Source organism: Marinomonas sp. MED121 (assembly GCF_000153025.1).
Taxonomy (GTDB): Bacteria; Pseudomonadota; Gammaproteobacteria; order Pseudomonadales; family Marinomonadaceae; genus Marinomonas.
In genome coordinates this window covers 92256-322941 of record NZ_CH672431.1, presented here as the reverse complement: position 1 = coordinate 322941, position 230686 = coordinate 92256, and the positions used below count along the sequence as shown (strand labels likewise).

At 40.5% G+C, this 230686-nt stretch carries 202 protein-coding genes, 1 tRNA gene, 1 other RNA gene and 2 pseudogenes (1 of these 206 running past the window's edge); 104 read left to right on the top strand and 102 right to left on the bottom strand.

The window, feature by feature from the left end; genetic code table 11:
* From MED121_RS13030 to MED121_RS12995, 8 genes are all read left to right on the top strand, one after another.
* Positions 1–569: the end of a peptidoglycan DD-metalloendopeptidase family protein gene (locus MED121_RS13030; protein WP_009834176.1), read on the top strand. 571 nt of this gene lie to the left of the window's left edge; the window shows 569 of its 1140 coding nt (coding positions 572–1140); the start codon falls outside the window, past its left edge; it ends in the stop codon at positions 567–569.
* 80 nt (positions 570–649) lie between these two features.
* Positions 650–1909, top strand: a complete 1260-nt coding sequence (locus tag MED121_RS13025) for a S41 family peptidase (protein ID WP_009834175.1) — start codon at positions 650–652, stop codon at positions 1907–1909.
* A gap of 23 nt (positions 1910–1932) precedes the next feature.
* Positions 1933–3234, top strand: a complete 1302-nt coding sequence (locus MED121_RS24630) for a divergent polysaccharide deacetylase family protein (RefSeq protein WP_009834174.1) — start codon at positions 1933–1935, stop codon at positions 3232–3234.
* 389 nt (positions 3235–3623) lie between these two features.
* Positions 3624–4745, top strand: a complete 1122-nt coding sequence (locus tag MED121_RS13015; protein ID WP_009834173.1) for a branched-chain amino acid ABC transporter substrate-binding protein — start codon at positions 3624–3626, stop codon at positions 4743–4745.
* A 101-nt stretch (positions 4746–4846) separates the two neighbouring features.
* Complete coding sequence (locus MED121_RS13010; RefSeq protein WP_009834172.1) at positions 4847–5758, top strand: branched-chain amino acid ABC transporter permease; 912 nt, start codon at positions 4847–4849, stop codon at positions 5756–5758.
* The gene (livM, locus tag MED121_RS13005; protein ID WP_009834171.1) at positions 5759–7030 is read left to right on the top strand and encodes a high-affinity branched-chain amino acid ABC transporter permease LivM; all 1272 of its coding nucleotides are present in this window, start codon (positions 5759–5761) and stop codon (positions 7028–7030) included. It abuts the gene before it with no gap.
* Entirely contained in the window at positions 7027–7911 is an 885-nt protein-coding gene (locus MED121_RS13000; RefSeq protein WP_009834170.1) for an ATP-binding cassette domain-containing protein, read from the top strand. The genes livM and MED121_RS13000 overlap by 4 nt, the downstream gene beginning before the upstream one ends.
* Positions 7908–8621 (top strand): ABC transporter ATP-binding protein, encoded by a 714-nt coding sequence (locus MED121_RS12995; RefSeq protein ID WP_009834169.1) that lies wholly within the window; start codon positions 7908–7910, stop codon positions 8619–8621. The genes MED121_RS13000 and MED121_RS12995 overlap by 4 nt, the downstream gene beginning before the upstream one ends.
* Positions 8622–8722: 101 nt before the next feature.
* Here MED121_RS12995 and MED121_RS12990 read toward each other — a convergent pair whose 3' ends face one another.
* The 5 genes from MED121_RS12990 to glnA all read right to left on the bottom strand — a co-directional run bounded on the left by MED121_RS12990 (position 8723) and on the right by glnA (position 14166).
* Positions 8723–9280 carry a Sua5/YciO/YrdC/YwlC family protein gene (locus tag MED121_RS12990; RefSeq protein ID WP_009834168.1) on the bottom strand — a complete coding sequence of 186 codons (558 nt, stop codon included), beginning with the start codon at positions 9278–9280 and terminating at the stop codon, positions 8723–8725.
* 121 nt (positions 9281–9401) lie between these two features.
* Positions 9402–9782, bottom strand: coding sequence for a DUF3461 family protein (locus MED121_RS12985; protein WP_009834167.1), 381 nt, complete (start codon positions 9780–9782; stop codon positions 9402–9404).
* A 261-nt stretch (positions 9783–10043) separates the two neighbouring features.
* A complete protein-coding gene (gene glnG / locus MED121_RS12980; protein ID WP_009834166.1) occupies positions 10044–11471 on the bottom strand; it encodes a nitrogen regulation protein NR(I) in 1428 nt (475 codons plus the stop codon).
* Positions 11472–11488: 17 nt separating this feature from the next.
* Positions 11489–12553: a nitrogen regulation protein NR(II) gene (glnL, locus tag MED121_RS12975; RefSeq protein ID WP_009834165.1), complete on the bottom strand. Its 1065-nt coding sequence runs from the start codon at positions 12551–12553 to the stop codon at positions 11489–11491.
* A 206-nt stretch (positions 12554–12759) separates the two neighbouring features.
* Positions 12760–14166 carry a glutamate--ammonia ligase gene (gene glnA / locus MED121_RS12970; RefSeq protein WP_009834164.1) on the bottom strand — a complete coding sequence of 469 codons (1407 nt, stop codon included), beginning with the start codon at positions 14164–14166 and terminating at the stop codon, positions 12760–12762.
* Between the two features lie 342 nt (positions 14167–14508).
* On the opposite strand from glnA, the gene thiI reads away from it, so the two are divergent.
* From thiI to dtd, 5 genes are all read left to right on the top strand, one after another.
* Positions 14509–15960 carry a tRNA uracil 4-sulfurtransferase ThiI gene (gene thiI / locus MED121_RS12965; protein WP_009834163.1) on the top strand — a complete coding sequence of 484 codons (1452 nt, stop codon included), beginning with the start codon at positions 14509–14511 and terminating at the stop codon, positions 15958–15960.
* 255 nt (positions 15961–16215) lie between these two features.
* Complete coding sequence (locus MED121_RS12960; protein WP_050764583.1) at positions 16216–17778, top strand: PAS domain-containing methyl-accepting chemotaxis protein; 1563 nt, start codon at positions 16216–16218, stop codon at positions 17776–17778.
* A 134-nt stretch (positions 17779–17912) separates the two neighbouring features.
* Positions 17913–19724: a translational GTPase TypA gene (gene typA, locus MED121_RS12955; protein WP_009834161.1), complete on the top strand. Its 1812-nt coding sequence runs from the start codon at positions 17913–17915 to the stop codon at positions 19722–19724.
* A gap of 102 nt (positions 19725–19826) precedes the next feature.
* Complete coding sequence (locus tag MED121_RS12950) at positions 19827–20624, top strand: abortive infection family protein (protein ID WP_009834160.1); 798 nt, start codon at positions 19827–19829, stop codon at positions 20622–20624.
* A 2-nt stretch (positions 20625–20626) separates the two neighbouring features.
* Entirely contained in the window at positions 20627–21061 is a 435-nt protein-coding gene (gene dtd, locus MED121_RS12945) for a D-aminoacyl-tRNA deacylase (RefSeq protein WP_009834159.1), read from the top strand.
* Between the two features lie 75 nt (positions 21062–21136).
* Here the strand turns inward: dtd and MED121_RS12940 are convergent, their stop codons facing one another.
* Entirely contained in the window at positions 21137–22033 is an 897-nt protein-coding gene (locus MED121_RS12940) for a LysR family transcriptional regulator (protein WP_009834158.1), read from the bottom strand.
* Positions 22034–22195: 162 nt separating this feature from the next.
* On the opposite strand from MED121_RS12940, the gene MED121_RS12935 reads away from it, so the two are divergent.
* From MED121_RS12935 to MED121_RS12925, 3 genes are read left to right on the top strand one after another with little or no spacing between them, the layout of a single operon-like run.
* The gene (locus tag MED121_RS12935) at positions 22196–22894 is read left to right on the top strand and encodes a CoA transferase subunit A (protein WP_009834157.1); all 699 of its coding nucleotides are present in this window, start codon (positions 22196–22198) and stop codon (positions 22892–22894) included.
* A gap of 33 nt (positions 22895–22927) precedes the next feature.
* Positions 22928–23584, top strand: coding sequence for a 3-oxoacid CoA-transferase subunit B (locus tag MED121_RS12930; RefSeq protein ID WP_009834156.1), 657 nt, complete (start codon positions 22928–22930; stop codon positions 23582–23584).
* A 22-nt stretch (positions 23585–23606) separates the two neighbouring features.
* Positions 23607–24782: an acetyl-CoA C-acetyltransferase gene (locus MED121_RS12925; RefSeq protein WP_009834155.1), complete on the top strand. Its 1176-nt coding sequence runs from the start codon at positions 23607–23609 to the stop codon at positions 24780–24782.
* Positions 24783–24898: 116 nt separating this feature from the next.
* Here MED121_RS12925 and MED121_RS12920 read toward each other — a convergent pair whose 3' ends face one another.
* Positions 24899–25411 (bottom strand): thioesterase family protein, encoded by a 513-nt coding sequence (locus MED121_RS12920; protein ID WP_009834154.1) that lies wholly within the window; start codon positions 25409–25411, stop codon positions 24899–24901.
* 127 nt (positions 25412–25538) lie between these two features.
* Here MED121_RS12920 and MED121_RS12915 point away from each other — a divergent pair, with 127 nt between their 5' ends.
* From MED121_RS12915 to MED121_RS12895, 5 genes are all read left to right on the top strand, one after another.
* A complete protein-coding gene (locus MED121_RS12915; protein ID WP_036180457.1) occupies positions 25539–26495 on the top strand; it encodes a GlxA family transcriptional regulator in 957 nt (318 codons plus the stop codon).
* Positions 26496–26708: 213 nt separating this feature from the next.
* Positions 26709–27599: a 3-keto-5-aminohexanoate cleavage protein gene (locus tag MED121_RS12910; protein ID WP_036180702.1), complete on the top strand. Its 891-nt coding sequence runs from the start codon at positions 26709–26711 to the stop codon at positions 27597–27599.
* A gap of 10 nt (positions 27600–27609) precedes the next feature.
* A complete protein-coding gene (locus MED121_RS12905; RefSeq protein ID WP_116371630.1) occupies positions 27610–28578 on the top strand; it encodes a 3-hydroxyacyl-CoA dehydrogenase NAD-binding domain-containing protein in 969 nt (322 codons plus the stop codon).
* 122 nt (positions 28579–28700) lie between these two features.
* Entirely contained in the window at positions 28701–30371 is a 1671-nt protein-coding gene (locus tag MED121_RS12900; RefSeq protein ID WP_036180699.1) for a BCCT family transporter, read from the top strand.
* 80 nt (positions 30372–30451) lie between these two features.
* Positions 30452–31447 carry a GlxA family transcriptional regulator gene (locus tag MED121_RS12895; RefSeq protein ID WP_009834149.1) on the top strand — a complete coding sequence of 332 codons (996 nt, stop codon included), beginning with the start codon at positions 30452–30454 and terminating at the stop codon, positions 31445–31447.
* 72 nt (positions 31448–31519) lie between these two features.
* On the opposite strand, the gene MED121_RS12890 is transcribed toward MED121_RS12895, so the two are convergent.
* The 10 genes from MED121_RS12890 to MED121_RS12845 all read right to left on the bottom strand — a co-directional run bounded on the left by MED121_RS12890 (position 31520) and on the right by MED121_RS12845 (position 40240).
* Positions 31520–32704, bottom strand: coding sequence for a TauD/TfdA family dioxygenase (locus tag MED121_RS12890; RefSeq protein WP_009834148.1), 1185 nt, complete (start codon positions 32702–32704; stop codon positions 31520–31522).
* A 182-nt stretch (positions 32705–32886) separates the two neighbouring features.
* Positions 32887–33675, bottom strand: a complete 789-nt coding sequence (gene tatC, locus MED121_RS12885; RefSeq protein WP_009834147.1) for a twin-arginine translocase subunit TatC — start codon at positions 33673–33675, stop codon at positions 32887–32889.
* 22 nt (positions 33676–33697) lie between these two features.
* Complete coding sequence (gene tatB, locus MED121_RS12880) at positions 33698–34084, bottom strand: Sec-independent protein translocase protein TatB (RefSeq protein WP_009834146.1); 387 nt, start codon at positions 34082–34084, stop codon at positions 33698–33700.
* Positions 34085–34087: 3 nt separating this feature from the next.
* Entirely contained in the window at positions 34088–34294 is a 207-nt protein-coding gene (tatA, locus tag MED121_RS12875) for a Sec-independent protein translocase subunit TatA (protein ID WP_009834145.1), read from the bottom strand.
* 30 nt (positions 34295–34324) lie between these two features.
* Positions 34325–34657: a phosphoribosyl-ATP diphosphatase gene (locus MED121_RS12870; RefSeq protein WP_009834144.1), complete on the bottom strand. Its 333-nt coding sequence runs from the start codon at positions 34655–34657 to the stop codon at positions 34325–34327.
* A 16-nt stretch (positions 34658–34673) separates the two neighbouring features.
* Positions 34674–36317 carry a ubiquinone biosynthesis regulatory protein kinase UbiB gene (gene ubiB / locus MED121_RS12865; protein ID WP_009834143.1) on the bottom strand — a complete coding sequence of 548 codons (1644 nt, stop codon included), beginning with the start codon at positions 36315–36317 and terminating at the stop codon, positions 34674–34676.
* A gap of 2 nt (positions 36318–36319) precedes the next feature.
* Positions 36320–37075 (bottom strand): bifunctional demethylmenaquinone methyltransferase/2-methoxy-6-polyprenyl-1,4-benzoquinol methylase UbiE, encoded by a 756-nt coding sequence (ubiE, locus tag MED121_RS12860; RefSeq protein ID WP_009834142.1) that lies wholly within the window; start codon positions 37073–37075, stop codon positions 36320–36322.
* A 180-nt stretch (positions 37076–37255) separates the two neighbouring features.
* A complete protein-coding gene (locus MED121_RS12855) occupies positions 37256–38773 on the bottom strand; it encodes a GGDEF domain-containing protein (protein ID WP_009834141.1) in 1518 nt (505 codons plus the stop codon).
* 18 nt (positions 38774–38791) lie between these two features.
* Positions 38792–39418, bottom strand: a complete 627-nt coding sequence (locus MED121_RS12850; protein ID WP_009834140.1) for a thiol:disulfide interchange protein DsbA/DsbL — start codon at positions 39416–39418, stop codon at positions 38792–38794.
* Positions 39419–39637: 219 nt separating this feature from the next.
* The gene (locus MED121_RS12845) at positions 39638–40240 is read right to left on the bottom strand and encodes a c-type cytochrome (RefSeq protein ID WP_009834139.1); all 603 of its coding nucleotides are present in this window, start codon (positions 40238–40240) and stop codon (positions 39638–39640) included.
* 203 nt (positions 40241–40443) lie between these two features.
* On the opposite strand from MED121_RS12845, the gene yihA reads away from it, so the two are divergent.
* Entirely contained in the window at positions 40444–41079 is a 636-nt protein-coding gene (gene yihA / locus MED121_RS12840) for a ribosome biogenesis GTP-binding protein YihA/YsxC (protein ID WP_009834138.1), read from the top strand.
* Between the two features lie 91 nt (positions 41080–41170).
* Here yihA and MED121_RS12835 read toward each other — a convergent pair whose 3' ends face one another.
* Together MED121_RS12835 and mutY are read right to left on the bottom strand one after the other, a co-directional pair.
* On the bottom strand, positions 41171–41455 hold the full coding sequence (locus MED121_RS12835; protein ID WP_009834137.1) for an oxidative damage protection protein: 285 nt from the start codon (positions 41453–41455) through the stop codon (positions 41171–41173).
* A gap of 90 nt (positions 41456–41545) precedes the next feature.
* Positions 41546–42604: an A/G-specific adenine glycosylase gene (gene mutY, locus MED121_RS12830; protein WP_009834136.1), complete on the bottom strand. Its 1059-nt coding sequence runs from the start codon at positions 42602–42604 to the stop codon at positions 41546–41548.
* A 303-nt stretch (positions 42605–42907) separates the two neighbouring features.
* Here mutY and hisB point away from each other — a divergent pair, with 303 nt between their 5' ends.
* The 3 genes from hisB to hisF are packed head-to-tail and all read left to right on the top strand — an operon-like array spanning position 42908 to position 45015.
* Complete coding sequence (gene hisB / locus MED121_RS12825; RefSeq protein WP_009834134.1) at positions 42908–43501, top strand: imidazoleglycerol-phosphate dehydratase HisB; 594 nt, start codon at positions 42908–42910, stop codon at positions 43499–43501.
* A gap of 25 nt (positions 43502–43526) precedes the next feature.
* Positions 43527–44189: an imidazole glycerol phosphate synthase subunit HisH gene (hisH, locus tag MED121_RS12820; protein ID WP_009834133.1), complete on the top strand. Its 663-nt coding sequence runs from the start codon at positions 43527–43529 to the stop codon at positions 44187–44189.
* A 52-nt stretch (positions 44190–44241) separates the two neighbouring features.
* Positions 44242–45015: an imidazole glycerol phosphate synthase subunit HisF gene (gene hisF, locus MED121_RS12815; protein WP_009834132.1), complete on the top strand. Its 774-nt coding sequence runs from the start codon at positions 44242–44244 to the stop codon at positions 45013–45015.
* 52 nt (positions 45016–45067) lie between these two features.
* Here the strand turns inward: hisF and MED121_RS12810 are convergent, their stop codons facing one another.
* The gene (locus MED121_RS12810) at positions 45068–47224 is read right to left on the bottom strand and encodes a Tex family protein (RefSeq protein WP_009834131.1); all 2157 of its coding nucleotides are present in this window, start codon (positions 47222–47224) and stop codon (positions 45068–45070) included.
* 268 nt (positions 47225–47492) lie between these two features.
* Between MED121_RS12810 and MED121_RS12805 the strand changes: the two genes are divergently transcribed.
* Positions 47493–47888: an H-NS histone family protein gene (locus tag MED121_RS12805; protein ID WP_009834130.1), complete on the top strand. Its 396-nt coding sequence runs from the start codon at positions 47493–47495 to the stop codon at positions 47886–47888.
* A gap of 55 nt (positions 47889–47943) precedes the next feature.
* Here the strand turns inward: MED121_RS12805 and trmB are convergent, their stop codons facing one another.
* The 5 genes from trmB to MED121_RS12780 form a co-directional block, all read right to left on the bottom strand.
* On the bottom strand, positions 47944–48669 hold the full coding sequence (gene trmB / locus MED121_RS12800) for a tRNA (guanosine(46)-N7)-methyltransferase TrmB (RefSeq protein ID WP_009834129.1): 726 nt from the start codon (positions 48667–48669) through the stop codon (positions 47944–47946).
* A 63-nt stretch (positions 48670–48732) separates the two neighbouring features.
* On the bottom strand, positions 48733–49137 hold the full coding sequence (locus MED121_RS12795) for a DUF423 domain-containing protein (RefSeq protein ID WP_009834128.1): 405 nt from the start codon (positions 49135–49137) through the stop codon (positions 48733–48735).
* An 8-nt stretch (positions 49138–49145) separates the two neighbouring features.
* Positions 49146–50114: a hypothetical protein gene (locus MED121_RS12790; RefSeq protein WP_009834127.1), complete on the bottom strand. Its 969-nt coding sequence runs from the start codon at positions 50112–50114 to the stop codon at positions 49146–49148.
* A gap of 4 nt (positions 50115–50118) precedes the next feature.
* On the bottom strand, positions 50119–50589 hold the full coding sequence (locus MED121_RS12785) for an Rsd/AlgQ family anti-sigma factor (RefSeq protein WP_009834126.1): 471 nt from the start codon (positions 50587–50589) through the stop codon (positions 50119–50121).
* Positions 50590–50760: 171 nt separating this feature from the next.
* Positions 50761–51306: a disulfide bond formation protein B gene (locus MED121_RS12780; RefSeq protein ID WP_009834125.1), complete on the bottom strand. Its 546-nt coding sequence runs from the start codon at positions 51304–51306 to the stop codon at positions 50761–50763.
* A gap of 95 nt (positions 51307–51401) precedes the next feature.
* On the opposite strand from MED121_RS12780, the gene MED121_RS12775 reads away from it, so the two are divergent.
* On the top strand, positions 51402–51806 hold the full coding sequence (locus MED121_RS12775; RefSeq protein ID WP_009834124.1) for a flagellar basal body-associated FliL family protein: 405 nt from the start codon (positions 51402–51404) through the stop codon (positions 51804–51806).
* Positions 51807–51861: 55 nt separating this feature from the next.
* Here the strand turns inward: MED121_RS12775 and gshA are convergent, their stop codons facing one another.
* Positions 51862–53445 carry a glutamate--cysteine ligase gene (gene gshA, locus MED121_RS12770; protein WP_009834123.1) on the bottom strand — a complete coding sequence of 528 codons (1584 nt, stop codon included), beginning with the start codon at positions 53443–53445 and terminating at the stop codon, positions 51862–51864.
* Positions 53446–53713: 268 nt separating this feature from the next.
* Here gshA and MED121_RS12765 point away from each other — a divergent pair, with 268 nt between their 5' ends.
* The 26 genes from MED121_RS12765 (at position 53714) to MED121_RS12640 (ending at position 82383) form a co-directional block, all read left to right on the top strand.
* Positions 53714–54190 carry a hypothetical protein gene (locus MED121_RS12765; protein ID WP_009834122.1) on the top strand — a complete coding sequence of 159 codons (477 nt, stop codon included), beginning with the start codon at positions 53714–53716 and terminating at the stop codon, positions 54188–54190.
* Between the two features lie 63 nt (positions 54191–54253).
* Positions 54254–54853 carry an SCO family protein gene (locus MED121_RS12760; protein ID WP_009834121.1) on the top strand — a complete coding sequence of 200 codons (600 nt, stop codon included), beginning with the start codon at positions 54254–54256 and terminating at the stop codon, positions 54851–54853.
* A 38-nt stretch (positions 54854–54891) separates the two neighbouring features.
* Positions 54892–55728 (top strand): LysR family transcriptional regulator, encoded by an 837-nt coding sequence (locus MED121_RS12755; protein ID WP_009834120.1) that lies wholly within the window; start codon positions 54892–54894, stop codon positions 55726–55728.
* A 118-nt stretch (positions 55729–55846) separates the two neighbouring features.
* Positions 55847–57214, top strand: coding sequence for a bifunctional UDP-N-acetylglucosamine diphosphorylase/glucosamine-1-phosphate N-acetyltransferase GlmU (gene glmU / locus MED121_RS12750; protein ID WP_009834119.1), 1368 nt, complete (start codon positions 55847–55849; stop codon positions 57212–57214).
* A 111-nt stretch (positions 57215–57325) separates the two neighbouring features.
* Positions 57326–59158, top strand: coding sequence for a glutamine--fructose-6-phosphate transaminase (isomerizing) (gene glmS, locus MED121_RS12745; protein ID WP_009834118.1), 1833 nt, complete (start codon positions 57326–57328; stop codon positions 59156–59158).
* Between the two features lie 728 nt (positions 59159–59886).
* Positions 59887–61149 (top strand): Vi polysaccharide biosynthesis UDP-N-acetylglucosamine C-6 dehydrogenase TviB, encoded by a 1263-nt coding sequence (tviB, locus tag MED121_RS12740; protein ID WP_009834117.1) that lies wholly within the window; start codon positions 59887–59889, stop codon positions 61147–61149.
* 12 nt (positions 61150–61161) lie between these two features.
* Positions 61162–62109 (top strand): Gfo/Idh/MocA family oxidoreductase, encoded by a 948-nt coding sequence (locus MED121_RS12735; protein WP_009834116.1) that lies wholly within the window; start codon positions 61162–61164, stop codon positions 62107–62109.
* Complete coding sequence (locus MED121_RS12730) at positions 62109–62693, top strand: acyltransferase (RefSeq protein ID WP_009834115.1); 585 nt, start codon at positions 62109–62111, stop codon at positions 62691–62693. Before MED121_RS12735 ends, MED121_RS12730 begins: the two co-directional genes overlap by 1 nt.
* A 15-nt stretch (positions 62694–62708) precedes the next feature.
* Positions 62709–63821: a DegT/DnrJ/EryC1/StrS family aminotransferase gene (locus tag MED121_RS12725; protein ID WP_009834114.1), complete on the top strand. Its 1113-nt coding sequence runs from the start codon at positions 62709–62711 to the stop codon at positions 63819–63821.
* Between the two features lie 128 nt (positions 63822–63949).
* Positions 63950–65374: a glycosyl transferase family 1 gene (locus MED121_RS12720; RefSeq protein WP_207382816.1), complete on the top strand. Its 1425-nt coding sequence runs from the start codon at positions 63950–63952 to the stop codon at positions 65372–65374.
* On the top strand, positions 65361–66476 hold the full coding sequence (locus MED121_RS12715; RefSeq protein WP_009834112.1) for a glycosyltransferase: 1116 nt from the start codon (positions 65361–65363) through the stop codon (positions 66474–66476). Before MED121_RS12720 ends, MED121_RS12715 begins: the two co-directional genes overlap by 14 nt.
* Positions 66460–67608, top strand: coding sequence for a glycosyltransferase (locus tag MED121_RS12710; protein ID WP_009834111.1), 1149 nt, complete (start codon positions 66460–66462; stop codon positions 67606–67608). Before MED121_RS12715 ends, MED121_RS12710 begins: the two co-directional genes overlap by 17 nt.
* Complete coding sequence (locus MED121_RS23745; RefSeq protein ID WP_009834110.1) at positions 67609–68439, top strand: UDP-3-O-(3-hydroxymyristoyl)glucosamine N-acyltransferase; 831 nt, start codon at positions 67609–67611, stop codon at positions 68437–68439. It begins immediately after the preceding gene.
* Between the two features lie 2 nt (positions 68440–68441).
* On the top strand, positions 68442–69086 hold the full coding sequence (locus MED121_RS12700) for a PIG-L family deacetylase (protein ID WP_009834109.1): 645 nt from the start codon (positions 68442–68444) through the stop codon (positions 69084–69086).
* Positions 69079–70155 (top strand): UDP-N-acetylglucosamine 2-epimerase, encoded by a 1077-nt coding sequence (locus tag MED121_RS12695; RefSeq protein ID WP_009834108.1) that lies wholly within the window; start codon positions 69079–69081, stop codon positions 70153–70155. The genes MED121_RS12700 and MED121_RS12695 overlap by 8 nt, the downstream gene beginning before the upstream one ends.
* A gap of 10 nt (positions 70156–70165) precedes the next feature.
* Complete coding sequence (locus MED121_RS12690) at positions 70166–70843, top strand: hypothetical protein (RefSeq protein ID WP_009834107.1); 678 nt, start codon at positions 70166–70168, stop codon at positions 70841–70843.
* Positions 70836–72020, top strand: coding sequence for a hypothetical protein (locus tag MED121_RS12685; RefSeq protein ID WP_009834106.1), 1185 nt, complete (start codon positions 70836–70838; stop codon positions 72018–72020). Before MED121_RS12690 ends, MED121_RS12685 begins: the two co-directional genes overlap by 8 nt.
* A complete protein-coding gene (locus MED121_RS12680; protein ID WP_009834105.1) occupies positions 72011–73138 on the top strand; it encodes a glycosyltransferase family 4 protein in 1128 nt (375 codons plus the stop codon). Before MED121_RS12685 ends, MED121_RS12680 begins: the two co-directional genes overlap by 10 nt.
* The gene (locus MED121_RS12675; RefSeq protein ID WP_009834104.1) at positions 73135–74241 is read left to right on the top strand and encodes a glycosyltransferase; all 1107 of its coding nucleotides are present in this window, start codon (positions 73135–73137) and stop codon (positions 74239–74241) included. The genes MED121_RS12680 and MED121_RS12675 overlap by 4 nt, the downstream gene beginning before the upstream one ends.
* On the top strand, positions 74225–75460 hold the full coding sequence (locus tag MED121_RS12670; protein WP_009834103.1) for a glycosyltransferase family 4 protein: 1236 nt from the start codon (positions 74225–74227) through the stop codon (positions 75458–75460). The genes MED121_RS12675 and MED121_RS12670 overlap by 17 nt, the downstream gene beginning before the upstream one ends.
* Positions 75461–75480: 20 nt before the next feature.
* Positions 75481–76077 carry a sugar transferase gene (locus MED121_RS12665; protein ID WP_009834102.1) on the top strand — a complete coding sequence of 199 codons (597 nt, stop codon included), beginning with the start codon at positions 75481–75483 and terminating at the stop codon, positions 76075–76077.
* Positions 76070–76693 (top strand): acetyltransferase, encoded by a 624-nt coding sequence (locus MED121_RS12660; protein ID WP_009834101.1) that lies wholly within the window; start codon positions 76070–76072, stop codon positions 76691–76693. Before MED121_RS12665 ends, MED121_RS12660 begins: the two co-directional genes overlap by 8 nt.
* 6 nt (positions 76694–76699) lie before the next feature.
* On the top strand, positions 76700–77875 hold the full coding sequence (locus MED121_RS12655) for a DegT/DnrJ/EryC1/StrS aminotransferase family protein (protein ID WP_009834100.1): 1176 nt from the start codon (positions 76700–76702) through the stop codon (positions 77873–77875).
* A gap of 34 nt (positions 77876–77909) precedes the next feature.
* Positions 77910–79850: a nucleoside-diphosphate sugar epimerase/dehydratase gene (locus MED121_RS12650; protein WP_009834099.1), complete on the top strand. Its 1941-nt coding sequence runs from the start codon at positions 77910–77912 to the stop codon at positions 79848–79850.
* Positions 79851–79912: 62 nt separating this feature from the next.
* Complete coding sequence (locus MED121_RS12645) at positions 79913–81229, top strand: O-antigen ligase family protein (protein WP_009834098.1); 1317 nt, start codon at positions 79913–79915, stop codon at positions 81227–81229.
* Positions 81220–82383, top strand: coding sequence for a glycosyltransferase (locus tag MED121_RS12640; RefSeq protein WP_009834097.1), 1164 nt, complete (start codon positions 81220–81222; stop codon positions 82381–82383). Before MED121_RS12645 ends, MED121_RS12640 begins: the two co-directional genes overlap by 10 nt.
* 70 nt (positions 82384–82453) lie before the next feature.
* Here the strand turns inward: MED121_RS12640 and MED121_RS12635 are convergent, their stop codons facing one another.
* The 8 genes from MED121_RS12635 to mqo all read right to left on the bottom strand — a co-directional run bounded on the left by MED121_RS12635 (position 82454) and on the right by mqo (position 91285).
* A complete protein-coding gene (locus tag MED121_RS12635) occupies positions 82454–83161 on the bottom strand; it encodes an FKBP-type peptidyl-prolyl cis-trans isomerase (protein ID WP_009834096.1) in 708 nt (235 codons plus the stop codon).
* 220 nt (positions 83162–83381) lie between these two features.
* Positions 83382–83639 carry a YfcL family protein gene (locus MED121_RS12630; protein ID WP_009834095.1) on the bottom strand — a complete coding sequence of 86 codons (258 nt, stop codon included), beginning with the start codon at positions 83637–83639 and terminating at the stop codon, positions 83382–83384.
* Between the two features lie 24 nt (positions 83640–83663).
* Positions 83664–85196 (bottom strand): MBOAT family O-acyltransferase, encoded by a 1533-nt coding sequence (locus tag MED121_RS12625; RefSeq protein ID WP_165474623.1) that lies wholly within the window; start codon positions 85194–85196, stop codon positions 83664–83666.
* A gap of 121 nt (positions 85197–85317) precedes the next feature.
* Positions 85318–86397, bottom strand: a complete 1080-nt coding sequence (locus tag MED121_RS12620; protein WP_009834093.1) for a hypothetical protein — start codon at positions 86395–86397, stop codon at positions 85318–85320.
* A gap of 102 nt (positions 86398–86499) precedes the next feature.
* Positions 86500–87861, bottom strand: a complete 1362-nt coding sequence (locus MED121_RS12615; protein WP_009834092.1) for a class I adenylate-forming enzyme family protein — start codon at positions 87859–87861, stop codon at positions 86500–86502.
* A 2-nt stretch (positions 87862–87863) separates the two neighbouring features.
* A complete protein-coding gene (locus MED121_RS12610) occupies positions 87864–88100 on the bottom strand; it encodes a phosphopantetheine-binding protein (protein WP_009834091.1) in 237 nt (78 codons plus the stop codon).
* 2 nt (positions 88101–88102) lie between these two features.
* Positions 88103–89620 (bottom strand): NAD(P)H-dependent oxidoreductase, encoded by a 1518-nt coding sequence (locus tag MED121_RS23740; protein WP_009834090.1) that lies wholly within the window; start codon positions 89618–89620, stop codon positions 88103–88105.
* A gap of 171 nt (positions 89621–89791) precedes the next feature.
* The gene (gene mqo / locus MED121_RS12600; protein ID WP_009834089.1) at positions 89792–91285 is read right to left on the bottom strand and encodes a malate dehydrogenase (quinone); all 1494 of its coding nucleotides are present in this window, start codon (positions 91283–91285) and stop codon (positions 89792–89794) included.
* Positions 91286–91698: 413 nt separating this feature from the next.
* On the opposite strand from mqo, the gene MED121_RS12595 reads away from it, so the two are divergent.
* A complete protein-coding gene (locus MED121_RS12595; RefSeq protein ID WP_116371628.1) occupies positions 91699–92112 on the top strand; it encodes a CBS domain-containing protein in 414 nt (137 codons plus the stop codon).
* Positions 92113–92164: 52 nt separating this feature from the next.
* Here the strand turns inward: MED121_RS12595 and hslO are convergent, their stop codons facing one another.
* Both hslO and MED121_RS12585 read right to left on the bottom strand, forming a co-directional pair.
* Positions 92165–93052 carry an Hsp33 family molecular chaperone HslO gene (gene hslO / locus MED121_RS12590; protein WP_009834087.1) on the bottom strand — a complete coding sequence of 296 codons (888 nt, stop codon included), beginning with the start codon at positions 93050–93052 and terminating at the stop codon, positions 92165–92167.
* Between the two features lie 48 nt (positions 93053–93100).
* On the bottom strand, positions 93101–93697 hold the full coding sequence (locus MED121_RS12585) for a TIGR02444 family protein (protein WP_009834086.1): 597 nt from the start codon (positions 93695–93697) through the stop codon (positions 93101–93103).
* Between the two features lie 104 nt (positions 93698–93801).
* Here MED121_RS12585 and MED121_RS12580 point away from each other — a divergent pair, with 104 nt between their 5' ends.
* From MED121_RS12580 to ppk1, 3 genes are all read left to right on the top strand, one after another.
* Positions 93802–95724: an ATP-binding cassette domain-containing protein gene (locus tag MED121_RS12580; protein WP_009834085.1), complete on the top strand. Its 1923-nt coding sequence runs from the start codon at positions 93802–93804 to the stop codon at positions 95722–95724.
* Positions 95725–95760: 36 nt separating this feature from the next.
* Positions 95761–96750 (top strand): porphobilinogen synthase, encoded by a 990-nt coding sequence (gene hemB, locus MED121_RS12575; RefSeq protein WP_036180449.1) that lies wholly within the window; start codon positions 95761–95763, stop codon positions 96748–96750.
* A 207-nt stretch (positions 96751–96957) separates the two neighbouring features.
* Complete coding sequence (ppk1, locus tag MED121_RS12570) at positions 96958–99285, top strand: polyphosphate kinase 1 (RefSeq protein WP_009834083.1); 2328 nt, start codon at positions 96958–96960, stop codon at positions 99283–99285.
* 337 nt (positions 99286–99622) lie between these two features.
* Here the strand turns inward: ppk1 and MED121_RS12565 are convergent, their stop codons facing one another.
* Positions 99623–101140: a Ppx/GppA phosphatase family protein gene (locus MED121_RS12565; protein WP_009834082.1), complete on the bottom strand. Its 1518-nt coding sequence runs from the start codon at positions 101138–101140 to the stop codon at positions 99623–99625.
* A 503-nt stretch (positions 101141–101643) separates the two neighbouring features.
* On the opposite strand from MED121_RS12565, the gene rho reads away from it, so the two are divergent.
* From rho to MED121_RS12545, 3 genes are all read left to right on the top strand, one after another.
* The gene (gene rho, locus MED121_RS12555; protein WP_009834080.1) at positions 101644–102909 is read left to right on the top strand and encodes a transcription termination factor Rho; all 1266 of its coding nucleotides are present in this window, start codon (positions 101644–101646) and stop codon (positions 102907–102909) included.
* 104 nt (positions 102910–103013) lie between these two features.
* Positions 103014–104507 (top strand): 4-hydroxy-3-polyprenylbenzoate decarboxylase, encoded by a 1494-nt coding sequence (gene ubiD / locus MED121_RS12550; RefSeq protein ID WP_036180446.1) that lies wholly within the window; start codon positions 103014–103016, stop codon positions 104505–104507.
* 81 nt (positions 104508–104588) lie between these two features.
* Positions 104589–105302: an NAD(P)H-flavin reductase gene (locus MED121_RS12545; protein ID WP_009834078.1), complete on the top strand. Its 714-nt coding sequence runs from the start codon at positions 104589–104591 to the stop codon at positions 105300–105302.
* 96 nt (positions 105303–105398) lie between these two features.
* Here MED121_RS12545 and MED121_RS12540 read toward each other — a convergent pair whose 3' ends face one another.
* Positions 105399–106319 (bottom strand): LysO family transporter, encoded by a 921-nt coding sequence (locus tag MED121_RS12540; protein WP_009834077.1) that lies wholly within the window; start codon positions 106317–106319, stop codon positions 105399–105401.
* 242 nt (positions 106320–106561) lie between these two features.
* On the opposite strand from MED121_RS12540, the gene MED121_RS12535 reads away from it, so the two are divergent.
* Positions 106562–107938: an MATE family efflux transporter gene (locus tag MED121_RS12535; protein ID WP_009834076.1), complete on the top strand. Its 1377-nt coding sequence runs from the start codon at positions 106562–106564 to the stop codon at positions 107936–107938.
* Positions 107939–108001: 63 nt separating this feature from the next.
* Here the strand turns inward: MED121_RS12535 and MED121_RS12530 are convergent, their stop codons facing one another.
* A complete protein-coding gene (locus tag MED121_RS12530) occupies positions 108002–109483 on the bottom strand; it encodes a cobyric acid synthase (RefSeq protein ID WP_036180665.1) in 1482 nt (493 codons plus the stop codon).
* 132 nt (positions 109484–109615) lie between these two features.
* Here MED121_RS12530 and cbiB point away from each other — a divergent pair, with 132 nt between their 5' ends.
* The 6 genes from cbiB (at position 109616) to MED121_RS12500 (ending at position 113927) form a co-directional block, all read left to right on the top strand.
* On the top strand, positions 109616–110551 hold the full coding sequence (cbiB, locus tag MED121_RS12525) for an adenosylcobinamide-phosphate synthase CbiB (protein ID WP_242603206.1): 936 nt from the start codon (positions 109616–109618) through the stop codon (positions 110549–110551).
* A 51-nt stretch (positions 110552–110602) separates the two neighbouring features.
* Positions 110603–111709: an aminotransferase class I/II-fold pyridoxal phosphate-dependent enzyme gene (locus tag MED121_RS12520; protein WP_009834073.1), complete on the top strand. Its 1107-nt coding sequence runs from the start codon at positions 110603–110605 to the stop codon at positions 111707–111709.
* The gene (gene cobU / locus MED121_RS12515) at positions 111706–112227 is read left to right on the top strand and encodes a bifunctional adenosylcobinamide kinase/adenosylcobinamide-phosphate guanylyltransferase (RefSeq protein WP_009834072.1); all 522 of its coding nucleotides are present in this window, start codon (positions 111706–111708) and stop codon (positions 112225–112227) included. Before MED121_RS12520 ends, cobU begins: the two co-directional genes overlap by 4 nt.
* Positions 112228–112343: 116 nt before the next feature.
* Positions 112344–112832 (top strand): xanthine phosphoribosyltransferase, encoded by a 489-nt coding sequence (gene gpt / locus MED121_RS12510; RefSeq protein ID WP_009834071.1) that lies wholly within the window; start codon positions 112344–112346, stop codon positions 112830–112832.
* Between the two features lie 304 nt (positions 112833–113136).
* Positions 113137–113538 (top strand): DUF2914 domain-containing protein, encoded by a 402-nt coding sequence (locus tag MED121_RS12505; protein WP_009834070.1) that lies wholly within the window; start codon positions 113137–113139, stop codon positions 113536–113538.
* A 53-nt stretch (positions 113539–113591) separates the two neighbouring features.
* On the top strand, positions 113592–113927 hold the full coding sequence (locus MED121_RS12500) for a DUF1904 family protein (protein ID WP_036180443.1): 336 nt from the start codon (positions 113592–113594) through the stop codon (positions 113925–113927).
* A gap of 40 nt (positions 113928–113967) precedes the next feature.
* Here MED121_RS12500 and astB read toward each other — a convergent pair whose 3' ends face one another.
* The 4 genes from astB to astA (MED121_RS12480) all read right to left on the bottom strand — a co-directional run bounded on the left by astB (position 113968) and on the right by astA (MED121_RS12480) (position 119048).
* The gene (astB, locus tag MED121_RS12495; protein ID WP_009834068.1) at positions 113968–115314 is read right to left on the bottom strand and encodes an N-succinylarginine dihydrolase; all 1347 of its coding nucleotides are present in this window, start codon (positions 115312–115314) and stop codon (positions 113968–113970) included.
* Between the two features lie 80 nt (positions 115315–115394).
* Positions 115395–116897, bottom strand: a complete 1503-nt coding sequence (gene astD / locus MED121_RS12490) for a succinylglutamate-semialdehyde dehydrogenase (protein ID WP_009834067.1) — start codon at positions 116895–116897, stop codon at positions 115395–115397.
* Between the two features lie 18 nt (positions 116898–116915).
* Positions 116916–117956: an arginine N-succinyltransferase gene (gene astA / locus MED121_RS12485; RefSeq protein WP_009834066.1), complete on the bottom strand. Its 1041-nt coding sequence runs from the start codon at positions 117954–117956 to the stop codon at positions 116916–116918.
* Between the two features lie 66 nt (positions 117957–118022).
* Entirely contained in the window at positions 118023–119048 is a 1026-nt protein-coding gene (gene astA / locus MED121_RS12480; protein WP_009834065.1) for an arginine N-succinyltransferase, read from the bottom strand.
* A gap of 194 nt (positions 119049–119242) precedes the next feature.
* Between astA (MED121_RS12480) and MED121_RS12475 the strand changes: the two genes are divergently transcribed.
* Positions 119243–119470, top strand: a complete 228-nt coding sequence (locus MED121_RS12475) for a DUF1653 domain-containing protein (protein WP_009834064.1) — start codon at positions 119243–119245, stop codon at positions 119468–119470.
* On the opposite strand, the gene MED121_RS12470 is transcribed toward MED121_RS12475, so the two are convergent.
* The 6 genes from MED121_RS12470 to MED121_RS12445 form a co-directional block, all read right to left on the bottom strand.
* Positions 119467–119964: a DMT family transporter gene (locus tag MED121_RS12470; RefSeq protein ID WP_207382815.1), complete on the bottom strand. Its 498-nt coding sequence runs from the start codon at positions 119962–119964 to the stop codon at positions 119467–119469. The two genes, MED121_RS12475 and MED121_RS12470, sit on opposite strands and share 4 nt — an antisense overlap.
* A gap of 8 nt (positions 119965–119972) precedes the next feature.
* The gene (locus MED121_RS12465) at positions 119973–120437 is read right to left on the bottom strand and encodes a DMT family transporter (protein WP_009834062.1); all 465 of its coding nucleotides are present in this window, start codon (positions 120435–120437) and stop codon (positions 119973–119975) included.
* A gap of 122 nt (positions 120438–120559) precedes the next feature.
* Entirely contained in the window at positions 120560–121549 is a 990-nt protein-coding gene (locus tag MED121_RS12460) for a LysR family transcriptional regulator (RefSeq protein ID WP_009834061.1), read from the bottom strand.
* A 120-nt stretch (positions 121550–121669) separates the two neighbouring features.
* Positions 121670–124738 carry an efflux RND transporter permease subunit gene (locus MED121_RS12455; protein WP_009834060.1) on the bottom strand — a complete coding sequence of 1023 codons (3069 nt, stop codon included), beginning with the start codon at positions 124736–124738 and terminating at the stop codon, positions 121670–121672.
* Complete coding sequence (locus MED121_RS12450; RefSeq protein WP_009834059.1) at positions 124739–125848, bottom strand: efflux RND transporter periplasmic adaptor subunit; 1110 nt, start codon at positions 125846–125848, stop codon at positions 124739–124741. It abuts the gene before it with no gap.
* 237 nt (positions 125849–126085) lie between these two features.
* The gene (locus MED121_RS12445; RefSeq protein ID WP_009834058.1) at positions 126086–127003 is read right to left on the bottom strand and encodes a LysR family transcriptional regulator; all 918 of its coding nucleotides are present in this window, start codon (positions 127001–127003) and stop codon (positions 126086–126088) included.
* A 230-nt stretch (positions 127004–127233) separates the two neighbouring features.
* Between MED121_RS12445 and MED121_RS12440 the strand changes: the two genes are divergently transcribed.
* The 3 genes from MED121_RS12440 to MED121_RS12430 all read left to right on the top strand — a co-directional run bounded on the left by MED121_RS12440 (position 127234) and on the right by MED121_RS12430 (position 130047).
* Entirely contained in the window at positions 127234–128724 is a 1491-nt protein-coding gene (locus MED121_RS12440) for a CoA-acylating methylmalonate-semialdehyde dehydrogenase (protein ID WP_009834057.1), read from the top strand.
* Between the two features lie 363 nt (positions 128725–129087).
* Positions 129088–129708: an alpha/beta hydrolase gene (locus tag MED121_RS12435; protein ID WP_009834056.1), complete on the top strand. Its 621-nt coding sequence runs from the start codon at positions 129088–129090 to the stop codon at positions 129706–129708.
* A gap of 51 nt (positions 129709–129759) precedes the next feature.
* Complete coding sequence (locus MED121_RS12430; protein WP_009834055.1) at positions 129760–130047, top strand: DUF1289 domain-containing protein; 288 nt, start codon at positions 129760–129762, stop codon at positions 130045–130047.
* 8 nt (positions 130048–130055) lie between these two features.
* On the opposite strand, the gene radA is transcribed toward MED121_RS12430, so the two are convergent.
* The 9 genes from radA to glnK all read right to left on the bottom strand — a co-directional run bounded on the left by radA (position 130056) and on the right by glnK (position 140475).
* Positions 130056–131444 carry a DNA repair protein RadA gene (radA, locus tag MED121_RS12425; RefSeq protein ID WP_009834054.1) on the bottom strand — a complete coding sequence of 463 codons (1389 nt, stop codon included), beginning with the start codon at positions 131442–131444 and terminating at the stop codon, positions 130056–130058.
* A gap of 119 nt (positions 131445–131563) precedes the next feature.
* A complete protein-coding gene (locus MED121_RS12420) occupies positions 131564–132481 on the bottom strand; it encodes a hypothetical protein (RefSeq protein WP_009834053.1) in 918 nt (305 codons plus the stop codon).
* Positions 132482–132675: 194 nt separating this feature from the next.
* Positions 132676–133392, bottom strand: coding sequence for an urea ABC transporter ATP-binding subunit UrtE (urtE, locus tag MED121_RS12415; RefSeq protein WP_009834052.1), 717 nt, complete (start codon positions 133390–133392; stop codon positions 132676–132678).
* Positions 133389–134249, bottom strand: a complete 861-nt coding sequence (gene urtD, locus MED121_RS12410) for an urea ABC transporter ATP-binding protein UrtD (RefSeq protein ID WP_242603213.1) — start codon at positions 134247–134249, stop codon at positions 133389–133391. The genes urtE and urtD overlap by 4 nt, the downstream gene beginning before the upstream one ends.
* 113 nt (positions 134250–134362) lie before the next feature.
* Positions 134363–135550 carry an urea ABC transporter permease subunit UrtC gene (urtC, locus tag MED121_RS12405; protein WP_009834050.1) on the bottom strand — a complete coding sequence of 396 codons (1188 nt, stop codon included), beginning with the start codon at positions 135548–135550 and terminating at the stop codon, positions 134363–134365.
* Complete coding sequence (gene urtB / locus MED121_RS12400) at positions 135547–137118, bottom strand: urea ABC transporter permease subunit UrtB (protein WP_116371639.1); 1572 nt, start codon at positions 137116–137118, stop codon at positions 135547–135549. Before urtB ends, urtC begins: the two co-directional genes overlap by 4 nt.
* Before the next feature lie 249 nt (positions 137119–137367).
* Positions 137368–138651: an urea ABC transporter substrate-binding protein gene (urtA, locus tag MED121_RS12395; protein WP_009834048.1), complete on the bottom strand. Its 1284-nt coding sequence runs from the start codon at positions 138649–138651 to the stop codon at positions 137368–137370.
* A gap of 168 nt (positions 138652–138819) precedes the next feature.
* Positions 138820–140085 carry an ammonium transporter gene (locus MED121_RS12390; RefSeq protein ID WP_009834047.1) on the bottom strand — a complete coding sequence of 422 codons (1266 nt, stop codon included), beginning with the start codon at positions 140083–140085 and terminating at the stop codon, positions 138820–138822.
* 51 nt (positions 140086–140136) lie between these two features.
* Complete coding sequence (glnK, locus tag MED121_RS12385) at positions 140137–140475, bottom strand: P-II family nitrogen regulator (RefSeq protein ID WP_009834046.1); 339 nt, start codon at positions 140473–140475, stop codon at positions 140137–140139.
* A 436-nt stretch (positions 140476–140911) separates the two neighbouring features.
* Here glnK and MED121_RS12380 point away from each other — a divergent pair, with 436 nt between their 5' ends.
* Positions 140912–141160 (top strand): accessory factor UbiK family protein, encoded by a 249-nt coding sequence (locus MED121_RS12380; RefSeq protein ID WP_009834045.1) that lies wholly within the window; start codon positions 140912–140914, stop codon positions 141158–141160.
* 58 nt (positions 141161–141218) lie between these two features.
* On the opposite strand, the gene MED121_RS12375 is transcribed toward MED121_RS12380, so the two are convergent.
* Together MED121_RS12375 and MED121_RS12370 are read right to left on the bottom strand one after the other, a co-directional pair.
* Entirely contained in the window at positions 141219–141533 is a 315-nt protein-coding gene (locus tag MED121_RS12375; RefSeq protein ID WP_009834044.1) for a hypothetical protein, read from the bottom strand.
* A gap of 184 nt (positions 141534–141717) precedes the next feature.
* The gene (locus MED121_RS12370; RefSeq protein WP_009834043.1) at positions 141718–142269 is read right to left on the bottom strand and encodes a TlpA disulfide reductase family protein; all 552 of its coding nucleotides are present in this window, start codon (positions 142267–142269) and stop codon (positions 141718–141720) included.
* Positions 142270–142556: 287 nt separating this feature from the next.
* Here MED121_RS12370 and MED121_RS12365 point away from each other — a divergent pair, with 287 nt between their 5' ends.
* The 3 genes from MED121_RS12365 to MED121_RS12355 all read left to right on the top strand — a co-directional run bounded on the left by MED121_RS12365 (position 142557) and on the right by MED121_RS12355 (position 147083).
* The gene (locus MED121_RS12365) at positions 142557–144449 is read left to right on the top strand and encodes a methyl-accepting chemotaxis protein (RefSeq protein WP_009834042.1); all 1893 of its coding nucleotides are present in this window, start codon (positions 142557–142559) and stop codon (positions 144447–144449) included.
* A 251-nt stretch (positions 144450–144700) separates the two neighbouring features.
* The gene (locus MED121_RS12360; protein ID WP_009834041.1) at positions 144701–145222 is read left to right on the top strand and encodes a GNAT family N-acetyltransferase; all 522 of its coding nucleotides are present in this window, start codon (positions 144701–144703) and stop codon (positions 145220–145222) included.
* Positions 145223–145514: 292 nt separating this feature from the next.
* Positions 145515–147083 carry a PAS domain-containing methyl-accepting chemotaxis protein gene (locus MED121_RS12355; RefSeq protein ID WP_009834040.1) on the top strand — a complete coding sequence of 523 codons (1569 nt, stop codon included), beginning with the start codon at positions 145515–145517 and terminating at the stop codon, positions 147081–147083.
* Between the two features lie 81 nt (positions 147084–147164).
* Here the strand turns inward: MED121_RS12355 and MED121_RS12350 are convergent, their stop codons facing one another.
* Together MED121_RS12350 and MED121_RS12345 are read right to left on the bottom strand one after the other, a co-directional pair.
* Positions 147165–148163: a DUF1722 domain-containing protein gene (locus MED121_RS12350; protein WP_009834039.1), complete on the bottom strand. Its 999-nt coding sequence runs from the start codon at positions 148161–148163 to the stop codon at positions 147165–147167.
* Between the two features lie 152 nt (positions 148164–148315).
* Positions 148316–149203, bottom strand: a complete 888-nt coding sequence (locus MED121_RS12345) for a DUF547 domain-containing protein (protein WP_009834038.1) — start codon at positions 149201–149203, stop codon at positions 148316–148318.
* A gap of 229 nt (positions 149204–149432) precedes the next feature.
* Here MED121_RS12345 and MED121_RS12340 point away from each other — a divergent pair, with 229 nt between their 5' ends.
* Together MED121_RS12340 and MED121_RS12335 are read left to right on the top strand one after the other, a co-directional pair.
* Positions 149433–150314, top strand: a complete 882-nt coding sequence (locus MED121_RS12340; RefSeq protein ID WP_009834037.1) for a MerR family transcriptional regulator — start codon at positions 149433–149435, stop codon at positions 150312–150314.
* A gap of 103 nt (positions 150315–150417) precedes the next feature.
* On the top strand, positions 150418–151326 hold the full coding sequence (locus tag MED121_RS12335) for a TIGR01777 family oxidoreductase (protein ID WP_009834036.1): 909 nt from the start codon (positions 150418–150420) through the stop codon (positions 151324–151326).
* Positions 151327–151352: 26 nt separating this feature from the next.
* On the opposite strand, the gene MED121_RS12330 is transcribed toward MED121_RS12335, so the two are convergent.
* From MED121_RS12330 to smpB, 11 genes are all read right to left on the bottom strand, one after another.
* The gene (locus MED121_RS12330) at positions 151353–153083 is read right to left on the bottom strand and encodes a bifunctional protein-serine/threonine kinase/phosphatase (protein ID WP_036180433.1); all 1731 of its coding nucleotides are present in this window, start codon (positions 153081–153083) and stop codon (positions 151353–151355) included.
* 145 nt (positions 153084–153228) lie between these two features.
* Positions 153229–154068 carry a formate/nitrite transporter family protein gene (locus tag MED121_RS12325; RefSeq protein ID WP_009834034.1) on the bottom strand — a complete coding sequence of 280 codons (840 nt, stop codon included), beginning with the start codon at positions 154066–154068 and terminating at the stop codon, positions 153229–153231.
* A gap of 342 nt (positions 154069–154410) precedes the next feature.
* On the bottom strand, positions 154411–154866 hold the full coding sequence (locus tag MED121_RS24080; RefSeq protein ID WP_009834033.1) for a DUF3127 domain-containing protein: 456 nt from the start codon (positions 154864–154866) through the stop codon (positions 154411–154413).
* Positions 154867–154994: 128 nt separating this feature from the next.
* The gene (locus tag MED121_RS12315) at positions 154995–155678 is read right to left on the bottom strand and encodes a DUF1826 domain-containing protein (protein WP_009834032.1); all 684 of its coding nucleotides are present in this window, start codon (positions 155676–155678) and stop codon (positions 154995–154997) included.
* A complete protein-coding gene (gene zigA, locus MED121_RS12310; protein WP_009834031.1) occupies positions 155675–156883 on the bottom strand; it encodes a zinc metallochaperone GTPase ZigA in 1209 nt (402 codons plus the stop codon). Before zigA ends, MED121_RS12315 begins: the two co-directional genes overlap by 4 nt.
* Before the next feature lie 339 nt (positions 156884–157222).
* On the bottom strand, positions 157223–157879 hold the full coding sequence (locus MED121_RS12305) for a DUF2971 domain-containing protein (protein WP_009834030.1): 657 nt from the start codon (positions 157877–157879) through the stop codon (positions 157223–157225).
* Positions 157880–158221: 342 nt separating this feature from the next.
* Positions 158222–158881: a hypothetical protein gene (locus MED121_RS12300; protein WP_009834029.1), complete on the bottom strand. Its 660-nt coding sequence runs from the start codon at positions 158879–158881 to the stop codon at positions 158222–158224.
* Between the two features lie 13 nt (positions 158882–158894).
* Entirely contained in the window at positions 158895–159203 is a 309-nt protein-coding gene (locus MED121_RS12295; RefSeq protein WP_009834028.1) for a S24 family peptidase, read from the bottom strand.
* A gap of 528 nt (positions 159204–159731) precedes the next feature.
* A complete protein-coding gene (locus MED121_RS12290) occupies positions 159732–160211 on the bottom strand; it encodes a hypothetical protein (RefSeq protein WP_009834027.1) in 480 nt (159 codons plus the stop codon).
* Between the two features lie 656 nt (positions 160212–160867).
* Positions 160868–161229, bottom strand: a transfer-messenger RNA (tmRNA) gene (gene ssrA, locus MED121_RS24075).
* Positions 161230–161538: 309 nt separating this feature from the next.
* Positions 161539–162021, bottom strand: coding sequence for an SsrA-binding protein SmpB (gene smpB / locus MED121_RS12285; protein WP_009834026.1), 483 nt, complete (start codon positions 162019–162021; stop codon positions 161539–161541).
* A gap of 201 nt (positions 162022–162222) precedes the next feature.
* On the opposite strand from smpB, the gene MED121_RS12280 reads away from it, so the two are divergent.
* The 3 genes from MED121_RS12280 to MED121_RS12270 are packed head-to-tail and all read left to right on the top strand — an operon-like array spanning position 162223 to position 164307.
* Positions 162223–163581, top strand: coding sequence for a sodium-dependent transporter (locus tag MED121_RS12280; protein ID WP_009834025.1), 1359 nt, complete (start codon positions 162223–162225; stop codon positions 163579–163581).
* Between the two features lie 2 nt (positions 163582–163583).
* Positions 163584–164015: a type II toxin-antitoxin system RatA family toxin gene (locus tag MED121_RS12275; RefSeq protein WP_009834024.1), complete on the top strand. Its 432-nt coding sequence runs from the start codon at positions 163584–163586 to the stop codon at positions 164013–164015.
* A complete protein-coding gene (locus MED121_RS12270; protein WP_009834023.1) occupies positions 164008–164307 on the top strand; it encodes an RnfH family protein in 300 nt (99 codons plus the stop codon). The genes MED121_RS12275 and MED121_RS12270 overlap by 8 nt, the downstream gene beginning before the upstream one ends.
* A 188-nt stretch (positions 164308–164495) precedes the next feature.
* Here MED121_RS12270 and bamE read toward each other — a convergent pair whose 3' ends face one another.
* Positions 164496–164813 (bottom strand): outer membrane protein assembly factor BamE, encoded by a 318-nt coding sequence (gene bamE / locus MED121_RS12265; protein WP_009834022.1) that lies wholly within the window; start codon positions 164811–164813, stop codon positions 164496–164498.
* Positions 164814–164883: 70 nt separating this feature from the next.
* Between bamE and fur the strand changes: the two genes are divergently transcribed.
* A complete protein-coding gene (fur, locus tag MED121_RS12260; RefSeq protein WP_009834021.1) occupies positions 164884–165291 on the top strand; it encodes a ferric iron uptake transcriptional regulator in 408 nt (135 codons plus the stop codon).
* 815 nt (positions 165292–166106) lie between these two features.
* Here the strand turns inward: fur and recN are convergent.
* Entirely contained in the window at positions 166107–167792 is a 1686-nt protein-coding gene (gene recN, locus MED121_RS12255; RefSeq protein ID WP_009834020.1) for a DNA repair protein RecN, read from the bottom strand.
* A 290-nt stretch (positions 167793–168082) separates the two neighbouring features.
* Here recN and grpE point away from each other — a divergent pair, with 290 nt between their 5' ends.
* From grpE to dnaJ, 3 genes and pseudogenes are all read left to right on the top strand, one after another.
* Entirely contained in the window at positions 168083–168640 is a 558-nt protein-coding gene (gene grpE / locus MED121_RS12250) for a nucleotide exchange factor GrpE (RefSeq protein ID WP_009834019.1), read from the top strand.
* Between the two features lie 111 nt (positions 168641–168751).
* Complete coding sequence (dnaK, locus tag MED121_RS12245) at positions 168752–170683, top strand: molecular chaperone DnaK (protein ID WP_009834018.1); 1932 nt, start codon at positions 168752–168754, stop codon at positions 170681–170683.
* Positions 170684–170809: 126 nt separating this feature from the next.
* Positions 170810–171930, top strand: a pseudogene (gene dnaJ, locus MED121_RS12240) (molecular chaperone DnaJ).
* Positions 171931–172143: 213 nt separating this feature from the next.
* On the opposite strand, the gene MED121_RS12235 reads toward dnaJ, so the two are convergent.
* Positions 172144–172590, bottom strand: a complete 447-nt coding sequence (locus MED121_RS12235; RefSeq protein WP_242603205.1) for a cytochrome c5 family protein — start codon at positions 172588–172590, stop codon at positions 172144–172146.
* A gap of 314 nt (positions 172591–172904) precedes the next feature.
* Here MED121_RS12235 and MED121_RS23735 point away from each other — a divergent pair, with 314 nt between their 5' ends.
* The 5 genes from MED121_RS23735 (at position 172905) to MED121_RS24070 (ending at position 179833) form a co-directional block, all read left to right on the top strand.
* The gene (locus tag MED121_RS23735; RefSeq protein WP_009834014.1) at positions 172905–175649 is read left to right on the top strand and encodes an EAL domain-containing protein; all 2745 of its coding nucleotides are present in this window, start codon (positions 172905–172907) and stop codon (positions 175647–175649) included.
* Between the two features lie 183 nt (positions 175650–175832).
* Positions 175833–178682 (top strand): EAL domain-containing protein, encoded by a 2850-nt coding sequence (locus tag MED121_RS12225; protein WP_009834013.1) that lies wholly within the window; start codon positions 175833–175835, stop codon positions 178680–178682.
* A gap of 89 nt (positions 178683–178771) precedes the next feature.
* Positions 178772–179209 carry a thioredoxin TrxC gene (gene trxC, locus MED121_RS12220; RefSeq protein WP_009834012.1) on the top strand — a complete coding sequence of 146 codons (438 nt, stop codon included), beginning with the start codon at positions 178772–178774 and terminating at the stop codon, positions 179207–179209.
* A gap of 199 nt (positions 179210–179408) precedes the next feature.
* Positions 179409–179485 (top strand) — tRNA-Arg (locus MED121_RS12215).
* Between the two features lie 150 nt (positions 179486–179635).
* Positions 179636–179833, top strand: coding sequence for a hypothetical protein (locus tag MED121_RS24070; RefSeq protein WP_278043829.1), 198 nt, complete (start codon positions 179636–179638; stop codon positions 179831–179833).
* A 238-nt stretch (positions 179834–180071) separates the two neighbouring features.
* On the opposite strand, the gene MED121_RS12210 is transcribed toward MED121_RS24070, so the two are convergent.
* The 5 genes from MED121_RS12210 to MED121_RS12190 form a co-directional block, all read right to left on the bottom strand.
* Positions 180072–180338 carry a hypothetical protein gene (locus MED121_RS12210; RefSeq protein WP_009834010.1) on the bottom strand — a complete coding sequence of 89 codons (267 nt, stop codon included), beginning with the start codon at positions 180336–180338 and terminating at the stop codon, positions 180072–180074.
* 84 nt (positions 180339–180422) lie between these two features.
* Positions 180423–180944: a hypothetical protein gene (locus MED121_RS12205; RefSeq protein WP_009834009.1), complete on the bottom strand. Its 522-nt coding sequence runs from the start codon at positions 180942–180944 to the stop codon at positions 180423–180425.
* 36 nt (positions 180945–180980) lie between these two features.
* Positions 180981–181550: a PIN domain-containing protein gene (locus tag MED121_RS12200; protein WP_009834008.1), complete on the bottom strand. Its 570-nt coding sequence runs from the start codon at positions 181548–181550 to the stop codon at positions 180981–180983.
* The gene (locus MED121_RS12195) at positions 181550–182002 is read right to left on the bottom strand and encodes a helix-turn-helix domain-containing protein (RefSeq protein WP_036180426.1); all 453 of its coding nucleotides are present in this window, start codon (positions 182000–182002) and stop codon (positions 181550–181552) included. The genes MED121_RS12200 and MED121_RS12195 overlap by 1 nt, the downstream gene beginning before the upstream one ends.
* Before the next feature lie 301 nt (positions 182003–182303).
* The gene (locus tag MED121_RS12190; RefSeq protein ID WP_009834006.1) at positions 182304–182912 is read right to left on the bottom strand and encodes a TetR/AcrR family transcriptional regulator; all 609 of its coding nucleotides are present in this window, start codon (positions 182910–182912) and stop codon (positions 182304–182306) included.
* Between the two features lie 69 nt (positions 182913–182981).
* Between MED121_RS12190 and MED121_RS12185 the strand changes: the two genes are divergently transcribed.
* Together MED121_RS12185 and MED121_RS12180 are read left to right on the top strand one after the other, a co-directional pair.
* On the top strand, positions 182982–183431 hold the full coding sequence (locus MED121_RS12185) for a nuclear transport factor 2 family protein (RefSeq protein WP_009834005.1): 450 nt from the start codon (positions 182982–182984) through the stop codon (positions 183429–183431).
* Position 183432: 1 nt separating this feature from the next.
* Positions 183433–184269: an ergot alkaloid biosynthesis protein gene (locus MED121_RS12180; RefSeq protein WP_036180422.1), complete on the top strand. Its 837-nt coding sequence runs from the start codon at positions 183433–183435 to the stop codon at positions 184267–184269.
* Between the two features lie 179 nt (positions 184270–184448).
* Here the strand turns inward: MED121_RS12180 and MED121_RS12175 are convergent, their stop codons facing one another.
* The 3 genes from MED121_RS12175 to MED121_RS12165 form a co-directional block, all read right to left on the bottom strand.
* Positions 184449–185804 carry a sigma-54 dependent transcriptional regulator gene (locus tag MED121_RS12175; RefSeq protein ID WP_009834003.1) on the bottom strand — a complete coding sequence of 452 codons (1356 nt, stop codon included), beginning with the start codon at positions 185802–185804 and terminating at the stop codon, positions 184449–184451.
* Positions 185782–188577, bottom strand: coding sequence for a PAS domain S-box protein (locus MED121_RS12170; protein WP_165474622.1), 2796 nt, complete (start codon positions 188575–188577; stop codon positions 185782–185784). Before MED121_RS12170 ends, MED121_RS12175 begins: the two co-directional genes overlap by 23 nt.
* A 156-nt stretch (positions 188578–188733) precedes the next feature.
* Entirely contained in the window at positions 188734–191052 is a 2319-nt protein-coding gene (locus MED121_RS12165; protein ID WP_009834001.1) for a HEAT repeat domain-containing protein, read from the bottom strand.
* A 378-nt stretch (positions 191053–191430) separates the two neighbouring features.
* Here MED121_RS12165 and MED121_RS12160 point away from each other — a divergent pair, with 378 nt between their 5' ends.
* Genes MED121_RS12160 through MED121_RS12145 form a run of 4 tightly spaced genes read left to right on the top strand, consistent with a single transcriptional unit; the run spans position 191431 to position 197168 of the window.
* The gene (locus MED121_RS12160) at positions 191431–192528 is read left to right on the top strand and encodes a cytochrome c peroxidase (protein ID WP_036180418.1); all 1098 of its coding nucleotides are present in this window, start codon (positions 191431–191433) and stop codon (positions 192526–192528) included.
* 10 nt (positions 192529–192538) lie between these two features.
* Positions 192539–193813, top strand: coding sequence for a cytochrome c peroxidase (locus tag MED121_RS12155; protein ID WP_009833999.1), 1275 nt, complete (start codon positions 192539–192541; stop codon positions 193811–193813).
* Positions 193810–194469, top strand: a complete 660-nt coding sequence (locus MED121_RS12150; protein ID WP_009833998.1) for an arsenate reductase (azurin) small subunit — start codon at positions 193810–193812, stop codon at positions 194467–194469. Before MED121_RS12155 ends, MED121_RS12150 begins: the two co-directional genes overlap by 4 nt.
* Before the next feature lie 2 nt (positions 194470–194471).
* The gene (locus tag MED121_RS12145) at positions 194472–197168 is read left to right on the top strand and encodes a molybdopterin-dependent oxidoreductase (RefSeq protein WP_009833997.1); all 2697 of its coding nucleotides are present in this window, start codon (positions 194472–194474) and stop codon (positions 197166–197168) included.
* A 145-nt stretch (positions 197169–197313) separates the two neighbouring features.
* On the opposite strand, the gene MED121_RS12140 is transcribed toward MED121_RS12145, so the two are convergent.
* Positions 197314–197718: a hypothetical protein gene (locus MED121_RS12140; RefSeq protein WP_009833996.1), complete on the bottom strand. Its 405-nt coding sequence runs from the start codon at positions 197716–197718 to the stop codon at positions 197314–197316.
* A gap of 572 nt (positions 197719–198290) precedes the next feature.
* On the opposite strand from MED121_RS12140, the gene MED121_RS12135 reads away from it, so the two are divergent.
* Positions 198291–198992, top strand: a complete 702-nt coding sequence (locus tag MED121_RS12135; protein WP_009833995.1) for a M12 family metallopeptidase — start codon at positions 198291–198293, stop codon at positions 198990–198992.
* Between the two features lie 363 nt (positions 198993–199355).
* Here MED121_RS12135 and MED121_RS24065 read toward each other — a convergent pair whose 3' ends face one another.
* A complete protein-coding gene (locus MED121_RS24065; protein ID WP_009833994.1) occupies positions 199356–200975 on the bottom strand; it encodes a DUF4157 domain-containing protein in 1620 nt (539 codons plus the stop codon).
* A gap of 504 nt (positions 200976–201479) precedes the next feature.
* Between MED121_RS24065 and MED121_RS12125 the strand changes: the two genes are divergently transcribed.
* The gene (locus MED121_RS12125; protein WP_036180415.1) at positions 201480–201842 is read left to right on the top strand and encodes a hypothetical protein; all 363 of its coding nucleotides are present in this window, start codon (positions 201480–201482) and stop codon (positions 201840–201842) included.
* A gap of 2 nt (positions 201843–201844) precedes the next feature.
* Positions 201845–204565 carry an OTU domain-containing protein gene (locus MED121_RS12120; RefSeq protein WP_009833992.1) on the top strand — a complete coding sequence of 907 codons (2721 nt, stop codon included), beginning with the start codon at positions 201845–201847 and terminating at the stop codon, positions 204563–204565.
* A gap of 169 nt (positions 204566–204734) precedes the next feature.
* Here the strand turns inward: MED121_RS12120 and speB are convergent, their stop codons facing one another.
* The 5 genes from speB to MED121_RS12095 form a co-directional block, all read right to left on the bottom strand.
* Positions 204735–205715, bottom strand: a complete 981-nt coding sequence (gene speB, locus MED121_RS12115; protein WP_009833991.1) for an agmatinase — start codon at positions 205713–205715, stop codon at positions 204735–204737.
* 142 nt (positions 205716–205857) lie between these two features.
* Positions 205858–206748: a LysR family transcriptional regulator gene (locus tag MED121_RS12110; RefSeq protein WP_242603204.1), complete on the bottom strand. Its 891-nt coding sequence runs from the start codon at positions 206746–206748 to the stop codon at positions 205858–205860.
* 286 nt (positions 206749–207034) lie between these two features.
* Complete coding sequence (locus MED121_RS12105; RefSeq protein WP_009833989.1) at positions 207035–208012, bottom strand: GlxA family transcriptional regulator; 978 nt, start codon at positions 208010–208012, stop codon at positions 207035–207037.
* Between the two features lie 186 nt (positions 208013–208198).
* On the bottom strand, positions 208199–209677 hold the full coding sequence (nhaC, locus tag MED121_RS12100) for a Na+/H+ antiporter NhaC (RefSeq protein WP_009833988.1): 1479 nt from the start codon (positions 209675–209677) through the stop codon (positions 208199–208201).
* Positions 209678–210018: 341 nt separating this feature from the next.
* Positions 210019–210531 carry an HPP family protein gene (locus MED121_RS12095; protein WP_009833987.1) on the bottom strand — a complete coding sequence of 171 codons (513 nt, stop codon included), beginning with the start codon at positions 210529–210531 and terminating at the stop codon, positions 210019–210021.
* Between the two features lie 165 nt (positions 210532–210696).
* Here MED121_RS12095 and MED121_RS12090 point away from each other — a divergent pair, with 165 nt between their 5' ends.
* Positions 210697–211287, top strand: a complete 591-nt coding sequence (locus MED121_RS12090; protein WP_009833986.1) for a TetR/AcrR family transcriptional regulator — start codon at positions 210697–210699, stop codon at positions 211285–211287.
* Here MED121_RS12090 and MED121_RS12085 read toward each other — a convergent pair.
* Together MED121_RS12085 and MED121_RS12080 are read right to left on the bottom strand one after the other, a co-directional pair.
* The gene (locus tag MED121_RS12085; RefSeq protein WP_036180412.1) at positions 211284–212192 is read right to left on the bottom strand and encodes an amidohydrolase family protein; all 909 of its coding nucleotides are present in this window, start codon (positions 212190–212192) and stop codon (positions 211284–211286) included. The two genes, MED121_RS12090 and MED121_RS12085, sit on opposite strands and share 4 nt — an antisense overlap.
* Before the next feature lie 144 nt (positions 212193–212336).
* Positions 212337–213227 (bottom strand): alpha/beta hydrolase, encoded by an 891-nt coding sequence (locus MED121_RS12080; RefSeq protein ID WP_009833984.1) that lies wholly within the window; start codon positions 213225–213227, stop codon positions 212337–212339.
* A gap of 221 nt (positions 213228–213448) precedes the next feature.
* Here MED121_RS12080 and MED121_RS12075 point away from each other — a divergent pair, with 221 nt between their 5' ends.
* Together MED121_RS12075 and MED121_RS12070 are read left to right on the top strand one after the other, a co-directional pair.
* Positions 213449–214426, top strand: coding sequence for a GlxA family transcriptional regulator (locus MED121_RS12075; RefSeq protein WP_036180624.1), 978 nt, complete (start codon positions 213449–213451; stop codon positions 214424–214426).
* Between the two features lie 102 nt (positions 214427–214528).
* Positions 214529–215365 (top strand): twin-arginine translocation pathway signal, encoded by an 837-nt coding sequence (locus tag MED121_RS12070; protein ID WP_009833982.1) that lies wholly within the window; start codon positions 214529–214531, stop codon positions 215363–215365.
* Here the strand turns inward: MED121_RS12070 and MED121_RS12065 are convergent.
* From MED121_RS12065 to MED121_RS12035, 7 genes and pseudogenes are all read right to left on the bottom strand, one after another.
* Positions 215362–218504, bottom strand: a pseudogene (locus MED121_RS12065) (FAD-binding and (Fe-S)-binding domain-containing protein). The gene MED121_RS12070 and the pseudogene MED121_RS12065 overlap by 4 nt on opposite strands.
* 87 nt (positions 218505–218591) lie before the next feature.
* Positions 218592–219959: an MmgE/PrpD family protein gene (locus MED121_RS12060; RefSeq protein ID WP_009833979.1), complete on the bottom strand. Its 1368-nt coding sequence runs from the start codon at positions 219957–219959 to the stop codon at positions 218592–218594.
* An 86-nt stretch (positions 219960–220045) separates the two neighbouring features.
* Positions 220046–220843, bottom strand: coding sequence for a type 1 glutamine amidotransferase (locus tag MED121_RS12055; protein ID WP_009833978.1), 798 nt, complete (start codon positions 220841–220843; stop codon positions 220046–220048).
* Positions 220844–221013: 170 nt separating this feature from the next.
* Positions 221014–221901, bottom strand: coding sequence for a glycine betaine ABC transporter substrate-binding protein (locus MED121_RS12050; RefSeq protein ID WP_009833977.1), 888 nt, complete (start codon positions 221899–221901; stop codon positions 221014–221016).
* A 152-nt stretch (positions 221902–222053) separates the two neighbouring features.
* Positions 222054–222800, bottom strand: a complete 747-nt coding sequence (locus MED121_RS12045) for an ABC transporter permease (RefSeq protein WP_009833976.1) — start codon at positions 222798–222800, stop codon at positions 222054–222056.
* A 12-nt stretch (positions 222801–222812) separates the two neighbouring features.
* Entirely contained in the window at positions 222813–223994 is a 1182-nt protein-coding gene (locus MED121_RS12040) for an ABC transporter ATP-binding protein (RefSeq protein ID WP_009833975.1), read from the bottom strand.
* 34 nt (positions 223995–224028) lie between these two features.
* A complete protein-coding gene (locus tag MED121_RS12035; protein ID WP_009833974.1) occupies positions 224029–224682 on the bottom strand; it encodes an ABC transporter permease in 654 nt (217 codons plus the stop codon).
* A 454-nt stretch (positions 224683–225136) separates the two neighbouring features.
* Between MED121_RS12035 and MED121_RS12030 the strand changes: the two genes are divergently transcribed.
* From MED121_RS12030 to MED121_RS12020, 3 genes are all read left to right on the top strand, one after another.
* Positions 225137–225484, top strand: a complete 348-nt coding sequence (locus tag MED121_RS12030) for a hypothetical protein (protein ID WP_009833973.1) — start codon at positions 225137–225139, stop codon at positions 225482–225484.
* A 222-nt stretch (positions 225485–225706) separates the two neighbouring features.
* Positions 225707–226795 (top strand): DUF4297 domain-containing protein, encoded by a 1089-nt coding sequence (locus MED121_RS12025; RefSeq protein WP_009833972.1) that lies wholly within the window; start codon positions 225707–225709, stop codon positions 226793–226795.
* A complete protein-coding gene (locus MED121_RS12020) occupies positions 226792–228441 on the top strand; it encodes an ATP-binding protein (protein ID WP_009833971.1) in 1650 nt (549 codons plus the stop codon). Before MED121_RS12025 ends, MED121_RS12020 begins: the two co-directional genes overlap by 4 nt.
* A 109-nt stretch (positions 228442–228550) precedes the next feature.
* On the opposite strand, the gene MED121_RS12015 is transcribed toward MED121_RS12020, so the two are convergent.
* Both MED121_RS12015 and ugpC read right to left on the bottom strand, forming a co-directional pair.
* Positions 228551–229306, bottom strand: a complete 756-nt coding sequence (locus MED121_RS12015) for a GntR family transcriptional regulator (RefSeq protein ID WP_009833970.1) — start codon at positions 229304–229306, stop codon at positions 228551–228553.
* An 81-nt stretch (positions 229307–229387) separates the two neighbouring features.
* Complete coding sequence (gene ugpC, locus MED121_RS12010) at positions 229388–230491, bottom strand: sn-glycerol-3-phosphate ABC transporter ATP-binding protein UgpC (protein WP_009833969.1); 1104 nt, start codon at positions 230489–230491, stop codon at positions 229388–229390.
* Between the last annotated feature and the right edge of the window lie 195 nt (positions 230492–230686).

Here is a 230686-nt window from a genome sequence, read left to right as displayed (position 1 = left end):
AAGAGCGCACTGTATTAGCTAAGCAGCAAAAAGAGCGCCAGCAGATTCTGGTGAAACTTCAAAAAGATATTCAATCAGGGGGGAGCAAGGCAAAGACATTAAAACGCAACCAGCAACAGCTTGAAGCCCTATTGCTGAAATTAGAAGAAGCCTTGGCTGAAATGCCTGTGATTGATGAAAATGTTGCGTTTAGTTCGTTAAAGGGCAAGTTAAATAAACCTTTAGGTAGATTAAATGTTCTCAGGGAGTCGGGACAAGTGAACTTAGGTGGTGTCACCTTGTCTGCAAAAGAAGGCACTAAAGTTAATGCGGTTTATCATGGAAGAGTGATTTTTTCAGATTGGCTCAGAGGATTTGGGCTAGTGCTTATTTTGGATCACGGTGAAGGTTATATGTCTTTATATGGCTATAACCAAAGCTTGCTCAAAGAAGTCGGTGAATGGGTAAATACGAATGACCCAATCGCGACGGTTGGGAGTTCAGGTGGTCGTACTGTACCGGGGCTATTTTTCTCTATTCGTCATAACGGTACCCCCGTTAGCCCGCTTAAGTGGGTCAATCAAGGCTAGGCGTGCTGGTCAGCATAATGAAGGCGTTCAGCAGAAATAGCAGCCCAGTGCTCTAAGCACGCATAGTCAGAGGTTCAAATATGAAATGGTTTAAAGAATTTAGTTTAGGGCTTTTATTGGTAATGTTTTTTAGCCCGGCTTTACAAGCCGAAGAGCAGCAGGTACCGCTGGCCGAAATTCAATCCTTTGTTGAATCGTTTGAAACTATTAGTCAAGGTTATGTAGATGAACTGACAGATCAGCAAATTTTAAGCAAAGCTTTAAAAGGCATGGTTGCCGCTCTAGACCCTCACTCTGAATACTTAACACGTGAAGAAATTTCTAAATTTCGGGAAATGACTTCAGGTAAATATGCCGGTGTTGGTATTGAAGTTGAAATGATAGATGGTCAATTAGTGATTGTTTCTCCTATCGATGGTTCTCCAGCGGCGAGCGCCGGTCTCATGCCAGGAGATACTGTCTTACGTATTGATGATACCTTGATTAATGATATGGGCTTGCAAGAAGTGATTGTGCTTATGCGAGGCGAAGTCGGGACCAATATACATCTGACTATTGAAAGAGAAGGTGATCTGAAAGATTTTGATATTTTACGTGGCCTAGTACAGAGTGCGAGTGTCACTAATAAATGGTTAGAAAATGATGTGGGCTATGTGCGTATTAGTCAGTTTCAAGGCAGCACAGGAGCTGAGTTTCAAAAAGCACTGGAAACTATGAAAGCTGAGCATCCACTTGAGGGCTTGGTGTTAGACCTTAGAAATAACCCTGGCGGAGTGTTGCAAGGTGCGGTATCCGTTGTTGATGCATTTTTAAGTGACGGCATTATTGTCTATACAGATGGACGTCATAAAATGTCAAAAGCACAATTTAATGCAACTAAAACTAAATATTTAGATGCGGTTCCAACGGTTGTGTTGGTGAATTCAGGCTCGGCTTCAGCTTCTGAAATTGTTGCTGGGGCCCTACAAGATCATAAACGCGCCGTTATTATGGGAACGGAAACCTTTGGTAAAGGAACAGTGCAAACCGTAGTGCCATTAACGGATGGTTCCGCCATTAAGTTGACCACCGCCTTATATTACACTCCAAAAGGGCGCTCTATTCAGGCACAAGGTATCGTACCTGATTTGGAAGTACCACAAGCGAATCTGGTTTTACAAGACCCTGGCTTTATCGTCAAAGAAGCTGATTTAAGTGGGCATATTGCAAATGGCCTCGGCAATAAGGATATAAATGGCCTAGATATGGAAAATAACTTCGATGATATCGCAAAAAATGACTTTCAACTGTTTCAGGCCTTGTCTGTACTGAAAGCCTTCCCTAAACTTGTGCCTCAATAAAAACCTGTTCTAGTTGAGACATTATGTTTGATCCATTTCTGCGAGCTGTTAAAGGCTCGCAGCTCCTATTTATATGTGCTGCTTTTTCTTTATCCACTCCAATTTTCGCCGCTGAATCTAGCCCAGAGCTTGAGGTAGATTCGCTTATACAAGATAAGAGCGAACTTGACTCTGCTGCGGCGAAGAGTCTTGATTCTCTTGATATGACAACTGAGCCGCAACTCGAACAACAAGTTGATGAAGAAGTTCAAGCAGACGAAAAACAAGTCGCAGAGCAGGCTGAAGAGGAAAACGCTGGTCCAGAATTGGTCGTGGACTCTGAAGTTAATCTGCCGTTAGATGAAGCCGATGTAGAGACATCTGATTTGATAAAGGTTCAAACAGCGGAAGGGGCTAAAACGTCAGAGGTTAATGATGAGCTAAAGTTAGGGCCTTTATTAACAGCTCCTCAAGTAAAGACGTCTAATGATAGCTCGCTATCAGGCTTTCCTGCTTTAAATATGCCTTCAGAGCAAGAGGCAATGTCATTAGACTTGCTTTGGCAAAAAACCTTCCCAACGAATGAGAAGTCAACTCAAGACGTATTGATCGATACACCAAAAACGCCAATAGTCGTTGATGAAGCGGTTAATGAAATAGCAGCACAGGAACTCGTTGAAAATGATGATAGACCCAGTATTACTATCATTATTGATGATCTAGGCTACAACCGTCGTGGTATGGAAGAATCTTTAGACTTACCGGTTGAAGTTGCTTTAGCTATTTTGCCCCATACTCCTTTCTCTAAAAAGACGGCACGCGCCGCGACGGAGCAAGCACGCACAATTTTGCTGCATGTACCCATGGAAAATGAAAGGGAACTTAAATTAGGTCCAGGTGGACTTTATAAAAAAATGGATGAGGCAGAACTTAAGAAAACCTTGCAAGAAGGCATTGAGAGCGTGCCAGGTATCACAGGTATTAATAACCATATGGGAAGCCTGTTAACACAAGATGTTGAGAGCATGCAGTGGGTAATGGAAGTCATTCAGCCGTTGGAACTTTTTTTCGTCGATAGCCTGACTAGCCCCAATAGTGTGGCGTTATCTAAGGCTTTGAGCTTTGATTTGACCACAACACGTCGTGATGTGTTCTTAGATAATATTCAGGAAGAGAAAGCCATAGATAAACAATTCAAACGCTTACTAGCCATAGCGAGAAAGCGTGGAAAAGCGTTAGCAATTGGCCATCCTTATCCAGCGACTATGAATTATTTAGCAAAACATTTGAGCCAATTAGAGGATGAAGGTGTTCAGCTGATTTCACTTGCTGACTATATCGAATGATAAATGACTTGGTGAAAAAGTGTTCAAGGTCACAGACTTAATTTTTTTAAAATATTTTTGTGTTTTTTAGAAAAGCACTATTTCCCTATATGACACTGTATATCGTATAAAATCTGCTAAAAGTAATGGAAAAGCCTGTGTTTTTGCTATTTCACAGGTTATTTCTTTTGAATTTTTCTCTTCTGATAAAATATTATTTGGTTATTTATAACTCAATTGTATTGACCTTCCCGCCGAAGAACGATTAATGTTTAGTGCATATTAAGTTGCTAAACAGAGCTAGTCTGGCACTTTATATGTTCCATTTGTTCACACTTTTGAGCTAATGAATGGAACGCTTCTTGCTTTAATATAATAATCATAAACTGGAATGAGTAGGAGCTTGACTAATGTCAAATGCTATTGTGAAAAAATCTTTACTTTCTATCGCAATCGCTGGTGCCATGGGTGCATCAGTTCTAGCACAAGCGGATGTTGTAATTGGTGTAGCAGGTCCTCATACAGGTGCCTATGCTGCATTTGGTGAACAATTATGGCGCGGTGCTGAACAAGCCGCTAAAGACATTAATGCCGCTGGTGGTATTAATGGTGAAATGATCAAACTGGTAAAAGCTGATGATGCTTGTGAACCAAAACAAGCCGTTTCTGTTGCTAACCGTTTAGTTGACTCTGATGATGCTGTTGGCGTCGTTGGTCACTTCTGTTCTTCCTCCACTATGCCTGCTTCAGAGATCTATGAAGAAGCCGGTGTTCTTATGGTTACGCCTGCCTCCACAAATCCACGTGTAACTGACCGTGGTTTGTCTAATGTTTTCCGTGTTTGTGGTCGTGATGATCAACAGGGTGACGTTGCTGGTGCTTACATTATTAGTGAATTGAACGCAAAACGTGTTGCTATCATTCACGACAAAGATACCTATGGTAAAGGTCTGGCTGACGCAACTAAATCTGCGTTGAACAACTATGGTGTGACCGAAGTACTTTACGAAGGTTTAACACGTGGTGAGAAAGACTTTAATGCCTTGGTTACTAAGATTCGCTCTGTTGATGCCGAAGTGGTTTACTTTGGTGGACTTCACTCAGAAGCTGGCCCGCTAGTACGACAGCTACGTGAGCAGGGCTCTAAAGCTATCTTCATTTCGGGTGATGGTATTGTTTCTAACGAGTTTGCCTCAGTAGCAGGTTCTCCTGAATACATTGATGGTGTCTTGATGACCTTTGGTGCTGATCCACAATCTTACCCAGCCGGTAAAAAAGTGGTGCAAGTCTTTAAAGACAGTGGGTATGAGCCAGAAGGGTATACTCTTTACTCCTATGCTGCCATGCAAGTGGTTGTTGAAGCCCTTAAGAATAATGACCTTGATCCAATCAAGGGCGCTGATTGGCTGAAATCTAACAGTGTCTCGACTGTCATGGGCGTCAAAGACTTCGATTCTAAAGGCGACCTAAAAGTGTCCGATTACGTTATGTATGAATGGGACAATACGGGTAACTATGCTCAAGTAAACTAACTTCCTGTTAGTTTGAATTGGCATGATGCATGAAAATCACAGCTGGCTAATGCTGGCTGTGATTCCTCTCTACGTTTTTAAAATCCCCACGAGGTCTTACGATGGATATCGTTCTCCAGCAGTTGGTTAACGGTCTTACCCTTGGGTCTGTATATGGACTCATAGCTATCGGGTATACCATGGTATACGGCATTATCGGTATGATTAACTTCGCCCATGGCGATGTATACATGGTGTCCGCATACATTACTGCGATTGTTGTCGCATTATTATCTTTCTTCGGAATTGAATCCTTTCCGATTATCATTATCGGTACTTTATTTATCACCATTGCCGTTACTGGCGCTTATGGTTGGGCTATAGAGCAAATTGCCTACCGTCCTCTTCGTAATTCTGGTCGTTTATCTGCTTTGATTTCTGCGATCGGTATGTCCCTCATATTGCAAAATTATGTACAAATTAGCCAAGGCGCACGTCAACAGGGTATTCCTACCATGTTAACTGGTGCCGTAAGATTTGATGTTGGCGATGGTTTTGTACAAATCACCTATATGAAACTAGTGATCTTGTTAGTGGCCTTCTTGGGTATGGGGACACTGACTTATATTATTCAAAGAACCAAGTTAGGTCGTATGTGTCGAGCGACACAGCAAGATAGAAAAATGGCGTCTATTTTAGGGATCAATACGGATAGAGTTATCTCTATCGTCTTCGTGATTGGTGCCTCTATGGCAGCGCTTGCTGGTGTTTTGATTACGCTAGACTATGGTGCGTTCGATTTCTATGTTGGTTTCATTATAGGTATTAAAGCTTTCACGGCAGCTGTATTAGGTGGGATCGGCTCTCTGCCTGGTGCCATGTTAGGAGGAATTATTCTGGGTGTTTCTGAGTCCTTATTTGCAGGTCTCATTAGCTCTGATTATAAAGACGTATTCTCCTTCTCCTTGCTTGTGATTATTTTGATTTTCCGTCCAAGTGGTCTTTTAGGTAAACCTGAGGTGGAGAAAGTTTAGATGAACGCAACAATTGATTATAAAAAGAGCACCATAGATGCGGTCATCGCAGGTTTAATGGCATTAGTGCTATTTGGCCCTGTGGTCGGTGTTGTTCTGCAAGGCTATGGCTTTACTACTGAGTTTGATCGGGTTGCTTGGATGGTTGCTGTGGTGGCGATTGGTCGCTTTGCCATATCGAGCTTTCTGCAATCCAACAAGGGTAAAGAGATCCTCTTTAAACATAGCTCTGGTGATGATACTGGCGTTGTGGTGAAGTCGCCCGATTATAAATCTAATATGGTTTGGATCATTCCTGTTGTTATTTTAATTGGTTTGATGGTGCCATTCATCGCCTCTAAATATGTGCTAACCGTTATCATTTTAGGTCTTATTTATGTGCTGCTTGGTTTAGGGCTAAATATCGTTGTTGGCCTTGCAGGCTTGCTGGATTTAGGTTTTGTTGGCTTCTATGCCATAGGTGCTTATGGACTGGCTTTAGGCTATGAGTATTTAGGTTTAGGCTTTTGGTCTATGTTGCCTATTGCTGCTATCTTAGCCGCGATTGCCGGTGCGATCTTAGGCTTCCCCGTATTGCGGATGCATGGGGACTATCTCGCTATCGTAACCTTAGGCTTTGGTGAAATTATTCGCCTGATTCTCAATAACTGGTCTGCCGTGACTCATGGGCCAAATGGTGTCTCTGCGCCATTACCACAGCTGTTTGGATTGGAGTTTAAGCGGCGATCCAGGGACGGTACCCCATTTCATGAGTTCTTTAATTTAGATTACAACTCAGGTTTCAAGTACATGTTTGTGTATCTGATTCTCTTTATTGTTGTGCTACTGGTACTTCATGTTAAGCAACGCCTAGTGAAAATGCCGATTGGCCGTGCTTGGGAAGCTTTACGTGAAGATGAAATTGCCTGCCGTTCTTTGGGGTTAAATCACGTACTGGTGAAATTATCAGCCTTTATGATGGGGGCTTCTGTTGCTGGTATCGCTGGTGTTTTCTTTGCCACTTATCAAGGTTTTGTTAACCCGTCTTCCTTTACCTTTATGGAGTCCGCGTTAATTCTAGCGATTGTCGTCTTAGGGGGAATGGGGTCGACCTTAGGGGTTGTGATAGCCGCCTTCTTCTTAACTGTGGCGCCAGAGTTGTTACGAGAGTTTGCTGAATATCGAGTGCTTATGTTTGGTATCTTGATGGTAGTCATGATGATTTGGAAGCCAAGAGGGTTAGTACGAGTGACACGAACCGGCTTTGCAACACGTAAGGGGGTATTGAAATGAAACAAGAAAATATCCTTGAAGTAGAAAATTTGGTAATGCATTTTGGTGGTATTAAGGCATTAAATGATATTACCTTTGATATTAAACGTGGCTCAGTGTCTGCGCTTATTGGCCCAAATGGTGCCGGTAAAACGACGGTATTTAACTGCTTAACGGGCTTTTATAAAGCCACGGGTGGTCAGATTACCTTAGGTGCTAAGGGTAAAGAAACCAGTGTTATCAAAGTGTTAGGTGAGCCTTTCCAGTTGAGCGATTATTTTTCTCCTCTGGCATTTGCTAATCGTCTTAAATATAAGATGTTTGGTGGCTCTCATTTGGTGAACCGTGCCGGTCTTGCTCGTACTTTCCAAAATATTCGTTTGTTTAAAGAAATGTCTGTGGTGGAAAACCTGCTGGTTGCCCAGCATATGACGGTGAAGCGCAGCATAATGTCAGGCATTGCTAATACTGAGTCCTTTAAACAGGCAGAAGAAGTAGCTTTGCAAAAGGCTTTCTATTGGTTAGGTGTGGTAGATCTTGTTGCTCATGCAAACCGTTTGGCGGGTGAGCTCTCTTATGGGCAGCAGCGTCGTCTAGAAATTGCACGCTCCATGTGTACTAACCCTGAAATCATTTGTTTGGATGAGCCTGCTGCGGGTCTTAATCCCTCTGAAACGGATGCATTAACCAAGATGATTCGTATTTTGCGAGATGAGCACAATGTGACAGTGTTATTGATCGAGCATGATATGGGGATGGTAATGGATATCTCAGACTATATTGTGGTGTTAGATCATGGTCAGGTTATTGCTAAAGGTGGGCCAGATGATATTAAGAATAATCACAAGGTAATAGCGGCCTATTTAGGTGCTGAAGACGACGATGAAGAGGTAGGACTATGAGTGCATTAATGCAATTTAAAGATGTTGATGTCTATTATGGTCCAATACAAGCCTTAAAAAAGGTCTCTTTGGATGTAAATACGGGTGAAATTGTGACCTTAATTGGTTCCAATGGCGCTGGTAAATCTACCTTGCTCATGTCTATTTTTGGACAGCCTAGAGTGTCATCGGGCGAAATCATTTATCGTGGTGAGGATATTTCTCAGAAGTCGGCTCACTATGTGGCATCTAATGGCTTGGCTCAATCTCCAGAAGGTCGCCGTGTTTTCCCTGGCATGACAGTGGAAGAGAACCTGCTTATGGGCACGATTCCAATTGGAATGGAGCATGCCCAAGAAGACATGCAAAAGATGTTTGATATTTTTCCTCGTTTAAAGGAAAGGCGTAATCAAAGGGCGTCGACTATGTCGGGTGGTGAGCAGCAAATGCTAGCCATAGCGCGTGCTTTGATGAGTCGCCCTAAACTTCTATTACTGGATGAGCCGAGTTTGGGTCTTGCTCCAATTGTGGTAAAGCAAATCTTCCAAGTGTTAAAAGAAGTCGCGACTTCTGGTATGACTATCTTCTTGGTTGAACAAAATGCTAACCATGCCTTGAAGCTTGCCGACCGTGGCTATGTGATGGTTAATGGTGAAATTCGTATGACAGGAACAGGTGACGAGCTGCTGGTGAACCCAGATGTTCGTGATGCTTACCTTGGCGGACATTAAACCTAGCTAAAATAAAAAAGCCTCGTCTTGGATTCAAGGCGAGGCTTTTTTTATGAGCTGGACAAAGCATTTATCTGATCAAACAGCGATTTGATATGAAACTATTGCCTGATAACTTGATCATCCAATAAGCTTTTGATTTGAGATGGCTGCTTTGATTGCCCTAATGGCACATCAAAAATTGCATCTATATTATCTCTAAAGTAAGTCATTATCTGCTCTAAACTGAGGGCAGGATCTAACCCTGCAGGGTTTGCTGATGTAGAGACAATACAAGCGTCAAAAGCATGGCAAATGGCTTGTACGCCAGCATGTGTGCTTAATCTTAACGCAATACTTTGATGATCTCCTCTTACCCAAGCGGGTGCTATCCCTTGGTCCGGCACGATCCAGCTGGTCGGGCTATCATAAGTTGCAGTTAATTTAGCGCCTAATTCTGGGCTAAGCTGCTCTAGCCAAGGGCTAAGATGAGTCTTATCTCCTGCTGCTAAAATCATACCTTTATTCATAGGGCGCGATTTAATCTCTAATAACTTGATAACGGCCGTTTGATTTTGAGGGTCGCAACCTAAGCCCCATACCGCTTCGGTTGGGTAGGCGATAATGCCGCCACGTTTTAGTAGGTCTGCAATAATTAAAGGGTCTGAAGTGATGATCATGGTGCGATTTTATAAGTTGGTAAGCGATATAAGATGAGTAAATAGAAAGACGTAAGCCTCAGATATTTTCTGAGGCTATTATCTTTATCTTGCTGAAGATACTTTGGCTTAAGTGTGTAACTTAAGACATGGTTTCGATTTTTTCTTTGATCTCAGCAATTTTGCTTGTCATTACTTTTTCTAAATGTACAAGTTCTTCAACAAGTTCAGCTTTCGTGATCTTATCTTCTTTTTGCTTACCAACGATTTTTCCTAGTTCTTCCACTGCACGAAGAACCACAAGAGAAGGCTCTTGTACTTGGCGGTAAGTTTGTTGTCCACCATCAGCTAAGACAGTTTTTGTTGAACGACCGAATTTAAACTTTTTACTTTTTGGAAGTAACGAGCCTTTTTCACGACGATAATAAACCTTTAAAACGTCATAGCCGTTTTCATAACGAAGAGTGAACTTCTCGATGTCGTCAAAACTAGTTACGCCCATTGATTCCAAAGTTTGATACATATTGATTGTCCTATCAGCTTATTTGCTTTTATAAAATTAATACTCACTACCTATTTAATAGTAAGTTATGCGGCGTAAAAGCGGGTGTCTCGGATAGAGGCTTATTAGAACAGCTTTCGTAACCACATTAGTTCATTACTAAATTATTGTGGGTACGAAAGCAAGTTTTTAAAGGATAAAGGGCCGGAATTCGTCAAAACTCCATGAGAATTAAAAATTAAGCTGATTTAAGTCGATTTTTCCTGAAAAGGAGAAAACGATTTAATCATCTTGCTCTGCGCTATCTATCCCAAGCTCTTTGATTTTTCGGGTTAAAGTATTGCGTCCCCAACCTAAAAGAAGCGAAGCATCTCGACGTCGACCCGCCGTGTGAGTCAGTGCTGTTTCTATCATAATGCGTTCGAACTTAGGCACAGCTTCATCCAAAATGGCTTTTTGTCCTTTAGCTAATGCATCATCAACCCAAGTTTTCAAACCGTCTTCCCAGCTCGCATAATTATTTTCTGTTGGCGTACTGTCCAATAGCTCAGGTGGAAGGTCCTGTACTAAAACTTCACGACCCGATGCCATTACAATAAGCCAGCGACAAGTGTTTTCTAATTGGCGTACATTGCCAGGCCAGTCCATGCGGGCAAGGTAGTCTTCAGTCTCTTTTGTGAGTACTTTAGGTTCTACTGAGAGTTCTTCCGCTGCTCGCTTTAAAAAGTGGCGAGCAAGCTGTGGAATGTCTTCACGTCTTTCAGACAGCTTAGGTAAATGCACGCGAATCACATTGAGGCGATGAAATAAATCTTCACGGAATGAACCTTCGGTTACCAAGGACTCAAGGTTTTGGTGTGTCGCTGCGATAATACGAACATCGACTTTGACTGGGATATGACCACCTACACGATAAAATTCGCCATCCGCCAGTACGCGTAATAAACGGGTTTGTGTTTCTGCTGGCATATCGCCGATTTCATCTAAAAACAGGGTGCCGCCATTGGCTTGTTCAAAGCGGCCACGTCTTAAGGTATTGGCGCCGGTAAAAGCCCCTTTTTCATGACCAAACAACTCTGATTCAATTAGGTCATGGGGGATGGCTGCCATATTTAGCGCAATGAAAGGGCTGGCAGATCTTGGGCTGTGTTTATGTAATGCGTGAGCAACCAGTTCTTTACCTGTCCCCGACTCACCATTGATCAGTACTGTGATGTTTGAGTTGGCTAAGCGTCCAATCGCACGAAACACTTCCTGCATGGCAGGCGCTTCACCTATGATCTCTTTTTCTACCACATCAAGTTCGGGCACTTCTTCCTCTATGCTGGGCATAGATTTATGATGATGCAAGATCGCACGTTTGACGAGACTGACCGCTTCTTCCACATCAAAAGGTTTAGGTAAATACTCAAAAGCACCGCCTTGATAAGACGCCACAGCACTGTCTAGGTCAGAATGGGCTGTCATGATAATGACGGGAAGATAAGGGTTCTCTTCTTGTATCTTGGTTAGTAGGGTAAGGCCGTCCATACCCGGCATACGAATGTCACTAATAATAACACTGGGTTTTTCATGCTCTAGTAAGCTCATTAATGCTTCGGCATTGTCGAACAATTTAGCTTGAATACCTTCTTGCTCAAGTGTCTTTTCAAGTACCCAGCGAATCGATCTATCGTCGTCGACTATCCATACCGTATCTTGTTGTGACATTAAATTCTCTCCTTGCCTCAGTGTTCGCATTCAATGGGCAGCAATATATTAAATAGGGTCTGATGGGGCTCACTTTTACATTCAATGAGTCCGTTGTGTTGATTTATTATTGACTGTGCAATTGATAGGCCAAGTCCTGTGCCATCGGGTCTGCCGCTAACCATAGGATAAAATAGGGTTTTTAAAATGGGTTCAGGTATCCCAGGCCCATTATCAATCACACTGACTTTGCAAACTAACTTGTGTCGTTTTGAGCCGATTGTGAATTGGCGTAATGCCCGAGTCATGATGCGGATTTGTTTGTTATCTTGAGAGTCATCCTGCAATAGGGCTTGCATGGCGTTTCTCACCACATTGAGTAAGGCTTGGATAAGCTGGGAGCTATCACCCATGATGTCAGGAATGCTGGGGTCATAATCACGAATAAAGCGTACTTGCTCATCCGCTTCGACTGTGACTAGCTGATTTACCCTTTCGATTACCTTATGTACATTGAGTGATTCTTTTTTAGGCAGTTGCCTTGGTCCTAGTAGGCGGTCTACTAAATCCCTTAGACGATCTGATTCTTCAATAATGACCTGGGTGTAATCTTTTAAGGCTTCGTCTTTAAAACTACGACTAATGAGCTGGGCCGCGCCACGTATACCACCTAAAGGGTTTTTTATTTCGTGAGCGAGGCCGCGTATTAGTTCTTTGCTGGTTTGATGGGTAACCAGTAATTCGTCTTCTTGGGAAATGCGCTTCATTCTATCCCTAGGATAAAGCTCAATCAGTAAGCTCTCTGTTGTGCCTAAAGTGCCCATAACGGGTGTGACTGTGTAATCTAAAAACAGCTTGTTACCGTTAGGTATCTCTAGCTTGGCTTCTCGTTTAGTGAAGGGGTAGCCTGTGTCGGCGGCATTATGTAATGCAGAGATACTATCTTCATCTTCAAAGAAAACATTTTCTATGCTTTGGCCATAAACACGACGGCGGCTAACGGCGAGCAGCATCTCAGCTGCGGGGTTTAAATACTCAATCAATAATGCATTGTCGAGTTTTACGACGGCGGTTGATAAATGGTCAATCAATAAACTATGCACATTATTATCCTCTTACTTCCTTTGAGTGTTGCAAGATACGAACCAATATTAGAAAAAGGTTAACAGGGGGCGCATCGTTAAAACGTGTTTTCCATAAGCATAATTTAGTGCACCAATATTGTGCAATCAAGTGTCTCGCTCTTTTTTAGGGCATAAAAAAACCCAGCCTAAGCTGGGTTTTCATCAGTCAAAGCAAGGCTTTAAACTTATAGGCTGTAGTACAAGTCAAACTCAACTGGGTGAGTTGTCATTGATACTTGAAGCGCATCTTCAGTTTTCAGTGCGATGTAAGCATCGATCATGTCATCAGAGAATACGCCGCCTTGAGTCAAGAACTCACGGTCATTATCCAGTGCTTCAAGCGCTTGTTCTAGGCTGTTAGCAACCGTAGGGATTGCCAAAGCTTCTTCTGCTGGAAGGTCATATAGATCTTTATCAGCAGCATCGCCAGGGTGGATCTTGTTCTTAATACCGTCAATACCTGCCATCAACATTGCAGAGAAAGCTAGGTAAGGGTTCGCGGTTGGATCAGGGAAACGTGCTTCAATACGCTTACCTTTAGGGCTAGCTACATATGGAATACGAATAGAAGCAGAACGGTTACGTGCTGAGTAAGCTAGCATAACAGGGGCTTCGAAACCTGGAACAAGACGCTTGTAAGAGTTTGTTGAAGCGTTTGTGAAAGCGTTTAGTGCACGAGCGTGTTTGATGATGCCGCCAATGTAGTAAAGCGCCATTTCAGACAAGCCAGCATACTGATCACCTGCGAATTGGTTTTCACCGCCTTTCCAGAAAGATTGGTGTACGTGCATACCAGAACCGTTATCGCCAACGATAGGTTTAGGCATGAATGTCGCTGTTTTGCCGTAAGCATGAGCAACATTGTGTACGCAGTACTTCATAACTTGTACTTCGTCTGCTTTCTTAACCAGTGTGTTGAACTTAACACCGATTTCGTTCTGACCTGCTGTTGCTACTTCATGGTGATGAACTTCGATTTCAAGTCCCATAGATTCCATTGCACCACACATAGCGCCACGAAGATCGTGATGAGAATCAACTGGTGGTACTGGGAAGTAACCGCCTTTAACGCGAGGACGGTGACCCATGTTACCGCCTTCGATAGTTTTGTTAGATGCCCAAGCAGCTTCTTCAGAATTGATTTCAACCATGGTGCCTGACATGTCAGTCTTCCACTTAACATCGTCAAAGATGAAGAATTCTGGCTCAGGACCAAAGAATGCGGTGTCGCCAAGACCTGTAGACTTCAAGAACTCTTCTGCACGAAGTGCAACAGAGCGTGGGTCACGGTCATAACCTTGCATTGTAGAAGGTTCGATAATAGTACAACGAACAATGATAGTGGCTTCTTCAGTGAAAGGGTCAACTAGGCAAGAATCATCTTCAGGCATCATGATCATGTCTGATTCGTTAATGCCTTTCCAGCCAGCAATAGATGAACCGTCAAACATTTGTCCATTTTCAAAGAACTCTTCATCAACAGTAGATGCAGGGATAGTAACGTGCTGCTCTTTACCTTTAAAATCTGTAAAACGAAGGTCTACCCATTTAGCATCGTGTTCGGCAATTAACGCCAGAGTTTTGTTTGACATACTAGCTCTCCAGTAATTTGGTTTATTCCTAAGTGCGTGAGGAATTTTCACATAACTTTTTATTAGTGCTTCACAATGAAGCGTTTCTTATCGGAAATAAAGCATTTTCTGTGCCACCTAATTTCAAAAAATATTTAATCTTTATTTAACAATAAGTTACAGTGTTTTAAACTTTTCAAACTCGTAATGCGAAAAATAAGTATAGTGCATAACTTCTCGATTGCTCTTTTTTGGTGCGTTAAAATAAGGCGGTGTCATTTTATGGTGCGAATAAAGTGTTTTCTGCTTTTCTGACTTTTCTTTATAATGCGTTTCAAATCATTTAATCAGTCGTAAACACCTATGAAATTCATTGTTAAGTTCTTCTCAGAAATCACCATTAAAAGCCGCCCTGTCCGTAAAACCTTTGTTAAGCAACTTAGACAAAATATCCGTCAAGTATTAACAGAACATGACGAAAATGTTGTGGTAACAGGAAACTGGGATTTTATTGAGGTGTTATCCGACAAGAATGAGCTAAGAGATGAGTTTACTCAGCGTCTGGCGAATATTGCTGGTATTGCGCATTTTCAGTATGTGCGTGAATTTGAATTTACGACCTTAGAAGCCATTGTTGACGAAGCCATCGTCTCTTATGGTGATGTGCTCGAAAATGCTGTGTTTGCTGTTCGCGTTAAGCGTGTTGGTCAACATGATTTCACCTCAGTGGATGCCGAGCGTCAAATAGGCGGTACTCTAAAAGCCCGTTGTAATGCCCTTGCAGTAAGATTAAAGAACCCTGAAGTCCTAGTTCCTATTGATATTCGTGATAATCGCGTTTGGATTATAGAGCAACGTGTCGATGGTCTTGGTGGTTATCCTATTGGTTCACATGATCCTGTCTTGTCTCTCATTTCAGGTGGTTACGACTCGACGGTATCGACTTATATGACCATGAGTCGCGGCCTTAAAACCCATTTCTGCTTTTTTAATTTAGGTGGTGATGCGCACGAGATTGGTGTGAAGCAAGTTTCCTGGTACCTGTGGGAAAAGTACGGTTCAAATATTGGCGTTAAATTCGTCACTATTCCGTTTGAAGATGTGGTGGGGGAAATACTCACTAAAGTCGATAACTCGCAAATGGGCGTTATTTTAAAACGCATGATGCTAAGAGCGGCTGGCAAGGTAATGGAAGATCTTGGTGCAAAAGCTTTGGTAACCGGTGAATGTGTTGCGCAAGTATCAAGTCAAACCTTGGTAAACTTAAAAGTGATTGATGATGTAACGGATGAACTGGTCATTCGTCCTTTGATTACCACCAATAAACAAGAAATCATCGACCAAGCGGCTAAAATAGGCACCGCTGCCTTTGCCGCCAGCATTCCTGAATATTGTGGTGTGATTTCAGTAAAACCGACTACACGTGCCAAGCTCCCCAAAATAGAGCATGAAGAAAGTAAGTTTGATTTTGCGGTGTTAGATGCCGCGATCGAAAATGCCAAAGCGGTTTCCATTCGTACTGTGATGGAAGATGTGGATAAGCAGTATCAAGGGGAAGTTCCAATCGTACGTGTCCCTGTATCGGATGAAGTGATTATTGATATTCGACACCCAGATGAGATAGAAAGAAAGCCACTTAAAGTCAGCGGTCGACCTGTTATTGAAATTCCATTTTTTGCCCTAGAAAGTAAGTGGTCTGAACTAGATAAAGAGACCACGCATTTGCTTTATTGTGGTAAAGGCGTGATGAGTAAAATACATGCGGCTTCTTTGCTCGGCAAAGGGCATGAAAAGGTCGGGGTTTATTTGCCTTAAGAGGTTGAACCTAATTTGACTAAATAGTCGAAATGTCTCGATAAGCTAGATAAATGCTCACTAAAAAGCCAAAACTTGATCTAATCATCTTGTTTTGGCTTTTTTATTATGCCGTCACTTAAATGCTGTTACGCAATATTACACAAGGGACAAAAAGTAACCAATTGCCATTGTTTTGATTTGACCCTTATCAACGAATGGTACTTTTTTATGACTTAATATTTTCTTTCTGATCTATCTCATAAGGAAGGCATGATGAGTTCGCAAAAGGAACATTTGGTTGCAACGGATGCAAATATTCTTTCAACCACAGATTTAAAAAGTCATATCCAATATGTTAACCCAGATTTTGAGCAAATCAGCGGCTATAACATGGACGAACTGGTCGGCGAGAAACATAACATTATTCGTCACCCTGATATGCCTTCTGCCGCCTTTAGCGATATGTGGGAACACTTACTCGCGCAAAAATCTTGGATGGGTGTCGTAAAAAACCGTTGTAAAAATGGTGATCATTATTGGGTTGATGCTTATGCTAGCCCAGTGACTAAAGATGGCGAAGTGCTTGAGTATCAATCTGTTAGACGCCGGCCAAGGGATGAGGTGAAGCAAAGGGCTGAATCTGTCTATGCGTTATTAAATCAGGGTAAAAAGCCTGCCTTTATGAGGCCGATAAAACTCTCTCTCTTATCTAAAGTCTTGTTATCGAATGCGCTTATATCCTGTGCCTTCTTTTTGTTAGTGCAAACTCAGCCTTCTTTTATGATGAGTCTGTTGACAGTTTGCGGCTTATTTCTATTCTCTTCTTTAATCTTAGGGGCCTTATTTAGACCACTTCAGTCTTCTCTTAAAAAGGCCGCATCGATATCAGACTCGGATTTAGCTAAATACATTTATACGGGGCGCGTAGATGAAGCTGGGCAGGTTGAGTTAGCGCTAACCCGATTAAAAGGTGAAACCGCCGCTGTTGTTGGCCGTATAAGTAACTTTTCTAAAATAGTGCGACGTAAGCAGCAAGATCTACAAGATTGTATTGCTGACAACCAAATGGGCTTGATGAGTCTTTCTAGTGACTTTGATCATATTGAAAGTGCCATGAGTGATATGTCAGGCGCTATTCATGATGTGGCGAGAAGTTCTACCGAGGCGGCAACAATAGCAGGCCAAGCCGCCATGGATATGCAGGCTAGTTTGGCCGCGGTGAATGAAAGTGAGCAAGTGGTGGGTGGCATGATAGCGAAAGTGAAAGATGCCACCCAAATAATGGATGACTTAGAATCACAAAGCTCAGCGATCAGTTCCGTGGTGGAAGTGATTCGAGATGTGGCGGAGCAAACCAACTTGTTGGCACTCAATGCGGCGATTGAAGCAGCTCGTGCGGGTGAGCGTGGTCGAGGCTTTGCGGTGGTGGCTGATGAAGTGCGAGCTTTAGCGACCCGAACCCATGATTCAACCAATGAAATAGTAAAGGCAATTGATAGCTTACAACTCAGTGCCGAGGCGGCTTCAAGACAAATGCGCGATACCTTAGACAGTGCTCATCATTGTGATACCCAAACACAAAATGCAGTGAGTTCAATTGGTGCAGTGCAACAAGGGATAGAAGGCATTCATAGTCATGCGGATCAAATCGCACAAGTGATGGAAGAACAGAATGCCGCGGCAAAAACCATTAACGGTTATATGTCTCAAGTGAGTCAAACCACCAATGAAATCGCTTCTCGCAGTAAGCAAGATTTAGAAACTTGCAATGAAATGCAAACGCTAGCGCAAAAAATGGATGCTTTAGCCGGACAATTTTGGGTGAATCTGACCTAGATCATCTTGTTTTGTACGATGTTTTTCAAAAACAGAAGAATAAAGTGAGTTTTTTGAGTGTTTTTTTAACAAATTGCTAGCAAGATCGCCTATAATGCGCGCAACTTTTTATCAGCTAGCCGAGAAACACTACTGTGATCGAGAATTTAAGAAACATCGCCATTATAGCCCACGTTGACCATGGTAAAACTACCTTGGTTGATAAACTTTTGAGCCAATCAGGTACCCTCGATCGCAAGGACGAAGGCGCTGAGCGTATCATGGACTCAAACGACCAAGAAAAAGAACGTGGTATTACCATCTTGGCTAAAAACACAGCCATCAAATGGAATGACTACCGCATCAACATCGTAGACACACCTGGACACGCCGACTTCGGTGGTGAAGTAGAGCGTGTACTATCTATGGTTGACTGCGTATGTCTACTGGTTGATGCCGTTGATGGTCCTATGCCACAAACTCGCTTCGTAACCTCTAAAGCATTCGAACAGGGCCTACGTCCAATCGTTGTAATCAACAAGATTGACCGTCCTGGTGCGCGTCCTGATTATGTAATGGATCAAGTTTTTGATCTTTTTGATAGTCTAGGCGCAACAGAAGAGCAATTAGACTTCCCTGTTATCTACGCATCTGCAATCAATGGTATTGCAGGTGAAGATCCAGAAGAAATGGCTGAAGACATGACGCCACTTTATCAAATGATCGTAGATAGCGTACCAGCACCTAAGGTTGATCCTGAAGGTGACTTCCAAATGCAGATTTCTGCACTGGATTATGACAGCTATGTCGGTGTAATCGGTGTAGGCCGTATCACACGTGGTAAGCTTTCTCCTAACCAACAAGTGGTTATTAAATCGGCTGATGGTTCTGAGCGTAAAGGTAAAGTACTAAACGTGAAAGGCTACATGGGTCTTGACCGTATCGATACTGAACTAGCGACTGCGGGTGACATCGTATGTATCAATGGTATCGACAAGCTAAGTATCTCTGATACCTTGTGTGAGCCAACAAATGTTGAAGCGCTACCTGCGCTAAGCGTAGATGAGCCAACCGTTAGCATGAACTTCATCGTTAACGATTCTCCATTCGCTGGTAAAGAAGGTAAGTTCGTTACGACTCGTAACATCAAAGACCGTCTAGACCAAGAGCTTATCCACAACGTTGCATTGCGCGTAGAACAAGGTGATACACCGGATAAATTCATCGTTTCTGGTCGTGGTGAGCTTCACTTATCTGTATTGATCGAAACAATGCGTCGTGAAGGCTTCGAAATGGGTGTATCTCGTCCAGAAGTTGTCACCAAAGAAATCGACGGCGTAATGTCTGAACCATTTGAACAAGTGGTTATCGATGTTGAAGACCAGCATCAAGGTGCCATCATGGAAGAGCTAGGTTTGCGTAAAGCAGAACTAACTAACATGGAACCAGATGGTAAAGGCCGTACACGTCTTGAATTCATGATGCCTTCTCGTGGCTTGATTGGTTTCCGTGGTTTGTTCCTAACCCTTACTTCTGGTTCAGGTATCATGACCAGCGTATTTGACCACTATGGTCCAGTTAAAGTAGGTGAAGTACAAAGTCGTAAGAATGGTGTACTAGTTAGTATGCTTGCAGGTAAAACAGCTGCTTACTCACTATTCAACCTACAAAGCCGTGGTCGTATGTTCCTAGGCCATGCGGTTGAAGTATACGAAGGTCAAATTATCGGTATTCACTCTCGTGACAACGATCTAGCGGTTAACCCTGTTAAAGGTAAGCAGCTAACTAACGTACGTGCATCTGGTACTGATGAAGCTCTAACACTGACTCCACCAATTCGTCACACACTTGAACAGGCACTTGAGTTCATCGAAGATGACGAGCTAGTCGAAGTAACACCGGACAGCATCCGTGTACGTAAGAAACTATTGACTGAAAACGAACGTAAACGTGCGGGTCGTAAGTAAGTTAAACACCTAAAGCCTCACGGCTTTTAGTGTTTCAAAAAGCGCCTTCGGGCGCTTTTTTTGTTTATTGATAGATGAAGTTGATTTTTGAAAGGACACACAATGCAAATTGAAATAGAAAAAGGATTTGGGTTAGATCACATATCTACTGTTGAAGAAGTCTGTGAGCAAATTATTACGATTCTTAATTTAACCGCTGAAAGTTACTTAAGTAACATTTCAGATGACGATCTACATTATCAAATATTAAGAAATAAACTGATTGAGCAAGAAGCACTAAAGTCTTATCTTCCAAAATTGCTGATTCAAAATAACTCCCTGAACTCCATAAAAACTTTTTTTCAGAATAAGTATAAAGACTATCATACTCCTCAAAAACAAGAGTTTATTAAAAATGATTTTGAAAGGATAAAAAACTACTTAATTAATAAAGCTCCAATGAATGAAGGTTTGTTAGATAAGTTATCAGATTTTGATAAAAAATTTGACTCAAAAGATGTACATCAATATTGGAAAGATGCATTAGATAGTATTGAAAGGAATAATCTAGGAAATGCTTTTACACTTTCTAGAACCATGATTGAAGGTGTTTGTAAGAGGGTTTTAAATGCGAAGGGGAAAAATACTGATAGTGCTAAAAGCTTGACCTCTTTGTCTGCAGAAGTAATTTCTACTTTAGAAACTGGTCAATTTAATCAAGTTAATCCTATTAGAAAAAAAACGCTAAAACTTTTATCTAATTCAGTAGATGCAATTGAAACGTTTCGTACGCAATATGGCGATGCACACGATTTAAATAATAAGAATATAGAATTAGAGCAGCACTTTGCTAGAGTAACTATTAATATTGCAGGCTCAGCAAGTTTGTTTTTAGTTGAAGAATATCTAAATCAGGAATAAAAATGAAACTACTGATACAAAGAGCAAAACAAGCCAGTGTGACTGTGGCGGGTGAGGTGATTGGCGCCATAGATCATGGGCAGATGGTGCTGGTGGGTATTGAAAAAGCCGATACGGAAGCAGACCTTCAGCGTTTAGCGGATAAGCTATTAAAGTACCGCATGTTTGGCGATGAAGAAGGCAAGATGAACCTTAACGTCAAGCAAGTTGAAGGTGGTGTGCTGCTTGTTTCGCAGTTCACCTTGGCGGCTGAAACCAAAAAAGGCTTGCGACCTGGGTTTTCAACGGCTGCTGTGCCCGCTGAAGCAGAGCGTTTGTTTAATGTATTTGTGGATATGGTGCGCAAGCAACACGACAAGGTAGCGACAGGTGAGTTTGGGGCAGACATGCAAGTGGCCTTAATTAATGATGGACCTGTCACTTTTATGTTGGACTAAGCGCTTTTTACTCTCTCATAGAAAGCGCTTTTAATTTTCTCATAAAAAGTGCTGAAGGCTTTTTATTTAGTCTTGTCATTTAGTCTTGTCATTGGCAAAGGTTTCAATCAAGGTTTCCACCATGGCCTCAGCCGCAATAGAAAGCGGTGTTTTAGCTTTGGTGATGATACCCACATTTCTGGCAATGATAGGCGCTTTAATGGGTAAACAAATAGCGCCTTGCTCCTTCATTTGACGCTCGCATAAAGCTGGCACCACAGCGACGCCTAAGCCTTCCGCCACCATACGGCCGATCGTGGCAAGTTGGTGGGCATCAAAAGTAACCTGTAACTCAATCGACTCTTTAAATAATGCTTCTTCTATCATGCTACGCACACTGGATGGTCGTTGTAAGGTGATAAAGTCATATTCCAATAACTGAGCCCAAGTGAGCTCATCAACATCTCTTAAGGGACTATTATTGGGCACTACCGCAATAAACCTATCATTAAACAGGGTTTGAAAATTCAGATCTTGGGTGTTTTCTGGGGCAAAGGAAATACCGATTTCCATTTGTCCTGAACGCACTAACTCCACCACGGTATCAGCGAGTACGTCATGTACTTCCACCTTTATATTGGCATGCTTCTGTCTATATTTGAGCAAACTTTGCGGTAATAAGGATGCTGCAAAGGAGGGCATGGCGGCGAGGGCTATTTTTCCCATATTTAAGGTAAATCTTTGATGTAGTTCATGTTCCGCATCGGCCCAAGAGGCTAATAATGACTTGGCAATGGGCATAAGGGCTTCACCTTCTGGGGTGAGGTGAGTGGTTCTCGTGGTGCGAGTAAAGAGTCTGCCACCTAGGGAGTCTTCTAAATTTTTAATGGATAAGCTGACAGCAGGTTGTGACATATGAACTAAAGCCGCAGCTTCGGCAAAACTTTTGGTTCTTGCTACAGCAAGGAAGACTTTGAGTTGTTTCGGGTTCATGTCAGGTATCCATTGTTAATATTGCGCATGCTAAAGCTATTTAATATGTTAAAAGATTAATAAGTAAAAAGTATTAATAGATAAAAATTATAAACTTAATTAATGAGTGAAGATGATACAAACTAATATCAAATAAAGCATGTATTAATTTGAGGTGAACACATGGCTGGTTTTAATAAGGTAGTAGACACCTACGAGGAAGCCCTTGCAGGTCTAGAAGACGGAATGACGGTTTTAGCAGGCGGTTTTGGTCTGTGTGGTATTCCTGAGAATTTGATTAGTGAGATTAAACGTAAGCAAACCAAAAACTTAACTGTGGTTTCTAATAACTGTGGGGTAGATGGTTTTGGTCTTGGCATCTTGTTAGAAGATATGCAAATCAAAAAAATGGTGTCTTCTTATGTGGGTGAAAACGCTTTATTTGAAAAGCAGTTATTAGAAGGTGACTTGGAAGTCGAGCTAACACCACAAGGTACCTTGGCTGAAAAAATGCGTGCAGGCGGTGCAGGTATACCGGCATTTTATACCGCAACAGGGGTGGGAACACCGGTTGCTGAAGGTAAAGATACCCGCGAATTTAATGGTCGTGAGTACCTGTTAGAAGAGTCTATTACAGGTGACTTTGCCATAGTAAAAGGCTGGAAAGCAGACAAATACGGTAATGTTATCTATCGCCATACTGCGCAAAACTTCAACCCACTTGCCGCAACTGCCGGCAAGATTACCGTGGTTGAAGTGGAAGAATTAGTCGAAACCGGTTCTCTTGATCCTGCTCATATTCACACTCCAGGGATTTATGTGGATAGGGTGATTGTAGGTACCTTTGAAAAACGTATTGAAAAGCGAACAGTGTCTGAATAAGGCGTTTGATTTCTAAATTATATAGGTGATTTTATGACTCTTTCCCGTGATCAAATGGCCATTCGAGTGGCACGTGAACTAGAAGATGGTTTTTACGTAAACCTAGGTATTGGTATTCCCACTTTAGTAGCTAACTTTGTGCCAGAAGGTATGGAAGTCATGCTGCAATCAGAAAATGGCTTACTCGGTATGGGTGCCTTTCCAACCGAAGACGAACTAGATGCAGACATGATTAATGCCGGTAAACAGACAGTAACTGCAGTGTCTGGTAGCTCTATTTTCTCGTCGGCTGAATCCTTTGCCATGATTCGAGGCGGCCATGTAGATCTGACCGTTTTAGGGGCTTTCGAAGTTGATGTGAGCGGTAACATTGCATCTTGGATGATTCCTAAGAAGTTAATTAAAGGCATGGGGGGCGCAATGGATTTGGTTGCTGGTGCTGACAATATTATTGTTACCATGACTCACGCATCAAAAAATGGTGACTCTAAACTGTTAGAGGCCTGCAGCTTACCGCTAACAGGTAAAGGCTGTATCAAAAAGGTACTGACTGACCTTGCTTGGCTTGAGATTGAAGACGGTGCTTTTATTCTGAAGGAACGTGCACCTGGGGTTTCAGTGGAAGAGATTCAAGCAAAAACCCAAGGCCGTTTGATCGTGCCTGATCATGTTCCAGAAATGACGTTTTAATTAAGAGACAGGTAGTTAAGTTATGCAAATTGTAATTGTAGCGGCAGGCCGCTCTGCGGTAGGCGCGTTTAATGGCAGCTTATCATCTTTGTCTGCTGTTGAACTAGGTAAGCAAGTATTAGCGGGTTTGCTCGAAAAACAGCCAGTACTAAAAGATCACATTGACGAAGTCATTTTAGGGCAAGTTTTAACGGCAGGTTGTGGTCAGAACCCAGCCCGCCAAACAATGCTTAATGCTGGCCTTGCTGAATCTGTATCCGCACTCACGATTAATAAGGTGTGTGGTTCTGGTTTAAAAGCCGTGCAAATGGCGGCTCAAGCGCTGTTAGCGGGTGATGCGCAAATGGTGGTTGCCGGTGGTCAAGAAAGCATGAGCCAAGCGGCACATGTGCTACCTAATAGTCGTAATGGTCAGAAAATGGGTAATTGGGCATTAAAAGATACCATGATAAGTGATGGTTTATGGGATGCCTTTAATGATTACCACATGGGTATTACGGCAGAAAATATCGCTAAAAAATGGGGTGTGAGCCGTGATGAGCAAGATGCGTTTGCTGTCGCCTCTCAGCAAAAAGCACAAGTTGCCATGGAAGCAGGTCAATTTGAGCAAGAAATTATTCCTATTCGTGTGCCTCAGCGTCGTAAAGATGACCTGATCGTCGATACTGACGAACAGCCAAGACATGGCACTGAGCTTGCCTCCCTTGCCAAACTTCGTCCTGCGTTTAACAAAGAAGGCACAGTGACAGCAGGTAACGCATCGACCATCAATGATGGTGCGGCTATGGTTGTTGTCACCACAAAAGAAAAAGCAGATGAGCTGGGTTTAACGGTTCTTGCAACCTTAGAAGGCTTTGCAAGCTCAGGCTGTGCCCCAGAAATTATGGGAACAGGGCCTATTCATGCCACTCGTAAGTGCTTAGACAAAGTAGGTTGGGAGATCGCTAGCCTCGATCTTATCGAAGCCAATGAAGCCTTTGCGGTACAAGCCATGACGGTGAATAAAGAGCTTGGTTTTGATACCACTAAAGTGAATGTAAATGGTGGTGCCATTGCGCTTGGGCATCCCATTGGTGCCTCAGGTTGTCGTATCTTGGTGAGCTTGATCCATGAGATGCAAAAACGTGAGGCTAAACGAGGCCTTGCGACCTTGTGCATTGGCGGTGGTATGGGAATCGCAGCCGCGCTTTCTAACTAATCGTTTTTCTGCTCTCTTGTCATACTCATCAATAAAAAGGGTGTCCATTGGACACCCTTTTTATGCTCTTTGAGAAAGTTACTGCTTTAGAAAGAAACTGCTCTAGAAAACAATAGTTAAGATTTAGGGCGTCTAATCGCAATGGCTTTACCCGCATTAGCTGGCGTTTCTAATAAATTGTGAGCCGCTTGTATGTTATTCACCAAAGATTGAGTTTTCTCTAAGAAAGGTGCCGCTCTATGTGCTTGCATATCCATATGTAATAACAAGGTTTCCATGGTGGCTAATTCATCATGTGTTTGCCCATGGTACATGGTCATAAAAAGCCTTAGCTTCTTGCTATCACTCTCTAATAACTGCCCTTGAATAATGATGGGCTCAGCTTCGGCGACTTCTTTTAGGTAAGTCACCATGCTTTGAAGGGTGTAAATAGAAACGCTTTGTTCTTCTCTAAAGGTTTCATCCAGACCAATATGCAACATAAAGGCGTCAATAGCCTGACTAAAAGCGACCACATAATAGGCATCATTCATGTGCCCGTTATAATCTATCCATTCAGGCAAAACGGGGCTTTCAAATAAGTTAATCATATCGCTGGTATGTTCTGCCTGTGCTGTTTGGCTTGGCATTGCTGCTCCTAGTTCAGGTAAATGGTTTGGCTGGCTCCTATGCTAGACATAAAAAAACTATGCTATTGATTAAAGTCGCATATAAATTGATTATTATCGACGTTTTAATGGGGAAAGGAGATGAAACTTGTTTGGTGATCCATCAAGAACGAGCGTGCAAAAGGTTTATTTTCTGTTACTGCCAGGCTTTTCTCTGTTTGGCTTAACAGCCATGTTAGACCCTTTACGCCATGCGAATCGTACCCAAGGTGAGGAACTGTATGAATGGCAACTTATCTCAGAAAAGGGTGGTTTGATCGCAAGCAGTGACAGTATTGAGATCATGACTCATACCGACCTTAAAACGGTTGAGAAGTGCGAAACTCTGATTATTTGCTCAGGTAGTGATCCTGATTTGGTAACTACCCCAGCCCTATTAGGCTTTATTCGACAGCAAAGTCATTATGGTGCGGATATTGGTTGTCAGGATACAGGCGCTTATATTGCGGCTGCGGCGGGTATCTTAGATGGTTATCGCGCAACTATGCACTGGGAAAACCATGAAACCACTCAGGAGGCTTTTCCTAAGGTAACCTTGGTGCAGGAACTGTTAGTGATAGATAGGAAACGCTTTTCTTGTCCTGGTGCCTTAGCAGGGCTTGATATGATGCTCTATCTGATTAGAGCACAGCATGGTCAAGAGTTGGCGACCTTGGTGGCTGACGAGCTTGTTTATACGCATCAAAGGGAGCACAGCGAACCGCAGCGACGCTCCTTGCAGCTTCGTCTCGATAGCCGTAACCCAAATTTGCTCGAAGCCGTGCAATTAATGGAGCAAAATATTGAAGAGCCTCTATTGATCGCAGAGCTGGCTGAGCATATTGGTATTTCAGATAGGGAGCTTGAGCGTTTATTTAAACGACATCTAGCACAAACGCCAAAGGCCTTTTATCGTCAGCTTAGGCTAGAGAAAGCCCGTTGGATGCTACAGCAAACCAAAGACAGCGTAACCTCGGTGGCGACTGCTTGTGGCTTTGTTTCTCTTTCCCATTTCAGCCGTTGTTATCAAGCACAATTCTCCAAACTTCCAAGTCGAGAAAGATAGTTCAAAGGCAAAATATCCGTCTCAAAATGTCGTAAACAGATAGTCGTATCTATTTACGACATCCCTTCTTTTGCGTGGTTTTTAGGTTATTAATCATCGATTTTAGACAAAATTATCCTTTTTTAAGGTGTAACTTTGATGTCACTTGATGATGAGAGTTAGGCATACCGACTTATCTCTCGTTTTTATTTAACCCATGAAAGAGTCCTTATGATGAATCAAGATGTCATTATTACTTGCGCTATTAATGGTGCTGGGGATACCGCAGATAAAAACCCAAATGTGCCCGTTACCCCAGAGCAAATTGCGAATTCAGCGATAGAAGCTTGGAATGCCGGTGCTGCCATTGCCCATATTCATGTTCGAGACCCAGAGACAAAGCAAGGCTCTAGACGAGTCGACCTTTACGCTGAAGTGTGTGAGCGTCTTCGAGCATCTAACTGTGACATTGTTATTAATCTAACCGCTGGTATGGGTGGCGACCTTTATATTGGTCCAGAAGAAAACCCAACGGCATTTTGCCCAGAAACAGATCTAGTTGGTGGGCTCGAACGTCTTGTTCATATTGAAGAGCTAAAACCTGAAATCTGTACCCTAGATTGCGGCTCATTAAATTTTGGTGATAACAATCTTGTTTATGTGTCGACACCCGACATGCTTCGCCTTGGCGCTGCTCGTATTAAAGAGCTAGGTGTCACGGTTGAATTAGAAATATTTGATACAGGTAACCTTTGGTTTGCTCTGCAAATGATGAAAGAAGGCTTGCTTGATGACAATGCCATGTTCCAACTGTGTCAGGGAATCCCTTGGGGAGCACCACCGGACTTTACTTTATTAAAAGGCATGGTGGATATGTTGCCTGATCACAGCCAATGGACAGCGTTTGCCTTGGGCCGCAACCAATTGCCTTGGGCTGCTCAGTCGGTCTTATTAGGCGGCCATGTCCGTGTGGGCTTGGAAGACAACTTGTATTTAGGTAAAGGCGTATTGGCAACGAATGGTCAATTGGTAGAGCGCTCAGTCAATCTTATCGAGAGTATGGGAGCACGTATTTTAAGCCCAACTCAAGCCCGTGAAAAATTACGCCTACGTGGCACTCAATAGGAGATAGATGATGGCACGTCCTAATCCGGATCAGGTATCAAAAGTTGGGGTAATAGGCACAGGTGTTATTGGTGGCGCTTGGGCTCTGCATTACCTTCGCATGGGAATGGAAGTCGTTGCTTACGACCCTGGCCCTAATTCAAAAGAAAAGCTGTTGACCATGGTCGACAATATTTGGCCCACCATTGAAAAGTTGGGCTTAAGAGAAGGGGCCAGCAAAGATAAATTACGCTTTGTTGATTCTCTTGATGCCTTAGCTAATCAGGTTGAGGTTATCCAAGAAAGTACACCAGAGCGATTGGATGCTAAACGTAGTTTGTTTGCTGACCTTGATTGCATTGTGCCTGCTGATGTCGTGATTATTTCCAGTACCTCAGGATTTGCCATGACAGATATGGCAAATGAACTTGAGACGCAACCTGATAGGTTTGTCGTTGGTCATCCTTTTAACCCACCTTATTTAGTGCCTTTTTGTGAAGTTTGTGGCGGTGAAAGAACCAGTCAAGAAGTGGTTGATTGGACTGCGGCTTTTTACGAGGCAACGGAAAAGCAAGTGGCCAAAATGGATAAAGAGCTACCTGGCTTTATTGGTAACCGCCTACAAGAAGCCTTATGGCGTGAAGCGCTTCATATGGTAGCTAACAAAGAATGCTCAGTTGAAGACATAGATAAGGCGATTGCTTATGGGCCGGGTTTACGTTGGGCCATTATGGGACATTGCTTAACCTTCCATTTAGGTGGTGGGCAAGGTGGTATGGCGCATTTGTTAGATCACTTTGAAGATGCATTAGAAGAGCCTTGGACGCGTTTAAAAGCGCCAAAACTGACTCAAGAGTTGAAAGATGACATGGTGGCAGGGTGCTTGACGCAAGCCAATGGTGCGTCCATCGATGAGTTAGTGCAAGAGCGAGATGATTGCCTTATTCGTATTATGCAAACCCTAGACGAATATCGGGCGGAGAAAGGTATTAAACGCTAAGCGTTTGATATGTGTGAGTTCAGGAAGACTGGTCTGGCATGGATGCCAACGCGGTGAAAAGAGGTCGTAAAAAAATAAAGAAAGCTCTCTTAATAAAAACTATAGAAATGGAGAATACGCTTATGTCACCTACCCCTCAAGAAGGCTTTGAAGCATCAGAGTCTAGGGTATTTAAAGCTGAAAAACTGGCCCAGTCTGGGCTATTTAAAGGAATGCATAAAGGCATGACGATCAGTTCGTCACTCTTAGTGCTCTTGTTCGTCTTATTTACTGGGTTGAATACTGAATTAGCTGGGGAGCTATTTGGCAGCATTCGCACCTGGATTGAAGTGACCTTTGGCTGGTATTACATGGTCACTATTGTTTTCTTAATCGCTGTTTGTGCTTTTATCGTCTTTAGTCGATTCGGTAGTGTGCGTTTAGGTGATGATGATAGCCGGCCGGATTTTAGTAATTTTGCTTGGTTTTCTATGCTTTTTTCCGCTGGTATTGGTATCGGCATCTTATTCTTTGGGGTTGCTGAGCCGATATTCTATTTAGATAACAGTGGCGCCTTTGGTTACCCAAATAATCCTTATGCGGATATGGCAGGTGCAGGAGCAATTGGCTACGATCGTGCGGTCGATGCCCTGAGAGTGACATTTTTCCATTGGGGTTTTCATGGTTGGGCGGTTTATGTCATCGTCGGCATGTCATTAGCCTATTTTGCTTATCGTAAAAAACTCCCGCTAGCGCTGCGCTCTGCACTTTATCCTTTTATTGGCGATCGTATTTATGGACCAATAGGGCATATTGTCGATATTTTTGGTGTGCTAGGGTGTGTGTTTGGTGTAGCAACGTCACTGGGGTTAGGTGTCAGTCAGATGTCTGTTGGGCTTGAAAGGCTAATCGGCGTTGACTCTGATATACCAACTCAGCTCGTCTTGATTGTTTTGATTAGCATAGTGTCCATTTTATCCGCACTATCGGGTGTTGGGCGCGGTATTCGCATTATCTCCCAATGGAACATTATTATTTCTATTTTGGTCATCGCTTTCTTTTTATTTGGCGGACCGACAAGCTGGCTTTTAGCTATTTTTGGTGCCTCGTTAGGGGACTATCTTGCAAACTTTGTACAAATGGGACTTTGGTTTCCAGAGGAAGAGGGGCCTGCAAAATGGCAAAATGGCTGGACGGTGTTTTATTGGGGCTGGTGGCTAGCTTGGGCGCCTTTTGTCGGTTTGTTTATCGCGCGTATTTCTCGCGGACGTACCCTAAGAGAGTTTGTTATCGGTGTCTTGCTAGTGCCTACCATCATTATCTTTGTATGGCTTGGAATCTTTGGTGGTACCGCGCTTTTTCAAGAATTAACAGCCAGTGCTGGGGTGGGGAATGCCGGTATTATTGAGCTTGTGAAAGCTTGGAACTTACCCGCAGCTTTATTTGCTAGCTCTGACGGAATCTTTGGCGAAGGTGTTATTGGCTGGATAGTGTCTGCCATGATGGTGTTTCTACTCATGAGTTGGTTTGTCACCTCTTCGGACTCGGGCACCTTGGTATTAACGACCATTCTGTCTTTGGGGAATGAAGAACCACCAAAAGTATTTCGTGTGTTTTGGGGGATCGTGATTGGTTTAGTTGCCGCCGCCTTGCTTGTTTCTGGTGGCTTAAGTGCTTTGCAAACAGCAAATATTGCAGCCGCTCTCCCCTTAAGCGTCATTATTGTTGTGATGACCTTAGGAGTGCTTAAATCCTTGTTAGGTGAAGCCGCAGCGTCCTCCAAAGCGCCAGATAAGGAAGCGACCCCCTTGTAACTTTTAGCTTGTTGGCTAAATATTTGGATATGAAGTATCTCTGCTTGTGCTTCATATCCCTTTTTTATGGAGTTGACCTAATGTTCTCGGACAATAAAAAAACAGAAAGTCCTCTGATTACGGATGAAGATGGTGTGTTCACTCTGTCTTTTTTTCTTTTGCCCGAGTATGCCATGGTCTCCTTACTCTCCGCGATAGAACCTCTTCGCATCGCAAACCGTTTGGCTGGAAAAACTCTCTTTCGCTGGCAATGTTTGAGTGAAACAGGCAAGCCTGTTATCGCAAGCAATGGCATGGCTTTGCAGGACTCTGTCTCAATCAGTGCCCAGCCTGTTATTCGAAACTTGTTTGTAAATGCGAGTTTCTCTCCTGAGAAATACACCTCAGATGCCTGCATACAATGGTTGCGTGAATTGAAACGACAAACTTGTATGATAGGGGCTTTGGATACGGGTTGTTATCTCTTAGCAAAAGCGAAATTGATAGAAGATCAAACCGTCACCTTACATTGGGAAGCAAAACCCGCATTTCAAGAAAGATACCCTCATTTAAACGTGAGTAATGAGCTCTTTGAAATTGATGGTAGAAGTATTACTTGTGCTGGTGGTACGGCAGCTACGGATATGATGCTGTATTTGATTGAGCATTACTTCAAACCAGAGCTCGCTATTTTGGTGTGTGAACAGCTGATTAAATCGGGTGCTAGAAATCATTCAGATCATCAACGACTGGCTTGGTCAAAAAAACTAAACTTACACCATCCTAAAGTGCTAAAAGCACTTGAATTGATGAGTACTTACCTTGAAAGTCCAATCAGTACCGCTGAATTAGCACACCAACTTTCGATTTCTGTTAGACAATTGGAGCGCCTTTTTCAACAGCATCTTGCTTGCTCTCCTTCTCATTATTATTTGCAATTGCGTATAGAGCATGCCCGTTATTTGTTATCTGATTCTGGCTTAAGTATTGCGGAAATTGCCCTCGCCAGCGGCTTTAGTTCAACCGCACATTTTAGCCGTCGTTATCGAGAGTTTTATGGTACGACCGCAAGTCAGTATCGCGCGCAAGTCCACTAGGGAACCCGAATAGGTAACTTATTCCCAGGTTCTCAAGTAGCCAAAAAACTTTGGCTACTCACTTATGTTAAATTACAGGCGATTTCTTTCTAATACGCGAATGCGTGACAAGAGCTCATCTCTGTCTATGTAGCAGCCTTGTAGGTGTCTTCTGCCAGCCTTTAAATCAAATGCATTGCGAGCGTGTAGGACACGGCGGTTATCAAAAACAATCAAGTCGCCTTGGTTAAGGCGTTGAAAGTGCTGAAATTTGGTTTCACGTGTTAGGGATATAAAACGTCGATAGGCTTTGTATAAGGCCATGGTTTGGTGCGATGGCACATCGATAGGGCCACGTAGAAAATTGGCTAGGCGAACTTCAACAATTTTGCCATTGCTATCAGTAACTATGGCTGTCCCTCTAAAGCGATAATCTGTCTCCTTATCCTTGTTGTAAAAAGACATAGGAATGGCGCTTAAACTGGCGAAATCCTCTGGGTAGTGCTCACGCATATGTTCTGCAATTTTAAAGCCATCAACAAAAATAGATTCCCCTCCTGTCGCATCATTAATCAAACAGTGAAGAAACTGTAAGCCTGGCTGTAATTCACGAGTTGGAAGGTCGGTATGCAAAGGTAAGCGTAAATTGGTGTAGGCTGTACTATTGGCATCCGCTTTAGCTTGAACATTAAAAATAGTGCCGAAGTTAGTTTCTCTAATAAAAGAGATTCGATTAGCGACTTTCACCAAGGTATTTGTTTGGGTATCAACCTGGGTTACTAATGCCAGACCATAATCTCGTAAGTCTTTGAGCCAGCTTAGTAACTCGTCATCGTTTTCTAAAACTTTCTTGTATTGTGTATTTGGGAGTTCACCTTGGATGCGCTCTTTATCCCAAACCTTAGAGTCTAACTTTTTGTCATTTAGAGCGGATTCGCTATAGCAGTGGCTTAATAGCCAGCCAGGGTGATACTGACTTAGATGCTGTTCAAAGTCCCATTGAATGATGATTCTGTTGTCATCTGAAATATACGCCTCAATGGGCTTAATCGTGAGGGGAACATCACAAATCTCAAAAACTTGTTCACGGGTAAGACTCGCAATGCATTCAGAGCAATGACAGTTATCCCTAAGCCATAAATAGTGGTATTCGCTTTGGTGTCCGTGATCCCATTCAACAATGAGAGACTCTTCACCTAGTTGGATATTAATTGGGAGGTGCTTGATTGGATAAGGTGTAAAAGAGGCGATTTCAGCATGGGCTGTTGTAGTCGACATAGTGCAGTCCTTGATAACCATCTAGTGTTTGAATGAATAGGGGTTATCTTATAATGCCGCGAGCGCTAATCCGTGGTATCCAGTCGACGAGTTATTGCAGCAATACGACATATTGACACTTTATTTTAGGCATAAAAAAAGAGAAGTCGGGCTTCTCTTTTTTTACTTTATGTGGGTTCTAGCTAATTCGTTTCTTGGTTTTCGTTATCCAAATTTTCTTCAGTCTCGTCTTCTTTTTCTTCCTGCTTGACCGTGCGTCCAGCTAACAAACCTAACTCAAATAACAACCACATAGGAATGGCTAGTAGCGTTTGTGAGAAAATATCAGGAGGGGTAATCAACATGCCCATGACAAAACAGCCAAGGATGATATAAGGGCGTTTTTTAGATAGCGATGCAACCGTTGTGACGCCAGCTTTGATTAACAAGTAGGTGGCAATAGGAATTTCAAAGGTCACACCAAATGCAAAAAACAGCTTGAGTACAAAATTAAGGTAATTATTTATATCTGTCATGACTGTCACTTCCCCAGGACCTACGGAAGTGAAAAAGCCAAACACGAGTGGGAGCACCACATAATAAGCAAATATAACGCCACCATAAAACAGAAAGATGCTTGAGATTAACAGGGGGATTGCAAGCTTCTTCTCGTTTTTATAAAGCGCTGGAGCGATAAATGCCCAAGCTTGATAAAGCGTAAAAGGAATCGAAATAAGGACGGCAATAAAAAAGGTCAGCTTTAGGGGCGCTAAAAAGGGTGAGGCTACTTCGGTGGCAATTAAAGAGCTACCTTCTGGTAATAAGGCTCGAAGAGGCTCAGATACCACTAAATACAATTCATTAGCGATTGCATACAGGGCTAAGAAGCAAAGCAAAATCACTAATACCGACTTTAATAGACGGTTTCTTAATTCAATAAGATGCGCGACTAAAGGGGCTTGGCTTTGAGTATTTTGTGTTTCGCTGCTCATAGATACATCTTAAATCTTGGTGTTAGCCAATCGCAGATTTGTTATCTGTTTCATTTGGCTGGGCTGAAGCTTGAGGCTTAGAGGGAGAGTCAGGTGTTGCTTCTTGCTCTGCTTCGTCGGCTTTAAAAGCATTTTCAGGTATAGGGGTTATGGTGTTTTGGATCACATCAGGTGAGTTGCTAGGCGGTGTATCTTGCATGATGCGTTGATTGTTTAAATCCAGCTTGCGTTGCAATTCTTCTTGATCCAACTGTGCATTGATTTCGCGTTGAACAGAATTGATACTTCGGCGGATTTTACGTATCCATAAACCAGCAGTTTTTGCCGCTTGGGGTAGGCGCTCTGGTCCGAGGATCAGAAGGCCTACAATAAACACGACAAGTAACTCAGAGAAGCCAATATCGAACACGGATTATGCGCTCTTATCGTCTTTTTTAGCTTCACCATCAATAGCTTTTGCCTGAGCGTTGCTATCGTCTTCTTTGTTAACTGCTTCTTTAAAGCCTTTTACTGCTCCACCTAAGTCACCGCCTAGGTTTTTAAGCTTTTTAGTACCAAAAATTAAAATAAGAATGGCTAATACGATTAATAGTTGCCAAATGCTGATTCCACCAAGCATAGTGCTTCTCCTGATTAAGGTTATCTAGTGTTATTTAGTACGGTTGGCTTTTTCTTCCAAACCGGACAAGTTAAAGCGACGGGCCAGTTCATTTAAAACATCTTCTGGACCTAAATCTAGGTGAGAAAGCATGATTAAAGAGTGAAACCATAAGTCAGCTGTTTCGTATATCAGATCAGATTTATCTCCTGATATTGAGGCATCTTTTGCCGCGATGATAGCTTCTACAGACTCTTCGCCGACCTTTTCTAATATCTTATTTAACCCTTTTGCGTGCAAGCTAGCAACATATGATGAATCTGGGCTAGCGCCTTTACGTTCTTCTAATGTTTGTGCCAGTTGGGCTAATACTTCATCTTTCATTATTAAATCTCTTGAACTACTTCTTTAATACTAACAGGTATATCCCAATAGCGAATAGTATAAGACTGGTTAAATCCGCATTAGCAATGCGCGCTAACGATATATCATCGGCATTTAACCAAGCCGTTGTGATACTGATCATTCCCAGTATTTTAAAGGGTAACGTCTGATTGTTACGTTTTATCTCATTTTCTAAATTATTTATTGCTTGTGTATTTTCTTGGGCACGAGCGTTGTGATGGCTGATTTGCTCAAGTGCTGAATAAACTAAATTTGGGATTTTGGGTAATTGCCCAGCCCACTCGGGAGCCTGTAGTTTAATCTCTTCAAAGACTCTTTCTGGCCCTATTTGGGTTTTTAACCAGCGTTCTAAGAAAGGTTGTGCTGTTTCCCATAGGTCTAAATCTGGATAAAGCTGACGACCTAGGCCTTCAATATTGAGTAAGGTCTTTTCTAATAATACAAGCTGAGGTTGGACTTCCATATTAAAGCGACGTGCTGTTTGGAATAAACCAATAATGACTTGGCCAAAAGAAATGTCTTTTAGCGGTTTTGCAAACATAGGCTCGCAAACACTGCGTATAGCGGACTCAAATGCGTGAACCGGTGTGCCTTTTGGAACCCAACCACTTTCCACATGAAGCTCTGCCACTAAGCGATAATCGCGTTTGAAAAAGGCGAGCAAGTTACGCGCAAGATAGCTTTTATCCTCATAGGAAAGGCTGCCCATGATGGCGCAATCAATACCTATGTATTTTGGTGATTTAGGATTAGTAATATCGACAAAAATATTACCTGGGTGCATGTCGGCATGGAAAAAACTGTGATCGAAGACTTGAGTGAAAAATATCTCTACGCCACGAACTGCCAAGCACTTCATGTCGACATCTGCTTGTTTTAACTCATCGATATTGGCAACAGGGATACCCGAGATTTTCTCTGCCACCATGACGTTTTGGCGAGTGTAATCCCAGTGAATGTGAGGAACATACAATAAGTTTGAGTTTTCAAAGTTGCGTCTTAGTTGAGCTGTATTGGCCGCTTCTTTAGTTAGGTCTAGTTCATCAAGAATGGTATGTTCATAATCTTCAATAATTTCGACGGGTCTTAAGCGACGCCCATCATCATTGATATTTCGAACGAGCTTCGCCAGAGCATAAAGTAGCCCTATATCTTTACGAATCGTCTTTTCTATCTTGGGTCGAATAACTTTGACAACGACCTCTTCACCGCTTTTTAAGGTCGCGCAATGGACTTGTGCAATGGAGGCTGAAGCAAGAGGTTCTATGGTGAAGTCTTGAAAGATCTCTTCAACATTTGCCCCCAGAGCGTGTTCTATTAAGGCTCTCGCTTCGTCTTTATTAAAAGGGGGAACTTTATCCTGCAATTTAGCCAGTTCGTTGGCAATATCCTCATCAAGGAGGTCACGGCGAGTTGATAAAATTTGTCCAAATTTGACAAAAATAGGGCCTAGAGAAATCAACGCCATGCGTAATCTTTCGCCGCTGGTATAGCGTTTACTAGGTTTCAGTAAACGGCTCACCAAGCCAATTGAGTACTTTAGGTACCAAGGCAGTTTATCGTAAGGTAAAAAAGCATCCAGACGAAAGCGTATAATTACGGCAAGTATCCGTAACGCTCGAGATAAATTTTGCAACATTTTTACAGCTTAAATCCCTTGTGAAGGGCAACAATGCCGCCAGTCATGTTTTGATAGCTCGTGCGCTCAAATCCAACATCTTCCATCATGCCTTTTAGGGTTTCTTGATCTGGGTGCATACGAATAGATTCAGCTAGATAGCGGTAACTTTCGGAATCGTTGGCAATTAACTTGCCCATCATAGGCAGTAGACGGAAAGAGTATTGGTCATAGATATTGGATAAACATTCAGATTCTGGTTTAGAAAACTCCAAAATTAATAAACGGCCACCAGGTTTCAATACACGGTACATAGAAGCAATCGCAGCGTTTTTATTAGTGACATTACGCAGGCCAAAGGCGATGGTAATGCAATCGAATGTATTATCAGGAAAAGGTAGGGCTTCAGCATTCGCTTGTACAAACTCAACATTGCCGACAACGCCACGGTTAGCCAGCTTGTCACGGCCGACTTTCAGCATAGAGTCATTAATATCCGCTAGAACAACTTTACCTTGTGAGCCAACGATGCGAGAAAATTTCAGGGTTAAGTCGCCTGTTCCGCCAGCAATATCTAATACCTTGTTGCCAGAGCGCACACCGGATTGATTAATGGTATGCATTTTCCATAAACGGTGAACGCCGCCTGACATTAGGTCGTTCATTATGTCGTATTTGGCTGCGACAGAATGAAAAACTTTAGCAACAGCGTCGACTTTTTCGTCAACAGGGATTTCTTGAAAACCAAAATGCGTTGTTTTGTCTTGTTGATCTTGCATGAAAAATTGTCCTAAACCCAAACAATAGGGTTGTTTGTTTTCCGTTCTGGCAGGTTTAACTGATTAAGTAAAACGTGGAAGACGGTTAGAGGTTAAATAAATTAGGGCTATTATGAAGTCCAATGACTAAAAACTCTATTATTCCGTCTTAATTAGTGTGAGATTTTTGACAAATCCAGCTTACTCACTAACAACTCTGTTTCTACCATCACTTTTTGCCTGATATAGGTATTTATCTGCGCGGTCAAAGAGTTCTTCATGTTTTTCATTGTTTGCTAATTGAGCGATACCGATAGAAATCGTAATAGGAACGGGTTCACCATTGACATTAAACGGCATCTTTTCAACGGCGAGACGTATGGCTTCAGCTTTTGATTGACCAGTTTCTAAGTTGCAGTTTGGTAAAAGAAAGACAAACTCTTCGCCGCCATAGCGAAATAGTAGGTCTTTTTCAGACATCACATTTTTGAGTTGTCGTGGAAGAAGGTTAAGTACCTTATCCCCTGCTAAATGTCCCCAAGTATCATTGACCTTTTTAAAATGATCTATATCGAGAACACCTAAAATTAAAGGCTTTTTGCTTTTTTGTGCAAGTAAGCACATTGGCATAATTGAGTCTTGATAGGCGCTTCTATTCGGTAAATTAGTGACAGTATCTGTTGTTGCTTGAGCAATTTTTTGCTGCAAGTTAATGCGCAAGTTAGAACTGTCTTTTTCCATTTTCGTGACTTTTTGCTTTAACTGAGCAATGGATTGAGTCGCACTTTTTTCCTGTTCAACCATTTGTTTTTGATATTCACTCATAGTGCTTGAAATGGTATCTAAACGAACCGAGATAAGTTTTTGCAATTCAGATAGATCATTGGCTTCATCCACTGCGCTAGACGTTTCGCTGACTTGCTTTTGAATCTTGTCACTGAAGCTTTCTCTATGGGTTGATAGGGTCTTTTGTGCTTTATAACTATTGCCAACACTGACATTAATTGATGCTAGCTGCTTGTTTAATTTACCTAAGTAAGAGGTGAGTTCCTGTTGAGATGAACCCAAAGCAATCATGGTTAGATTAATGCTTTCAGACAATATGCGAGGGACTATCTGTAATTGCTTCTCTTGTTCTAGGAGTGACTTAAGTTCGCTAACTTGCTCATCGTACTCAATAGGTAGAGGTAAGTTTCCTAATAAATTTAATAGGGTACGAGAGATATCATTAACCACATCTTGCTCAGATTTTTCTGACTTTGTTTCTTCTTTTGCAAACAAACGTTTGAAGAAAGACGGCTTCTTGCTTAACAGCTCTTGATTCAAAGTAAGGTTAGCTAGGACTAGAAATTCGCTGAGTAATGCAGGCCATTGATAGCTGCTTTGCCAATGGGAACGAATGTTCGTCTCCAAGGCTGCTTTTTCTTGATTAGGTATGTGATGATTGGGCAGACGATTTAATGATTCGATTAAATCAAGCAAGCTATCGCGGAATAACTTTGCTCGTTCTGATCTAGATTTATCAGACGCAATCATTTTGGGTTCGGCTTCTTTCAGAACAAGGCGAACGTCATTTTCGTCCGCCTCACCTGAAATAGTTCGCCTGATCTGAGCTAATGTTTGATCTAGCTCAGGGTCAATGCCCTCAGCCATCATGCTTGTTCTAGAAACCGCCTTGCGTAAGGCTTCGACAAGGTTGTCACGAGATGGATCAGGCATTGGACCTCGCTTAAAAGATTATTTCATTGCTTGGCGTTCTTGCTCGATCAAGAAATCAACCACGCTATAAATTTGATTGTTGCCACCTGCAGATTGAGCAGTGACCAGATATTTACCATTAACAATTAACCCAGGTACACCACGTGCGCCATAAGCTCTGATTTTTGAGTCAGCTTGTGAAAGGCGGCTGTTAACGGCAAAAGAGTTAAATTGCTTTTTAAAGTTAGCTTCGCTTACACCATATTGAGTGAAAAACTCAGCTAATTTATCTTCAGAGTTTAGCCTACGTTTGTCTAGGTGAATTGCATTAAATATTGCGCCATGTGTTTTTTCTTGTAAACCTAAAAGCTCAGAAACATAAAAAGCTTTTGCATGAGCTTGCCAACTACGGCCAAAAACAGCAGGCATAAATTTAAAATCGACATCATCTGCAATGTTTTTGCTCCAAGCGTGAGTCACTGGCTCAAGGCTAAAACAATGTGGGCATCCGTACCAAAAAATCTCAACGACTTCTATTTTTTCAGGGTTAGCAGTACGGACTGGGTTTTTAATCAGGGTATAACCGTTACCTGGACTATAGCTAGCTGCAAACAGTGAGGCAGGTAAGCAAAGTAATACAGCTAAAGTGATTAAGATCTTTTTCATGAAATCATCCTATGTATTAGAAAAACAATCGGCATAAGCATGCCTTAAAACTGTAAGCAGTAGGTTAGGAGTCTATTGCCAAACAAAAGTTCACTGCGTTTACAGCGAAATACAAAAAAACCTCCAAATAGGAGGCTTTTTAAATATCACTTAATAAACCTGATCCACTCAGGTTTATTAAGAGAGAAAGATTCGAACAGCACTGAAGGTGTCAGTGGACTAGTACAAACCTTGGATATAGCTGGATACTGCTTTGATTTCGCGATCATTCATTTTGAACGCAATATCTTGCATGATGCCGGCTGGATCATTTACACGCTCATTGCTTTGGAATTTCTTCAATTGAGCGGCAGTATAAGCTTCATGCTGACCTGCAAGACTAGGGAATGCTGCTGAACCTAGCCCTTTACCTGCTGGACCGTGGCAAGCCATACAAGCTGGAACGCCTGTTTTTGGGTTGCCTGTGCGGTAAATTGCTTTACCAGCGTCAACAAGTTCTGGATCTGCCTGGCCAGTGACAACTGCATTGCTCGCAAAATAAGCGGCAATATCACTTAGGTTTTGCTCGTTGTAGCCATCTAGTAAGCCCGTCATTTCTGTCACAGGACGTGTGCCAGACTTGATGTCTTTAAGTTGCTTAAGAAGGTAGCCTTCTTGCTGACCCGCTAATTTAGGAAAGTTGGCAAGTGCGCTATTACCATCTGCACCATGACATGCTGCACAAACAGTCGTCAATTCTTTACCCGCTTCTGGGTTACCTTGCGCTACTGCGGCAGAAGATGCCCCCATTGCGACCAACATACCAATTAGTACTTTTTTCATTCGCTGCCCCTGACATTCCAATCAAAATGTGACGACTTAACCTGGCGAGTCTAGCCACCACCTAATTTGCCCGCCTATTAAACCAGATTTTCTAGCATCTTTAACTAGTTTAAACATGGTAAATAAGCAAATTAGCAGGCATTATATACAACCAGATGTAAAACGTGAACGCTAATCCTACTCTATTGACGAATATCAAGTATATGACACCCTTTGATTCCATCTTTCGCTCGGCTCATTTTATTAAAAGTGCCGAGAAATTATCTCAATGCCCAGTTGACCAAGGTTTAGAAGTTGCCTTCGCGGGACGCTCTAATGCGGGTAAATCAACTGCCCTAAATACCTTAACTGATCAGAAAAAGCTGGCGCGTACTTCGAAAACGCCAGGGCGTACTCAGTTGATTAACTGTTTCGGATTAAATGTCGAAGATCGTCGTCTAATAGATTTACCAGGATACGGTTTTGCAAAAGTGCCTGTTGCCATGAAAATGAAGTGGCAAGCACATATGCAGGACTACCTAATGAATCGTCGCTCACTAGCGGGCGTGGTTTTGGTAATGGATATTCGTCACCCTCTAAAAGAGTTTGACCACATGATGTTGGACTGGGCTAAGTCAAACAAAATGCAAGTGCATGTGATTTTAACTAAGTCCGATAAATTAAAGCGTGGCCCGGCAAAATCAACTAAGTTGCAAGTGGCTAAAGCGCTGAAAGATTTAGAAGTGATAGGTAGTGTTCAAACCTTCTCAGGCCTAAATGGTGATGGTATCGATGAGCTTCGTTTGAAGCTGTCTACATGGCTGAGCTTAGATATGTTTATTGAGCCTGAAGCAGAATAGTTCTGCCAAGGTGATAAAAAAAACCGCGATCAAACTGTCGCGGTTTTTTTGTGTCTTGCGTTAAAGTATTTAACCTTTATCCTTTCCTCAATTATAGCTCTTCAATATCGTCGAAATCCGTATGACCTTGGATTTTGTCTGTTTCTTCATTATTAAAAAACTTTTCCATCTGTTCCATGATGTATTTGCGTGAGTCTGCTTGCATCATATTAAGTTGTTTTTCATTGATCAGCATGGTTTGCAGTGCTTGCCATTCTTGCCAAGCTTGTTTTGAAATGTTTTCTAGAACATCAATGCCTTTTTGTCCGGGAAAAGGTGCACGATCTAAACCTTCAAGCTGCTTCTGATGCTTTTTGCAAAATATTGTTTGTGCCATCTTCTCGGCCCTTATCTTGTTCGTATAAAAATGAATAATGTTTTAATAATGGGGTTTTAACCCAAGGTTTCAAGTAATAACGCTTTGGTTTTAACTCATCGAATCGCTTAATAATGAGACTAGAATTTTACGAACCGGTGTTGGTAAGCCTAAAGCCATGGCTTCTTCTAATGTATACCATTGGTATTTACCCTCTTCACCTATCTCATTGCTAGCTTGGACGTTGGCTAAATAGGGGCTTATCTCTAAATGGTAGTGGCTAAAAGTATGGCGAAACCCAGCCAGAGCGCCAAGGCTGTTTATTGTGACTTTAAATCTTTGCTCAGTGGCTAAGGTTATGGCTTCATCTTGGCTTTCTGGCAAACTCCATAATCCACCCCAAATGCCCGTACTGACTCTTTTCTCTAACAAAACTTTTCCTGTAGGGTTTTGCAGCACCAGCATATCTGTTTGTCTTGTTGGTATGCTCTTCTTAGGTTTTTTGATTGGGTAATCTGTTGGTGTGCCAGAGGCAAGGGCTTGGCAATCATCTTGGATAGGGCAGAACAAGCATTGGGGTTTGCTTCGGGTACAAAGTGTTGCGCCTAAATCCATCATGGCTTGGGTATAATCGCCACAGCGTTCAGCTGGCATATAACTTTCAGCGAGCTCCCACATGACATTTTCGGTTTTCTTTTCACCAGGCCAAGTGTCAATCGCATGGAAGCGGCCTAAAACCCGTTTAACATTACCGTCTAAAATGGCGGTTTGTTCATTGCGAGAGATAGATAAAATAGCAGCGGCAGTTGATCTGCCTATGCCCGAAAGTTCGCACACACCTTCAAGACTTGCCGGAAATGTACCATCAAGCTCATTCGCTAGCACTTTCGCAGCTTTATGAAGATTTCTGGCACGGGCGTAATAGCCTAAGCCGCTCCAGTGAGCGAGCACTTCATCTTCTGGGGCATCAGCGAGACGATAAACATCCGGAAAGCTTGTCATGAATTTTTGATAATAGGGAATGACAGTAACCACTTGGGTTTGTTGTAGCATGATTTCTGAGATCCACACTCGGTAAGGCGTTTTATCCATTTGCCAAGGGAGATCTTTGCGTCCATGTTGATCAAACCAAGTTAAAATTCTGTCTGCAAAATTATCGATAGGCTGCATTTTTGATTCACTTAAGTAAAGATGGCGGCATCATATCATTTGTAATTGGATCCTCGTAACCTTTGCTGAATGTGGAACCTAATATAGGTAAAAAAAGTTGGTCAAATTTAGCGTTTAATTCCTTTAGATAACTGCTTTTAGCGTCATTTTGAGTATATAATCGGGATCCTATGCAAATTTGAAAGTCGTTCAGCTTACTCGTTACGTCAGTCCGTATGAGTTGCACCCTCTTAGTGAGTCTAGAGAGAACTCTTTTATTTTTTTGATACAGCTAATACCAATAACTCCAGGAGAGTAAATCCCATGTCAGATCGGATCGCTAGTGTTGAGCGCAATACGCTTGAAACACAAATTAAGGTAAGTATTAACCTAGATGGAACAGGTAAATTTAACTGTGAAACAGGTGTACCTTTTTTAGATCATATGTTGGATCAAGTAGCACGACATGGTTTGATTGATTTAGATATCCATGCCGTTGGTGATTTACATATTGATGCTCACCATACGGTGGAAGATCTTGGTATTACGCTCGGCCAAGCATTTAATCAGGCTGTTGGCGATAAAAAAGGCATTAAACGTTACGGTCATGCTTATGTGCCATTAGATGAAGCCTTGTCTCGTGTCGTTATCGACTTTTCAGGACGTGCAGGATTAGAAATGCATGTCCCTTTCACCCGAGGCTCAGTTGGTGGTTTTGATGTGGATCTTTTCTCAGAGTTTTTCCACGGATTTGTTAACCATGCTCAAGTGACACTTCACCTTGATAACTTACGTGGTAAGAATACTCATCACCAAGCCGAGACAGTATTTAAAGCCTTTGGTCGTGCTCTTCGCATGGCGCTAGAAGTAGATGAGCGTATGGCGGGTCAAATGCCATCCACTAAAGGTTGTTTATAAGCTGTAAGGCTCAGAGGACATAAGAATGACATTAGCAAGTAACAAGACAGTTGCTGTCATTGATTACGGAATGGGAAATTTACACTCGGTAGCAAAGGCGTTAGAGCATGTTGCTGGCGAGAATACACAGGTGATAGTAACCAGAGACCCGGCTATCATTGATGCGGCAGATAGAGTGCTATTACCCGGTGTTGGGGCGATTCGTGATTGTATTGGAGAAATGTACAACACAGGTTTAGTCCCCAGTATTCAAAAAGCGATGAAAGAAAAACCATTTCTCGCGATCTGTGTGGGGATTCAATCTTTGATGTCCCACAGTGAAGAAAATGCAGGCGTAGATTGTTTAAATCATTTTTCCGGCAATGCGCTTTTCTTCGGCGAAGAGCACAAAGATTATGACGGCAGTAAGCTAAAAGTCCCTCATATGGGTTGGAATCAGGTTAAGCAAAGCATTACTCACCCTTTGTGGAAAGGTATCCCTGACCAAGCAAGGTTCTACTTTGTACATAGCTTTTATGTTGTACCTGAAGATAAAAGTGAAGTGGCTGGCACCTGTGATTATGGTCATGAGTTCTGTGTCGCGCTAGCAAGAGATAATGTGTTTGCAGTTCAGTTTCACCCTGAAAAAAGTCATAAAGATGGTTTGCAGCTTTATAAAAACTTTTTGAACTGGGATGGTAAGCCTTAGTTTATTTTTGAATTTTGTCTGCCTGTATGGCAGTAAGTGTTGAGGAGTCGAAATGGGCTTAGCAAAACGTATTATCCCTTGTTTAGATGTTGATAATGGTCGTGTGGTCAAAGGGGTTAAGTTTCTTGATATTCGTGATGCGGGTGACCCGGTAGAAGTCGCTAAGCGTTATGATGAGCAAGGTGCTGATGAAATCACTTTTTTAGATATTACTGCCAGTTCAGATGATAGAGCGACGACGGTACATATGGTGGAAGCTATTGCCAGTCAGGTTTTTATTCCCCTGACTGTGGGCGGTGGTATTCGTACCTGTGATGATATTCGCCGCATGTTGAATGCAGGTGCTGACAAGGTCGGTATTAATACTGCTGCAGTATTTAATCCCGAGTTTGTGAGGGAAGCCGCTCAACGTTTTGGCTCACAGTGTATTGTGGTTGCAATCGATGCTAAAAAAGTGAGCTTAGAAGGCGAAGAAGATAAATGGGAAATCTTTACCCATGGCGGCCGTAAACCAACAGGTTTAGATGCGGTTGAATGGGCTAAAAAGATGGTTGATTATGGCGCGGGTGAAATACTGTTAACCAGTATGGATAGAGATGGTACTAAGAATGGGTTTGACCTAGGTGTGACTCGCGCTATCAGTGAAGCTGTGCATGTACCTGTTATTGCATCAGGTGGTGTAGGTAACCTTGATCATCTCGTTGATGGGGTTATTCAGGGTAAAGCTGATGCGGTATTAGCTGCAAGTATCTTTCATTTTGGTGAATATACTGTCCCTGAAGCCAAAGAATTTATGGCGGAACGTGGCATAGAAATGCGCCTTTAGTCGCTCTTCATATGATCGGCCTGCAATTGGCCGATCATATTTTGATTTGTTGTTATAGGCCGATGGCTTTTAGGGAAATTCTTTTTCGTTTCTCGTCCACTTCTAATACTTCCACCGTTAAAATATCGCCTACTTTTACTAAGCTCGCTGGATCTTTGACGAAGCGGTTGGTGAGCTGTGATATATGAATTAAACCATCTTGATGAACGCCAAGGTCTACAAAGACACCAAAAGCCGCTATGTTAGTTGCAACACCTTCTAACGTTTGCCCTTCTTTTAAGTCTGATATCTTTTCAATATTCTGATCAAAGTTGGCATACTTGAATTCAGGTCTTGGATCTCTCCCTGGTTTAGCTAATTCATGCAAAATATCGTTAAAGGTAAAATCGTCAACATGGGAAAACTCATGACGCATTAATTGGACCCTTTCAATTGCTTTTGGATTGCTAATTAAGGATTGAATCGAAAGTCCCAGCTTTTCAGCCATGCTGGTTACGAGGGAATAGCTTTCGGGATGAACTCCAGATGCATCTAGGGGGTGAATTGGCGATTGTATTCTTAGAAAACCAGCACAATGCTCAAAGCATTTTGAGCCAATTCCTTTGACTTGTTTTAACTCACTTCTGTTTTTAAATGAGCCTATTTCTTGTCGGTACTCAATAATATTGCTGGCAAGTTTTGGTGTTAGACCAGATACATGCTCTAGCAGGCTTGCTGAGGCGGAATTAAGGTCTACTCCTACCTTGTTGACACAATCTTCAATAACGATACTCACAGCCTCTTTAAGGCGACTGCTTTTTATATCGTGTTGATATTGCCCAACGCCGATGGACTCTGGGTCAATTTTTATTAATTCAGATAAAGGGTCTTGTAAACGTCTTGCAATGGATATCGCTCCGCGTATTGTGACATCAAGGTTAGGGAATTCGATGCTGGCTATTTTTGAGGCTGAATAAACCGAAGCGCCCGATTCGCTAACCGTGACACAAATGACATCCAAGTTAGTTTGTTTAATCACGCTATTTACAAATTTGTCAGTTTCTCTCGAAGCGGTTCCATTCCCTAAAGCTATTAATTTTATATTGAATGACTTTATTAGGTTTATTAGTAGGTCTTCGCTTTGTTTTATCTTGTTTTGAGGTGGGTGGGGGTAGATTATGGCATCTTTTAAAAAAAAGCCTTGCTCATCAATAATGGCTATTTTAACGCCGTTTTTAAAGCCAGGATCAAGCGCCATGATTCTTTTGTTACCAGCAGGCGCTGCCATTAAAAGCGCTTCTAGATTCTTTGCAAAGATGTTTGATGCTTGTATTTCTGCCTCTTCCTTTAATTGAGATAGGAGTGAGCTTTCAATTTTTGGAATAACCTTAGTTTGCCAAATTATATTTAGAATATCTGTTTGGAGATTTGAAAGTCTGTTTTGATAAATAGGGTAACTTAATTTCAGTCCCGCTAAAAAGTTCAAGGCGAGTTTTGGTATTTCGTCAAGGTTGAGGCTAAGTGATAATTTAAGAACACTCTCTTTTTTACCTCTAAAAAGCGCTAAGGCTCTATGTGAAGGGATTTTTTTAAGTAACTCTGAGTAGTCAAAGTAATCCTGGTACTTTTCTCCTGTTTCTTTTTTGCCCCTTATTACTCTGCTGGATAAGGATGCATTGTTATAAAGGTAGGTTTCGCAAGCTAGAATAAAGTCTTGGTTCTTTAGTATATCTTCCGATATTAAATTTATTATATGCAGCTTAGCATCATTTATCGAAATGTCTTTTTTTAGGCTAGATATGTGTGATGCTAGTCGGCTTTCATGCCACTGGTGCCAGCTATTCCAAGCCTCATCACTGAGCTTTTCAAATTTAAGCTCTCTGGCTTTATCAAATAGGCTTATTTGGTTTGATTTAAAAGGAGCATAAACTTCATCAAGCTGCTTTTTGGTTTGACACTGAATAATATTATTTTTTAAATCATGGTTCAGTTGATTTGTTTCTTTTAATTTATCAATGACTTTTGTTTTAGCGCTTTCAAGTTCTTGCAGCTGTTTCTGGCGAGTGTGAAAACTACGCAACTCAATGTCACTTAGACCTTTGGTTTCTTCTTTCCTGTATCGTGCGATAAAAGGAATGCTTGCGCCTTCGTTAATTAGCCTGATTGTGCTTAAAGCGACTTTTTCGGAGATGTTAAATTCTTTTGATAGCTGTTTTTCTAAATTAAACATTTATTACCAATTCCAATAGTATTCATTACATAACTTTTACAAAAAAAATAAATTTCCACTATTCTTGCATGATTTCAATGAAATAGATTAGTGAATAATACTTTAATAAGAGCTTAAAATGCACTGAATGCCATTATATATACGGTTTTTTAGACGTTTTATATAAACATATTAGATTTTTTCTTGTTCTTAATTTAAAATGCTTTTGATTTTAATGTACAACGTGCTTATATTTAAATTATCACGTTTTTATTTTTTGAGGATAATTATGAGTCTTTTACTTGAACTTGCTGGTAATAAAGCAAAAGCGAGAGCTGCGGCAAAAGAGTTAACTATTGCCCAGCTAGAAAATCTACTCTCTGGGTTTTCTAATGCACTAGAAAAGCTAAAGGAAGAGGAAAGCTTAAGACAAGCTGAAGAGGCTCAAAGGACTGAGAAAGCAGAAGAGTTAGCTAAACTAATTGCGCAAAGCGGATTAACCATTGATGAGATTGCGGCTTTATCTGCGCCAAAAGCAATTGCAACTAAAGGTAAGAGCGTTGAGCCTAAATACCGTATAGAAGTAAATGGTGAAGAGCATTTATGGACTGGTCGTGGCCGTACTCCTAAAGTCTTCCAAGAGTACTTTGATGCTGGTAATAGTCGTGAGAGCTGTGAACTATAAGTTCATTTGATTAAAATGAGACAATTAGTTTAATTGTCTCATTTTAGATAGTTTGTTATTTTTTGGTGTAAATTAAATCCCATACACCATGGCCTAGTTTTTCCCCTCGTAACTCAAACTTAGTTAAAGGACGCCACTCTGGTCTAGGGTGATAATTGTTTGCGCCGACTTTGTTTGTATAGTTAGTCTGTGCTTCCATTACTTCCATCATGTGTTCAGCATAAGGCTCCCAATCGGTTGCCATGTGAAAACTGCCTGACTCACTTAAAATCTCAGCTATTTGGTTGGCAAAGCTTGCTTGTACTATGCGTCGCTTATTGTGTTTCTTTTTGTGCCATGGATCTGGAAAAAATAACTGGAAGCAATTTACTGAGCCTTTAGGAATGCATTTTGCCATCACTTCAATAGCATCATGGCAATAGACTCTTAAGTTTTTAACACCTTCCTCTTTCGCTGTCATCATAAGCTTAGCCACACCTGGTGGGTGAACTTCGATGCCAATAAAATCTTTTTCAGGGGCGTTTTTAGCCATTTCAACCAATGACTTGCCCATACCAAAACCAACTTCAACTACGATATCTGCTAGGCGGCCAAAGGTAGATTGGTAGTCGAGTAATCCACTTTCTACATCTAGCCCGTAAAAACTCCAATTTTCATCGTAGGCTTTTTGTTGGCCTTCAGTCATTCTGCCGCCACGAACGACAAAGCTGCGAATAGTCCGCTTATGCTCAATTTCATCTAAATTGGGGTTGGGTGTTTGGTTTTTGTCGAGTTCAGTCATGTTTTTTTAGGTATTAAATGGAAAATTAAAATGAGGGGCAATCCTAGCTTAATATAGGTTGCTTTAGCTAGTCGTTGTGCTTTTTAATCTTAAAAATATCCACAGCATATAGCACCAAGCGACTATGTATAAAAGGCCGCCAATTGGGGTTAATAAAGCCAATGCCTTGTTACTCGTCAATGCCATATAAAATAGGCTGCCACAAAATAGAATATTACCAAGGCTGAAAAGACTGATGCAGTGTTTAATTTTAGGTTGATGTTGAGAGAAAGCGATACAAAACAGAGAGGCTAAACTGTGATACATAAGGTAATTGCTGGCTGTTTGCCACCATTCGATATTTTTGGCTGGAATACTCGCTGTTAGTGCATGGGCACCAAAAGCACCTGTTGCGACCGCTAGCATTCCCATTAGAGGTGGGAGTAGGTAATAAATAAGGCTTACATTTATGGTTTTTAAGTTTTTCATTTAGAAAATTATCTTAGAATATTGAGTAAACCGTTACTGCCGATAGCGTAAAATCTATCGTTTGTGGAGAAGGCAACCGCAAGGACAGAAGAGCCGGTCGGCCTTAGTTTATCTTTTTTATTAAGTGTCCATGACTTAAGTGATTCACCCGATAAAACATTTAATAGTTTTACACTGCTATTAATACCGCCAAGGAGTATATATCTACTATCTTCGGAAAACTTTGCTCTACTATAAGTAATGTTTCTAGATGTGAGACCGCCAGTGCTTATTTCACTCACGACTTCACCAGTGCTTGTGGACCATATTTTTGCAGTGCCTAATTGTGCTGCAGCAAAAACATACTTGCCATCAAGTGAAAGGGTTGCATTGGCTATGCGGTTGGATAATTGCCATTGGTGAAGTTTCTGTCCTGATTTAACGTCCCAAAGGGTAACATTGTAATTGTCATCCCCAGTAACAGCTAAACTGCCTGCTTTATCTAGGCTTACGGAACGAACAACTGCACCTGTACGGAATGTTTGTTTAATCCCTCCGTTTTTTACATCGAAATAGCGTGCAGTTTGGTCGTCTAAACCAACTAAGGCAAAATCACCATTGTTACTAGCCATTAAAGATTTGATGTCGCCTGGTGTGTTCCAAAAGCCTTCAGATTGACCTGTGACGATATTCCACAAGACTAAGGTTCTAGCTCCACCTGTGACTGCGTATTGACCACTAGGGTCAATGTCGACACTGATGAGTGGCGTGAACTCGTCTTTGGCATGATTCCAATTAAATCGCCTTTCATTTTTTTGATTTGACCAGAGACTGCCGCCGTGTTGAATCGAGCCAACAAGAGAAGATGCAGCATCATCGCTGATGTCGGCGGAGTACAAACCTTGGCTTGCAAGCTCTGAGGTGCTAACTGCATCCCCAGAAGAGCAAGCAACAATAAAGGGGATAGAGCATGCTAAGGTAAATAACTTTGCCAACATAGAATTACGCACTTTTTTCGCTGTGTGCCTCATGTAGCTCTTCAATTAGCTTATCTTCAAAGCTAAACCTTTCAGCTAACACTAAGCCTAATGCCTGTAATGAAAAAGGGAGAGATCCCAATTGATCGTTACAGTGGTCTTTGGTGTCAAATTTATCATTGAATTCAATAATGACTTCAGTGTTTTTTTGAATTTCAGGCAACAGATTCTTTAATAAAAGTAGTGCGCCATCATCATTAAAGGCTTCTGCCTCTTTTGCTAGTTGTTCGTAAATTTCAAAATGTCCGGTTGAGACATAGTCAATTAACTGCTCACAAACCTTTTGAATATTATTAGTATCCAAAGGCGTGAATTCTCCGCGCTCTTTTAACTGTACAAAATTAATAATGAGGGCCTGACGAGCATTTAACCAACGATCTATTAAGTCGTGTACGCCACCCCAACGTTCTTGTGCAGATTTACAACTTTCTAACATGAGTATGACTCCATTTCTGAGATTAATATCATCAACGATAAATCTCTTGATTCTGATACTTTGAGATATATCGAATGTCCTAACGCTTCCTAGCATATGCCCATCATCATGCGGCTGCAAGCAATGATGATGGGGGATTTTAAAATGCTTAAAAATGTAATTTTTTTCAGTTTATAAATGCCTAACTCTGCAAAAAATTACAAAATTTAGGATTGCAATGCCAGCGAATGCGACTAGCGTCCAGCCGGGTATGCTTAAGCCTAAAAAGGTCCAAAGAACATCACCACATTCTCCTGTCCCCATTACCATAGCGCTGAGAATTTCTTGCCAAGGAAAAACCTCAACCATATAGCTTAGCCCTGGTAAACATGCAGGTAGTTGTTCTTCAGGTAAGTTTTGTAAGTATAAATGGCGAATAGACAGAGCTGCGCCTAGCACTGCAAAAGTTGTGATACCTAAGGCATAGTATTTTAAGGCTGGGTTTGACTTGTGAAAAAAGGAGATAAGAGCAATAACACCAAGCATAAAAAACATAATTCGTTGTAACATGCATAAAGGGCATGGTTCTAAGCCCATTTGGTATTCCATATAAAACGCCACACCAAGGAGTGCAAAAGATGTGAATGCAATGAGGGCATGAAAATTGATGACGGTTAGCCAGTTTGGTAAGCCTTGGCTAGACTCATTAAATAACGATTGATTTTCTTTAGATGGCATTACATTTCCTTAGCGATTAATAGTGTATTTGCTACTGACAAAAATACTGATTGGGAGTTAGTATACTGTCAATCTAACTTTAAATGAGAGTGCTCATGTTGTTTCGTCTTGTTCTATCCTTACTTTTTTCCGGCTTTATATTAGCTTCGAGTGCATTTGCTGAAAATGATTCCTCAGAATTACCTGTTTATATTGAATTAAGACCAGATTTTATTGTGAATTATACAACTGACAATAATCGTCTCAAATATATTAAGGCAAGTATTACAATTAGAGCGACTGGCGCTCAGAATGCCGGCATTATTGAATCTAATATGCCAATAGTGAGAGATGGTTTGGTGATTTATTTGTCTGAGTTGAGAGCTGAGCAAGTGACTGGCGCTATTGCTAGAGAAGAGTCTCGTAAGGGGGCTGCTATCTTTTTAAATGAAAAGCTAAAAGAAGAAACAGGGATTGAGCCTGTTAAAGATGTATTGTTTTCTAGTTTTGTGACTCAGTAAGCTATTCTGGGAAGCTAGTTTTCATTAGCTTCCCTCATTTCATCATTTCATCATTTTATTGTGGTAAAAGATATTCTTCTAAAAACTCATCAAAGCTCAACTTATCACTTTCTTCCATCTGCTTTTGACGCTTTAGTGAATCAATGGCTTCTTCTTTAAATTCTTTTTCAATATTTTTATCTAGGTTAAGCGATTGCCAATTTTCTTGATGCAGGCTTGCTATTGATAACATAGCTTTCGCATAACTTCCTGCTTTAATCGATTCTTCAGCCACCTTACTAGAAGGTAATTTATCTGTATCCGAAATTTTGTCTATTTGTTGCTGAACAGCTACTTGATATGCAGGGTTCGCTGTTAGTTCAGTGAGAGTATTGGCAACTTGAAGAATTTCATTAAGCACGTGAGTGGCTTGCTTTTGAATTTGAGCTGGGCCTTCTAAGAAATTGATGGTGGCTGTTAAATCTCTGCCTTGAGTAATGCATTCTTGCTGAAGTGATTTAAGTGCTTCGCATTCCTCTGATGAAAATTTTTCATCTCCTCTTAGCATGCAATATACTAAATAAGCATCAAGGAAATAAAGAGTCTCTTTATTCATACCAATGTTGGAGAAGGGATCTAAATCCATAATTCTTACTTCGATATATTCAACACCTCTATCTCGTAATGCGGCACTAGGGTGTTCGCCAGCTAAGGTGACTCGCTTAGGTCGAATGTCACTATAGTATTCATTTTCAATCTGAAGAATATTGGTGTTTAGTTGACGGTATAGACCATCAACTTTAACACCGATTTTTTCATACTCAGTGTAGGGTGTTTGAATCGCGTTTCTGATGGTTTGGATATAGGTAGAAACTTCGTTATAGCAAACATAAAGATCAGACTGAGCATCATTGCTATAGCCCAAATCGCTCATTCTCAATGACGTAGCTTGATTTCCTACCAAGGTGTCAGAACTTGTTTGTGTTAGTTTTTCGCTACCTTCTGGTAAAAAGCTTTTATCTATTGCAGGAGATGCGCCAAATAGTAAAGGAAGCAACCAAGAGCTACGTCTGAAGTTTCGTATGAGTGCAAAGTAAGACTCTGATTGAAGGTCACTATATTCAGCTGCATTTACGCCTTTATATTCTTTTAGGAAAGACCAAAAATCATCATCGAATGAAAAATTGTAGTGCATGCCTGCAATACACTGCATCACACGGCCATAACGATAGGAAAGGCCTTGTCTATAAGCATGTTTTAGCCGTCCTGAATTTGAAGTGCCATATTCGGCAATAGGCACATCGCTATCGCCTTTGATTTGGCCTGGCATACTGGCTGGCCAGAGAACTTCATTCTTTTTTTCTAACTCTTTACTAACAAATAAGTGAATGTTATCAAGCTCGTTTATAGCGCCTTCAACACTTGGGTGAACCCTAGTAATAAACTCTAATAGTGCTTCTGAATAATCGGTTGTAATTGATTTATGGGTAAGCGCTGAGCCAAGTGATTCAGGATGTTGAGTATGAGCAATTCGGCCATCTTTATTAACTCTAAGAGCTTCACGCTCTATCCCTCGATGGAAGGTCAGCGTGTTCGATTCTTGGTAGTTGGTACAATGTCTAGAAAGTGCTTGTAAGGCATGTTGTAAAGAAGTAGACAAAGCAAGTTCCTTGTAAAGGCAATAAAAATGATTGGCTGATTGTACTCTGTTTGCGAGGAGACACAATATGATAAAAGCGACTTAACTTTCTGCGTTATATTTTCCTTAATTTTTACTTCTTGTGTTGCGTGAAGAACAGCTTCGTAAATCAAGAAAAGTTCTGTTGCGGTTTAATTGAGGTTGGGCTTAGTTATATTAGCCCTGTATGATGTGCGTTTTAAATAAACAACTCGCTTGAGTATTCTATTTTGTGTTTGGATTGTAAAAAATGAAATCTAAGTTTTTAATACTTTTAGCGATTATTTCCTTCCCTCTACTGTACTGGTTTTCAAATGGTGCCGCTGAGCTAATATTGGCAAATGACACTAGTGCAATACCTATTTCAAATAATGCTTGTCAGTTTGGTCAAGAGGTTTGCGAAGTAAGTATTGAGCAACAGGTGTATCTTGTGTCTGTTGTTAATGATTTTTCTGCTGGGCAGGCGATACAAATTGAAGTTGAGCCAAAGTTGAGCGCAGGAAGTAAACGGGATGCTTTAGAGGGTGTGCACTTTTTACTTCAAGGTAAAACCATGTATATGGGGATTAGCGAGACTCAGCTTCAATATGTTGATGGCAAATGGGTGGGTATACTAAGAATTCCATTTTGCACAACAGAAGTGATGTTATGGCAGCTAGATATGACTTTGCAAGATAGCGATAATAATCATGTGGCTAGGTATGAATTTGAGGTTAGGCAAAAATGATTACTCTGGTTGCTTTTGTGTATTAAGAATTAAGTTAAAAAATGGCTTTTATAAGGATGAGTTATGCTAAATAAAAGAACGGGCCTTTTATTCTTGATGGGTGTTGCTTTGTTAGCGGGGTTGGGAACGGCTTTATTTAATGATAAAGCCGCTAAACCCAATGGAACATTTGCTTCATTAGGTGGCGAGTTTGAGTTGGTTGGAAATAATGGCGCTGTTAAATTAAGTGACTTTAGAGATGATAAGCTTGTTCTTATGTTTTTTGGTTTCACTCACTGTCCTGATGTCTGCCCTATTTCATTGACCAATGTTGCCCGCGCGATCAAACAGTTAGCTCCTGAACAAGCGGAGCAAGTTCAAGGTATGTTTGTTAGCTTGGATCCTAAGCGCGACACACCAGATATATTGGCGAACTATGTATCTTTCTTTAATGAGAACTTTATAGGTGTTACTGGTACTAAATCTCAAGTAGATAAGGTCGTTCAGCAATATGGGGCTGTATATCGTATTGTTGAGCTTGATGATTCAGCCATGGGTTATAGTGTTGACCATAGCTCTAGACTTTATTTGATTGATAAGAAAGGTGAGTTAGTGAAATTACTTTATCATGACTCAAAACCTGATGAGATAGCTCAAGCGATAGTTGCTACCTTAGCTCAATAGGTTTTACACTTTACTCTCCTTTATTCGGTGAGTGAGAGATGTCAAAGATAACATTGGAGCAATGGCGAGTTCTTCATACAGTTGTTGATGCTGGAGGTTTTACTCAAGCTGCTGAAGCGTTACACAAAAGTCAGTCTTCTATTAGTTATAGTGTAACTAAGCTCCAGCAGCAGTTGGGTTTTTCTATTCTTGAGATGGAAGGGCGAAAAGCTAAACTAACTAATAGAGGCTTGATATTGCTGGAGCACTCTCGTGCATTATTGCAGCAATCTGAACAGTTAGAAAACCTTGCTCAAGTGTTAAATCAAAGCTGGGGAGATGAGTTGCATGTATTTAGCAGCTCTAGTGTGCCCTATTCTTTGATTATTGATGCTATTTCAGCATTTAAACGCGCTTCTCCTGGCACTAAGTTAATATTTAGTGAAGAAAATGCTTCAATTTCTAATGAGCCACTTCATAAATCTCCAGTCTGTATTAAATTGACGACAACTCCTGCAAATGACTTGTCCTTACCTATCATGATGCTTGAGATGGTTGTTGTTGTTTCAAAATCTCACAAATTTGCTTTTCAATCAGGTGAGCTTTGTATTTCAGATTTGAAACGAGAGCGACAAATTGTCATTGATAATTACCTGATGAGCGATGATGTTTTTCAGGTTGCTAATATTCCTGCTGCAATCGCTATGGTCGAAAGAGAGATGGGCTATGCTTATTTGCCATTATGTGAAGTGGAGGGAAAGTTAGCTTCTGGTAAACTACTCCGTCTAAGTTTAACTGATGAGAATCTTTTATCCTGCCCAGTTTATGCGCTAATTGAAAACTCAAATGAGTCAAATAATAGTGCAAATTTATTTATCAATATCCTTAAAAATTAAATTTTTAATTACTTGTCATTTTATTTATGACAATTTGGGTTGTTTTGACTTAAGGCTCAAGGTTTAATTGCGCTTACTGAAATGTGTAAGAAAATATGAATAATTATTTGGGGTGTTTATGAATCAGGATGTCGTAGTCTTAGCTGCTGGAAAAGGCAGTAGAATGAAGTCAAATAAATCTAAGGTGCTCCATAATATTGCGGGCTTACCTATGATAAGACGAGTATTGGATACAGCTACGACGCTTGCTAATGTTAATTTACATCTTATCGTTGGGCATCAAGGTGACGCTGTTGCTGAAGCGTGTCAGAGTTTTGGTGCTAACTTAGTTTGGCAGAATAACCCAAAAGGAACGGGCGATGCGGTTAAGCGAGCTGTTGATAGCTTAGATCCGGACGGCATGACGTTGACCTTATATGGTGACGTTCCGCTGATTCGTTCTGAAACTTTACAAAAAATGGCATCGTTAGCCAATGAAAATACATTGGTATTATTAACTGTCGTTTTAGAAAGTGCGCAAGGTTACGGTCGTATTGTGCGAAATGATGCCGGCAAGGTCACGGCAATTGTTGAGCAAAAAGATGCTTCTGAGTCTGAGCAAAAAATTAAAGAAGCGAATACAGGTATACTGCTAGCGCCTAATCAAAAACTCATTCCTTGGTTATCCCAGTTGGACTGTAATAACGCTCAAGAAGAATATTATTTAACGGATGTTATCGCCATGGCTGCGCGAGATGGTGTTGATATTGTGACTGTACACCCAAGTTCGGAAGCGGAAGTGTCTGGTGTGAATGACAAGATTCAATTGGCCCAGTTAGAAAGAGAGCTGCAAAAAAATCAAGCAGAAACGCTTATGGCTGAAGGCTTAACGCTTGCTGACCCTGCTCGATTTGATTTGCGTGGTAAATTGAAAATAGGCATGGATTGTCAGGTCGATGTTAATTGTATCTTTGAAGGCGATGTTGAGCTTGGAAATAATGTTTCTATCGCTGCCAACTGCCACCTTAAGAATTGTGTAATTGGTGATAATACTGTTATTAACTCAAACACCTTGATTGAAAATAGTCAGGTGGGAGATTGCTGTAATCTAGGGCCTTTTGCTCGCCTAAGACCGGGTTCTGAGTTGGCAGAAGGTGCCAAAATCGGAAACTTTGTAGAAACAAAGAAAGCGATTATTGGAAAAGGTAGCAAAATCAGTCACCTTAGTTATGTGGGTGATACCCAAATGGGTGAAAAGGTGAATGTTGGAGCGGGTACGATTACCTGTAACTATGATGGCGTTAATAAGTCGCTGACTCAAATTGGTGATGGTGTATTTGTTGGCTCTAATACTTCTTTAGTGGCTCCTGTTGAAATTGGTGAGGGTGCGACTATTGCTGCTGGATCAACTGTGACAAAAACAGTTAATAAAGATCAATTGGCTTTTGCCAGAGCACGTCAGACAAATAAAGATAACTGGCCAAAACCTGTTAAAAAGAAATCATAAGAACGCTTTTTAAAAAGACCATTGTTTTAAGAATAATATTTATTGAATGATTAAAAAATTAAGCATGCTTTAAACATATCTTGTTTAAAGGTGTTGTTAAGGAAAAATATTATGTGCGGAATTGTTGCTGCAATAGCAAAAAGAAATGTTTCAAAAATCTTAATAGAAGGTTTGAGTCGTCTTGAATATAGAGGCTATGACTCATCTGGGGTGGCGGTTAATAATGAAGCTGGTGTTCATTCACATCGAGCTGTGGGTAAAGTCCAGGCTTTAAAAGATAAGTTTGAGTCTACACCCTTAGATGGGCAAATAGGGATTGCTCATACTCGCTGGGCAACTCACGGTAAGCCAACAGAGGCAAATGCTCATCCGCATTTTTCTAGTGATGATTTAGCGCTTGTTCACAACGGTATTATTGAAAATCATGAAGTATTGCGTAATAGCTTGATTGAGCAGGGTTATCGTTTTAAATCTGAGACAGATACGGAAGTGATTGTTCACCTTATCCATGCTGAACTCAAGCGTGCGAATCAGTTTGATCTTCTATCAGCAGTGCAAGCGGCATTATCTCAACTAGAAGGTGCTTTTGCGATCGCGGTGACTCATAAGGCTGAAAAAGAGCGCTTTATTGCTGCGCGTAAAGGTAGCCCCCTGGTTGTTGGTGTTGGTATCGAGGAAAATTTTGTTGCTTCAGATCAGTTGGCTTTATTGCATGTTACTGATCAGTTTATCTTCCTTGAAGAAGGTGATGTAGTCGACGCTAGCCGAGAGTCAGTCGTTATATATGATGTGAGCGGTGAGCAGCAAGATAGACCTGTTCATGTATTTAATCATAATGTCGATGTAACCGATAAAGGTGAGTATCGCCACTATATGATGAAAGAAATTTATGAGCAGCCAGCGGTTATCAGTGCGTGTCTTGAGGGTCGTATCAGTAAGGATAAAGTCTTAACCAGCTGCTTTGGTGCTGACTCAGCGTTTTTAAAGGATATTGAGAACATTCATATCGTTGCGTGTGGGACAAGTTATCATGCAGGTATGGTGGCAAAATATTGGATAGAGGATCTCGCTGGCCTTCCTTGTACGGTTGAGGTTGCAAGCGAGTATCGCTACCGCAAGGTCGCTGTACCTAAAAATACGCTATTTTTAACGCTTTCTCAGTCTGGTGAAACGGCAGATACCTTGGCAGCCCTTCGTATGGCAAAAGAGCTAGGTTATCTAACGACCTTGGCTATTTGTAATGTGCCATCGAGTACCTTGGTACGTGAATCTGCGTTAACCTTGTTGACTAATGCTGGTGCAGAAATTGGTGTGGCGTCTACAAAAGCATTTACAACACAGCTGACAGCTCTGCTAATTACGAGTGTAGCTATTGCTGTAGAGCAAGGTTTGTCAGAAGCTAAGCAAGCTGAACTTGTTCAGGCGATGCGTGATCTACCGGCTCATGTTGATGCTGCTTTAATGCAAGATTCACATATTAAAAATGTGGCAGACAAGTTTGCGAATAAGCATCACGCTTTATTTCTAGGCCGTGGGCCTATGTTCCCGATTGCACTTGAAGGTGCGTTGAAGCTCAAAGAGATCTCTTATATCCACGCTGAAGCTTATCCTGCTGGCGAATTGAAGCACGGGCCTCTAGCGTTGGTTGATGAGAATATGCCAATTATCACCATGGTGCCTCACAATAATTTATTGGATAAGTTAAAATCCAACCTTCAAGAAGTTAGTGCACGTGGTGGTGAGTTGTTTATCTTTGCTGATAAATCAACTGATTTGCATAATGAAGACGCTATCACCTTTACAGAAGTGCCAAAAGTGCCTGAAATACTAGAACCAATTGTTCACACTATCCCAATGCAATTATTGTCTTATCATGTTGCTGTTGTTAAGGGCACAGATGTTGATCAACCAAGAAATTTGGCTAAGTCTGTGACGGTTGAGTGATTTTTAGACGTACTTTCAAAAATATGGTGGTTAATTAAAGTTGTTGATTTTAATGGGCTTGTTTGTATCTAGCATTTCTTAACTTAAAACTGCTTTTTTGTCTCTATGTGTATTTCAATAGTGAAGTGAAATATGATTTGGGTTATAGCATTTGAATAATACTTAGCGCGAAAACCTCGAATGTCTCATCTAATTATATTTTTTTAATCCATAAAACGGTGCAGGATGTATTGTTGTTAACAACTTTTAGGTTGTTAGTGGCTTTCTGGGGCTATAAAGCGTTACTGCTTGAGTCATTGCGAATGTAATTAAGGGAGCTATGTTCTATTTTTGCGGTGTGCAGTATTGAGAGTTACGTGAATAAAATACAAAGGAGTTTTTGTTGTATGATTTAAGTGATTTTAGCTTAACAAGGTCGCTTGAAGGTGTTCGGTGTTTCTTTCCAAGGATGGAGTTGGGTTATGTTGGCAGAATGGAAGTGATATAAAATGTGCTGAGGTGTGTTCTATTTTGAGTTTAATTGTTGAGGCTGTATAGTGTTGGCAGCTAAAATCGTGGAATACATATAGCTAAATAGTGTATGACTACTCCTTTTCAATGGAATCACGTTTTGAGATTACAATAATTAGACTGTATTAGGTTATGACTTTGTTTTTAGGTCGTATTTGAGAGTGTTTTATATACTAAATACAAAGCATTGCAAACATAAAAGTATTAGATGAGTAAAAATGAATAAAATTGCAGTAATAGGATTGGGATATGTTGGTCTGCCACTAGCCATTGAATTTGGTAAAAAGTTTCAAACTATCGGATTTGATATTAACCAGAATCGAGTGCGAGAGCTTTTAGCTGGGCATGACTCAACATTGGAGGTTAGTGATATAGAGTTGGAAGCTTCTGATATGTTGGAGTACACATACGAAGAAGGGAGGTTAGCAGATAGTGATATATATATAGTCACAGTACCAACTCCAATAGATGAAAATAACTCTCCAGATTTATCCCCTCTTGAAAAAGCATCAGCTCTTCTTGGGAGATATATTTCGAAAGGTGATGTGGTCATCTTTGAATCCACAGTATACCCAGGAGCAACAGAAGAAGTGTGTTTGCCTATTATCGAAAAAGCCTCAGGTTTAAAGTTTAATCAGGACTTTTTTGCTGGGTATTCACCTGAACGTATTAACCCAGGGGATAAAATTAATACATTAACTAAAATTATGAAAATCACTTCTGGCTCCACGCCAGAAGTGGCAAATTTTGTTGATGAGTTGTATGGATCAATAATTGAGGCAGGGACTTACAGGGCCTCTTCTATTAAAGTTGCTGAGGCAGCAAAAGTAATTGAAAATACCCAGAGAGATTTGAATATAGCTATCATTAATGAATTCGCTAAAATATTTAATAAGTTAAATATTGATACTGAAGAAGTATTAAAGGCAGCAGGGACTAAGTGGAACTTCTTACCTTTTAAGCCGGGTTTAGTTGGGGGACACTGTATCAGTGTTGACCCTTATTATTTAACCTATAAAGCGCAAGAAGTTGGCTATAGACCTGAAGTTATTTTAGCGGGAAGGCGCATTAATGATGGCATGGGTGAGTATGTAGCAACTCAGTTAGTTAAAAAGCTATCGTCTGAAAAAATTCATATTGATGAAGCTAAGGTACTAATTTTAGGGTTTACATTTAAAGGTGACTGTCCTGATGTCCGTAATACAAAAATTATTGATATTGTTAATGAGTTGAAAGATTTCAATATGTCCGTGGATGTCTACGATAGTTGGGCTGACCCAAGTGAAGTTGAACGCGAATACGGAATAAAATTGGTTTCAGAATTAGAATATAGAAAATATGATGGCGTTGTTTTGGCTGTTGATCATTCAGAGTTAAAAGAAATGGGCGAGAGAAAGCTAAGAGAGCTGGGTAAAGATAAGCACGTTTTGTATGATGTTAAACATGTTTTGAAAGCAAATGAAGCAGATATAAGGTTGTAAGGAATATAGTTTATGAAAAAATTTGCGTTAATAGGTGCTTCTGGATACATTGCTCCTCGTCACATGAAAGCTATAAAAGAAACAAATAACCAATTAAGTGTTTGTTATGATATTAATGATTCGGTTGGGATAATTGATAGTATTTCACCGCAAAGTGAATTTTTTACAGAGTTTGAACGATTTTATGATTTTTCACATTCTTTAAAGCGAGCCAGTCATAGTAAATTAGACTATGTTTCAATTTGTTCACCTAACTATTTACACCACTCTCATATAACATCTGCTTTAAGACTAGGTTGTGATGTTATCTGTGAAAAACCACTTGTGCCGACTCTAAAAGAACTTGATGATCTCGCTCTTGTTGAAAAAGAAACAGGGAAAAAAGTTTTTAATATTTTACAGTTGCGCCATCACCAAGCAATTTTAGACTTAAAGGCAAAGGTTGAAGCGAGTAATACCAATGAAAAACATGAAGTAGAGCTTACTTATATTACATCTCGTGGTAAGTGGTATATGGAGAGCTGGAAAGGCGACCCGAGAAAGTCGTTTGGTGTTGCTACCAATATAGGTGTTCATTTCTTTGATATGTTGCATTTCATTTTTGGAAAGCTTGAACGTAATGATTTGCATTTTATGAATAATGATAAAGCATCTGGATATTTGGAGTATGAAAAAGCAAAAGTAAGATGGTTTTTATCTATTGATGCTGCAGACCTTCCTGAAAGTGTAGTTGGAAAACAACCTACCTATAGATCTATTACTTGTGATGATGAAGAGTTAGAGTTCTCTGGCGGTTTTACTGACCTCCATACTGTGAGTTATCAAGAAATACTGGCAGGTAGAGGTTATGGTATTGAGGATGCTAGGCACTGTGTTGAGACAGTGAATGCTATACGAGAAGGTAAAGTGAATATTGAGAGTCTTGGTGAAGTGCATCCATTTATGCAAGGTAAAGTGTAATGGCAAAGTTCATTCAGCATGAAAGCGCTATTATTGATGAGGGTGCGAAAATTGGTGACGATTCAAAGGTTTGGCACTTTTCTCATGTATGTTCTGGTGCTGTAATTGGCGAGGGTTGTTCGTTAGGACAAAATGTTTTCGTAAGTAACAAGGTAACAATAGGTAATAACGTTAAAGTTCAGAATAATGTTTCTGTCTACGATAATGTGTATATAGAAGATGATGTTTTCTGTGGCCCTAGTATGGTTTTCACTAATGTATACAATCCAAGATCTTTTATTGAACGTAAAAATGAATATCGTGACACAATCATTAAACAAGGTGCGACATTAGGAGCTAATTGTACCGTAGTTTGTGGAATTGAAGTTGGAAAATATTCACTTATTGGAGCGGGTGCTGTTGTTAATAAAGATATTCCAGCATTTGCTTTAATGGTTGGTGTTCCCGCAAAGCAAATAGCTTGGATCAGTAAATATGGGGAACAGCTAGACTTACCATTAGTTGGATATGCAGAGACTGTGTGTGAGCATACCGGTGACAAATATGTATTAAAAAATAGTACGCTTTCTTTACTCTCAAATTAATTTATAAGGAATAAAATGCAATTTATCGACTTGGCAGCTCAATATAAGCACTTGCAGAATAAGATTGATAAAAGAATAAAGACTGTGCTTGAACATGGTAAGTATATAATGGGGCCAGAAGTCAAGGAACTAGAAGAAAAGTTATCTGAGTATGTTGGGGTAAAGCATACAATAACATGCGCAAATGGTACTGACGCTTTAACGCTTGCCTTAATGACTCTTAATATCACCAAAGGGGATGCTGTTTTCTGTCCGACATTTACTTTTTTTGCAACGGCTGAGGCTGTCGCCTTTGCGGGTGCTACACCAGTATTTGTCGATTCGAATGAAGATACCTTCAATATTTGTCCGAGTGATTTAGAAAAGAGAATTGAACAAGTTATTTCTGAAGGGAAACTAATGCCCAAAGCAATTATTGCTGTAGATCTTTTTGGTTTGCCTGCTGACTATGCTGCCATACAAAAAATAGCAGATAAATATGATTTAAAAGTGATTGAAGATGCTGCTCAAGGTTTTGGTGGAGCAATTATAGATGAAAACGGTAAAGAGCAAAGGGCTGGCTCTTTTGGAGATATTGCAACAACTAGTTTCTTTCCTGCAAAGCCATTAGGTTGTTATGGGGATGGAGGCGCTGTTTTTACTAATAATGAGGAATATGCTGCACTTTTAAAGTCTTATCGTGTTCATGGTAAAGGAGAAGATAAATACGATAATATTCGAATAGGTATGAATAGTCGATTAGATACAATTCAAGCTGCCATCTTACTAGAAAAACTATATGAATTTCCAATTGAATTAGAAAGTCGTAATAAAATTGCAAATAGCTATGATAAAAATCTGTCTTCATTTTATAAAACGCCAAAAACCCCTTCTGGATATTTAAGTTCATGGGCTCAATATACAATAATATCTGAAAATCGTGACTTAGATATTAAAGCGTTTAAAGAAAAAGGGGTACCTGTGATGGTCTATTATGCTACTTGTATGCATCAGCAGACAGCTTTTAAAAGTCTTTATTGCAAAAACGGAGACTTTCCTGTGGCGGAAAAACTTGCAAAATCAGTGTTTAGCTTACCAATGCACCCTTATCTTAATAGTCATTTATCTTTAATTTTTAATATAAAATAGTTAGCTCTCCATGTATTCATATCTCACTGTCCGTTACTTTGCACAGGGTGTGGCTTCGTTATATTTTATTGTCGATAATTTTTATGAATATGATTTTCTATGTTATTTAAAAAAATAAAAGGTATTAAATGTTAGTTAAGATTAAGAGAAATATATTGAAAATCATAAGGTTGTTGATGCTGACAAAATACTTTCAACGATCTACAGTGTTATTATTTTCAAAGAGTTTATATAAGGCGCAAGTTTTTACCATTATATATAATGAAATAACTGAAAGAAATGATAAGTTGCATGATATAAATACATACTCAGGATATGGCTCTAATTACAGATTAGCCTTAAATGGGTTTGATAAAAGCAGAACAGGGAGAAGTATTAAAAAAATTGCTAATAAAACATTTAAAAAAAGAAAAAAACAATTGGATACTGGCTTCTGTGAAGGTGTGTTGTTCGCAACAAGGAGCTGGCATTTTTTAGAACCACTTCTGCAATACTATGAAACTAATAATCTAAAATATTATCGTTATGATGTTAATGCATACGATACAAAGTATTTTCAACAGAATAAGGTAAATAATAAGGCCAAGTATCATCGTGAATATTCATTTTCTTCAATGAAAAAAATGTTTAGGGTTGGTTTTGACCCTGGTTTAGAGTCGAATATTTATTTAGATTCACCATCTATAAAAGAAATAGAAAAAGCCGATGTTATTTTTGTTGACTGGTTAAACCATAATGCTTTCTGGGCGCTAGATACTTTGCCCACGAATAAAAAAATAATTATTAGAGTGCATTCATATGAGGTATTTAGTTTTTTTCCTTGTGTAATTAATTTTGGTAGAGTAGATGGTCTTATATTTATCTCTCATGGTATAAAAGAAGTTTTTTTAGAGTTATGGGGTTGGATGTTACCAAAAGGTATTTTGATAGACGTTATTGATAATATAAGACTTCCAAGGAAAGAGTTGACAATAGATCAAAGTGGCAACTTAAATCGCTCAAAAACTATTGGGATGATGCAGTATGCACAATCTGTAAAAGGATTTCGATTCGCACTTAACGTTTTTAAAAAAATATATCAAATAGATAATTCTTATCGATTTTTGCTTTGTGGTCATAAATTATCTGAAATAAGTAGCTCTGAAAATGAGTTGTTAACAAAAGAGATTAATGATTTTCCTTCTGGTGTTATTATAGAGTTAGGTTATATTAATGATGTGAGAGAGTACTTTGAAAAGGTAGGTTTTATTCTTTCAACAAGTGAAAGGGAGGGGTCTCATGAATCTATTATTCAGGGTATGTCTTATGGTTGTATTCCTATTATTAGAAATTGGCCTCTTCTCTCTCCTTTTAATGCCGCTCAAAAAGCGTTTCCAATGTGTAATATAATTGAGTCTGAAGATGAAGCGGTAAAAAAAATTTTTACTGATAATAGCGCGTTTTGTGAATTATCAGAAAGGTATAAAACAGCATCTGATGTATATTTTAATAGTATAATTCCTGAAAAATATTTAGCGTTTATTAATAAGGTAAAAAAAAATGAAAAAAATTAAAAAAAAAATATACTTTTTATTAAGCTCAGAAGCATATCTAGAACCAATTTCAGGCGATAGAATAAATGAAATGAATATTGTTCGGGCATTGATTAGTGAATATGATGTTTATTACAATGGCGTTTTAGCTTCGATGAATGACGTAGCCTTTGGCGATAAAGAAAAAAAAATTAATACACCAAAAAAAGGTGAATACGATTTAGTTTATGTAAGAAACAATAGAAATGTTTTTTTAAATAGCCCTTCGCCAAAGTTATGGTTTGCAAGTCCTTATGACAAAGAGTGCTTTGAACAAGCTGATGGGATTGTCTGTATGACAAAGCCATGGAAAAAAGCTTTAAGCGAATATTCTTCTGAAAAATATAAGTATTTTTGTGAAACTTACCCTATTGATATGAAAGCACCAAAGCACTGTGTTCTTTTCCCTCAAGTGATTGATAACAGCTCTTTTAACGTAGAGAAAGTGAAGAGTAATGAAATAAAGCAAGGATTTAAAAATAAATTAAAACAGAATGTAAAGAGAATTTTTGGTATAAGTAATAAAACAATAATAAGACATTTTGGACCTATTAGGCAGTCGAATTACCCCTATCAAATTATCGAGTGTTTAAATAATAAAAATATTGCCAGTAAACTTACAGCAGAGACTGTCGGTGCCGGGAAAAAATTAAAAATTCCTAAATCGATTAAAAATACGCCTCGACTGCCACAAGCAAAGGTTGCTGGATTATTAAATAGTGCGGATGCAATATGGTATAATCAAGATGCATCAGGTCATATAGCAGGGTCTTTGAAAGTTCTTGAGGCTATGGCAGCAGGGGTTCCTATACTACTACCTAGATACGATGCTCGAGAAGAAGAGTTAGGAAAAGATTATCCTCTTTTTTGGGATCTTAAGCCTGGCTCAACGATAACAGATCCTGAGCAGCCAGATTTCACTAAGAAACTACGTTTAGTGATGACTTTAACAGAAAAAGAACGTGAAAAAATTTCTATTAATATGAAAAAAAGAGCACTAGCTCATTCATATGAAAATGTAGCAAACGAAATCAAAGTGGAGCTGGAATTTTTTTGGGGGGTATATAATGAAACTAAAACCTAAAGTGTCTGTTATCACTTTTGCATATGTTAATAATGTAAATGGTCGTTATGAACTACTAGTTGAGTGTATAGAATCAATCATAGCACAAAAGTATGAAAATTATGAGCATATTATAATTGACGATGGAAGTGATGTCGATTTATCCCATTTAAAAAATGAATATCCTAATATTAAGTACTACAAAAAACTTGGAACAGGTATTTTATCTTCTACATATACTTTTAATATGGGGCATGAGTTGGCTTCTGGGAAGTATTGCATTTACCTACCATCAGATGACCTACATGAAATAGGAGCTATAAAAGGACTAGTTAGTGCGTTAGAAAATGAGTCTGAAGAAGTGGTAATGGCAATAGGTAATGCTGTATATGAATATGATGATGGCAGAGTTAGTAAATGGCAGCCAGACAAAAATAAAATTGAAGAATCACTAGGTGAGGGAAATCACATAAATGGCTGTGCTGTTATGTGGAAAAAAAATTCTCAACTGCTGGATAGGCTACCACCTAACTTTACCGGTTTTTGTTGTGATTATGACTTATGGGTAACTATTGCAAAAATGGGTAAAGTTATTTATCCAGATATTGATGTTGTCAGGTATAGGCATGTTGAAGATTCCACACGAAATAAAACAAGAAGCAAGTTTATTGTAAGTCCTAGAAAAGAAGATAAAGTCTTTTATCAATATTCAAAAGCTAGCCGAATTGAATTTGTTAAAATGAGGCATGAGTTTAGTGTTGATCAATTACAAAATAGAAGATTAGATCCCATAGATAAAGATGATATATCTATTTTAAATTTAGATATGCCTGTTAGTAATACCGTTTACAAAGCAGTTCAAAAAAGGCAGTGGAAATTAGCTGATGACCTGATGACAAAATCATCAGAAGAGTATAGGGAAATCAAAAAAGAAGCTCAATGTTTAGATTTGAAGTACACTGCTAGAAAATTAAATATACTTTATATTATATTGATGCGTTCAGTGAAAGTGAAAGACAAATTCTATATTTATGATGATCTGAACTTAAATAGTTGGATTATAGATATGTTACCTATACCCTATATTGCAGGAGTGCTAAAAAATAATCATGAGTTGAATGAAGAATGTTTTTCATATTTAGGAGCGTTTTAAATGAGAAAAAATACAGTTGTAAACTCATTTACCATAAAATGGTTAAATTCTATTGGAATAGTATGTGGAAGAATTATTTTAGCCCCTTATGATTTAGTCTCTATTTCAGATTTTCAGGATTTTTCAATAAGTTTTCTATCTAAAAGTGATGATTGGATTTTCGATAAAGATGATTTAAATGCTATTGTATTAGTTAAAAAACTTCCTAATAATTATCAAAATTTTAAAAATATTGTTTTTATTAGAACTGATGCCCCTCGCGATGTTTTTTCTTTCTGGATGCAAAATAACATATCAACCATAGCTAGTGCATGGTATGAGAGAAAAACTTTAAACTATATTCACCCAACGGCAAAAATTCATCCTACAGCAAATATTTTAGATAATGTTTATATTGATTCAAATGTTGAAATTGGACCGCAATCGACAATTGGGTATAGTGGGTTTGGTTACGGCAGATTGGATAGTACACCTTACAGGTTGACTCATTTAGGGGGGGTTGTTATTAAAGAACATACAAAAATAAATGCCCACGTGACTGTCGCATCTGGGACTTTTCTCCCAACAGTCATTGGAGAAAATGTGATCATAGATGATCATGTGCATATTGCTCATAACTGTCAAATCGGAGATGAGTCTACAATTACTGCTGGAGCAACTCTTTCAGGTTCAGTTAATATGGCTGGAAAAAACTGGTTAGGTCCAAATTCATCTATAATTAATGGGGCAAGTTTAGGTGAGGGCGTATTTATTGGAATAGGTTCATCTGTGACAAAATCATTTGACTCTGGCACTGTTGCTGGTAATCCCGCAAAAAAGTTAAGAATATAAGTATGCTATTAAATAAAATTGAACGAGCATTATTTGTTTCTGCCCACCCTGACGATACAGAGTTTGGAGCAGGTGGCTTGTTGCAGGTATTGCTTGAAAAAGGAGTTGATGTCACCTTGGCTGTAATGAGTAATCCAGTCGAGTCCTTAGAAGAGGGTGCGGATAAAAATTTGCTACTAGACGAGCAAACTTTATCCGCGAAGTGCTTAGGCGTAAGAAACGATATAATATTATTTGATTTTCCAGTTAGAAAGTTTTCATATTACAGGCAAGAGATACTCGAGGAGCTAATTAAATTAAAGAAAAAAATCAAACCAGACCTAATAGTTACTAGCTCTACTTCTGATTACCATCAAGATCATAATACTATTGCATTGGAGGCATGCAGAGCTTTCAAGCAACAAACTTTATTAGGTTATACCCACCCTTGGAATTCAAGGTGCTTAATTGGAAATGTATTTTTTGAACTGTCACAGAGTAACCTAGATAAAAAAATAGATGCGATATCATCTTTTGTAAGTCAATCACAAAGAGCCTATAGCGCGCCAAGAATTATTGAAAGTTTAGCTATGGAAGCGGGTATTGCATCAGGTTTTAAATATGCCGAAAGGTTTGAATTGATATCAATGAGTGTAAAAAATGATTAAAAGAATACTTCACATTGTTGGAACAAGACCACAATATATAAAACTTTTTCCATTATGGAATGAAATAAAAAAAGAATCAGGTGTTGAGCAATATATATATGATACTGGCCAGCATTATGATGAAGAAATGTCACGAAAAGTAATAGAAGAGTTTGGCTTTCAAAATATTGCTTTTGGAAACATTGCAGGTATGGGGCCTGAAAGGCAGATACCATTAATGATAACTAATATTTGGAATGAAATATTAAGTTATAAACCAGATTATGTTTTTTTGTATGGTGATACTAATTCAACTATGGCTGGAGCAATCGCTTGTGCTAAAAATAGTATACCTTACGGACATTTAGAAGCAGGTGTTAGAACTGAAGCTCATATTGGAATCCAAGAAGGTGTTAATAGAAAGGTTGCCGATCATTTAGCCACTCATCATTTTTGTGTTAATTCTATAGATTATAAAAACTTAAATAATGAAGGAGTTGATAGAAACAAAAACTTTCTTGTTGGCGATCTTATGTATGATGCGTTTTCCTTGATTAAAGCAAAATTTTCTATTGAAGAAAGTAAACGTCAAGAAAAGTTTCTAGTAACAATCCATAGAGCAGAAAATGTAGATAATGAATTAAGAAGAAAAAAGCTGATTAACTTTCTTATTGAATTATCAGAAGATGTTGATGTTGTGTTACCACTTCATCCCCGATTGAAACTTAAAGCAACAGAAAAAGAACTGGTTGATTTAGAAAAAAGTAATGTAACTGTTGTTTCTCCTCTGACGTATTCCAATGTTATTAAAGAATTAATAAATTGTAATGGTGTTATAACAGATTCAGGTGGACTGCCGAAGGATGCCGCTTATGCTGGCGTAAAGTCTGTAGTATTGAGGGATGATCCAATATGGGAAGAGCTTCATAAACTAGATTATATTAGCACAGTTAATGATATCGACTCTATAACAGAAAATGAATTGAAAAAATATTGTTTGAATAAGCTAGGAGATATTATGCCTATATATGAATGTGATATAGCCTCAGCAAAAATAATTAGTATTGTCAAAAAGTATTTAAACACTTAGTGTGGTATTTATGATCTATATATATGAAGAAAATATAGGTGAACTTAAAGTTGTAAAAAATATTATAGTGGATGATGTTTTATTAGAAAGCCAGTGTGGCTTTTTAATAAAAGAGATTGTCAGTGATTATGGCTTTAAGCTAGCATCAAAAATTAATGCTGATGTCGACACTATATTTTGGAGTGCAAGTGCAAATAGTTTTAATGAAATGAAAAATAAAGTTCAAGTAAAAGGGGACTCATTAAATATATTGTTTGATATTTATGGAGAAAATTTTACTTTTCCATTTGATAAGATAATTCAAGAGCAAGAAATTCCATTAAGTATTTCTGAATACAGAGAAAAAATAGTAATTAATAAAGGTAAACGTCGACTAGCTCATCGAAAAAGAGATCTAATGCTATTGAAAGTTTTGGAGTTTCCATACCTCCCTAATAGGCTTGAAAACAAAATAAATAATAGAAAACTAATTTCTTTAGATAAACTAAATGAGGTTTTGTCTGTAGAGAAACAGTTTTTATACTTTGATGAGTTACTTGTAAGTGGAGACAACTTATCTATTAACAGCTTTAGAAAATGCTCTCTAGTTGGAATTAAAGTCAACTCTATAGATTTTTGCAAGAAAAAGATAAGTAAAGAAATAGAAAAAGAAAGATCTGCTTTTCAGGAAAAAATTCTATATGAATAAACTTTTTGGTAAAGGAGATTATGCTGCATTTATATCTTTGCTTTCGCTTTCTATTAAATTAATTAAATCTGCTGAATCAAAAAGTAAGTCTATATTCATTACTTTAGTTTCTATATATATACTATCAATTTTCTTACAAGGCTTTGCTATAGGTCTTTTCTATTTTGGCGTTAAAAACTATATCGATAATTCAAATGTGAATTATATAGCAAGATTGATTAGCTTTATCCCAATGGAATTAAATGCGGTTGAACAGTTAGTTATTTCTTCTCTGCCTGCTTTTGTTCTATTATTGCTCAGTTCTAAAGTTTTATCTTATAGTCGAGTTGGTTTATCTAGATTGGTTCTTAGGTTAAGAGATAGTTCACTTATAAAACTTGATAAAATCACTAAAACAATAGATGAAGCTCCTAGTTTTTATAGAGAGCTGGACGGCACTTTTGGCGCGATGAGGGCCCTATATTTGAATGCGTTTGTATTTGCACAAGCGTTTATTGCAATATGTGTCTTAAGTTATTTTGAGCCAATATTGTCTCTTATTAATATCGCTTTTCTGTTCGTGTTTTTTTACTTTTTGACATTAGTTAAAAGAAACAATAGAAATAATGATAAGGAACCTCTTGATATAGATGTCGAAGATGAAGGTGTCGGAATCTCTTCGAAATCTTTTGAAAGGCTTGAAAAAATGAGAATATTTGGTCGAAATTCATCTAATATAATTCTGTTTTTATCAGTTATATTGGGGATTTTCTTATCATTAGACTTTATAACATCACTTGATAGCCTTACATTAATTTTTTTCTTGCTGAGATATATATCTAATATATATACTCCAATTTCTGTTATATCAGCAAGTTGTGTTCCTTATAAGGAAAATATAGTCACTTTCCTTAATATAGAAAATTTCACATACTACGAAAATAAAAACTATGATTGTGAAGTTCCTAAAAAAAGAGCCTTGGTCTTTGTTTCTAAATCATATAAAGAAAAGCATATGTTTCTAGACATAGAGCTTAGAGGTAAAGCATTAGAGAAACTATCGTCAACATTGAATTGTAAAAGGTCTAAATATGTACCGCTTAACATTACAGATGATTACCCTATTAAAAAGAGTAAAATAAAACAATTTTATAAAAATAAGTTTAGATCTACTGATAAAATAATTTTTTGTATTTAAAAAAGGGTTTTATTATTAAAAATATTATTTTTCATTATCCTATGCCTCTTGATTTTAGTGGTTCTTCAGGAAGTGCTATTAGGCCAATTAAAATGTATGAAGCCTTTGTTGAAATGGGGTTTAATGTTGACTTGGTCGTGGGGTATAGCTATGAACGTCGGAAATTAGTTACTGAGGTTGTTAATAAAATAGAGAAAGGAAAAAAGTATGAGTTTTGTTATTCAGAATCTTGCTCAATCCCTACTTTACTAACTGATAAAGATCATTTTCCCAGAGCCCCTTTTTTAGATGCTGTTTTTTTTTCAAAACTAAAAAAAAATAACATCAAATTAGCTGTTTTTTATCGTGATATTTATTGGAAGTTTGATGATAAAAAGTACTCTATTTCAAAACGAATTTTAAAAAAGCTCTTAGAAACTTTTTACTATTTTGACCTTTTTTTGTATAAATATTTAGTTGATATTGTTTATCTGCCAACAATTGAAATGTCAGTTAGCGTTCCATTAGTTAATAATGATAAGTTTAGAGCTCTTCCTCCGGGATTAGATAGTAATAATCACATCGATTTTATCGGTAGTGATACATTGAACTTATTATATGTCGGAGGAGTAGGTGAGTTTTATGGTATAGATAAGTTAATTGATGGTATGGCAAGACTTGAAAAGTTAAAACTTAATGTGAATTTGACAATTTGTACAAGAAAAGATGAGTGGGATAAAGCTCTTGATTCTTTTATCAGAATACCAAAAAACATAAATGTTATACATACATCTGGAGACGGCTTAATAAAAGCTTTTAATGAAACTGATGTTGCTATGTTGTTCATGGAACCAATTTTTTATCGGACTTTTGCTGCTCCAATTAAACTATTTGAATATATGTCATTTCATAAACCAATTATTGCAAGCAATAGTACATGGGCTGGAAATTTTATTAAGAAAAATGAACTAGGCTACTGTATCGATTACTCATCAATTTCCCTAGTAGAATGCATAAAAGAGATAATTGATAATAAATCTACATTAGAGGTGCTTACGAAAAAAATAGAACAAGAAAAGGCACTTCATTCTTGGGAAGCTCGCTGTGAAACCGCTATTAGAGATATAAAATCATTATGAAAGTTGCAATATTGGGGAATGCGAATAGCGTGCATATTAAAAAATGGGCGGAAGGCTTAGTTAATGAAAAAATTGAAATCCATTTAATCTCATTACATAAAGTGAAATTAGAATATTCCCAAGAAATTAATTTTCATCAATTAAAGTTCGGAGTTCCTTTTGGTTATCTTGTTTCATATAAAGAATTAAAAAGTATATTAAAAACTATTTCTCCTGATATATTAAATGTTCATTACGCTTCGGGTTATGGGACGCTTTCAAATCTTGTTGGTTTTACTCCAACTATTCTTTCAATATGGGGAAGCGATGTTTTTGATTTTCCTGAAAAAACATTTCTACATAAAAAAATATTAAAGAATAACTTGAAATCAGCATCAGCAATTGCATCAACAAGTCACTGTATGCTTAAAGTTTCGGATCAGATTTACAAGCACCCTAATAGCTATGTTACTCCTTTTGGTGTAGATATTAATCATTTCAAACCCAAACCCAAACCCAAACCAAAAGTCGGTAATAGAAATAAGTTTACAATAGGGACTGTTAAATATTTATCTGAAAAATACGGCATTGATATATTAATAAATGCATTTTCAATTCTATACCATAAATATGGATCTACTTTTGATCTTGAGTTAATTATAGTTGGTGAAGGCCCACAAAAAGATGAGCTTATAATTTTAGTGGAAAAGCTTAAGTTGAGTAAATATGTTAAGTTTTTGGGAGCATTGCCACATGCAAAAATCCCTGAAATAATTAATACCATGGATGTTTTTTCAGCTCTTAGTCGATATGATAGCGAGAGTTTTGGTGTTGCTGTTGTTGAAGCTTGTGCTTGTGGTAAACCTGTAGTAGTTTCAGATGTATCTGGTTTTTGTGAGGTCGTAATAAATAACTCAACAGGACTAATCGTTCCAAGAGAGGATGCCTCATCTGCAGCTAAAGCAATTGAAAGATTGCTAATTAGTGAATCTTTACGTATCGAAATAGGAGAATTAGCTAGAAAATATGTTGTTAAAACTTATTCTTGGGATATCTCTATCCGTACTATGATCAACTCGTATGATAGAGTTCTAAAAAGTAATCAATATGAACAAAAAAAATAAAACTGTCTGGTATATTTCAAAATACGCTAATATTCAAAAGTATGGTGCTGATACAAGGCACTCTTCATTTTGTAAAGAGTTTACAAAAAATAATATTAATGTCAGATTAATAACTTCTAACTCATCTCATTTATATGAAAAATTGCCCCGGGGATTTAATTTTTTTTTAAATGAGAGCTACAATGGATTTCATGTCACGTGGCTAAACGTAATAAAATACAAAAATAGTAAATCCTTTATTAGGTTTTTTTCATGGCTACATTTCGAATTTGTTGTTTTATTATTTGCAGTACTAAATCGCCGTGAAAAACCTCAAGTTATAATTGTTTCATCTCTTTCTCTATTTTCTGTAATATCTGGAGTTATACTTAAAAAAGTTTTTGATGCTAAGCTAGTTTTTGAAGTAAGAGATATTTGGCCACAATCGCTAATAGAAATTCAAAATTTAAGTTCTTATCACCCAGTAGTGATTTTATTAAGAAGTATTGAGAAATTAGGGTATCACTATTCAGATGAAATTGTTGGGACAATGTCTGATTTAAATAAACATGTTGCTATTGTCTTAGGTAGAAATAAAAATGTCAATTATATTCCACATGGTGTTGATTTAGATTTTTATTATAATGATCAGAAAATAGTCGATCTTCAATATTTAAAACTATATATTCCTGAGAATAAGTTTATAGTTATGTATGCAGGCTCTTTTAATTCCGCCTACAAACTTGAAAACTTAATTAATTGTGCTGACTCTATAGGTGAGGATTTTGCTTTTCTTTTTATTGGGGATGGGCCAGAGAAAGAAAGTTTAAAAGAAAATTATAAAGACTATAGTAATGTGCATTTTTTACCTAAAGTTCCAAAAAACGAACTTCAGTCTATTTTAAAGTGCTCTGATGTTTTAGTTCACTCATTCCAGAGGAAAAATGTATTCAAATATGGAGTATCGCCAAACAAGTTTATTGACTATATGTTTTCAGAAAAACCAATTGTTTGTTTAGGGGATGTGGTTTGTCCAATACTCTCGCTATCGGGTGCTGGAGAAATTATTAACTATGGTGACTATAATACCTTTAAGAATAGATTGCTTTCTTTAAGGTCGATGACTGAAGCTCAAAGAAGGAATATTGGTATTCTTGGAAAGGAGTATATAATTAAAAACCTAAATTACAAGATTTTGTCTGAAAAATATATTAGACTTTTTGGATTTATAGAAGATTAATAAACTCATAAGGTTATTATATGAAGCGTCTTTTCGATCTTACTTTTTCTCTGTTATTAATTTTTATCTTATCGCCTATTATCTTAGCTATTTGTGTTTTTGTCGCAAAATACCTTGGTGATCCTATTATCTTCTATCAAGATAGGCCAGGTAGAAATGGCAAAGTATTCAAACTTTTAAAATTCCGTACTATGACTAATGCGAAAGATTCAAACGAAAATTTATTACCTGATAAAGCCCGTATTACTAAATTCGGGGCATTTCTTAGATCAAGTAGTCTTGATGAGATTCCTAGCCTTTTTAATGTCATAAAAGGTGATATGAGTTTGGTTGGCCCAAGGCCTTTACTTGTTGAGTACCTGCCTTTATATAACAAGTCTCAAATGCGTCGACATGAAGTTAGGCCTGGAATTACTGGTTGGGCACAAATTAATGGACGTAATTCAATTTCTTGGGAAAAAAAATTCAAATTAGATGTGTGGTATGTTGATAATGCAAGTTTTTTATTAGATATGAAAATAATATTATTGACCCTTAAAAAGGTATTATTGAAAGAAGGAATTAGTGCTGATGGAAGTGTGAGTTCTTCTCATTTTCAAGGGAATAAAGATGAATAAACTGGCTATATTTGGTGCGAATGGTCACGGTAAAGTTGTAGCAGAACTAGCAGAGTTGATAGGTTTTGATGTGTTTTTCTATGATGACTGCTTCCCTCTTCGAAAAACTGTTGAGCATTGGCCTATTTATGGCAATCTGACTGATCTGCTTGATCTCAAAACAAATTGTTTTTCTTCTATCGTTGCTATTGGTAATAACTCTGTTAGAGAAAAGGTAATAAAAAAGCTTGAATACAGGGGGTTTAACATACCTGTTCTAATTCATCCTTCTGTAGTAATTAGTAAGCATGTATGCATTGGTGCTGGTTCAGTGCTTTTACCTGGAGTCGTAGTGAACGCTTTTGCCTCTATAGGCAAAGGGTGTATTTTAAATACTTCTGTTGTTGTAGAGCATGATTGTGATGTTGGAGATTACACACACTTGGCTCCAAATGCTTGTATTGCTGGAGGGGTGAAGATTGGCAGTAACTCTTTCTTAGGTATAGGGTCAAAGGTTATTCAAATGAGAATTATTGGTAGCCATAGTATAATTGGTGCAGGTAGTACAGTTATTAGCGATTTACCCGATAACGTTACTGCTATAGGGACTCCTGCTGCAATTCTTTTAAAGGGCTGATTAAACATGTATAACTCTTTCTCATCTTGGCCTAATTTTACTGCTAAAGAGGCCGAAGCTGTAAGCAAGGTATTACTTTCTAACAAGGTTAATTATTGGACTGGTGAAGAAGGTCGTAAATTTGAAAGTGAATTTTCACAATGGCTAGGTTGTAAATATTCTATTGCATTAGCGAATGGAACTGTAGCTATAGAGTTAGCGTTAAAAGCGCTTAATATAGGGGCTGGAGATGAAGTAATAACAACTCCTAGGTCGTTCTTTGCTACAGCTTCAAGTATTGTGGCCGTTGGGGCAACTCCAATTTTTGCTGATGTAGATTTAAATACACAAAATATTACAGCCGAAAGTATTAAAAAAGTTCTGACAAGAAAGACAAGAGCCGTAATTGTAGTTCATCTAGCTGGTCTACCTGCTGATATGGCTCCTATTATGAGTCTGAAAAGTCAATATGGATTTAAGATTATTGAAGATTGTGCTCAAGCTCATGGTGCTAAATATAGAGGAGTATCTGTTGGTACAATTGGTGATATTGGCGCATGGAGTTTTTGTCAAGACAAAATTATCACAACAGGTGGTGAAGGGGGAATGGTAACTACAAATGACCATGATTTATGGCTAAAAATGTGGGCTTATAAAGATCATGGTAAGTGTTTTGACGCCGTTTATAATAAGGAACATATGCCTGGCTTTCGCTGGTTGCATAAGTCGTTTGGTACTAATTTTAGAATGACTGAGATGCAAGCAGCAATTGGTCGAATTCAATTAACTCTTGTTGATAACTGGGTGCGTAAACGTCAAAAAAATGCAACCTTAATAACAGAAGCAATTAAAAAAATTCCTTGTGTAAGGTTATTGAAAGGTAATAAAGAAATTGTAAATGCATACTATAAATATTATTTTTTTATTAATAGAGAAAAACTGAAAAATAATTGGAGTAGAAATAAAATTATTTCTGAAATAATTTCAAGAGGGGTGCCTGCTTACCATGGTACTTGTGGAGAAATATACTTAGAAGAGGCTTTTGATAAAACTTCATTTTCCCCGAAAACACCATGTATCAATTCTATTGAGTTAAGTGAAACGAGTGTATTATTACTAGTTCACCCATCTTTAACAATAAAAGAAATAAATACTACAATTAGTGTAATTACTGAAGTTCTCTGTGAAGCTAGCGTGACTTAAAATAAACTATGTTCTTAAATTCTAATTAACTTATATGAAAATACTCGATAAAATTAGTAGGTTGCCAAGATACTATAAAATATTTATTAGTTTGACTGCTGATGGATCTTTTATAATCTTCGCATTTTTTTTAGCTTATTGGGCTAGGCTTGGTAGTATCTCAGCATTTTCAAATGCTACAGTGTGGTATGTTATATTTGGTACAATTGTACTAACTTTATTGGCAAATTATAAGTTAGGTGTTTACCGTGCTGTTCTTAGGTATTTAACTTTTCATGCTTTCGCTGTGATTTTATATGGAGTTATAATTTCCTCTTTAAGTAGTGTCTTCTTAGCATATTATTTTAATGCATATCTACCAAGAACTGTTCCAATTATTTATGTTCCTTTTCTTGTAATGCTTTGTGGTGGAGGAAGATTTGTCGCTAGGTTTTTATTAGTTCGAAAAAATAAACAAGACAATCAAGAGGTTTTAATTTATGGAGCAGGAGCAACTGGAAGGCAGCTTGCACTGGCTTTAAAGCAAGCTTCAAACTATAAAGTTCGAGGTTTTGTTGATGAAGAGCCTTCATTAGAAAATACAATCATTCAAGGCATTCATGTTTACGGAGTTCATAAAGTTTCATTTCTGGTTAATAAATTTAGTGTCAATAAAGTTCTTTTAGCTATACCACAGGCACCTAGGTCGGTAAGAAAAACTGTAATTAATAATTTATTAAAATACCCTGTAGAGGTATTAACTGTTCCTGCTTTCAGTGACATTATAACAGGCAAGGCAAAAGTTAATGAATTACAAGATGTGGCTATAAGTGATCTTTTAGGGCGAGATGCAATTGCGCCGAAAGCCGATTTAATGAAAGTAAATATAACATCTAAAGTAGTCATGGTGACAGGCGCCGGTGGCTCTATTGGATCTGAACTTTGCAGACAAATTGTACTACTTAAGCCAAAAATATTAATTTTATTTGACGTTTCAGAACACTCACTTTATTCGATAGATAAAGAACTATCGCAGAAAATTGAAAATCATAATTGTAAAATTCAGATTGTACCGTTATTAGGCTCTGTTCAAAATGTAAGTAATTTGACAACAATCATGAATACTTTTGCAGTTCATACTGTATACCATGCAGCGGCATATAAACATGTACCATTAGTCGAATACAATATAGTTGAGGGTGTAAGAAATAATGTATTCGGTACTTATTGTTGCGCTAAAGCTTCAATTAATGCAGGTGTAGAGTCATTTGTCTTGATTTCTACTGATAAAGCTGTTCGTCCAACTAATATTATGGGGGCTTCAAAAAGGTTAGCTGAAATGATATTACAAGCATTATCAAATGAGGAGTCTAATAAAAAAAGTAGAACAGTTTTTTGTATTGTTAGGTTTGGTAATGTATTAGGCTCATCAGGCTCTGTTATCCCTTTATTTAAAAGGCAAATCGCTAACAATCAACCTATAACAATCACGCATCCGGAGATTATCCGTTATTTTATGACTGTTTCTGAAGCTGCTCAGCTTGTAATTCAAGCAGGTGCTTTAGCTGAAAATGGTGAAGTATTTGTATTAGATATGGGAGAGCCTGTAAAAATTGTAGATCTGGCTAAAAATTTGATCAGGTTATCAGGGCTTGAAGTTAAAAGTGATTCGAATCCTAATGGTGACATTGAGCTTAACTATACTGGATTAAGGCCTGGAGAAAAACTCTTTGAAGAGCTCTTAATTGGTAATAATGTTCAAAACACCATACACCCGAGAATAATGACTGCAAATGAAGACTTTCTTACTCTTTTAGAGCTTAATGAAATTATTGACGAGCTTGATGTTGCATGTGAAAACTTTGACTATGAGAAAGTTCGTTTGACTCTTATCAATGCGCCAATATTATTTAAACCTTCAGATAGTATTGTTGATTTCTTATGGAAGTTTGATAATGATAAAAAATCATTAAACATTCCTAGCCTTATTAGATAGATTATAACATTTTTAGGTCGACTTTCTTGCTTTTATAAAATTTGAACTTAAGGTAAAAATAAATGCAATTGAATTTGCTTAAAATATACGAATCTGTTTTTTTTGAAAAAGTAATGTTTTTTTTGATTGTTATTTATTCTTTTTTTTATATATCTAGCCCAGATTTAATTAAAGATTTTTATAATGTCTTTTTGCTTTTTTCTTTGCCGGTTGTTTTTTTGAAATTTAACTTTTTCAAAGTAGATAGAATGTTTTGGTTCTTATCTTCTGTTGTTTTAATACAAACTCTTAGTTGGGGAAGTTCAATTTACTATTTTTCTGGAATTGAAAATGATATACCTAAAATTGATCGTCTTGCAAAATTGTTTGGTTTTGTTTTTATTGCATATTGGTTGAAAGGATCGAATGCTAGAGTTATTTTAGTTTTTTCTTCATGCGTCTTAGGTTTTCTTTATAGTATTTTTTTGTCTGAAGACTTTATATCTCAGCTTAGTTTATCTATGCAGTCTTATCGTGTAGATTTTGGAATAAAAAATGCTCAATTCACCTCAATGTTTTCCGGTGTTTTCTTACTAATTGCTTTATTCTTTCTTTTACTTCCTTATGAAAAGGCTTGGTATAAAAAAATAGTAATTACATTAATAATTTTAACGTTAATATCTATTCTTGTTTGGATACTGATAATTTCTCAATCGAGACAGGTATGGTTGTCGATATTTATTGTGCTAATTTTATACCCCTTAATATATCGATTAATTCATAAAGGGGGAGTAAAAATATATTTAAGCTATTTTTTTATCTTAATTTTTTTGGGAGGTGTAAGTCAGACTACTACTATCAAAAAAAGATTAATAGAGCAAACTTTTGAAAATGAGAGCTCTCTTTTAGTGAGTATAATTAATGGAGATCTTAACGAAATAAAATCTGAGGGGAATGGTATTAGAATTAACTCATGGATTGAGTCTATAGCTTGGGTAAAGTCACACCCATTAATTGGTAGTGGGCCAAATGCTATTAAAGAAGTAATAAAACAGTCTGATAAGTTTACCGAACAGCAGAAAGTAAAGTTTAGGCATCTTCATAGCTTTCATATAGAGATTTTAGTTGCATACGGTATTTTAGGTTCACTAGTTATTTATGGCATGTATTATTGGCTCATTCGATCCCTTGTTTTGGCTCATCGAGAGAACCCTGAGTTAAAAATGTTTACAGTTTTAGCTGTTTGTTTTTTGATCTTCTGGATCATAATTAACTTCTTCGAATCCTTTAGCTCTCGGAGTTATGGCGTTTATGTCCATAATATAATGTTCGGTTGTTTATATACCTTCTACTTTGCTCAACAGCGTAAAAAGATTGAGGAAGCTGAAGCATGCGCATAGCTGTGGTGGTCCATACTCTTAAAATGGGTGGAATGGAACGAGTTGCAACTTCTTTAGCTGATGCAATTGTCCAATCAGGTTATGGCTGTGATCTTATTTACTTAAAAGATCGTAAGGTTGACTTAAGGCCGAATAGTGAGGTGCCGATACATTTATTTGATTTGAAACGGGCGGCGTTTAAGAAAATTTACGGACCTTTATGTTTTCTTGGCTCGAAATTTTTAAATGCTATCTTTAGAAAATCTAATCTGCTCTGGTTTAATCGTCTTGAGGCTAAAGAGTTTGAAGTTAAGTTAAAAGCGCTTGAAGTTAAAAATGGTGCAGCGTTTGATCTGGTTATTTTTAGAGGGCAGGGTACTTTTGAACATGTTTGGGCTTTAGATGATCCTCGATTTGTTTTTGTATGTGAGAATGTACAAAGAAAGTTTATGTACAAAGGGTTATCTAGAAAAGTTTTTCACTCTCTATTCGATCAACGTAATGTGGCCTGTGTGTCAAATGGCGCGCTCGAGAGTTTTCTGGATATGGCTAAAACGCATAGTTTGGCATATAAAAAAGCTATTATGTTAAGTAACCCCTGCGACTTTAACTTTATTCGAGAGTCATCTAAATCAAAAGAATCAGTCCATTCTAACCACTTTATTCTCGGTTTAGGTCGTTTGGTCCATCAGAAGAACTTCTCCCTTTTGATTGAGGCCTTTGCAATTGCCCGTTCTAATTATCAAGTTGAGCATGACCTTTTGATTGTCGGTTCTGGTCCTGATGAAACTATTATTCGAAAGAAAGTAGATGAACTTGATTTGAATAGCTATGTTCATTTCAAAGGTAGCACTAGTGAACCTTTTCATTACTATGAACAGTCTGATTTATATGTTTTAAGTTCAAAACATGAAGGTTTAGGTATGGTTTTATTGGAAGCCTTAGCAACTGGAACTAAAGTTGTTGCGACGGATTCTCCAGGTGGTGTTAGGCAGATTATGAATGGCGAGTTAGAGCCTTTTCTTTCTGATATGACACCCGAGTCTTTAGCTCATAAAATTGCATTTGCCTTATCGTTTACTGAAAATGATACTTATAAGCTAGATCTAGAGAGAGTTCTCGCTCAATTTGATAGTACTAAGGTTGTAGAAAGGTATATCGAAGAGTTTATTTGATTTTTACATTTTTGAAATATATAAAAAAACCCACCATAAGGTGGGTTTTTTGTTTAAGCGAACAGTTAACTTATTCGGCTTCAGCCACAGCCGCTGTTTCTATGTCCAGTAATTCAACCACAAATTTAAGTGCTGAATGTGGTGGGATAGGGCCGGTACCAGCTGGTCCATAAGCTAGGTCAGATGGAATGTATAGTTCGTATTTAGAACCAACAGTCATTAATTGTAGGCCTTCAGTCCAGCCTGGAATAACTTGGTTTAGTGGGAAGCTGATTGGCTCGCCACGCTCATAAGAGCTATCAAAAACAGTACCGTTAGCGAGTGAACCTTCATAGTTCACTTTTACTGTATCAGTTGCCACAGGTTTCGTGCCTGTACCTTCTGTGATTGCTTTATATAAAAGGCCAGACTCTGTTTTCATAATTCCGTCTTGTGCTTCGATTCCTGCTAACCATTCAACAGAACCTGCTTTTGCCTGTTCGGCTTCTTGTTCTTGAGCAATACGAGCTTCTTCCATTTTTTCTTGCTGGAATGCTTGGAAAATATCTTTAAGTTCTTCTTCAGAAAGTACCGGCTCTTGGCCTTTATAGGCTGAGCTAAAACCTTCCATGAAGGAATCAATATCAAGGTCTTCAACGCCTTGGCTTAGTTGAGCACCCACCATGGTGCCAAAGGTGTAACCTAGCTTTTGAGACTCAGTTTCGGGTGTGAAAGTGGTATCTGCAGCAAATGCTAGAGAAGTTGAAAGCGTAAGTGCTGCAATCATCGTTTTTTTCATAAGAAGCGTTCCGTTCTATAAATTATTATCGAGATGTTAGTGTCGATCCAATGCTAGGATCAACTAAAATATCTAAAGTTCCAAAATGCTAGCCTAGAATCCTAATCTTTACAAAGAACTGAAGAATGCAACTAACACACATAGAGCCTCTATTAGAGCTGAGGTTCAAAGTGAATAATTCAAGGTGTAAAGAAAAATAAAGTTTAAGGATTTAACCTTTCTAAACAATTACTTTGTGCCATAAGTTTAAAATCTGAGCTTGATCTTCATCACTCATGTTCTCATTAGCAAAAGCATCTTTTAAAGCAGCTTCAAAGTTTTCATCAAATTCAGTTTGGCCTTGAGCATCGATACCGCCATGAACACCTAATAAACCTAATAAGTAGGCACAAAAAAAGAGAGTGTCACTATCTTCTGTATGATGTTCTATTTCTCTTAGTTGATCACAAATTTGATCGGCACGTTCTGAAAAAAACATATAAAACCTATAATATTTTAAATATTAAATTAAATTTATTATCCATAACGGAATTGATGCTAGCATTGAGTAATATGCCAATATTGACATATTAAAGTCTGTGAAAATTATAAAGCTTTGACCTGCTGCAACAAAAAACCATACGTACATAATCATAAATATTGATTTAATAAAGCAAAACAGTTTATTCATTTTTATTAATGGTGCTTTTTTGAAAAAATCACTAGTTGCCAACCTGTTTTCAAGTCTCATTAATATTGTATGATGTATTGCCCAGCTAAGCCAACCTAATGATAATTTATGCCATAATCCTATTGTTACCATAGTACAAAATGTAGCTAAAAAAATTGATCTTGTTGAAAGCATCACATTCATAAATACTACTTTCCTTGCCCAACTCGAAAGAGTCATATGCCAGTGCTGCCAATACTGAGTAATTGATGTTCTTAAAAGCGGCCATTTAAAGTTCTCAGGTACTTTATAGCCCATGCATCTAGAGCTCCCAATAGCCATGTCACAGTAAGCTGTAAAGTCTAAATAGATATATAGAAAATTTTGAATTAACATAAAAAATGCAACAGAGTTTAATTCAAAATTGGATGAGTTTTGTGCGAATAAATCTATCTGAGTTGTTATAGAAGGTAATAAGTAAGTATCAGCGAGGACTTTTTTTGAAATTCCTAACAATACTCGAGAAAAACCAGCACTAAAATCTATTACGCTATAGTCACTGTTTTTGGCGTTTAAATATTGTTTATATGTTTTTATAGGCCCTGCTGCTAATGTAGAAGGGAATAACATATACGCAAAATAATCTTGTAATGAAAAGCTTTTGAGATTTCCTTTATATGAATCAATGCTTACATCTATAGATTTGATTATAAAATATGAAAAGCCAAGTGGAATCGCTAAAAATATACCACCAGGGTTTAGGAAAATACTGTTTGTGGATGGTATTAATATTTTAACGGTTATAAGTACTATGGTTATTAATAATGAAGTGGTAATGAAAAAATATTTCTTTTTGTTTTTTTTAGTAATTAATGTTTTATTTATAAAGAAATAGCTTAAAAATAAAAATAAAAATATTAAAAAGAAAGATGTTTTAGATAATGAAAATAATATAAATGACGAAACTGCTATAAATAATAAATTTGATTTTCTCTGGCTTAATTTTCTCGTAAATAAACCTAAAATTGAAATTGAAATAAAGAAATAATAAATTATATTTCCAGAGATGTCACTTGCTCTTTTAGCTTTATAAACTTTTAGTTTGATATCTTTTATGATTGCTCTTTCATCATCTGAATATATTATTAATTCTGTTATTGAATTAGGTGAGACTTTTGTTTTGACCTGAATTTCTTTAAAAGTGTTATCGTCAACTCCAACTCCAGGTTTTTGAAATGTATTTCCTTGTTTAATATAGACTTCACCATTAATGGATGCATGTAAAAATGCGCTCATAGCATACCCATTTGGCAATACTTTTATGCTAATAGAGCTTTCTCTATTTAATGATATAACTTCACTCTCTGTTATATTATTAGATGTCATTATCCCATCGTTAAAATTATTATAGTTTATTGAGTAACTTGGAGTAGTAAGAATTCCTAGTGAGTCAATTACGGTTACAGTTATAATTATAAGAAGTAGATAAATATAGATTTTTGACATTTTAATCATTATTAATACATCTTGAAAGATTGCTTTTAATTAAGTTATTTAATGGGGCTGATAACTTTCTTCTGCCACTTTTAAGTAAGTGCTGTTGATCATAAAAATCCTCTTTTTTCAACCCAAGTTCTTTGCTTCTCCAGTCAATGATTTTTGCTCCGTTCTCTTTGTGGCTTTTTAAGTGCGCACTAAATAAAGGCTCAAAATATCTAGATACTTTTTGTAGAGAAAGGTCTTCAGGTAAAGCTAAAAATATTACTTGACTTCCATTCGATTTAGCATTCTTTATAAATTTGTTCCAATGATTTGCTCCAAATTCTGAATGGTTTTGAAAATCTGAATATCTACTTAGTAAAAAATGTGAGGCGATTTTTTCTTTTTCAGAAGTACTTCTTGCTTCACCAGTATATTTATTATGAAAGGCTTGGAAATATTTTTTGTTATCCTTTACCCTTTTATAAGATCTGATCTTATTTGTTTTTTTTAGAGAATTTATTTTTGCAATGTAATATATTGGCTCTATTGCTGGGAGGTTTTGTGATATTGGAAATTCTTCAATAAATAAATTAAAAGGTATGCTCTTCATTTGTTTTGTATTTAATGTATCACTTGAAATTTCACTTTTTGGTAAAATATATCTAAAGTAATTTGTACCGATAACGACTAAGTCTATTTTGTTTTTTTCTCTGAATTGTGAGTAAATTGTTCTAGAGGCAATATAGCTTTGACTACTTGAACCTGCATTAATAAAGTTTACTTTTCTACCACATAAATTAGTTATTTCTTCACTATAATATTTATTTTGACCGGTTAGTTCCCTAGATGTAGATCCACCTAACAGCAGTACATTGAGTCCTTTGTGATTGAAGTTATTTGTGTTTTTAGATATTTCAAAAGGGCTTCTTTTTTTCGAAATAAACTGCTTTTCAATTTTTTTCTCAATATCATATATATAATACATTGAGAAAGATGCTAAAATTATACTGGTTATTATTAAGAATACATATGCATCTACTTTAGACTTAATCAAGCCCCAACGTAAATCGGTTAAAAAATCAGAATCCAATATATCGAAACGCATTTTCCCCACCTAAAATTATACCAACACTATAGTATTGATATATAGATAATAAAAAAATCATATAAATTAAAGTAGATACTACTATTGCCTTTATTAGACCCATTAATTATGCCTTTTAAACGATAAGTGATCTTTTATTAATTTCTGCTTGTCAAGCTTGCCGTTTTTTAAAGTTGGAAGATTGTTAATAATATATGTAAAAACAGGTATATAAATACTTGGAGATGTTTCTTTAATGCTTTTGATTATTTCTCTTAAAGATGGTGTTTTTCTGTTTATATCTTCCTGTATAAATAAAGCGCAGCATGTCCCCATACTACTGTGCTGCACTGGTAAAACACAATATTCAAACCCACTTAAAACTTTAGATAATACTTTTTCAACTAATATTCTATTTACTTTTAACCCACTAACTTTGAACGTGTCAGTACTTCTACCTTCTAGCCAAATAATACCATCAACTCCTTTTTTAGCTATATCTCCAGTAATAAATTCACCATTATTTTTTTCAAAGGGCATATTTTTCCTATAATAACCTTCGAATAGAAGTGGACTATTAGCAACCACTTCATTTCTAGTATTAATATATGTGCTATTTTCTATTATTTCTTTTCCTGCAGCACCTGGTGACATTTTAATGTCTTCTGTACTCATATAACACAGGCGTCCAGATAATTCAGTTAATCCATAGAATGAGCATATATCTAAATCAGGATGTCGTTTATTTATTAAGTTAATATTTTCTTTTGTTAAAAAATCACCTGAGCTTATGAAAAGACTTTTACTTTTTATGCTGGTTAAAAAATTAGAAAGGTTGGTTAATTGAAGTGGAGCACCACCGAATCCTACTATATTTTGGGAAAAAAGGTCTGATATATATTTTTTCTGATAACCTTTTAAATGTACTAAAGGGATTCTTGCTTCCCATGCCATAAACAAATGTGATATTGCAGACATTAAAGACAAGTCTGTATCAATGCACCACTTTTCTAGGTTGTAATCTTTGAATCGTATTTTCTCAGAGGCAAGTTTTGCATTATTTATAACATTTTCTATTTTTAAGGATACGCCTTTAGGTGAGCCTGTTGACCCACTAGTTGTTATAATGAAATTGCCATCATTTTCAATATATGCTGTTGATTCATAGAGTTTTGATAGACTGTAATCTTCGTTATTATCAATGTATAAATAACCGCTTGCAGATACTAATTTATATAAATCATTTATATCACTGTCTCCATTCCAGCAACAAAATTTCATTTTACATTCATAAAGTGAAAATAAACTAGCAATAAAAATAAATGGATTTTCAGATGATACAAGAATTGTTTCCTGTGCTTGAAACATACTTTTTAAAGATTTAGATATCTCATTAGATTTTTCATATATATCACCAAATGTATAATTTCCATTAGATGTTTCAAGTGCAACTATTTCTTTATTTCTATCTGAAAAATAAATCATCTCTATAACTTATCTATAGCATTTTTTAGTGTTATTGGAGTTTCAAAGTCGTCAAATGAAAAGTCCATTGGACCTATTTTTACATTAAATTGACTTTCAAGCTCTGAAATTATCTGAATTACATTAATAGAGTCGATAACCTCATTCTCAAGTAGCTTTGTTTCTGGGGTTATTTCAATACCTTCCTGTGAGTATATTGTAATAATAGAGATTGTTTGTTGTAAGCTGATTTTTTCCACTTTCAGTCCTCGGTAATATTTAGTCTATTATTTTGTTTTTCTAATCTCGTAGCTTTTGCTTTTTCTATTGATTTTGTTAATCTTCCTGACTTCATATCAGCATGATTTTTTTGTTTGCTAATTACATACCCAACTGGTTGGTATTGGTTTTCTCGATCTACTTCTAGTTTTATTCTGGCTTTTGCAATTTTTGATGCTGTTTGCATGAAGTCTAACGAGTGTTTATATACTGGCTCTTCGTTTATATATTCGTTGTTATATATCATTCCGATTAAGGGATGACTTATGATAGTTTGGTGCCTTACCATAGATGTCATTATTCTTGTATGTATGTTTTGCCTTGCTGATAATTCACTAATTACAAAAGGTGCAACTAATAAGTCACTGTATAAATAATTATCTCTTCTTATATATCGTGTTCGTTCCATGTATTGTTGATAGACTGAGTTTACTTCTGCTCTATTCTCAGGGTTATACGCACATATGAGTAATGCATCGGCATCTGTTATTTCTTCATGGTTTGTTGAAAAGAAATCATCCTTACGAGTTATTATACACCGATATTCCTCCGATTTGCCTACATCGATTGGGCAAATATCACAGCCTATACAACGCACTACCTTTTCAGATAATACATCCCATAATGTAATTTCAGCATTAGGGAAGTTTGTAGAAACCTTTTTAATCCATTTATTGAAATATTCTAAGCCTTTTCTATCATTACTATCTTGAAGCAAAATTAAGTGCACTTTTATTTTAGGAGTACTTAGTATATCTCTTGAGCATTCTTCAAGTTTTGCAACGTTAGATATTCTGTATCCTGTGCTTATGCAAGTATCTACACCGTAATTATCTTGTGTTAACTTTCCTATATCTCCAGCAACTGCGGTTCCTCCATACTGCGAAGTTGTTCTGCTGTCGTTACCTACTGATAGCATTCCCATATTTGCCATATCAAGCATCTGATAAATAAGTGTTGTTTCTTGACCTCCGTTTCTTTTTGCTCCAACTGATATCCCTGCGTACACTTTTCCTTTCAAATGGTTTAGTATTTCTTGATCTTTATAACAGTAATCAATAAAAGATTGAGTTAAAGATCCCCTGTCACCGAAATAAACTGGCCCTGAAATTAATAGTCCATCACATTTTAGGATTTTTTGCTTTAGCTCTATTTCATGTTTTACCTTGCCTAAGGGGGGGAAATGTCTAGCTAAAGATAAGTAGTCAATATCGCAACCATCTTGTACAGCAGCCCATAGTCCACATGCTAGAGCAGACTCAGAATTTGATAGCCCCTGATCTTTTGCCATCCCTCGGAGTTTTTCATAAGTTTTTAGGTACGACCCTTCCTCACCTTCGCTCGCTTTTAGGAATGAGTCTACTAAGTCTTTACCTTGTTCTTCTATGTAATGAATTAATTCTTCTTTAGTTGAAATCTTTTTGATGTCGTCACATAGCGAGTTACTAGATGTAACTCTAGCATTTCGTAGACTTCCTGATAATCCTAATATTCTTGCCATCTTTAAGTTCCAAGTAATGATTTTAGCTGACTATATATAAGAGGTGCTACCCATGCAAATGTTTGCTCATTAACTATGATCTAACAACTAGTCCTAATTAGTTTAATGGTTTAATTAACAAAGCCGCTTGGTCAGCGGCTTTGTTTGTGTTTAGAGCGTTTCAACGAGGGGCTAAATTTCTGGCATTTCACCTAATTGAAGTGTGCTTAGGGTACGGTTTCTTACCTGTTTGAGCAACTCTTTATCATTGATAAGAGACTCACCGTATGAGGGTACCATCAACTTCATCTTGGCCTGCCATTCAGGGCTATTCATCTTCTCTTTAAAGCAACGTTCTAAAATACCTATCATGGTATTTACTGTGGTTGATGCACCAGGTGAGGCGCCTAAAAGGGCTGCTAAACTTCCATCTTTTGAGGCTATCGCTTCTGTACCAAACTCTAATTTACCGCCGCCAGTTTCTTTATCTTGCTTAATTATTTGAACTCTCTGACCAGCATATGCCAAAGTCCAGTCTTCATCTTTTGCATTAGGATAAAATGAGCGGAGAGCATCAACACGGTCTGCTTGCGTTTGTCTTACTTCACTAACAAGGTAGCGAGTTAGATCCATATTGTTCTTACCAACAGAAAGCATTTGCTTAAGGTTATTTAGCTTGATGCTTTTAGGAAGGTCTAGGAATGAGCCGTTTTTGAGAAATTTAGTGGTAAAACCTGCGAAAGGTCCAAACAAGATGGCTTTTTTACCATCAATAATGCGAGTGTCTAAATGGGGCACTGACATAGGCGGCGCACCTATCGGTGCTGCACCGTAAACTTTCGCATAATGCTGCTCGACGATTTCAGGCTTCTCACAGACTAGCCATTGGCCGCTGACAGGAAAGCCGCCATATCCTTTACTTTCTTCTATCCCTGACATTTGCAATAAAGGTAGTGCACCACCACCAGCCCCTAAGAATACAAAACGGCTGTTTATGGTTTGCTTTTCCCCTTTACTTTCAACTGTAACGTCCCAGCTAGCATCATCTTGCTGTTCAAAGCCGGTAACACTAGTACTAAGCAATATATCGACACCGCCTGCGCTCTCTAAGTATTTACTCATATTGCGCGCAAGCGCACCAAAGTTAACATCAGAGCCATGCTTTATACGGGTTGCTGCACAAGCTTCATTGATGTCTCTGTCTTTCATTATCAACGGCATCCACTGAGCTAATACCTCAGGGTCTTCGGAGTATTCCATACCCGCAAATAAGTGATGTTCTTTTAGTGCTGCAAAGCGATTACGCAAAAACTTAACATTATCATCACCCCAAACTAGGCTCTGATGGGGAACAGAATTGATAAAGTTTTTAGGGGCAGGTAAGAGGTTTTGTTCAACTAAATAAGACCAAAACTGTAAGCTGATTTCAAAAGCGGCATTAATCTCTAATGCTTTGTTTGTGCTTACGCTACCGTCGCTATTCTCAGGGGTGTAATTAAGTTCGCAATAAGCCGCATGACCTGTGCCTGCATTATTCCAACCATCCGTACTTTCTTGTGCCACGCTTTCTAGACGTTCAACAAGTGTGATTTTTAATGAAGGGTCAAGCTGTTTTAGCAGCGTGCCTAGGGTTGTGCTCATTGCACCAGCCCCAACTAGGAGTACATCTACAGATTTCTGGGTCATTGCAGTATCGCCGTTTCATCGCCAATTTTGATGGATTGAAAGCTTGCTTTAATATCTATTTTGTACGTTTTAGTACTTATTTTTATGAGTAAAAATGGATTATTTTACTTAAAGCTGCTTCTCTTAACAGAATAAAAAACACAAACTAAGGTGCTAGCAAATGTAATCTTCTGTTGTGTGGATTGATTAAATTATACGGATTTTATGATCAATGTCTTGTTAGACATGGGTATGATATGTATTTATCTCTGTTATATTTATTATTAGTCGGTACATTTCAACAATACCTAGAAGATCTCGGCTTTTTGAGGAAATAAAGGGTATTTTAATAACAAATTCCGGCTTTAAAATTTCAAAATTAATCTTTCTAAAATAAATGTTTCTAGTTTTTGAATTAACCTAAAGGCTTAATAATGAAGAATGTGCCCATTAGTCAGGTAATGAAAAAAAGCCCGGTATGTGTAGAAATGGATACTCGCTTAGAAGAGGTTAGGCGTTTATTAGAAGAGCATGGTTTCCATCATCTGCCAGTATTAGATGGTGATGAGCTGGTTGGTATTATTTCTGATCGGGATATTTTGCGCTTGGTGAGTCCCTTTTTGGATACAGCAGGTGAAATGGAACGAGACCTTGAAGTACTCAATAAAGCGGCGCATCAAGTAATGACTCGACAACCCATTTGCGTGTCTCTTGATGACTCATTGAATACAGTGATAGATTGGATGACGAAAGTCAGTATATCTTGTATACCCGTACTGGATAATGGTCAATTGGTTGGGATAATTACTTGGCGTGATCTAGTCAGCCTTTTGACATTTGAAGATTAACACAGGTGACAATTCTCCTTATCACCTGCGAAACCTGAATTAAGCTCATTCCTTAATGGGTGTTTGCGTGCTCACCTAGAATGTCTGCCAAATCACTTTGTGTAAATTGGTAATGCTCAGCACAGAACTGGCAATCAATACTGATTTCACCTTGTTCAAGAAGTATCTCTTTTATCTCTTCAGCACCAATAGACATTAATGCTTCTAATGTTCTTTGACGAGAGCATGAGCAATTAAATTGCATGGCTTTGGCATCATAAAAACGTAGTTCTTCTTCATGATATAAACGATGTAAAAGTTCGAGTGTATCGAGTTTCAATAGCTCTTCGTTTTTAACCGTTGAGGCTAGATGTACAAACCTTTCCCATGCATCTTCGTCATCTTCTTTTGCTTGCTCAGCAGGTAATCGCTGTAAAAATAAACCGGCACAACTTGAACCGTCAGCCGCCAGCCAAACACGGCTAGGCAATTGTTCAGACTGCATAAAATACTGCTCTAAGCATTCTGCCAAAGAGTTACCTACAAGTTCTACAACACCTTGATAACGACGACCATTAGTTGGTGTTATTGTAATCACTAAATAACCCCCAGCTAAGGTCTCTTTAAGAGAGATTTGTTCGTTAAATTCAGCGCCTTCTTGCCATTGTGCAATTCCGCGAAGGTTTTGATGTTCATCACATTCCACCATGATGGCAGAAAGGTCGCCTTCTCCTTTGGCTTGTAGAGAAAGAATGCCATCAATCTTGATAATATCGCGTAATAGGGCAATTGCTGCTACAAATTCACCCAATAGATTTTCCAGTGGCGCAGGGTAGTTTTTGCGTTGAATTATCTCTTGATAAGCTTGGTTTAAAATCACTCGCTCACCACGAACATTGGTATTATCAAAAGAGAACCTTTGGATCTCATTGAGTTGATTTGCCGTGTTTATATCGTTCACTTTTCGTTTACCTTAGCCTGAACAAAGTCGTATCAAGACATTTGCCACTTAATGATTAAATTTATCCACTATTTTACGCTGGCAATGAATAATCATCCACTCACTAAATTCGTTTATCAGTGCTGGTGGCGTGTTTTTTTCATTTATGGGAGAGAAGGCGTGCCAGCAGGTATCAAGGTTCTGTGTGAGTAAGTTGTTAAATTCTATCGGTAGTGAAGTATCTATTTGCTCACTCGTTTTGCGTTTAAGGCTAAATAAAATGGCTTGCGCTCTTTGTTCGGCCTTAAGCTCACAGGCTTTTAATTGCTTATATAGGGGGTCTTGTTTAGAATTTTCGCCGACTTGTATTCTGGCTTCTCTAATAGATGGAATAACTTGAGTTAACCAGTTTTGCAGTTGGCTATTTTGTTTTATCCGTAGAGGCTCTAAAATGCAGCCTTTTGTACTTAGCCAGATACTATAAAGCAGCAGATTGACCTGCATATTATGTTTGTCTTGCAGCGTTAAACAATATTCAGTGACTTCAGGTTTTGCATATAAGGACAAAGAGAATTGCCAAAAAGGGTTTTCTAATGGGCAATCTTCCTGATTATCAGTGACTTGATCTGTCATGTTAGCCTTTGAGTCTTGATGATATGAGCGCATAAAAGCACCTTACTAGTCACGCTAAACTAGCGTGTACTTACCCTTATAAAATGTGACGACCCACTTAGGTCACAGCAATACATAGATCAGAGAATTATTAAAGCATGATCCAGTTTACCCAAGTAAGTTTACAGCGTGGTCGCCAGTTTTTACTAGAAATGGCTGATTTGACCATATATGAAGGCCAAAAAGTAGGTTTGATCGGCGCTAATGGCGCTGGTAAATCATCACTTTTTGCCATGCTGCGAGGAGACTTGCATGCTGATACGGGGGAGATTGCTTTTCCTCAACAAAGGCGCATTGCCTTTATGGCACAGGAAGTGACTGATACTGATCGTAGTGCGCTTGATTACTGCTTAGATGGTGACGAGTGGCTCAGAGAAATAGAAGCTAAGATAGCAAAAGCCGAGCAAGATAACGATGCGAGTGCCCATGCCCACTGGTTAGGGGAGTTTGAAACGGCTCATGGTTATAGTTCCCGTTCGAGAGCTGAGACTTTATTGCAAGGCCTTGGGTTTAAAATGGCCGACATGGCGAAACCAGTGACTGACTTTTCCGGTGGTTGGCGTATTCGTTTGAACCTTGCCAAAGCCCTTATGTGTCCTTCTGATGTGTTATTGCTTGATGAGCCGACTAACCACTTGGATCTCGATGCTGTGATGTGGTTAGAGTCTTGGTTACGCCAATACCCTGGTACTCTCATTCTTATCTCCCACGACAGAGATTTCTTAGATGCCATTACTACCCACATTATTCATCTCTATCAGAAAAAACTGACGGTTTATAAAGGAAACTACTCAGATTATGAGCGCCAGCGTGCTGCTCATCTTGCGCAACAACAAGCAAACTATGAGCGTCAACAAACCCGCAAAGCGCACTTACAAACCTATGTTGATCGATTCAGATATAAAGCGACAAAAGCAAAGCAGGCGCAAAGTCGCTTGAAGATGCTAGAGAAAATGGGTGATATCGCCCCCGCTCATATTGATTCACAATTTCAGTTCAGTATTCCCGTTGCGGACAAAACGTCTGCCCAGCTGGTTAATTTGGTTGAAGCTGATTTGGGTTATCAACTGGAAGGCGGCGAGCCTCTTTCTCAATTACCTATGACTAATTTTAATTTGCGTGACGAACAGCGAATAGGACTTTTAGGGCCTAATGGTGCAGGTAAATCAACATTAATTAAATCCTTGGTGGGTGAATTAGCCTTATTGAGTGGTGAACGTGTTTGTGGTGAAAACTTAAAAATAGGTTACTTTTCTCAACACCAGCTTAGTGCTTTAGATTTACAAGCAACCCCGGTACTCCATATACAAAGGTTAACCCCAACCGCATTAGAAAGTGATGTTCGCCGCTACTTGGGCGGCTTTGGTTTTATTGGCGATGATGCTTTACGCACAGTTAAGGATTTTTCAGGTGGTGAAAAAGCTCGCTTGGCCCTATCTCTTATCGCATGGACAAAACCTAACCTTTTGATTCTTGATGAGCCGACTAACCATTTAGACTTAGAAATGCGCCAAGCATTGACAGAAGCCCTGCAGGAATTTCCAGGTTCTATATTATTGGTGTCTCACGATCGTCACTTGCTTAACAGTACCGTAGATGAATTTTATTTGGTGGCTGACAACCAAATCTCTGAATTCGATGGTGATCTGGTGGCATATTATGATTGGTTGCAAAAACGCCAGTTAGCAGGGCGTCAGCAGGATAAGGCGAATGCCAACATCAATGTAGAAAAAGTAGATAAAAAAGAAGAGCGTCGCAAAGCTGCGGAGTTAAGGCAACAGCTAAGGCCATTACGTAAGCTGGTGGAAAAACACGAAAAAGCAGTGCACAAAGCGCAAGAAAAACTTGATGAAATCAGTGAGAAAATGGCTGATGCTGATTTGTATGATGTGACCAATAAAGACAAATTACAGGCCTTGTTAACTGATGAGGCAAAATGGAAAAAAGAATTAGATGAAAATGAAGAAGCTTGGTTCGAGGCGCAAGAAAGTCTAGAAGAAGCGGAATCTTCAATTGAATAAAGAGTTAAATTTAGACGCTTGTTTAGGAGCAATCAGATGACATTCCCATTAGTACGTATGCGTAGAATGCGTAAAGACAGTTTTTCACGTCGTTTAATGCAAGAGAACCAGATTACGAGCAATGACCTTATCTACCCTATGTTTGTGATTGAAGGAGAGAATGAGCGTGAAACTGTGCCTTCTATGCCTGGGGTTGAGCGAGTATCGATTGATCAATTATTAATTGAGGCAGCTGAGCTCGTTGAGTTAGGGATTCCTGCTATTGCTTTGTTTCCTGTTGTGCCTGCAGAGAAAAAATCATTAGATGCTGAAGAAGCTTATGCAGAGGATGGTTTAGCTCAAAGAGCTGTACGTGCGCTTAAAGCCGCTTTTCCTGATTTAGGTGTCATTACGGATGTCGCTCTAGACCCATTTACCACACATGGTCAAGACGGCATTATTGATGAAACAGGTTATGTGTTAAATGATATTACGACTGATATTTTAGTACAGCAGGCTTTATCTCATGCCAAAGCGGGTGCTGATGTTGTTGCGCCGTCAGATATGATGGATGGCCGTATTGGGGCGATTCGTGAAGCATTAGAAGCGAATGGTTTTATTAATACTCGCATCATGGCGTATTCAGCAAAATACGCGTCTGCTTATTATGGACCGTTTCGAGATGCCGTTGGCTCTAGTGGTAACTTGGGGAAAAGTAATAAATTTAACTACCAAATGGACCCAGCCAATTCAGATGAAGCCATTCGCGAAGTGCGCCTTGATATTGAAGAGGGTGCGGATATGGTAATGGTGAAACCTGGCATGCCTTATTTAGACATAGTTCGTCGAGTGAAATCAGAGTTTGGTGTGCCAACGTTTGCCTATCAAGTCAGTGGTGAATATGCCATGCAAATGGCTGCGTTTGCCAATGGTTGGCTAGACAAAGACAGTGTCATGATGGAATCTTTACTATCCTTTAAACGTGCAGGAGCAGATGGTATTTTGACCTATTTTGCTAAAGACGTGGCTCGATTATTGAAGGGGTAATCAAAAAGTCATCTTAATTTGCGACCATGGGTGTGAAACTGCTCAAGCTAGAATAATTTAGCAATAAAAATGTGAGTTAGTACAAGGATGTACGTTAACTTCATAAAATTGTGTTATACAAGTAAGAGTAGTTTTTTAAAAAGCACTTTTTGATATAGAAAAAGCGCTAAGTGATTGCACCTTTGTTTAATTGGGGTAGTAAGACTCATGGTTGACCTAGCAGGAAATATTGCACCAGAAACAACGACAATACTAGAAAATAAGCTGGTGGATAAAAGCGTGACTGAGAAGAAAGTAGCAGATAAAAAAGTCCCTGAAAAAAAGACATTAGATAAAAAAGAAACGGTTGAGAAAAAAGAGGCGCCTGCTTCTGATGTGGTAGAAGTAAATGAACCGGCATTGGAAACCATCCCAGAGCAACCTCAAGATCAGAAAAAGGTTGCGATTGAAAAACGTAAACCCGAAGAGATAGATTTAAATGATTCGGAATTATATTTTAACCGAGAATTAAGTAATCTGGCGTTTCATGCTCGTGTGCTTGAACAGGCGATGGATGAAAACCATCCTGTTTTAAATCGCCTCATGTTTTTATGTATCTTTAGTAGCAACATGGATGAGTTCTTCGAAATTCGTGTAGCAGGGCTTAAGAGCCAATTAGAGTTTAGTCGTGAACAAACCGGTCCTGATGGTTTGTACCCTAAAGAAGTGTTGCGCCAAATTAGTGATCAAGCGCATAAACTTGTTCGTCGTCAGTATCGCATTCTAAATGACATTATTTTTCCCAAGTTATCTGAACATAATGTGCACTTTATTCGTCGTAGTTTGTGGACAGAAGAACAAGCTGTTTGGGTTAAAAAGTACTTTCGTGAAAATGTACTGCCCATCATTAGTCCAATTGGATTAGATCCTGCTCACCCATTTCCTCGTCTTGCTAATAAAACCTTTAACTTTGTGGTTGAGCTTGAAGGGCGTGATGCCTTTGGTCGTGAAAATGGCTTAGCTATCGTGCCGGCACCAAGTTCCTTGCCACGTTTGGTTAAAATGCCTGCTGAAGTGAGTGAAGATGGCGATAACCTTGTTTTTCTTTCTTCTATTATTCATGCCCATGCGGATCAGCTTTTCCCTGGGATGACGGTTAAAGGCAGTTATCAGTTCCGATTAACGCGAAATGCCGATTTGGAAGTAGATTCTGATGACATAGGCTTAGATTTAGCGGGTGCTTTAAGAACAGAATTACAGTCTCGTCATTATGGTAGTTCGGTACGTTTAGAAGTTGCCGAAAACTGCCCAAGTAATGTTATTAGCTCCTTGTTGGACCAGTTTGACCTAGATGAAAATGACCTTTACTTGATCGACGGTCCGGTTAACCTAAGTCGATTACTCGCTGTGCTCGATCTAGTTGATCGTCCGGATCTTTTGTATTCTCCATTCTCGCCTGGTTTGCCCCGAAGACTGTCTAACTCAAAAGGGGATGATATCTTCGATGCGATTAAGCAAAAAGACTATCTTTTAATGCACCCTTTTGAGTCTTTCTCACCGGTAATAGATTTCCTTAGTAATGCGGCGAAAGACCCTAATGTTGTGGCGATACGTCAAACACTTTACCGGACAGGTGCACGATCTCCGATTGCTAATGCTTTGGTTGATGCGGCGAGAAACGGTAAAGAAGTGACGGTTGTTATCGAGTTAAGAGCCCGTTTTGATGAAGCTGAAAACTTAGCATTAGCTAGTCGTTTGCAAGATGCCGGGGCGATTGTTGTTTATGGTGTTGTGCGTCATAAAACCCATGCCAAAATGATGCTGATTGTGCGTCGTGAAGGCAGTGTGCTTAGGCGCTATGTTCACTTAGGTACTGGTAACTATCATGCCGGTAATGCTCGACTTTATACTGACTACAGCTTGCTGACCTGTGACAGCGATATCGGTGAAGATATCCATAAGGTATTCCAGCAGTTAACAGGCATGAGTAAAGAGCTTAAAGTGAAGAAGATTCTTCATGCGCCTTTCACCTTGCGTGATCGCTTGTTAGATATGATTGCTAAAGAGGCGGAAAGTGCCAGAAATGGCAATCCGTCTCGGATTATAATTAAGGTCAATTCATTGACTGAGCAAAGGTTGGTACAGGCGCTTTATAAAGCCTCTCAGGCAGGGGTTAAAATCGACCTAATTGTGCGCGGCATTTGTACATTAAGACCTGGTATCAAGGGTGTGTCTTCTAATATTCGAGTTCGCTCTATTATTGGTCGCTTCCTAGAGCACACTCGGGTTTATTATTTTTATAATAATCGTACGCCTTTGGTGTACTTATCCAGTGCTGACGGTATGGACAGAAACCTCAATAATCGAATTGAAGTTGCCTTTCCTATTCAAGATCCAAAATTGGCGAGACGAGTTAAAAAAGAATTGGAAACCTATATCACAGATAATACGCAAAGTTGGGTATTGCAAAATGATGGATCATACCAGCTCAATAAACCTCGTAAGGGAGAGTACAGAAGTGCCCAACGTACCTTGTTAAGTAATTTAGCTGACTAGTTTGATTATTTAATTATAGAAATGAAAAAGGCCGAGAATCATTCTCGGCCTTTTTGTATCTAGCTTTTTATTAAGGAACCTGCGAATAAGTTCTCCCGCCTCAGCGTGTGAATAAAAGCGCCTAGATTTATGGCGAGGAGTGCAACTTAATAGTTTTTCTATTGATAAGGTTCTCAACAAAAATCTAGGTCTTTTAGACCACGCCCTTCGGGTCTTTCAGAAAAAGTAACACCCAGTGTTGTCACTTCTCGAAAGGTACCTACATTACTTCAAAGTAACGCCTTGTGTGACACTTTTTCTGAAAAGATTGAGAATAGGTGACTTATTCGCAGGTTCCTTAGCTAAAGGTGAGAGTGAAGTTTTTGGCTAATAGGTAATCGGCTTCGAGCTGTAAGTTTGCGAATGTTAATGGGCGGGCCTCAAGCCAGCCGGGTAAAAACTCAATATGTAGCGTGTTGTCTTTTGCCTTCATGGAAAAGATGGGCATATCACCTTCTTTTCTATCATGGTGAAGGTTTATGGCAAAGCGCAGTAAGATGGCCAACCTATCTAACTCTGTTTGGTCCTGTCGGGTAAAGCGATAATTTAAGGATTGAGTAAATTTTCGGCGATGGCGCAAGATCAGATTAGCGAGTGCTTGTTGTTCCTGCTGGGAGAAACCAGGTAAATCAGATTCACTGATAATATAAGCACCGTGCTTATGATAACGGCTGTGAGATATTCCCATTCCGACTTCATGTAATAAGCTTGACCAACGTAAGAAACTCTCGCTTGAAATCTTGTCGATCTGCCAATCCTCTTTGACTTGAGCTAAGGCAGAAAGCCCGGTATGAGCGACTAGTTTTGCCTGCTCTTTATCTATATGGTACTGATTCAAAAGGTATTGAACGGTTGTTTCTCGAATGTCTCTGTCTGCATAGCGGCCCATTATGTCAAAGAGCACACCTTCTCTTAAGGCACCGACGGACAAGTCCATACTTTCAATTTGGAAACACTCAAATACTGCCGTTAAGATAGCAAGGCCAGGAGCAAAGGTTGATTTTCGTTCAGGCTTTAATCCATCTAAATTGATGTTGTCTGAGTGGCCCGCTTGAAAGAGTGCTTTTTGAATACTCTTGATGCCTTTAAGGCTAATGCCTTTTTTGCCCCAATTGTTTTCTTTGATGATGTGATAAGCCGCTTTAATTGTGCCAGAAGACCCAATGGCGAGATCCCAATCTTCTTCTAAGTAATCATCTTGGATGCTTAGCATTTCAAGGCGAGCTGCCGTGACCGCTTTTTGAAAGTTTGATTTGGTTATGGTGCCATCTTTAAAGAAGCGTTGGCGAAAACCAACACAACCCATGTGAAGGCTTTCGGTGAGAATCGGTTTTTGTTGGCTACCGATAATGAACTCGGTACTACCACCGCCGATATCAACAACTAAGCGTTTCTTCTCTCCATGATCCATGGTATTGGAAACACCCACATAAATCAGACGGGCTTCTTCTCGTCCTGCGATAACTTCTACCGGATGGGGGATGATGTCCATGGCTTTGCCAATAAAATCGTAACGATTTTTAGCTACCCTAAGGGCGTTTGTGCCAACAATACGAACTGAACCAAGTGGCATATTTTCGATGACTTGGGCAAAGCGAGTAAGACAAGCTAAGCCCCTTTCTTGAGACTCATCATCTAGCACATTTTTATTCAGGCCTGCAGCCAGTTGTACTTTTTCTCCGTATTCACCTGTTACCCTAAGTTGACCATGTGTGACTTGGGCAATAACCATATGAAAGCTGTTTGAGCCGAGGTCGATGGCGGCTATTTTTTCGAAAGGAAGGTCATGGGCAGGTTGCTGGAAAAGTGACTGCATGCAAAAACGCCTTTATGTGCTTAATTATATGGGGGCAGATTATCTCAGATGAGACTATATGTCATGATTTTGCGTAATTATCCCTATTGTTTTGCTGAATTTAAATGATATTGAGGGATTTTTTTAGCGGTAAAAGTGTTAATTAGCAGCCCTAATAAGCTTAAAATGTAAAATTTGTTAAAAATTGACCAAAAAAATGATTTTTCCATTTTTTTTCTATAGACCTTAACAATAACACCAACTATAGTAGGTGTGTTCTTGATCATTCAATGCATGTTTTTTCCTTTTTATTGCGTTTAAGCAATGGGTTATAAGCTTTGAGAACAAGAGTTCCAATCAAATCGTTACGCGCTATTTTTCAACATTTGTTTCAGAAATTGTGTCTCGGTCAAATTATTATTAACAAGCTTCCTGATTAAGATTAAATATGTATATACCAGCGTATTGTCAAATTAGAGTAGTCCTGTCCATTTTCCTCAATTAGAAATCGTAAAAATCCGTTTATGAACCTTACCGAATTAAAACAGAAATCAGTACAAGAACTTTTAAATATCGCAGCAGAAATGGGTATAGATAACCTGTCTCGCTCCCGTAAACAAGATGTTATTTTTGCTATCTTAAAGCGCCATGCTAAAAGTGGTGAAGACATTTACGGTGACGGTATCTTGGAAATCTTGCAAGATGGCTTTGGCTTCTTGCGTTCACCTGACAGCTCTTATCTTGCTGGTCCTGATGATATTTATGTATCACCTAGCCAAATACGTCGCTTTAATCTGCGTACGGGTGACACAATTGCCGGTAAGATTCGACCACCTAAAGACGGTGAGCGTTATTTTGCCCTATTAAAAGTTAATGAAATTAACTTTGATAAGCCAGATAGCGTACGTAATAAAATTCTGTTTGAAAACCTAACGCCTTTATTTGCAGATCAACGTTTGGTAATGGAAGCGGGTAATGGTTCGACTGAAGATGTGACGTCTAGAATCATTGACTTAGTTGCTCCTATGGGTAAAGGCCAGCGTGCCTTGGTGGTATCTCCACCAAAAGCGGGTAAGACTTTCATGTTGCAGAACATTGCCAACGCCATTACCCGTAACAACCCAGAAACAGACTTAATTGTACTTCTAATTGACGAACGTCCTGAGGAAGTAACAGAGATGACCCGTACCGTTCGCGGCGAAGTGGTTGCCTCTACATTTGATGAGCCGCCAAGTCGTCACGTACAAGTGGCTGAAATGGTAATAGAGAAGGCGAAGCGTTTGGTAGAACACAAACGTGACGTCGTTATCCTCTTAGACTCTATTACGCGTCTAGCACGTGCTTACAACACGGTTATTCCTTCCTCTGGTAAGGTACTAACAGGTGGTGTTGATGCTAATGCGCTTGAGCGTCCAAAGCGTTTCTTTGGTGCTGCACGTAATATTGAAGAAGGCGGCAGCTTAACCATTATTGCCACTGCTTTGGTTGATACTGGCTCGAAAATGGATGAAGTTATCTTTGAGGAATTCAAAGGAACAGGTAACTGTGAACTTCACCTAGACCGTAAGATTGCAGAAAAACGTACTTTCCCTGCGATCAATATTCGCCGTTCTGGTACTCGTCGTGAAGACTTATTGACGTCTGAAGATGAACTACAACGTATGTGGATTCTACGTAAGCTTCTTAATCCAATGGAAGATGTTGCAGCGACTGAATTCTTGATTGATCGCCTGAAGGTGACCAAAACCAACGATGAGTTCTTCGACGCTATGAAGGGTAAAGGCAAGTAGTCTAAACCCTGATAGAAAAAACCACTTTAAGAGTGGTTTTTTTTGTCTCATTTTTCGTGCTCTACCTTTCACCCTATGCCCATGATATGCCTGAGAGTATCACCATGAAATACAAAGACCTTCGAGATTTTATCTCTGTTCTAGAAGAGCAGGGAGAGTTGATTCGCGTAACTGCTGAAGTCGATCCTTATCTAGAAATGACAGAAATAAGCGACAGAACTTTGCGTAGTGAAGGTCCTGCTCTGTTATTTGAAAATCCTAAAGGCCATGACATGCCTGTATTGGCAAATCTATTTGGTACGCCAAAACGTGTTGCCATGGGTATGGGGAAAGAATCTGTTTCAGCATTGCGTGAAATAGGTGAATTATTAGCATTTTTGAAAGAGCCTGAACCACCAAAAGGTATGAAAGATGCCTGGCAAAAGTTGCCTGTTTTTAAGCAAGTGATGAACATGGGGCCAAAAATAGTTAAGTCTGCCCCTTGTCAGCAAGAAGTGCTTGAAGGTGATCAGGTCGATCTTAATAAAATTCCGATTCAAACTTGCTGGCCAGGTGATGCTGCACCACTGGTAACCTGGCCTCTCGTTATTACCAAAGGGCCTCATAAATCACGCCAAAACTTGGGTATTTATCGCCAGCAGTTGATTGGCAAAAATCGTCTTATCATGCGTTGGTTGTCACATCGTGGTGGTGCACTCGATTTTCGTGAATGGCAGCAAGAGCATCCAGGTGAACCTTTTCCTGTGTCTGTGGTGCTAGGTGCAGATCCAGCGACTATTTTAGGGGCGGTTACACCTGTACCAGACACCTTATCTGAATATGCGTTTGCAGGCTTGTTAAGGGGCAGTAAAACCGAGCTTATCAAATGTATTGGTAATGACTTACAAGTACCTGCCAGTGCAGAAATCGTGTTGGAAGGCTTTATTTATCCAGATGATGAAGCGGTTGAAGGGCCTTTTGGTGACCACACTGGCTATTACAATGAGCAGGATAATTTTCCTGTTTTTACCGTTGAGCGTATTACTCAACGTAAGAATCCTATATATCACAGTACCTATACAGGACGTCCACCGGATGAACCTGCTATTTTAGGTGTCGCATTAAATGAAGTCTTTGTACCTATACTAAGAAAGCAATTCCCAGAAATTGTTGATTTCTACTTGCCACCAGAAGGCTGCTCTTATCGTATGGCAGTGGTGACTATGAAGAAACAATATCCAGGTCATGCAAAACGTGTCATGTTAGGCGTCTGGTCCTTTTTGCGCCAATTCATGTATACCAAGTTTGTGATTGTTTGCGATGATGATGTGAATGCAAGAGACTGGAATGATGTGATTTGGGCGATTACTACACGTATGGACCCAGCAAGGGATACGACTTTAATAGAGAATACGCCTATCGATTATTTGGATTTCGCTTCACCTGTTTCAGGGCTAGGCTCCAAAATGGGAATGGACGCAACCAATAAATGGCCAGGTGAAACCGATAGAGAGTGGGGTGTCCCCATTGAAATGACAAAAGAAGTGAAGAGCAAAGTAGATGATATTTGGTCTTCTTTAGGTATTGATGAGGCGATTTCAGGTAAATCAACAAAGTAAATTTGCCTTATACCTAAACATCACAACACAAGTAAAGAATATAAGCCCAAAAGGGCAGACTCGAGATAACGGAGTAAAAGTGTGAACGAAGTAATTGCAAAGGTGAACAAGGTTGAGTTAATTAACCAAAATGTCTATCAAGTTAGCCTTGATGTCCCTGTTGATAGCTTTATTGCTGGGCAATACTTGATGATACATTTGCCAAGTGGTGAAAGTGTCCCTTATTCCATCGGCAGTGCAGCCCATGAGTTACCAAGTTTGCAGCTCTATATCTTAGTCGCAGATGAAGCCTCTTTAGCCTTTAAAGTGATCTCTTATCTTAAAGATAATGAAAACGTTAATTTAAAAATCCCTGGTGGTGATTGCCACATAGATAATGGCGCTTTAAAAGACTCAGTGGATCAAGTGTTGCTAGTGGCTGGTGGTACGGGGTTTGCGCAAATGAAAAGCATGTACGATGCCCTGACAGAGCAAAAATATCAGGGCAAGGTCTCTTTATATTGGGGCGTGCGTACACCTGAAGATAGCTTTTTAGTCGATTGGATTGAAAGCCAAGATAATATCAGCCTCGTCGCCAATGAAGCAGAGGCGGATTGGCAAGGTACCACTGGCTGGCTGTATGAAAAAATTGTAGCGGATAATCCTGATCTAAGCCGCTCAGTAGCTTTTGTGAGTGGTTCACCTGGTATGGTTTATGGCACCTTAGATAAGTTAGAAGAAGCTGGGCTTGCTCATGATGCGAGTTTTTCTGATGTGTTTGCATATGCACCACGTCCAGAGAAACCACAGCTTTAACCAAGGTTTCTTCTCATATAAAAAAACCGCTTTTAGGTTCTCCCTAAAAGCGGTTTTTTGATTTTGGGTTTAAATACCTGTTCTTCTAGCGCTTCATTAAAGCCCCATGAATAGCGGAATAAGCACTGGAACAAGCAAACTCATAATAAAGCCACTGGCAATGGCGGTGGGGATGATATTTGCGCCATGAAATTTTCCTAACATAGGCAAAGTAAAGTCCATCGCAGTCGCACCTGAGTAGCCGACAGACACATGGTTACTAATACGGCAAAATACTGGGATGAGCAGCAAAGCGAGAATCTCACGGCCAATATCCAGCAAAAAAGCCGTTGTGCCTAATACCGGGTTACCTAATCCAGTGATCAAAATGCCAGATAGGCTATACCAGCCAAAGCCGGATACAACAGCAAGGCCATGGGCGATTGGTAAATCCAAAATCAATGCACCTATTAAACCGCCTAAGAGCGTCATAGTCACAGTGGTAAAGGCAATGATGAGACCTTGTGTATTTAGGAAGAGTTTACGCAATCGATAATTGCCTTGTTTTAACTGTCGGCCAATGAGAAATAGCAGAAGGTAAAGTAGATAAGTCACTATGGTATCCACATGGAATGAGCTATCGGCAGCAAAAATGCCAATCACCAATCCAATTAAGACAAACCCTAATGTTTTAAAGGCATCGGAGAAAACCGCAAAGCTTATTTTCACATCCTCAGCGGTTGCTTGCGTATGTAGTGACTTTTCATCGGGGTTGAAGTGTCGGCCTGTATACCAAAGGGCGGTAATAGACAGCGCTGAAATCGCAGCAAAAAAGATGAGTGCTTGCGCGCCAGCAGTGAGCAGTTTTTCCGCCAGATTGTCTAATGCGCCTATGCTAAAACCTATCATGCCTAAAATTAGGTAAGTTAGCCAAGTCAGGCTTACTTGAATTAACTTCTCAGATAAAATTTTTATGTTTAGCCAATAGCCTACCAGTAGGGCCAAAAGTAGTGGTCCTAGGGTGATTAGTATCGTCATTTTTGCTGTCCGTAATACTGCTTACTGAAAAATTATAAATCAAAATGTCTGTTGATTTTCATTCTATTTCAATAGCTTAGCAAGTCTTAAATCGCATAATGAAAATAGCAGGGCGCAGATTAGAAAGGATCTGCTGCCATTCAAAGCTTAAAGTGCTACATTATGCCGATTTATCTTAAGTTGCCCTATTTTAGGGCAGTTCAGGATGATCATAATAAGCGTGATTTTATAAGGATTCAGTTATGTTAAATCGTTGGCCAGTATTAAAGGAAGTTCTGCATTTATTAATGCCAATGGTGCTAACTTTGACTTTAGAATTATCCATTAGTTTGGTGGATACTTTGATGCTGGGTAACTATAGTCCTTATCATTTAGCTGCAGTGGGTTTGGCTTCTAGCTTGTGGACACCCGTAGGCTGCTTCTTAATGGGGATCACCTTTGGCCTCACCCCTTTGGTTACCCGTCACCTTCATGGACGCCAAATGAGTATGGTTAATATTTATATGTCGCAGACATTAGGTGTGTGCTTAATTATTGGTGTCATTGCCGCCTTGGTAGTGGCTTTTGTGTTGCCTCATTTTGCCGTCATGATGGCAAGTGAAGAGGAAACCCAAAGGGTCAGCGTACAATATTTGCAGATATTATCCCCAGCGATTCCTGTGTTAGCTTTTATTGTGGGATATAAGAATTTATTTGAAGCGGCAGGAAGGCCAAACTTTCCACTGATTGCGGCAGCAATCGGTTTGCTCATGAACGCTGGGCTTAACTATCTGTTTATTTTTGGTCACTTTGGTTTCCCTGAAATGGGGGCGGCAGGTGCGGCACTGGCTTCAACTATTTCTATCTATTCCAGCCTAGCGATCTTTTGTCTATACGATAAGTTTTTTAGTCCTAAAACCCTATTTACTAAGATCAAAACCAAATATCTGTTTCGATTTGGTATCTTGCTCAATGTGGGGCTGCCAGCAGGGCTTGCTTTCTCCTTTGAGATTGGTCTTTTCTCTTCCATGACTTGGCTGATATCAAGTTTTGGTGATCGTGCTATTGGTGCAGGGCAAATTATTATGTCTTATACCTCTATTCTTTTTACACCTATGATGGCAATGAGTGCCGTGACAGCCATTGTGGTGGCAAAATCTTTGTCTAAAGAAGGGGTTGAAGGGGTTCGTAAGCGTATGCGAGTGATCGTCGGTCTAGGTTTAGGTTATGTCTTAATTTGCTTTGTCGTTACTCAAACTTTTAATGAGAGTATTCCCCGTTTCTTTACCGATGATCCAAGGATTATTGCTATGGCAGCAGGCTTATTATTAATTTCGTCTTCATATCAGGTAGTCGACATGCTGCAAACTGTCTTTACAGGTGGTTTACGTGGTTTTAGAGATACTCGCTTTTCTATGATTGCGTTTGCTATCTCTTTATTTGTGCTTTGCCTGCCACTAGGTTACTGGTTAGCGCATTATAGTCCTTGGGCGGCAGAATTGAATGTGAGAGGTTTTTATATCGGCCTAGGGTCAGGTCTTGCGCTCTTGTCTTTCTTGTTAATACTGAGGTTTCGCTTTGTGGTTAACCGTGCATTGAATCGTAAGATAAAATACGAAGAAGCAGGCGTTGTTGCTTAATATCAGGCTAAACAAGAGAGTGTTTAGCCTGATTTGTCTCTTTTTCCCAAAATGCGAGAGCGGCTAAAGAGTAAGCTTAAATGCTTTCGCCTTATCGATAAGCGCATCAATATTCATGTGTTCCTCACAGCTATCTGCAAGCCTATCTATCTCTTTGTTTTTATATTCATCGTAATTAAAGGCTGCGGCCGCATCTAAACCTGCCCATTTTAATAAAGCAGCTAATGCCTCTGGATGATCAAATAGTCCATGTAAGTAGGTACCAATAATGGCATTGTCATCGGCTAAATAACCCTCGTTTTGACCGGATTCGAAAGTACAAAATGCCTGATGTTTTTGGCTAAAAGAGGCAACACCTGCGTGAATTTCATAACCCCTAATACTGGCCATTTCTCCCCAAGTGAGTTTCCCTGTCTGTTGAGTGAGTTGTTTATCTGGGGATAAGTCCGTTTGCATAGGAATCAGGCCAAAACCTTGGCTAGTTGTCGGAGTGTGATTCTCCAATGCAAGCGCATCGTTAAGGTAATTACCTAACATCTGGTAACCACCGCAAATACCTATCACCTTACCGCCGTATCTCAGGTGATGGTTTAAATAAGCCTCAAATCCCTGTTGTTTCAAATAAGCTAAATCTGACTGTACGCTTTTAGACCCAGGTAAAATAATCAGATCAGCAGCAGGAAACGGCTGGTTTTCTTTAACCAGGATGACTTCAACCTCAGGGTGCAAACGCAAAGCGTCCCAATCAGTATGGTTACTGACTCTTGGGTAGATAGGAATGACGACTTTTAATTTAGTTGCATGTTTTTCAACAGGGGTAGAATCAGCGACAGCATCTTCAGATTCTAAATGAAAACCTTTGAGGTAAGGTAAGACTCCTAGTACAGGTTTACCTGTATGTTCTTCGAGCCAATCAAGGCCTGATTGCAACAAACTCACATCGCCACGAAAACGGTTAATGACAAAGCCGATGACTCTGTCTTGTTCGCTTTGACTGAGTAGCGCGAGAGTGCCAACAAGGTGAGCGAAAACGCCGCCTTTATCAATATCAGCGATAATAATCACAGGCGCGTTCACGCTTTCTGCAAAGCCCATATTGGCAATGTCTTTGGCTCTTAAGTTGATTTCTGCAGGGCTGCCAGCGCCTTCAATAATAATGCTGTCATAGGTTTCGCTAAGGCGTTTAAAAGAATCTAGCGCAGCGACTTTCGCTGTTTCCTTATAGTCATGGTAAGAACGGGCATTCATATTGCCTATGGCTTTGCCTTGAATAATGACTTGAGCCCCTATGTCTGTATTTGGCTTAAGCAGAATAGGATTCATATGGATATGAGGTTCAATGCCAGCGGCATAGGCTTGAACTGCCTGTGCACGGCCTATCTCGCCACCGGATGCTGTTACCGCACTGTTTAGGGCCATATTTTGCGGCTTAAATGGCGCAACGGCTAAATCACGTCGTTTAAGTAAGCGACATAGGGCTGTGGCAAGTGTGCTTTTACCTGCATCTGAGGTGGTGCCTTGAATCATTAGGCTAAATGCTGTCATTATTTTTGAATCACTATTAGGGCAATAAGGTGATAGAATTCTATCACTTAAGCTAATTTCTTGATTGAAAAAATCACTTATTCCCATGACCCATTTTAAGTATCACGCCCAGATACTGATTAAGAGCGAATGATGACAGAGACCTTTTTTGCCAGCACTATTATTCTCTTGCTTGCTCTTATCATGGATCGCGTTTTAGGTGAGCCAAAATCTTGGCATCCTCTTATCACTTTTGGCCGCTGGGTTGATCAATGCCAAGCTTGGTGTCAGTTGCCCTTAAGCTGGTCTGCATTTAGCCAAAGATTATTTGGTGTCTTTGCTTGGTTACTCGCTGTGGTGCCTTTATTGCTGCTTTGGGAGTTGCTTGAAAGCCTGCTGCCGACACTGATTCTAAATGCTTTGGCGGTTGTCATTGTTTACTTTAGCATTGGTTGGCAAAGCTTAAGGGAGCATGGACTCGCTATTGCAAATCCCTTATTGAAAGGGGATTTAATACAGGCCCGTATTGCTGTCTCTTATATTGTTAGCCGAGATACTGACTCACTTAATGAAGAACAAGTGGCTAAAGCAGGTATCGAATCTGTTTTGGAGAATGGCAGCGATGCTGTGTTTGCCCCCATATTTTGGTTTTTGATTTTGGGTGTACCAGGTGCAATCTTGTATCGTCTTGCCAATACTTTGGACGCCATGTGGGGTTATAAAACCAATAAATGGCTACATTTTGGTTGGTGCGCAGCAAGAGTGGATGATGTGCTTAATTATCTCCCCGCTAAGCTGGTGGTATTTAGTTATGCCTTGTGTGGCCAATACTCAAATGCAATGCAAGCGGCAAGAGCGCCAGAAGCCAGTTGGAAAAGCCCGAATGCAGGCCCTGTCATGGCCGCAGGCGCAGCTTCTTTAGGGCTAGCCGTTGGCGGCGAGGCGGTTTATTTTGGCAAGACCGAATCGCGCCCGGTTTTAGGCAAAGGAGAGGTGCCTCAGGCAAAAGATCTTGTAAGATCTATAACGCTAGTAGATAAGACCCTTTACCTGTGGTTTTTATCCGTTGCCTTTATTGCGCTTTTTTAATCTTGCTTTCACCCTATAGGTTTTAATTCGACCTCTGGTCAATATAAAGATATGAATAATGAACTAGATCTTAGCCAAGAGAAGCCCAAACACGGTGGTAATCTCTTGGCACTTCGTCGCTCTTTGGGCGTATTACAAGATGTTAAAGAATCTTGGATAGACCTTTCTTCTGCGGTAAATCGACACCCTTGGCCTGTGCCTGAAGTGCCTGTTTTTCTTTGGTATGAATTGCCCGACCTTGATAGCTTAAAACAAGCGGCTGCCGACTATTACGGCGCTAATAATTTTGTACCAATAGCGGGTACACAACAGGCGATTGAAGCCTTACCAAACCTATTGTTTGCATCCGAAATTCGACATAAAACCAAGGTTCTGGTGCCAGAGGTGGGCTATCAAGAGCATGGCTTCGCTTGGTCTAAGTGGCAGTATGCTGTTGATACCTATAAAAACACTCAGGATCTCACGGTAAAAAGTTGGCAAGTATTAGTCTTGATTCAACCCAATAACCCTAGTGCCAATAAATTAACCTTAGCTGAATTACTTAGTCTGATAGAGACGGCACAAGTACGTAAGGCTTATCTCATTATTGATGAGGCTTTTATTGATGGTGTGGTTGGTGCGAGTTTACTTTCTCATTACCAAGATAAAGCATGGCCAGCTTGCCTGATTGTTTTGCGCTCAGTAGGCAAGTTTTTTGGTTTACCTGGCGCCAGAGTGGGTTTTTGCTTTGCAAGCCAGCTAATTTTAAAAGGGTTGGCTTCCGTCACTGGTCCTTGGCCGATTGCGACGCCTGCTACCTGGCTTTTAAGCCAAGCTTTTAAAGATGTTTCTTGGCAAATACAGGCTAGCAGAGATTTAGTGAGCCGTAGTCAGCGCTTTGAAAAAGAGATTAAACCTTTGATTAATCAGTTCTTTATAGCCCTCTCTCAGTCTGTTCGTTGGCAACAAAGTGAGCTTTTTTATACCTTGTTTTGTGATGAAGCTGAGGGGCTGTTTGAGTGGCTACAAGCTTTGTCCATACATGTTCGTTTGGGCGATGCTTGGCTAAGGTTTGCCTTACCTGCAGATACCGAGTTCGATTTAATCAGCAAGCGAGTGCAGCAAGCGTTATTAAATGGGCAAACTCAGGGTGTTGGTCAAGTGGAGGAAGTAGAGTGAAGCATTTAGTGATTGGTGGCGTACGTAGTGGCAAGAGTGCTCATGGACAAGAGCTAGCCCAAACCTTAGCGGATGCAGAGTCAAGAGAGGTTGTATATCTGGCAACAGCCCAAGCGCTGGATAAGGGCATGCTGGATCGCATTGAAAAACACCAAAATAGCCGACCTGAGCACTGGTTGCTAGTGGAAGAGAGTATTGATATTGCCTCAATATTACTGGCACCAGAAAACCAAAATAAGGTGATCTTAATTGAGTGTATGACCCTTTGGCTGACTAACCTTATCTGTTTGGAAGATGATGAGGCCTTTAATCGACATAAATCTGCGTTTATAAGTGCCATAGAGCAAACCCAAGCCAAGCTAGTCTGTATTAGTAGTGAAGTAGGGGCGGGTATCATGCCCATGAATGCGATGGCGAGACGCTTTGGGGATGAAGCTGGCCTACTAAATCAAGAGCTAGCTCGTTTAAGTGAGCAGGTTGAACTTGTCTGCGCGGGCTTGCCTCTAAAGCTCAAATGAGACTTTAAAAGAATACAAATTAACCAATCAATTGGGTAGAATGCGCTCTTCATTTTATTAGGTGAAATGAAAAATTATTCGCCTAAATTGACAACCTTGATTGGTAGGAGCTAAGCATGAACCCGTATTCAAAAGATTACCCAGTGTCTTGGGATGAACTGCATCGTAATGCTAGAGCCTTAGCTTGGCGCTTATTAGAGCAAGGGCCTTGGAAGGGAATCATTGCTATCACTCGAGGTGGCCTGGTACCGGCGGCTATAATTTGTCGCGAATTGGACGTACGTTTAATAGATACCCTTTGTATTGCAAGCTATGACTCATCAGGCAAAGAGGCGAATGAGCAAGGTGAACTAACCATCTTAAAAGGCGTTGAAGGTGATGGTGAAGGTATGCTTTTGATTGATGATCTAGTGGATACTGGGCGTACCGCACAAGTGGTTAGAGAGATGTTACCAAAAGCACACTTTGCCACTATTTTTGCTAAGCCTGCTGGTAAGCCGCTGGTGGATACTTTTGTGACTGAAGTAAGTCAAGATACTTGGATTCGCTTCCCTTGGGATATGGAATATACCTTCTCTACGCCATTAGCGGATAGAAACGGATAAATGAATTTATTATCTTGTTAGAGAAAAGCCCAAAAGCATTTGGGCTTTTTTAGCGAAATAATTAATCAAAACGTATTTATCAATTAAACCCAAGTACCTAAGCTAACTTCTGGTTTAGCCTGACCTTTTTAGTTTTTCCTACTGTCTTTGTAACAGAGCAATAACATTGAAGCGTGTCAGAAAGAAGTCAAATGAACCCGCTTACAGCTAGACTTGCTCCTACTAAGGCGATTAGAATCCCTACTTGGCTATTTATTTTTTGTCATGTTTTTTACCTAGTTTTTGACAATTTAAAGGGTTACCTATGCTACGTACCATCCTAAAATTTACCTTGTTAACTGGGGTTTTAATTGCCCTGCCCGTATCCTCATGGGCCGCGTCTATTGCCAGAGCGCAATTTACCAGTGATGTTATTGAACGTGAGCCGATTGACAGTCTCGGCCCTATCATTCCTGTGCAATATGGTGGCATTCAAAAAGTTTACTTTTACACTGATTTACGTGATATGGCGGGTGATCAGGTGCTTCACCGTTGGACACTTGAAGGTGATGTTATGGCTGAAATTCCTTTCAATATAGGCGGCGATCGCTGGCGTGTTTGGTCTAGTAAAAGACTGTTACCTGGTTTTGATGGTGTTTGGACAGTAGAAATTGTTCAAAATGGTACTGTGATCGGTTCACACTCTTTTAGCTATCTTGATGAATAAACTCAAAACTTCAATTTTCTAAAGAGCCAGAGCGCTTTTAAAACAGGATTTTCATGCCACATATTCGTGTTCGCGGAATGCCTTTTGAAGACTTAGAGCATATCTCTGAGCCTTTAATCAAGGCTCTAACCGATTATCTAAACTTACCTGCCTCACATTTTACCTTAGAATATCAAGCCGTTACTTATCTAGGAGCGGGTGGTGCTAGTCTGGCTTATCCTTTTTTTGAGGTACTTTGGTTTGCCAGAACAGAACAGCAAAAAGCAGATGTAGTGCGAATTATTACCGAGCTGGTTAAGCCAGCTTTGGTGACTGAATCGGATATCTGTGTTTTGTTCAGCACTATGCAATCGGATGATTACTATTACGAAAAAGGCACAACTTCATAAAAGTTGTGCCTTTTGGTGATGTGCGAATTAAAAAAGCGGATTAAGCTTTTTGGAAGTCGTAAACAGACCCTAACTTCATTATCTTGGTTAATTCATCCAAGGCAGTACGTGTCTCGATTAATAGCTGTGGATCAGCAAGATCTGATTCTAATAAACGGTCACGATAATGGCTGTCTACCCAAGTATTTAAACGAGCAAACAAGTCATCATTCATTAAGCAAGACTGGTTAACAGCCGCTCTTTCTGCATCATTCAAAACGACACGAAGGCGCAAGCAAGCTGGGCCGCCACCATTACTCATACTTTGTTTTAGATCATACACTTGTACTTCGTTAATTGGACTTGGTCCCGCTTTTAACGCTTCAAGATAGGCCCAAACATTGGCATTATTTTGGCATTCACCCGGTACTATGATGATCATATCGTCAGTACCACGGCTAATTAACTGGCTGTTGAACAAGTAGGATTTAACACAGTCTTCGACACTGACTTCACTGCTTTTTACTTCAATAAAGTGCAATTTACCCTGATTACCTGCCCACGCTTGCTCAAGATCTTGACGCATTTGAGCACTCGATAGAAAGGCTTCTTCATGATAGAAGTGAACGTTACGGTTACCTACGGCAATCACGTCATTGTGGAACACGCCAGCATCAATAACAGCAGGGTTTTGCTGAGCATAGACAGTATGCGATGCATTTAATCCATGACGACGTACAACCGCTTGAGAGGCTTCTAATGTGTGTCTTGCTGGGAAGCGGCTTGGCTTTAGTGCTGCAGCGTTAAAGGCTTCTTGACCATAGACAAAAAACTCTATGCCTTGGTTGCCGTATTCATCACAAAAACGGGTGTGATTGGCAGCACCTTCATCACCAAAATGATCCATGCTAGGCAAGGCTTTATGATGGGCAAAATGTCTATCACTTGGGAAAGTTGCCTGCAAAATAGCCCCAGTCACTGGGTGCTCGATCGCACGGTGAAACTTATTAACCAAGTTAGCTGGTGAAAAGTGAATTTTACCATCCGCACTATCCGCACTAGGTGATACGGTTGCCGCATTGGCTGTCCACATGCAGGACGCTGAACTCACACCCGCTAGCAGGTGTGGTGCTTCTTTAGCCGCTTGAGCTAAAATTTGCGCATCAGTACCGGTAAACCCAAGGGATTTTAGTGTCGGCATATGAGGGCGTTCATGGGGGGCTAAAACACCTTGAACAAAACCCATATCAGCCAAGGCTTTCATTTTAACTAGGCCCTGTTTGGCTGCTGCTTTTGGATTAGAGGCTTGGGCCTGATTGTTTAAAGAGGCCACATTACCAAACGATAAACCGCCATAGTTGTGTGTTGGCCCCACTAGACCATCAAAATTTGCTTCAATTGCCGACATGCTAATTACCTTTGCTAAATACTTTCTCAGTGTTTATTAACACTTGTTGGTTATCTCTTATTTGTTTGACCCCATTGCCCTTAAAGGGCAATGCCTGGTACCAAGGTTTCTGGTACGGTCAAAGCATCTACTTCAATGCTTGATACAGGATAAGAGCAATAATCCGCCGCATAATAAGCGCTAGATCTGTGGTTACCACTGGCACCTGTACCACCAAAAGGTGCAGTACCCGCAGCACCGGTTGTTTGACGGTTCCAGTTGATAATGCCAGCACGTGAGTGTTGTAAGAACCACTCATACTCAGTCTTATCGTCTGACAAGATACCCGCAGACAGACCAAACTTAGTGGCATTGGCTAGGCTCATTGCTTGATCCATATCGTCATAACGTACAACGGTTAGTAGCGGGCCAAAATACTCTTCATCAGGTAGTTCACCTTTTGCCGCAAGCTCGGTGACATCCAAAATACCAGGAGAGATAAAACCAGTGTTTGCTTCGCCACGCTCTGCTGCTAACAAAGTGTCTGCACCAAGGCCAACCAAACGAGCAAAGGCTGTCGCAATATTGTCAGCGGCTTGAGCGGATACTAATGGTCCCATGAAAGGTTGGTCTTGGGCATCAAAACGATCAATTTTCAAACCTTTAGTGACTTCAATGAGCTTGGCCAGAATCGCTTCACCGTGAGCATTGTTTGGTACTAGAAGGCGACGTGCGCAAGTACAACGCTGGCCTGCAGATAGGAACGCAGACTGAACGATCTCATGAATCACTGCATCTAAATCTTGAGTTTTATCAGACACTAGCAGTGGGTTATTACCACCCATTTCTAGCGCTAGAATCTTACCTGGGTGACCCGCATAAGCTTTATGTAAAATGTGGCCTACTTCTGGGCTACCTGTAAAGAAAAGCCCATCAAGCTCATCATGGTTAGCTAGCGCGATACTGGTTTCTTTCTCCCCTTGAACTAGGTTAAGAACCCCATCAGGCAGGCCAGCTGCTTGCCATAGCTGAATAATCAAATCTGAAACAGCCGGTGTTTGCTCGCTTGGCTTAAGTACTATGGTATTACCTGCAATCAAAGCCGGTACGATATGGCCATTTGGTAGATGCGCAGGGAAGTTATAAGGACCAAATACAGCGACTACACCGTGAGGTCTGTGGCGTAGGTGAGCACTTACATTGGAGCCGCCAATTGCAGGCATGGCGGTTGCTTTTGTGCCAGTACGTTCGTGGTAAGACTTCTCAGAAATCCCTACTTTACCTATGGTCGTAGCCACTTCTGTTTTTGTTTCCCAAAAAGGTTTACCTGTCTCGCGGCTGATCAGAGTCGCCAGCAGGTCAGTATTTTCTTTAACTTTCTCAGCAAACTTTTTAATGATATCTAAACGGTATTCTAGGCTTGAGTTAGCCCAAGCTGGGAATGCTTTACGCGCTGCTTTAAGTGCGGCATCGACTTGTTCTGGACCGGCTGCTTTTGCTTCCCATACTAGGCTAGCATCCGCTGGATCAATTGATTGAAAAGCATTGCCTGTTCCTGCTACCCACTGGCCATTGATATAGTGTTCTTGTTTCATAGTCATCATCTAAATCCTAATAAATTGTTATGCTTTAGTCGCGGACAGCTCGACAATGCGAACGGCTTCTTTGTTGTTAACACACAAATGCTCAGCTTCTTCTTGGCTCAGGGTTAAGGTGCTGCCGGGTGTACTGTTACGTTGAATCAAAATACAGCGGAAGTCAGCTAGCTTAGAGTTAGACACTAGGTAGTAGGTGCCTTCTTTCTCAGGTGCTTCATCGCTAATTGTCGTAAGACATAGACGACTCTCACGCACTGCACGTATGTTTGGTACATGGGCTTCAACAGTTGGACCGCCATCAAAGATATCGACATAATTTTCGTAGCAGAAACCTTCTTGTTGTAATAGACGTAATGCTGGTGCGGTTTTATGGTGTACCTGACCCAGACAGTCTTGCGCCTCTTGGCTTAAGAAAGCAGTGTAAACTGGGTTACTTGGCATCAATTCAGCAATAAATTGCTTGCTTCCTAATGCGGTTAATTCATCTGCCTTTTTAAAATCAAGGGAGAAGAAGTGGCGGCCTAAAGATTCCCAAAGCGGTGAACGGCCTTCGTCGTCACTAACTCCACGCATTTCTGCAAAAATCTTATTGGTAAAACGCTCAGGGAATTGCGCTAAGAACAAAAAGCGTGCTTTAGATAGCAGTTGTCCATTTTTAGAGTGACGGTAGCCTTCTTCTAAAAACAAGGTGCAGATTTCGCTCAAACCTGTGTAATCATTATTCAATACCAAGGTCGGCATAATGTTATGTACGCCAAGCTCACGGGAAGAATGAACTAATTTACCTAGGTGGTAGCTGTAGAAAGGCTCATCAAGGCCAACGGTTGCTAATAAACCACTGGTTCCCACTATCTCGCCTGTTTCGGTATCTTCCAGCACAAACAGGTAACTTTCATCAGTAGGACCTTCTATGGTCTCTTTGGCAAAAGACTTATTAGAGACTTCAATTTTGTTTTTTAGAATCGCTTCATCAGGTACAAGAGAGGTAAAACCAACTCCTGTTTTATCTGCTAGATGGTATAGGGAATCTAGCTCAGTTTTTGCGATTGGGCGTATGACCATCATAAGATAAGGCCTCTATCAATATAATCATGGGTTAAAAAAGGGATTACTTAAATTCGTTTTATTCGCTTAAATTGGCGTCCAACTCACCTTGTCTTTTGCTGCTAATTGCAATGTCTTTTCAACATCAGCAGAAAGGGCAAGCGTGTCAGTGTCTGCCTGGTAACTGGCTTCTGCCAGGGTTACCCTAAATTCTTCTAATTCGCCGCTTGCAATAATATGCAAAGAGACTGTTTCTTCTGGTTTAGATTGCTGCAAGCTAAAATGCGATGTTTTACGCTGGCTTATGGTTCTTAAGTCACTGGTTCTGGCTTCAACGCTTGGGCCTGCGTCAAAAATATCCACATAGCCTTTAAAGGCAAAACCTTCTTCTAACAAAATGTCGCTGGCTTTCTCTGAGTCTTCATGCACTACGCCTATGACTTGTTGGGCGGCATCTGGCAGAGTTGGCACATAAATGGGATACCTTGGCATGAGGTCGGCGATGAAATGCTTATTACTCACACCGGATAAATAGTCAGCCTTTTGAAAGTCCATGCTAAAAAAGTACTTACCTAGAGAATCCCAAAATGGAGAGTAGCCTGCCTGATCGCTTTCGCCTCGTAATTCCACAAATAATTTAGAAGTGAAACGCTCTTGGTGTTGGGCGATGAAAAGAAGACGTGCACGTGATAACAAGGACATGGCTTCATTATTCTGGTGCTGATGATCTACGATAAGTGCGACCAGTCGGCTGGTGCCGCTATAGTCATGGCATAAGAAAAGTGCAGGAATGCGGTTGTGTATTTGTAATTGCGGAGATGCATGCACGACTTCATCAATGCGATAGCTGTAAAAAGGTGCATCTGTACCTACCATGGCTTCTACACCACAAACCCCAACAATTTCATCATTACTGGTGTTTACCAACACAAAGCAGTAGGATTCTTCGCCCGGTTGTACCACCTCTTGTTGCATAGAACGGCGAGAGGAGGCTATTTTGTCATTGAGTCTGTCACGATTAGCTGGAAAATTGGTAAATCCAATACCCGCTTGTTGCGCTAATCTTTCCAATGCTGGTAGATCAGCAAAGTCGACTGGACGAACTAGGTACATAAAATTTTCCTTATTGTGAAAAACAAGATCAATAGGGTAAATGGGTAGATTAGTTATTTTATTATTGATGAAATGGCTTAAGTAAAGAAGATGGCTAGTTTTGTTTTTGCGACAAAATTTTCTTAAAAAGGGACTTTTTTTGTCCTAAATACATAACTAGCCATTAAAAACATGAAGTATAAGAGAGTAAAAGCATGAGTGCAGAGATTAAAGCAGGCATTTATCGTCATTATAAAGGCGCTGAGTACAAGGTTGATAAGGTAGTAAAACACAGTGAAACGGAAGAATCACTGGTGATCTATCAAGCACTTTATGGCGACTATGGTTGGTGGGCACGCCCCTTATCCATGTTTATAGAAAGTGTCGTGGTGGGCGGTGAAGAAATCCCACGCTTTCACTGGATTAGAGAGTCTGAAGTTTAAACTTCAGACTTGGTTAGCTTGTTGACAGGGATGTTACTCGTTGGCCGTTGTTTTGCTGGCTTACTTTTGTCCAGAGATAAGCGAATCCCCCAAATAATCAAAATGACTCCTAGTGCTTGCAGACCATAGTTTAATAATTTATCCGCCTCTGTTTGTAGAAGAATATCAAGTAAGATGCCGGCTAACATTTGCCCACTGATAACGAATAACGCCGCTCTTGTGGTGTCCATCAAACTTAAGACATAACTGTTTAAAGCAACATACAAAGCACCAATTAGGCCACCAAGGAATAGGTGCCAATTGTCTAAATGCCCTATCTTAATAAGATTTTTAACCTCAAAATCTAGCCCTATTAAAATAAGACTTAACAAGATAAAACCAATTAAATGGTTGTAATATGACGCTTTAAAAGGGCCTTTAAATTGGCTGAGTTGGCCATTGAGGCTGCGACTGAGGCCAATGCAAAAACCGTTCAATAAGGCGAAAAATATCATGCTTATCATCATAAAACCCTCGCAAAAATGATAAATAAACAACCTGTGAGGATTAAGCCGATCACTTTTATGTCATTTACTCCTAAGGTTTTTTTAAAACTGCCAAATAGTCCGAAATAATCCACTATCAAACTGAATAGGACTTGGCCCAGCAAAGCGAGTGCTAAAGAGCCTGCTAAGCCTAAGGGGGAGTTGACTGTAATACCTGCTAGGATGACTGTAAAAGCGCCAGGTAACCCACCAAGATAAGTGAACCAAGGGGCGTGTTTTGTTAGCTTTTTGCTGTCCGTTTTTGGTTTGTACGAAAATAAAGAAAGCAAACCTAGTGCTGTCACTGCACCTAAACCATGGGCAATCCATGAGGCTTCAAGGGGGGAACTGATATTTGCTAAACCTGCATTTAGCTTAATCATAATGGCTAATATCGCCCCAGCAAAGAGGGCGATTGGAATCTGGGAATAGAGACGACTCATGGTGTTTATCCTAAGTGAAAACAGGAACACTATAGGTCTTTAAATTGAGCCTGATAAGCCTGAAAATGACCAACTCACTGTAGCGAAAAACTCAACAGTGAGCCCTATTTAGTCTATTTCTGCTAGAGATGTTTGATCTTTTTATTGATCATCCAGGGGGAGTTTTTCATATGATTGGCAATTTTTTCCCTTAGCCATTTATGGGCCAGCTCATTATTGTTTCTTTCATGCCAACACATTTGTACTGGGTGCTGATTATCGTATGGGTCAAGCTTAACGATATCGTCTGGTAGGGGTAAAAGCCGAATATCGTCGGCTTTTCCTGATTCAGCCATAAATGACATCATTAGGTTTGCTGTGGCATAACCTGTAATCAGTGTCATACCATTTTTAATGGCTTTCATCGCGGCTAATAAACTTTCTGTTTCCAAGTTTGGCGTAATATCAAAGCCTTGTTGTTGCAGTTTTTGTAGCGTAATGGAAGGGCTCATGGATTGACGTTGAATATGATGCGTGGCCAAAGGGTAGTTGACTAAATCTTCAATGCACATCGCCTCTTGCTGAAAAAGAGGGTGTGCTTTGCTAATTAAAATACAGCCTTCAATATGCCCAATTAGCTTAGAGCGGATGCTATTTGGGGTGCCGTTTATCATGCCAATGCCTAAATCAACGGTGGATAAACCTAACTCACTAAAACTTTGGTTACCCCAGTTAGCAATGGAAAGCTTTACATTGGGTGCTTCAGCGTAAATTTCAGATAATAGCGGCTCAATAAAACTGGCTAACACGCTTTCATGAATATGCAGACAAAAATGCCTCGTGAGCTCAGATAAGTCCAGTTGTGGTGGGCTGGTAAGCGAAGACAGAGAGTGCAAAATGGGCTCAATTTGTAAATGCAGCTCTGAGGCTCTCGCGGTAGGGCTTAAGCCATAGGCTTGTCGAGAGAATAACGCATCATTAAATACTGCGCGTAACTTTTGTAGGCTCTTACTTAAGGCTGGCTGAGTAACGCCTAATCTTTCTGCTGCTCTTGAGACACTACCTTCTTCAATAATGGTATGAAAAGCCACCAGTAGTTTGATGTCGAGTTGCAATAATTCATCAGTACGCATAGTTCTCTCTTTTGCCAAAAGCTTTCGTGGTGCTTTAAGAATGTAAAGAAAAGGGTATTTCTTTAGAAAAGGCAGCCAGTGGTTGTACTGACTGCCTTAATGGGTGAAGTGGCACCTAGTTTATAGGGACTTCATCGAACGGTATTTCACTCTAAATAGGATGACGTAAAACACAGGAACAGCGATCAAGGTCAAAATGGTCGCAAACCCTAAGCCAAACGAAATGACCACCGCCATACCTTCGAAGAAGGCATCTGACAATAGTGGAATCATACCTAGAATAGTGGTGATTGCCGCCATACAAACGGGTCTTACACGGCTGACAGCCGAGTTAAAGACGGCTTTATAAGGGTCATTCCCTTGCTCTAGTTCCACATTGATCTGATCTGCGAGCACGATACCATTTTTCACTATCATGCCCGAGAGACTTAAAAAGCCTAAGAGAGACATAAAGCCAAAGGCGGTATTCATTGCTAATAAGCCTGATGACACACCAATTAAGGCCAGTGGTACACAGAACCAAATAACAAGCGGTACACGCACCGAGTTAAACAGGAGTACGGTTATGATGAACATGAATAAGTAACCCATAGGCAAGGCGGTAAAGATGTTTGCTTGCGCATCGGTACTGCTTTCATATTCACCACCCCATTCAAGGCTGTAGCCAGGCGGTAAGGCAATGGCTTCAATTGGGCCACGCACTCTGCCAAAAACAGCCATGGCTGTTTCACCCTCGAGAATCTTGTTATCAGACATCACAGTAATGGTACGTTTACGATCGTGACGCTTAATGATCGGATCTTCCCAGATCACATCAAAACCTTTCACCAAGCTAGTGAGGGTGATGTAAGCACCTGTTGCTGGGCTATAGATCTGTAGATCACGGATCTGATCGATTGAACGACGTTCTTCAGCCGGTGCCTTTTGTACGATCGGTAAGATATCTGAACCATCACGATAAAGGCCAATACGTGAACCATTAAAGTTAGCGAGTAGTACCTGATCAAGGTCGGCTTTACTAATACCCAGTCGACGCGCTTGCTCTTCATCAAACTGAGGTCTTAGCACTTTTGTGCGTTGACGCCAGTCGTCTTTGATATTTTCAAGACCACCATCGGCACGGTAGATTTCTTTAATTTCTTCACTGATGCTACGTAACACTTTTGGATCTGGTCCTGTGATACGTGCTTCAATTTTCGAACCAGAGCCTGGCCCAAGTTCAAGACGTTGTAGTTTAGCTTCAACATCAGGGAACTCATTCTTCATTATGTAATAAGTACGCTCAATCAAGTCAGGAATGACTTCTGCAGTGTCCGTACGAATAATGAATTGCGCATAGCTAGAGTTAGACTGCTCTTGGTTATAGGTCAGGATAAAGCGAGGTACACCTTGGCCTGTCGTCGACGTAATCGTGCTCACACCGTCTTCTTTTAACAGACGTTGCTCGATGTTTTTGGTTAATTCGTAACTGGCATCAATATGCGTACCAGATGGTCCTTCTACATCAAGGTAGAACATAGGTGTCGTGGAAGGTGGGAAAAACGACTGTTTCACAAATTGGAAAGCCCAACCTGCAGTCATTAAGCTGGCAATTAATAGTAAAACGGTAATCCAACGATAATGCAGCGCTTTATCTAATAGCCATTTGTAGCCTACAAAGAAAGCGCCCTTGTATGGGTCCTCACCTTCTTCTTCACCTGCTTTGATTTCTTCTTTAAAGAATAAATCACAGAAGAATGGGGTCAGGGTGACAGCCGTAATCCAACTTAAGAAAAGTGAAATAAGTAGCACATAGAAAAGTGATCCAACAAATTCACCCACAGCATCTGGAGATAAACCAATAGGCGCAAATGCTGTAATCGCAATTATGGTAGCGCCTAAAAGCGGCCATTTAGTTTGGTTTACAACAGAAGAAGCGGCTTCGAGTTTAGACATGCCACGCTTGAGGCCTATCAGGACACCTTCGGTCACCACTATGGCATTATCCACCAGCATACCTAAGGCAATAATCAAACCACCAAGAGAGATACGTTGTAGGTTAATGGCGAAGTACTCCATCACGATAAAGGTACCTAAAATGGTTAATAACAAGATTAAACCAATTAAGATGCCGGACTTAATGCCCATAAAGACAAGCAGTACTAAGACAACGATGCCTACAGCTTCGGCTAGGTTAAGTAGAAAGTTACTAACAGAGCGTTCAACTTCTTTCGATTGGAAGTAAACCGTATCTAGGTTAATACCAATAGGCTGCTGGTATTTTAATTCGCCGATACGGGCTTCGATCAACTTACCGGCTTCAACTACGTTGACCCCAGAGGCAAATGAAATACCTAACAATAAAGAGGTATGACCGTTGAAGTTAATGGGGTTAGTTTGTGGGTCAACATACTCACGTTTAATCGTGGCAATGTCGCTCAGGCGAATCATTTCACCCGAGGTAGGTGTACCCACGATTAGACTTTCAAGCTCTGAAATATCTTGGAATTCACCGGTTGGGCTAATACGGATATATTCGTCACCCACACGGACAGAACCTGCATTAGATACTGTGTTTTGTGTGCTTAATAGATTGGAGAGACTAGAGGGATCGATACCCATAGTCGCTAAGCGAGTACGTGAGATCTCGATAGTGATTTGTTCACTTTGCTCACCGGCCACTTGCACTTTACTCACCCCATCCACCAAAACAAGTTCACGTTTTAGGTAATCGATGTAGGTTTCAAGATCCTTGTAAGGGTAGCCTTCGCCATTAACCGCGAGCATCACCCCGTAAACATCGCCAAAGTCATCGACGACAACGGGTGTCGAAACACCAGTGGGGAAGTTACCTTCAATGTCAGAAACGGTTTTACGCACTTCATCCCAAATCTGTTTTAGTTCTTGTTTACGATAAGTTTCCTTGATCGTAAGTGTCACTTGCGAGTAGCCAGATTTGGTGGTGGATTTAATCTCATCCACATAGGCTAAGTTTTGCAGTGCTATCTCAATCGGATAGGTGACTTCTTCCTCTACCTGTTCTGGTGACGCACCTGGGTAATAGGTAATAATCAGGGCATCTTTGATGGTGAATTCGGGATCTTCTAATTGACCTAAACCAGTGAAGGCAATCACGCCCCCAACAAGTAAGATCAAGGTCAGCATCCAGCTGGTGACCTTTCGTTCGATAAAATAGGCTGCGATATTCACTTATAGACCTCGCTCTCTAACCCAAGGACGAACCTTGGTTTCACTGGTCAGGCTATGAACACCTGCAGCAATGACTTGTTCACCTTCTTCAAGGCCAGACAGTATGACAATTTGATCACCTTGTAGAGAACCTACTTCAATTTTACGCATAACCGCTCTTTGGTTTTCAGCATCATAAAGCCACACTTTCTGCTCTGGCTGGCTACCGGCTGTGGTGGTTTCAAAAATGGCTTCGACAGGCAATAGAATATTGTGGGTTTGGTTAATCAGTAGGCCAAGATCTATCACCACATCAGCTGTCATACCCGGTAATAATCTCGCTGAGTCATCAGCATCACGCTCAATCCCCATGGTAATCTCATAGGTCTTAGTTTCGTCATCTGGGGTGGTGTTGTATTCCTTGTAATAGGCTTTATAAACCTTGTCATTCAACACATTGATGATGACATCTGGCTTGTAATTAACGGCACTGGCCTGAATGTTGGCAATTAAGCTCTCAGGAATAAAGAACTCAAGATCAATCGTCTTGTTGTCCTGAATATGGATCAGACTTTGAGTGGCACTGATATATTGGAAGTTCTCTGTTTCAACATCAGCAATAACGCCATCGAAAGGGGCGTATAAGCGGGTATATGCCAAGTTGTTCTTCGCTCTTTGTAACGCGTTTTCAGCTTGATCTAGGCTAGCGCGGCTGGCCTCATAGCTGGCACGACTGCTTACTCTCTTCTCATAGGTTGCTTTGTTACGATCGAACTCAGATTTCGCAAAACGGTGATCTGCTTTAGCAAGCTCAAGATCTAGTTCGAAGTCAGTCGGGTCAAGAGCGGCAAGTAGCTGGCCTTTTTTAACTTCTTGGCCAGATGTTATGGCTAATTCATTTAATTGACCGCCCACTCGAAAGGCAAGGTCTGCCTCATTGCTGGCTTTTAATTCTGCTGGGAAGCTACGAATGTTTTCAGCAAGGTTAGATGTGACTGTGACCAGTTTCACTGGACGAACGACTTCCTCCACGATTTGGCTAGTTTCTGGTTCCGGGGAGCAAGCGCTAATAAGTAAGCTGGTCGCTAGAATAGCACCTGTGCTAAGTAATTTGAGAGAAGAAGAGGTCATTCAGTACTCCAATGTACTTGTTAAAGCTGAATCAGGTTCAGCTGTCTAAGTCTAAGTTGGCGGAATTTTATAACCAGATATTCCATATGAGAATATATCAAAGCATATGAATGATAGTCTTAAAATTTATATCTCTCAAAGTCTTGATAGAAAATACTATATATCTTCGCTGTTAATATTTAATATTCAGTAATGGAGAGTGTATTCTCCTATCTTTTAACTTATTGAATATTATGATTAATTTTTGGATATCTCGAGATTCAATTCAGTAAGATAAGTCTCTAAAACTAAGTTGCTAGAAGCCCCTTTTCGAGTAATTGCAGAGAAACCCGTATCAAAATTGAATTGTGAATCTAATAAGGACCGCATCTTTCCTTCCTTCACCCAGACGTGAGCCACGTGATCTGGCAGATAACCAATATACTTACCCGTCAAAATTAAAAAAGCGACACCTTCCCTATCTGTGGCGGTTGCCGTGGCATTTAATTGTTGTAATTTCTCTTTAATTTCAGGGGTTTGCGCATAAGCAGGAACGACAGCATCTAATTTGGAAATGTCGTCAGGTTTGATTTTTTTATCATCGATTGCAAATAAAGGATGGGTGTTACTGCAATAAAGTTGGGAGTTCTCACGGTAAAGTGGCAGATATTCTAATCCAGCCAATAATCTAAGGTCTGGTACTATGCCAACGTGTAAACTGCCGTCTAAAACGCCTTTTTCTATGTCATTGGGCGGGATCATACGTATATTAATGGTTATATCTGGTCCCTTTTGTTTGAGTGAACTAACGGAGTTTGTAATCACCATACGTGGCATGGTCACTAAATTATCCGTAATACCGATATTCAGATCCCCAATCAACTTTTCATGTAAGCCATTAATTTGAGTTCTAAATCCTTCAATAGAAGACAAAAGTTGAAGGGTGTATTGATAAACCTGACTGCCCTCGTCAGTTAGGGAGAAACCTGAACGGCCTCGCTGACATAGGCGAAAGCCTAATCGTGTTTCAAGGTCTGCCATAGAGATACTAATGGCGGCGCGACTAATGTTAAGCTCGACTTCTGCAGCAGAAAATCCTCCTGACTCAACCACGGTTTTATAGATTCTCAATAACCTTAAGTCCGCGTCGCTGACTTGACCTTTAAACTGTTTCACACGCTGCTCCTTATTAATCTTGTGTTTGGGCTATACCACAAGCTGACCTAATTTCTGGTGATTTAAACACTCTCATAAAATGGTTAGTAATTGCTTAACTAAGGTTTAATAGATGAGAATTTATTTAATCTATTGTGGCAGGCAAAGTCTGTCAATAAGATTTCTAATTCGGTCGTAACTAGGGTCTAAAGGCTAGATTTACGACATCTCACAGACTTAAGGGGAAGCACATGCGCTTGGTAGGACATTTAATTAACGGTGAGTTACGTGACGATGCGAAACAAACTCAAGATGTATATAACCCAGCTTCTGGACAAGTTAGCAAGCAGGTCGCGCTTGCAAGTAAAGAAACGGTAGAAGATGCCATAGCAGCAGCGAAAGCCGCTTATCCCGCATGGCGTAATACCCCCGCCATTAAACGTGCCAGAGTCATGTTTAAATTTAAGCAGCTACTAGAAGATAATGCCGACACTATCTGTGCCTTGATCGGTGAAGAGCATGGCAAGATTTCCCATGATGCCGCGGGCGAATTGCAACGTGGTATAGAAAATGTGGAATACGCTTGTGGTGCACCTGAATTATTAAAAGGTGAACATAGTAAAAATGTGGGCCCTAATATCGACTCTTGGAGTGAATTTCAGCCACTTGGTGTAGTTGCTGGCATTACCCCGTTTAACTTCCCTGTGATGGTGCCTTTATGGATGTTCCCTATGGCAATTGTATGCGGGAATACCTTTGTGCTTAAGCCTTCTGAAAGAGACCCAAGTGCCACCTTATATATCGCTCAACTCTTACAAGAAGCGGGTTTACCTGATGGCGTGTTTAACCTAGTTAACGGTGACAAAGAAGCGGTTGATACCTTGCTTGAACACAAAGATGTTAAAGCGGTGAGTTTTGTGGGTTCTACCCCAATAGCAGAATACATTTATACCCAAGCCAATGCTCACGGTAAGCGTTGCCAAGCGCTAGGTGGCGCGAAAAATCACGCTATTGTGATGCCAGATGCGGACATGGACAATGTCGTTAGCCAATTATTAGGCGCGGCGTTTGGTTCTTCTGGCGAGCGTTGCATGGCCTTATCTGTTGCGGTTGCCGTGGGTGATCAAGCTGCTGATACGTTAGTGACTAAGATGCAAGAAGCCATGAAGAAACTAAAAGTGGGTGTGGCAACGGATGCCAGTAATGATTTTGGTCCCGTGATTACTAAAGCCCATCAAGAAAAAGTCTGTGGCTATATCTCTAGTGCCGAGGAGCAAGGCGCTAAGGTTGTGGTAGATGGTCGTGATGTGGCGGTTGATGGTTATGACAAGGGCTTCTTTGTTGGCGGTACCCTAATCGATAATGTCACCACCGACATGCAAAGCTACCAAGAAGAGATCTTTGGTCCTGTGCTTCAGGTTGTGCGAGTGGATAGCATGCAAGCTGCCATGGATATGATTGACGATCATGAATACGGCAATGGTACTTGTATCTTTACCCGTGATGGTGAGGCGGCACGCTATTTCTCAGATAATATCCAAGTGGGTATGGTGGGGATTAATGTGCCTCTACCTGTGCCTGTTGCTTACCATAGCTTTGGTGGTTGGAAGCGCTCTTTGTTTGGCGATCTTCATGCTTATGGTCCTGATGCGGTACGCTTTTATACTAAACGTAAGACGATTACACAGCGCTGGCCTTCGGCTGGTGTTCGTGAAGGCGCCCATTTCTCTTTCCCTTCATAGTAGGGAATAGGCCCTAACGAATAGAAACCCTACCCTCCCAGGATGGTTTCAATGAGTTAGGGTCATTATTATAGGATGAGTCTGGTCGCTTATTCCCTGTAATAAATGCAAACCATGCAACTTTGCAAAGAGTGCATGGTTTTTTTTCGTCTTTAAAACGTCAGACAGAAGAATGCAGGTTAGAATGACAAATTAGGATTTAGCGTGTAAATGTCATGTATATAAGAGAATATGCTTATTTAAGTTAATGACATCGATATAGTATTGGGCTTTACTTTAGCGCAGGAAAATAACCTCTTTGCGAGCGCTACGCTAAAACGCGTTTATTTTTGTCACATTTAAAATGTGAAAAGGATCAGTTGCATGAATCACCTTAGGTTTACCGCTATTAAGTGTATTAGCTTATGTGTGCTCTTTTTGAGCCTAGTGGGTTGTTCTAATCTTAATACACAGGCTTCAAAGCCGAACCTAGCGAACCTTGATAACCCCCAATTAGAAATTTATATCGAAAAAGACGTAGCGTTTATTTCTGGCGTACTAGGGCCAGATTTACCAGAGCAGCTAACGAATATGGTGCGCCAAAGCCCTAATATTCAAACCTTAGTGCTGGTGGATATTCCTGGCTCTATCGACCAAGAAGCAACTATGCAGGCTGCTAGGCTGATTCGCCGCTTAGGGTTAAACACTATGATTGCACGGACTGGCTATGTGCTTTCTGGTGGTGTTGATTTATTTTTAGGTGGCGTAAAACGCAATATTGGTGCCGGTGCCGGAGTCGGTGTTCATTCATGGTATGACCAGCTAGGGATAGAGCCAGAAGAGCTTAACCTTGCCGACCCTATCCATGGGACTTATGTGAACTTTTATCTGGAAATGGGAGTGCCTGAGCGCTTTTATTGGTTCTCCTTAGATGCAGCCCCAGCTGAACGTGTATACTTTATGTCACCTGAAGAGATTTACGACTTTCAAATAGCGACGGATTAAAGGCTATTAAAGCACTTTTAATCTAACAAATAACAATAATAGGAGAGGGCGATGGAGCAGATAGAGTTGTTTCATGTAGAAAGCCCCTGTCGTGGCGTTTGCCAATCAAGTAAAAAAGGCTTTTGTAAAGGGTGTCTCCGTAGCCGAGAAGAGCGTTTTCATTGGCATGAAATGCAAGATGAGGATAAGCGCAAAGTACTGACGCTTTGTCAGCACAGATGGCAGCGCCTTTTAAAAGCACGCCAAGATAGACTAAACGCTGTCGATACTAGCTTACCTTACGGCATGCAAGGCGAAGACGGGCCAGAAAAAGCCCCATCCTCTGACCTTTTTGACTAACGTCTTTTTTAACGCTCAAAAATCGCATCAAGCGCTTCAGACAGCCTCTCTACGCCAATCACTTCCATACCAGCGACCTTTTTCTTTGGGCAGTTTCCCTTGGGTACAACCGCCTTCACAAAACCATGCTTAGCCGCTTCAATAATACGTTCTTGGCCTGATGGCACTGGGCGAATTTCCCCTGACAAGCCGACTTCTCCTAAGACCACAAGATTGTCCGGTAAGGCTTGGTCTCTAAAGCTTGAGACAACCGCGGCAATAGCTGCTAGATCACCACTGGTTTCCATGACTTTGACGCCACCCACTACATTTAAATAGACATCTTGGTCGGACGTTAATAAGCCGCCGTGTTTGTGAAGCACCGCCAATAACATGGCTAATCTATTATGATCGAAACCGACAGTGACACGTCTGGGGTTACTAAAGGCAGAATCATCAACCAAGGCTTGCAGCTCAACCAAAAGAGGGCGCGTTCCTTCCCAAACGACCATGACTAAGCTACCCGCTGCGGGTTGCTTAGAGCGGTTTAAGAAAATAGAGCTGGGATTTTTAACTTCCCTTAAACCATTTTCAAGCATGGCGAAAACCCCCAGCTCATTAATGGCACCAAAGCGGTTTTTCATGCCCCTTAAGGTTCTAAAACGTGAATCTTCAGAGCCTTCTAATAACACAGAGCAATCCACCATGTGTTCCAATACTTTTGGTCCTGCCAAGGTACCATCTTTGGTCACATGACCCACTAACAAGACGGCTGTTTGAGTTTGCTTGGCAAAACGAGTCAATACAGCGGCACTTTCTCTAACTTGTGAAACACTGCCTGGGGCTGACTCAATACCATCTAGATGCATAACTTGTATTGAGTCAATTACAATGACTTTTGGATTCATCTGTTGGGCAATTTGAAGAATGGATTCCACATTGGTTTCGGACAGCATTTTTAAATTCTGGGTAGGTAGACCAAGGCGTTGAGCTCGCATGGCAACCTGTTGTAATGATTCCTCACCCGTAACATAGAGGGCCGCTTGTTGCTGAGCGAGATAGCACATGGTTTGCAATAACAGGGTACTTTTACCTGCTCCCGGGTGGCCACCAATTAACACCACGCCACCGGGTACTAAACCGCCACCCAGAACCCGATCAAATTCGCTGGCGCCTGAACTAAAGCGTGGCACATCACCAAGGTCAACTTCAGACAAGTCCTGAATACCTGTGGTTGCCCCTGCATAACCCGTTAATTTGGCATCTTGTGTGGCTGCCACTCGAGCTGATGTTTTGGATGACGTGAGCTTGATCTCAGACAATGAGTTCCAAGCTTTGCAGGCTTGGCATTGGCCTTGCCACTTTGCATAATCTGCACCGCATTCTGTACACACAAAGGCTGTTTTGGCTTTAGCCATGTCACCACTCCATCAAGTCAGCTGGTGGACAATGGATTAGCCACTGTCCTAATGAATGGCTATTTTAGGCAAATGGAAAAGATAAGCAAATTTTACTGTATAAAAAGACAGTGTCGAGTTCATTTTTTAGAAGAAGTTTGCCTGTTAAAAAAACTTTTAATTCCAATATAAATAGTTTCATGTTGCTCAATACTAATCCGTTGAATGGCTCTTAATATATCTTTTCGTTGTTCCTCTGGAGATAGTTTAGGGTGGTCTTTTGATAAAGCATCCAAAAATGAGAGTATGAAAGCGGGGCTTTCTTTAGTAATCATTGATCCGTCATCATTAAAAAAAACTCTATATTTGTAATAAATAGATCCGTATTGCTCAAGAGATGCTTTGTATTGATGCTCTATATTTTCTGGAGGCTCTCTAGTAGAGTTTTCATAAGTTTGCTTCTTAATAAAGCAATTAATATAGACTCTGTGAGCATCAAGTAGCTCATTTAAAGTTTTGTATTTTACATCTCTTTCAAAGTAGTCAGCTTGTCTAACTCTTTCTGTTTCATCTTGTTTATCTATTTGAGCTTTCCATTTTGATGCATAGAAGGCAAGTAATACAGTCGCTGTAGAGGCCATTACTGTGGCTACAAACGAAATAATTTGACCCCATGACCATTGTTTATCTTCGGTTTTATTTATTGTTTCAAAAATTTCGCTAATTCTCAGATCTTGGTCGCGAGTATTATTAAGAGAAATAGCTAAACTTTCTGCTAGTTCATGATTAAGTGATATTAAACTTTCATTTTGGGTCGAGAGAGTACTAATTGAATCCTTTTGAGTATTAACTTCCTTTTCTAACTCTAAGGCTTTACTTCTCAGTTGATCTGTTTTTGTATGCATATTGCTTTCAATCTGAGCAATTATTGCTTCTAAGGAAGTAACCTTATCTCTCAATTCATTAAGTACCGAGTTTGTATTCTCTTCTTTTAGCTTCTCGGCCTGTATAAAAGTTGAAAGTAACGAAATTACGAAAAAAAGCGCTATTTTAATCATCCATGACTCGATTTTAAGAATAGTAAAAGTGAGATTTTACATGAGCACTTCAAGATAAAGTAGAAGGGATTTTTAATATTGATCGTTAGTTAAACTAAGGTGTTTGATAAATATACTTAGTCTAAAACAGTAATTTAATTTGCGAGTGGAAGGTTAATCATGAAAATCACAGACTAACCTTGTCCTTAATAAAGCTAAACCGCCAAATATTGCTTGATTAAATCATCGCTGAGTTCTGACATCTTATCGCTGCACACAATGCGGCCCTTTTCCATCAGCCTGAACTCTTGTCCTACACGGCGGGCAAAGCCAAGCTTTTGCTCCACTAGAATAACGGTCAGGCCTTCTTCTTTATTAAGCTTTAAAATAACATCACCGATTTGCTGCACTATATTAGGCTGAATACCTTCGTTCGGTTCATCTAAAATAAGCACCTTTGGGTCAAGTACCAAGGCTCTGCCAATGGCGAGTTGTTGTTGCTGGCCACCGGATAAATCACCACCCCGCCTGTGTAGCATGTCTTTTAAAACGGGAAAGAGTTCGAAGATTTTTTCGGGAATATGCTTAAGTTTATCTTTTCTTACGGGTAAGCCAATCTTGAGATTTTCTTCTACTGTCAGCATAGGGAAGATATCTCGCCCTTGGGGCACATAGCCTATGCCTGAAAAGGCTCTTTTTTCGGCGCTTTTTTTATGCAGGTCTTCAACTTGCTTAGCATCACCTTGATGGGTTAGCTGAATCTTGCCAGAGCTGATGGGTAATAGCCCCATTAAGGCTTTGAGTAGGGTTGTTTTGCCTGCCCCATTGCGACCCATAATGCAGGTAATAGAGCCCGCCTTGATATCTAAATTAAGGTCCCAAAGAATCTGGCTTGATGCGTAATGTTGATCAATATTTTGCATTGAAATCATATCTTTACTCCCTTATCGGCAATCAAACTGACCTTGTTGTTATTGGCTTTATCTATCGGGTTTTTAACCTTCGGTGCTGGTGTAGCAGCTTCTTCGCCTAGGTAGACTTCAATGACTTCTGGGTTTGATTGCGCCTCTTGCATGCTGCCTTCGGCCAGCACACTGCCTTGATGCAATACGGTCACCTTATTGGCAATGCTGCGTACAAATTCCATATCATGCTCTACCACAATGACAGTACGTTCTCCTGCTAAAGAGGTGAGTAATTCAGCGGTCCGTTCGGTCTCCTGTGGCGTCATACCTGCAACCGGTTCGTCCACCAGCAAAAGTCTAGGTTCTGAGACAAGTAGCATCCCAATTTCTAACCATTGTTTTTGTCCATGAGAAAGCGAGCCTGCTAATTGATAGGCCTGCTTAGATAAGCCAATAATGCTTAATACATGTTGTATCTTATCCTGTTGTAACGGGGTTATTTTGGCCCAGAGTGTGGGTAAAACCCCTTTGTTTGCCTTTAGTGAAAGTTCTAAGTTATCAAACACACTTTGTTGCTCAAATACGGTCGGCTTTTGAAATTTACGACCTATGCCTAGGTTGGCAATGCTGGCTTCATCTTGCTTAAGAAGGTCGATATTCTGGCCAAAATAAACTTGGCCTGAATCACACTGGGTTTTACCCGTAATCACATCCATCAAGGTGCTTTTGCCCGCCCCGTTGGCACCAATTAAACAACGCAGTTCACCCTGATTAATATAAAGATTGAGGTCGTTTAAGGCTTTAAAACCATCGAAACTTAAATTTAAACCTTCAATATATAAGAGGATATTTTTATCAATATTGGCCTTAGTTTCGTTAGGCATCAGGAAGGGCCAAACTTGATCACGACGAAAGCTAGTTTTTAAACTTTGAAAAGGGGCATTGAGCTTAGCTTCAAAACGTTTAAGGTCATCGAATTGCTTGGCATTATTCTGGCTCATGATGACACTCCTGTTTTTATTTCATCCTTTGGCTCTATTTCTGCTTCTGGTGCTGCTTTGTTGAGTTTTGTTTGGAGTGTCTCCCATAGCCCCATGAGTCCTTTTGGCAGGTACAGGGTCACTAGGACAAACAAACCACCTAATGCAAAGAGCCAAGCTTCAGGAAAGAGGGCGGTAAAACGGGTTTTGGCATAGTTGATAATAAGGGCACCAATAATCGCGCCAATCAAGGTACCTCGGCCGCCGACAGCCACCCAAATCACTATCTCGATTGAGTTTATTGGCGAGAACTCTCCCGGGTTGATAATGCCAACTTGGGGTACATAAAGAGCCCCAGCAATGCCTGCAATAATGGCTGAATAGACGAATAACCAGACCTTGTAGCGCTCAGTATGATAGCCCATAAATCGAGCACGACTTTCTCCGTCTCGTATGGCTAAAATGACTTTACCCATTCGCGAGTTCATTAAATATTGGCTAATGATAAAAATAACGGCTAACAAAAACGCCGTAATGGCAAAGAGAGACACGCGGGTTGCATCCGCTTGTAAATCAAAGCCTAAAATCTCTTTAAAGTCCGTTAAGCCATTGTTACCACCAAAGCCCATTTCATTTCTAAAAAAAGCCAACAACAAAGCATAGGTCAGCGCTTGGGTCATAATGGATAAATACACGCCCGTCACTCTAGAGCGAAAGGCCAACCAACCAAAGATAAAAGCCAATAACCCAGGAATGACAACCGCCATTAAGATGGCAAACCAAAACTGATCCATACCTTGCCAAAACCAAGGCAAACTTTTCCAATCGAGAAAAACCATAAAGTCGGGTAAAACAGGGTCACCATAAACCCCACGATCACCAATTTGGCGCATTAAATACATGCCCATGGCATAGCCCCCAAGTGCAAAAAAGGCCCCGTGACCTAGGCTTAAAATGCCACAATATCCCCAGATAATATCCACCGCTAAAGCCAACATGGCATAGCATAAATATTTCCCTAAAAGTGTAATTGTGTAAGTACTCACATACAGGGGAGAGTCTTCTGTTAATAGTAAGTTAGATGCACAGGCCAACAAGGTGCTGATCACAAGGATGGCAACAAAGGGCAAGGTTTTTTGACCTGCTTGTTGACGAGATTGTAAGCCATTTCTCCCTTGTCCAAATAAAGTATTCATGAATGTCATTCTGCTGCTCTCCCTTTTTGAGGAAAGAGGCCTTTAGGGCGCTTTTGAATAAAGAGGATGATAAAGACTAAGACAATAATGGCGGCTAAAACTGCCCCTGTCATTGGCTCTAAGAACTTGGTCGCGATGCCTAAAGAGAAGGCCGCAACTAGGGTGCCAAAGAGGTTTCCAACACCCCCAAATACCACCACCATAAAAGAATCTATGATGTAGGCTTGGCCCAGATTTGGACCGACGTTAGTGAGCTGAGATAAAGCGACACCGGCAATACCGGCAATACCTGAGCCTAAACCAAAGGTCATGGCATCTACCCAGCCAGTCTTCACTCCCATGGCTTTGGCCATATTACGATTTTGAGAAACGGCTCTCACATTCAAACCTAATGAGGTTTTACGTAATAAGGTGAGTAGGGCAAAGAAGACTATTAAGGCAAACGCGAGTATGTATAAGCGGTTCAAAGTGAGAGATAAAACGGGATTAATCTCTAATGATCCTGTCATCCAACTTGGGCTGAAGACTTGGCGGTTAAGTGGACTAAAAACCGAACGGACTAGCTGTTGCAAGATAAGACTGATACCAAAGGTGGCCAGAAGGGTTTCAAGAGGGCGGCCATGCAAATGACGAATTACCCCTCTTTCGATAATGACTCCCATTAAACCAGACACCATGAAGGCCGCTGGGATGGCGACCCAAAGTGAATAATCGATATGGTTTGGCATGAGTAACTGCACCACATAGGTGGTGTAAGCCCCGAGCATGATCATTTCCCCGTGGGCCATGTTGATCACTCCCATGACACCAAAGGTGATGGCAAGACCGATAGAGGCAAGTAAAAGAACAGAGCCTAGGCTTAAGCCAAAAAATAGCTGATCCACAAGGGCGTAGCGGTTTGTCGCATGCTCTATCTTAGTTAACGCCCTAATTGCGGCTTGTTTAACTTCTGGGTGAATACTGTTTTCAGCAACTTGAGTAAGCTGATTTTTAACGGGAATCTCTAGCCTGTCCGCAAGTTTTTCTATGGCTTCAATTTGTTTTGCTGGGCTTGGATTCGTTTTTAATTGAAACAAATTTAAAGCCACTTGAATCAGTTCGCGTATTTTTTCTTGTGTCTCAAGGGACCGTCTTTGTTCAAGTTGTGCGATTAACTTGCTATCCAAATTCTTCAGTAAGCTTTCGATGGCAGCTTGGCGTAATTCAGGATCAGGATGGTTTAATTCAAGCTCGGCAATGGTTGATTTAAGTAAGCGTCGAACCGCATTGTTAAGCTTAACTTTTTTGACCTGATTTTTGCTAAGTTCACTCAGTGGCTGATCTGTTTCTAAGCTAAAATAATGTCTTTCTTTACCCTTTTTTTGCATCTGAATTAAACGCTTGTCTGCTTTGACATAATAAAGCCTGCCAGCCAGTAAGGTTTTAAATAGAGGTAAGGCTTGTTGCTCTTCTAATTGCTTAATTTGCATTAACAGAGGTGGCATGGCCTTAAGTTTGACTTGGGTTAGCGCAAGTCGTAATTCATTGCTTGTTTGTGGGTTAAGTGAGGTTGGGTTATTGGCTAAATCATTTGCCATTAGACCAGTGCTTAAGCTGACTAAAAAGCAATAAATTAGCGTGATAATAGGCTTCAAAAAATCACTCCCTTGAAAAAGTGAAGTTATTAAAAAGGCCGCAACCAAGAAAAAGAAATACTGATGTATGCCTTGTTAAGGCTCAGTACGGTGGGTTTTTTTCTATGCTAATGACTTAGCTGGTTGCGGTTAAAAACAGAAGGACGAGTGCTGGACCAAACGCCCCTCTGTATGGCTACAACGCTGATATGATTAAAATTTCTGGCCAGAACACACCTTGGTTTGCGTGTTGTAATTGCCGCATTTTACAGGTGCAGTCCAATCGGATATGAGGTCTTTAGAGCCAGGAAGAAAGTCAGACCATGCATCCCCTGCAACGGTACTTTCTGTCTCCCAAACAACCTCAAATTGACCATCATCTTGAATTTCACCGATTAAGACAGGCTTGCTTAAGTGATGGTTTTTATTCATGAGGGCTGTGCCACCTGTGAGGTTGCTTGCTTCTTGCCCTATCATGGCTTGTTCAACGGCATCAACGTCAGTCGTGCCCGCTTTTTGTACGGCATTTACCCACATTTTAAAGCCAATATAAGTGGCTTCCATGGGGTCATTGGTCACACGCTCAGGGTTCTTGGTAAACGCACGCCAAAGTTCAATGAACTCATCGTTAGAATCTGTTTCAACACTTTGGAAGTAATTCCATGCCGCCAAATGGCCTACTAATGGAGTGGTATCTAAGCCAGAAAGCTCTTCTTCGCCCACTGAAAATGCCACTACGGGAATGTCTTCAGAGTTAATGCCCTGATTACCTAGCTCTTTATAGAAAGGTAGGTTGGCATCGCCATTAATCGTAGACACCACTGCCGTTTTCTTACCTTGGCTACCAAACTTTTTAATATCCGATACGATTGATTGCCAATCAGAATGACCAAATGGAGTGTAGTTGATCATGATGTCTTCTTTGGCAACCCCAAGGCTAGTTAAATAGGCCTCTAGGATTTTGTTTGTTGTTCTTGGATAAACATAATCTGTGCCTGCTAACACCCAACGCTCAACGTCTAAATCGTCTTTCAGGTAGTTAACCGCCGGAATCGCCTGCTGATTCGGTGAAGCGCCTGTGTAAAACACATTTTTCGATGACTCTTCACCCTCGTATTGAACTGGGTAAAACATCAATCCATTTAATTCTTCAATGACAGGCAGGACAGATTTACGTGAAACAGATGTCCAACCCCCAAAAATCACATCAACCTCAGCTTCGGTCAGAAGCTCACGGGCTTTTTCGGCAAACAAGGGCCAGTTAGATGCGGGGTCAACCACGACGGCTTCTAACTCTTTACCCAGTAGGCCGCCTTTTTTGTTTTGCTCTTCCACCATCATAAGAACCGTATCTTTAAGGGTGGTTTCACTGATTGCCATGGTGCCGGATAAGGAGTGAAGTACACCCACTTTGATGGTCTCACTGGCAAGAGCATGAATAGAAACAAGACTGGCGCTGACTAACGTAAGGCTTGCGATAAGCTTTTTGAGTTGCATAAGTAACACGTCCTCTGTAATTAAAGAAAATTAATAATCACGCTGTAAAACTTATAGAAGAGAAGTAAAAGCCCGCCCTGTGAGCTGGGCTTTTACTGGGTATTGCTTTGTACCTAGAGGGGGAGCCCCAAGAACTAGGTACAAGTAGTGATAGTGTGGGGGATTAGCTTAGCTCTTGTTGAACTCTGGATAAGCTTCCATACCACATTCAGAAAGGTCGACACCTTCGTATTCTTCTTCTTCGGTTACTCGGATGCCCATAACCGCTTTGATGATAAGCCAAACTACTAGGCTAGTTACAAATACCCAAGTGAAGATGGTAAGTGCACCAATCAACTGAGCGCCAAAGGTTACGCCGTCGTTAGTAAGAGGAACTGCTAGAAGACCCCAAAGACCTGCAACACCGTGAACTGAGATAGCACCCACTGGATCATCAATTTTTAACTTATCTAAAGCTAGGATAGAAACCACTACGATTAGGCCACCGACAGCACCAATTAATGTCGCGCCCAGTGCAGATGGTGTGTCTGGGCCAGCTGTGATAGCAACTAGGCCAGCAAGCGCACCGTTTAATAGCATGGTTAAGTCAGCTTTACCGAATAGAATACGTGCTAGCAACATAGCGGCAATAGCACCACCAGCAGCGGCTGTGTTGGTATTAAGGAAAACCATGGCAACTGAGTTAGCGCTGGCAATATCACCAAGCTTAAGCACAGAACCACCGTTAAAGCCGAACCAACCCATCCATAGGATGAAAGTACCTAAAGTTGCTAGTGGTAGGTTAGCACCTGGAATCGCACGTACTTCACCTTTAGGTCCGTATTTGCCTTTACGAGCACCTAGTACTAAGACACCAGCGAGTGCGGCTGCAGCACCTGCCATGTGAACAATACCTGAACCTGCAAAGTCAGTGAAACCGATATCGCCAAGGTTAAATAGACCGAAAACAGAAGCACCGCCCCATGTCCAGCTACCTTCCATAGGATAGATAACCCCTGTCATGACGACTGCAAACGCTAGGAAAGCCCATAGTTTCATACGTTCAGCAACAGCGCCGGAAACGATAGACATTGCAGTTGCGACAAAAACAACTTGGAAGAAGAAGTCAGACGCACCTGAGTAGATAGAGCCGCCCTCAAAACCGCCTTCACGGCCAGCGTAATCTCCTAATGTGCTAGTAACATCAACATTTTGAATACCTGATAAAAAGGTTGCACCGTCATACATGATGGCATAACCGCAAACGAGATACATGATGCAAGAAATGGCAAATAACGCGACGTTTTTTGTCAGAATTTCAGTGGTATTTTTAGAACGGACTAGGCCGGCTTCTAACATGGAAAAGCCTGCTGCCATCCACATAACGAGTGCGCCACACACTAGGAAGTAAAAAGTGTCCATGGCATATTGTAAATGAAATATTTGATCTTGCATGATTCGCCCCCCTAAAGGCTAATATATGACTGCTAGAGATACTGTCTTGGCTTAAACTGCTTCTTCGCCAGTTTCGCCGGTACGGATACGAACTGCTTGTTCTAAATTGACAATAAAGATCTTACCGTCCCCTATCTTGCCTGTGTTGGCAGCATTGGTGATTGCTTCAACTACTTGATCAACAATGTCGTCAGAAATGGCGAGTTCGATTTTTACTTTAGGAAGGAAGTCCACAACATACTCTGCACCTCGGTACAATTCAGTGTGGCCCTTTTGGCGTCCAAAACCTTTTACTTCAGTTACGGTAATGCCCTGTACACCAATATCAGACAAGGCTTCACGCACGTCGTCCAATTTAAATGGTTTGATGATGGCAGTGATAAGCTTCATAGCGTCACGCTCCTTTTTATTATTTCCAATTCGATTTCATGATTTAGTTCTAATTGTCTATATTCAACATGTGTGCCATGTTGAAAAACTTGTTTAATTTCAATACTTTGTTTCTTATGCTGAACGATATTGTTAACTTTTGATAAGAATTACTAAGAGGATCTAGCTCTTTATGGGGCGTTTAAAAACAATGCTGCTCTAATCTGGTGCTTAGGTCTTTTTCGGGAGCGATTTAAAGGCTTAAAACCCCATTAAGTTAATGACAACAATGTGTTTTTATCGGAGTGCGCTTTTTTAGAGCAGATTTTTTAATCGGGGATAAGATGACGTTAAGCTGGGAATAAGTGGTAAACTTATGCACATATTTTTAGCACAGGTCGTAATGGCCTGTGCATGAAACGCGCTTTAACGTTTTTGCAGAATTAAGGAGAGCATTATGATTGATGATTTTATTAAACAAATGGGCAACACTTTAGGTGAGACTGCTGCGCAGTTAAGTAAGCTTCCTAGTAAAGAGATTCAAGCTCAAGTACAGCAATTGGCTAAATCGACATTGGATAAGATGGATCTGGTTTCACGTGAAGATTTTGATGTGCAAGCTGCGATGTTAGCTAAATACCGTGAGCGTGTGATTGAACTGGAAGAAAGAATGCAGAAGCTAGAACAACAACTGCAGGATAAATAACAAATGTAAGAGTGATCTTATACGTCAAATAAGATCACTTTTATTGGCTTTTCAATAATCAAAGTAAGTTTTGAATTGAGCGATAAATTTCCATCGCTTCAGCGCGGGTATAGTTACCTGCCGCTGCATTTCTACCTATGGTGGTGGTTACTCTAATCGCGTCGTCAGATGCTTCTTGTTCGCCTTCACTACCTTCTAATAATGAAAGATCATCTTGATTGTTCTTGTCTTGCATTTGCATGTACTTGGCTTTATCTGACAGGGTGACATCTTCGCGATTTGCTTGCCCTATGCCATAGGCGACTTTCTCATTCGTTTGGGCTTTTGATGAGAAATATTGATTCATTGAACTTGATGAAGAGTTAATTTCCATAACACGACCTCAGGGTACACTTTTTAAGTATCGAACCAAACTGGCTAAAAAACAACCAGTTCGTGCCGATAACTAGGCTATTTTGTTTAAAAATCCAGCAATTTTGTCTAAATTAGTTAAAAAAATACCGATATTGAAGTTAATATCGGTATTTATACGTGTGTTTCACCTGTTATCTTTTATCTCATTCGGCCAATAAGGCTTTAATCCCTGCTTCATATTCATCAAGTTTAGAGTCATGGAAACCAATATGTTGAGCCCTTAGTCGGCCTTCTTTGTCAATTAAATAGCTGGTGGGCATACCGATAACATTATAGGCATCAGGTAGCTCGGCTTTCTCATCCAATAACACATCAAACTCAGCGGGAATCTGTTCTAAAAAGGCGTAGGCTAGCTCAGGCCTGACATCCAAATTAATTGCCACCACTTTAAAGTTTTCATCCTTATATTTTGCCTGCATCTTATTCATCCAAGGGAAGGAGGCTCGACAAGGGCCACACCACGATGCCCAAAAATCGACCAGTAATGTATGGCCTTCATAGTCTTTTAGGCTCATTTCCTGTCCTGTCTTAGCGGCCTCTAGTACAAGAGGTAAAGTAATCTCTGCGTTGGGGGCAATAGGCGAATCCGCTTGTGCAAATACTTGAGCGTATCCAGGTGTAAGGGCAAGCGTTAATAAGCTGAGGCTAGGCCAAATGAAGAATCGTGAAAAAGAGGAAGGTTTAAATATAGGCATGGGTGTTACTCGTTAAATATAAATAAAAGTTTAAGTCAGTCCAGTATACCGATTCACAAAGAAGCATTTGTAGTTATGAGTCATAACTGAGACAAAAGTGCCCTTAGTGAAAGCAATTATTCAATATTTTTATATGAGTGGGGAGAGAAATTCACATTAATAAGAAAGTTTACATTTCTCTTGCGATAAAAGCTGTTAAGTGAATCCAAGTTAATTTATCTTCATTTTTTGGAATGCGGTTTCACTTTTGGTTTTGCGATTTAAACTACCTAATATAGGCAACTCGAATGACAGCTAAAGCAAAAATTATTTATTGTATCGGGGCGCTTTTTGTCACGATGATCAGTTTCATTTCTCTCACAAGTTTCTTAGGGTTTAAGCAAGCTTCAGTCGCAGGTTATACAGAAAAATTAGATACTCAATCTTTCTTAGTCAGTAGTGCCATAGAACAACGAATGGGCAGAATTTTTGATGTATTGCATGTTATGTCGAATGAAATAGATTTAACGGCTCAAGATGAAAACTTTAGTGAAGCAGTGCAATCACTTAGATCCATCATAGGTGAGTTAGATGTGCTAAATGCCTATGTTGCCACCCCAGACGGTTTGACTTATTCCACCACTTCTAAAGGCCTTGTTCCTAATTTTAATGCGAAAACGAAAAATCGAGAGTGGTTTTTACGAGCTTTTAATGGGGAAGATAACATACTGACCAAGCCTTATGTGAGCTCAGAAGGGCTTGCTGTTATGGCGGCAGGTGTACCCATAATTCGCGATGGTAAAGTGATAGGCGTTATTTGTGTCAATCTGTCCATTAACAAGCTAACTAACTTTATTGCAGGCTTAACTCCTGAAAATCAAATTTATGTCACGAATGCTGATGGCTATGTATTGGCAGCTAAAGATACGGACTTATTAGGTGAAGACCTATTAAGTATTTTACCTAGCTATAAAGTCCATTTACAAAACTCAAATGACAATCACAGTCATTCTTATGAATACCAAGGGCAAGAATACTTTGTGGTCGCATCAAAAATGGCCTTGTTAGGTTGGACAACTTGGGCATGGGACGATTGGAGTAATATCAATGCCGCTTCAAATCAAAATTTAAGCTTCAACCTCATACTTTCTGCCATTTTAATTCTGATTAGTTTGGTGATTGCTTACTACCTCATAAACAAAATTATGTATCTGCCAATTGGTGGAGAACCTAAGTTAATAGAAAAAATTGTTAATCAAATTGCAGGTGGCAATTTAAGCAACCTAGACAAAGCAACAGGTAAGGAAACCGGGGTGTATGCTGCTGTGTTTGTGATGGTAGAAAATCTGCGCAGTACCATCTCTAAGATCAACCAAACCAGTACTGAGCTTGATAATGCTTCAAGCCGCATTTTAGGATCAGCATCAAATGTGATGGAAAGTTCAGAGTCGCAAATGAAGCGTCTTGAACATACTTCTTCTGCCATGTACGAAATGACGAATACAGTAAAAGAGGTTGCGCAAAACGCCCTTGAAGCGTCTAAAGCGACCACCTCTGCCAATGACTATTCTAGCGATGGGATTAATACTGTGACTGATATGAATACCAGCATTGAAGTACTTGTTGAGGGCATTGAAGAATCGCAAAAAGTGGTAACACAACTAGAAAGTGAAGCTGCTGGTATTGGTAATATCCTGAATGTAATCCGAGATATTGCTGAGCAAACTAACCTGCTGGCTTTGAATGCAGCGATCGAGGCTGCCCGTGCTGGTGAACAAGGTCGAGGTTTTGCCGTTGTTGCAGACGAAGTGAGAAGCTTAGCGAGCCGTACACAAGAAAGTACCAGTCAAATTCAGGAGATGATTACTCGTTTACAAGGGGCTGTTTCTAGTTCGGTAAATTTGATGCAAGTAAGTTGTGAGAATGCACAGCAAACCTTATCTAAGTCATCCCAAGCAACGAGTGCTTTAGAATCAATTCGCAGTTCAGTCAATGTGATTAATGATATGAATACACAGATTGCGACCGCGGCGGATCAACAAACACAGGTAGCGAGTGAGATCAGTGCAAACGTCACAGGTATTCATGATTTAGCAAGAAAAACCTTTGATAACTCAAGAAGCAATACTGAAGTTGCCTCTAGCGTATCTGACTGTGTTGCGTCTCTTAATGAATCCGTTGAAGTTTTCAAAATGAGCTAGTATGCAATAAGTCTGCTTTATTTATTGAGACTTTAGTGTTTGATAAAAATAGATATGACGATAAATGGATGAAAACCTATCTAAAAACGACAGAAGCTAAGGTGAAATGTTAAAAAGTGTAGGGAAACGTAACTGATACTGAAAGCCTTTTTATGAGTCGCTGCTGACTAATTAAGGCTTTTATATTTTTCTATCTAGTGACTTTGTTAATATTTTTTGCCGGCTTTACTTCATTTATTAAGGCTATTTTCATGGATTTTAGGAAGATTAAATTCAGACAAGCAGAGTTAGATGATGCGGAGCATATTGGGCTTTTAGTGGTATTGCTTGAGATAGAATTAAGCGATAGAGCGAAAACAAAACAGCTTAATATTTTGCTCGAAGATACAGCAAATTCTTGTTACGAAATGATGAAAGAGGGTAATTATTTTGCCATTTTAGGGTATGTTGATGGTGCTATTTCCGCTGTCGCAACCTTGAGTGAATCCTACTCTCTAAGCGGAGGAGGAAGAATTGGTATGATTCAAGAGTTCTATGTTTCCCCTGATATTCGCTCCACGGGGATTGGTGGAAAATTGATGGAAGAAGTGAAGCTTTTTGGCCATCAAAAGCAATGGGGCTGTATTGATCTTTCCGCTCCAACAATTGCAAAACTAGATGAGCATTTGGGGTTTTATGAGGGCTCTGGGTTTGAAGTTATGCATGCTTATCGTATGCGACACTTTATCAATAAACCCTTGGTAAAAAATGCTAAACAAGCTCTAACTAATTGATTCTATATATTAACAAACAGAGGTGTTTACAGGGCTAAGATCAGATTTAAAAAGCTGTAATCCCATTCACTATAATTTGTGTGAATTATAGGCTTTGCTTTGCATCCTATATAATCGCCGTTTATCAAAATTAGTACTTTTTTGCAGAGAGTCTCTTACCTAAAAAAACCTAAATAAATGTCGTATATAAGGCAGATTTGGTCGTGATTATGACCAAGCTTAGGGAGTAATTAGAGAAGTATAAAGTCTGTAAAAATTGGCGATAGACAGTGGTTTAAATGTAGGTAGGTAGATGAAGTCTCAACTCAAAGCACCCTCGCAAGAATATCGTTTTTCCCAGCAAGATCGTCTTATTTCAACCACAGATACAAAAGGAAATATCATTTACTGCAATGATGCCTTTGCGCTGGTAAGTGGCTATGAAAGAGATGAGTTAATTGGTAAACCTCATAATATTATTCGTCACCAAGACATGCCTAAAGCTGCGTTTGCAGAAATGTGGCGAACCTTAAAATCAGGCAATGTATGGATGGGGCTGGTTAAGAATAAGCGAAAAAATGGTGAGTTTTACTGGGTGAATGCTTTTGTGACTCCTGTGTATGAGGGTGATAAGGTGGTTGGCTATGAGTCGGTTCGTATTAATGCGAGCGAATCCGAAAAAGCCAGGGCTGAACGCGCTTATCATAGGCTTAATCAAGGTAAGTCTGCTCGCAGCCGGTTTCAGTTATTTGCTGGACTTATCCGTAAAAACGCACCCATTTTGGTTCCTGGTTTTATTTCTTCTACACTACTCTATGCCAGTGTGAGCCCCTTGGCTTCGGGGATTGCTCTGCTTGGTACTTTTGCAGCCTGTTTGTGGCAATCTCTAACGACTAAGTCCCATTGGCAGCAACTTTGCGACATGAATCAAGGCACTTATACTAATGCGTTAATTGCACAAACTTATTTTGCCGAAAGTGGACATCAGGCAAGAGCCAAGCTTGCCTTTGCTTGTGAAATTGCCCGCAATCGTACTTCGCTTACTCGCATTGAAGATTCTGCGGCAGGACTGGGTAAGATTGCCCATGAAGCGAAAGATCAAGTTAATCAAACCAATGTGGCAATTTACCAGCAAAACACCGCAACCCAAGAAGTGGCGAGTGCCATTAATCAAATGGCCACGGCCATAGAAGACATTACCAGCATAGTGCAAAGCAATACAGCTAACGCCCATGGCGCTTTGTCCCATGTGGATACGGGCAGTCAGCTCGCCAGTGATGCATTGCAGGTGATCGATAAACTGAGCCAATCCGTTGAAGATATTGCCGTGACGATTAAAGAGCTAGCCCAGTCTACTGAAGAAATTGGCGAAGCCGCAGATCTTATTAGCATGATTGCAGATCAAACTAACTTATTAGCGCTTAATGCTGCGATTGAAGCGGCTAGAGCCGGTGAACATGGACGAGGCTTTAGTGTGGTGGCAGATGAGGTGCGCTCCTTATCGTTAAAAACACGCCAGTCGACAGAGAAAATCCATCAAGTCATTCAAGTACTTTCAAGTCGAGCTCAAAGTGCTGTATCTGTGTCTCAAGAAGGTGAAGCCGTCGCAAAACAGGGGGTGAATATTGTGGGACAAACTCGTTCTTCACTGGATCAAATCAGTGGTGCGGTGAAAGAAATCTTAGATATGACGATTAAGATCTCAGCCTCGGTTGAAGAACAAAGTGCCATGACAGAGCATATTAATCAGCAGGTAACGGATATCTCTGATGGTGCCAATCATACCAAGGGGATCGCTGAGCAAACTTTAGCTTCTGGGGTTGAGCTTGAGCAAACAGTGGATAATGTACATTCTATTATTCGTCGTTTCTCAACCCACTAGTTATATCTCTTAATAAAAAAGCCACTAGATTGATCCAATCTAGTGGCTTTTTTGCTCTTTGATTCAGGTGGGTGCTTGCTACTAAACGTGGTTAGCCAAGCCTAGTGTTTGTGGGTAAGGGGCAAAATATCTTTGTTGGCGCAAATAGTCATTACCAAATTGCTCAGTGTAATGCTGTAGTAGCGTCAAAGGGGTAACTAGGGGTAATTGGCCCGCTTGATATTGCTTAATTGTTCGTAAAATACTCTGCTTAGCACTTTTTGAAAGTTGACGTTTAAAGTAGCCAAAGACATGTAGCAAGGTATTTACATGGCCTTTTCTAGGTGCTGGTCTTGATAGTGCACTCATAAACAAGGTGAAATATTCATTTACTAAGGTGTCGATTTGATCCTTACTCCCCTTCGCGAGAAGCTGGCCAAGCTGTTTATAAAGCACCTGATTTTGTGACAGCAAGATGTATTTATAGCTGGTATGGAATTGCATCAGCTTGTGTAAGCTTGGTTGCTCTAATACTTCAACTCTAAAATAGTGATGAGCATAAACCCTTAAAATAAAGTTTTCATATAGATGGGCGTCATTTAAACGGCCTTCTTCTTCAATTGGCATGAGGGGATAAGCCTCTTGTAAGGCCGCGGCAAATAAACCTTGGCTCATCTCGCGTTTTGGCATGCCGTTTTCCTGATATACCTTAATGCGAGACATACCGCAGCTTGGTGAGTTTTTCATTAAAATATAACCATCAAGCTGATCGAATTCACTTAGTGCTGGGGTAAAGCCTTGTACAAGTTGATCTGTTACATCTGAATCAGGATCATTACTGTAGCTTAACCTTACCCCTTTGTTTTTATCTTCATTCAAACGCATAGTGGGTCTTGGTGTGGCAAACCCGGCAGCGACTTCAGGGCAGAATGTCATGTAATTAAAGTGCTCGCTTAGCACATTAAGACAGAGCTTTGATTGCGTATGGCCGCCATTAAAACGAACATTATGCCCTGCTAAGCAAGCGCTTAAACCTAGGGTAATCTCATGCTCTTGTTGGCTCTCAAGGGTCAAGGTTGGAATGATGTTGGTATTTTTCATCTTCTTACTCCTAAGTTAAAAACTTATACAAAGTTATTTTTTATATAACTAATACTTGTACAAGAATAGAAAAAAGGCAAGAAAATACTTATACAGTTTTTATTTTTGTATCATTGTTGGCTTGTACAATCTTATCGCAAGAGAGTTAAACACTAGTTTAATTCGTTTAAATTCCAATCATATTCATAATCAATGTCCCCATCATAAGCTCTTAATTTTTCACCTAATGCCTTGTCTGAGTAGCCAATTAAGTGTGTTATTAGATCCAGATAAGTACGTCCAAAATCTTCTTTGTACCATTTATAAATGCTTGATAGCACTAACTCTCCTTTGTTATTAAAACTAACGCCTCTGGCATGGTTGATATATTGTCTGGCATTCTCAGCGACTAATATTTGGGCGTTTTCAAGAGTGAAAGCGCTGGCGTTTAAGTTAGGGCAACTATAAGAGGCGCAGTTAAGGGCATAATGTATGCTGGCTTGTTGATAAATAGGCCGCAAAATTCTGTGTTCAATATCATTTAGAGAAACGTCTCTACTGGAAATGCTTAATACCTTGTCGTCCCAAGGACCTGATTTAAACCATGAGTCCCCAATTTCTCGTATGCTTTTAATTGGGTAGCTATCAAGAATGAGGGAGATAGTTTTCGCATTGTATAGGTTAATCCAATAGGGCAGTTGCTGCTTTTTTGTTAGTGTTCTAGGGGCTAAATTTGCGAGATAATCAATGTAGTTGTCTAGCGCTAATTTATCTTGCTCACTGACCTTTTCATAGGCCATATAAGATTGGTCTTGATCATCAAAAATCACATATTTATCAAGAAATAACTGCCAATTTTGGTGGTCTAAATCTATGCTTTTTTCGGCTGCAAACTCTGCCCACCTTGGATCAAGATCTTTGCTAGGTGCTGCATTTAATAGAAAACTTTGAGCATAAACAAGTAGAAAAAAAAGCAACATAACAGGGGGAGATGTGAGGCTTTTAAAACCAGTAAAAAGAAAATTTAATTGAGCTTTGCTTTCAGGGCGGAGGGGGGACATTGTTCAGACTCCTGTTTTATGGGGTAACACTAGGTGTTTTCGTCATTACTTTTGTTTGAACTAAGAATGGCTTGATAAGTTCCATTTATTTCATATAAAAAGCGAATACTTTAGAATTTTCTTATATAACTTATACAAAAAAGGTTTGCGTATAGATAAAACTTGTACAAGAATTAAACCTGTATCATCTATATTCTATGATTGACTTAAAACGAGACGAAGAGAATTTATGAAAGACGCTGTAAACATTGATGACCTATTTCCGATTCGAGAATTGAGCGCTAGAACGCAAGTGAATACCGTGACGATTCGAGCATGGGAAAGACGCTATGGATTATTAACCCCCATGCGTACTGATAAAGGGCATCGACTTTACAGTGAAGATGATGTGAAGAAGGTTGAAAAAATCCTGTCCTTAATTGCGAGGGGAGTCTCAGTGGGCAAGGTAAAGGCCATGCTCAAACAAACGCCAAGTGATGAAAGCAAGCAAGATATGACCCTTTGGCAGCATGCCATCACGCAAATACAAATGGCTAGTCAAACTTATCAGTCGCATCAACTAGAAAAAGTTATTGCTGATTACTTTGTGAATTACCCTGTGCAGGTTTGCCATAAAAATGTATTTGAACCCTTGTTTAGCCTTTTGCAAAAAGAAGAAGCGGGTAATAGGGCTCAACGTGCTTTTATTGAAAGTGAGTTATTGGCTTATACCTTAAGGCGCCTTAAAAATAGCCAAGCTGATAAGCCTAAATCTTCACCTGACGGCCATAATTTGGTGGTGACATTGGGTGACAATACCGCAATCTGGCCCTTGTTATTCTTGTGCCTAGAATTAGCGGATGCGAATGTTAATGTGCAGCTGATTAATCAGACAATCACCTTAGATAGCCTGATTGAAATAAGAAAGGAAAAGCAGGCGTACCAGGTACTTTTTTATCAAGATGGTGTTTGGGGGCAAGAGCAAAAACAGCTTGCTCAAGAGGTATTAGCACAAGATCAGAATATCGTGATATGTGGAACAGCCGCTATAATTTCTCAAATAGTGGCGCAAAATCAAGTCTTCTCAGCTTTATCTGAATTTAGTCAATATTTACTAAAGCAGCCTGCTTAGGCGAGATAAGGTTCTGACAGCAAGGAGAAAGAAATCGTAAGGATTTAGCCTGTAGACAAGTAACGGCTCTCAATGTTTTATGGGGAGCCATGAGAGGTGCAACATGAAAATCTTAATGACAGGTGGAACCGGCCTTATAGGTTCATATTTTATCAATGAGTTTGAACAGCATGAGTATACGGTTTGCACTCGATCTCCCTATCAAGCTAAAAAAGATCTTCCGGATCAAACTCATATTATTAATGACTTATCCATGCTTGATGATCTAAATGAGTTTGATGCTGTCATTAATTTGGCCGGTGAACCCATTGCTGATAAGCGTTGGAGCCAAAGGCAAAAAGCCATGATTTGCCAAAGCCGCTGGCATACAACGGATAAGCTGGTAAAACTCTTTGCTAAAAGCAGTCAGCCACCTGGTGTCTTTATTAGTGGATCAGCGGTTGGTATTTATGGGAATCACGGGGATGAATTTTTAACAGAGCAAGAATCTGTTTTTTCTCGAGATTTTGCTAGCCGCTTATGTCAACGCTGGGAAAAAATCGCCCAAGAAGCCGTGCCTTTTACGCGCTTAGTGACCTTAAGGACGGGGATAGTATTAGCCCCCAAAGGCGGTGCGTTAGCAAAAATGCTGCCTGTGTTTAAATGCAATCTTGGCGGTAAAATAGGCAGTGGTCAGCAGTTTATGCCTTGGATACATATTCAAGATATGGTTAAAGCCATTGCATTTTTATTGATGAATAAAGATAGCCAAGGGCCATTTAATTTGACCAGCCCCCATGCGGTGACAAACTATCAATTTACCGAAGAGCTGGCCCACACACTGGGTAAAAGAGCATATTTCACTGTGCCAAAAGCGATTCTAAAACCCATGATGGGAGAGGCTTCCGAGCTTTTGCTGGGCAGTCAAAGGGTGGTGCCAGAAAAACTCATTGAAGCAGGCTTTAAATTCGACTTTCCCGAAATAGACGATGCTTTTGTCGATCTGTTAATGCCTCATCCTGTTTATAGCTAGCCTTAACTTTTTCAGCTTGGTAAAGGCTAGATGAGGTAAAAGTAAAATGCTAAGAGGGCAAAAAAAGCACTGATCACTTGCCAAATGAGTACGGGGTTGCGTTCAATAAGTGGCGGTCGTGTCTCCCTAAGAAAAGCATGGCTTGGGTGTCTTAGATTATGCATAAACTCAAAGACATCCGAGTGACGGGATTCTGGTAAAGGGTGAACGGCTTGCTGAATAGCATAATCCACCCAAACCGGTATTTCGCTGTATTCATCCCTAACTGGATGATAGTAGAGGTTACGTTGCTTAGATAAGGTTTTTGCCTGTGCAACTTGTGTGCTGTAAGGGTAGCGGCCTGAAAGCAAAAAGTAGGTTAATATGCCTAATGAAAAAAGCTCGGATTTAACGCTACCTGCATCCCCCAAAAAGTATTCTGGCGCACTGTAAAGCGCGCTGCCTTTCAAATGATTATACCCTTGCTCTGGGCTGCTTTCGGCTAAGCCAGCCACATAAACAGAGCCAAAATCTATGATCTTTACGGTACCATTTTGGTCAATCATGATGTTCTCTGGGCGAATATCTTGATGGAGCATTTCCATCTTATGTAGGCTATTTAACCCTTTTGCTACTTGTTCGATGATATCCCTTACCTTTTCTAAGCTAGGTTTTGGGTGATCGATAGCCCATTGGGCTAGCGTTTGACCTTCAATATGTTCAAACAAGGTGTACAAAAAATTAGGTTGGCGCTGGGCTAAATCTGCTTTTAATACGTGGGCGCTATTGACGCGTCTAGCGATCCACTCTTCCCTTAAAAAGTGTTCCAGCGATTCTGGATCCTTGCTCAATTCTAATGAAGGGGTTTTAAGTACGAGCTTTTTATGGGACTGCATATCTTGTACAAGATAGATATGGCTGCGATTGCTATTGTGAATCTGTCTTAATACCTGATAACCATCAAAGCTACGATGTGGCTGTAATGGCGGTGGCAAGGGTAAGGCTTCTGCTTGTTGTTTGATTTGTTGAGAGGCAGCTTTTGGCACCTCATCTACACGCAATAGTTGAACGCTTAAATTATCATTACTGCCTGCTGCAAGTGCGTGAGCTATCAAGGCTTGAGCGGCCTGTTGCAGGTCTGCTTTGTGATTGTTTAAGATTCGAATAAAGTCGGCTTCTTGCACAAAATTATAAACCCCATCGGTACAGAGTATAAAAAATTGGCCGACTTCAAGCGGCACTGCCTGATAATCAAGCTCACATTTTGGGTGCATACCCATCGCGCGGTTTAAGTAGTTCTCACTTTCGCTGACCCAAAGCTTATGGTCATGGGTGACCTGAGTGAGGCCTTTATTGGATAGGGAGTAGACTCTGGTATCACCCACATGAAATACATGGGCAAGATGATGTTTGACGACTAGGGCGCTTAAGGTGCAGACATAGCCTTGATCCTTATTGTAGCGTCCTGGCCCTTGTTGAGATTGCGCAAATAGCCAAGAGTTAATGGCACTTAAGACCTTTTCTACCGAAGTTCTAACGGACCAAGCTTCGCTGGTGCAGTAATAGTCTTCGAGGAAGGTTTTGACCGCTGTCTCACTGGCGATTTGGCTGACAGGGCTTGAGCTTATGCCATCGGCCATCACCAAGGTGATGCCCTTCATGGTCAGCATATTCGGGCTAGGTTGACGGGCCCCATGAAAATCTTGATTCACTTTTTTAGGGCCTTTATCGGTAAAGCCCGCCACAGATACTCTTAATTCAGGTGCAGCTTCAAACATAAATTCTGCCTCCATCATGGCTTGCGGTCACAGGTTAAGCTCTCTAGGCCATGGGTTATTTATTATTCTTGTGCATTTTTACTCATTGTTTTTACTTTAATTGCTTTCACTTAACTTTTTAGGCTTAACTTTTTTGCTTTAATTGTTATGTGCTTTTATTAACAAACGACTCAGGGTTTACAGCATGCTGAGGAGCTGTTCTGACATGGGTTGTATATAGGGTCAGTCCAGTAAAGGCTAATCCGCCTACTAGGTTGCCCAGTGCCGTTGGGATTTCATTCCAGATGATGTATTCCATAAAGGAGAAGTCACCCCCCATAATCATGCTAAATGGAAATAAAAACATATTGACCACAGAGTGTTCGAAGCCCATGTAAAAGAAGAGAAAAATAGGCATCCACATGGCAATGACCTTGCCACTAACATTGGTAGAAATCATGGCGCCAACCACACCTAAAGACACCATCCAATTACACAACATGCCGCGAATAAAAATGGTCATCCAGCCAGCAACACCATGTTCAGCATAGCCTAAGGTTCGGGCTTCTCCGATACTGGCAACCTTATTACCCACAGCACCTGCATCCAGATTAAAGCCATAGGTAAAGATAAATGCCATCATAAAGGCAACGGTTAAAGCACCAGCAAAATTACCGACAAATACTAGACCCCAATTACGCAGTACTCCTTTTGTTGTCACCCCAGGTCGTTTATCAAGCAAGGCTAAAGGGGCCAATACAAAGACACCTGTAAGCAGGTCAAAGCCCATTAAATACAGCATGCAAAAACCAACAGGAAATAGAATCGCACCGATTAAAAAGTTGCCAGTTTCTACGGCAAGGGTAATGGCAAATACGGCAGCAAGCGCGAGAATAGCACCGGCCATAAAGGCTCTGATTAAAGTGTCTCGCGTTGACATGAAGACTTTAGATTCACCAGCATCAACCATTTTGGTAACGAATTCTGATGGTGCTAAATAAGACATAGGTATTTCTCTTTTTATGATTAAAGGAAATTCAATAAGAGTATGAGCAAAAGCTATGCCACACTCATTGTATGAAAACTAAATGAATAATTTCTAATATGGGCCAAAATCAGGCCAAATAAAACGGAGTGTTTGAGAAGTGATCAAAAATGGTGCGTTTTACATAAGGGGCGTATTTTTATGAATGTGTTATTAGCACTGAGTCTGCTTAGGCTAAAAAAGTAGAGATAAGCAACTTAATAGCGAGTTCTGTCTTAATGCAGGCTTGTGCTGCTGACAAAACTCACTAATAAGTAGGATTAGAGTGGCAATAGCCATGACACCCTAAGTCTAAAGACTCGCTTAAAAAGGCACGTCTGAATCTGAGTAACCATTACCTGTGTTTGAGTTATAGCCTTGGCTTTGATCTTGGTTTTGATCATAGACTTGAAAGCCATTATCTTGGCTGCTGTTCTGGATATAGTCTTGGCCTTGGTTCGGGTTAAAACCTTGACCACCAGGAGCTTCGATGCGCCAAGCCTGCAAACTCGTAAAGCATTTCTCAGGCTTACCTTGAGCAGCCCAAAGACGACCGTTTAGATTGAAGTGAACGTTAATCTCATCACCCACTTGGTATTGATCCATCAAGGCACACTTATCTTTAATCAGCTCTAAGGCAACATAGTTTGGGTAAGCTGGATTCTCGCCATCGCCTGTAAGTTGAATAACAAACTCACGTTTAGTAAAACCATTTTGACCGTATTCAGTCGTCGCGCCTATGCTATGGATTGTTCCTTGGGCTTCGAAACTTTTAGACATAATCAGTACCTTTAAACTTGCTTTAAAAACGTGTCAGCAGCATAGCATTTTTAATGAGGAATTTCTGGACGAAGCTAAGATAAAAGCAAAAATGCCGTCTGCTTTTATCTTGTTGTTCAAATCAAGTTTTAATCGAGAAAGTCCAAGGTCAATAACAAGCGTTTTTCGCCCACACCCACCGCAGGTGATCTATGTACCAGCCCCGCATTTTCATTACCCGGCCACAGCTCGCCTTTTAGTAAGGCCACATCACCCTCTGTTAACTGCTGAATATCCTCTTTGCTTTGATAAAGGCCAGACTGATCTTGCGCATCTTTCACTGCTCTCACCCCTAAGGCAGAACGGTTAATCAAACTATGAGGCAGCCATTGGGTCGCCACCCCTTTGTAGGTGGTTACCAAACGACAGGGTACTCTATCCACATGGAATCTAGGGCACATGGCGCTATCCAAAATCGTTAAGCGCAAGCCCGCTCTTTCTAGCTCGAATAAGCAGCAGAACATATCAACCAGTTCTGCAATATTCTGACTTAGGGGCAAGACGTTATCCGTGTTGCCCAAGGCTTTATGTATGGTGTCTAGCGCTAACTCTGGTGTGAGTGCCATATTGCGTTTATAGCTGTCTTTCTCACTTAAAAAAGCATCAATGGCGTGTTGCAGCGCGGCATCAGAGTCTCGTTGCCAAACCACCATATTGGTATCTTGCTGGTAGACTGCGGTCAGTACATCTAATGTTTGCCCAACAATGAACTTGCCTTGCACTTGCTCTTCTAGTGCTTGCTCTTTATGACTCTCTAGGGCTAATGCGCTCATGCACTTTCCTCCCAGGCTGGGAAGGGGTCATTTAAGCTGGCCCAAAACGCCTTACCTTGAACGATTTCATCATCCGATAATAAGCAGTTATCCAACGCGGTAATCATGGCATCTTGATTTAGGCCTTGGCCAATAAAGGCCAATTCTTGGCGCATATCCCCAAAAGGTTCAGTCCAATGTTCATTGATCGCCGCTAGGCTTGCTTCATCCGTTGGCCAGTTATCCTTAGGCACGGCTTTCCAAAACATGCCGGCAAAACCATAACGGGCAATACCACCTGCTTGGCTCCATTGCCCCGCAAATTCTGGGCGAGTCGCTAACCAGAAATAACCCTTAGAGCGCAGTAGCTTTCCGTAGTCTTTGGTATTGTGTAAGAAGTTAAAGAACTTCTCAGGGTGAAAAGGGCGGCGGGCCACATAACTAAAACTGCCAATGCCGTATTCTTCGGTTTCTGGCACATGTTCACCGCGCATTTCTTTTAACCAGCCCGGTGCTTGTTGAGCTCGGTCAAAATCAAACAAGCCTGTATTCAATACTTTATCGATATCGACTTGGCCATTTTCAATGGGAATAATTTGAGCTGAGGTATTGAGCGAGGTTAAAATCGCCTTGAGCTTATTCATGTTTTCCATGGTCACAAGGTCGGACTTACTCACCAGAATAATATCGGCAAATTCCACCTGATCAACCAACAAGTCCGCCACGCTGCGCTCATCCTCTTCACCTAAGGATTCACCCTTATCTTGCAAGTACTGGGCTTCTTCATAATCCTTCATAAAGTTAACCGCGTCGACCACGGTTACCATGGTATCTAAAGTCGCCACATCAGACAGAGACACACCGTCTTCATCGGCAAAGGTAAAGGTTTCAGCCACAGGTAAAGGCTCAGAAATCCCTGTGGATTCAATCACCAAGTAGTCAAAACGACCCTCTTTGGCTAGCTCTGTGACTTCTAACAATAGGTCTTCACGCAGGGTGCAGCAGATACAGCCATTGCTCATCTCGACCAGCTTTTCTTCGCTGCGATTTAACGAGACTTCGTTTTGAATGATGTTGGCATCGATATTGATCTCACTCATATCATTCACGATAACCGCCACCTTTTTACCTTGGCGATTATTTAAAATATGGCTAAGTACCGTGGTCTTTCCTGCCCCTAGAAAACCGGATAAAACGGTTACAGGCAATTTTTTAGGATGTGTCATAGGATACTCTGGCTAAAAAACGGTTTATGAGAAAATGGGATTAAAGAAATGTTATAACATAACATTTATAAAATAAACCAAGCTTAAGCAAAACAGCATGAATCGCTTCAAGACTTATCAGGCAGAGACTCAAATAGTGAGACCAGAGACTTAATGAGAAAGGGGAAATTACAGACATAAAAAAACCACCAATGAAGGTGGTTTTTAAATTTGGTGGAGACGGCGGAGATCGAATCTTATATATTATTTTTAATGAAATCAGTAGTTTAATGATTTATAAAATATGTTTTTAGGGATCTATAGCCTTCTTTCGCCTTATTTTACATCTAGTGTGTGTCGTTAAATTTTTATATATTCAAAACTATATGTTTTTCGACTAGTTGTTGATTTGAATAGTTGTACATTAGGTGCAAATTGCTCAATCCACAGTTTAGCCTTTTTCTCTAATGTAATTGAAGACGATGCTCCAAGAATAATTCTATTTATAAATTTAACTGGTAGTGTTTCTGTATGGATAGCTACTCCATTTGGATCGTATCCAGTAAGTGGAATTGTTCCCAAATGGACAACACAACGCCATTCTTGTTCTTCTTTCCACGCTTCATCTTTTACGAAGCTTAATTCAATTATTTTTTCTACTAAAAGCTCATCTAAATGAGGTCTTGTAGATGCATAAAGCAAAGGCCGGAAATAATCCGGTAAAGCTTTTATATGTTCGAGTTTTTCTACATCTAATTCAATTACAAAGCCAGTATGGTCTTGAGCATAGTGGGACCACATAGTTCTAGAGCACTCATTTTTACTGCATGAAAGTATGCCAATATTATCATTTATAATCTCATATGTTCCCTTATGAAATTTTTCACTCCATGTTGGTAAGCAAGGATTTAATTCAAAAGGGTCATTTAACAAACTTGGTTGGGAAAAACGAAGGCTTACTCCTTCTTTAGTAAATATAAAGTCAAAGGAGTTTGGAGGGTAATATCTGTAAAACATAACGATCCTTGTTTAATATTTGGAAAGCGGATTTAGCCTTGTAGCTTCTTCCAGAAAGTCGGGCGATAGGTGAGAGTATCGCATTGTCATTTTAAACCTAAAGCTCGATTAACTTAGAAGCTCGGCATACCTTTTTAGGTCATTTAGGCTCAGGTTAGCTTTGTATTGGACTATTGTGTAGCGCTCGAACCTATCGCATTCTCCCTTAGTTGGAAAGGTAAGTTTATATTCACGGTTACCACGTCCAGCAACACTAAAGCGGATTTCATAACCTGTAGGGACTTTTTTATGGTCATAATTTATGGCCCTGTTTGACGTTTTAAATCCTTTAATATTTGCACATTAGTTTTCCTTCATGTCATAGCTATAGATTTCAATATGCTGATGACTTCCATAATTAGTTTCAAAATATTCTGTATCTCTAATGAATGTATGTTTAGAGGTTCTAAATTCACGGAGTGAATCGTAATATGTCATTTCGATATCAAAATTATCAACTACAGAGTATTGATCCAGAACAATATGTAAATGGCAGCAGTCTCCTCGAAAAATCTTTTTCACTTTTCCATCATTTTGATTGATTCCTGCTTCAAGGTTTTTAATTCTTATAAAAACTTCAGTAGCATCGGCAAGATGATTCTCTATTTCAAAAGCAAAGTGTATGTGGCATTTTCCGGTAGTAATGTCTTCTACATCATTTAGATAGCAGCTTTTAAATTCGAATAAAGGTTGAGCGAGTTTAGTCTTAATTTCTTCTCTTTTTATTTCTTTATTTTTAGATTTTAGCAATTCTTTATGTTGAGTTCTGTGCTGAACTATTAGCAGGAATACAGCAATAGGAGCAAAAACTCCACCTGAAAAACTACCTAATTCAGCAAGACTTAAATCTTGAATATTAAGTATTTTATCGGAAAAATTAATATATATAAGTCCAAGATATACTCCTATCAATGAGCCTTGGAAAAGTTGAGGGATAATATGAAACTTTATTGTATTAATCATTTAATTCCCTCTTTTAAATCATTGGATGCCCAGACCAAACAACACGGCCGATTATGCGCAGTGTGTTTAGGTCTGATGATGGAATGACGATATCCCCATAATTTTTGTTATCTGAGGTAATTTCGACTGTGCCGTGGAATTGCTTTTGAACTCGCTGTACAAACAACTCACCGTCATAGTTGATGACATAAATCCCTCCATCACTAGTTACTGAGCTCATTGTTTTATCAATGACCAAAGAGTCGCCGCTGTAGATGGTTGGCTCCATGGAATCACCACGGGCATACATAGCAATATCTCTACTATTCGAATCTAATGTCATTGCTTCACAACTTCCTTTTCAGTATTTTGCTCTTTATACGCCTCTCATTTTTATATTTCAATTACTTCAACTTGTTGTTCTGAAAAGTTATTTATTGGAGTTTTTGCAATTAACTCCTTTTTATCTTTGAGAGTAAAGGGACGGCTCTTTGGGATAACGTAGCGTAATTCTGATAACAGGGCTAATTCAGATCTGAATGTGGCTAAAAATGAAACTGTCGCTGCATTATTTTTGAATAATTGATTGTTAAGTATAAATAAAGAAAGTTTCTAGTAGTGCAGTGCTTGTCGGTTGATGCCGATTTTGTTGGCGCAATCCCGCCAGATTCTAGTGACGGCCTGCAATTCGTATTCTCTTTAGGGCGGGCTTGTCACTGCTAGCGCTCGATTTCTTTTCAAATATTATAATCTTACTTAATTTCAGATAGCTTTCGCTTACGGAATTGCGAGGGGACATATTTGTTTATGAATAATATTGAATAGAGAAATAAAAACTCCCTCATTTGAGGGAGTCTCATTGCAGTTACTCCTATTCAGGGATCTTTTTCCAATCGGTGTCTTTGCCAAAGACATCCATGATAGGTGCACCATCTAATTTATAATATTCTATTACTACTGAGCCGTTCGCCAAGGCGGCTAAGATTATATTCGCTGCGGCATCCCAAGTGCCATTACCGGGCCAATTAGCAAGGTTTGGGTTGGCACTAACGACTCCTAGTGGTCTAGAGCATTTTACCAGTGCATTGTTTAGTTTTGCTTTGTTTACTTTGTTATCACAGTACGCTTGTACTAACCCAGCATTGTTAGCATCAAATGTAATATAAGCATGCGCAGGCAAATTAGCGCGTCTTGCTGGAGGGGGCGCAGTCAATTGTTGATTTAATATGTTTTGGTATTGTCCCCACGACCTATCACTATGAAATATAGACTTCACAATAGTCGCGCCTGCTGATTGAAATGTATCTTTTTCATCAAATGTTAAATTTTCAATTAATAAATCACCAGCCATGTTATGTCTCCCTCTTGTTTATGAGTCGGTTTTCAAATGTTTTCATACAGTGATGTTCTGAATGAATGAGAGAGGTTAGGTGTAATCTGATTTATAAACTCGGTTAGAGGTATGCTAAATGTGGTGGAAATGATGAGATAAATTTTTTCATACTAAAAGCCTGTTCATCTGAGCTGTTTAATAAATGATTCCTTTTGTTTTTCAGTCAGCTAGAATGACTAGATGCCATTATCTAAAGAGGAGCCACTTGCTCCTCCTGACAATGGCTGATGTTGAATTGAGCTTTCTGGGATAAAAGATGTTTTATAGCGTCGAGCATGGCTCGAATAGGTGACAGATTGTGCTCATAAATCTCAGGTATAAAAAAAGCCGCTAATAAGCGACTTCTTTTGTGTTGTCAGAATTAACTCTTTAAATTCTGGTCAAAATTACAATCGATTTTCAATAAACCACTTTAAAATCAACCGCTTAAGTGATGGGGCCTGTTGTGAGGCGTCGAACATGGTTCGAATAGGTGACAGGTTGTGCTCATAAATCGCAGACATAAAAAAAGCCGCTAATAAGCGACTTCTTTTGTGTTGTCAGAATTAACTAGTTAAATTCTGACAACATTACAATCGATTTTCAATAAACCATTCGAAAATCAACCACTTAATTGGTGGAGACGGCGGGGATCGAACCCGCGTCCGCCAATCCTCTGCCATCGGCTCTACATGCATAGTCTCTTCTATTTTTTGACCATTAACCGCCCGAAGGACAGGGTATTAACGGCGAGCCTACTTAATCTTAGAACCTTATCCCTAGGCGGGGCATCGGTTAGCATCTCGTAATTTATGATACTGCGGAGTCTCAGGCTACAAGCAACCGGAGGGCAGCACACTAGCAGGGGTTTAGGCTGCTAAAGCGTAGTTTTCGTCGTTTGCGACTATATATTTGATGCGGGGGATTTACGAGATCACGCATCACTCTCGACATGCACCTCAGGGTTTGTAACCGGCGTCGAAACCATGTCGTCCCCAAAGATGGGCGAATTTTAACGGAATCTATTTGATTTCGCTAGTTTTCTTTGCTCTTTAGTGGGCTTTCTCGCTCACTTTATGCGTTTTCTAGCCGGCGAGATTTTGGTTTCCTTGTTTGCTGCACTCTTCAGTCTGTAGCCTTCTTACGCTTGCTCGCACTTTCTTTATGCGCTTTCTAGCTCTTTCTTTGTGCGCTTTCTCGCTCTTTCAATATGCGCTTTCTAGCTTCAGAGTTTTTGATGGGTGCTAAAAAACAAAACCCGCTAAGTCTAGGACGAAGCGGGTTGATGAATCAGCAAGGTGTTTGTTTAACGTGTGCTGTGTTTCATCATGCGTTCTTTATCACGAGCCCAGTCACGGTCACGGGTAGTATCACGCTTGTCTATGTCTTTCTTACCTGTTGCTAGGGCAATTTCGACCTTGATGTGGTTGCCTTTCCAGTACAAGGCGGTGGCTACACAGGCTTTACCTTTTTGCTCTGTTACTTGGATTAGCTTGTCGATTTCTTTTTTGTTTAATAATAGCTTTCTATCACGGGTTGGTTCGCACACAACATGGGTAGAGGCTGTCATTAAAGGTGTGATTAGTGTGTTAAGCAGCCAAGCTTCGCCATTGCGTAAAAATACGTGCGAGTCGACTAGCTGTGCTTTCCCTGCGCGAAGACTCTTCACTTCCCAGCCAGTCAGGCAGATTCCTGCCTCGAACTTTTGCTCGATGAAGTAGTCGTGGCGGGCCCTTTTATTTAAGGCAATAGTGCCGCTGGTGTTAGATTTCTTCTTTGCTTTACTCATGGCGAGAAATTATACGGTCGAAAGTGGGAAAATCCTATGCTTTTCTTGAGCTCAAGTCATTAATGTTAGAGAATTCGCGCTCGAATCTGTTTTTTGGGGTTCGGCTCACTAATCGTTTGGTTTTAGTGGCTTATAATTAGGTCATAGGTTAAAACCAGTATTTAATTTTTGATTATTATTTTCTCTAAAAGAGCAGGTATTATGCCGAAAAATCGGTGTCTTCAAGGTATTTGGGCGAGCCCATGGGTGTTTATCTTTGCCGCAGCGGGTTCGGCTGTTGGTTTAGGAAACCTGTGGAAGTTTCCTTATATGATGGGTGAGAATGGCGGCGGCGCTTTTTTGTTTGTCTATATTATTTGTCTTTTGTTAGTGGGCCTACCTGTGTTGATCGCCGAAGTGGCTTTAGGGCGTACGGTTAGATCAAACCCCATAGATACAGTGAATGATTTAAGTGAGCGTCGCATTATTGCCAAGGGCTGGGTCGGCTTACCTTGGCTTGCAGGTGTGGTGGGCTTTTTAGTTTTCAGTTTTTACAGTGTGATAGCCGGTTGGTGTGTGTCCTATTTTAGGCGTGCTATTACGGGTGAATTTAATGATATCACCTTGCCTAAATCCCAGTTTATTTTTGATGAAATGCTTGCCAAGCCAGAAGAAATGGCGATTTGGAACAGTGTTTTTTTAGTCATGGTAATTTTGGCGGTCGGCCAATCCGTTACCCGTGGTTTAGCAAAGCTAGTTAAATTTTTGTTACCCGCTCTCATTATTCTTCTGGTTACTCTGTCTTTTTATTCACTTCAAGTGGGTGATGTGGCGCAAACCTTGGAGTTTTTATTTGGCTGGAAATGGTCGGATATTACCTTTGATGTGGTGCTGGCGGCTGTTGGCCATGCTTTTTTTAGTTTGAGTATCGGTATGGGCGCCATGTTTGCCTATGGCGCTTATATGAGTAAGCATATGTCGATTGCCAGAGCCTGCTCTATCGTAGTAGGGCTAGACCTTTTGGTTGCCTTGCTCGCCGGTTTAATCATCTTCCCTCTTGTTTTTGCCTATGACCTTGATGTGGCATCTGGCCCAAGCTTAACCTTTGTTTCTTTACCGATTGTCTTTGGTGCCATCCAAGGCGGACAAGTTTTAGGTGGGCTCTTTTTTACCCTGATGATCATTGCTGCCCTGACCTCAGCGATCTCTATGTTAGAGTTGTTTATTGCTTGGTTGCATGAGCGTTTCTCAATGAACCGCTTTAAAGCGGCGATCCTATCTGTGAATGCGGCTTGGTTTATTGGTTTGGCAGTAATCTTGTCGTTCAATGATTGGTCTAACTATGTTGTCATGGGGCTGACTTTCTTTGAGCTACTGGATTCCTTAACCAGCTTAGTCTTGCTGCCAATTAGTGCGATTGTGCTAACAGTATTGGTTGCATGGTTTATCCCGCAAACTATGTGGGAAAAAGAGCTGATTACTCGCAACCCTAAGCATTTTTCTTGGTGGTATGTGACCCTTAAATACATTAGTCTGCCGGCAATGTTATTAATTGCGGTAACTGGTTGGTTAGGAGCTTAAGCGTGACCCGTATTGAAAGATCGGCCTATGTGCCTTTTAGTGCCGAGCAAATGTTTGATTTAGTGAATGATATAAAAGCCTATTCTTTGTTCTTACCAGGTTGTCACAGTGCCAGTGTTATTTCACAAACAGATGATGAAATCGTTGCCTCATTAGAAGTGAGCAAAGGCCCTGTTAAACAAAGTTTTACGACGCGTAATCTGTTAACACATGCAGAGCGTATTGAGATGAATTTGGTTAAAGGCCCCTTTAAAAAACTACATGGGGTTTGGCATTTTACTGATTTGCCTGAGGGTAACTGTAAGATCTCTCTAACAATCGATTTTGAATTAAGTGGCATGTTGAAATTTGCCTTTGGTGGAGTTTTCAGTCAAGTGGCTGGCTCCATGGTGGATTCCTTTAGTAAGCGTGCAAAGGTGGTATACGGTGAATAAAACAATGATTCGTGTGGAAGTGGCCTATGCCATGCCGGACAAACAAAAAATTGTGGTACTAGAAGTTGAAGAAGGCACCTCTGTAAAAGAAGTGGTGATGCAATCTAATATAGAAACCTTTTTTCCTGGGCTTGATAAAGCTAACGCCAAATTAGGCATTTTTGGTAAATCTGTACGTAAGCCTGAGGATCAGGCGATTAAAGCAGGAGAGCGTGTTGAGATTTATCGTGAATTAACGGTTGACCCTAAACGAGCACGAGCGAACCGTGCGGAAAAGGGTCAGGCTAGTTAATTTTTGATCTTGTTGCAAAATTTGATCTATTTATCTGGAAACACTGGCAAGTTAGCTAACACGAACTAGCCTCTGAGTGAATCAGTTAAAACGTAGGGTTAGGTAAAGTAATGAGAGAGTGGAAAAATATTGAGAGAGTGTCGGGTTAGGTAAGAAACCTAACCCAGCACCAGCAGAAGAGGGGTGTATTAAAGCCCTAGGATCTCAATTAACTTACCTTGTTCGAAGGTAAGTGTTAGATCAGAGACTTCACTTTCAATTGTCTTTTCATTGGCATCTACAACACTAAACACATAGTGCCATTCGTTTGGCTTGTAGAGGTCTCGTATCATAGGTGAACCAACAAGATATTTAACCTGTGATTCTGTCATGCCTAGTTCTAACTGATTGACTTGCTGTAATTCTAGTACATTACCTTGGGCAACAGGCACCTTGTAAGCAGGTGGAAGTAGCCCACAAGCAGTCAAACTAAAAATACTAATTAATACGATAAAAAATTTATTCATTTGAATGATCCTAATTTAGATGTAGTAATGATAAAGTAAATGTAAATAAGGTTCGAATAGAGAATTACCTATGACTAGCGAAAATCAAGAATTAAAGAAAGCCGGACTTAAAGTTACCCTGCCAAGGGTAAAGATTTTGCAAATTTTGGAAGGTGCGGGCGAGCGTCACATGAGTGCGGACGATGTTTATCGCACCTTGTTGGAACAGGGTGAAGATGTTGGCCTTGCCACTGTCTACCGTGTTTTGACTCAATTTGAAAATGCAGGTCTTGTAGTACGTCATCATTTTGAAGCCGGTACAGCCGTTTTCGAAATTGCTAAAGGCGAACATCATGACCATATGGTGTGCATGGATTCAGGTAAAGTCATTGAATTTTACGATCCTATTATTGAAAAACGCCAAAAAGAAATCGCTGAAGAGCATGGTTATGTGATCGAAGATCACAACCTAGTACTTTATGTACGCCCTAAAGACTAGGTCTTAGTCTTTCAACTTGGGGATAAGTTCACTAGTTATGCCCAAGTAAAGCGTCAAGTTAAGAATATAGTGCGCCAGTCAAAGGATTGAGCTTGTTCGCCGTTGGGCAGATGGCGGATGAGGACTCATTAAAAAACCAGAAGATAATTTCTTCTGGGGTTTTTTATTTTAAATAAAAGGACTTGTGAACTCGGAGTTACTTTGTCATAAGGTTCGTTAAAATGTTCTCTGGCTTATTAGCTTGCTGTACATTGTTATAAACGTCTCCTCAAAATGCTCTCTGGCTTATGAGCTTGCTAATACTTCGTTAAACACCTCCTCAAAATGCTCATTTATAATTATAAACTCCGCTTTTTCGTCAGCGTTTGCCTCGTCTTAGCGTCGCTCATTGCGCCAGTGGTTTGTTGGGCTTATCAGAAACTCCGTTTTTTCGTTGCAAATAACCTTGTTTAATAGCGCCTCGTCTTAGCGTCGCTCATTGCGCCAGTGTAAGGTGGAGGGTAAGTGGGATCCCTTTTTGGAAACCTGATTCGTCTTAGCTTCGCTCATTGCATCAGTGGAGGGTAAGTGAGGCTGCTTTTTGTTGAAATCTGGATCGTCTTAGATTCGCTCATTGCGCCATCATAGCTAGGTGATTAGGACTTCTATTAAACCTGATTCGTTATTGTGAGAGACAAAGAAGATAAATGTGTGATGAGGTTTAGGGATAGGAAAAAGAAAGCACTCGCTGAAAAGGGTGTCAGTGAATGCTGTGAAAGGTGTGCTTTATTTGCTGTTAGTAGAGACGCTGGGCGTCTGCTATTGCAGTTGCATGTTTATTGCAGCTGGACGTTGTTGAGCATTTCGCGGGCGTGAGCCAGGGTTTGTTCGGTGAGTTCGATGCCGCCAAGTAGTCGGGCGATTTCTGTGGCTCTTTGATTTTCTTTAAGCTGTTGCACTTGCGAGCTGGTTTGTTTGTCTTTGACTTGTTTGCTGACCATAAGGTGTTGGTTGCCTTGGGCAGCAACTTGGGCAAGGTGAGTGACACAGAACACTTGGCCTCTAGCGCCAACAGCGCGCAGCATGCGGCCGACAACTTCGGCCACACCACCACTGATACCCACATCCACCTCATCAAAGATAAGGGTGGGTATAGTCGAGGTTTGAGCGGTAACAACCTGTATGCCTAAGCTGATACGCGAAAGCTCACCCCCTGATGCGACTTTGCGAATGGCTTGGGCAGGTTGGCCTGGGTTGGAGGCTATCATGTACTCGATTTCTTCAAAGCCATTAGCACTGACCTGCTCCAGCGGACGACAATCGATATGGAAGCGAGCATGGGGCATGCCGAGGCCGTGAATCTGGCCTTCCACTTGTTTAGCGAGCTTGTCTTTGGCCTTGATGCGTTTCTCTGTGAGTAAGGTGGCGAGGTTAGTGAGGCTTTGGTAAGCCTGCTCTTCTCTTTCTTGGAGCTGTTCCAGGTTATCACCACTGCCATTCAGTTTATCCAGCTCTTGTTGAATATCGGCAGCAAGCTGAAGTAGTTGCTCTGGTAGCACTTTGTGCTTTCTTGCTGTGTCATAAATCAGGCTTAAGCGTGATTCCACTTCCATTAAACGGCTTGGGTCTTGCTCTAGGGTATCTTGGTAAGACTGCAAGCTGTCGCTGGCTTCTTCTACCTGAATAATGGCTTCGTTCATTAGCTCTATGGACGTGGCTAATGTTGCAGGTGTCGGTTGTATCTTAGAGGCGCTTTGTAAGGCCTGATGTAACATACTGCGCACATTGTTAGTGTCGTGCTCACTGAGGATTTGTAATGCTAGATAAGACTCTTGCTGTGCTTCGGCGATGTTAGATAAAAAGGCCTGCTCTTCTTCTAATTCTTCAATTTCTTTTTCTTTTAATGCCAGTTGATCCATTTCTTGTTGTTGATAAGACAAAAGCTGAATGCGAGCGTCTTGGTCACTAGAGCGGTTTTGGCGTTCGGCGAGCTCTTCTTTTAATGCGCGCCAATCTTGATAAGCCTGTTTTACTTTATGTGCTAGATTCGTCAGCTTACCAAACTCATCCACCTGTAGTCGCTGGGCAGATTTTTTTAATAAAGATTGATGCTCGTGCTGACCATGAATGTTAATGAGTTGTGAACTGACAAACTTTAGATCAGTCAGTGAGCAAGGGCGACCATTAATATAAGACTTAGAGCGACCTTCTTTGGTTACAACACGGCGCAAGATGCAATGTTGGTCGTGATCGGATGCGCCTGTTTCAAGATCGTGCTCTTCTAACCAGTTAATGACCTCTGGGTAGGCTTGAATATCAAAGGTGGCACTAATATCCGCTTTGTTTTCGCCGTGCCTCACCACACGGCTATCAGTGCGTGCGCCTAAACACAGAGACAGGGCATCTACCATGATGGATTTACCTGCGCCTGTTTCACCTGAAATAACCGTCATTCCCTGCTTTAACTCCAGTTCTAGAGACTCAACAATGGCAAAATTTTTAATCGCAATACTGGTTAACATGGGTCTCTCCTTGTTTAAAGCGGGTCAGTTAGGCGGCTTTTAGCCTTTAATTTCAGATTTCTGCATTAAATTTGTACAAAGTATGTGTATTTATACAGTAGTTTTTGTTTTTTTGCCAAGAGAAGTAAAAAATTAAAATAAGTTCATTTCTCCCTAAAATTTATGCGGTTTTACTATTGAAAGCTTTTTGAACGACCCCATATAGCTTTCAGATTGACAAAACTTCTGTTATTTGGAAGTGCAATTTGAGCATTTAATTTAGTTATTCATCTTTATATACGGAGCAAAACGTGAGCGGTGAAGTAGATAATCAAGCACAAGAAGGCGTGCTAGAAACAGCAGCAGAAAACGAAGAAGTCTTACAAGAAGACGGTCAAGTTGAAAGCGCTCAAGACGACAACCCAGAACTAGTGGCAGCACTGGCGAAAGTTGAAGAATATAAAGAGGCCGCATTACGTTCACATGCAGACGCACAAAATGTTCGTCGTCGTGCTGAGCAGGATGTGCAAAAGGCGCATAAATTTGGTCTTGAGAAATTTGCAAAAGACATTATTACTGTTGCAGATAACCTAGAACGCGCTTTAACTTCGGCGGATAGCGACAATGATGCAATGCGTGAAGGCGTAGAGCTAACACTTAAGTCACTGCAAGAAACATTGACGCGCTTTGAAGTGATTGCACTTGATCCACATGGCGAACCTTTCAACCCAGAATTCCATCAAGCAATGACTATGGTGCCGAATCCTGAGATGGAACCCAATACTGTGATGGATGTGATCCAGAAGGGTTACACCTTGCATGGCCGTTTAATTCGTCCAGCAATGGTAGTGGTTTCCAGCGCAGCATAAAAAAACTGTCAAAAAAATGACAGTGTTTGCTTGAAATGCTCTAAAGCGTACCCAAATACAGAATTAACAACGAACAATAGAATTTAAAATTTTTACTGGAGAAAACAAACCATGGGCAAAATCATTGGTATCGACTTAGGAACAACAAACTCTTGTGTATCTGTGCTAGATAACGGCACTGCACGTGTAATCGAAAACGCTGAAGGCGATCGTACTACCCCATCAATTGTGGCTTACGCTGAAGACGGCGAAGTATTAGTGGGTCAGTCTGCAAAACGTCAAGCGGTAACAAACCCTACAAACACGCTTTTCGCTGTTAAGCGTTTGATCGGTCGTCGTTTTAAAGATGACGTTGTTCAAAAAGACATCTCTATGGTGCCTTACAAAATCCTAGCGGCTGAAAACGGCGATGCTTGGGTTGAAGCGAAAGGTGAAGCAAAAGCGCCACCACAAATCTCTGCTGAAGTTTTGAAAAAAATGAAGAAAACAGCAGAAGACTTCCTAGGTGAAGGCGTATCTGAAGCCGTAATTACTGTTCCTGCTTACTTCAATGACTCTCAGCGTCAAGCAACGAAAGATGCAGGTAAAATTGCTGGTCTAGAAGTTAAACGTATTATCAACGAACCAACTGCTGCGGCTTTGGCTTACGGCCTAGATAAGAGCACAGGTGATTCTACTATCGCTGTATACGACTTAGGTGGTGGTACATTTGATATCTCTATCATCGAAATCGCTGACGTTGATGGTGAGAAGCAATTCGAAGTATTAGCAACAAATGGTGATACTTTCCTAGGTGGTGAAGATTTCGATATGCGTGTTATCGAGTTCTTGGCAGACGAGTTCAAAAAACAGTCTGGCATCGATCTACACAATGACCCACTAGCGCTACAACGTTTGAAAGAAGCGGGTGAAAAAGCGAAAGTTGAGCTTTCTTCTGCCACTCAAACAGAAGTTAACCTACCTTACATCACTGCTGATGCAACAGGTCCTAAGCACTTAAACGTTAAGCTAACTCGTTCTAAGCTTGAGTCTCTAGTTGAAGAGCTAGTGGTTAACTCTCTAGCGCCAGTTCGCCAAGCGCTTAAAGATGCTGACCTAGAAGCGTCTGAAATTGACGAAGTTATCTTGGTTGGTGGTCAAACACGTATGCCAATGGTACAAACTAAAGTAACTGAATTCTTCGGTAAAGAGCCACGTAAAGACGTGAACCCTGACGAAGCGGTTGCAATGGGTGCTTCTATCCAAGGTGCGGTACTAGCAGGTGACGTTAAAGACGTTCTACTACTAGACGTAACACCATTATCTTTGGGTATCGAGACTATGGGTGGTGTTATGACTGCTCTAATCGAGAAGAACACCACTATCCCAACGAAAAAATCTCAAGTTTTCTCTACAGCAGAAGACAACCAGAACGCGGTAACTATCCACGCGGTACAGGGTGAGCGTAAACAAGCAGCGCAAAACAAATCTCTAGGTCGTTTTGACTTGGCTGAGATTCCACCAGCGCCACGCGGTGTGCCTCAAATCGAAGTGAGCTTCGACATCGATGCCAACGGTATCTTGAGTGTATCTGCTAAAGATAAAGCAACAGGTAAAGAACAGTCTATCGTCATCAAAGCCTCTTCTGGTCTAAGTGATGAAGAAGTAGAACAAATGGTTCAAGACGCTGAAGCAAATGCTGAAGAAGATCGCAAGTTCGAAGAGCTTGTACAAGTTCGCAACACAGCTGATGGCATGATCCACGCAACTCGTAAAACCTTGACTGATGCCGGCGACCAAGCGACTGCAGAAGAAAAAGAAGCAATAGAGAAAGCGATCACAGATCTTGAAGAAGCTTTAACCGCTAACGACAAAGACGAAATCGAAGCAAAAACAACGGCTTTGACTGAAGTATCTGGTTCTCTAGCGCAAAAAATGTACGAAAGTGCACAAGCTAACGAAGCAGCAGCTGGCGCAGCCGGCGCTGGTGCAGAAGAAGCTGCTCAGCCTCAAGACGACGCTGTAGATGCTGAATTTGAAGAAGTAAAAGACGAGAAAAAATAAGCCTGATATTAGACCTTTAAAGGACTAAATCGCGCTTTTGCAAAACACGGTCCTGTTACCGTGTTTTGCTGTTTTAACTTCTCTCAAAATGTTAATGATTGACCTTACTGCCCAGGAAATCCTGCTATGAGCAAAAGAGACTATTATGAGGTACTTGGCGTCGAGCGTGGCGCAGATAAGAAAGATATTAAGAAAAAATATCGCTCCTTAGCCAACAAGTACCACCCAGATAAAAACCCAGATAACGAAGAAGCACTCGAAAAATTTAAAGAGATTGCTGAAGCTTATGAAATCCTATCTACGGATGAAAAACGTGATGCCTACGACCGCTTCGGTCATGAAGGTGTAAGCGGCCAAGGTGGATTCGGTGGCGGTGGTCAAGGTGGCTTCAGTGATATCTTTGGTGATGTCTTTGGCGACATTTTTGGCGGTCAAGGGGGTGGCGGAAGCCGTGCCCGTCGTGGATCTGACTTAAGATACACGCTTGAATTGGATTTAGAACAAGCGGTTTGGGGTTGTGAAGAAAAGATTCGCATACCTACCCTAGTAGATTGTAAGCCATGTGACGGTACGGGTGCTAAGAAAGGGACTAAACTAAGACGTGTCAGACCTGTAATGGTCAAGGCCAAGTGCGCATGTCGCAAGGTTTCTTCTCAGTACAACAAACTTGTCCTACCTGTCATGGACAAGGTCAGGTTATTTCTGACCCTTGTACTAGCTGTCGTGGTCAAGGCCGTGTACAAGAGTACAAGACGCTTTCAGTTAAGATCCCTGCTGGTGTGGATACAGGTGATCGTATTCGTCTATCAGGTGAAGGTGAAGCCGGCGATCATGGTGCCCCAGCGGGTGACTTGTTTGTTCAGGTATCGGTAAGACAACATGCTATTTTTGAGCGTGATGGTGCCAACCTGCATTGTGATGTGCCTATTAGCTTTACGACAGCGGCATTAGGTGGCGAAATTGATGTGCCGACATTAGATGGCCGTGTACGCCTTAAAGTCACACCTGAGTGTCAAACAGGTAAGTTGTTCCGTCTACGTAATAAGGGTGTTAAACCTGTGCGTGGTGGTGCTGTAGGTGACTTAATTTGTCGCGTTACCGTAGAAACGCCTGTTAAGCTGACAGATCGTCAAAAAGAGCTATTAAGAGAGCTTGAAGAGACAATGTCCGATGGTGATTCACATTCGCCTAAACAAAAGTCTTGGTTTGATGGTGTGAAGAACTTCTTTGATGACATCAAAAAGTAAGCTTTAATTGCTGATGAAGCAAGCTTAAACAAAACCCGCACTCTTTAAGATGGCGGGTTTTTTTGTGTCTGTTTATCCGGTGTTTTAGTCTTCTTATGTCTAGTTGTAGTGAAAGTGTTTTGATTATGACAAGCGGGTTTGTATTTAGGAGGCGGGAGAATCAGTCAATAAAAAAGGAAGCCTAAGCCTCCTTTTTTATTCAGTGATTGCTTACTAGTTATTTTCTAACATGTAATCAATTGCACTTTTGATTTCGTCATCGCTACAGTCAGCACAGGTACCACGTGGAGGCATGGCATTAATACCGTTCAATGCGTTGCTTAGTAGAGACGCTTCACCTTTTGCTAAACGTGGTGCCCAATCGCTCGCAGAACCAAATTTAGGCGCACCTGCAACACCGATAGAGTGACAAGCGACGCAGAAAGTACCATATATAGATTCACCATCACGTGGGCCGTCAGAACCACCTGCAGCTGCTGCAGAAGCAACTTCACATTCTTCGCCAGCAATACAAACCTGACCAATCGGCATGATACGGGTTGCAATTTCTTCTGGGCTTTGGCCATAAGCGCTAACAGTGGAACTTAATAAAGCAGAGAAAGTCGCGACACTTAGCAAAGCTAAGACCTTGCGGCTAAGAAAATTGGTTAACAAACTCACAATGGTTTCCCTCAATCAGAAATAGTGTACTTAAGAAATAATGTATTTATAGGTACATAAACGGAGGCAAGTATAGCGATAAATTGATCTGCTTGGAATAAAGCCAGTATTAGATTTGCCCAAAAGAGGTCATATATCAAAGAAAAATGTCTGAAGTATCAAGTATTACTCATAGTTAATAACAATGAGAATCATTCCATGCTTTAGGTTTACATCCTTACCTTTTGTTACAGGTAATTACTTAGGCATAAGCTTGGCTCGATGTTATAAAAATACTGAACCATGTTTCGTTTTAAGAAGTAGAAAGGCGATATATGCCATCTTTATTCAATAAGTTAAGTCAAAAAGTGATATTGGCTGCATTGTTGTGTTTGCTGCCAAGCTTTTTCATTTCCTTTAATAATGTTTTGAATACTTACAATGCTCAGTTATCAAAACTAAGGGGCGACACAGACTTCTTTGCTGAGCAAATGATGAACCTACAACGCCAGCGTATTAATCGTGCTGAAAGTTATTTAAAGTCCTTAGCGAACACACCTGAGATTCTTTCTGGTCATACTCAAACCTGTCAAAACTTTTTAGCTCAGCAAGTTGAGTTAAACGATCTATTTTCCAATATCGGCTCACCCCTGGTAACAGGCGAATTAACCTGTAATGGAACGCCTTTAAATCGTGTGGTGAATGTAAAAGACAGACCTTATATCCAAAAAGCTATTCAGCAATCAAGTTTCTCTATTAGTAAGCTGATTGAAGATAGGGTGACCCATTCTCTTAGTGTCAATTTAGCTCAACCTGTGTTCGATAAAGACTCAGGTGAGATAACCCGTCTAGTGGTTGGGGTTTTGCCTTTTACATGGTGGCAAAGCCTTTTAGATGATGCTCAATATGAAAATCTCATGAGCTTTATTACTGATCAAGACGGCAAGGTAATTGCCAGTTTTGGCGAACAATCACCACCCATTGGAAAGGCTTTTAAAGCAGAAGAGGCGTTTACAGAAGAGTTTGTATTAGTTAAAAAGCAATTTGTAAGAGGCAATGCAAATCAGGATTTGTCCTTAGTCTTTTGGGTGGCCTTGCCTAAGGCGCAAGCTTATGAGCAAGCCCAAAGTGAGTTTATTAAAAGCCTCGTTATCATCTTGGTGGGGTTATTGGTATCTGGGCTGATCTTGATTTTGTCCGCAAAGTTCTTATTTATTCGGCCTGTTTCTTCTCTATTAAATGAGTTTGAGGTGGAGGATAAGAGCAAAAGTACGATTCTGGGCATAGAGGACATTAATGAGAGCATTCACCAAATAGCCCTAAGACAACAACAAACTAAACAGAGTTTGTCTATTACAGAGCAAGAGCTGATACAGGCTTATCATAAGCAAGATATGATATTAAAAAGCGTGTCTGTTGGCATTGTTGAGCTGGATGAATCCCTTAATATCTTATCCATTACACGTCGTTGCCAGTCTTATTATCGTGTGTTGGAAAAAGACATAAAGAATAAACATCTAGAAGCGCTAAATGAGTTTACTCAATCTTATCAAGTGAATGACTTTCAATGTATTTACCAAGCCATTGACACTCAGTCCAAGGATGTTGATGTTATTGAAGTCATCAGTCGTACCGATCGTAAAATGACACAATACAGTGATGCTCACACCCTGTACTTTAAATGGGCTATTAGTCGCGTTCGCTTAGAAGGGTCTAATACTCACTGGGTGGCTGTGGTTGAAGACATCACTGAGCAGCAGCTAAAGCAAGAAAACTTAGCCGAAAGAGCATCGACTGACTGGTTAACTAAGCTGCCGAATCGTTATGCCATTATGAAGATGATAGATGATTCTATCAGACGCGATGCAGACAATGGCTTTACCTTGGTGTTGTTTGATTTAAATGGCTTCAAACTCATTAATGATAGTTTTGGTCATGATGTGGGTGATGCGCTTATCATTGCCTTATCTCAACGTATGAAAAGCCTTTTACTGGATGATGAGCATATCGGACGCTTAGGGGGCGACGAATTTTTACTTTACTTACCAAGGCGACAAGCAATCAATCGAATTCAGTTGTTACAGCACTGTTTTTTTGAGCCAATTGAGGTAATGAAGCGAACGTTTAACTGCAGCGCGAGTGCTGGTATTTCGGTTTATCCAAAAGATGGAACCGATGCGCTTAGCTTGATTCGTTGTGCAGATTTGGCCATGTATGAAGCAAAGCAAGACCCTAAAAATAACAGTGTTTATTATGATACTGGGCTAGAGAAAAAAGTCATAAAACGCTATGAAATTGAAAGTGCTATTCGTTATGCCTTACTCCATGAAGAGTTTGAATTGCACTATCAGCCTGTGGTGAATCCAAGTAATCATGAGATTCTAAGTGTAGAAGCCTTAATTCGCTGGCATTCATCAAGCTTAGGGACTATTTCTCCTGCTTTTTTTATTTCCATTGCCGAAGAATCTGGTTATATCAATCTGATTGGGCATTTTGTATTAGAGCAAGTTTTAGCTGATTTAGCGCAACTGCGGGAGGTATATGGCGAGCACATCAGCATTAATATCAATTTATCTCCCCATCAGCTAAAAGACGTTATTTTAATTGAGAGGCTGACAAGTTTAGCCCAACAAGATAATAAGGCGAGTGCCTTGATCTTAGAAATCACCGAAAGCACCTTGGTTGATGAAGAAGCCGTACACTGTCTAACCCAATTGCAAACACAAGGTTATCGCATTGCTTTGGATGATTTTGGAACCGGCTTTTCAAGCTTAAGTCATATAGCGCGAATGCCGATTGATATCCTTAAAATAGATCAGAGTTTTATTGCTCAATCTAAGCACTCAGAACGTGACCTTGTGTTGCTTAAAAATATTATTGCCATGGCTCGAGGCCTTGAACTAAAAATAATTGCCGAAGGTGTGGAGTATGAAGAGCAAGCCAATCAATTGATAGAATTTGGCTGTTTTCATATGCAAGGTTACTTGTATGCTAAGCCCAAACCCTTAGCAGAGCTGGATATGAAGAGCATGAAGGAAAATCTTAAACCTAAGAACAATGACTTAGAAGGCAGTGCTTGATACTCCCCAATTAGCACAAGGACGCAAAAATTGCGTTTTTGGTTATTTTTTATTGTTTTAAAGTCGCAGCGAGTTTGATAGTTTTAATCCTGGTTGAGCTTATTCTGTTTTAGCTTTACCGGATGTAAGACTGTTATTTTTGCTAATGCTAAGCGTCTTTTTTACGGTAGGGAGTCCAAATAAGTGCAGCTAAACTCTAAGGTAGGTAAAAAAATATTACTCGCATTATTTGTTTGCGTTTTACCTGGGGTGATTCTTTCTTTCCATAATGTGTGGCGGACTTATCAAGACCATTTAGACACCCTCAACCGAGACGCTAACTTCTTTGCTGATCAACTTATTTTGCAACAGACTGCAAAAATTAAACAAGCTAAGTACTTTTTAAGTGAGCTTAGCCAGTTTTCTGAAATTCAAAACCCTCATTATTCAGGTTGTAAAACCTTATTAGAAAGGCAGCTGCATTTGGTTCCTATGTTCTCCAGCATAGGGATACCTACACCAGATGGAGAGCTTATCTGTAGTGCCAGTAATGGGGAAGCAATGCACCTTTCGATCAATGATAGTTACTTTCAAAATGCGATTAAGTATCGCAACCTTGCGATTAGTAACCTTTCGCGCAGCGTCCATGATGGTGAATTGCATGTACATATGGCGTATCCCGTTGAAGACCCTAAAACACACTCTTTATTAGGGGTTGCTGTGGGGAATATGCCATTTTCTTGGTGGCAAGAAAGTTTGATTGAATTTGAAGGGGTAAAAGGGACAGGTGAAAATGCTGAAGTGCTAGCCTTCATCACGGATGAAAATAATCAGGTAATGGCAAGTTATGGTGAGTTGGCGCCAAAAGAGGGAAGCCAGTTTACGCTAGGGCATTATGGTGCAAACCCAGCGGAAGAAAGTGAATTAAACAGTGTGAGCTTGAATGATAAACATTATATTTTTGCTCATCGAAATCTTATTCGAGGAAATGAAACCTCGGACCTATCCCTAACTTTTTGGGTCGCGCTACCAAGTGAAAAAGGTTATCAAACAGCGTTAACAAATTTACGTAGCGACATAGTGCTTATTTTAGTGGCGTTAACCTTATCTATCTTTTTGTTATGGACCTTTGCGCGTTTTATTATTATGAATCCCATGGCCAGTTTATTGGCTGAGTTTTCTAATAAGAATATTGAGCCTGGCAAGCAGCTTTCTATTCATCAGCTTGATGACAGTATTCGTCAGATTCTTAACCAACAAAAAAATACTGCTAAGCATTTATCCGTTACCGAGCAGCAATTGATTTTGGCTTATCAAAAGCAAGATCTTATCTTAAATAGTGCCTCAGTAGGCATTATTGAATTTGACCAAAATATTAATATCTTGTCTTACTCACAGCGCTGCCAGACGTTTTTTCAAGTGCCTGAAGAGCAGATTCAGCATCAGCATTTAAGCGCGCTTGCTATGTGTGCGGGCAGTCGACAATGTAACGATTTTCAGCCCTTATTAGATCGTTTTGAAGCCAATGAAGATGAAGATTTTATCTTGGTGACGAAAAGTCTTAGGGGACGACAACAAGAGCCAGAAGAGCTGTTTTATAAGTGGCATTTAACCCGAGTAGAATCCCAAGCCTCTATTACTAAGTGGGTTGCTGTGATTGAAGATGCCACCGAACAAGAAAATGTAAAACGTTCTCTTTCTGAGCGTGCAAGTCATGACTGGTTAACTAAGTTACCTAACCGTTACTCTGCCATGGAGTCTGTTGAAGAGTCCATTAAGGCGCATCATGTCGATCAATTTTACCTAGTCCTGTTCGATTTAAATGGCTTTAAACTGATTAATGATACCTTTGGTCATGATGTCGGTGATGCCTTGCTGATCGGTTTATCTGAACGTATGGGATCTTTACTAGAACCTAATGAGCGATTAGCGCGTTTTGGTGGGGATGAGTTTTTACTCTTTATTCCTGGTAACCAATTATTATCCCGTATTAATTTTTTGCATAAGGAAATTTTTGCCTCCATTCGTATTCAAAATCGTGATTTTCATTGTGCCGCCAGTGCTGGCATCGCGGTTTATCCAAAAGACGGTACGGATACCCTTACTCTAATCAAGCGTGCCGATTTGGCTATGTATGAAGCCAAGCGTAAACAAGCGACAGATTGCGTGTGCTATCGCCCTGAAATGGAAAACCAAGGGGTGGAAAGGTATGAAATGGAAAGTGCCCTACGTTATGCCTACGAACATAATGAGTTCAGCTTAAATTACCAACCTGTGGTGAATCCAGAACAGAAACGTATTATGAGTGTGGAGGCTTTGATTCGTTGGCAATCTGCTTCTAAAGGTTGGGTTGGTCCAGATAAGTTTATTAAAGTCGCTGAAGAAATGGGGCTAATTAACCAAATTGGTCTTTGGGTTATTAAGCAGGCTCTGACAGACCTTGAACATGTTAAAAGTATCTTTGGTGATGATGTTTGCATCAATGTTAATTTATCGCCCCATCAGCTAGATAATTCGGCATTAACGAATGAGCTGGTGGCATTAGCGCAGCAAAAACCGAGTTTGATGAATAACCTCATTTTAGAAGTCACCGAGAATGTATTAATTAATGATGCCTCTGTAGATCGAATTTATCGACTGCGTAAAGCGGGTTATCGCATTGCTCTAGATGACTTTGGGACAGGCTTCTCAAGCTTGAGCCACATTGCTCGTATGCCAATTGATATCTTAAAAATTGACCAAAGCTTTATTGCGCGATTTGATGACAGTGAAAGGGACAGACTGCTACTGAAAAACATAGTCGCCATGGCGAAGGACTTAGACCTTCATATTGTTGCCGAAGGTATTGAAAGTGAGCATCAGGTTAATCAATTAGCGGATATGGGCTGTCCTAATATGCAAGGGTATTTCTTTTCAAAACCTAAGGCACTGAGTGAGTTTGATACTAAATTCTTACTGGCCTACCCACTGGATACCCCATGCCAAGAAAATATGGCGCTAGTGGTTGAAGAGATACCGAATCAATCCAAGCAGCTTGAAGAGGTGATTGATTAAAGCGCCTGCGAATAAGCCTTCAATGGAACTTTAAGCATTAATCACCTTCTAATTTGTACCTTAAAAAATCTAATACGACGGAACTCACCATGTCTGAATCCACCCACCTTGTTTGCCAGGCTTGTTTAGCTGTAAACCGTATTCCAAGTACACGCCTGACTGACTCACCAAAATGCGGCAAATGCCAATCGCCCCTTTTTAATGCTAAACCGATTGATCTCACCGCCGCGAATTATCAAAAACATCTGCAACGAAATGATGTGCCAGTATTAGTGGATTTTTGGGCGCCTTGGTGTGGCCCTTGTAAAATGATGGGGCCACAATTTGAACAGGCTGCAGGTCAATTAGAGCCTCAAGTTCGGCTCGCGAAAGTGAATACGGAAGCAGAGCAACAATTGGGTGGCCAGCTTAATATTCGCAGCATTCCAACACTCATTATCTTTAAAGGCGGTAAAGAAATTGCCCGCCATTCTGGCGCCATGGGTGCAGCAGACATTATTAAGTGGACTCGAAGCTATACAGGTTAGCTGCGATACCCGTTAAAAAACCGGTGCAAATTGCCACTAAAAACTGAATGGAATGTTAAAGTGATGCCAAATGCATGGTACTTTTAAAAAGCCGCCACTCATTTGAGAAATGGCTGAATAAGTGCTGGTATCTATTAGATATTTCATTAAAATACCCTGCACTTAAGCTGAGTCTCATACAGTGACTTAGCTTCACCATGCGCCCGTAGCTCAGCTGGATAGAGCGTCGCCCTCCGGAGGCGAAGGCCGGAGGTTCGAATCCTCTCGGGCGTGCCATGATTTTAATTTTAAGTCTTTGATTTTTATATATTTTATATAAATTTTTCTGTTGTTTAACCTTCTAATGACTACTTTTTTCCTACACTATTTCTGAAGGTTTCCCATCTTTTTAATGTGCTTAGATTTTGAGCAATAACTTATAAGTCGTTGATTTCAATAGTAGCTAAGATGATGGACGGTGAAACGATGGCCTTAGGTGGGTTGGTATCAGAAGAGACAAGACAATCAGAGTCAGGCGTCCCCATGCTTAAAGACTTGCCCTTTATTGGTCGTTTATTTCGATCTGAGAGTAAAGAAACCGTTCAACGAGAGCTAACCGTATTGATTAAGACGCAAATTTTGTAAGCCCTGCCCAATGGCTGCACGAAGCGTGGCCTTGGGTTGGGGTACAAAATAAATGAGCATTCATAGGATATTTTAGAGTTTTACGTGGGGCTACCCTACCACCACAAACATTCAGCACGAGTGTTTCTTTTATTTACGTGGAGCGCACTCTGCACCACAACCATTAAGCTACATTTTTAAAATACTCTTACTTAACTGCTTTTGATAAAAAGCATTCAAGCTAACTCTTAATCCCCCGTTAAAATTCTTCTTCAAAATCTTGGTCCATAAATTTCAACGCATCTGAAACATCTGAATCAGAGGCTTCAAACTTATGCTTAATAGGGTATTGCAGATATTGAATAGCAGCTTTAGATTCACCATTAATTAAAGCTGACTTAAACTCTGCCTCAGTAAGTTTAAGACTGCAAACTTTTGTACCATTAGAGTTCCCTATCTCAAGTATTACAGTATCATCAAAACCGTAAATAATTTTTAGATTTCCTTGTTCTGTTTTTGTTGTCACTCTAAATTTTTCCTTGATATATCAAGTTTCAATTAGACCTTAAATAGATCATGCACAAACTTTTTGAGGCCTAATATAGTCGATTTAAATTGCAGCCTTTACTGCTGTTATTACTTCATTATGGAAGCCTCGAAATTTTTGAGACGGCAATGTAATTATTAAATCTTCTGTGTTTGCCCGTCTTTCAACAATTGAAATACTTTGTTTATTTTGTCTAAAAATTTCAAACACTTTTTCTTTACCATTTGAGTTCGACGGTGAAAGCTGTAAGGATTGTCCGTTACACATACTAGAGAAGTTAATAGCATTGCTATTAAAGTATAAAATCTTATTTGGGGTACTTATAGGCCCTACAGACTCTTTATTACACTCTATTGCTTTTCTAATTAATATTGCGAAATACGATTTACCTTTTGGATTTAGGTTGTTTAATGAAGCGCCAAAAGTCGCATCTATATCTTCTTTACCCTGATTAGAAGACCAAAACTGATAATAGTCAGTTGAGCTTCTCAGCCATTGCTGCTTGCCTGAAAAATCCTGTTCCTGTGCAGCTGCTGCAAATGTAAGGTTGCTAATGAATAACAAAGCACTAATCCAATATTTCATTTCAACTCCATTTTATACTGTTATCAATTAAAAAAGTTACAAGGCAAACGCCATAGTTCTTAAGTGCTTTACAAATGAGGGTAGTTTCTGCTTTAGTAAACAGTTCAAATATTCCTCAGAGCTAAAAGGCGGATTTCTTAAAGACCGTCTTTGTTGTTGTGCCGCTTGTAAGCATTTAGCTGGATCTAGTTCAAACATATCTGACAAAAATTCATCTGGATGAATTGCGCTAACGCCGTATCGAGATAAAGCGTCTTCTGGAAAGTCCTTTAAATTAAAGGTAATAATACCTTCTGCATTACCTTTAATGGCTGCAGCTAATACATGACGATCATTTTCATCTGGTAATTCCATCCCATCAATTAGAGACTCGTATCCATTAACAAGAGCATCGGGGACATTTTGATCCATTAATATACGAACTTTTTCCAGCTTTTCAGCTTCAATGCTTGGGTTATTTTTTAATAGGTTTCTAATCCATTCTTCATGAATTTCATTTGTCCATCTAGCTCTGAAAAGACCGGTATTTGATAAGTACATTAAATAGCTTCTTAAAGGCGCGGGGTATAGAACGCAAGCATCTAAAATAACGGTATATGAGTTCATTAATACCCCATATCTAGTTCTTGATCTAATTCAGAAAGAGAATCTAAGCTTTCTACTCTTTGTTGCTGTAAATTTTCTTTATATTCGTTTACATCAGCATAAGACACTTTCCTTCGATTCCCTGAACGGGAGAAAGGGATAATTCCTTCGTCAAGTAACTTAATAAATGTAGGTCGTGACATATTTAGTATATTAGCTGCTTGTTGAGTAGTAAGTTCAGCATGGATTGGTGCAATTTGAACAATGTTACCATTACCCAGTTGAGTAAGAACCTCAATAAAAAGCTCCAACGCAGCTTTGGGCAAAGTGATATCATGCGTATCACCAGACTTATCTTTGAATGTGAAAGATTGCCCTTCGCCATTTGTTTCCAAAACGCCTGCAAGCTCTTGGCTACATAATTTTGCTAAAGCTGCTTCATGAGGGCTAGGGATGTGAGTTGAGGTATTCATTTTTTCTCCAATTTCTTCGCATAAATGAGTTGACGAGTCCGTCAACTCATTCATTATTCGAAATATTCGAAATTATGTCAAGTCTAATAAATTATTTATTCGAAATATTCGAAAATGAATTAATCAATTGAAAAAATTTCTTTTCTGATTGCTGACTACATTCTGCCTACATCACTATGCAGAACAGTGTGTTATTGTGGTGCTATTTATCATACAACCTAGATAAATAGCACTCTCTACCACTCTGTTACTCATTAAAATAGGTTCGAATCCTCTCGGGCGTGCCATTATGAGTCACCTTTTACTTTTTTAAGACTTTTAGAATTAACTCAGTCAGCTCATGTAAATATTGGCTATCTGCGCGATTTTTAGTAATTATCATGCGCCAGTAAATCATGCTGCCAATCAGGTCTAAAATCATTTCGACATTGGTGTCTGGGCTGATTTCTTTTCGTTCTATCGCTCTTTTTATCAGTATTTCACCACTTTGCCTTCTTTGTATTTGAAGCTTGCTCCTAATGGCTTGAGCGAGTGCTGAATTACGCCCCATTTCAGCATGAAGGTCTGGCAGAATACGCTTGATTAATCTATGTCTTAATACACGTCTCAGTTGTTTAAGTAATTGAAAAATATCTTCTTTTAATCTGCCCGTGTCAGGGATAAAGATAAGGTCTGCCCCGGTTTTATTGACTAGCTCAGTGACCAGCTCGAACTTAGAGGGCCAGCGTCGATAGATAGCAGCTTTGCCAACACCGGCCCTTTTGGCCACGGACTCAAGGGAGATTGAGGCGTAGCCTTTTTCAACCCACTCTTCGAATAAGGCTTTTTCAATAGCCAAAGTCACCGACTCTTGTTTTAGGGCGGCACCACTTAGTTTGCGTTTTTTTTCGTCGATACTATTGCGTTCCATCGTATTTTCACTATAGTTAATTCAAACCAATGATACGCAATCGTTCCGACGTAATGCAAGGGGAATAAAATGAAACACGCTGAGCAAGTCATAGATGGCTTTTCAACCATGCTAAAACTGGCCTTGGGGAACAAGTTGGACCCACAAGCTAATCGCTTTTTAGAGATGGTATCTGATGATATTGAAATGGAATTCCCTTATGCCCATGAGGGCTGTATCAAACGCATTCAAGGGCGAATTGCTCTGGAAAAGTACCTGCAAAAGGTGGCAAGTCTGATTGAATTTGGAGCAATGAGTGAGCCTTTGGTACACCATACTTTAAATGAAAACACCGTCATTATTGAGTTTACCTGTCAAGGCAGGGGAACAAAAACGGGCAACCCCTATGATCAAAGTTACATCTCTGTCATCACCTTGGAGCAAGGCAAGATTAAGCGTTATCAAGATTATTGGAACCCACTCATTATCGCCTCAGCATTAGGTGATTTAAGCGAATTAAGTGATGACTCAGGAGTTTGATATGACAATTTTAATCACAGGTGGATCGGGTAAAACAGGCAGTAGAATTGCGAAACGTCTTATCGCCTTAGATCAAGATGTACGAGTTGCCTCTCGTTCAAATAAGGCCTTAGAAGGGGCGCAAAGTGTGCAATTTAGTTGGTACGATAAAGCGACGTTTGCCGCTGCGGTAGAAGGGGTGAAGAGCGTCTACTTGCTAGCACCTGCTAATGATGCAGAGCCATTAAATGCCATGAAACCTTTTATTGATTACATGCTAGCGCATGGGGTTAAACGGTTTGTCTTGCTAAGTGCATCTTCCTTGCCAAAAGGGGGTGTCATGATGGGGGCAGTTCATGCTTATCTTGAGCAGGTTGCGCCTGAATGGGCAGTATTAAGACCAACCTGGTTTATGCAAAACTTTTCTGAACAACAGCACCTTCATACGATTAAAGATTCAGGCTGTTTCTACTCAGCAACAGACAATGGCAAGGTGCCTTTTATTGATGTAAATGATATTGCTAATGTGGCTGTTGAAGCCTTAATAGGGGATGACATTCTCAATCGTGACTTGATCTTAACTGGGCCTCAATCTATCAGCTATGATGAGGTTGCCAATATTCTAACTCAAGTCATTGGTCGGCAAGTCAAGCATGTAAAACTATCTGAGCAAGAACTGATCACTCGCTTTGTCGAGTCTGGAATGGAAGACATTTACGCCCAAGCATTAGCAAAAATGGATACGGCTATCTCTAAAGGATCTGAGGATATGATTAGTGAAGAGGTTGTGAATATGACCCAAATCGCGCCTACCCGTTTTAATATCTTTGCCAAATCAGCAGTTAAGGCTTGGTTATAGCCTCTTAACTATACGAATAAGCCTTTGGGGCGGATTCGCTCAATACACAAAAGAGGTGTGATCTCGCACCTCTTTTGCTTCTCAAACATTTTTTTCTCTTTCTTTTTTTATTCCGTTTCTTTGAGGATGGTATTCTAAGCCGCTTTGTTTTGTCTTTTAAATAAAGCGGTTTAATCTGATTATTCTTCTCGTTCTAAAATGCGCTGTAATCTGGGTCGGCTGATTTGCAGTATCTCGCATGCCTTTCCCTTGTGATTGTTTACTTGAGAGAGTACCTGTTTAACATGAGTGTATTCAATTTGTTGCAGACTGCTGTCTTGTTTGTGCGGTTGTACTTGATAGGCTTCGTCTTTCGCTTGGGTATCAAGTTTATTTTTTATATCAGCAAACAAGTCTTCGGTAAGAAGGGCGCTTGGACAAAGGGCAACTGCCTTGATAAGGGTGTTTTCTAATTCACGCACATTACCTGGCCAGTGATAATCCATCAGTAGATCCATGGCACTTTTGGTAATCTTGCTTATTTTTGTGCCTAGCTCTTTGTTGGCTCGATATAACAGGGCGGGCACAAGCTCTTTTAGATCTTCTTTGCGCTCAAGTAAGGAAGGCAATTCAATTTGTACCACTTGTAGGCGGTAGTATAAATCTTCTCTAAAACGCTTCTCTTTGATGGCCTGCTCGAAGTTCAAATTAGTGGCGGAAATAATGCGTACATCGGCTTTGTATTCGGTTTTACTACCAAGTGGCGTGTAGGTTTTCTCTTGCAGTACTCGTAATAGTTTGGCCTGAATTTGTGCTGACAATTCTCCCACTTCATCTAAAAATAAGGTACCGCCTTGGGCTAATGCAAACTTACCTGCTTGGTCTGAAACCGCCCCCGTAAAAGCACCTTTTTTATGGCCAAAAAGCTCGGACTCTAATAGGTTATCTACCAAAGCGGCACAGTTAAGCGCCACAAAAGGGGCTTGTGCTGGCATACCTGCTTGATGAATGGCGCGGGCCACCATTTCTTTACCTGTACCTGACTCCCCTGTGATTAAGACACTGGCCTTGGTATGCGCTATTCGACCTATGGTTTTATAGACCTGTTTCATCGCATTAGAAGCACCCACCATAGAATTACCAAAGGTATCTGGCACACATAAAGTATCAAGGCTGTCTTGATTTTGCACAGCAAGGTGTTGCGCTAACGCCGTTGCAATTGCTTGATCAAACTCATCGAGGTCTATGGGTTTATGTAAATATTCATCTGCGCCATTTTGCATCGCACTGATCGTACTTTGCATGTCCTGAAAGGCAGTAATCATAATGATGCGGCTATTTGGACTAATGGCTTTAAAGCGAGGTAGGGCGTCTATTCCAGATAGGCCTTGCATACAAATATCCAAGATGATGATATCGGGTTGATAGCCTTGGGCAAGGCGAATGCCGCTTTCCGCGTCCGCAGCCGTTTCAACCTGGTGTCCTTGAGATTCTAAATGAAGCTGTAAGGTGCGTCTGATGCCCTTATCGTCATCACATATGAGTAACTTGCTCATATTCTTCCTGCTTTGAATTGGGTAAATGGACTTGTGTCATCTGGGTGGGAAGGGCAATGCAAACTTGTGTTCCCCTAAGGTTTATATCGTTTTGTTGGTTAATGGGTCTGATCTTAATTAAACCTTCATGCAGGTCGAGAATGCGTTTTACAATGGCGAGTCCCAACCCAGTACCGCTGGCCTTTGTAGTAAAAAAAGGTTCAAACGCTTTTTTAATCAATGAGTTATCTATCGGAATGCCTGTGTTAAAGATGCTAAGCATAAGATAAGCCTGCTTGCCTTGGCCTTGTCTGGTAATGCCTAACCTAGTTAAGTTGGAATCCCTTACCTGATCAATGAGAGTTTCTTCAAGCTCATAAATGGGCCCATTAAGTAACAACAAATGGCTCTCAATTCTGACCTTTTTCTGGCGTTGTTGCTGACAGCTGGAGGCTGCTTGGATCGCATTTGTCAGAATATTTTGTAGGGCTTGTTTTAATTTGGTTGGATCCGCGAAGAGTGTCGGTAAATTAGGTGCCAAGTTAAGTTCTATGCTGACCTTGTTCTCGTTGGCTAGACGCTCTTGTGACATGAGTACCTGATTCACAAACTTATTAAAATCTAGCCATTGAGCCTGCTGCTTTTCGGGCTTTGAATAGGTGAGCAAGTCTGCCAATATGGCTTCCATATAGGCAACTTGCTGAAGGGATATTTGGCATAGCTCATCTTGATTCTTTCTCTGGTAGATCTGCAATACCATTTTGATTGAGCTAAGGGGGTTTCTCAGATCATGGGCTATCATGCTAACAACCTTACCAATGGCGGCTAACTTCTCATGCTGTAAGGTCTTTTTAGTTTCATTTTCTAACGCTTGAGCCAACTGCTTTTCATGGCTGATATCCTGCTTAACCCCGACATAATAAAGGTTCTTACCGTCCACATCTTTTACGGGTGAAATAACAGCTCTTTCCCAGAAAAGAGAGCCGTCTTTGCGCTTATTATGTAATTCCCCCCGCCATTCGTGCCCTCTTAAGAGGGCTTGCCACATTGCTTGATAATCATCTTGTTTTAGCTCGCCAGACTGTAAAAACTTAGGGCTTTTGCCTAACACTTCTTCTTCCTGATAGGCGGTTACTTCACAAAAGGTTGGATTAACATAGATAATTTTGCCATTTAAATCCGTGATCATGATGCTATTTTGGCTTTGTTCAACCGCATGATTTAACTGCTGCAGTTGGGCTTGGGTTTGCGCCTGCTGGGTGATGTCTTCACCAACAAAGGTTAGGACACCAAGCTGTTCGTTATTCAGTTTATCTTGTGTTCTAGGGGCCTTTTTTAAGAAGGTTGAAGTCCAAGTGACGAGATGGATCTGGCCTGATTTGTCCTGAATAACATCTTTAAAACTTGTTTGGTTTTGCCCTTGCTCTAAGGTCTGCTGCAAGGCTATTGTTACTTGCTCCTTAAGCTCTGTTGGAATAAAAAGATCCACCCAACTCTGACCTATGATTTGCTCTTTTTGATACCCCATACGCTGTATAAAAAGGTCATTGCAAAAAACGACTCCCCCTTTGTGATTCAAACTTACCGCCAGTAATTTTATTTGCTCGAGTATCTGTCGAAACTGTTGTTCATAGGCCCTTTGTTGGGCATATTTTTGCTGGCGATTTTGATTAATTGAGCGATAACAACAGACTAAAACCATGAATAAATACAGAAGTGCATAAAACACCCAATATTGCTGAAAAAATGCTGTTCGAATCTGGGTAAAGTAGCGCTTTGAAAAGGATGAAACCACATGCCAGTGTGAATTATCTGGCGCTAAACTGGAGGCCAAAGTGAGGTAGGCGTCTGAGTTAGCTAGGTGACCCTTTTTATGTTGTCTTATGAGGGCTTGAATGGGTTTAGGCGGTGTGTTTTTGGTGTCAAACTTAAACGCATTTTTGGCGCCATTGATATCGATAAAACTTAATTGATTCGGCTTTATCTCTTGATTTGACTTTATTTCTTGATTTAAAAGTAGCTTAGAGTCTGCATTAACGTCAGTTTGATTTAGCGGCTGGATTATCGCCGTCGCTTCATTATTAACAATATAAAGCTGATTTAAAAAATAAGGAGAAAGGCGTAAGAGCTGCTTAATTAGTGGCAGTGCAGGGTAGTTTAAGACAATGACCCCTAATACTTGTCCTTGATGATAAACCGGCGCACTCAATCTAATGGTGGGTGTTGTCGGCTGCTCAACCTGACCTTCTTCCATATTTTGATCTAAGGGAGAGATATAAACTTGGCCTGGGGCGAGTTGCAGGCTTTTCTGAAAATAATAGCGATGCGATTTATCTTGTAGCGCATTTTCTTTGACGATTTCATACCTGTTATTTTGATGATTGACCCTTACCAATTCTTGTCCTGTTTTATCTAATAAACGAATTTGGCTGTAGTCACTTTGGTTTTTAATAAACTGCAAAAAATATCGATTCAGGGAAGTTTTGTTATCTGCTTGGGGTAAGGCCATTAAAGACTGGGTAATAAAGGCAAAGTTTTTGGCATCTGCCGCCATATTAGCGAGGTTTTCAGCTAAGGTTTGTTTAATCAATTCAACAGTGATTTTCTCTTTGTGTAAAGCATACCTCTGCTCATTATTGACGCTTAGATAGTAGTGGCAGATTAAACTCAAACCTATGATAAAGCTGCCAATAAAAATGGATGAAAAGAGTTTTATAAATTGTGATTTTTGGTCTTTGTGATGGATGAAAAGCCGGTGTCGAGTTGTGTTAAACCCATGAGTTATATAATACATAAAACGCTTAAACATGATGAAAATATCCCTTCTTATTTTCAGTGTTTAAGCTTCACATGAAATGGAAATTAGGCAAAGAGAAGCAGCTTGTAATCAAGACTGCTTCTGCTTTACATCAAGGTTTAGGTGAATTCAGACCGACAAGAGGGAAAACGTTTAAAGAGCAAGTAACTGTCCTGTGAGCCGGATTGCAAGATATTGGGCTTGGTCTTTTAGTTCTGGCAACTTTTGAGCGAGTAAGTTGAGTGCTTTATCTTTTGCAAAACCTAGGCTGTCTGCTGCAACACTTTGGCTTTCATCATCATAAATCGCACATTCAATCAGGCTCACTACATCTTCTTCCTGCTCTAGATGTGCCAATAAAGGTAAGGTGAGTTTGCGGATACCTCCGGCTTTATCTTTGAGGCAACGTTGCAAACAGCGTTGTATTTCAAGTAGGGGAAGTTGTGAAAAAGGTTTGGCGAGCATATGCGTTTTTAACGCAATAAGACTACAAAGCCGTACTGCTTCATCCTCATCTTCTGTACCTAATAAAATAAGTGTTAGGGACTGTCGATTTCTTAATTGTCCTAACAAACGAGTCGCCGCTTGTTTAGTGAGACTATCAGCGTGATACATGACATTGGCTAATGCCCCAAAGGCGTTTTTCAAAAGGCCTGTTCCTTGTTTTTCACCTAGGCGCGCCATAGTGTTAAAAAGCTCAACTTGGAGATGAGGCTCGGCCCCTGTCAATGCTTCAATCAATAAGGGGGCCGCAAACTCAGAAGGGCAATTTGCTAAGCTGCGAATGGCTAAAATCTGATTAGGTACCTGCGGGTGTTTGGCAATTTTTCGACGATTTAAATCTAACTTATCTGCCGCTTTAAAATGATCAGAGACAATGTCGCCATAAGCTTGAAAATCTTGCTCAAGCCTTGCCACCATATTATTAATATTTTGCTCATGCTGAAGAGGCGTCTTATCCACTTGTGTTGCCTGCTCGTTTTCTAAAATCGCCCCTAAGGTTGAAGTACTCGCAGCGTGCTGTGCTGCACCTGTTATCAAGGGCGTGGCGCTGTCATGATGACACTCCTTTTGTGTGTTATCTGATAAGCCCGTTATGAGATGCATCTCGGCATCTTTATCTAAAACATGTGCCATTAATAAGGTTTGGTACACCTCTTCTTTAGCAAAGTGATTAAGGCTTTCAAAGCAGGCCTGACGAATCATGACGTCATGGTGTTTCTCATCTAATAAGGCACGGTACTCATTTAGAAGGGCACCTGAAGAATGTTTAAAATGGCCTAATAAATGAATCGCCTGTATTCGTTTGGCTGTGCTCACTTTAGTATCTTTGGCGATATCTAGGGTTCGATTAAAAGCCTTGTGATAACTTTCGTCTGCTTGCTGGTGGGAGATAATGGTCGCGGCTTTGAGTATTTGATTTAGATCTTCGAATAAGAGCGAATGAGGGCTAGCTGCATTGGATTTATTTGAATCAGATAGCAGAGTATCCGATAGCCATTGTATAAAGCGAGCGCTTGGAGCATCTGGGTGTTGATCAATCAAATCCAGTAACCTAGATAGGTTTGCAGCTTCTTTACGCATGGCAAGGGGTTCTAAGTTAGCCATACTAATTTGATCTAATGCTTCAAGCTGGACTAATGCTTGAACTGCGGCATCTTGTACTCTTTCTTCGTTATCACAAATTAGGTTGGCAAAGTCCCATTGGTAATCGGTTGATTTACGCTCAGCTAATGCCTTGATACAGATTATTTTTACTTCACTGTCTTGGCTTTGAGTCATTAGTTTAAACAAGACTATGCTCGCGGCTTGGCTTGGATTATGGCTTATGGCTTTGGTTATTTTTCGCAATTGGGTCAAACTAGGGCTTGGCTGCTGCACTAACAGACTCTGACAATAATCGAGATCCACCTGGGCTAAGGTGTCATAAAGCGCCATTTCTAATTCAGGCTCAGGGTCCTGTAATAAGAGTGCTTTAATTAAGGGGGTTGCCTCTTCCTTTGCGGTTTTTCCATATAATTTCACACTAAGGTATTGTAAGTCGTACCACTCATCCCATTCGCTATTTAGCCCCCAGGTATCATGCTGGCCTCGACCTTGAGTCATGTCTGACAGAAGCTTAATGACCTTGTTTTTCTCATCTATTTGATCGCTTTGAGTCATACATTCATGCTGGCTTAGGGTGATGAGCGCCGCTTGCCTAGCATCGCCTTCAGGGTGATGTTGGGCGACCTCAATGAGGCTCTCTATATCCCCTTGTGCTAATTCGCCCAGTGCTTGGGCCGCATCAATAACAACATCTGCATCTGGGTGATAAAGGCACTGATTAAGCTGGGGGATGGCATCCTTGTACTTGGCGTCTGCGATGGCTTTGGCACTATAGCAAGATTGGGCTTCATCACCCTGTTCAAGGAGTGTAACCAATGCCTGATAGGCTTCTAGGTGGCTAACAGGGTATTGTTGAGAGGACATAAACGCTCCTAGCGATGATACGTCTTGAATGATTTTATTGTGATTATTGTCGCTTATATAGGCCTATCAATAGCCTATCTAGTTAGGCCTTATCTTGTTTTAGATCAAGGTTATTCCTTCTAATCAATAGAGAGTTTTCAAGGGGTAAAGCACCTCCTGAGAATTGAATGTTTCGTTTAATCGAATCTTCAAAATTCGACATTTCGTTCAAGTAAATAGCGCAGATATTCCACGCTAAATCCTAAACTCCGCACAAAGTAAGGCCCCAGAAAACGTTTTAAGGTTGGTACAAAAAATGCCCTAACGCTATCAAAGCTAAGTTTTATCTTAACTATATGAGAAAGAACTTATTTGATATCCCTGTTAATGGAGCTAACTATGAAGATGCGACTGCTTGTACCGACTTTGCTCGGAGTCTCTCTGTCCTCATTACCCTTGATGGCCCAAGATAAGATGGATTTTGGCCCCTTGCCTGAGGTGAAAATTGATACAGCGAAAGCGGAATTAGGGAAAAGATTATTTTTTGATAAACGTTTATCTGGCGACGGCTTATTAGCGTGTTCAACGTGCCATCAACCTGAATCAGGTTTTAGTTATCCTGCCCCTTTAGCCCCAGCTTACACGGGCAGTAAAGGCTTTCGAAATGTGCCTTCTTTGATTAATACCAGCTTAAAAGAAGTGTGGTTTCATGATGGGCGTTTAGGCACCAACCTCAATGATGTGACACGGGAGATGATCACAGAAGATTGGCTAATGAATATGGATATGCGACTCATGCAGGAGCGCATCAAACAAGACCCTATCTATGTGGCCATGTTTAAAAAAGCAGGTTATGGAGAGCCCTCCAATGGTTCGGTGCGTAAAGCCATTCCTGAATATCTAAAAACCTTAAGCTCTGATGCTAGCCCCTATGATAAAGGTCAGTTATCCACTCAAGCCGAGTTAGGACTCGAGCTTTTCAAAGGCAAAGCGGGTTGCACGGCTTGTCATAATGGACCGCTTCTTACTGACGGTAAGGCTTATAACACTGGGGTAAAAGAAAACCTCGATATCTTCTTGGACCCTGAGCGTCATGAAACCTTTATTGCCTTCAATATGTTTATGGGTAATGAAAACTATATGAACCTTAAGCGTGATCTGGGGGCTCATGTGCAAACTCATAAGGCAGATGGTACGGATAAAGGCAAGTTTGTGACGCCAAGTTTGCGAGAACTGACTCAAACTTCCCCCTATATGCATAACGGTGTTATGGACTCTTTAGTCGATGTAGTTGCCTTTTATAACCAAGGTGGTGGGCAAGATTCCAATAAGGATCGCCGGCTAAAACCCCTGCAGTTAACAAACCAAGAAGAGCAAGCCTTGGTTGCTTTCTTAGAGTCTTTATCTTCCAAGCCACTGACCAGTGAACGGCATGTTTGGACTAAAGATGATTATCAATACCAGCCAACAAATAACTGGCTCAAGGTCAAAAACTAAGGAGGGACTTATGAAAGCTAAACAGAATGTATTTATCCGAGTGAGTCTGAGTTTGTTGGCAAGCGCAGCCAGTTTTAACTCTTCTCTTGTGTTGGCGGATACGCCTATGCCAAGTTTTGATGCTCACGCTGAATTGCAAAGAGCCGCTCGGGCGGATGCCATAGCGGCTCAATTACCCCCCGTTGTTTTAGGCAATAAAAGCTACCTCGCCTTAGCCCCTTTAGGAGCCGTACCCACACCAGCGGATAACCCAACTACAGCGGAAAAAGTTGAACTAGGTAAGTTGTTATTTTTCGATGGTCGCTTAGGGGGAGATGAATCCACCCCTTGTGTTGCGTGTCATTTACCCAATGCCGGTTGGGATTTTCCGACTGACTTATCGCTGGGTTATCCAAATACGGTGCATTGGCGTAATAGTCAGACGTTAATCAACTCAGCCTATTACTCTAAGTTCTTTTGGGCGGGTTCTAGTAACTCGTTAGAAGCGCAAGCCAAGAGTGCCGCCAAAGGATCAGTCGCGGGTAATGGCGAAGATGATCTGATGGAAGCAAGGCTGGCGCTTGTGCCTGAATATGTTGAGGGCTTTAAGCAAATTTTTGGGGATAACTACCCAAAAATCAGTAATGCTTGGAAAGCCATTGGTGCCTTTGAGCGCACCTTAATTCAAACCGATACCCCGCTAGATAATTACTTGCTAGGGGATAAGTCCGCTTTAACGGCACAGCAGTTAAAAGGCAAAAAACTGTTTGAAGGTAAGGCAAATTGTATTGCCTGTCATAACGGTGCCCTTGCCAGCGATGAGAAGTATTACAACATAGGCGTACCCACCAATAAGCGTTGGGAGCAAGAAGCCATGGCGCAAATTACCTTTCGCTATGAGCTTTATGCGAAAGGCTCAAACGAGAAACAATATCGTACTGCCAAAGCCGACCCAGGTGTTTACTTCAGGGGAAAACGGGCGGATATGAAAGGTAAGTTTCGAACCCCTAGTCTGCGTTATACCAAGTACACAGCCCCTTATATGCACAACGGAGTGATCACTAGCTTGGCAGATGTGATCGACTTTTATAACAAGGGCGGCATTAGTAAAGATGGACGCACGACAGGCTACCCTCAAACAAAATCTAAGCTGATCAAACCCCTTAATTTGAGCCAGTCTGAAAAGGCCGATTTGCTGGCTTTCTTAGACAGCTTTAGTGGTGACAAACTGGTAATGGATTACCCCAATATACCTGAGTCAAAACCCCTCTTTACCAAGCAAGCTTTGCTGGAGGCAATTAAATGAAAGATGACCTGACCAATCTTGATCAAACAAGTCTTGACCAAACAAGTCTTGGCCAAACAAGAGACTCAAGACGGCTTGATAAAGCTAAGCAAAGCCCTGCCAAACACAAGCAATGCATGATGAGCCGACGTAAATTTTTAATGACCTCAGGTGTGGCTGTGGGGAGTGCAAGTTTGGTTTCACTCACCTTGTATCCAGGTACCGCACACGCTCAGCAAGTACAGGCAAAAGTGACCTCTTATCCTAAGCAGCTAATTGGCAAATTAAGCCAGTTAAATGTTAATCAGCCTCTCTATTTTAACTATCCAGATGAGGGCCCAAACTCTCGTGCCATGCTAGTGCGTATGGGGGTTGAAGGGGGTGGTGGTATAGGTCAAAACAAAGACGTAGTGGCCTTTTCTATGATGTGTACCCATCAAGGTGGCCCTTTGGATAATCAATACAAGGTTAGAGATGAACATAGAGTGGTCGGTCAATGTCCGTTTCATCTTTCTACGTTTGATCTGCGCCGTCACGGCATTATTGTTTCAGGCCAAGCCTATGAAAGTTTGCCTCAAGTCTTGTTAGAGCAAGAGGGTGACCTTTTATATGCCGTTGGTGTTATGGGGCTTTTATATGGCCGATCCGAAAACCTCATCCCTGTGGCAGGAGTTTAATTATGACGACTAATTTTTATATTCCAGAAGATCATGCGCCCTTGCCACCTAAGCAAGCGGAAGTGATTACTACCGCGTGTGATTACTGTGTGGTTGCCTGTGGTTATAAGGTATATCGCTGGCCATTAGAGATGGCGAATGGGGGGGGGAAAGCCAGTGAAAATGCTTTCAATGTTAACTTTCCAAGTGGCCCGTTACAGGCTTGGGTGGCGCCCAGCCAACATAATGTAGTGATGCACAAGGGCAAGCCCCACAACATCATAGTCGTACCAGATAAAGACGCCAAAGTGGTGAATAAAATGGGGGACTCTTCCATGCGAGGTGGCCTCCTTGCACAGAAAGTCTATAACCCATCGACACCAACTCGTGACAGGTTAACCCAGCCTTTGGTGCGGATTGGTGGGAGTTTGCAACCTGTTACTTGGGCATTTGCTTTAGATATCGCAGCGGCGGTGGGTGAGCATATTATTAACCAGCATGGCGCTAATGCCTATTGTGTTAAAACTTATTCTTATCAATATATTGAGAATACCTATGCGGTGACAAAATATGCGTTACGCCACCTTAATACAGCGAACTTTAGTTTTCATGATACCCCGTCTGATGTGACTTCTACCCCAGGCTTTAGAGATGCTGGGTTTGATAACTTTGGGCCCAGTTATGATGATTGGAGAGCCGCTGATACCTTGATGATTTGTGGAACTGACCCTTACGAAACCAAAACCATTATCTTTACTCAGTACATAATGCCAGCGATACAAAGGGGCATGAAAACCGTCATTCTTAACCCAAGAGAAACGGCGGGCATTGCTTATATGAAAAAGCATGGAGGGCTGCACCTAGATGTGAATCCTGGCTCAGATACTTTAGTGGTGGGTGCTATTGCTCGTATCATAATGCAAAACGATTGGCAGGATAAAGAATGGATATCCCAATGGGTGAATAATAAATGGGAGTCTAATTCAGGTTCTGGACAGGGTACTCGCAATACCCCTTGGCAGTGGCGTACGACTTGGGGCAAGTTCCAAACTAATGGTTATGAAGACTACAAAAAGTGGAACCTAGCGCAAGCTGAGTATGACCCAGACTATGCGGCAAATATGGCTGGCATAGAGGTTAAAAAGCTTTATCAAGCGGCTGAAATGTTGGCTAAACCTATTAATGGCAAGCGCCCTAAAACCTCAATCGGCATCGAAAAAGGCTTTTACTGGTCTAACAACACTGGCAATACTAATGCGATTTCAACCTTGGCGACCTTGGTCGGTGCTGGTGGTCGAGAAGGTCAGGTAATAGGTCGTTTTGGCGGCCATCAAAGAGGTGGGCAATCCGGAGGGAAATTACCTCGTAATAAATCCCCAGAAAAAGTACCGGGACGTCGTCGTCGTGCTTTGGATACGGACAGGTATTTATTCTCTGGTCATACTCGATTTGCCCATGTTATTGGTACCACTTGGATTCAATCCATGTGTGGTTCTCAAGGGTTACAGAAGAAATTTTGGGAGCTGACTATCGCCAACCCCCATCAGGTTTTTAGTTATGATAAACAAGAAATTATCGACACCCTAAAAGCCCGCGCCGATTCGGGTGGCATGGTGGTAGTGAATCAAGATATTTATTTACGTGATCCTATCGGCGCTAAATTTGCTGACATTGTCTTTCCTGCTGCCACTTGGGGAGAGGAAGACTTTATGCGAGCCAATGGTGAGCGTCGTTTACGCTTGTATCAGAAATTTAATGATGCCCCAGGCAATGCAAAACCAGATTGGTGGATAATTGCTCAACTCTCTAAACGTATGGGCTTTGATGGATTTGATTGGCAAAACTCAAATGAGGTGGCAGAAGAAGCTTCGCGCTTTAGCCGTGGCAGTCGTAAAGACTTTAATATGATTAAAGTCGCTGCCCATGCAGAAGGAAAAACCTTACATCAAAAGTTAAAAGAATACGGCACAGAAGGCATACAGGGACCTGTTTTTTATAACTATGATACGAAACAGTTAGTGGGCACCAAGCGTTTACATGATACCCAAATGAGCGTTGAAACCTTGGCTGAAAAAGGGCTAACGGATGGGCCTCAAGGGGCTAATGTACTGAAAAAACAGCTCACAGGTTTTAATTCTCAAACCGGCAAAATCAATATGCAGAAGCACCCTTGGGGATTATTTAGTGATTTTTATGCTTGGATCAAGCCAAAAGGGGACGAGCTTTGGTTTTCTAACGGCCGTGTGAATGAGATTTGGCAGTCAGGTTTTGATGATGTGGAGCGCCGTGCTTATACCGCTCAACGTTGGCCTGAAAACTGGGTCGAGATACATCCAGATGACGCTAAAAAGCGAGGCATAGAGTCCGGTGATCAAGTCATGATGTATTCGGATCGGGTGCCGAGTTTTAAAGATACCATTTTAGGAGTAGAAGGGGATGATTTTCAGTTTAGCCAGCTTTTAGATGCTGGGCATATCCAACTTGATAAGGCTGCAGTGACAGCGGTCGCGATAGTAACAAACAGTACTAAAAAAGGGGTGCTTTTTGCCAATATGATAGATATGAAACAGCCCTCTAACTCTCTCACTGCAAGGATAGTCGATCAAATTAGCGGTAACTATAACTACAAAATGGGCGTGGCCAATATCAAAAAAATCGGAGCCTCAGTATACAAAGAAGAGTTTAGAAGCTTCTCTTTTGCACCGAGGAATATTGTTTAATCGAAGATTCTCTAATTAATGAAGTTGTACAATAAACGGGCTGATTAAGGCCCGTTTTTTTGTACGCTTGAATAGTATTTAAAACAATAAAAATACTTAAAAGATAATACGGTAGCAGGCTTATAAAGCTTGCTCTATGGGTAAGTTAAGCTGGTTCAGAAAACATAAAGCCATGACCTAGGTTCGCTCTTTTAGGGCTATTGATAAGCACTTCTTTTACATATACACCTCTATCTCGAATGTTTTTAGCTGGCGTATTAGAAATCACTGATAAATAAGAGTCATTGTCTTTTTTAATTAAAGATTCAACATGACCTGAACCTCCAAAATAATATACGCCAGCATTATCTTTTAGTTTAGGGTATATAGTACTCCAAAAATAATCATTAAGTGTTCTACAGCTATCTCTCTCTTCACCTATAACGCCACTTGGCAAAAATATAGGTGATACTTTACGGTCATTATTTTTACCTAGATTAATTGCAAAGCCTCTTGCTGTATCAAGTGAAGCAGCATTGACTTGTAGGCCATTAATGTGTGTTTCCTGCATGAATTGTATGGCCCTGCACGAGCCTTGTCTTGATCATCAGTGGCTTTAATGTAACCGCATAGGCTTGCCATAGCTGAGGTTGCACAGATTATTTGATTGTTTTTTTTATTAATTCCTATTGGTCTTAAGCCTAATTTTTCTGGAATAGGGCAAAAATTTTTAAAATCTTCTGTGAAAGGCATCATATGAAGATATGGAGTCTTATATAAACATGTAACTGGTCTAGATACATAAAACACCTCATTATTTGCTAATGTTATTTTTGTATTACTGTCTATATCTATTTTAGGAAGTTTAAAAGTGTCTAGAAAACTAGGGGCGATTCATGGCTAGTTTTAACTGCTTAGGTGGCTTCATTTTCATTTCCTATTTATGTTGATTGGGGAAATAAATAGAGCATATTTCTTTTGTTTTTTGATCGGGTTAATTCATGATTAATAAAGATAAATTTGAATCAGGTTTCGAAAAAATTATTTTTTTTAAACCTATATTTAACCGATAATATTAAAATAAACTTCATTACTCTTCTTCTGCACCAATGATTGGTAAAACTAAATAACAGGAGAAATTAAATGTCAGTTATCTTAACCGCAAACAGTAATAAAAGATGGCCTACAAAAGTGCCTTATACCATTGCCGAAGATAGTGGTGATGTAGCGAAAAATAGTGTTAAAGAAATTAATGACGCTGTAGGATTTGAATTATTAATTCCAAAACAATCAACAGATAAAGCTTATTTAACGATCAAAGCAGGCACAGCAGGCTCGTCACCAATTGGCTATAGTGGTGGGGAATTGAAAGTGTTTGCCCCTGCAAAGATGCATGATATGGTGCATGAAATACTTCATGCTTTAGGTTTTGGTCACGAGCAATATCACAAAGAATATCCTTGGGATGACGGGCAGGCGACATGGAATTATTCCAAAACAGATGTATTCTTTAAAACTCAGAATACAGTTAGTGCTTACAAACAAAGTAATATCGGAAACAATAATACTCTTTTTACTAAAATTAAAGCGGCATCAGGCTGGGATGATGAGTTAACAACCCTGCAGCTAGTTTATCGCCATTCATATTTAAAGAATGATGACTTTGAAAGTACGACAAATTGTGATGCTGATTCAGTCATGATGTATCCTCAAATGAGTTTGGCTGTTAAAAATGCAAATATTAATTCTGATCACTATGTAAAAACAGAATTGGTTAAGGAAGGTAAATCTCTTAGTAAAGGCGATGTTGTCACCTTACTTAATATGTATGGACACCTAAAATAGCGAACGAATCAAATTAAAAGATTATCAGGTTATAAGCCACTTTAAATAAAGTTGTGCTTATAGCTTTCTTTCTAGTATTTGATTGTTATCTTGCCTGAGTTTGTAATAACTCGCTTAGGCATTTTTTTGTAAAAGCTACTTTCTAGTGAGCCTGCTTCTTCAGCAAGTTTGTGGAATTTCTTATTTGAAAGGAGACATGACATATGCTTCTTTGGGTCATACCACTGATGTAATTTTGCACCGATGAATAGTGTTTAATCGCAGATTCTCTAATTAATGAAGTTGTACAAAAAACGGGCTGATTAAGGCCCGTTTTTTTTGTAACTAAATGCTGTTCTCCTCACCCATTGAATAGAGGAATCTTTATGGTGTATAACCTTCAAAATAATCCTCAGGGTAGGATTCCTTTTGAGCAATAATAAAGCCAGTTCCTACATCGTCTTTTCCTCGAGCTGTTCTAGTGCTTATTTTCAAGGGGTTCATATAAATACCTCTATTTGGAGCTTTATTGGACTCAATTCTAATATAAGAATCCTCCCCTGTTTTTATTAAAGATATAACATGATTATAACCGTATAGAACATAGATACTTGCACCTGCCTTCAGGTTTGGAAAAATTGTTGCCCAGAAAAAGGAATTTAAACTGTCTTTCGATTTTTTCATTGGTATTAAGTTTCCATTATGTTTATCAATGCTGGACTTACAGTTAAAAATTGGAGAAATATAATAATTAAAAGTAGGATTAGTTTTATCTAGATCTTGATCTTCATGAGATAGGCCTACGGCAAAACCTTTTGCCATTTCAAGAGAGCCAGCATTCAATTGCTGCTCCTTTTTATTTGTCCAATGTACGAATTGTTGTACATGTACAGATGAATCTGAACTTTCTTCAGATGGATTTCTGTAGTCTGTTGCTACTATACAATGAGTTAGAGTTGCCATTGCAGAGGTGGCACAAATGACTTGATTATCTTTAATACCTTTACTTTTTTTCTTTTCCGTTAAATTACGAATATCAAAAGGGTTAATGCCTAGCTTACCAGGATGAGGGATATATCTTTCGAAATCCTCAGTAAATGGTGTCATTGCTACATAAGGATTAAAAAATAGAGATGTAACGGGTCTTGAAATAGTAAAGTTTTCTATTTCAATGTTTTCATCGGGGTTAATGTCACGTGGTATTCCTATTGCATTCAGAGGTAAAAAGTATTTTGTTTCTTTTGTTGCAAAATGATCATTCCAATCATCAAAGTTAATACTTTCTAAGCGTTTAAGTTTTTCCATAAAATAAGCTTTTTCGCCTTTTTTTACCTTATAGTAGGGTAAAGGTTTATTTAAACGCTTTGCAGCCTCTAAGGCTTCTTTTGCTGCTTCTGAAATGTCACTTTCTAACCAATGTACAATCTCATCTATTGATTTTAATGTAACGAGGTTTTCTTTATCTTTTGCGATTGCTTTTCTACTTCTACTTCTAAGAGGGCTGTCTTCTGGTAAGAGTGGGTTAATTATAGTCACCATGCCTTTAAAGTCTTCATCAACTTCATCAACACCTTCAACAGCAGGATCCAATGCTAATTGAGCAACCGAGATAGCGTGTACTGGCGTAAATAGTTGTACTGTTTTCTTAGCTAGATTACCTAGTGAGAATGAAGCAATCTTTGCTGCCATGGTATCTGCTTCTTGTTCTAAAGCAGCATCATTATTAACGAGAATGCCATTGATGTCGGTAGTTGCCTTCACTCGGCCCTGCTTTTGTTGCACGATATGCCATGCTTCATGTGCTAGATGTTCCTCCTTGCCAGGTGCAAGATAAATATCATGACCTTGTGCGTAAGCATGAGCGCCAATCTTTCTTGGCTTATCTGAATCGTAATGCACTCGAATATCTTCAAGTGAGTAGCCTGATAAATATTCAAAAGCTGATTTTATTTTATTGGGTAGAGAGTGGGTTGCATTGATTTTTCTATCTTGTTTGTTAATCATTTTTTGATTTCCTTTAAATAATTTTTGCCTGATTGTTTTGGCTTTTTTATATAATCAAAATTGTTTTGTTTTGAATCGGTTTTATCTATTTGATTTTTTTGATTTTTATTTGTCGATAAATATTTTCAATTAAATCAATGATTTATTAGTTTTGTTTGAATGTTTTTATAAGTTTTTATAATTATAATGTTTTTATTTTTAAATAATTTTTTTCTATATTTAATTATTCATAATATTGTTTGTGATTAATTTAAATATATTTTTAATGCTTTGGTTTTGTGTGGATTTATTTAATGGTTTTTGCGATCTTGTTTTTTATTTTTTTATATGACTTTAACTAGGGCCTATTCGAGCGAACAGACTAAGGCCTTTCCCAATAACAAGCATAAGGTACTGATTTCTATTACTTTAGTATCCGCTATTACACCGAGTAACCTTCGCCTCATGGACTTAAATTGAAGCTCCCTTAACTTGCTAATGAGCAACATTACCGGAGTGACATTTATGCCAACACAATCACCAATTTTAGAAATCGATATCGGCTCAGCGACCTATGAGTTAGAAGCCACTCAATCAAAACTTGCCCTGAAAATTGAAGATAAAGATGACAAGGGTTCCTTATTAGCCAGTCAGGATATGACTCTAGATTTGAGCCAACTTGCCAACATAGAGACAGCTCTTGGGCAATCACAGCGTTTATTTTATCTGGGCTATTTTAGTCAGCTGTTTGCCACGACATTGACTTTCATTCAAGAAGATTCAGTCAGTGCAGCGCTTGCCACCTTTCAAGAAGATCTTGGTATCGAGGCCACAGGTCTTGCGGATAAGAGTACTCAAACCCACCTTAAAACGATTTTTGGAGCCTAATCATGCCGACTAAAAAATTGAGCCCTGAGGCACAAGCTAAAAAAGATATTATTGAAAAGTGGTTTAACGACAAGAATTTATCCAAGTTACAACATGCTTATGATGAAATAAAATCGCAAGACTCTTTTACTTTGACCGAAGAAGATCATGTTTTAAGTAATTTGATAGACGATTATGCTTGGCAGATTGAACGTCATTATATGCAGTTGATTTATAACTTTGTGAAAGACACCCAATGGAATGGTAAAGATTGCCAGTTGCTCCATCATCAGCTAGTACACCTATCTCAAGCGTACCGGAATACATTAGATAAAAATGGCAAACCTATTCTTGAAGAACTGGCAAATAAGGTTGACCTAGACGACACCATAGAGGGTTATGCCTCAGATGATTCTGATACAGAATTTGTACCTGATAAAATTACGCCTGATATGGACAGGGGGCAAATTACCCGTGTGCGTCGTAAAAATAAAAATCGCCGTTGGAAGCATTTGCAACAAGTTAGAAAAGGGGTGCTGACAGATAAAAAACTTCCTACAACCTATCGCCAGTATGACTTAGACCCAGATCCAAGTGAAATTGTTCAGCTGGTTAACCGTGTGCGCGAATTGCATATGGGGAAAAAATCGGAAAAGTTTGATGAATTTAAAGAGTTAGCTGAGATTCGTCATCCAAAAGATACTTGGACTAAACAGGTCGAAAAAGATTTTGTGGCTGCTCAAGCTTTGTTTCGTAAAAAGGATATTCAAGGACTTGAACAACTGAAGACTAAATTTGCTATCGCTCAATATCGTGGCATCACCTATAACAATGAAATTTTCGATAAGAAAGCCCGTCAATTCTCCCGTAATCGTGATGAAATGGGGGACTCGATTTACAGTATGTCTGTGGTGAGTGCAGCTAATGTCCCTTTAAATGACTACTTTCGTGGTGAGCTGACTCAAGAGCAGGATGACGCCTTAACGAAAGTAGCTAAACAGCTTAAGCAGACCTTGATTGAAAAACGTAATTCGGATCCGATTACCGTTAATGGTTTTAAATATGACAACATGGCAGAGGCGATTCAGAACCTATATACCATCAACTATAAATATTTCTTTAGTACCTTATCAGCATTTATAGATAACGAAACTTTGTGGAAACAGCATGGCTATAAGCCAGAAATTAATGAGTCTGAGGTGAATTCAACCAGAAGCTTGTCAAAGTTCAAAGTGCTGTCGAAAAATGCTCCAGAGCTCAAAAAAATCGATGAAAGCAAAATTGTCGCTCGTTACCCTAAGCTTAAAGAAGTGGTGGTGATGACTTATGAGGGTTTAGTGCCTTATAACAAGAAAGAACACGGCGATTATCAGTCTTATTTAGAGGATGTGTTAAACCCTAAATTGGAAGAAATTGAAAAAGACTGTGTGCGTCAACGAAGAGACCTGTTAAAGAAAAAATATCAGTCCCTTTATGGAGTGGTGCCGCCTTCGGATTGGCGATTGTTTGATGGTTTGTTAAATGGCAAATGCCCTTTTGTATCCATGGGGGATGCACCACGAACTGCTCTTAAATACGGCTTTGGTATGAAATATTACGATGGCAATGAGCATAAACGTTTATTGCCAAGCTGGAACTCTAAAGGTCGCTGTGCTCGCCCTTATTCAGGTAAAGTTTTTGGTACCTTGCATACCTTGACTGAATTTATTGAAGACGCCCCATTACACGTCCCTTCATTAGCAGCTTCAGGCAAGATCAAGGTTGATAACATGGTATTAACCGAGCTTGAAAATACCTTCCCCGCTTATGTGCCAGGAGAAAGGGTCGCCCTTGAATATGTGTGTAAGTTTCCGTCTTTTAATGGCCCATGGCGTGCCCGTGTGCACATGAAAAAGTATGGCTTAACGCCTTCCCATTATAAAGAATTAGCGAAAGCTGTATTAAGTGATAACGTTCAAAAAGAAGGCTTTTATCGTCCATTATCTGCTTGGTTAGTGAATTTTCATGAAACTCGCATTGTTGAGTTAATGCGCCGTGAAGCCCTTTCTAAAGGCTTGATTTTGGTGACGCAAGACAAGAACGGTCAATTGTCTCGAACCGTTGACTATTTCCTGTTATCACGCAAAGATCAGTCTTCTTATTTGACCTTCTCTGGTAAGGAAGTAGAACAGAAATTTACCTTTGATAGTATCGATGATCGAATTGATGGGGACGTGGCTAAAGATGATCAAACAGGTCTGATTAAAAGCCGCGAGTCGATTAAAAGAAAGCCACAATATGTTTATAAAACCTTTCCCCAAACCGTTCAGGAGCAAGGTTATACGGTCTCAAATGATGTGCCTGGAGACGGAAATTGTTTCTTTACCGCATTACATAGAGCAATGCTTCACAACCTTGACAGTAACCAAACGGGAAGTCTTTTTATCAATGAAAATAACTTCCGTTATAACCTAGTGGGTCTTTATAACACCCATACTGATATTCGTGATAATCAAAGGGTGACACCTGAGTATATCCATCAAATGAGTCGTCCTGCGGCTTATTCGGGTCAGGTAAGTCGTTGGGGCAGTGATGCAGAAATCATTCTTTTCTGTCGAGCCTTTAATATTAAGGTAACGGTTTTCTCACCAACTTATCCTAACGGACAGTCTACCTTTGGAAGTAGCTTAAATAACCCGGTAACGACATTGTATTTGGTTAATGCCCGTGGCAATCACTGGGAATATGCCACCCCTAATAACTAGTTAAAGGAAACGTTGAAAAAGGGCCAGTTTTAACGCTGGCCCTTTTTTGATTTGATGCTATTTAGTTAAAAAAGTGTAAAAAAGCGCATGCCTCAGGTTGGACTACCTTGAGCATGCGTAAATTATTATCTGGAGGCGTGCTTAATACAGAGGGCTATTCTCCTCTTGCTTAGTTATTGGCTGTTTCTTTAAGGCTACGAGCATGGAAAATGTAGCCTAAAAGGTTCAAAAGTACTTGTGCTGCTAGGATGCTGGTAGTGCCAGTCTGGTCATAATCTGGTGCTACTTCACATAGGTCGATACCCACTACATCACCTTGCATAGCAACCTGTTGCAGTACTTCCATTACTTCATAGTACTGGAAACCACCATGGCTTGGTGTGCCTGTGCCTGGGGCAATAGACGGGTCAAAACCATCAATATCAATGGTGATATAGTAGCTTACATCTTTGGGGATAAGCTTCATCACACCTTCTAAACCAAGGCGACGAACATCTCTTACCGATAGGATAGTAGAGCCGGCTTCTTCAGCGAGTTTGTGGTCTTTTTTATTCGAAGAAGACACATTACGTATGCCTAACTGAGTCATACCACTGATATAGCTTTGCTCTGAGGCACGACGCATAGGGTTACCATGGCCGTATCTAACCCCGTGGCGTTCATCGACAAAATCTAAGTGAGCATCGATCTGGATAATATGGATCGGCCCTTTATCGGCAAACTTCTCAAAGGCCTTGATGCAAGGGGCGTTGACCGAATGATCACCGCCAACTGTCACAGGTAGAACACCTGCTTCAAGCATCTTTTTGACGCCGTATTCGATATTGGCATGGCTCTTTACTGTGTCGGTATGCACCATGTCAGCATCGCCAATATCAACAATTTTGACGCCTTCTAAGTACATGATGTCTTCTTCATAAGAATAAGCACCGCCATGACCAAAAGAGAAGAGGGTTGATGCTTCACGAATAGATCTAGGGCCCATTCTTGCGCCAGAGCGCCATTGGGTGCCGCAGTCAAAAGGGGCGCCCATAAAGGCAACATCGGCTTGTATTTTGTCCCAGTCTTCACAGGTTGGGCTTTTAGCAAAAGTACAAAAGCCAACAAACGGCAGGTTTAAACGGCCACTTTCGTATGTGTTATCACTCATTTTCGTATTCTCCTATTCAGCAAAGGCTGTCACTCGAACCTCGTTATTTATTGTCTGTGTGAGGTTGTCGAAATCAGTATTGCAAAGAAGCTTTCATTAAAAAATACGAAAGTTATTATGCTTATATAATAAAATTTTATGTTTAATTTTTACCTTCTTGTAGTACGTCTTGAATGTCTTGAACTAAGACTTTGACAATATTCTGTACCGAAGAGGAGGCTCTCATTGCTAGATAAAAGGGTGACTCATGCTCCAAATTAAGATGATCAATGGCACGCATCTCGCCTTTTTCGACCCAGGTTTTAGCATAATGATCCGGTAGGTAGCCCATAAACTGGCCACTGGTAATTAAGATAGCTTGGGCTTCCATGTTTGAGACATAGGCTTTGTTTTGAATGCCGGGTAAATCAGTTTGCTGCAAGTAGGCCCTGGTTGAGACTGGGTAAGCTTGTAATGTCTCCCAACTCATCTCTTCACTGGGTAAAGCGAATAAAGGGTGGTTCTTACCACAATAAAAGCCATGCTCTTCTTTATCTAATAATTGATAACTTAAGGTGTTGTCGCGGCGCTGAAAAGGGCCAATACCCACATGAATATGTCCATTTAATAAATCTCTTTCTAAGTCTTCTGGTGTGAGGATTTCAAGCTTGATAGACACATCATTATCCCGTTCGAAAAAACGTTGAATGGCTTTATTGATAGGAAAGCTTGGATTACTGAAAGTGCTATCTATCAAACCAAGGCGTAATGTGCCTGTTAGTTTGTTTCTTAACTCTCCAAGGTCTGCTTCAAAGTCAGAGACGTTATTGAGCATGGTGCGACATCTGGCGTAAACCAGTTCGCCTTTTTCCGTGAGATTAAAGCCGCTTCTTCCTCTCAAACAAAGCTGAAACCCTAGGCGTATTTCAAAGTCTCGAATATGGGTACTTATTGCTGGCTGGCTCATACCGAGTGCGGCTTGGGCGCTAACAAAGCCACCACATTCCACGACGGTACAGAAGGTGTGCATATGTTTCATTGAATACTGCGTCATCTGCTTTCTCCAAGTTTATTGAAGCGGGAAACTGACTTTAAGATACTTTAGTTTTTGTGATGTAAACACAATATCTTTTATATTTTTTAATATAAATTCCTTTGCAATACTAATTTGGAATCGAATGATTTGTAACCTTTTCCAACACCTTGCTATTAGTAAACTTCCCTGAAATTGCTCTTTGGCCAAGGGATCTTGCCTTTCGAAAACTAATCATAGAGTGTTAAGAGTACTCACAAAAAAGGGTGCTTGTTGGCGCCCTTTTTCATGTTTTGAGTCAGTCTACCTATTGCTGAATTCGCTCGTTACTGGGTGAGATGCCAAAAAAGTCGCGATAACTCTTACTAAAATGGGGTGTGGTAGAAAAGCCGCAGGAAATACCCACATCGGTAATCGACATACTGGTTTGAGTCAGTAACCTATGGGCTTTATTGAGTCGAATTTTTAAATAATAGCGAGACGGTGTGTCTTTCAAATGCTTGTTAAAAAGGCGTTCTAATTGACGACGAGAGACATTGATATAGTCTGAGATTGAATCCAAATCTATCACTTCTTCGGTGTTGGCTTCCATCAAGCTCACGGCGTTAATTAGGGATTCATGGCTACTACCAAGCGACGCCTGTAGCGGGATTTTTTGGCGCTCATTTTCACTACGAATACGGTCCGCAAGAAAGACCTCACCTATCTGGGTACTCACGTCTCGACCAAAGTCATTACGAATAATATTGAGCATCATATCTAGCGCGGCGGTACCGCCAGCACAAGTGATACGCTTGTCATCAATTACAAATAAAGAGCTTTCGATATTCAGTGACGGATAAGCCTCACAGAACATCTCCATATGGTCCCATTGTATGGTGCAGCGAGACTGTTTAATCAGGTCTGCATGGGCCAATAAATAAGTGCCAGTGCAAAGGGAGCCTAGAGTGAGTTTTTGGTGTTTTTGCTCGATACGAGTGAGAAATTGAACCAGTTTAGGGTTAGCCTGTTTGACGACATTAATGCCTGCACACACAAAGATGGTATCAAACTGGTTAAAGCTGGAACTGAAGTCAAAATCGGCAGAAATACTAATACTGTCGCTGGCTTTTACCGGTGCGCCATTATGGGTGATTGTGTACCAAGAATAGGCTTTAAAGCCTAGTACTTGATTGGCCATACGCATGGCTTCTATGGCCGAGGTCATAGGCAATAGGGAGAAGTCTTCGACTAATACAAAGCCATAGGTAAAGGTCTTTGGCGGCGTTTGTGATTGCATTTGCATCGTTAATTTCTCCTTAGCAAATAAGTATTAGGCAAGGTGATCCAATTCAATGGCGCAATATTGTAGGATCAATAAAGGTATAAAACCCCGGTTCAATACGCAAAGGTATCGAAACGAGGTACAAGGTCAGCCCCTACCACCCTAAAAAAGATAGAGGCTGGTTTTTGTTTTAATAGAAGGCTCAGATTAAGCTGGGTTTTCTATTTTATTACTAGTGCTTTGTTGTGCTTGAGTATCTGTTTCACTTTCTTCTTCTGCAGTTTTACAGAACCAGCCTGTTTGCGCATAGAGAATGCCAATGACAGGTGATAACCAGCAGGCAAAAGCTAAAGGAATATAAAGAAGCGCTGAATAATCACCTCCCGCCACACTTAAACCTAGCGCTCCCATTACAAAAGCACCGCCAGCGTTCCAAGGAATCAAAGGTGAAACAAGTGTGCCACCTTCTTCAATAGCACGAGATAAGTTAAGACGGCTATAGCCTAGTTTGTTGTATTCTGGCCCATACATACGACCCGGCAATGCGATAGAAAGGTAAACATCACCTGATACCGCGTTAGTCGCAACCGAGGTCAAAATCGCGTTAGTTTGTAGACCTTTGAAACTCTTAGTCGTCCGCATAATGGCACCAACAACAGACTCAAGACAGCTAGTACGTTCTAATGCGCCACCAAAGGCGAGGGCAAACATCATTAAGGTTATCACCCAAGTCATGGAGGTCACACCTCCACGGTTCAATAGGCTATTTAATGAATCTGTACCTGTGTCTATCTTAAAGCCGCTATGAGCATAGGTCAGAATTTCATTGAAGTTGTAACCATAATTCGCCGCCGCGATAACGCCACCTAGAATAAAGCCCGCAAAAAGCGCTGGAATTGGCGAAACTTTAAAGAAGGCCAAAGTCATCACAACAACCAGAGGTAAGAGTGGTAAGAAGCCAATATCAAAGTTATCTGCCAAACCTTGTTTGAAGCTATTGATCTGCTCTAATTGAGATAGATCAGACACACTTGAACCACCCACAAAAAGATAGATCACAAAGGCGATAATCATGGAGGGAATGGTGGTCGGCATCATGTTTTTAATGTGATCAAACACATTGGTTTCAGTTACCGCAGCAGCCAAGTTAGTGGTATCTGAAAGTGGAGAGATTTTATCCCCAAAAAATGCACCAGAGACAACTGCGCCGGCTGTCCAGTAAACCGGAATGTCAAAGGCGGAACCTATACCGATAAGTGCCAAACCGACAGTACCGACAGTGGTCCAACTTGTTCCGATAGAGACAGAAACCACGGCGCATAAGAGCATACTGGCAGCTAAAAACCATTGTGGGTCAATTAGCTCAAGACCGTAATAGATCAGGGTAGGTACTGTACCACTGGCGATCCAGGTACTGACCAACATACCCACGACGATTAAGGTCGCAATTGAAGGCATGGCAACATGCAGTACATGAAAGGCACCGGATTCAATATCTTTCCAGCGAGAGCCTTGGGACCAGCCAACAATGGCGGTAATGGCAAAACCAATAGCAAGGGCAATATGAGGGGTGAAGTCATCATAGTAGAAGAGTTGAATGCCGAGTAAACCTATTGTGAGCACAATAGGAATTAGGGCAACGCCTAAACTGGGGGTTGTGACTGGGGTGGTAGTCTTTTGTTTCATAGGTAGCTTCCTATTTATTATTTTTAGAATACTTCAAGTCACTATTCTCAGCCTGTTCGAATAATGCGTGAGTGGCTTTATCTTACTCACTTACTTTTTAAACCAAGCTGTCATGCCGCCAAGATCTTTCGTAATCACGACAGGCTTAAAACTATTTGCGACAAATAATGGGTTAAGAAGGCGTAGGAGCTTTGCAATGATAGGAGGCGTTTGGGGTAGATGATTGCTTTATTGCTTTGACAAGCTGTCGGCGGCTTGGATAAACAGCCGACAAGTTAAAGCTACTTGTGAAATGAAAGTTTAATTTGATCTTATATTTATCCTTGCTTGTCGATTTTTACCTATGAATCTTTACCTATCCAATAAAGCGGCCATTTGGCATCTGCTTTAGCATTGTTGATCACAGCTGCCACACCTACCAAGATAATACTGCCTAATAAAACCGGTAATAATAGAAAATCAAAACCTGCACTGCCTGCCATTAAAATCACCAAAGGGTTTGCCCCAGCGGGTGGATGCACTGCTCGAAAAAATTGCATGGCTGCAATGGCGGTTGCCACCGCGAATGCCATCACAATAGGGCCTTGGCCAAAAAAGTAGAGAGCAACTAAGCCCACTAAAGCGCTGATAAAGTGACCCCCTATGACATTTCTAGGTTGTGCAAAGGGCGCTGCAGCCGCAGTAAATAGAATGACACAGGTCGCGCCAAAGGGTGCCATAAGCAGAGGGTAGCCAGACCAATTTGTAAGTAAGGCTAGGCTTAATATACCCACAAAACCACCGATAAAACCTGTCGCAATGGCTTTTGCATCTGGCTTTGGAACTAGCTTGCCACCCCCTGAGAATCTACCCATCTTTGCACCTCACCGTGTGTGCTTTGAATAAGCACACTAACAATTATTTTTAAGATCTGTATGCTATGGTACAGATCTGTACTACATCTAACTGTACAGGTCTGTACCATTTTATCAAGACTTAAAAGAGTTAGCTGAAAACCTGAGCAAGCCCTAGGGAAAAACATGAGCACCAAACACGATATTTTAGATTGCGCCGAATCCTTATTTAATCAGCAGGGTTATACGGCGGTGGGGGTTGATCTGATTCGAGACACAGCTGGCGTTTCTAAAACTACGATTTACCGTCACTTTGGTGGTAAAGATGGCTTGATAGAAGCGGTACTAGAGAGACGTCATCTACGCTTTGAAGAGGGATTGTTTGCTAAAGTAAATGCGGCTAATCAAGCCATGTTAGATACAAAATTAGATGCTAAAATGGCCAGCTTTCAACGCTTATCAGCCATTTTAGATTGGCATTATGCTTGGTTTATGTCGGATCATTTTCAGGGCTGTATGTTTATGCACGCCCTTTCTGAGTTCAAACAAAATAACAGAAAAATCAGCCAAATAGCCTTAGATCATAAAGCTTGGTTAGGTCAGTTAATACAGGATGCCTTGGATAAAACACTGACAGACATAGAGGAAAAAGCAGAGATGCTACTCACCTTTATTGAAGGCCTGATTATACGAGCTGAATTCGCTCAAGATGAGATGGCAAAGCTAGTGGCAAAGCGCCCCCAACATGAGGCGCTTATCTTATCCCTATTGGCTTAATCAAACTGATAAAGGCGCTTGGGGTTATCTACTAAAATTTGATTGCGTAGGCTTTCATCAGGCACCCATTGCATGAGTTCGTTTAACAAATCTGTGGTGTTTGGCATGGCTTTATCGAAGTGAGGATGAGGCCAGTCTGAACCCCAAACACATTGCTTGGTATTGGCATTAACCAGTGCTTGGGCAAAAGGGGTGACATCGCTAAAAGGGGTGCAAGCTTGGGTGCTGGTACGATAAGCGCCTGAGAGTTTTACCCAAACTCGGCCTTCTTCTAATAGGCTTAATAAGTCTTGAAAAGCAGGGTGATCTAGCCCCAAACTTGTGTTCATATGCCCCATGTGATCTATCACCACAGGCACGGGGAGTTGGCGTATCTTGTCGGCGAAACCATCAAAATTCGCGATATCAATTAAGAACTGTAGATGCCAGTTGCGCTTGGCGAGGCGCTCGGCTAAATGGCACACATCGTCCCATTCTATCCCACCTTTAAAGAGTAGGTTCATGCGCACACCCACATGGCCAGATAAGGCAAGTTCGTCTAACGCCTCATCACTGATATTGGCATCGACAACGGCAATGCCCTTGTAGTCTTTATCTAGCTTACGTAAGTAATTTAGTGTGTCGGTTTGTAGGCTGTTATCTGTGCCATACACACTAGGTTGTACTAATACACCATGGCTAATGGATAATTGCTTATGCATATGTAAGTAAGCACCTACTGGCGCATCAGGCGGTGTATAGCTTCTGTTTTCTGTGTAGTCGTATTTATCTAGTGGACCAAAGACATGGGCGTGACAATCAATAGCACCCAGAGGTAGATCAAAATCTGGTTTGGTAATAAAAGGGTCAGGGGCATCACATAAAGGCGGTGTGAATTGAGTATTTTGATTGTCAGTCTCTTTCATTTTAACGATCACCTTAAAGGTTATGCTTAAGGCCATTTTAGGCTTAATGTGGCGATAAGCATCTAATAAAAAACAGGGCCTTTTTCTGAGAGCATTAAGCCAACAGAAAGAGACCCTTAAAAAGCAAGAGGATGTGATGAGCGTTTAGTGCTGCTCAGCAATCCAGTTAGCTATGTGAGTTGAGAACTCAATGAATCTTTCGTCTTCATCAAGCATCCACTCAGTGTGTCCGCCATTCGCTAGCAAGAACAAAGATTTAGGGCCTGGGTAAGCCGCATAAAGTGATTTTGCTTCTGTCACTGGATGCAGGTCGTTTTCAGCACCATGAGCGATCAATAATGGAATGTTTGAGAAACGCTCGTCTAGGTTAGCTTCTGGGTTAAAGCTAATCAGAGAGTCAGCGAAATCAAAATCAGATGTCACACCATAGCCAGGTGCTTTAACAAGTTCTGTGAACACGTATTCACGGCTTACTGGATCAAGTGGGTAAATTTCAAAAGGATCTATGCCTTTCTTCTCGCCACCTTTCGCTAGGCGTAGACGTTCTTCGGCCATGAAGGCTTTGAATGCTTTCCAACCGTGCTCGCCACGTAGGGCTTTCTGTACACGCACTGAATTGAAAAAGCCGTTCATTGAAACTAGGCCGTCAATTTGACCTTCACAGATACGTAGCGCATCTAAAATTAGGCCGCCAGCCATGCCCCAACCCGCAACAAAAACCTTACGATTTTCAGCTTGGGCACGTTCAGAAACGATAGCAACGGCATTGGCAATATCACGAACTTGTTCTTCTAAAATAACGCGCTCACGTTCGCCTTGTGAATCGCCAAAACCACGATAATCAAAACCAAAAACAGTGAAACCTTTTTTAGTCCAAGCACGGGCATAACGCTCTGGGTGGATGTTTTTTTGGCCAGTAAAGCCAGAGCAAACGATCACAATTGGCAGTGCTGGATTGTTATTTGATTCGTCAGTAAAGAAGGCGCCATCTAGGACAAGACCATCGCTGTGAAAAGAAACTTTTTGTTCGATCATGAAGTAAAACTCCCAAGTTTTAAATAGTGTAAATAAGGACAGATAGAGCCTTCACTAACAGGTAAAAAGAAGCGAATGCAGCCAGACTGTGATTAGTATGATGGCGAAAAAAACTTGCAATAAATGAAAATAATGCGACATTATTGGTGATAAATACGACTTAATGTCGATGTTTTTACTTTAATTATGGTTTTTTGAATTGATTATTCATGGGTGAATTTATGCTAGAGAAAAGCAGTAAAAGTATTGAGCATTTTGGATTTTTTTTAGTGCCAGATTTTTCCATGATATCCCTCGCTGCTGTGGTCGATCCTCTGCGTATGGCAAACCGAATTAGTGGACAAACACTCTATTCCTGGGACTTTTATTGCCATCAAAATGAAACGGTTTTTGCCAGTAATGGTTTACCCGTCGCACCCACACGACAGCAAGATGATGTGACTGACTTAGACACACTTTTTGTGGTCGCAGGCATAGGCGCACAAGAAGCAAATGATGCGGCTTTGTTTAGTTGGTTAAGAGGCTTAAAACGCCAAAAAGTGAATTTAGGCTCGACTTCAACAGGCAGTCTTTTGCTTGCTCAAGCAGGGATTCTTAAACAACAAAAATGCACCATACATTGGGAGAATAAAGAAAGCCTTTCTGAGCAGTTTCCTGACTTACAGGTAACAGGTGAACTTTATGAAATAGACCGAGATGTGATGACCTGTTCTGGCGGATTAGCTGGGCTAGATTTGATGCTACAGCTGATTGCTTTAAAGCATGGGGAAACACTGGCAAAAGATGTGGCTGAGCAATGTATTCACCCAGCGATTCGACCTGCTTATGAAAAACAAAGAATGGACTTACAGTTACGTCATCATGCCCATCACCCTAGATTGTTAAAAGCCTTAGAGCTGATGCGCAGCAATATTGAAGAGGTGCTGACATGCCAAGAAATTGGCGACTTAGTTGGCTTGTCTGTACGCCAGATGGAGCGCTTATTTAAAACCTTTTTATCTAGTACGCCTGCCAATCATTATTTGCAATTACGTTTAGAGCGAGCTCGCCATTTGGTGCTGCAATCAAATCTATCCATGTTACAAATTAGCACCGCCTGTGGTTTTAGCTCCACGTCTTACTTCTCACGCTGTTATCGCAAACAATTCAATTGCACCCCAAGAGAAGAGCGGCTCAGTTTAAGCCAAGGAACCTTCTAATAAGGAATAGGTCTCATTTTCAACGCTTGGCATGATTAATCCGCTCAGCGTTATTCATAATGTTTCTAATGAGACTATGATTAATAAAAGAGGGGAGATTAAATGCAAAACGATAAACGTCATACGATAAAGTTATTGGGTGCAGGTGTTTTTGTTTCAGCCTTTGGCGGCACCTTGTCCGGCTGCTTATCCGGCAACTTAGGCGCCTCTTCCTCTCATCCTCCTCAATCCCTTAATGAACCCAAAATCATTAAAAGTAGAAACTGGCTATCGGGGAAAACGTCTTTAATCACGGCAAATTACCCTAGCGATAGCATTTTCAAACAAGATGCTGCCTGTCAGGTATCTTTGTTTCCACGTAATACCGAAGGGCCGTGTTATTTCTCTACCACCACAGGGGAAGATATCTCCACAGGGCTAAGTGGGCTACCTATGATGTATTGTTTTCAAATCATAGATCAAGACTGCAACCCTGTATCCGACTATGAGGTTGAAATATGGCATTGCGATAATCGAGGCATTTATTCGGCTGATACCTCAAATAGCCTAGATAGTCGTCGTTTCTCAGTGGGCTTTTGTAGTAACGGTGATGAGGCCGCGATGAAAAGCACCTGGTATCGCGGTGTGCTGAAAACTGATGTGATGGGGCGAGTTAACTTTAAATCGACTTTCCCCGGTTGGTACCCAGGTCGCACGGCCCATGTTCATTTCAAGGTTAAAAAAGGGAATAAAACCTCTGTTACCTCACAGTTATGCTTTACGGATTTGCTATGCCAAGAGATATACAACCAAGAAGAGCACTATAAAAGCAGAGGTAGCCAAGATACGAGCATACTTACGGATGGCTTCTTTGCGGATGCAGAAACCTTCCGTTTTGGTATGAAACAGAATGCTGATGGCAGTTTATTAGCCTTTAAACAAATACAAATCTCTGCTTAATCCTGACGGCTATTTTTAAGGTGCTTGAGTACAGCTTGTAAAGGGTGAAGCAGGGCTTTTTGATCAAAGCGTTTCACCTGACTACGACAAGAATAGCCTGTTGCCACAATGCGATCTTGTAAGGTTTCATCATTTATCTTGTCTTTCCAAGACAGCTCATAAATATCTTTTGAGGTTTGAAGGTTCGCTGTTTCATGACCATAAGTGCCTGCCATACCACAACAACCGACATTCTCAACTTTTAAGTCTAAACCCAACAAAGAGAAGACCTTAACCCAGTCTTGGATAGAGGCTGCGGCATTGGTTTTTTCCGTACAGTGAGCCAACAAGTGATAGCTTTCATCTTCAAGCGCAAAAGATCCTTTTAGTTGAGAAGAGCTAAGATTAAGGGAAGAAAGGTGCTCACTTTGTTCTGCTAACCATTCTTGTAGCAAGTTCACGGTTGGAATTTCGCGTTTATCGCCAATGACTTTTGGATATTCTGAGCGGAAGCTTAACGTCATGGATGGATCGACCCCCACAAATGGAATTTTATAAGCCGCTAACTCTTCTAACATGTCTAGGTTTTTATTCGCCGCTTTTTCAAACGCCTTAAAAAAACCATGTACATGAAGAGGCTTACCGTTAGGTTTATAAGGTGCTAAGAAGGCCTGGAAGCCTAAACGTGTCAGTAGCTCCATGGTGTCCAATACCAGTTGAGTCTCAAAATAACTGGTAAAAGCATCTTGAACTATGATGACGGCCTTGCCTTTCCCAAAGGAGTGTCTTTTATCTAAGCCAATCGACTTGAGATTGTTAGGCGTCGCGAAGCGAATGCCACGCTTATCCATCTCTTTTTTGATATTGAGCTTAGACAGGGTCGGGCTATCTGTGATGCCTAAATAGTTAGCGCTGAAGCGGTTGATCCAAGCTTGCTCCATCATCCAATTATAAGGATTAGGGTATTTGGCTAAGGTCGGCATAATATATTCCATCGAGCCCACCACATAATCTTTTACGGGGCGCAAATAGCGAGAGTAATAGATCTCTAGGAACTTGGCTCTAAACTCAGGCACATCGACCTTAATTGGGCATTGGCCTACGCAAGATTTACAAGCGAGACAGCCCATCATGGACTCATGTACTTTGTTGGAGAAATCATAGTCACCACGACGCTTTTTCAAAGTGTTACTCAGACGAGGGAAGAAGCTTGCTATAAAAGGCGTGTCTTTTATCTTGTCACTGACAGCTTGAGTGTCGAGACCTTGTTCGCTCATGCCACGTAACCATTCACGCATCAAAGAGGCACGACCTTTGGGTGAGTGAATACGTTCGCGCGTCCCTTTGTAAGAAGGGCACATGGCATCATTTGGATCAAAGTTATAACAAGCCCCATTACCATTACAGTACATGCCGGCTTGAAATTGATCACGATTAACCAGAGGAATCTGACGATCGAACTGGCCTCTCATCGGTACTTCATCGATCTTTAATAGTTCAACACGCTCTTTTTTCGAGAGGTCGAATGGGGTGGCGATTTTGCCTGGGTTTAGCTGGTTGTGCGGATCAAACGCGCCTTTTACCTGTTGAATCACAGGGTAAAGTTCACCAAAGAATTCGGTCGCGTATTCAGAACGAACCCCTTTGCCGTGCTCACCCCATAAAAGACCGTCATATTTCTGGGTAAGGGCAACCACTTTATCTGTGATGTCACGAATCAGGCCTTCGTTCTTTTCATCCTTCATATCGATAGCAGGACGTACATGTAAAACCCCGGCATCCACATGGCCAAACATGCCATAACTTAAATCATGGGTGTCGAGTACGGCACGAAACTCCATAATGAAGTCAGCTAAGTTTTCGGGCGGTACTGCTGTATCTTCAACAAAGGGAATCGGGCGACCTTCGCCTTTGGCATTACCTAAAAGGCCAACTGACTTTTTGCGCATGGCCCAGATTTTTTTCACATTCTCATGACCTTGGGCCAAGGTGTAGCCCAGTATCTTGCTATTAGGTTCTGTGAGTGCGGCATCTAATAAATCCGTCAGGACTTTAATTCGATTGTCTACTTCAGTTTGGTCGTTACCTGTGTACTCAACTAAGTTCACACCCTGAAGCTCTTTACCTGCATTACCTCCGCTTTCATCAGGGAAGAAATCAGCGACTGAGTGCCAAATAATGTCGTCTTTGGCAAGGCCAAGTACACGGGAGTCTACGGTTTCAATCGAAGTCGGTGCGGCGTTTAGTAGATCCTTAGCGTGACGTAACGAGCCTTCAAAACTGTCATAACGAATGTTGACCAAGGTAGCAAAGGTTGGGATTTTAAGTAGGTTAACCTTGGCTTCTACAATAAAAAACTTAAGGTGCCTTCTGAGCCACAAAGTACCGAGTTTAGGTTGAAGGCTTTATTCTCATCACGTATGTGGGCTAAATCATAACCTGTAAGGCAACGGTTTAATTCAGGGAAAATCTCATCGATTTTAGCTTGGTTGTGGTTAAAGGCATCATCAACCACACGGTGAATATGGCCCGCATAATCTTCACGTTGTTTTTCTTCAGCCAGCGTCTCATCAGAAATAGGACCAGAGCTAATAAGCGTACCATCAAGTAATACGGTATCAAGCGAAAGGACATGATCACGGGTTTTGCCGTACATGACAGAGCCTTGACCACTGGCATCCGTGTTAATCATGCCGCCTATGGTTGCACGGTTACTGGTGGAGAGTTCTGGCGCAAAGAAAAGTCCATGTTCTTTTACTGCTGCATTTAACTGATCTTTTACCACCCCAGTTTGAACTCTGGCCCAGCCTTCTTCGGCGTTAATTTCAAGCACCTGATTCATGTGCTTGGATAAATCCACAATCAAGCCATCGGTTAATGACTGACCGTTAGTGCCCGTACCACCACCTCTTGGGCTTAAGACAATGGATTGAAATTCTTCAAGGTGGGCAAGGCGAGTCAGTAATTGAATATCAGCCACAGACTTGGGATAAATAACCCCTTGAGGGAGTACTTGATAAATGGAGTTGTCTGTGGATAACACCACGCGGTTAGCATAGTCAGGGTTAGTCTCACCAGCAAAGCCATCGGCGTTTAGGCGCTCAATAAAACTTAGATAGAGAGACTGGACAGGCGTGATATTAGACAACTTAGGGATCATAATTCGACTCTAAATGAAGAATAAGAGGTGATGAGAAGCCATGTCTTGGCTCCGTATTGCTTCATACAGAGCCAAGACAATAGACGCTTAGTTAACTCTGAGTAAGCTTAGGAATTGCTTTAATTGCTTGTGATCAAGGGCGGCCATATTGTCACACATGCTAAAGATAAGAGACTGCTGATCAGAGCTAAGTCGAGTGCTTGAAAGTCTGAAAAACTTCTCTTTTATCTCTTGGTCCGTGAGTGGGTTTTCTGGGTTACCTTTGGCAATTGAGCCTGGGGACGTTAGCCTTGTTCCATTTTTTAAGGTGATGATGGCATGGGCCCAACGCTCTGCGGGGAACACAGCGTTATAGTCATCACTCTCACTGATTTGTACCTTTTCACTCAAGGCAATTCGCTCTGGGCTAAAGAGACCAAGGTCAGTTTCGCTAATGGATTCTGGGCTAACCTCGTTATCCATAATGGCTGAAGCAACCGAGAAGGGCAGGCTGTATTGGGCTTGCTCTGTGGTACTGGGATTAGTCACATGCAGGCGTTTAGCCTGATGGAAGGAGACGATTTCTATGCTTTCAACTTGGGTGTGATCTAAAGGCGTTTCTGCTTGGATTGCACGTATTGCTTCTACTGCAGGCTGTGCCCAACGACACACAGGATAAGCCTTAAAATATTGCTCTTCTATGTACCAGCGACGGCCAAGGTCTTGCCATATTTCGGTCACAGCGTGTGCTTGTTCTGGTGAGTTTGAGAGGGTATCCGCATCTAAGGTGATTGCTGGTGCGCCAGTGAAGTTTGCCTTGGCTAAGAGGCTACTTGTTATTCCGGCTAATGCGCCCCAACCAGACCCATCTTTGACCATGGTTGGGTAATCAATACAGCGCATCATTTGGCTTCTTGGACCATGAAACTCAGCAATTCCTAAGGCTTCACGGGTTTGGTGTTGATCCAGCTTTAGTAATCTGGCGCTCACCGCAGCGACCCCAATACTGTTCCAAGCCCCAGAGGTGTGATAATCCAGCGCAGTGGCATGCAGGGCGATACCCGCACGGGTTGCCACTTCATAGCCTATTACCAAACAGGTGATCAGTTCCTTGCCATCAAGGGGTTGGCCTTTTTCGATCGAGTCAGCAATGAGCGCCAGCAAAGGCGGCAAGATAGCCACACCCACATGACCTTTGGTTAAGACTTGGCCGTCATGGGCATCGATACTGTCAATTAAGCTAGCGCCAAAGAGGCTAGCGCCACTAACACTGGCACTTTTATCAGAAAACAGTAGGGGTACAGAGCCTGCCATTTGATCACTGACAAAGGCTTCCATGATTTTGGCCAGCTTGGTGTCATGGCCTGCTGCTGCAACCCCAAGTAAATCAATCAAGCAATCACTGGCTTGTTTAATAAGAGGCTGACTTAGGTCTTCGAATCTTAAGGTATGGATGAACTGATTAATCTGTTCCATAGGAATACACTTTTAAATCTTTCAGTTTGATTGAGGTTTTATGAGCTACTTTTTTTGAGCTATTTTTTTGAGCTATGGCTTCGAGGTTAAGGTTGGATCATCTTGAGCCAGTTATCTATTTCTCGCATACGCATCTTAGGCGCAAGATCTGAAGGCTTGATTCCCAAAGCAGCGACTGATTCGCTTTCACTGTCTTGTGCCACCTTGTTTAGATGCTCAGCAAGTTCTGGATCGGTATTAAACAAGCCTTCTCCTGCGACGAGTTCGGCAATACGTTCTGGGCTTAACTCTGGGTGATATTGCATGCCCCAAAATTGAATGCCGTCTCTTTCATAGACAAAGGCTTGCACGGGAGAGTGTTGATTCCCTGCTGTGAGTATGGCGCCAGCTGGCAATTTAGATACTTCATCCCTATGGACACAGCTACAGGCATAGTCATCTTCGCGGCCTTGATGAATCGGGTGTTTGGCCCCCGCATCAGTCAGCTTAATATTTTTCGCCATGCCTAATTCTCTCCCGTTAGGAGAGCTCGCTACTTCGCCACCTAGTACCACAGCTCCGAGCTGCATGCCGTTGCAAGAACCTAAGGTAGGAATGCCATTGGCAAAGACTTTTTCCATGGTCTCTCTTAAGGGCGCGGCTTCTGGTTCATCCACCGACCAGTTAACGCTAGAGCCGGTAAAAACCACCCCATCATATTGATCAAGAGAAAGCTTGGTGAGATCTGAATCAGCATGATAAGGCTGGAAAAAATCTATGCTCAAGTCTGGTTGGCAAGCCAGTAATGCAGCCGAGTAAGATTGTGAATCACTCAGTTGGCCAGCTTGCGCCATTTTCTCTAATAACTCAGGGCTATTGCCTTCGATGATAAGAAGGTGTGTCATAAAAAGAACTCCGTTTTCGCGCTTATCTTATTAAACGCGAGCTTTGGCAGAGTGTGGTTAAACCTCTGCATTAGCCTATAAAGCCTGGCTAATGCAGAGCTCTTTTTCTTTCTTTTTTAGCGTTTCGCTAAAGATTTCTTTAGTGCGCTCTTTATCACTGATAAAAGCGCTTATTGAATGCCAACACCTGCTAAGAACTCTTTCGCAGTTTGTTCAATCGGCATACGTAGCACATCAACACGCGCGTTTAGATCACGCATAATGTTGTCATCAATCATGCCAGAAAGCTTATTTAGAAGGCCTTCTAAGGCAGGGTTAGCCGCTAGGGTATCAGCACGAATAACTGGCGTTAGGGCATAGTTAGGGAAGTAGTTTTTATCATCCGCTAAGGTCACAAAGTTAAAGGCTTGGATACGGCCGTCTGTGGCAAATACCAAGGCAATATCTACCTGCTCTTCTTTTAGTGCCGTGTAGGTAAGGCCAGAGTCCATACGTTTGATGTCTTTACGTTTCATCTTAAAACCATAGGCTTTTTGCAGTGGTTTAAAACCGTCATCACGGGCATAGAATTCAGCGTTTACCGCAATCTGTAAATCCGCATCACTGTTTACCGCATCAGCAAGATCGCTCAAGCTTTGAATACCGGCTTTGTTGGCATCGGCTTTACGCATGGCTAGGGCATAAGTATTGTTAGCAGACGAGGCGTTTAACCAAACCAGACCTTTTTTCGCGTCTAGTTCTTTTACCTTTTGATAAACCTCATTAGGGTTTAACTTGCCTTTGAACTTGTTGTAGTTCAACAAAGAGGTACCTGTGTATTCCCAGTAAAGATCCACTTGACCATTTTCCTGTGCTTTACGCAGCACAGTACTGCCCATGCCGGCACGCTTTTCCACATCAAATCCTTTGATTTCTAAGTATTGGGTGGTGATCTCTGTGAGAAGTTGTTGCTCGGTAAAGTTTTTACCACCGATGACAATCTCAGATGCGTTAATCGAGCTTGCAGCCAAAACAGGCAGCGCTAGGGTTAGGGCAAGTTTTTTTACGATTTTCAACATGGACTCTATCCTCGTTTGTTTTTTTGTTGTTTTACTTTTCTTAATTGATAAGTGTGAGGCGGCTACTTAATCGAAATGGCTAAAAGAACTCTCTAATAGAAATCTCTAATAGAAATGACTAATAACCATGCTCTAATGGCAGCGCCTAGTGACTAACGTCTTAAGGGATTCACTCCTCTTGGTACGAGTAAAAAGGCGATGGCTGCAACCAGCACATCGACAAGTACAGCCAGCATGGCAACCGGTATGGCGCCTGCTAACATCATGAAGGGTTCATCTAGGTCGATACCGGTAAAGATAAGCTCACCTAGGCCACCACCACCGATCAAGAAAGCCAATGGTGCTGTACCCACATTGATTGCCAAGGCGGTACGAATACCGGCAAAGATGACAAACAAAGCGTTGGGTATCTCAACCTTGATGAGCATTTGCCCAGCTGTCATACCTATGCCAGCTGCGGCTTCTTTAAGGTGTGCAGGGACTTCGTTTAAACCGATATAAGTGTTGCGCACTATGGGCAATAAAGAGGCGATACACAGACCAAAAATGGCGGGCAGTGTGCCTATCCCTAAAAAGCTCATGGCCAAGGCAAGAATGGCCAATGTCGGAATGGTGGTACCAATATTGAGCAATTGCATGGCAGATTCTGCCACCTTGGCAAACCTCGGGCGGCTTAAAATAATGCCGATAGGAATGGCCAAGGCAATCGCAATCACGCCAGAGATCAAGACCATTTCGATATGCTGACCGATAAGGTAAACCACATCTTCTTGATACTCCCAAAGTTCTTCGAAAATCGCATTGGCTTCAAATACCGAGCCAAGCCAAAAGGCGATCAAGATGCCAAAGAAGTAGCCGTATCTTTTAAACGAGAGCTGTTTCATCGCTGCCTGTTTCATGTGAGACACCTCTTAGGCTTTGATCGCAGTGGCAAGGTCATCACCCAGAGGGGCTTGCTCTGCGCTGGCTTGGTAACCATCACGACGATAAGTCGCACCTAGATAGTGAGTAATGCCTCTTTGAGTAATCTGCCCAACCATGCGGCCTTCTTTGTCGACACAGGGCATCCAAGTGATGTCATGGGTAAACATTTTTGATGCAACTTTTCTTAAATCATCATCAATGCTGATAATGGATTTAAGGCCAAGATAGTGCTCGCCACATTGTCCTTGTCTTGTTTGAGTTGCTTCTTTGCTGACAAAACCAATAGGTTGTTTCGCCTTATTCACCAGCGTGATGGCATGGTAATAACCACAGGCTTCCATCTTGTTAAAAGCATCACTCAAACTGTCGGCTTGTGACACATAAATAGGCGGCTCCATCACTTGCTCAACGTTAACTAGACGTAAGCGTTTTAGAGCTCTGTCATCACCCACAAAGTTTTTCACAAAGTCGTCTTTCGGGTGAGCCAAAATATCATCGGGAGTATCGTATTGGATCAGCTCACCGTCTTTGAAAATAGCGATACGGTTCGACATTTTCACCGCTTCATCTATGTCGTGGCTCACAAACATGATGGTTTTGTTCAAGACTTTTTGCATCTTCAAAAACTCGTCTTGAATCACCTCTCGGTTGATCGGGTCGATAGCGCCAAAGGGCTCGTCCATTAGCATAACTGGCGGATCAGCGGCCAAAGCGCGGGCAACACCGATACGTTGTTGTTGGCCGCCGGACAGCTCTTTTGGATAACGTTTTAGGAAAACGGACGGATCCAGTGCCACCATGTCTAAAAGCTCAGCGGCACGCTTTTTATAGCGGCTCGCTTCCCAACCTAAAAGCTTAGGGACGATGGCGATGTTCTCTTCGATCGTCATATTAGGGAAGAGGCCAATTTGTTGGATGACATAACCTATGTTGCGACGCAGGCTCACAGTGTCTAAGCCAGTCGTGTCTTCACCATTGATGTAAACCTTGCCTGATGTGGGCGGCACGATACGGTTGATCATCTTAAGTGTGGTGGTTTTACCGCAACCAGAAGGGCCAAGCAGGACACAGATTTCCCCTTCAGGGACTTCCATTTGAATATTGTTCGCGGCGGTTACTGGGCCGTTGGGTGTGTCAAATATCTTGGTTAAATTATCTATTTTTATCATTTTATTTAATCTCAATAAGCGATGAAGTCAGGGATTAGGCTTGGGCACTCTCTCTTGGTGTCAGCTTCTTCTGTAAAAACATGAGGGAGTAATCAGCGATAATCGCCAACACACTAACGGCGATAGCACCGGCAATAAGTTGTCTTGGGTCACTCTGTGATATGCCACGGCTAATCAATACGCCTAGACCGCCAGCACCGATATAAGAAGCAATGGCCATAACCCCTATGTTCATCACCACAGCGATACGAATACCCGCCATAATGACCGGCGTCGCTAAGGGGATTTCGACCATTCTTAAACGCTGCATAGGGTTCATACCGATACCGCGAGCGGCTTCTCTCAAGGCAGGATCAACATTGTTTATCGCCGTATAGGTATTGCGAATAATAGGGAGCTGTGAATAAAGCAGAACCGCAATCACAGCAGGCAGGTAGCCTATCCCTTGGCCGATAACGGACAATATTGGGATCATCAAACCGAACAAGGCAATAGATGGAATCGTGATTATGATGGAAGCAATATAGAGGACTATATTGGCCATTTTTTCATTTTGAGTGATGGCGATACCGATAGGTACACCCGTGACAGTAGCCAGTCCCACTGCGACAGCGACCAAGGAAATATGCTCAATCGTTAACTTAAGCAGTAGTTCTTGGTTTTGAAATAGAAAATTAATTATTTCCATGCTCTTCCTCAGAATAACTAGCGATCGTTATATAAGACTGAAACCCGTTCAGTCATAACCAGATTAGGGGAATTAACCGCCATTTTTTAAAACTAATACGACATTTTTGATGAAAAAAGCGACATCAGTTTTACGAGGCGCACATAATACCTAAGTTAAACTTAGTTGCTAGTTTTCACTTGAGAGGGAAGAGTAAGAGCGGGTGGTTGGGGATGTTGAGTGGTCTAGAGGCAACTAATAATGCAGGAACGGTGAATTAGGGTTGTGAGTGGATATACCGCTAGCTTTTAAAATTGATAAGGTATGAATAAGACTGAAATACTTTGTTATTGTGTAAGCTTTAAAACTATGTAGAATCAATTAGTTACATTGGTTGTGCGAAGTAGTTGTGCTATTAAGTGTAAGTAGGAATCAAGAACAGTATCATTAAAATGCTAGCTTTCAAGGAGTAGGTGTGAAAGAAATAGATAAAAAATATAGTGATCTTGCAAGGGCGGATCTTTTTGATGATCTTATCGGTTGCAAGTTGGAGGGTGACATCAGTATAAGTATTGAAAAGTCAGAAATTTTAAATGCCTTTAATTACTCTGGTGATATTCTCAGAGGTAATTTTGGTGGTGATCTCTGCTATCAAATTGCAGAAACAGTCTTTGAAACTTGTATTCGCCTTACAAGGTGCTTATTTTATCCAGTTGAAGCTAGAACTATTGTATTGCAAGGAAACGAATACTCTATAAATGCGGAGCAACAGCTTAAAGTTTTGAGGACAAATCTAAATATGCTGAAGAAACTGGAAAGCTAGCAAATACAGCCATTTTGATGCTTTCAGCCTCTCAATGGCTATAAGCATGATCTAATGCAATGATATTCTGCAAAATAGTTTTAAATTTAGAGAAAGCTCCCTTCTCATCATAAAAACGCTTAAAAATGAACGAAGTGAACTTTATTCAGGTGATTCTATGTTTAATCTTTTTTAGAATGGCTGTCTCGAATTTCTGCTATTTAGCAAAGCATAAGGGAATGTATGGGTTTAGCTGAAGCTTTGATTAGTATTCCCCAGTCTGAAAGAGGTGGTGAGATTGCACAACGAGGGTTTGATTATCAAACTTGTTGGGCGTTATCTCAAATGCTGGAATATGAACTGGATGGTAAGAATTATGTGTTTATCTTTGAATATCATGATGATGTTCTTATTCTAGATGATGAAGCTATTCCCCAAAAACTTACTTTTGCACAGATAAAAACTAGAGAGTCACATTGGACTGCATCCTCTCTTAGTAGCAGTACTAAAGCAAAGCCTGTCTCGATCGTTGGCAAGCTATTTATTCATCAAAGGAACTTCTCTGATTATTCACCTGAGCTTATGTTCGTAACAAATGCTTCATTTAATTTGTGTGAGCAAAATGGAGGAAAGTCTTCATTTAATGCGAATGAAATAAAGGATGAGTATCAGATTAGTTTTAAGCAAGCGTTGAGAGATCAAGTAAAGCTTGATGATGCTCGTATTGATCTTTCTGTGATGAATTTTGTTCAATCCTCACTAAGCTTAGAGGATCATATTACGCACTTAAAAGGTAAGTTATGTGATTTTCTGAGTAAGAAATTTGGCGATAGCTCTAGCTTGAGTATTAATGTATTAGTTTCATTACTTGAGCGAGAGTGTCGAGAAAAATCTAAGGTAAAGTCAGCAGATATTATTGATTTTACGGACCTGATTTCTCGAAAAGGTTTCTCATCCTTAGCATTTAATGGTGTTCTTGATTCGTTGAATGCCAGTAACAGTATGAGGCCTGATTGGGAAATGGCTAAAGCTTTATTCAGTGATCTTGGTAAAACATCTATTCAGCTTATCCCTTTAAAAGCAGCGTTTTTACAAGTCTGTATTGACCTTAATCGAAATACAAAGAACCCATCGATTGTATATCTTGAGTATGCAGTGAGTCTCTATGACGAGGTAAAGCTTAGCTCGGATTTAAAATTATATGTAGCTGAAATCATGCAAAAAATTGATGAACTTAGTCCGGATTATACATTGGCTCTAAAGTTAGGAAAGAAAGAATGTATCGTTGTTTACTCAATAATTAAGACGTTATTAGAAGGAGGTGAGATATGAAAAGGATTTACTTTAAAAGTGTTCATATATTGTCACTTCGCGATAAGAAAGGGTTCTTTTTCGAGTTCTCATCAGGCATAAATATAATTACAGGTGAAAACGATACTGGTAAGTCTAGTTTTATTAAGAGTCTTTATCACACATTAGGGGCGGATGTGCGTTTGGACAAAAAATGGAAGGATGATAACTTTATTTCAAAAGTGATTATTTGTGTTAATAAACGTGATTATGCTTTTATTCGCCATGAAAAACGTATTTCTATTTTCGATATAACAGAAAAACAAAAGCTCTTAGTTAGTTCTATTTCACGAACAGATATTTCTATAACTATAAGAGATATTTTTGATTTCAATTTAGAGCTTGTTACTAAGAGTAACTTGTCTCAAGGGCAAGCACAGCCAGCAAGCCTTTTTCTTCCTTTCTATATTGATCAGGATAGTGGCTGGGGAAAGATTCTAGATTCATTCAGCAGTTTAGCAATGTACAAAGATTGGCAGAAAAATATCTTAAACTTCCATGCAGGTGTAAAGCCAAAGGAATATTATAAACTTCAAGGAAAGATCAATTTACTTGATATCGACCTAGAAGAAATTAGAAACACTTTAAAAGCTCTAGAAGCAGCCAAGAAGCGTTTTGAAGAATCATTTGGAAGAGTACTTTTTGATGTCGATGTTGAATATTATGAAGAGCTTTTAGAGCGTTTCCTTCGAAAGTGTCAAGACTTACATCAAGAAGAAACAGAATACAGAGTTAGGCTAATTGAAGCTTTATCTCTACGTGATGAATTAGTAACAGAGATAGAAGAATCAAAAAGACAGCTTGAAGAAAATAGCATCGATACTTTATCTTCCTCGGGAGATTTAGATGCCAAATATGCGGTGCTTGAGAATAGAGATAAGTTATTGCAAATAATCCCTGAAATGTATGAACAAAAGTCAGTATATGACGAGAGTATTACCGGCATCAAAGATGATTTGAAAAATGCTCAAAGGTTAAGTTCTGAGCTTAAAGGTATGCTTCAGGAAGTCAAAGAGCAACTGACTCTTCAAGATGTTATTAAATCTCAAGCAAGTAAACAAGTTGAGCTCACTTTTGATGAGCAGATTAATGAACTACTTCAAGAAATAGGTAAGTTAGATGTTGCTAGAACCAAGCTAGCGGAAGAAATTGCAGAGTTTGATAATAAAAAGCGAACCAAGCAAATTAATGAAAAATTCAAAGAGTCGTTGAAGTTAGCGCAAACTGAGTTAGGTATTAAAGACCCCAAAGTTGGTACTATTCTTCAATATGGTCCTATCTCTAAGAGTGAAACAGGTAGTCGTGCTCCAAGAGCTATATTGGCTTATCACTATGCTCTTCTTAAGACGATAGAGGATAAGTCGACAAATCCAATGCTTCCTGTGGTAATTGATTCACCGAAACAGCAAGACCCTGATCCAAATACAGCAAAAAAAATTCTCGACTTATGTATTGACGGTCTTTCAAATAATAACCAACTCATTATCGGTTCAGCTGCATTTTTGAGAACTACTGATGAACTTAAAATACTGACTATGACTGAAAAATATAGTTTGTTAAAAGAGGGTCTTTATGAGGAAGTTTACCAACAAATTATGCCTTTATACCAACAGGCTGCATTATTTTAAATATAGCTCTATCGATTCACACTTTTACTGTTCACATTTATCTTAGGTTCTATAGAGTAAGTAGGGGTATAAAAACCACCTACCTAAACCATTCTGGGTTTAATAAAAACTAAACCGTGGCGTGAATTTCTGCGACAAAGTCATAACAATCACCCGGGAACCAAGAGCGAGTAAACTCGACCGGTGTACCTTCGGCGTTAACCCCAGTTCGTTCGATGTAAAGGGCGGCATCATGGGGGTTGATTTCGAGTAGCTGAGCCCGTTGTTCATCTATGCTGATGGCGCGTAAGCGTTGGAATGCACGGGTCGGGCGGCAGTTTTGCTGTTGTAGCAAGTCGTATAAAGAGCCTTCCATCGCAAAAGGATTAAGTATGTAGCGGCTTGGAATGGTGGCTAGCTCTAACCCCATAGGTTTACCGTCGGCGATACGAAGGCGGTAAAAGCGAACCACTTCTTCATTATCATCTAATTTTAGAGCTTGGCATTCTTCTGGCTGAGGCATTCCAAGGGATCTATCAATCCATTTGGTCGAAATGCTTTTGCCTCTGTCTTTCATAATTTCGGTAAAGCTACGCAGATGATTTAACGGCTGCTCGACGCGATCGCTAACAAAGGTGCCTGCCCCTTGTCTTTGGGTGAGCACGTCTTCTTTAACGAGCTCATCTATGGCGCGTCTTACGGTTACACGTGAAACATCTAGGTATTTTGCTAGGTCCCGTTCAGGAGGGAGCGCATCACCTGGGTGTACTCTGGCTTCTTGAATCGATGATTGAATCACCTTCTTCAATTGCATATACAGGGGGACACCTGTCTTTTTTAAGTCATCTCCAAGGCCGAAAAGTAAATTTACGCGATGTTGACTCATACTCTGACTTCCTAAACGGGTTACTAACAGTGGTTTGTCCTTAACACTTTGCTAAGGGATGACCATTTTTCTTTTTAACGCTTATGCTTTGTTTAGCCTTGGCAAGGCCATACCTGCTTTATCAAACAAGTAGGTATCTGCGGCGGCGACGGCAAAACGAATACTGTCTCCAGCTTGATATTGGCAATCGCCATCTAGCTTAATGACAATATCTGATTCAGCATTCTGACCTGTATTCACATAGACATAAGCAAGCTCACCTAGGTTTTCGACGAGTGAGACGCTACCTTGGAATTGGTTTTCTTCATCTGTGGCTAATACAAAATGTTCTGGTCGCACGCCTAATTCCACCTTGTCGGCGAGTTTCAGCGTTTGGCCGTCGATAGCGGCACGAATTGTCGGGCCGGATTCTAACATAAGTTGTACAGAATCTGATTCAATTGATGTGACCTGAGCCGAGATAAAGTTCATCTTAGGGGAGCCAATAAAGCCTGCGACAAACTGAGTTTTAGGATGATGATAGAGTGAAAGAGGTGTGCCAGCTTGCTCTATACGTCCTTGATTCATCACGACTATTTTATCGCCCAAGGTCATGGCTTCGACCTGATCATGGGTGACATAGACGATAGTGGCGTTAAGTTCTTGATGCAGTTTACCCAGCTCAACTCGGGTTTTAACCCTTAATGAGGCATCAAGGTTAGACAGAGGTTCATCAAATAAAAACACCTTAGGATCACGCACTATGGCACGGCCAATGGCAACCCTTTGTCTTTGGCCACCGGACAACTCCCTTGGGAGTCGCTCTAGTAGGTGATCGATTTTTAGTTTCTTGGCGGCTTCTTCTACCTTTAGTTTGACGGCTTGTTTATCTTGTCCGGCAATCTTGAGACCAAAGGCCATGTTTTTATACACGCTCATATGCGGATAAAGCGCATAAGATTGGAATACCATGGCGATGCCACGCTGGGCTGGGGATTGATGATTCACCCTTTGCCCATCGATATGCAGGTCGCCTTCTGTAATTTCTTCCAAGCCAGAAAGTAGGCGTAATAGGGTGGATTTACCACAGCCAGATTCACCTATGAGTACCACGAATTCGCCGTCTTTAATGTCTAGATCTATGCCGTGTAGTACTTGCACATCACCAAATCGTTTTTGAATATTATCGAGTTTTACACTTGCCATGAGTTAGTCTCCAACGGTCAAAGTTAAAATGAAAAAGCGTGCGTTATTTGACCGCTCCGCTGGTTAAGCCGCGGATTAGCTGTCGAGAAAAAATGGTATAGAGCACGAGCACAGGCACTATGGCCATAGTGAGTGCAGATAATACTGAGTTCCAATCTGTCACGTATTGGCCTACAAACTGTTGTACCCCTAGGG

What these genes read in the sequence shown, in the direction of transcription:
- MED121_RS12710 (WP_009834111.1), top strand. Translation starts at nt 66,460, where the DNA reads ATGAAACTAAAACCTAAAGTGTCTGTTATCACTTTTGCATATGTTAAT.
- glmS (WP_009834118.1), top strand. Translation starts at nt 57,326, where the DNA reads ATGTGCGGAATTGTTGCTGCAATAGCAAAAAGAAATGTTTCAAAAATC.
- MED121_RS23735 (WP_009834014.1), top strand. Translation starts at nt 172,905, where the DNA reads ATGCCATCTTTATTCAATAAGTTAAGTCAAAAAGTGATATTGGCTGCA.
- tviB (WP_009834117.1), top strand. Translation starts at nt 59,887, where the DNA reads ATGAATAAAATTGCAGTAATAGGATTGGGATATGTTGGTCTGCCACTA.
- MED121_RS13010 (WP_009834172.1), top strand. Translation starts at nt 4,847, where the DNA reads ATGGATATCGTTCTCCAGCAGTTGGTTAACGGTCTTACCCTTGGGTCT.
- MED121_RS12995 (WP_009834169.1), top strand. Translation starts at nt 7,908, where the DNA reads ATGAGTGCATTAATGCAATTTAAAGATGTTGATGTCTATTATGGTCCA.
- MED121_RS12620 (WP_009834093.1), bottom strand. Translation starts at nt 86,397, where the DNA reads ATGCGTTTCGATATATTGGATTCTGATTTTTTAACCGATTTACGTTGG.
- livM (WP_009834171.1), top strand. Translation starts at nt 5,759, where the DNA reads ATGAACGCAACAATTGATTATAAAAAGAGCACCATAGATGCGGTCATC.
- MED121_RS12660 (WP_009834101.1), top strand. Translation starts at nt 76,070, where the DNA reads ATGAATAAACTGGCTATATTTGGTGCGAATGGTCACGGTAAAGTTGTA.
- MED121_RS12950 (WP_009834160.1), top strand. Translation starts at nt 19,827, where the DNA reads ATGCAAATTGAAATAGAAAAAGGATTTGGGTTAGATCACATATCTACT.
- MED121_RS12905 (WP_116371630.1), top strand. Translation starts at nt 27,610, where the DNA reads ATGGCACGTCCTAATCCGGATCAGGTATCAAAAGTTGGGGTAATAGGC.
- MED121_RS12080 (WP_009833984.1), bottom strand. Translation starts at nt 213,227, where the DNA reads ATGATCGAACAAAAAGTTTCTTTTCACAGCGATGGTCTTGTCCTAGAT.
- hemB (WP_036180449.1), top strand. Translation starts at nt 95,761, where the DNA reads ATGACATTCCCATTAGTACGTATGCGTAGAATGCGTAAAGACAGTTTT.
- MED121_RS12460 (WP_009834061.1), bottom strand. Translation starts at nt 121,549, where the DNA reads ATGCGTACTGATGAATTATTGCAACTCGACATCAAACTACTGGTGGCT.
- MED121_RS12175 (WP_009834003.1), bottom strand. Translation starts at nt 185,804, where the DNA reads ATGAGCAAGTTACTCATATGTGATGACGATAAGGGCATCAGACGCACC.
- MED121_RS12785 (WP_009834126.1), bottom strand. Translation starts at nt 50,589, where the DNA reads ATGTTAGAAAGTTGTAAATCTGCACAAGAACGTTGGGGTGGCGTACAC.
- MED121_RS12925 (WP_009834155.1), top strand. Translation starts at nt 23,607, where the DNA reads ATGCAAATTGTAATTGTAGCGGCAGGCCGCTCTGCGGTAGGCGCGTTT.
- zigA (WP_009834031.1), bottom strand. Translation starts at nt 156,883, where the DNA reads ATGACACATCCTAAAAAATTGCCTGTAACCGTTTTATCCGGTTTTCTA.
- MED121_RS12930 (WP_009834156.1), top strand. Translation starts at nt 22,928, where the DNA reads ATGACTCTTTCCCGTGATCAAATGGCCATTCGAGTGGCACGTGAACTA.
- MED121_RS12765 (WP_009834122.1), top strand. Translation starts at nt 53,714, where the DNA reads ATGAAATCTAAGTTTTTAATACTTTTAGCGATTATTTCCTTCCCTCTA.
- trxC (WP_009834012.1), top strand. Translation starts at nt 178,772, where the DNA reads ATGTCTGAATCCACCCACCTTGTTTGCCAGGCTTGTTTAGCTGTAAAC.
- MED121_RS12900 (WP_036180699.1), top strand. Translation starts at nt 28,701, where the DNA reads ATGTCACCTACCCCTCAAGAAGGCTTTGAAGCATCAGAGTCTAGGGTA.
- MED121_RS12095 (WP_009833987.1), bottom strand. Translation starts at nt 210,531, where the DNA reads ATGGGTAGATTCTCAGGGGGTGGCAAGCTAGTTCCAAAGCCAGATGCA.
- MED121_RS12045 (WP_009833976.1), bottom strand. Translation starts at nt 222,800, where the DNA reads ATGAAACAGGCAGCGATGAAACAGCTCTCGTTTAAAAGATACGGCTAC.
- urtC (WP_009834050.1), bottom strand. Translation starts at nt 135,550, where the DNA reads ATGACATTCATGAATACTTTATTTGGACAAGGGAGAAATGGCTTACAA.
- MED121_RS12200 (WP_009834008.1), bottom strand. Translation starts at nt 181,550, where the DNA reads ATGAACTCATATACCGTTATTTTAGATGCTTGCGTTCTATACCCCGCG.
- dnaK (WP_009834018.1), top strand. Translation starts at nt 168,752, where the DNA reads ATGGGCAAAATCATTGGTATCGACTTAGGAACAACAAACTCTTGTGTA.
- ugpC (WP_009833969.1), bottom strand. Translation starts at nt 230,491, where the DNA reads ATGGCAAGTGTAAAACTCGATAATATTCAAAAACGATTTGGTGATGTG.
- MED121_RS12595 (WP_116371628.1), top strand. Translation starts at nt 91,699, where the DNA reads ATGAAGAATGTGCCCATTAGTCAGGTAATGAAAAAAAGCCCGGTATGT.
- MED121_RS12340 (WP_009834037.1), top strand. Translation starts at nt 149,433, where the DNA reads ATGAAAGACGCTGTAAACATTGATGACCTATTTCCGATTCGAGAATTG.
- MED121_RS12140 (WP_009833996.1), bottom strand. Translation starts at nt 197,718, where the DNA reads ATGCAGGAAACACACATTAATGGCCTACAAGTCAATGCTGCTTCACTT.
- MED121_RS12055 (WP_009833978.1), bottom strand. Translation starts at nt 220,843, where the DNA reads ATGACACACCTTCTTATCATCGAAGGCAATAGCCCTGAGTTATTAGAG.
- MED121_RS12170 (WP_165474622.1), bottom strand. Translation starts at nt 188,577, where the DNA reads ATGTATTATATAACTCATGGGTTTAACACAACTCGACACCGGCTTTTC.
- tatC (WP_009834147.1), bottom strand. Translation starts at nt 33,675, where the DNA reads ATGAGCAGCGAAACACAAAATACTCAAAGCCAAGCCCCTTTAGTCGCG.
- MED121_RS12135 (WP_009833995.1), top strand. Translation starts at nt 198,291, where the DNA reads ATGTCAGTTATCTTAACCGCAAACAGTAATAAAAGATGGCCTACAAAA.
- MED121_RS12715 (WP_009834112.1), top strand. Translation starts at nt 65,361, where the DNA reads ATGAAAAAAATTAAAAAAAAAATATACTTTTTATTAAGCTCAGAAGCA.
- MED121_RS12650 (WP_009834099.1), top strand. Translation starts at nt 77,910, where the DNA reads ATGAAAATACTCGATAAAATTAGTAGGTTGCCAAGATACTATAAAATA.
- MED121_RS12565 (WP_009834082.1), bottom strand. Translation starts at nt 101,140, where the DNA reads ATGCAGTCACTTTTCCAGCAACCTGCCCATGACCTTCCTTTCGAAAAA.
- MED121_RS13025 (WP_009834175.1), top strand. Translation starts at nt 650, where the DNA reads ATGAAATGGTTTAAAGAATTTAGTTTAGGGCTTTTATTGGTAATGTTT.
- MED121_RS12940 (WP_009834158.1), bottom strand. Translation starts at nt 22,033, where the DNA reads ATGAACCCGAAACAACTCAAAGTCTTCCTTGCTGTAGCAAGAACCAAA.
- mutY (WP_009834136.1), bottom strand. Translation starts at nt 42,604, where the DNA reads ATGCAGCCTATCGATAATTTTGCAGACAGAATTTTAACTTGGTTTGAT.
- MED121_RS12700 (WP_009834109.1), top strand. Translation starts at nt 68,442, where the DNA reads ATGCTATTAAATAAAATTGAACGAGCATTATTTGTTTCTGCCCACCCT.
- MED121_RS12085 (WP_036180412.1), bottom strand. Translation starts at nt 212,192, where the DNA reads ATGAAAGAGACTGACAATCAAAATACTCAATTCACACCGCCTTTATGT.
- MED121_RS12075 (WP_036180624.1), top strand. Translation starts at nt 213,449, where the DNA reads ATGCTAGAGAAAAGCAGTAAAAGTATTGAGCATTTTGGATTTTTTTTA.
- MED121_RS12960 (WP_050764583.1), top strand. Translation starts at nt 16,216, where the DNA reads ATGAGTTCGCAAAAGGAACATTTGGTTGCAACGGATGCAAATATTCTT.
- MED121_RS12335 (WP_009834036.1), top strand. Translation starts at nt 150,418, where the DNA reads ATGAAAATCTTAATGACAGGTGGAACCGGCCTTATAGGTTCATATTTT.
- MED121_RS12775 (WP_009834124.1), top strand. Translation starts at nt 51,402, where the DNA reads ATGTTGTTTCGTCTTGTTCTATCCTTACTTTTTTCCGGCTTTATATTA.
- MED121_RS12280 (WP_009834025.1), top strand. Translation starts at nt 162,223, where the DNA reads ATGCCGAAAAATCGGTGTCTTCAAGGTATTTGGGCGAGCCCATGGGTG.
- MED121_RS12690 (WP_009834107.1), top strand. Translation starts at nt 70,166, where the DNA reads ATGATCTATATATATGAAGAAAATATAGGTGAACTTAAAGTTGTAAAA.
- MED121_RS12305 (WP_009834030.1), bottom strand. Translation starts at nt 157,879, where the DNA reads ATGTTTTACAGATATTACCCTCCAAACTCCTTTGACTTTATATTTACT.
- gpt (WP_009834071.1), top strand. Translation starts at nt 112,344, where the DNA reads ATGAACCCGTATTCAAAAGATTACCCAGTGTCTTGGGATGAACTGCAT.
- MED121_RS12850 (WP_009834140.1), bottom strand. Translation starts at nt 39,418, where the DNA reads ATGAAAAAGATCTTAATCACTTTAGCTGTATTACTTTGCTTACCTGCC.
- MED121_RS12475 (WP_009834064.1), top strand. Translation starts at nt 119,243, where the DNA reads ATGAGTGCAGAGATTAAAGCAGGCATTTATCGTCATTATAAAGGCGCT.
- MED121_RS12350 (WP_009834039.1), bottom strand. Translation starts at nt 148,163, where the DNA reads ATGAAAAATACCAACATCATTCCAACCTTGACCCTTGAGAGCCAACAA.
- MED121_RS12635 (WP_009834096.1), bottom strand. Translation starts at nt 83,161, where the DNA reads ATGAAAAAAACGATGATTGCAGCACTTACGCTTTCAACTTCTCTAGCA.
- MED121_RS12990 (WP_009834168.1), bottom strand. Translation starts at nt 9,280, where the DNA reads ATGATCATCACTTCAGACCCTTTAATTATTGCAGACCTACTAAAACGT.
- MED121_RS12520 (WP_009834073.1), top strand. Translation starts at nt 110,603, where the DNA reads ATGAATAATGAACTAGATCTTAGCCAAGAGAAGCCCAAACACGGTGGT.
- MED121_RS12390 (WP_009834047.1), bottom strand. Translation starts at nt 140,085, where the DNA reads ATGCAAGATCAAATATTTCATTTACAATATGCCATGGACACTTTTTAC.
- MED121_RS12500 (WP_036180443.1), top strand. Translation starts at nt 113,592, where the DNA reads ATGCCACATATTCGTGTTCGCGGAATGCCTTTTGAAGACTTAGAGCAT.
- MED121_RS12585 (WP_009834086.1), bottom strand. Translation starts at nt 93,697, where the DNA reads ATGCGCTCATATCATCAAGACTCAAAGGCTAACATGACAGATCAAGTC.
- MED121_RS12035 (WP_009833974.1), bottom strand. Translation starts at nt 224,682, where the DNA reads ATGGAAATAATTAATTTTCTATTTCAAAACCAAGAACTACTGCTTAAG.
- MED121_RS24065 (WP_009833994.1), bottom strand. Translation starts at nt 200,975, where the DNA reads ATGATTAACAAACAAGATAGAAAAATCAATGCAACCCACTCTCTACCC.
- MED121_RS12580 (WP_009834085.1), top strand. Translation starts at nt 93,802, where the DNA reads ATGATCCAGTTTACCCAAGTAAGTTTACAGCGTGGTCGCCAGTTTTTA.
- urtE (WP_009834052.1), bottom strand. Translation starts at nt 133,392, where the DNA reads ATGATTTCAATGCAAAATATTGATCAACATTACGCATCAAGCCAGATT.
- MED121_RS12735 (WP_009834116.1), top strand. Translation starts at nt 61,162, where the DNA reads ATGAAAAAATTTGCGTTAATAGGTGCTTCTGGATACATTGCTCCTCGT.
- MED121_RS12020 (WP_009833971.1), top strand. Translation starts at nt 226,792, where the DNA reads ATGAAAAGGATTTACTTTAAAAGTGTTCATATATTGTCACTTCGCGAT.
- MED121_RS12070 (WP_009833982.1), top strand. Translation starts at nt 214,529, where the DNA reads ATGCAAAACGATAAACGTCATACGATAAAGTTATTGGGTGCAGGTGTT.
- MED121_RS12345 (WP_009834038.1), bottom strand. Translation starts at nt 149,203, where the DNA reads ATGTCCCCCCTCCGCCCTGAAAGCAAAGCTCAATTAAATTTTCTTTTT.
- MED121_RS12040 (WP_009833975.1), bottom strand. Translation starts at nt 223,994, where the DNA reads ATGATAAAAATAGATAATTTAACCAAGATATTTGACACACCCAACGGC.
- MED121_RS24080 (WP_009834033.1), bottom strand. Translation starts at nt 154,866, where the DNA reads ATGTCTAAAAGTTTCGAAGCCCAAGGAACAATCCATAGCATAGGCGCG.
- MED121_RS12060 (WP_009833979.1), bottom strand. Translation starts at nt 219,959, where the DNA reads ATGGAACAGATTAATCAGTTCATCCATACCTTAAGATTCGAAGACCTA.
- MED121_RS12300 (WP_009834029.1), bottom strand. Translation starts at nt 158,881, where the DNA reads ATGATTAATACAATAAAGTTTCATATTATCCCTCAACTTTTCCAAGGC.
- MED121_RS12935 (WP_009834157.1), top strand. Translation starts at nt 22,196, where the DNA reads ATGGCTGGTTTTAATAAGGTAGTAGACACCTACGAGGAAGCCCTTGCA.
- MED121_RS12665 (WP_009834102.1), top strand. Translation starts at nt 75,481, where the DNA reads ATGAAGCGTCTTTTCGATCTTACTTTTTCTCTGTTATTAATTTTTATC.
- thiI (WP_009834163.1), top strand. Translation starts at nt 14,509, where the DNA reads ATGAAATTCATTGTTAAGTTCTTCTCAGAAATCACCATTAAAAGCCGC.
- MED121_RS12910 (WP_036180702.1), top strand. Translation starts at nt 26,709, where the DNA reads ATGAATCAAGATGTCATTATTACTTGCGCTATTAATGGTGCTGGGGAT.
- MED121_RS12380 (WP_009834045.1), top strand. Translation starts at nt 140,912, where the DNA reads ATGATTGATGATTTTATTAAACAAATGGGCAACACTTTAGGTGAGACT.
- MED121_RS12640 (WP_009834097.1), top strand. Translation starts at nt 81,220, where the DNA reads ATGCGCATAGCTGTGGTGGTCCATACTCTTAAAATGGGTGGAATGGAA.
- MED121_RS12730 (WP_009834115.1), top strand. Translation starts at nt 62,109, where the DNA reads ATGGCAAAGTTCATTCAGCATGAAAGCGCTATTATTGATGAGGGTGCG.
- MED121_RS12755 (WP_009834120.1), top strand. Translation starts at nt 54,892, where the DNA reads ATGTCAAAGATAACATTGGAGCAATGGCGAGTTCTTCATACAGTTGTT.
- MED121_RS12810 (WP_009834131.1), bottom strand. Translation starts at nt 47,224, where the DNA reads ATGTTTAATTTAGAAAAACAGCTATCAAAAGAATTTAACATCTCCGAA.
- trmB (WP_009834129.1), bottom strand. Translation starts at nt 48,669, where the DNA reads ATGACTGAACTCGACAAAAACCAAACACCCAACCCCAATTTAGATGAA.
- hisB (WP_009834134.1), top strand. Translation starts at nt 42,908, where the DNA reads ATGTCAGATCGGATCGCTAGTGTTGAGCGCAATACGCTTGAAACACAA.
- MED121_RS12360 (WP_009834041.1), top strand. Translation starts at nt 144,701, where the DNA reads ATGGATTTTAGGAAGATTAAATTCAGACAAGCAGAGTTAGATGATGCG.
- MED121_RS12440 (WP_009834057.1), top strand. Translation starts at nt 127,234, where the DNA reads ATGCGCTTGGTAGGACATTTAATTAACGGTGAGTTACGTGACGATGCG.
- glnG (WP_009834166.1), bottom strand. Translation starts at nt 11,471, where the DNA reads ATGTCACAACAAGATACGGTATGGATAGTCGACGACGATAGATCGATT.
- astA (WP_009834066.1), bottom strand. Translation starts at nt 117,956, where the DNA reads ATGATGGTCATACGCCCAATCGCAAAAACTGAGCTAGATTCCCTATAC.
- MED121_RS12105 (WP_009833989.1), bottom strand. Translation starts at nt 208,012, where the DNA reads ATGCAAATGCAATCACAAACGCCGCCAAAGACCTTTACCTATGGCTTT.
- MED121_RS12295 (WP_009834028.1), bottom strand. Translation starts at nt 159,203, where the DNA reads ATGACATTAGATTCGAATAGTAGAGATATTGCTATGTATGCCCGTGGT.
- MED121_RS12895 (WP_009834149.1), top strand. Translation starts at nt 30,452, where the DNA reads ATGTTCTCGGACAATAAAAAAACAGAAAGTCCTCTGATTACGGATGAA.
- hisF (WP_009834132.1), top strand. Translation starts at nt 44,242, where the DNA reads ATGGGCTTAGCAAAACGTATTATCCCTTGTTTAGATGTTGATAATGGT.
- MED121_RS12630 (WP_009834095.1), bottom strand. Translation starts at nt 83,639, where the DNA reads ATGTTTTTTTCAGAACGTGCCGATCAAATTTGTGATCAACTAAGAGAA.
- MED121_RS24630 (WP_009834174.1), top strand. Translation starts at nt 1,933, where the DNA reads ATGTTTGATCCATTTCTGCGAGCTGTTAAAGGCTCGCAGCTCCTATTT.
- smpB (WP_009834026.1), bottom strand. Translation starts at nt 162,021, where the DNA reads ATGAGTAAAGCAAAGAAGAAATCTAACACCAGCGGCACTATTGCCTTA.
- ubiE (WP_009834142.1), bottom strand. Translation starts at nt 37,075, where the DNA reads ATGCAAGATCAACAAGACAAAACAACGCATTTTGGTTTTCAAGAAATC.
- MED121_RS12530 (WP_036180665.1), bottom strand. Translation starts at nt 109,483, where the DNA reads ATGACAGCATTTAGCCTAATGATTCAAGGCACCACCTCAGATGCAGGT.
- MED121_RS12450 (WP_009834059.1), bottom strand. Translation starts at nt 125,848, where the DNA reads ATGACCTCTTCTTCTCTCAAATTACTTAGCACAGGTGCTATTCTAGCG.
- MED121_RS12645 (WP_009834098.1), top strand. Translation starts at nt 79,913, where the DNA reads ATGCAATTGAATTTGCTTAAAATATACGAATCTGTTTTTTTTGAAAAA.
- radA (WP_009834054.1), bottom strand. Translation starts at nt 131,444, where the DNA reads ATGGCTAAAGCCAAAACAGCCTTTGTGTGTACAGAATGCGGTGCAGAT.
- MED121_RS12110 (WP_242603204.1), bottom strand. Translation starts at nt 206,748, where the DNA reads ATGACGCAGTATTCAATGAAACATATGCACACCTTCTGTACCGTCGTG.
- mqo (WP_009834089.1), bottom strand. Translation starts at nt 91,285, where the DNA reads ATGACCCAGAAATCTGTAGATGTACTCCTAGTTGGGGCTGGTGCAATG.
- MED121_RS12205 (WP_009834009.1), bottom strand. Translation starts at nt 180,944, where the DNA reads ATGAAATATTGGATTAGTGCTTTGTTATTCATTAGCAACCTTACATTT.
- yihA (WP_009834138.1), top strand. Translation starts at nt 40,444, where the DNA reads ATGACACCCTTTGATTCCATCTTTCGCTCGGCTCATTTTATTAAAAGT.
- nhaC (WP_009833988.1), bottom strand. Translation starts at nt 209,677, where the DNA reads ATGAAACAAAAGACTACCACCCCAGTCACAACCCCCAGTTTAGGCGTT.
- MED121_RS12145 (WP_009833997.1), top strand. Translation starts at nt 194,472, where the DNA reads ATGACGACTAATTTTTATATTCCAGAAGATCATGCGCCCTTGCCACCT.
- MED121_RS12855 (WP_009834141.1), bottom strand. Translation starts at nt 38,773, where the DNA reads ATGCCTGATCCATCTCGTGACAACCTTGTCGAAGCCTTACGCAAGGCG.
- MED121_RS13000 (WP_009834170.1), top strand. Translation starts at nt 7,027, where the DNA reads ATGAAACAAGAAAATATCCTTGAAGTAGAAAATTTGGTAATGCATTTT.
- speB (WP_009833991.1), bottom strand. Translation starts at nt 205,715, where the DNA reads ATGAGTGATAACACATACGAAAGTGGCCGTTTAAACCTGCCGTTTGTT.
- MED121_RS12535 (WP_009834076.1), top strand. Translation starts at nt 106,562, where the DNA reads ATGTTAAATCGTTGGCCAGTATTAAAGGAAGTTCTGCATTTATTAATG.
- MED121_RS12330 (WP_036180433.1), bottom strand. Translation starts at nt 153,083, where the DNA reads ATGTTTGAAGCTGCACCTGAATTAAGAGTATCTGTGGCGGGCTTTACC.
- MED121_RS12615 (WP_009834092.1), bottom strand. Translation starts at nt 87,861, where the DNA reads ATGATTTATTTTTCAGATAGAAATAAAGAAATAGTTGCACTTGAAACA.
- MED121_RS12150 (WP_009833998.1), top strand. Translation starts at nt 193,810, where the DNA reads ATGAAAGATGACCTGACCAATCTTGATCAAACAAGTCTTGACCAAACA.
- glmU (WP_009834119.1), top strand. Translation starts at nt 55,847, where the DNA reads ATGAATCAGGATGTCGTAGTCTTAGCTGCTGGAAAAGGCAGTAGAATG.
- MED121_RS12165 (WP_009834001.1), bottom strand. Translation starts at nt 191,052, where the DNA reads ATGTCCTCTCAACAATACCCTGTTAGCCACCTAGAAGCCTATCAGGCA.
- MED121_RS12670 (WP_009834103.1), top strand. Translation starts at nt 74,225, where the DNA reads ATGAACAAAAAAAATAAAACTGTCTGGTATATTTCAAAATACGCTAAT.
- MED121_RS12125 (WP_036180415.1), top strand. Translation starts at nt 201,480, where the DNA reads ATGCCAACACAATCACCAATTTTAGAAATCGATATCGGCTCAGCGACC.
- MED121_RS12375 (WP_009834044.1), bottom strand. Translation starts at nt 141,533, where the DNA reads ATGGAAATTAACTCTTCATCAAGTTCAATGAATCAATATTTCTCATCA.
- MED121_RS12420 (WP_009834053.1), bottom strand. Translation starts at nt 132,481, where the DNA reads ATGATTAAAATAGCGCTTTTTTTCGTAATTTCGTTACTTTCAACTTTT.
- bamE (WP_009834022.1), bottom strand. Translation starts at nt 164,813, where the DNA reads ATGAATAAATTTTTTATCGTATTAATTAGTATTTTTAGTTTGACTGCT.
- fur (WP_009834021.1), top strand. Translation starts at nt 164,884, where the DNA reads ATGACTAGCGAAAATCAAGAATTAAAGAAAGCCGGACTTAAAGTTACC.
- MED121_RS12835 (WP_009834137.1), bottom strand. Translation starts at nt 41,455, where the DNA reads ATGGCACAAACAATATTTTGCAAAAAGCATCAGAAGCAGCTTGAAGGT.
- ubiD (WP_036180446.1), top strand. Translation starts at nt 103,014, where the DNA reads ATGAAATACAAAGACCTTCGAGATTTTATCTCTGTTCTAGAAGAGCAG.
- ubiB (WP_009834143.1), bottom strand. Translation starts at nt 36,317, where the DNA reads ATGTTGCAAAATTTATCTCGAGCGTTACGGATACTTGCCGTAATTATA.
- dtd (WP_009834159.1), top strand. Translation starts at nt 20,627, where the DNA reads ATGAAACTACTGATACAAAGAGCAAAACAAGCCAGTGTGACTGTGGCG.
- MED121_RS12685 (WP_009834106.1), top strand. Translation starts at nt 70,836, where the DNA reads ATGAATAAACTTTTTGGTAAAGGAGATTATGCTGCATTTATATCTTTG.
- MED121_RS12805 (WP_009834130.1), top strand. Translation starts at nt 47,493, where the DNA reads ATGAGTCTTTTACTTGAACTTGCTGGTAATAAAGCAAAAGCGAGAGCT.
- urtB (WP_116371639.1), bottom strand. Translation starts at nt 137,118, where the DNA reads ATGGCAAATGATTTAGCCAATAACCCAACCTCACTTAACCCACAAACA.
- glnA (WP_009834164.1), bottom strand. Translation starts at nt 14,166, where the DNA reads ATGTCAAACAAAACTCTGGCGTTAATTGCCGAACACGATGCTAAATGG.
- urtA (WP_009834048.1), bottom strand. Translation starts at nt 138,651, where the DNA reads ATGCAACTCAAAAAGCTTATCGCAAGCCTTACGTTAGTCAGCGCCAGT.
- MED121_RS12890 (WP_009834148.1), bottom strand. Translation starts at nt 32,704, where the DNA reads ATGTCGACTACAACAGCCCATGCTGAAATCGCCTCTTTTACACCTTAT.
- recN (WP_009834020.1), bottom strand. Translation starts at nt 167,792, where the DNA reads ATGTTAACCAGTATTGCGATTAAAAATTTTGCCATTGTTGAGTCTCTA.
- MED121_RS12695 (WP_009834108.1), top strand. Translation starts at nt 69,079, where the DNA reads ATGATTAAAAGAATACTTCACATTGTTGGAACAAGACCACAATATATA.
- cbiB (WP_242603206.1), top strand. Translation starts at nt 109,616, where the DNA reads ATGACAGAGACCTTTTTTGCCAGCACTATTATTCTCTTGCTTGCTCTT.
- MED121_RS12160 (WP_036180418.1), top strand. Translation starts at nt 191,431, where the DNA reads ATGAAGATGCGACTGCTTGTACCGACTTTGCTCGGAGTCTCTCTGTCC.
- MED121_RS12470 (WP_207382815.1), bottom strand. Translation starts at nt 119,964, where the DNA reads ATGATATTTTTCGCCTTATTGAACGGTTTTTGCATTGGCCTCAGTCGC.
- astD (WP_009834067.1), bottom strand. Translation starts at nt 116,897, where the DNA reads ATGATGACTATGAAACAAGAACACTATATCAATGGCCAGTGGGTAGCA.
- MED121_RS12050 (WP_009833977.1), bottom strand. Translation starts at nt 221,901, where the DNA reads ATGTTGAAAATCGTAAAAAAACTTGCCCTAACCCTAGCGCTGCCTGTT.
- glnK (WP_009834046.1), bottom strand. Translation starts at nt 140,475, where the DNA reads ATGAAGCTTATCACTGCCATCATCAAACCATTTAAATTGGACGACGTG.
- MED121_RS12845 (WP_009834139.1), bottom strand. Translation starts at nt 40,240, where the DNA reads ATGAAAAAAGTACTAATTGGTATGTTGGTCGCAATGGGGGCATCTTCT.
- MED121_RS12435 (WP_009834056.1), top strand. Translation starts at nt 129,088, where the DNA reads ATGAATCACCTTAGGTTTACCGCTATTAAGTGTATTAGCTTATGTGTG.
- ppk1 (WP_009834083.1), top strand. Translation starts at nt 96,958, where the DNA reads ATGGTTGACCTAGCAGGAAATATTGCACCAGAAACAACGACAATACTA.
- MED121_RS12465 (WP_009834062.1), bottom strand. Translation starts at nt 120,437, where the DNA reads ATGAGTCGTCTCTATTCCCAGATTCCAATCGCCCTCTTTGCTGGGGCG.
- MED121_RS12025 (WP_009833972.1), top strand. Translation starts at nt 225,707, where the DNA reads ATGGGTTTAGCTGAAGCTTTGATTAGTATTCCCCAGTCTGAAAGAGGT.
- MED121_RS12540 (WP_009834077.1), bottom strand. Translation starts at nt 106,319, where the DNA reads ATGACGATACTAATCACCCTAGGACCACTACTTTTGGCCCTACTGGTA.
- MED121_RS12190 (WP_009834006.1), bottom strand. Translation starts at nt 182,912, where the DNA reads ATGGAACGCAATAGTATCGACGAAAAAAAACGCAAACTAAGTGGTGCC.
- MED121_RS12195 (WP_036180426.1), bottom strand. Translation starts at nt 182,002, where the DNA reads ATGAATACCTCAACTCACATCCCTAGCCCTCATGAAGCAGCTTTAGCA.
- MED121_RS12920 (WP_009834154.1), bottom strand. Translation starts at nt 25,411, where the DNA reads ATGCCAAGCCAAACAGCACAGGCAGAACATACCAGCGATATGATTAAC.
- MED121_RS12675 (WP_009834104.1), top strand. Translation starts at nt 73,135, where the DNA reads ATGAAAGTTGCAATATTGGGGAATGCGAATAGCGTGCATATTAAAAAA.
- MED121_RS12315 (WP_009834032.1), bottom strand. Translation starts at nt 155,678, where the DNA reads ATGAGCGCATTAGCCCTAGAGAGTCATAAAGAGCAAGCACTAGAAGAG.
- MED121_RS12780 (WP_009834125.1), bottom strand. Translation starts at nt 51,306, where the DNA reads ATGCCATCTAAAGAAAATCAATCGTTATTTAATGAGTCTAGCCAAGGC.
- MED121_RS12015 (WP_009833970.1), bottom strand. Translation starts at nt 229,306, where the DNA reads ATGAGTCAACATCGCGTAAATTTACTTTTCGGCCTTGGAGATGACTTA.
- MED121_RS12090 (WP_009833986.1), top strand. Translation starts at nt 210,697, where the DNA reads ATGAGCACCAAACACGATATTTTAGATTGCGCCGAATCCTTATTTAAT.
- MED121_RS12155 (WP_009833999.1), top strand. Translation starts at nt 192,539, where the DNA reads ATGAAAGCTAAACAGAATGTATTTATCCGAGTGAGTCTGAGTTTGTTG.
- MED121_RS12790 (WP_009834127.1), bottom strand. Translation starts at nt 50,114, where the DNA reads ATGTTGGCAAAGTTATTTACCTTAGCATGCTCTATCCCCTTTATTGTT.
- astB (WP_009834068.1), bottom strand. Translation starts at nt 115,314, where the DNA reads ATGTCGGCAATTGAAGCAAATTTTGATGGTCTAGTGGGGCCAACACAC.
- urtD (WP_242603213.1), bottom strand. Translation starts at nt 134,249, where the DNA reads ATGCCTAACGAAACTAAGGCCAATATTGATAAAAATATCCTCTTATAT.
- MED121_RS12290 (WP_009834027.1), bottom strand. Translation starts at nt 160,211, where the DNA reads ATGGCTGGTGATTTATTAATTGAAAATTTAACATTTGATGAAAAAGAT.
- MED121_RS12185 (WP_009834005.1), top strand. Translation starts at nt 182,982, where the DNA reads ATGAAACACGCTGAGCAAGTCATAGATGGCTTTTCAACCATGCTAAAA.
- MED121_RS12870 (WP_009834144.1), bottom strand. Translation starts at nt 34,657, where the DNA reads ATGAAAGATGAAGTATTAGCCCAACTGGCACAAACATTAGAAGAACGT.
- MED121_RS12625 (WP_165474623.1), bottom strand. Translation starts at nt 85,196, where the DNA reads ATGACATCTAATAATATAACAGAGAGTGAAGTTATATCATTAAATAGA.
- MED121_RS12180 (WP_036180422.1), top strand. Translation starts at nt 183,433, where the DNA reads ATGACAATTTTAATCACAGGTGGATCGGGTAAAACAGGCAGTAGAATT.
- MED121_RS23740 (WP_009834090.1), bottom strand. Translation starts at nt 89,620, where the DNA reads ATGGCAAGAATATTAGGATTATCAGGAAGTCTACGAAATGCTAGAGTT.
- MED121_RS12725 (WP_009834114.1), top strand. Translation starts at nt 62,709, where the DNA reads ATGCAATTTATCGACTTGGCAGCTCAATATAAGCACTTGCAGAATAAG.
- MED121_RS12355 (WP_009834040.1), top strand. Translation starts at nt 145,515, where the DNA reads ATGAAGTCTCAACTCAAAGCACCCTCGCAAGAATATCGTTTTTCCCAG.
- MED121_RS12365 (WP_009834042.1), top strand. Translation starts at nt 142,557, where the DNA reads ATGACAGCTAAAGCAAAAATTATTTATTGTATCGGGGCGCTTTTTGTC.
- MED121_RS12325 (WP_009834034.1), bottom strand. Translation starts at nt 154,068, where the DNA reads ATGTCTTATTTAGCACCATCAGAATTCGTTACCAAAATGGTTGATGCT.
- rho (WP_009834080.1), top strand. Translation starts at nt 101,644, where the DNA reads ATGAACCTTACCGAATTAAAACAGAAATCAGTACAAGAACTTTTAAAT.
- MED121_RS12760 (WP_009834121.1), top strand. Translation starts at nt 54,254, where the DNA reads ATGCTAAATAAAAGAACGGGCCTTTTATTCTTGATGGGTGTTGCTTTG.
- MED121_RS12720 (WP_207382816.1), top strand. Translation starts at nt 63,950, where the DNA reads ATGTTAGTTAAGATTAAGAGAAATATATTGAAAATCATAAGGTTGTTG.
- MED121_RS12985 (WP_009834167.1), bottom strand. Translation starts at nt 9,782, where the DNA reads ATGTATCAAACTTTGGAATCAATGGGCGTAACTAGTTTTGACGACATC.
- tatA (WP_009834145.1), bottom strand. Translation starts at nt 34,294, where the DNA reads ATGCTTGGTGGAATCAGCATTTGGCAACTATTAATCGTATTAGCCATT.
- hisH (WP_009834133.1), top strand. Translation starts at nt 43,527, where the DNA reads ATGACATTAGCAAGTAACAAGACAGTTGCTGTCATTGATTACGGAATG.
- MED121_RS12795 (WP_009834128.1), bottom strand. Translation starts at nt 49,137, where the DNA reads ATGAAAAACTTAAAAACCATAAATGTAAGCCTTATTTATTACCTACTC.
- MED121_RS12655 (WP_009834100.1), top strand. Translation starts at nt 76,700, where the DNA reads ATGTATAACTCTTTCTCATCTTGGCCTAATTTTACTGCTAAAGAGGCC.
- MED121_RS12120 (WP_009833992.1), top strand. Translation starts at nt 201,845, where the DNA reads ATGCCGACTAAAAAATTGAGCCCTGAGGCACAAGCTAAAAAAGATATT.
- astA (WP_009834065.1), bottom strand. Translation starts at nt 119,048, where the DNA reads ATGTACCTAGTTCGTCCAGTCGACTTTGCTGATCTACCAGCATTGGAA.
- MED121_RS23745 (WP_009834110.1), top strand. Translation starts at nt 67,609, where the DNA reads ATGAGAAAAAATACAGTTGTAAACTCATTTACCATAAAATGGTTAAAT.
- MED121_RS13015 (WP_009834173.1), top strand. Translation starts at nt 3,624, where the DNA reads ATGTCAAATGCTATTGTGAAAAAATCTTTACTTTCTATCGCAATCGCT.
- MED121_RS12430 (WP_009834055.1), top strand. Translation starts at nt 129,760, where the DNA reads ATGGAGCAGATAGAGTTGTTTCATGTAGAAAGCCCCTGTCGTGGCGTT.
- MED121_RS12505 (WP_009834070.1), top strand. Translation starts at nt 113,137, where the DNA reads ATGCTACGTACCATCCTAAAATTTACCTTGTTAACTGGGGTTTTAATT.
- MED121_RS12370 (WP_009834043.1), bottom strand. Translation starts at nt 142,269, where the DNA reads ATGCCTATATTTAAACCTTCCTCTTTTTCACGATTCTTCATTTGGCCT.